The 162,012-nt window shown below is 59.7% G+C and carries 132 protein-coding genes, 1 tRNA gene and 3 pseudogenes; 74 read left to right on the plus strand and 62 right to left on the minus strand.

Annotation, left to right across the window (positions count from 1 at the left end; all coding sequences use genetic code 11):
- Window positions 1–2,775 (plus strand): annotated as a pseudogene (gene infB, locus D0N36_RS04970) (translation initiation factor IF-2); the annotation flags it as partial.
- Window positions 2,776–3,024: 249 nt separating this feature from the next.
- Here the strand turns inward: infB and D0N36_RS04975 are convergent.
- Together D0N36_RS04975 and mscL are read right to left on the minus strand one after the other, a co-directional pair.
- Entirely contained in the window at window positions 3,025–3,504 is a 480-nt protein-coding gene (locus tag D0N36_RS04975) for a hypothetical protein (RefSeq protein WP_116940320.1), read from the minus strand.
- A 173-nt stretch (window positions 3,505–3,677) separates the two neighbouring features.
- Entirely contained in the window at window positions 3,678–4,103 is a 426-nt protein-coding gene (mscL, locus tag D0N36_RS04980; RefSeq protein WP_116940321.1) for a large conductance mechanosensitive channel protein MscL, read from the minus strand.
- A gap of 251 nt (window positions 4,104–4,354) precedes the next feature.
- On the opposite strand from mscL, the gene D0N36_RS04985 reads away from it, so the two are divergent.
- From D0N36_RS04985 to D0N36_RS05015, 7 genes are all read left to right on the plus strand, one after another.
- A complete protein-coding gene (locus D0N36_RS04985; protein ID WP_116940322.1) occupies window positions 4,355–5,146 on the plus strand; it encodes an enoyl-CoA hydratase-related protein in 792 nt (263 codons plus the stop codon).
- A gap of 113 nt (window positions 5,147–5,259) precedes the next feature.
- A complete protein-coding gene (locus D0N36_RS04990; RefSeq protein ID WP_116940323.1) occupies window positions 5,260–6,759 on the plus strand; it encodes a polysaccharide biosynthesis C-terminal domain-containing protein in 1,500 nt (499 codons plus the stop codon).
- Window positions 6,760–6,829: 70 nt separating this feature from the next.
- Window positions 6,830–7,264, plus strand: a complete 435-nt coding sequence (dut, locus tag D0N36_RS04995; RefSeq protein WP_116940324.1) for a dUTP diphosphatase — start codon at window positions 6,830–6,832, stop codon at window positions 7,262–7,264.
- 132 nt (window positions 7,265–7,396) lie between these two features.
- The gene (locus tag D0N36_RS05000) at window positions 7,397–8,410 is read left to right on the plus strand and encodes a sugar phosphate nucleotidyltransferase (RefSeq protein WP_116940325.1); all 1,014 of its coding nucleotides are present in this window, start codon (window positions 7,397–7,399) and stop codon (window positions 8,408–8,410) included.
- Between the two features lie 224 nt (window positions 8,411–8,634).
- Window positions 8,635–10,473, plus strand: a complete 1,839-nt coding sequence (locus D0N36_RS05005; protein WP_190242524.1) for a tetratricopeptide repeat protein — start codon at window positions 8,635–8,637, stop codon at window positions 10,471–10,473.
- Window positions 10,466–11,233 carry a DUF4292 domain-containing protein gene (locus tag D0N36_RS05010; RefSeq protein ID WP_116940327.1) on the plus strand — a complete coding sequence of 256 codons (768 nt, stop codon included), beginning with the start codon at window positions 10,466–10,468 and terminating at the stop codon, window positions 11,231–11,233. Before D0N36_RS05005 ends, D0N36_RS05010 begins: the two co-directional genes overlap by 8 nt.
- Window positions 11,217–12,584: a murein hydrolase activator EnvC family protein gene (locus D0N36_RS05015; protein WP_242478807.1), complete on the plus strand. Its 1,368-nt coding sequence runs from the start codon at window positions 11,217–11,219 to the stop codon at window positions 12,582–12,584. The genes D0N36_RS05010 and D0N36_RS05015 overlap by 17 nt, the downstream gene beginning before the upstream one ends.
- Before the next feature lie 375 nt (window positions 12,585–12,959).
- Here the strand turns inward: D0N36_RS05015 and D0N36_RS05020 are convergent, their stop codons facing one another.
- A complete protein-coding gene (locus D0N36_RS05020; protein WP_116940328.1) occupies window positions 12,960–13,916 on the minus strand; it encodes a GAF domain-containing DNA-binding protein in 957 nt (318 codons plus the stop codon).
- 310 nt (window positions 13,917–14,226) lie between these two features.
- On the opposite strand from D0N36_RS05020, the gene D0N36_RS05025 reads away from it, so the two are divergent.
- The 15 genes from D0N36_RS05025 (at window position 14,227) to D0N36_RS05095 (ending at window position 36,477) form a co-directional block, all read left to right on the plus strand.
- On the plus strand, window positions 14,227–14,460 hold the full coding sequence (locus tag D0N36_RS05025; RefSeq protein WP_092738616.1) for a Sec-independent protein translocase subunit TatA/TatB: 234 nt from the start codon (window positions 14,227–14,229) through the stop codon (window positions 14,458–14,460).
- Between the two features lie 11 nt (window positions 14,461–14,471).
- Window positions 14,472–14,846: a Sec-independent protein translocase subunit TatA/TatB gene (locus tag D0N36_RS20075; RefSeq protein ID WP_116940329.1), complete on the plus strand. Its 375-nt coding sequence runs from the start codon at window positions 14,472–14,474 to the stop codon at window positions 14,844–14,846.
- Window positions 14,847–14,985: 139 nt separating this feature from the next.
- Entirely contained in the window at window positions 14,986–16,413 is a 1,428-nt protein-coding gene (gene gatA, locus D0N36_RS05035; RefSeq protein WP_116940438.1) for an Asp-tRNA(Asn)/Glu-tRNA(Gln) amidotransferase subunit GatA, read from the plus strand.
- A 202-nt stretch (window positions 16,414–16,615) separates the two neighbouring features.
- Window positions 16,616–18,592 (plus strand): LysM peptidoglycan-binding domain-containing protein, encoded by a 1,977-nt coding sequence (locus D0N36_RS05040; RefSeq protein WP_116940330.1) that lies wholly within the window; start codon window positions 16,616–16,618, stop codon window positions 18,590–18,592.
- Window positions 18,593–19,004: 412 nt separating this feature from the next.
- Window positions 19,005–19,478, plus strand: a complete 474-nt coding sequence (locus tag D0N36_RS05045) for a hypothetical protein (protein WP_116940331.1) — start codon at window positions 19,005–19,007, stop codon at window positions 19,476–19,478.
- Window positions 19,479–19,539: 61 nt separating this feature from the next.
- Window positions 19,540–20,139, plus strand: coding sequence for a hypothetical protein (locus tag D0N36_RS05050; protein ID WP_116940332.1), 600 nt, complete (start codon window positions 19,540–19,542; stop codon window positions 20,137–20,139).
- A gap of 170 nt (window positions 20,140–20,309) precedes the next feature.
- A complete protein-coding gene (locus D0N36_RS05055; RefSeq protein ID WP_116940333.1) occupies window positions 20,310–22,586 on the plus strand; it encodes an NADP-dependent malic enzyme in 2,277 nt (758 codons plus the stop codon).
- 260 nt (window positions 22,587–22,846) lie between these two features.
- Complete coding sequence (ruvA, locus tag D0N36_RS05060; RefSeq protein ID WP_116940334.1) at window positions 22,847–23,452, plus strand: Holliday junction branch migration protein RuvA; 606 nt, start codon at window positions 22,847–22,849, stop codon at window positions 23,450–23,452.
- A gap of 223 nt (window positions 23,453–23,675) precedes the next feature.
- Window positions 23,676–31,112: a T9SS outer membrane translocon Sov/SprA gene (gene sov / locus D0N36_RS05065; protein ID WP_242478808.1), complete on the plus strand. Its 7,437-nt coding sequence runs from the start codon at window positions 23,676–23,678 to the stop codon at window positions 31,110–31,112.
- 437 nt (window positions 31,113–31,549) lie between these two features.
- Window positions 31,550–32,191, plus strand: a complete 642-nt coding sequence (gene plsY, locus D0N36_RS05070) for a glycerol-3-phosphate 1-O-acyltransferase PlsY (protein ID WP_116940335.1) — start codon at window positions 31,550–31,552, stop codon at window positions 32,189–32,191.
- A 419-nt stretch (window positions 32,192–32,610) separates the two neighbouring features.
- The gene (locus D0N36_RS05075) at window positions 32,611–33,021 is read left to right on the plus strand and encodes a hypothetical protein (protein ID WP_147320759.1); all 411 of its coding nucleotides are present in this window, start codon (window positions 32,611–32,613) and stop codon (window positions 33,019–33,021) included.
- Window positions 33,022–33,422: 401 nt separating this feature from the next.
- Entirely contained in the window at window positions 33,423–34,058 is a 636-nt protein-coding gene (locus tag D0N36_RS05080) for a helix-turn-helix transcriptional regulator (protein ID WP_116940336.1), read from the plus strand.
- Between the two features lie 88 nt (window positions 34,059–34,146).
- The gene (locus D0N36_RS05085; RefSeq protein ID WP_116940337.1) at window positions 34,147–34,590 is read left to right on the plus strand and encodes a hypothetical protein; all 444 of its coding nucleotides are present in this window, start codon (window positions 34,147–34,149) and stop codon (window positions 34,588–34,590) included.
- 40 nt (window positions 34,591–34,630) lie between these two features.
- Window positions 34,631–35,041: an STAS/SEC14 domain-containing protein gene (locus D0N36_RS05090; protein WP_116940338.1), complete on the plus strand. Its 411-nt coding sequence runs from the start codon at window positions 34,631–34,633 to the stop codon at window positions 35,039–35,041.
- A 71-nt stretch (window positions 35,042–35,112) separates the two neighbouring features.
- A complete protein-coding gene (locus D0N36_RS05095) occupies window positions 35,113–36,477 on the plus strand; it encodes a dipeptidase (protein ID WP_116940339.1) in 1,365 nt (454 codons plus the stop codon).
- A gap of 116 nt (window positions 36,478–36,593) precedes the next feature.
- Here D0N36_RS05095 and D0N36_RS05100 read toward each other — a convergent pair whose 3' ends face one another.
- The 4 genes from D0N36_RS05100 to D0N36_RS05115 all read right to left on the minus strand — a co-directional run bounded on the left by D0N36_RS05100 (window position 36,594) and on the right by D0N36_RS05115 (window position 39,860).
- On the minus strand, window positions 36,594–37,253 hold the full coding sequence (locus D0N36_RS05100) for a porin family protein (RefSeq protein WP_116940340.1): 660 nt from the start codon (window positions 37,251–37,253) through the stop codon (window positions 36,594–36,596).
- Between the two features lie 192 nt (window positions 37,254–37,445).
- A complete protein-coding gene (locus D0N36_RS05105) occupies window positions 37,446–38,213 on the minus strand; it encodes an outer membrane beta-barrel protein (protein WP_116940341.1) in 768 nt (255 codons plus the stop codon).
- Window positions 38,214–38,242: 29 nt separating this feature from the next.
- On the minus strand, window positions 38,243–38,845 hold the full coding sequence (locus D0N36_RS05110; RefSeq protein WP_116940342.1) for a porin family protein: 603 nt from the start codon (window positions 38,843–38,845) through the stop codon (window positions 38,243–38,245).
- A gap of 253 nt (window positions 38,846–39,098) precedes the next feature.
- Window positions 39,099–39,860: a porin family protein gene (locus D0N36_RS05115; RefSeq protein ID WP_116940343.1), complete on the minus strand. Its 762-nt coding sequence runs from the start codon at window positions 39,858–39,860 to the stop codon at window positions 39,099–39,101.
- Window positions 39,861–40,120: 260 nt separating this feature from the next.
- Here D0N36_RS05115 and D0N36_RS05120 point away from each other — a divergent pair, with 260 nt between their 5' ends.
- Window positions 40,121–41,233: an acyloxyacyl hydrolase gene (locus D0N36_RS05120; RefSeq protein ID WP_116940344.1), complete on the plus strand. Its 1,113-nt coding sequence runs from the start codon at window positions 40,121–40,123 to the stop codon at window positions 41,231–41,233.
- Window positions 41,234–41,388: 155 nt separating this feature from the next.
- On the plus strand, window positions 41,389–42,063 hold the full coding sequence (locus tag D0N36_RS05125; protein WP_116940345.1) for a DUF2306 domain-containing protein: 675 nt from the start codon (window positions 41,389–41,391) through the stop codon (window positions 42,061–42,063).
- Between the two features lie 153 nt (window positions 42,064–42,216).
- Here the strand turns inward: D0N36_RS05125 and D0N36_RS05130 are convergent, their stop codons facing one another.
- The 4 genes from D0N36_RS05130 to gldB all read right to left on the minus strand — a co-directional run bounded on the left by D0N36_RS05130 (window position 42,217) and on the right by gldB (window position 46,734).
- On the minus strand, window positions 42,217–42,630 hold the full coding sequence (locus D0N36_RS05130; RefSeq protein ID WP_116940346.1) for a DUF4332 domain-containing protein: 414 nt from the start codon (window positions 42,628–42,630) through the stop codon (window positions 42,217–42,219).
- A 308-nt stretch (window positions 42,631–42,938) separates the two neighbouring features.
- Entirely contained in the window at window positions 42,939–43,982 is a 1,044-nt protein-coding gene (locus D0N36_RS05135) for a quinone-dependent dihydroorotate dehydrogenase (RefSeq protein WP_116940347.1), read from the minus strand.
- Window positions 43,983–44,072: 90 nt separating this feature from the next.
- Window positions 44,073–45,611, minus strand: a complete 1,539-nt coding sequence (locus D0N36_RS05140) for a YifB family Mg chelatase-like AAA ATPase (RefSeq protein WP_116940440.1) — start codon at window positions 45,609–45,611, stop codon at window positions 44,073–44,075.
- A 124-nt stretch (window positions 45,612–45,735) separates the two neighbouring features.
- The gene (gene gldB / locus D0N36_RS05145; RefSeq protein ID WP_458692961.1) at window positions 45,736–46,734 is read right to left on the minus strand and encodes a gliding motility lipoprotein GldB; all 999 of its coding nucleotides are present in this window, start codon (window positions 46,732–46,734) and stop codon (window positions 45,736–45,738) included.
- Between the two features lie 123 nt (window positions 46,735–46,857).
- On the opposite strand from gldB, the gene D0N36_RS05150 reads away from it, so the two are divergent.
- Window positions 46,858–47,529, plus strand: a complete 672-nt coding sequence (locus tag D0N36_RS05150; protein ID WP_190242525.1) for a porin family protein — start codon at window positions 46,858–46,860, stop codon at window positions 47,527–47,529.
- Between the two features lie 252 nt (window positions 47,530–47,781).
- Here the strand turns inward: D0N36_RS05150 and D0N36_RS05155 are convergent, their stop codons facing one another.
- From D0N36_RS05155 to D0N36_RS05165, 3 genes are all read right to left on the minus strand, one after another.
- Window positions 47,782–49,389, minus strand: a complete 1,608-nt coding sequence (locus D0N36_RS05155; protein WP_190242526.1) for an Rne/Rng family ribonuclease — start codon at window positions 49,387–49,389, stop codon at window positions 47,782–47,784.
- A 487-nt stretch (window positions 49,390–49,876) separates the two neighbouring features.
- A complete protein-coding gene (locus D0N36_RS05160) occupies window positions 49,877–50,800 on the minus strand; it encodes a tetratricopeptide repeat protein (RefSeq protein ID WP_242478809.1) in 924 nt (307 codons plus the stop codon).
- Between the two features lie 90 nt (window positions 50,801–50,890).
- The gene (locus D0N36_RS05165) at window positions 50,891–51,193 is read right to left on the minus strand and encodes an HU family DNA-binding protein (RefSeq protein WP_019948438.1); all 303 of its coding nucleotides are present in this window, start codon (window positions 51,191–51,193) and stop codon (window positions 50,891–50,893) included.
- Between the two features lie 196 nt (window positions 51,194–51,389).
- Between D0N36_RS05165 and mutY the strand changes: the two genes are divergently transcribed.
- The 4 genes from mutY (at window position 51,390) to recG (ending at window position 55,999) form a co-directional block, all read left to right on the plus strand.
- Window positions 51,390–52,490 carry an A/G-specific adenine glycosylase gene (gene mutY, locus D0N36_RS05170; protein WP_116940350.1) on the plus strand — a complete coding sequence of 367 codons (1,101 nt, stop codon included), beginning with the start codon at window positions 51,390–51,392 and terminating at the stop codon, window positions 52,488–52,490.
- Between the two features lie 96 nt (window positions 52,491–52,586).
- Window positions 52,587–53,009, plus strand: coding sequence for a single-stranded DNA-binding protein (locus D0N36_RS05175; RefSeq protein ID WP_116940351.1), 423 nt, complete (start codon window positions 52,587–52,589; stop codon window positions 53,007–53,009).
- A 202-nt stretch (window positions 53,010–53,211) separates the two neighbouring features.
- Complete coding sequence (gene gldD / locus D0N36_RS05180; protein ID WP_116940352.1) at window positions 53,212–53,808, plus strand: gliding motility lipoprotein GldD; 597 nt, start codon at window positions 53,212–53,214, stop codon at window positions 53,806–53,808.
- 94 nt (window positions 53,809–53,902) lie between these two features.
- Entirely contained in the window at window positions 53,903–55,999 is a 2,097-nt protein-coding gene (recG, locus tag D0N36_RS05185) for an ATP-dependent DNA helicase RecG (RefSeq protein WP_116940353.1), read from the plus strand.
- Between the two features lie 67 nt (window positions 56,000–56,066).
- Here recG and D0N36_RS05190 read toward each other — a convergent pair whose 3' ends face one another.
- Window positions 56,067–56,300, minus strand: coding sequence for a hypothetical protein (locus tag D0N36_RS05190; protein ID WP_147320760.1), 234 nt, complete (start codon window positions 56,298–56,300; stop codon window positions 56,067–56,069).
- A 366-nt stretch (window positions 56,301–56,666) separates the two neighbouring features.
- Between D0N36_RS05190 and D0N36_RS05195 the strand changes: the two genes are divergently transcribed.
- On the plus strand, window positions 56,667–58,115 hold the full coding sequence (locus D0N36_RS05195; protein ID WP_116940355.1) for a hypothetical protein: 1,449 nt from the start codon (window positions 56,667–56,669) through the stop codon (window positions 58,113–58,115).
- Window positions 58,116–58,288: 173 nt separating this feature from the next.
- On the opposite strand, the gene D0N36_RS05200 is transcribed toward D0N36_RS05195, so the two are convergent.
- The 7 genes from D0N36_RS05200 to D0N36_RS05230 form a co-directional block, all read right to left on the minus strand.
- On the minus strand, window positions 58,289–59,713 hold the full coding sequence (locus D0N36_RS05200) for a Glu/Leu/Phe/Val family dehydrogenase (protein WP_116940356.1): 1,425 nt from the start codon (window positions 59,711–59,713) through the stop codon (window positions 58,289–58,291).
- A 211-nt stretch (window positions 59,714–59,924) separates the two neighbouring features.
- Entirely contained in the window at window positions 59,925–61,712 is a 1,788-nt protein-coding gene (locus tag D0N36_RS05205; protein ID WP_116940357.1) for an acyl-CoA dehydrogenase family protein, read from the minus strand.
- Window positions 61,713–61,923: 211 nt separating this feature from the next.
- Window positions 61,924–63,102, minus strand: a complete 1,179-nt coding sequence (locus D0N36_RS05210) for an acetyl-CoA C-acyltransferase (protein ID WP_116940358.1) — start codon at window positions 63,100–63,102, stop codon at window positions 61,924–61,926.
- A gap of 79 nt (window positions 63,103–63,181) precedes the next feature.
- Window positions 63,182–65,590: a 3-hydroxyacyl-CoA dehydrogenase/enoyl-CoA hydratase family protein gene (locus tag D0N36_RS05215; RefSeq protein WP_116940359.1), complete on the minus strand. Its 2,409-nt coding sequence runs from the start codon at window positions 65,588–65,590 to the stop codon at window positions 63,182–63,184.
- 170 nt (window positions 65,591–65,760) lie between these two features.
- Window positions 65,761–66,243 (minus strand): MarR family winged helix-turn-helix transcriptional regulator, encoded by a 483-nt coding sequence (locus tag D0N36_RS05220; RefSeq protein ID WP_116940360.1) that lies wholly within the window; start codon window positions 66,241–66,243, stop codon window positions 65,761–65,763.
- Between the two features lie 135 nt (window positions 66,244–66,378).
- The gene (locus D0N36_RS05225; protein ID WP_116940361.1) at window positions 66,379–67,155 is read right to left on the minus strand and encodes a carboxypeptidase-like regulatory domain-containing protein; all 777 of its coding nucleotides are present in this window, start codon (window positions 67,153–67,155) and stop codon (window positions 66,379–66,381) included.
- Window positions 67,156–67,297: 142 nt separating this feature from the next.
- Complete coding sequence (locus D0N36_RS05230) at window positions 67,298–69,064, minus strand: AMP-dependent synthetase/ligase (protein ID WP_116940362.1); 1,767 nt, start codon at window positions 69,062–69,064, stop codon at window positions 67,298–67,300.
- Between the two features lie 196 nt (window positions 69,065–69,260).
- Here D0N36_RS05230 and D0N36_RS19500 point away from each other — a divergent pair.
- The 5 genes and pseudogenes from D0N36_RS19500 to D0N36_RS05250 form a co-directional block, all read left to right on the plus strand.
- Window positions 69,261–69,695 (plus strand): annotated as a pseudogene (locus D0N36_RS19500) (arginase family protein); the annotation flags it as partial.
- A gap of 31 nt (window positions 69,696–69,726) precedes the next feature.
- The gene (locus D0N36_RS19505; protein WP_242478814.1) at window positions 69,727–70,458 is read left to right on the plus strand and encodes an arginase family protein; all 732 of its coding nucleotides are present in this window, start codon (window positions 69,727–69,729) and stop codon (window positions 70,456–70,458) included.
- 35 nt (window positions 70,459–70,493) lie between these two features.
- On the plus strand, window positions 70,494–70,781 hold the full coding sequence (locus tag D0N36_RS05240; protein WP_317191434.1) for a cytochrome b5 domain-containing protein: 288 nt from the start codon (window positions 70,494–70,496) through the stop codon (window positions 70,779–70,781).
- A gap of 72 nt (window positions 70,782–70,853) precedes the next feature.
- Window positions 70,854–71,657 (plus strand): N-acetylmuramic acid 6-phosphate etherase, encoded by an 804-nt coding sequence (gene murQ / locus D0N36_RS05245; RefSeq protein ID WP_116940363.1) that lies wholly within the window; start codon window positions 70,854–70,856, stop codon window positions 71,655–71,657.
- Window positions 71,658–71,837: 180 nt separating this feature from the next.
- Window positions 71,838–72,404, plus strand: a complete 567-nt coding sequence (locus D0N36_RS05250) for a hypothetical protein (RefSeq protein ID WP_116940364.1) — start codon at window positions 71,838–71,840, stop codon at window positions 72,402–72,404.
- 76 nt (window positions 72,405–72,480) lie between these two features.
- Here D0N36_RS05250 and D0N36_RS05255 read toward each other — a convergent pair whose 3' ends face one another.
- The 3 genes from D0N36_RS05255 to era all read right to left on the minus strand — a co-directional run bounded on the left by D0N36_RS05255 (window position 72,481) and on the right by era (window position 75,301).
- Window positions 72,481–72,732 carry a hypothetical protein gene (locus D0N36_RS05255; RefSeq protein WP_116940365.1) on the minus strand — a complete coding sequence of 84 codons (252 nt, stop codon included), beginning with the start codon at window positions 72,730–72,732 and terminating at the stop codon, window positions 72,481–72,483.
- Between the two features lie 172 nt (window positions 72,733–72,904).
- The gene (gene der / locus D0N36_RS05260) at window positions 72,905–74,227 is read right to left on the minus strand and encodes a ribosome biogenesis GTPase Der (RefSeq protein ID WP_116940366.1); all 1,323 of its coding nucleotides are present in this window, start codon (window positions 74,225–74,227) and stop codon (window positions 72,905–72,907) included.
- 174 nt (window positions 74,228–74,401) lie between these two features.
- Window positions 74,402–75,301 carry a GTPase Era gene (gene era / locus D0N36_RS05265; protein WP_116940367.1) on the minus strand — a complete coding sequence of 300 codons (900 nt, stop codon included), beginning with the start codon at window positions 75,299–75,301 and terminating at the stop codon, window positions 74,402–74,404.
- 208 nt (window positions 75,302–75,509) lie between these two features.
- On the opposite strand from era, the gene hemH reads away from it, so the two are divergent.
- The gene (gene hemH / locus D0N36_RS05270; protein ID WP_116940368.1) at window positions 75,510–76,547 is read left to right on the plus strand and encodes a ferrochelatase; all 1,038 of its coding nucleotides are present in this window, start codon (window positions 75,510–75,512) and stop codon (window positions 76,545–76,547) included.
- 144 nt (window positions 76,548–76,691) lie between these two features.
- Here the strand turns inward: hemH and D0N36_RS05275 are convergent, their stop codons facing one another.
- Window positions 76,692–77,180 (minus strand): PRC-barrel domain-containing protein, encoded by a 489-nt coding sequence (locus D0N36_RS05275; RefSeq protein ID WP_116940369.1) that lies wholly within the window; start codon window positions 77,178–77,180, stop codon window positions 76,692–76,694.
- A gap of 45 nt (window positions 77,181–77,225) precedes the next feature.
- Window positions 77,226–77,891, minus strand: a complete 666-nt coding sequence (locus D0N36_RS05280; protein ID WP_116940370.1) for a hypothetical protein — start codon at window positions 77,889–77,891, stop codon at window positions 77,226–77,228.
- Between the two features lie 128 nt (window positions 77,892–78,019).
- Here D0N36_RS05280 and D0N36_RS05285 point away from each other — a divergent pair, with 128 nt between their 5' ends.
- Entirely contained in the window at window positions 78,020–79,015 is a 996-nt protein-coding gene (locus tag D0N36_RS05285; RefSeq protein WP_116940371.1) for a DUF2157 domain-containing protein, read from the plus strand.
- A complete protein-coding gene (locus D0N36_RS05290) occupies window positions 78,999–80,219 on the plus strand; it encodes a hypothetical protein (RefSeq protein WP_116940372.1) in 1,221 nt (406 codons plus the stop codon). The genes D0N36_RS05285 and D0N36_RS05290 overlap by 17 nt, the downstream gene beginning before the upstream one ends.
- A 53-nt stretch (window positions 80,220–80,272) precedes the next feature.
- Here D0N36_RS05290 and D0N36_RS05295 read toward each other — a convergent pair whose 3' ends face one another.
- Both D0N36_RS05295 and glmM read right to left on the minus strand, forming a co-directional pair.
- Window positions 80,273–81,421, minus strand: coding sequence for a cysteine desulfurase family protein (locus D0N36_RS05295; protein ID WP_116940444.1), 1,149 nt, complete (start codon window positions 81,419–81,421; stop codon window positions 80,273–80,275).
- A 210-nt stretch (window positions 81,422–81,631) separates the two neighbouring features.
- Window positions 81,632–83,020, minus strand: a complete 1,389-nt coding sequence (gene glmM, locus D0N36_RS05300) for a phosphoglucosamine mutase (RefSeq protein ID WP_116940373.1) — start codon at window positions 83,018–83,020, stop codon at window positions 81,632–81,634.
- Between the two features lie 157 nt (window positions 83,021–83,177).
- On the opposite strand from glmM, the gene mazG reads away from it, so the two are divergent.
- From mazG to D0N36_RS05345, 9 genes are all read left to right on the plus strand, one after another.
- Window positions 83,178–84,008, plus strand: a complete 831-nt coding sequence (mazG, locus tag D0N36_RS05305; protein ID WP_116940374.1) for a nucleoside triphosphate pyrophosphohydrolase — start codon at window positions 83,178–83,180, stop codon at window positions 84,006–84,008.
- 297 nt (window positions 84,009–84,305) lie between these two features.
- On the plus strand, window positions 84,306–85,187 hold the full coding sequence (locus D0N36_RS05310; RefSeq protein WP_116940445.1) for a MotA/TolQ/ExbB proton channel family protein: 882 nt from the start codon (window positions 84,306–84,308) through the stop codon (window positions 85,185–85,187).
- 69 nt (window positions 85,188–85,256) lie between these two features.
- Window positions 85,257–85,883, plus strand: a complete 627-nt coding sequence (locus D0N36_RS05315; protein ID WP_116940375.1) for an ExbD/TolR family protein — start codon at window positions 85,257–85,259, stop codon at window positions 85,881–85,883.
- A gap of 14 nt (window positions 85,884–85,897) precedes the next feature.
- A complete protein-coding gene (locus D0N36_RS05320; RefSeq protein ID WP_116940376.1) occupies window positions 85,898–86,419 on the plus strand; it encodes an ExbD/TolR family protein in 522 nt (173 codons plus the stop codon).
- Window positions 86,416–87,246 (plus strand): energy transducer TonB, encoded by an 831-nt coding sequence (locus D0N36_RS05325; protein WP_242478810.1) that lies wholly within the window; start codon window positions 86,416–86,418, stop codon window positions 87,244–87,246. Before D0N36_RS05320 ends, D0N36_RS05325 begins: the two co-directional genes overlap by 4 nt.
- Window positions 87,247–87,497: 251 nt before the next feature.
- Window positions 87,498–88,337, plus strand: coding sequence for an energy transducer TonB (locus D0N36_RS05330; RefSeq protein WP_116940378.1), 840 nt, complete (start codon window positions 87,498–87,500; stop codon window positions 88,335–88,337).
- A gap of 74 nt (window positions 88,338–88,411) precedes the next feature.
- On the plus strand, window positions 88,412–88,783 hold the full coding sequence (locus D0N36_RS05335; protein WP_207190719.1) for a hypothetical protein: 372 nt from the start codon (window positions 88,412–88,414) through the stop codon (window positions 88,781–88,783).
- Window positions 88,773–89,729, plus strand: a complete 957-nt coding sequence (locus tag D0N36_RS05340) for a PstS family phosphate ABC transporter substrate-binding protein (RefSeq protein ID WP_116940380.1) — start codon at window positions 88,773–88,775, stop codon at window positions 89,727–89,729. The genes D0N36_RS05335 and D0N36_RS05340 overlap by 11 nt, the downstream gene beginning before the upstream one ends.
- A 34-nt stretch (window positions 89,730–89,763) precedes the next feature.
- Window positions 89,764–91,383, plus strand: a complete 1,620-nt coding sequence (locus tag D0N36_RS05345; protein WP_116940381.1) for a tetratricopeptide repeat protein — start codon at window positions 89,764–89,766, stop codon at window positions 91,381–91,383.
- 93 nt (window positions 91,384–91,476) lie between these two features.
- Here D0N36_RS05345 and D0N36_RS05350 read toward each other — a convergent pair whose 3' ends face one another.
- From D0N36_RS05350 to D0N36_RS05420, 15 genes are all read right to left on the minus strand, one after another.
- Window positions 91,477–92,559 carry an RluA family pseudouridine synthase gene (locus tag D0N36_RS05350; protein ID WP_242478811.1) on the minus strand — a complete coding sequence of 361 codons (1,083 nt, stop codon included), beginning with the start codon at window positions 92,557–92,559 and terminating at the stop codon, window positions 91,477–91,479.
- A gap of 161 nt (window positions 92,560–92,720) precedes the next feature.
- Window positions 92,721–93,356, minus strand: coding sequence for an OmpH/Skp family outer membrane protein (locus tag D0N36_RS05355; protein WP_116940382.1), 636 nt, complete (start codon window positions 93,354–93,356; stop codon window positions 92,721–92,723).
- A gap of 37 nt (window positions 93,357–93,393) precedes the next feature.
- Window positions 93,394–94,077: an OmpH/Skp family outer membrane protein gene (locus D0N36_RS05360; RefSeq protein WP_116940383.1), complete on the minus strand. Its 684-nt coding sequence runs from the start codon at window positions 94,075–94,077 to the stop codon at window positions 93,394–93,396.
- A 42-nt stretch (window positions 94,078–94,119) separates the two neighbouring features.
- A complete protein-coding gene (gene bamA / locus D0N36_RS05365) occupies window positions 94,120–96,657 on the minus strand; it encodes an outer membrane protein assembly factor BamA (RefSeq protein WP_116940384.1) in 2,538 nt (845 codons plus the stop codon).
- Between the two features lie 6 nt (window positions 96,658–96,663).
- The gene (locus D0N36_RS05370) at window positions 96,664–97,410 is read right to left on the minus strand and encodes an isoprenyl transferase (protein ID WP_116940385.1); all 747 of its coding nucleotides are present in this window, start codon (window positions 97,408–97,410) and stop codon (window positions 96,664–96,666) included.
- A 157-nt stretch (window positions 97,411–97,567) separates the two neighbouring features.
- Window positions 97,568–98,344 (minus strand): type IX secretion system protein PorG, encoded by a 777-nt coding sequence (gene porG, locus D0N36_RS05375; protein ID WP_116940386.1) that lies wholly within the window; start codon window positions 98,342–98,344, stop codon window positions 97,568–97,570.
- Between the two features lie 44 nt (window positions 98,345–98,388).
- Window positions 98,389–99,270, minus strand: coding sequence for a DUF6089 family protein (locus D0N36_RS05380; RefSeq protein WP_116940387.1), 882 nt, complete (start codon window positions 99,268–99,270; stop codon window positions 98,389–98,391).
- A gap of 123 nt (window positions 99,271–99,393) precedes the next feature.
- Window positions 99,394–100,287 carry an NAD kinase gene (locus D0N36_RS05385; RefSeq protein ID WP_116940388.1) on the minus strand — a complete coding sequence of 298 codons (894 nt, stop codon included), beginning with the start codon at window positions 100,285–100,287 and terminating at the stop codon, window positions 99,394–99,396.
- Between the two features lie 37 nt (window positions 100,288–100,324).
- Window positions 100,325–101,806 (minus strand): POTRA domain-containing protein, encoded by a 1,482-nt coding sequence (locus D0N36_RS05390; RefSeq protein WP_190242529.1) that lies wholly within the window; start codon window positions 101,804–101,806, stop codon window positions 100,325–100,327.
- A gap of 14 nt (window positions 101,807–101,820) precedes the next feature.
- Complete coding sequence (locus D0N36_RS05395) at window positions 101,821–102,507, minus strand: CBS domain-containing protein (RefSeq protein ID WP_116940390.1); 687 nt, start codon at window positions 102,505–102,507, stop codon at window positions 101,821–101,823.
- 165 nt (window positions 102,508–102,672) lie between these two features.
- Window positions 102,673–103,446 carry an alpha/beta fold hydrolase gene (locus D0N36_RS05400; RefSeq protein WP_116940391.1) on the minus strand — a complete coding sequence of 258 codons (774 nt, stop codon included), beginning with the start codon at window positions 103,444–103,446 and terminating at the stop codon, window positions 102,673–102,675.
- Window positions 103,447–103,451: 5 nt separating this feature from the next.
- A complete protein-coding gene (locus D0N36_RS05405; protein WP_116940392.1) occupies window positions 103,452–104,066 on the minus strand; it encodes an anthranilate synthase component II in 615 nt (204 codons plus the stop codon).
- 155 nt (window positions 104,067–104,221) lie between these two features.
- On the minus strand, window positions 104,222–104,743 hold the full coding sequence (locus D0N36_RS05410) for a CvpA family protein (RefSeq protein ID WP_116940393.1): 522 nt from the start codon (window positions 104,741–104,743) through the stop codon (window positions 104,222–104,224).
- Window positions 104,744–104,816: 73 nt separating this feature from the next.
- Window positions 104,817–105,281 (minus strand): GatB/YqeY domain-containing protein, encoded by a 465-nt coding sequence (locus tag D0N36_RS05415; protein WP_116940394.1) that lies wholly within the window; start codon window positions 105,279–105,281, stop codon window positions 104,817–104,819.
- 27 nt (window positions 105,282–105,308) lie between these two features.
- The gene (locus tag D0N36_RS05420; protein WP_147320761.1) at window positions 105,309–106,376 is read right to left on the minus strand and encodes a hypothetical protein; all 1,068 of its coding nucleotides are present in this window, start codon (window positions 106,374–106,376) and stop codon (window positions 105,309–105,311) included.
- A gap of 80 nt (window positions 106,377–106,456) precedes the next feature.
- Here D0N36_RS05420 and D0N36_RS05425 point away from each other — a divergent pair, with 80 nt between their 5' ends.
- From D0N36_RS05425 to D0N36_RS05455, 7 genes are all read left to right on the plus strand, one after another.
- A complete protein-coding gene (locus D0N36_RS05425; protein ID WP_116940396.1) occupies window positions 106,457–107,182 on the plus strand; it encodes a pyridoxine 5'-phosphate synthase in 726 nt (241 codons plus the stop codon).
- A 68-nt stretch (window positions 107,183–107,250) separates the two neighbouring features.
- Window positions 107,251–108,264, plus strand: a complete 1,014-nt coding sequence (mnmH, locus tag D0N36_RS05430) for a tRNA 2-selenouridine(34) synthase MnmH (RefSeq protein WP_116940397.1) — start codon at window positions 107,251–107,253, stop codon at window positions 108,262–108,264.
- Window positions 108,265–108,362: 98 nt separating this feature from the next.
- Entirely contained in the window at window positions 108,363–109,409 is a 1,047-nt protein-coding gene (gene selD / locus D0N36_RS05435) for a selenide, water dikinase SelD (protein ID WP_116940398.1), read from the plus strand.
- A 9-nt stretch (window positions 109,410–109,418) separates the two neighbouring features.
- Window positions 109,419–110,012, plus strand: a complete 594-nt coding sequence (locus D0N36_RS05440) for a hypothetical protein (protein WP_116940399.1) — start codon at window positions 109,419–109,421, stop codon at window positions 110,010–110,012.
- Between the two features lie 252 nt (window positions 110,013–110,264).
- Entirely contained in the window at window positions 110,265–112,184 is a 1,920-nt protein-coding gene (locus tag D0N36_RS05445) for an ATP-binding protein (RefSeq protein WP_116940400.1), read from the plus strand.
- Between the two features lie 48 nt (window positions 112,185–112,232).
- Complete coding sequence (locus D0N36_RS05450; protein ID WP_116940401.1) at window positions 112,233–113,012, plus strand: alpha/beta fold hydrolase; 780 nt, start codon at window positions 112,233–112,235, stop codon at window positions 113,010–113,012.
- Between the two features lie 138 nt (window positions 113,013–113,150).
- Entirely contained in the window at window positions 113,151–113,858 is a 708-nt protein-coding gene (locus D0N36_RS05455) for an SAM-dependent methyltransferase (protein ID WP_116940402.1), read from the plus strand.
- A 92-nt stretch (window positions 113,859–113,950) separates the two neighbouring features.
- Here D0N36_RS05455 and feoB read toward each other — a convergent pair whose 3' ends face one another.
- Together feoB and D0N36_RS05465 are read right to left on the minus strand one after the other, a co-directional pair.
- Window positions 113,951–116,119, minus strand: coding sequence for a ferrous iron transport protein B (gene feoB / locus D0N36_RS05460; RefSeq protein ID WP_242478812.1), 2,169 nt, complete (start codon window positions 116,117–116,119; stop codon window positions 113,951–113,953).
- Window positions 116,120–116,148: 29 nt separating this feature from the next.
- Window positions 116,149–116,415, minus strand: coding sequence for a FeoA family protein (locus tag D0N36_RS05465; protein ID WP_116940404.1), 267 nt, complete (start codon window positions 116,413–116,415; stop codon window positions 116,149–116,151).
- Window positions 116,416–116,631: 216 nt separating this feature from the next.
- Here D0N36_RS05465 and D0N36_RS05470 point away from each other — a divergent pair, with 216 nt between their 5' ends.
- The gene (locus D0N36_RS05470; protein WP_116940405.1) at window positions 116,632–117,531 is read left to right on the plus strand and encodes a carboxypeptidase-like regulatory domain-containing protein; all 900 of its coding nucleotides are present in this window, start codon (window positions 116,632–116,634) and stop codon (window positions 117,529–117,531) included.
- Between the two features lie 192 nt (window positions 117,532–117,723).
- Here D0N36_RS05470 and D0N36_RS05475 read toward each other — a convergent pair whose 3' ends face one another.
- Together D0N36_RS05475 and D0N36_RS05480 are read right to left on the minus strand one after the other, a co-directional pair.
- Window positions 117,724–118,353: an OmpA family protein gene (locus tag D0N36_RS05475; protein ID WP_116940406.1), complete on the minus strand. Its 630-nt coding sequence runs from the start codon at window positions 118,351–118,353 to the stop codon at window positions 117,724–117,726.
- Between the two features lie 146 nt (window positions 118,354–118,499).
- Window positions 118,500–121,001, minus strand: coding sequence for a bifunctional UDP-N-acetylmuramoyl-tripeptide:D-alanyl-D-alanine ligase/alanine racemase (locus tag D0N36_RS05480; RefSeq protein ID WP_116940407.1), 2,502 nt, complete (start codon window positions 120,999–121,001; stop codon window positions 118,500–118,502).
- Between the two features lie 262 nt (window positions 121,002–121,263).
- Between D0N36_RS05480 and D0N36_RS05485 the strand changes: the two genes are divergently transcribed.
- The 3 genes from D0N36_RS05485 to D0N36_RS05495 all read left to right on the plus strand — a co-directional run bounded on the left by D0N36_RS05485 (window position 121,264) and on the right by D0N36_RS05495 (window position 125,764).
- Window positions 121,264–123,879: a YfhO family protein gene (locus D0N36_RS05485; protein WP_116940408.1), complete on the plus strand. Its 2,616-nt coding sequence runs from the start codon at window positions 121,264–121,266 to the stop codon at window positions 123,877–123,879.
- Window positions 123,880–124,011: 132 nt separating this feature from the next.
- On the plus strand, window positions 124,012–124,917 hold the full coding sequence (locus D0N36_RS05490) for a 1-aminocyclopropane-1-carboxylate deaminase/D-cysteine desulfhydrase (protein WP_242478813.1): 906 nt from the start codon (window positions 124,012–124,014) through the stop codon (window positions 124,915–124,917).
- A gap of 217 nt (window positions 124,918–125,134) precedes the next feature.
- Window positions 125,135–125,764 (plus strand): DUF4230 domain-containing protein, encoded by a 630-nt coding sequence (locus D0N36_RS05495; RefSeq protein ID WP_116940410.1) that lies wholly within the window; start codon window positions 125,135–125,137, stop codon window positions 125,762–125,764.
- Window positions 125,765–126,286: 522 nt separating this feature from the next.
- Here the strand turns inward: D0N36_RS05495 and D0N36_RS05500 are convergent.
- On the minus strand, window positions 126,287–126,790 hold the full coding sequence (locus tag D0N36_RS05500) for a regulatory protein RecX (RefSeq protein ID WP_116940412.1): 504 nt from the start codon (window positions 126,788–126,790) through the stop codon (window positions 126,287–126,289).
- 193 nt (window positions 126,791–126,983) lie between these two features.
- On the opposite strand from D0N36_RS05500, the gene D0N36_RS05505 reads away from it, so the two are divergent.
- Window positions 126,984–129,626, plus strand: a complete 2,643-nt coding sequence (locus D0N36_RS05505; RefSeq protein WP_116940413.1) for a DUF5686 and carboxypeptidase regulatory-like domain-containing protein — start codon at window positions 126,984–126,986, stop codon at window positions 129,624–129,626.
- 147 nt (window positions 129,627–129,773) lie between these two features.
- Here the strand turns inward: D0N36_RS05505 and D0N36_RS05510 are convergent, their stop codons facing one another.
- Together D0N36_RS05510 and D0N36_RS05515 are read right to left on the minus strand one after the other, a co-directional pair.
- Window positions 129,774–130,064 carry a DUF4834 family protein gene (locus D0N36_RS05510; protein ID WP_116940414.1) on the minus strand — a complete coding sequence of 97 codons (291 nt, stop codon included), beginning with the start codon at window positions 130,062–130,064 and terminating at the stop codon, window positions 129,774–129,776.
- A 24-nt stretch (window positions 130,065–130,088) separates the two neighbouring features.
- Window positions 130,089–130,841 (minus strand): FkbM family methyltransferase, encoded by a 753-nt coding sequence (locus D0N36_RS05515; protein ID WP_116940415.1) that lies wholly within the window; start codon window positions 130,839–130,841, stop codon window positions 130,089–130,091.
- Window positions 130,842–130,975: 134 nt separating this feature from the next.
- On the opposite strand from D0N36_RS05515, the gene D0N36_RS05520 reads away from it, so the two are divergent.
- From D0N36_RS05520 to D0N36_RS05540, 5 genes are all read left to right on the plus strand, one after another.
- Window positions 130,976–131,048: transfer RNA gene (locus tag D0N36_RS05520), tRNA-Thr, on the plus strand.
- A 178-nt stretch (window positions 131,049–131,226) separates the two neighbouring features.
- On the plus strand, window positions 131,227–131,667 hold the full coding sequence (locus tag D0N36_RS05525) for a hypothetical protein (protein ID WP_116940416.1): 441 nt from the start codon (window positions 131,227–131,229) through the stop codon (window positions 131,665–131,667).
- A gap of 18 nt (window positions 131,668–131,685) precedes the next feature.
- Window positions 131,686–132,036, plus strand: coding sequence for a hypothetical protein (locus tag D0N36_RS05530; protein WP_116940417.1), 351 nt, complete (start codon window positions 131,686–131,688; stop codon window positions 132,034–132,036).
- Window positions 132,037–132,099: 63 nt separating this feature from the next.
- Complete coding sequence (locus tag D0N36_RS05535; protein ID WP_116940418.1) at window positions 132,100–132,876, plus strand: suppressor of fused domain protein; 777 nt, start codon at window positions 132,100–132,102, stop codon at window positions 132,874–132,876.
- Between the two features lie 170 nt (window positions 132,877–133,046).
- The gene (locus D0N36_RS05540; RefSeq protein ID WP_116940419.1) at window positions 133,047–133,430 is read left to right on the plus strand and encodes a DUF6678 family protein; all 384 of its coding nucleotides are present in this window, start codon (window positions 133,047–133,049) and stop codon (window positions 133,428–133,430) included.
- A 63-nt stretch (window positions 133,431–133,493) separates the two neighbouring features.
- Here D0N36_RS05540 and lpdA read toward each other — a convergent pair.
- Both lpdA and D0N36_RS05550 read right to left on the minus strand, forming a co-directional pair.
- A pseudogene (lpdA, locus tag D0N36_RS05545) lies at window positions 133,494–134,899 on the minus strand (dihydrolipoyl dehydrogenase).
- Between the two features lie 161 nt (window positions 134,900–135,060).
- Window positions 135,061–136,740 carry a M1 family metallopeptidase gene (locus D0N36_RS05550; RefSeq protein WP_190242531.1) on the minus strand — a complete coding sequence of 560 codons (1,680 nt, stop codon included), beginning with the start codon at window positions 136,738–136,740 and terminating at the stop codon, window positions 135,061–135,063.
- Window positions 136,741–137,124: 384 nt separating this feature from the next.
- On the opposite strand from D0N36_RS05550, the gene D0N36_RS05555 reads away from it, so the two are divergent.
- Both D0N36_RS05555 and D0N36_RS05560 read left to right on the plus strand, forming a co-directional pair.
- Entirely contained in the window at window positions 137,125–138,060 is a 936-nt protein-coding gene (locus tag D0N36_RS05555; RefSeq protein ID WP_116940420.1) for an EamA family transporter, read from the plus strand.
- A 222-nt stretch (window positions 138,061–138,282) separates the two neighbouring features.
- Window positions 138,283–138,672: a group III truncated hemoglobin gene (locus D0N36_RS05560; protein WP_116940421.1), complete on the plus strand. Its 390-nt coding sequence runs from the start codon at window positions 138,283–138,285 to the stop codon at window positions 138,670–138,672.
- Window positions 138,673–138,896: 224 nt separating this feature from the next.
- On the opposite strand, the gene D0N36_RS05565 is transcribed toward D0N36_RS05560, so the two are convergent.
- The 5 genes from D0N36_RS05565 to D0N36_RS05585 form a co-directional block, all read right to left on the minus strand.
- Complete coding sequence (locus D0N36_RS05565) at window positions 138,897–139,625, minus strand: bacteriorhodopsin (protein WP_116940422.1); 729 nt, start codon at window positions 139,623–139,625, stop codon at window positions 138,897–138,899.
- 155 nt (window positions 139,626–139,780) lie between these two features.
- Window positions 139,781–141,466, minus strand: coding sequence for a 2-oxoglutarate dehydrogenase complex dihydrolipoyllysine-residue succinyltransferase (gene odhB / locus D0N36_RS05570; RefSeq protein ID WP_116940423.1), 1,686 nt, complete (start codon window positions 141,464–141,466; stop codon window positions 139,781–139,783).
- A gap of 103 nt (window positions 141,467–141,569) precedes the next feature.
- A complete protein-coding gene (locus D0N36_RS05575; RefSeq protein ID WP_116940424.1) occupies window positions 141,570–144,419 on the minus strand; it encodes a 2-oxoglutarate dehydrogenase E1 component in 2,850 nt (949 codons plus the stop codon).
- Between the two features lie 319 nt (window positions 144,420–144,738).
- A complete protein-coding gene (chrA, locus tag D0N36_RS05580) occupies window positions 144,739–145,974 on the minus strand; it encodes a chromate efflux transporter (RefSeq protein ID WP_116940425.1) in 1,236 nt (411 codons plus the stop codon).
- Between the two features lie 258 nt (window positions 145,975–146,232).
- A complete protein-coding gene (locus D0N36_RS05585; protein WP_116940426.1) occupies window positions 146,233–147,210 on the minus strand; it encodes an isopenicillin N synthase family dioxygenase in 978 nt (325 codons plus the stop codon).
- 413 nt (window positions 147,211–147,623) lie between these two features.
- Here D0N36_RS05585 and D0N36_RS05590 point away from each other — a divergent pair, with 413 nt between their 5' ends.
- The gene (locus tag D0N36_RS05590; RefSeq protein WP_190242532.1) at window positions 147,624–149,669 is read left to right on the plus strand and encodes an OmpA family protein; all 2,046 of its coding nucleotides are present in this window, start codon (window positions 147,624–147,626) and stop codon (window positions 149,667–149,669) included.
- A gap of 192 nt (window positions 149,670–149,861) precedes the next feature.
- On the opposite strand, the gene floA is transcribed toward D0N36_RS05590, so the two are convergent.
- Both floA and D0N36_RS05600 read right to left on the minus strand, forming a co-directional pair.
- Window positions 149,862–150,866 carry a flotillin-like protein FloA gene (gene floA / locus D0N36_RS05595; protein ID WP_116940428.1) on the minus strand — a complete coding sequence of 335 codons (1,005 nt, stop codon included), beginning with the start codon at window positions 150,864–150,866 and terminating at the stop codon, window positions 149,862–149,864.
- A gap of 156 nt (window positions 150,867–151,022) precedes the next feature.
- The gene (locus tag D0N36_RS05600; RefSeq protein ID WP_458692960.1) at window positions 151,023–151,565 is read right to left on the minus strand and encodes an NfeD family protein; all 543 of its coding nucleotides are present in this window, start codon (window positions 151,563–151,565) and stop codon (window positions 151,023–151,025) included.
- Window positions 151,566–151,595: 30 nt separating this feature from the next.
- Here D0N36_RS05600 and D0N36_RS05605 point away from each other — a divergent pair, with 30 nt between their 5' ends.
- Window positions 151,596–152,105, plus strand: a complete 510-nt coding sequence (locus tag D0N36_RS05605; RefSeq protein ID WP_116940430.1) for a GreA/GreB family elongation factor — start codon at window positions 151,596–151,598, stop codon at window positions 152,103–152,105.
- 249 nt (window positions 152,106–152,354) lie between these two features.
- Here D0N36_RS05605 and proS read toward each other — a convergent pair whose 3' ends face one another.
- Window positions 152,355–153,830, minus strand: a complete 1,476-nt coding sequence (gene proS, locus D0N36_RS05610; RefSeq protein WP_116940431.1) for a proline--tRNA ligase — start codon at window positions 153,828–153,830, stop codon at window positions 152,355–152,357.
- A 188-nt stretch (window positions 153,831–154,018) separates the two neighbouring features.
- Between proS and D0N36_RS05615 the strand changes: the two genes are divergently transcribed.
- The 3 genes from D0N36_RS05615 to D0N36_RS05625 all read left to right on the plus strand — a co-directional run bounded on the left by D0N36_RS05615 (window position 154,019) and on the right by D0N36_RS05625 (window position 156,978).
- The gene (locus D0N36_RS05615; protein ID WP_116940432.1) at window positions 154,019–155,386 is read left to right on the plus strand and encodes a hypothetical protein; all 1,368 of its coding nucleotides are present in this window, start codon (window positions 154,019–154,021) and stop codon (window positions 155,384–155,386) included.
- A 102-nt stretch (window positions 155,387–155,488) separates the two neighbouring features.
- A complete protein-coding gene (locus D0N36_RS05620) occupies window positions 155,489–156,205 on the plus strand; it encodes a hypothetical protein (RefSeq protein ID WP_116940433.1) in 717 nt (238 codons plus the stop codon).
- Window positions 156,178–156,978, plus strand: coding sequence for a hypothetical protein (locus tag D0N36_RS05625; protein ID WP_116940434.1), 801 nt, complete (start codon window positions 156,178–156,180; stop codon window positions 156,976–156,978). The genes D0N36_RS05620 and D0N36_RS05625 overlap by 28 nt, the downstream gene beginning before the upstream one ends.
- A 110-nt stretch (window positions 156,979–157,088) precedes the next feature.
- On the opposite strand, the gene D0N36_RS05630 is transcribed toward D0N36_RS05625, so the two are convergent.
- On the minus strand, window positions 157,089–158,018 hold the full coding sequence (locus tag D0N36_RS05630) for a hypothetical protein (RefSeq protein ID WP_116940435.1): 930 nt from the start codon (window positions 158,016–158,018) through the stop codon (window positions 157,089–157,091).
- A 190-nt stretch (window positions 158,019–158,208) separates the two neighbouring features.
- Here D0N36_RS05630 and D0N36_RS05635 point away from each other — a divergent pair, with 190 nt between their 5' ends.
- Both D0N36_RS05635 and D0N36_RS05640 read left to right on the plus strand, forming a co-directional pair.
- The gene (locus D0N36_RS05635) at window positions 158,209–160,434 is read left to right on the plus strand and encodes a S9 family peptidase (protein WP_116940436.1); all 2,226 of its coding nucleotides are present in this window, start codon (window positions 158,209–158,211) and stop codon (window positions 160,432–160,434) included.
- 209 nt (window positions 160,435–160,643) lie between these two features.
- Window positions 160,644–162,012: energy transducer TonB (locus tag D0N36_RS05640; RefSeq protein WP_190242533.1), on the plus strand; the 1,369-nt coding region annotated here is incomplete at its 3' end.

The raw sequence follows: 162,012 nt of genomic DNA on the forward strand, positions 1-162,012 counted from the left end.
CCGGCCGCCAAGCCCGCCAAGCCCGTCACGCCGGCCACGCCTGAGCCAGCCCCCAACCCCTGCCCCCCGAAGCCGCCGACACCAACCGCGTGCCGGGTCTGAAGGTGATGGGCAAAAATCGAGCTAGACTCGAAAGGCCGCCCCGTGCGCCCCAAGGCTGAAAAGCCTGCGGTTGCCGCCGAAGCCAAAACTCCTGAAGCCAAAGCACCCGAAGCGAAAGCAACGGAAGCCAAAGCCCCGGCACCCAAAGCTGCAGAGCCCAAAGTAGCCGAGGCCAAAGCAACGGAAGCGAAAGCTCCTGCCGAAGCCAAGGCTCCGGAGGCTAAGGCTCCCGAGGCAAAAGCAACGGAAGCCAAAGCACCTGCACAACCAAAGGCACCCGAGGCGAAAGCCCCGGAAGCCGCTGCCAAGCCTACCGAAGCTGCTGAGGCCGCCAAGCCCGTCGCCGAAGCCAAGCCAGCTGCCAGCACTCCAGCTACACCGGTTGCTGCTCCGGCCGCGGCCACGCCGGCTGCTGATGCGCCTGCCGAAGACAATACCATCGTTGCCAAAGCCGACCAGCTCAAGGGCCTGACGGTACTGGGCAAAATCGAGCTGCCCACCGACTCGTCGCGCCGCGGCGGCCGGGGTGCCCGCCCGGTGGCCTCGTCCGATGTGCGGAAGAGCGGCATCAGCGCCGATAAGAAAAAGCGCCAGCGTATCCCGATGAATGGCCCCGGCCAGACTGCTGGAACCGGTAACTCTCGTCCAGTAAGCCCTAGCCAAGGTGCCCGTCCGACTGGTACTGGCCCAGCTGCCAACCGGGGAACTGGTGGCCGCGCTGGTGCTGGTGCCCCCCGCCAGCCTGCTGCGCCGCTTACCCCCGAGCAGAACGACAAGCAGATTCAGGAGCAGATCAAGGCTACGCTGGCCAAGCTCAGCGGCGGCCGTGGTCAGTCGCAGAACCGCGCCAAGTACCGCCGCGATAAGCGTAGCAACGCAGCCGATGACCGCGAGGCGATGCGTGCTCAGAACGAGCTCGACTCCAAGACGCTGAAAGTAACCGAGTTTATCTCGGCCAACGACCTGGCGTCGCTCATGGACGTGTCGGTGAACGAAGTGATTAAGGTGTGCCTGAATATGGGCATGTTCGTCTCCATCAACCAGCGCCTCGACGCCGAAGCCATTACCGTAATTGCCGACGAGTTCGGCTACGATATTGAGTTCCTGTCGGCCGAGGAAGAGGAAACGGTAGCCGAAATTGAGGACGACGAGGCTGATCTGCAGCCCCGCGCCCCCATCGTGACCATCATGGGCCACGTCGACCACGGCAAGACCTCGCTGCTTGACTACATCCGGAGTGCCACGGTAGCCAAAGGCGAAGCCGGCGGTATCACCCAGCACATCGGAGCCTACGACGTGATGACCAAGTCGGATAAGCGCGTGACGTTCCTGGACACACCGGGTCACGAAGCCTTTACCGCCATGCGAGCCCGTGGTGCCAAAGTCACCGACATTGCCATCATCGTGGTAGCGGCCGACGACTCGGTAATGCCCCAGACCCGGGAAGCCATCAACCACGCCCAAGCGGCTGGTGTACCCATCGTTATTGCCCTCAACAAGATTGACAAGCCCGGCGCCAACCCTGATAAGGTACGCGAGGAGCTGTCGGTTATGAACATTCTGGTGGAAGAATGGGGCGGCAAGTATCAGAGCCAGGAAGTATCGGCCAAAACCGGTGCTGGTATTGATGATCTGCTGGAGAAAGTGCTGCTCGAAGCCGAGTTGCTCGAGCTCAAAGCCAACCCCGACCGCAAGGCCGTGGGTACGGTTATCGAAGCCTCGCTCGATAAGGGCCGTGGCTACGTAACCACCATTCTGGTGCAGACCGGCACCATGGAAGTAGGCGACATCGTGCTGGCTGGTCCGCACTTTGGCCGCGTGAAAGCCATGACCGACCACCGCGGCAAGAAGATGAAGAAGGCTGGTCCGGCAACCCCGGTGCAGGTTCTTGGTCTGACGGGCGCGCCCCAGGCCGGCGACAAAATCCAGGTAATGGAAACGGAGCGCGAAGCCCGCGAACTGGCCACCCAGCGTCAGCAGCTGGCCCGCGAGCAGAGCATGCGCACCAAGAAGCATATCACCCTCGACGAGATTGGTCGCCGTCTGGCTATCGGCTCGTTTAAGGAGCTGAACGTGATTGTAAAGGGCGACGTGGACGGCTCGGTGGAAGCCCTGGCCGACTCACTGCTCAAGCTCAGCACCCCGGAAATTGCCATCAACATCCTCAACAAAGGGGTGGGTGCTATTTCCGAGTCCGATGTGTTGCTGGCTTCGGCTTCCGACGCCATCATCATCGGTTTCCAGGTGCGGCCTTCCATCAGTGCCCGCAAGCTGGCCGAGCAGGAGCAGATCGATATCCGCCTCTACTCCATCATTTACAACGCCATCAACGAGGTGAAGGATGCCATGGAAGGCATGCTGGCCCCGACGGTGAAGGAAGTGGTGGTGGCCAACGCCGAAGTTCGCCAGGTGTTCAATATTACCAAGGTGGGCGCCATCGGTGGCTGTATGGTTACCGACGGTACGTTTACCCGCAAAACCAAAGTGCGTCTCGTGCGCAATGGCATTGTGGTGTACTCGGGCGGCATCAAGGACCTCAAGCGCTACAAAGACGATGTGTCGGAAGTACGCCAGGGCTACGAGTGCGGTATCTCGCTCAAGGACTTCGACGACCTCCAGGAGGGCGACAACATCGAAGGCTTCGAAGAGCAGGAGATCAAGCGGACGCTGTAGTCAGCTGCTGCGCTGCCAGAACGCTGCTTTTAGCAGCATGATTGGCAAGCTCTTCTTTATAGACAAGTCAATGGCCGTTATCCTACAAGCAGGATAGCGGCCATTGGCTTTCAAAAGAAGTGCTATTAAGTGTGTCAGTCGACTCACCCATGCCTGCTTGTAAAGCAACCGGCCCCTATCCATCAAAGGACAGGGGCGTTGCTTTACAAGCAGGCATGGGCGCATTGGTTTTATATCGCTCCTCGCTGCTTAAAAAAACAGGAAGCCTTTTTTGGTGCGGTTACGGTTGCTCCTTTGTTTGTCAGTCATAGGCTTGCCCTTGGGATTGACGTACCCACCTTGGCGAGTCTGGCCGCGCTTGGGTGGTTTGGCCCCAACGCGCTTGTCTTTGAACTTGCGCACCGTGAAGCCGCCGCTGCCCTTATCATACTGGCGGTAGCCGCCATCGGCGCGGCTGAGGCTGGAGTTGCCTGCACCCGAGCGAGCATCGAGCACCTCCAGCTGCTGGTCGCGCTTGCTTTCCTCGGCGTTCATGTTCATGCGGCGCTGCATGTTCACCACATCGTCGGCCGAGGCCTTACCACGCTTGCGGGTCTGTTTCTGAGTAGTCTGCCGGGTCTGGGTTTCCTCCCGGGTCTGGCCGTCGAGCACGGCCGTTTGGGCACGGGCGGCGGGGGCAGTGGCCCAGGTAACGGCGGCAAGCGCCAGCAGGGAAAGCAATTTGTTCATCAAAACGGCGAAAAGTTCAGCAGTTGGGAATTCAGCAAACGAACTGGCCCCTAGCGAAGTTAGTTCAAAGCGCGCAAAAAGTTATGGGTGGGCTTTCCAACCAGATACAACAAAGCCGGCCCTGGCGGCCCGAAGGCAGCCAAAGCCGGCTTAGCCAGCACGAACCCTGCAACCTAGGCCCGGTTACGGAGCGCGTCGCGGATTTCGGTGAGCAGTATTTCCTCCTTGGTTGGAATAGGATCAGCTACGGCCACTACTTCTTGAGGCCTCTTGTAGCGGTTAGCAATTTTCACCAGCCAGAAAATGGCAAAGGCCATGAGCAGGAACGTGATGATGGCGTTCAGGAACAGGCCGTAGTTGATGGTGGCAGCCTTCGCTTCCTTGGCCAAAGCCAGCGTAGCGTAAGTTTTTCCGTCGAGCGAGAGGTACCACTCCTTGAAATCGAGGCCGCCGGTAAGTAGCGTCAGAATGGGCATCAGGATATCGTCGGTGAGCGAGGTCACGATTTTGCCAAAGGCTCCACCGATGATAACACCAACGGCTAGGTCAAGCACGTTGCCCTTCGAGATGAACTCCTTGAATTCAGAAATAAAACCCATACGCGAAAAATGATTGAGAGAGAAAAATGCGAGTTCAAGATAGAGTTTTTCCTATTTAAACGAACATCGGTTAGGGAGTAAGCCCAAAGGTCCCCTTTTAGCATCTCGCCCGGCACGTTATTTCGCCCAACACCACCTCTCAGGCGCTCAGCCGGCTTCAGGGGCGGTTGGTTGGGGTCGGATGGGGAGCAGCATTTCGTTCTATCTTTGGCCTCCGCACTAGTTCAACATCATCTCCCTCTCCCACCTCCATGCCCACTTCTTTCACCACGCTGCTCTACGACCTCGATGCCGCTTCCGGTATCCTCACCATCACCGTCAACCGCCCCGATAAACTCAATGCCCTCAATGCCGCGACCATCGAGGATATCGGCAACGCCTTCGCACAGGCCCAGGATGATGCGCAGGTACGCGGCATTCTGCTGACGGGCAGCGGCGAGAAGGCGTTTGTAGCCGGAGCCGATATTGCCGAGCTGGCCAAGCTCGATGTACTAGCGGCCCGCAAGGCGTCGGAGCGGGGCCAGGAAATATTCGGCCGGATTGAAGAAAGCGGCAAGCCCGTTGTTGCCGCCGTGAACGGTTTTGCGCTGGGCGGCGGCTGCGAGCTGGCCATGGCTTGCCACATTCGGGTAGCTTCCGAAAACGCCCGCTTCGGCCAGCCCGAGGTAAACCTGGGCCTGATTCCGGGTTACGGCGGCACCCAGCGCCTGGCCCAGCTGGTGGGCAAGGGCAAGGCCATTGAGCTGCTGCTGACGGCCGACATGGTGAAGGCCGATGAGGCCTTGCGTCTGGGCCTCGTCAACCACGTGGTGCCCCAGGCCGAGCTGCTCGACTTCAGCCGCCAGCTACTCACGCGCATCCTGGGCAAGGCCCCGCTGGCTGTGGGCCTGTGCCTCGACGCGGTGAATGCCTACTACGACCAGCAGCGCCACGGCTACCAGACCGAAGCCCAGGGTTTCGGCCGCTGCTTCGCTTCCGACGACTTCAAAGAGGGTACTACCGCTTTCCTGGAGAAGCGTCCGGCAGCCTTTACGGGCAACTAAAAATTTAAAGTGAAAAATTAAAAGTGACTGGTAAAACCAACCCATTCAGCATGACGCAGTGAACCCAACGGTCATTTTTAATTTTTCACTCTTAATTTTTAGTTGAATAAAAAATGAGTTTAGCGAAAAAGCTGGCTTCACAGACGGCTATTTATGGGGTGAGCAGTATTGTGGGCCGGGTGGTCAACTTTCTGCTGGTGCCCATGTACACCGCGCGCTTTGCGGCGGCCGAGTACGGCATCGTAACGGGGCTGTTTGCCTACGTGTCGTTTCTGAACGTGGTGTTCACCTACGGCATGGAAACCACGTATTTCCGCTTCGCCAACCGCCCCGGCACCGACCGGCAGGAGCTCTACGACCGGTCGCTGACCATGCTGCTGCTTAGCAGCGTGGTGCTCACGTTGCTGCTGCTACTGCTGGCCCGCCCGCTGATGGGGCTGCTGGGGCTGCCCCCCGGCCACGAGCACTACGCCTATTGGATTGCGGCCATTCTGGGCCTTGATGCGCTGGCAGCTCTGCCCTTCGCCCGCCTGCGCCTCGAGAACAAGGCCCGTAAGTTTGCTACCATCCGGCTGGCCAACATCGGCCTCAACGTGGGCCTGAATCTGTTTTTCATCATTGCCTGCCCCGATATTCTGGCCGGCAAGTACCTGTTGGGGCTGCAGCCGCTGGTGCGGGCTATCTACGACCCATCCATCGGCGTGGGCTACGTGTTTATCTCGAATGCGGCGGCCAGTGCCTTCACACTGCTGCTGCTGGGTCGTGAGCTGACCGACTTCAGCTTCCGCCTGAACCTGGAGCCGTTGCGGCCCATGCTGCGCTACGCCTACCCCATTATGCTGATGGGCCTAGCGGGTATGGTGAACGAAACACTCGACCGGATTCTGCTGCCCATGTGGCTGCCCAAGAACTTCTACCCCGGCCAGAGCAGCCTGACGGCAGTGGGCGTGTACGGAGCCTGCTACAAGCTCAGCATTTTGATGAGCCTCGTTATTCAGGCCTTCAAATACGCAGCCGAGCCGTTCTTCTTCGCCCAGAGCACCGACCAGAACTCGCCCCGCACGTTTGCGCTGGTGCTCAAATGGTTCACGCTGTGCTGCGCTATGCTGTTTGTGGGCGTGAGCGTGAACCTGGACCTGGTAGCTAAGCTGTTTCTACATGGGAACGAATACCTGCAGGGGCTGGCCGTGGTGCCGGTACTACTGCTGGCCAACCTGTTTCTGGGCGTGTACTGGAACCTGTCGGTGTGGTTCAAGCTCACCGACAAGACGTATTATGGCACCTACATTAGCTTCGGCGGGGCCGTGCTCACCATTGCCCTCAACTTCCTGCTGATTCCGCTGCTGGGCTACATGGGCTCGGCGCTGGCCACGCTGGCCTGCTACTTTATGATGGCCGCTTTATGCTGGTGGCTGGGCGAGCGGCACTTCCCGGTACCCTACCCGGTGGCGCGGCTGCTGGTGTGGGTGCTGGTAGCCGTGGCCGTGGTAGCCATTAGCTGGTATGTGCCGGTAGCGCCCGGCTGGGGCCGCTACGGCTTCCATGCCCTGCTCACGCTGGGCTTTGTGGGCCTGGTGGCCGCCGTGGAAGGCCGGCGGCTGCGGAGTATTTAAGCTACAGGCTTTTTGAACGCGCTTGCGGCTTGTAGCTTAAAGCTTGTAGCCCAAAACCTATCTTTGCCCCATGCAGATTCCCGTTATTAACCGCTCGCGCCATGCATTGCCCGAGTATCAGACTGCCCACGCGGCCGGCCTCGACGTGCGGGCCAACCTCGACGCGCCGGTTACGTTAGGGCCTTTGCAGCGCGCCCTCATCCCTACGGGCCTGTTTCTGGAAATTCCGGTGGGCTACGAGATGCAGGTGCGGCCCCGCAGCGGGCTGGCCTACAAGCATGGCATTGGCCTCGTCAACAGCCCCGGCACCATTGATGCCGACTACCGTGGCGAGCTGAAAGTGCTGCTCGTAAACCTCTCAGACCAGGAGTTTGTGGTGCAGGATGGGGAGCGAATTGCCCAGCTTGTGGTGGCCCGCCACGAAGTAGTAGCCTGGCAACCGGCCGAGGCATTGTCGGAAACCAACCGCGGCGCGGGCGGCTACGGCAGCACGGGCAGTATATGAATTAAAAATTAAAAGTAAGAAATTAAGCATCAGTCATTCTGCATAATTTATTTTTTTGCTGAACCACTGATATTTCATTTTTCATTTTGATAATTTTTAATTTTTCATTCTAAATTCTTAATTAATCTCAGCATGAAAATCATCGTCCCGATGGCTGGTATGGGTAAGCGCATGCGCCCCCACACGCTCACCGTTCCTAAGCCCCTGATTCCGATTGCCGGCAAACCAATTGTGCATCGTCTGGTGGAGGACATTGCCAAAGTGTGCGCCGAGCCGGTGGAGGAAGTGGCCTTCATCATCGGGCGCAGCTTCGGGAAAGAGGTGGAGCAGGACCTCATTAAAATTGCCGAATCGGTAGGCGGCAAGGGTACTATCCATTACCAGGATGAAGCCCTGGGCACCGCCCACGCCATCCTGTGCGCCCAGTCGGCCCTTGATGGGCACGTAGTAGTAGCCTTCGCCGATACGCTGTTCAAAGCCGATTTCACCCTCGACACGTCCGTGGATGGAACCATCTGGGTGCAGAGCGTGGAAGATCCCAAGCCCTTCGGCGTGGTGAAGCTCGACGCCGCCGGCCAGATTACCGACTTCGTGGAGAAGCCCCAGGAGTTCGTGTCGGATCTGGCCATTATCGGCATCTACTACTTCAAGGACGGCGAGTACCTGAAGCGCGAGCTGCAGTACCTACTCGACAACAACATCATGGACAAAGGCGAGTACCAGCTTACCAATGCCCTTGAAAACATGAAGAATAAGGGCACCCAGTTTGTGCCCGGCCGCGTAACCGAGTGGCTCGACTGTGGCAACAAGGACGCTACCGTGTACACCAACCAGCGCTACCTGGAGTTTTTGCAGGAGCGCGGCGAAAAGCTGACTGCCTCCTCGGCACAGGTAACCAATTCGGTTATTATTGAGCCAGTGTACCTGGGCGAAAACGTGCAGATTATCAACTCCGTAGTTGGCCCGCACGTGTCGGTGGGCGCCGGCAGCCGCATCAGTGGCTCGGTAGTGGCCAACAGCATTGTGCAGCAGTCGGCCACCATCGAGCATGCCAACCTAGCGGGCTCGATGATTGGCTCGCATGCCACCCTCAGCAGCAAGTCGCTGGATCTGAGCGTGGGCGACTACAATACGATGCGGCTGTAATATTTCGCGCCGTTGGCTGTTATCTAACCGTACGTCATTCGGGCGAGGCGAATACTTTGACGTTAAACCGTTGAACGGCAACCGTTTCAATGGCTATGCGCCAAATCATTCGCCTCATTCTGAATGACGTACTCTTTTGTAGCTGCCTTGCGTTTTGTAGCTGGCCGCCGGCCTTTTCTTTATCTTCACGGCAGGCCCTTATTCCCGGCTTATCTGCTTTCCCTATGGCCCTCTTCCGCGCGTTGCTGCTGCCCTTTCTGTTGAGCCTGCTGCTGGCCGGGCCAGGGTATGCCCAGCGTAAGCCCGACCCGGCAGCCCCGCCGGCCGAGGCCAGACCGGAAAGCAAGCCGGAGGCTAAGCCGGGCAAGCTCAGCCGTAAGGAGCGCCGTGAGCTGGCCCGCCGTGCCACTCTCGATGAAGCCGCCCGGCAGCCGCGGGTCCTCACGCCCAAGGAGCGCGAGATGAGCGAGGCTTATTTTGTGGATGGCGTGCGGTATGTGCTGCTCGAAGACTATAACAAGGCCCTGGAGCGCCTGCTGAAAGCCTATGCTCTGAACCCGGGCAACGCGGCCGTCAATTATAAGATTGCCGAGGCCAACTTGCTAAGCGGCAACCTGCAGGACGCCACCAACTTTGGGCGGGCCGCCGTACGGCTCGACCCACAGAACGCCTACTACTACCTGCTGCTGGCCCAGATTTATACCTCGCAGAAACAGTACGAGGAAGCGACCAAAGTATATACCGCGCTTATCGAGCGGGTGCCCGACTCCAACTACTACCTGTTCAACCTGGCCGACCTGTACGTGGCCCAGGGCCGGCTTGATGAAGCCTTAACGACGTTCGGGCAAGCCGAGCAGAAGTTCGGCCCCCAGGACGAAATATCGTTTAAAAAACAGCAGATTTACCTGCGCCAGAATAAGCTCGACCAGGCGCTGCTGGAAGGCGAGTCGCTCATTAAATCGAACCCCGACGAGCCGCGCTATGTGCTGGCCCAGGCGCAGCTCTACGCCACCAACCGCCGCTTCGATGACGCCGTGCGGGTGGCCAACCAAGCCCTGCGCGTGGACCCTGATAACCCCCGGGCCCGCATGATTCTGGCCGACGTGTACCGGCTCCAGAACAACCGGCCCGAGTCGGAGCGCCAGTTGAAACTGGCTTTCGAGAGCCCCGGCCTCGATATCGACGACAAAGTGCGCATTCTGATTGAGTACCTGAAGCAGTTGCCCGACCCCGGCCTCAACGAAATGGCCCGCGGGCTGGCCGCCGTTACCATGCGGGTTCATCCGCGCGAGGCCAAAGCCTTTTCCATTGCCGGCGACATTGAAATTGTGACCGGCAACCGGGCCGCCGCCCGCGCCAGCTACCTGCGGGCCCTGCGCCTCGATAACTCACGCTACCAGATCTGGCAGCAGGTGGTGCTGATCGACGCCGAGCTGAGCCAGACCGATTCGTTGCTGGCCCACACCACGCAGGCCCTGGAGCTGTTTCCGAACCAGGCACCGCTCTGGTTTTACAACGGCGTAGGCCATCAGCTGGAAAAACAGCCGGCCAAGGCCGTCAAGTCGTTCGAATACGGCCGCAAGCTGGCCACCGACAACCCCGAGCTGCTGGCCCAGTTCGACACCCAGCTCGGCGACGTGTATCATGAGCTGCAGGACTATCCCAAATCGGATGCCGCTTACGAATCGGCCCTGACTTTCGATGCCAACAACGCCCAGGCCCTCAACAACTACAGCTACTTTCTGTCGGTAAGGCGCGAAAAGCTGGACAAGGCGAAGGAAATGGCCGGCAAGCTGGTGAAGCAGTTCCCCGAAAACCCTACTTACCTCGACACCTACGCCTGGGTGCTGTATCAGCTGAAGGACTACGCCGGCGCCCGCCGGGCCCTCGAAACCGCCCTGCTCCACTCCTCCGACGCGACCATTGTGGAACATTACGGCGACGTGCTGTTTCAGCTCGGCGAGAAGGACCGGGCCGTGGCCGAGTGGCAGCGGGCCGACCAGAAAGGCGGCGCCTCGGCGCTCATCAACCGAAAAATAAAGGACAAAAAGCTGTATGAATAACCGCCCCGCGCTGCTGCTGAGCGTACTACTGGCCCTGCCGCTACTGTTAGGCAGTTGCACCAAAAAGCTGCTGCCCACCGCTACCAGCACCACCACTCCCCCGATGCCGGAGGCCGTGAAGGCCGCTAACCTCGATTTCCAGTTCATGACGGCCAAGGGCAAAGCCCAGTTTGGCGACCAGAGCGCCAACGTGAACCTACGCATGCGCAAAGACAGCGTCATCTGGCTGTCGGCGTCGCTGCTGGGCATTGAGGGCGGGCGGCTCTACATCACCCGCGACTCGGTACAGGTGATTGATAAGCTGCGCCGCGAGTACTACTCGGGCGATTTTGCCTACCTGAGCCAGCGACTGAACGTGCCCGTTACCTTCGACATGCTGCAGGCTTTGCTGCTGGGCAACTACCTGGCACCCATCAGCCCCGACACCCAGCCGGTCGTAACAACCGAGGGTACGGTGCAGCGGGTGCGCTACGCGCAGGCCGGCCTGCTTATTATGCAGCTTGTAGATCTGGCCCAGGGCCGCCCGCGCCAGCTGCTGGTGCAGGACTCGGTGCGGGCCAACCAGATAACGGTAGACTACGCCGATTTCCGTCAGCTCGAAAGCAACCCCCAACCCTTCGCCTTCGAAACTCAGGTGCAGGTGCAGCAGCACCAGCAGGCTCCTACCCTGGTTACGCTCACCTACCGGGCCGTCGACTTGGATAAGGGCCGGTTGCAATTCCCGTTTTCCGTACCCAAAGGCTATGTGCGCAAGAAGTAAAACCGGCTGGCTGCGGTTGTTGCTGCTCTTGCTGCTGGCTGGCTCGATGGCCCCAGTAGCACTGGCCCAAAAAAAAGCACCTACCGCCAAAAAAAGCAAAGCCCAGCTGGAACGCGAGCGGCGAGCCAATCTCAAGCGCATCAAAGAAACCAGCCGCATTCTGGCCCAGACCCAGCAGAAAAAGCAGGCGTCGGTGGGCCAGCTCAACGCCATTCAGGAAAAGCTGGTGGTGCAGCAGGGCGTCATCAAAAACATCAGTTCGGAGCTGCGCTATATTGAGGGCGACGTGCAGCAGACCGAAGGCCAGGTGCAGCAGACGCGCCAGCGGCTGGAGCGCCTCAAGGCCGAGTATGCCCGCCTGATTTATGCCGGCTCGAAAACGGCCAACGGCTACAACCGCCTCATGTTCTTGTTTGCGGCCGAGTCGTTCAACCAGTTCCTGCTGCGCTTGCGCTACATCCGGCAGTACACCGAGGTGCGCCAGGCCCAGGCTACCCAGATTACCCAGGCCCAGCAGCGCTTGGGCCAGCAGCTAACCGGCCTGCAACGGCAGCGCCAGGAAAAAGGCTCGCTGCTCACCACCCAGCTTTCCGAAAAGAAAACCCTGACTACGCTGAAAGTGCAGCAGGACCAGGTGATTACCAAGCTCACCCAGCAGGAAGAAGGCCTGCGCAAGGAACTGGCCAACCGGCAGCGGGCAATCAGCCGGCTTGATAACCTGATTGCGCTACGCGTCCGCGAAGAAATTGCCCGCGCGGCCCGCGAAGCCGCGCGTAGGGCGGCAGCCAAGGCCCGCGCCGCCGAGGTGGCGGACAACCCCGGCCGCAGCCCCAGTACTACCTCGCGCACCCCCGCTACCGCCGCCGCCGAAGAAGCTGCCGCCACCCGGGCCGAACGCACCGACCGCGTAACCCTGACGCCCGAAACGGCCAAGCTGGCCGCCTCCTTCACCGACAACCGGGGCCACCTGCCCTGGCCCGTAGGTAAAGGCTTCATCAGTCAGCGCTTCGGCCGCCACAACCACCCGATACTCAAAAACGTGGTGGTGGAGAACCGCGGCGTTGATATCCAGACCAACTCCGGCGAGCCGGTACGGGCCGTGTTCAGTGGCAAAGTGCTTACGGTAGCCAGCGTGCCGGGCATGGGCAACATCGTGATGGTGCAGCACGGCGACTACTTCACGGTGTATGCCAAGCTGCGCAACGTGAGCGTGAGCGAGGGCCAGACCATTGAGGCCCGCCAGACGCTGGGCACGGTTTCGACCAACTCCGAGGGCACCTCCGAAGTGCAGTTCCAGGTCTGGCGCAACAGTGCTAACCTTAACCCCGAAAATTGGCTTGGCCGGAAATAAGCGCCGGTGGTGGAGGGCATTTATCACCAACTCCCGAAGCCGTCCAAAAAGTCAGCAGCCCGTCATGCTCCATCAGGCGTCCGCAGCGCTGGAGCACGACGGACTCGCTGATGCAGGGTGCTTTCTGGAAAATTTCACCAATAAAAAAACCCGGATCCAAAGGAACCGGGCTTTCCGAGCTATGAAAACAAACTTAGCTACCGGAATCCCCCGCTACCGGCGTGCAGCTATAACTAACCGCTACTGGCAGGGTAAACTCCCGATAACCAGGCGAAAGATACTGGAGGGTAAAGCCCTCCCGTTCTCAATTTCGCCCAATAACCATTTTCTCTCGGCGAAAGGCTCTATCTGTGCGTTGCGGCCGGGCCAACAGACTCAGACGAGGTTGAGTCGACTTAGCAGCCCGGCTTTAAATGAGTTGCCAATGGGTACGGGTAGCAGGCTGGGGCCACCATCGGCACCACGGTCGGCCTCCACCAGCAGCGCGTCGCTTTCGATAGCAATAATGCGGTCGAGGCGCACGATGTACTTGCGGTGCACGCGGGCGAAGTCGCGGGCCGGCAGCCGGGCTTCCAGCTCCTTCATCGTGCTGTAGATGGTAAACCGCTCGGGGCCCGCGTAGATGTTCACGTAGTCGCCCAAAGCTTCCACGTAGCGGATGTCGGCTGTTTTCAGGCGCAGCAGCTTGCTATCCTGCTTGATAAATATTTCGTTCTGGCTTTTGCTTAGGTACAGGCTCTCGGCCGTGCCATTGGCCAGGCGCAACAGGTCGTCGAGCTTACGCCGCTCCTGCTCCAGTTCGAGGCGAGCCCGGCGCAGTTCCAGGTGGGCCACTACCTCGCGGCTCAGCACAGCCAAGGCATCGCGCTGGCCATCGGTGAGGCGGCGGGGTACGGTATCGATAACGCAAAGCGTGCCCAGCGCATCGCCCTGAGGCGTGAGCAGCGGGTAACCGGCATAAAAGCGCATGTTGGGCTCGCCGGTTACCAACTGGTTGTGCTCGAACAAGGGGTGGCAGGCAGCATCTTCTACCTCGTAAAGCGTACGGCCCTGAATGGCGTGCTGGCAGAAAGCCAGCTCGCGGGGCGTGCTGGCGGGCCAGTTCTGGTCGGTGCAGGCCTTAAACCATTGCCGCTCGCCATCGAGTAGCGAAACCAGCGAGATGGGTGTGTTGCAGATAATAGAGGCCAGCCGCGCCAAATCGTCGAAGGCGGTTTCCTGGGCGGTGTCCAGGATTTCATAGGATTGCAGGGCCGTAAGCCGCCGAATTTCCTGTGCCCGCGAAAGGCTGGCCTGCACCTTGGGAGAGGAAGTTGTTTCTTCCAACAGCATAGTATTGCAGTAAAATATAAAGGGGAAATTGCCTTCTGGAGTCACTAAATAACATAGCCTACCCCACTTGAAAGGGGTGAAACCGCTAAAGCGGACCTTTTACCGGATCAATAGCACCCTTTACTGGCTGGGTTTCTTCGGCCAGTATAAGGACCGGATAGAAAACGCGGCTGGCTGCACCAACCGTGGGGATATGGATGGGCTAGCGGAACTGTTTTTCAAATTATGGGGTACATTTACAATCTGGCCACGCATGCGTTGCGTATACTCTCCTTTGACCTTCTAATTCTGGCCCCCGGGTCTGCTACATATGAACTTTGCCACCCTCCTGCTCGGAATCGGTAACTTTGGTGGTACCGAAATCCTGCTCATCGGTCTAGCCATCATCCTGCTCTTCGGAGCCAAGCGCATTCCGGAACTGTTCCGCGGCATGGGCCAGGGCATTCGCGAGTTCAAGGACGCTTCCAAGGAAGAAAAGCCTGAATTCCGCGACCGGCCCGTAAACCCGGCTAACCCCAACGACCCGGCTGCGCCCCGTCAATAACCCCTTTAGCTATGCAAACGCCTTTCTTTTTGTTTTTAGGTGACATCGGTGGTGCTGAGCTTATGCTCATTATGGTGGTCATCCTGATTTTCTTTGGAGCCAACAAGATTCCTGAGCTGGCTCGGGGCTTGGGCAAAGGTATCCGTGAGTTCAAAGATGCTTCGCGCGAGATTCGCAGCGAGGTCGAGAACTACGGTCAGCCGGCCCAGCAGCCCTACCAGCAGCAGTTTCAGGAGCAGCCACAGCAGGCCTACCAGCCCGCTGCGCCGGTAGCCGAGGCTGCCCCTGTTATAGCTCCACCCATGGACGGTGGCATTGCGCCCGTCGTAACGCCCGAGCCGCTAACCACCGAGCCCGAACGTTCGCGCCTCGATCAGACGAGCTAGTTTCAGCCGCTTTCAGCTAAGTAGTATCCGAACCGCCGGCAGCCGAAATCTGCCGGCGGTTCTGTTTTTAGCGGTGATGGTGCTATTTTCGCGCTTCCGCCTCGCTTCGCTCGCAGGCCTCCTCTTTAATTTCTTCGTCTTGAGACGTTTCGATTCCCTTTCCGAAGTACGCCGCGAAATTGCCGCCGGCACTGTTTCGTGCCGGCAGCTGGTTGAGCACTACCTCGACAATATTGCCCGGCAGGAAAACCTCAACGCTTTTCTGGAAGTGTGGCCCGAGGAGGCCCGCGCCCAAGCCGTGGCCGTAGATGCCAAGCTGGCCGCCGGTACGGCCGGCAAGCTCGCCGGCATGGTTATCGGCCTGAAAGACGTGCTGGCCTACGAAGGCCACGCGCTGCAAAGCAGCAGCCATATCCTCGACGGTTTCAAGTCGTTGTTTACCGGCACGGCCGTGCAGCGGCTGCTCGATGAGGACGCCATTCTGATAGGCCGCCAGAACTGCGACGAGTTTGCCATGGGCGCCTCCAACGAAAGCTCCTACTTCGGGCCGGTTCGCAACGCCATTGCACCCGACCGGGTGCCCGGCGGCTCGTCGGGCGGGTCGGCGGTGGCCGTGCAGGCCGATATGTGCCTGGCCTCGATTGGCTCCGACACGGGCGGCTCGGTGCGCCAGCCAGCGGCTTTTTGCGGCATTGTGGGCTTCAAGCCCACGTATTCGCGCATTTCCCGCTACGGGCTGGTGGCCTACGCTTCGTCGTTCGACCAGATCGGTACCCTCACCCGCTCGGTGGAGGACGCCGCCCTCCTGCTCGAAGTAATGGCCGGCCCCGATGAGTTCGATAGTACCGTGAGCCAGCAGCCGGTGCCCGCCTACAGCCAGGAGCTGACGCCCGCGCCCCAGTACCGCATCGGCTACATCCAAGACTGCCTGGTGCGCCCGGGCCTCAACCCCGAAATAAAGGCGGCCACCGAAAGCGCACTGGAGCAGCTGCGCGGCCAGGGCCACATGGTGGAGGCCGTGGAGTTCCCGTACCTCGACTTTATCGTGCCCACCTACTACATTCTGACCACGGCCGAGGCCAGCTCCAACCTGAGCCGCTACGACGGGGTGAAGTTCGGCTACCGCGCCCCCGACGTCACGGATCTGGAGTCGCTTTACAAGAAAACCCGCTCCCAGGGTTTCGGCCCGGAAGTGCAGCGCCGAATTCTGCTGGGCACCTTTGTGCTAAGCGCCAGCTACTACGACGCCTACTACACCAAGGCCCAGCGGGTGCGCCGGCTCATCAAGGAGAAAACCGACGAGCTGCTGCGCGATTACGACTTCCTGGTGCTGCCCACCACGCCCACCACGGCCTTCAGAATTGGCGATGAAGACCGCGACACGCTATCCATGTACTTGGCCGACATTTTCACGGTGCAGGCCTCCCTGGCGGGCGTACCGGCTATTTCGGTGCCCAATGGCCTCGATTCTCAGGGTCTGCCCATCGGCCTCCAGGTACTGGCCGGGGCCTTCCGCGAATCGCAGCTGCTGGCCTTCGCCAACTCGCTTGATTTGGCCGTTAGCTAATAGCTGATAGCCATCTGTTTTTGTCCTCTCGAATGTAGCTAACGGCTATCAGCTAATAGCTAACAGCCGTTAGCTAAAGTGCTGCTTTAAGCCGCGGGGCTGGAAGTTCTGATAAACTGTGCTATTTTTGGCAAAGCGCTGGGTTGTGGCTCAGCGTTTTGCGTTTGGGCCCACCGGCCATTGTCCTTTTGAGTGAGTTAGCATGATGAAGTTGCTGCGGTTTGCCGCTCCCATTCTGCTGGCCTGCACGTTGGTACCCGCCGCCCGGGCCCAGGTGCGGCCCGGCGCTTCAAAAGCCCCGATTGTCCTGCCGCCCGATTCGGTGCTGACTGCATTGCCGCTGCTGCCCGATTCGCTGGCCGCCGCGCCCATGGCACCCGACTCGGCGAGGCTGGCCTGGCTGCGCACCCCGCCCGAGCTGCGCGATTTGGTGGGCGACCGGATGAGCTGCTTTGAAACCGACGTACCCCACGTGTTCAACAACCACGTGATGAGCTTCGTGAAGCTGTTCACCGAGCGGCAGCGGAGCTACACCCAACGGGTGCTGGAGCGCGAAAACCTGTACTTCCCGCTCTTCGAGAAGTATCTGGCCAGGTATAACCTGCCCCTCGACCTCAAGTACCTGGCCGTGGTGGAGTCGGCCCTCATTCCGACGGCCAAGTCGCGGGTGGGCGCCACCGGCCTGTGGCAGTTTATGGGCCCTACCGCCAACGACCTGCGCCTGCACCGCGACGAATGGGTGGATGAGCGCATGGACCCCGAAAAGGCTACCGAAGCGGCCTGCAAGCACCTGCGCTACCTATACAGGGTGTTCGGCGACTGGGAAATGGTGCTGGCTGCCTACAACTGGGGGGCTGGCAACATGCAGCGCGTAGTGAAGCGCACCGGCAAAAAAACCTACTGGGAAGTGCATAACAGCCTGCCGGCTGAAACCCGTAACTACGTGCCCACCTTCACGGCCATCATGTACACCATGAAGTACGCCAGGGAGCACCAGCTGCACGCGCCCACGCTCAACTATCAGTATGCCCAGGCAATGGATACGCTGCAGCTGGGCGGTCGGCCCTTCGACCTGACACGCCTGGCCAAGGCCATCGGCGCTACCGATTCGTTGGCGCTGCTGCGCCTCAACCCGGAGCTGCGCAAGTCCTACCTGCCGGCCGGCTACCGCCCCTACGTGCTGAAGGTGCCTGCCAGCGCCCGCCCCGCTTTGGCCGTAGCCAGCCGCGAGGCCCTGTTCGACTACTGCCGGCCGCTGGCCGACCTGCCCCGCCCGCTGGCCCCGCGCCTGGTAGCCCTGAGCGGTACCATGCCGCTACCGGCCCGCAACTTGGCGGGGGCAGCTACTGCGGCAACCCCGACCGAACCACGCTTCGAACGCCTGCGCCATCCGGTAAAACGCGGCGAAACGGTGAATTCGGTGGCAGCCCGCTATAAGGTAAGTCCGGCCCAGGTGCGCCGCTGGAACAAGCTGGGCACAAGCGCCTCGCTGGCCGGCCGAGAGCAGCTGGTGCTGTTCCGGGCGCTGCCAACGGCTGCCGGTCCGGCCGCCAATGCCCCGGCTACCGCTGCGGTTCGGCCGGCAGTAGTGCCGACACGGGTAACTACGGCCCGCACCGCTGCATCCGCCGCCGCTGCCGCCGAACTGGATTCGGCGGCCGAAACGCTAGCTCGTGTTCCGGCCAAGCAGGCGGCGGATGTGCGCCGGGCGGTGGCCATAGTGGCGGCAGTTGCCGATGATGATACCGGACCGGACCGTTATGTAGTGAAGCCAGGTGATTTCCTGGAAAAAATTGCCACCTCCAACGGTCTAACCGTGGCGCAGCTCAGGGCCTGGAACCAACTCGGCAGCTACGTGTTGCAGCCCGGCCAGGAACTGACGCTGAAAGCCCCACCGGAAGCAGCCGCCAATGAAGCGGTAGCCGACCTCATGGAGGCGACCCGCAACGTAGCTGCCGCCGCTCAGGCTCCCGTGCGGCGCGCGGCCCGTCCGGCTGCCCCGGCAGCGGCAGCCGCGGAATTGCCAGCCGCGCCGCCGCTGCACCTTGTGCAGCCCGGCGACACGCTCTACAACATTTCGCGCCGCTACCAGGGCCTGACGGTGCAACGCCTGCGGGAGTTAAATAACCTGAAATCGGACGCTGTGCAGCCTGGGCAGAAGTTGGTAGTAGGCGGCTGAGGAAACCGATTCTCATTTCAGCAGCTTCCGCTACTCCCGGAGAATTTCCAGGAGCCAGCGAGGCATCTGCTGACCGAAGAAGATAAATGAGGCCCAATGGCGTACTCGATGTGGGTATGGCGTCGGGCCTCATTTCCATTATATGAGCCATTTCTAGTGAGTTTTTGGTACCCTTACGCCAGGAGAAAATCTACTGGTTTAAGGCAGCTCAATAAGAAAATAAGCTATTGGGGAACTATTCTTTCGAAATTGGCACAACTTTAGATTTACCAGTTTTATTTCTCCACAACTGCATTTCGTTATTATGTTTAAAAGTCTAGCATTATCTGCGCTATTTGCTTCCTCGCTACTTATCTCTGGCTGCCAGAAGGCAGATGACCCGCAGCCCAGTTTGCCGGAAGCGGAGGTGAAGATGCAGCGTTCCACCGTTTACCTGTCGACCAGCCGCTACAACAACGCGCAGGGCTATTCGCAGAAGACGCTGCAAAGCACTGCTACCTTTGCCACCGATAAGCTGCAGCTGGATTTTGACGCAATGGAAGGCAAAGATGCTATGAGCTTCACGGTGCCGCGGGCCAGCCTGACCGCCGCCCTTACCGGCGTATACGAGTTACGCTCATTGGCCAGCCCTGCGGCACCGGTAGCCAGTGTTTATACCTTTTTCAGGTCGCGGGCCGCGGGCTCTATCAACAGCACCACCTATCGCAACGTACGGGGCCAGCTAACGATTACGGGCTACGACGCCCAACGGCAGCTGCTGACCGGCTCCTATCAGGCGCAGCTGGAAAACGTGTCTGACCCGGCCGATAATAACGGCGCCAGCGGCGACGCGCTGCGCTGCAACGTGGAAGTTACGGGGTCGTTTACCAACCTGAAATTGCAGTAAAACTGGCTTTTACGGTCCATCCCTCATTGAGCAAACTCAACCTAGCACTCATCCTGCCGATATGCGTATCCCTCTTCCTACCCTGCTGCTGGCGGCCCTGAGTTTAGCCGGCACTTCGTGCCAAAAGCAAAACGACCCGGCTCCTTATGTGGCCCCGGCGCCGGTATACGATCTGTACAGCATAGTCCACTACCCCGCCAGCAACGAAACCTCGGGCACCAATTATTCTGCGCTGCGGCTGACGGGCGAGGCCAAGCAGGAAAGTGGCCGGGTAGTGCTCCGCTTCGGCACGGGAGCTGAAGGCAGAGAGCGGGTGGAGTTTATGATGCCCGGCAGCTTCACGCCGGGCAAGCCGAGCAGCTTCGGGTACCAGTCGCTGCCGGCGCCGGCGGCCGATGCGGTGCAGGTCACCTACTTGCTCAACTACACTCTCAACCCCACGACCCAGATAACCAAAACCTACCGTGCCGACAAAAACCTGACGGAAGGCAGCCTGGTAATTACCGCTTACGATGCGGTTCACCGCCTGGTCAGCGGCCGTTACGAAGTAACTTTCCAGGACGTGGCTGACCCTTACGCCGAACTGTCGCCTAACCAGCCAGCCAGGAAAGCGAAGGTGATAGTGGGCGGTGAGTTCAGCAACCTGCCTATCAAGCCATAACAAATCCTTACTTTCTGGGCTCCTAACCTGCCCGGAACCAAAAAGCCCCGACCCCTGCCTGGTTCGGGGCTTTTTGTTCCGGGTGGGGCTTGTACCTTTGAAACCGGCTCGATTTGCCGCATCTTGCTGCCTTGTTCTTTTCTTCGGAAGCTCATCTTCTGCCCTGCCTCATGCTCAAAATAAACAAACAGGACGCCCTCGACTACCACTCCCGCACGCCGGCCGGCAAAATTGAAGTGGTGCCGACCAAGCCCGTGAGTACCCAGCTCGATCTGGCCCTGGCCTACTCGCCGGGCGTGGCCGAGCCGTGCAAGGAAATTGCCGCCGACAAGGATGCCGTGTACAAGTACACGGCCAAGGGCAACCTGGTGGGCGTTATCAGCAACGGCACGGCGGTGCTGGGTTTGGGCAACATCGGGCCCGAAGCCTCCAAGCCGGTAATGGAAGGCAAGGGCGTGCTGTTCAAGAAGTTCGCGGGCATCGACTGCTTTGATATTGAGATTGACGCCACCGACCCCGACGAGTTTATCCGCATCGTGAAGTCGCTGGAGCCAACGTTTGGCGGCATCAACCTGGAAGATATAAAGGCCCCCGAGTGCTTCCGGATTGAGACGGCGCTGCGCGAGCAGATGAACATTCCGCTCATGCACGACGACCAGCACGGCACGGCCATCATCACGTCGGCGGCGTTGCTGAACGCGCTGGAAGTGGTGGGCAAGCAGATTGAGCAGATTCAGCTGGTAGTGAGCGGGGCGGGCGCGGCGGCCATTTCGTGCCTGCGCCTGTACCTGGCCCTGGGCGTGCGGCGCGAAAACGTAGTGGTATTCGACAAAGACGGCCTCATTACGTCGGCCCGCACCGACCTGGCCGACATGCAGCTGTTCTTCGCCACCGAGCGGCCCATCAGCACGATGGCCGAGGCGCTGGAAGGGGCCGACATGTTCCTGGGCCTGTCGGCCGGCAACGTGCTGGCGCCCGAGCTGCTGCTGAAGATGGCCGCCGACCCCATTGTGTTTGCGCTGGCCAACCCCGACCCCGAAATCGGCTACGAAATAGCCATGGCCACCCGGCCCGACCTCATCATGGCCACCGGCCGCACCGACCACCCCAACCAAGTGAACAACGTGCTGGGCTTCCCCTACATTTTCCGGGGGGCGCTGGATGTGCGGGCCACCGAAATAAACGAGGAAATGAAGCTGGCCGCCGTGCGCGCCCTCTCGGAGCTGGCCAAGGAGGCGGTGCCCGAAATGGTGAACCGCGCCTACGGCGACAACACGCTGAGCTTCGGCCGCACCTACCTCATTCCCAAGCCCCTCGACCCGCGCCTTATTACCACCGTGAGCCCGGCCGTGGCCAAAGCAGCCATGGACAGCGGCGTGGCCCGCGTGCACATTACCGACTGGGCCGGCTACGAGGACGATATCCGGGCGCGGCTGGGCGTGAACCAGAAGCTGATGAACCGCATTACGTCGGCGGCACGCAGCAACCCTAAGCGGGTGGTTTTTGCCGAAGGCGACACGTACAAGACGCTTAAAGCAGCCCAGATTCTGCGCGAAGAGGGCATTGCCTTCCCTATTCTGCTGGGCAACCGCAACAAAATTGAGCGCATCGCGGCCGAAACTTCTCTCGACCTGGAGGGCTGCGAAATCATCGACATCGTGCGCGAGGAAGCCAAGCGCGAAGAGTATGCCGAGCTGTTCTACCAGAAGCGGCAGCGCCGGGGCATTACCATTTACGAGGGCCGCCGGCTGCTGCGCGAACGGAATTACTTTGGGGCCATGATGCTGGAAGCCGGCCATGCCGATGCCTTTATCACGGGTCTGAGCAAGGACTACGGCAAGTCGATTGTGCCGGCGCTCCAGGTTATCGGGGTGGCCGAGGGCGCCAAGCGGGTGGCCTCCATGTACATCATCCAGCACAAAAAAGGCCCTTTCTTCTTCGCCGACACGACCGTCAACATCGACCCCTCGGCCGAGGAGATGGTGGACATTATCGGGCTGACGTCCCGGGCCGTGAAGTTCTTCGACGCCGAGCCGCGGGTGGCCGTTATCAGCTACTCCAACTTCGGCTCGAACCCCGGCGAACTGCCAGACAAAGCCCGCCGCGCCACCGAGCTGGCCAAAGCCCGCTACCCCGAGCTGCTGCTCGACGGCGAGATGCAGGCCAACACGGCTCTCAACCACGAGCTGCTGCAGGAGCAGTACCCGTTTTCGCCGCTGGCGGCCCACGGCGGGGCCAATACGCTCATTTTCCCCAACGTTATCAGCGGCAACATTGCCTACAAGGTACTGCAGGAAATAGGGGGCGCCGAGGTGATTGGGCCGGTGCTGATGGGCATGCGCAAGCCGGTGCATATTCTGCAGCTCGGTGCCTCGGTACGCGAAATAGTGAACATGACCGCCATTGCCGTAGTCGATGCTCAGCAGCCGGGCAATAAAGGGTTGTAGGGATTAGAAAAGAACGTCATTCAGAGCGAAGCGAAGAATCTTGCGTGCCACACTAACTCCTGATAGCAGGATTACTTCGGCCCGCGAGATTCTTCGCTTTGCTCTGAATGACGTTCCTGCTTCCGGTCATTTGCTGCACTCACTTCTTTATCCTCTCTTCCCTTTACACTCCCTTCTAAAGTCCCTAACTTGGCACCAAACCGGCTGCGGCCATGTTGGGCCGGTTTCGTCCTCTTTCCTCTACTCCGCTCCCACCCCGCATGATTGCTTACGTTGACGGCAAGCTCGCCTACAAAGACCCCGCCCAGGCCATTCTCGACGTGGAGGGCATTGGCTACGAAATCCGGATTTCGCTGGCCACCTACTCCAAGCTGCCGGCCGAGGAGGAGAAAATCAAGCTCTACACTTACCAGCACATCAAGGAAGACGGGCAGACGCTCTACGGTTTCCTCGACCCCAACGAAAAGGCGCTGTTTATGCAGCTGATTTCGGTGTCGGGTATCGGGCCGGGCACGGGCATCGTGATGGTATCGTCGATGTCGGTGGGCGAAATCCGCCAAGCCATTGTGAGCGAGGATGTACGGGCCATCCAGAGCATCAAGGGCGTGGGGCCCAAAACGGCCCAGCGCGTGATTCTGGAGCTGAAAGACAAGCTGCGGAAGGATGAGCTGCTGGCCAAGGCCGGCTTTGATACCGTACCGCTGGCCAAGGCGCACAATACCAGCCGCTCGGAGGCGTTAGCCGCTTTAGTGATGCTGGGCTTTGCGCGGGCAGCGGCCGAAAAGTCGCTCGACCAGATTCAGCGCAAGCACGGCAACGACCTGACGGTAGAGGAATTGATTAAATTCGCTCTTAAGTCTAATTAGGCCCTTTAGTTTCTTTGGCTAACATAACATTGTCATACTGAGCGAAGCGGAGCGTAGTCAAAGTATCTCTACTGCAATGCTAATTCTGCTGTTGAATTTACTACTGTGGTAGAAATGCTCCGGCTACGCTCAACATGACACATTATTTCGGCCCACTACCTCCTCCTCTCTCGACGGATATCGACGCTTGACTACCGGTAAGAAGTTCTCCGCCAGCGCCTTCGTGGTCCTGGTTTCGTTGGTGGCCTGGTGGTCGGAAGCCGCGCCACTGGCCGATGGCACGCTGGCCCCCTTTGCGCTGGGCCAGCTGTGGGCCGACTGGCTGCCGACCGGTTTGCGCCCCGCCGGTGGCGGGGGTTTTGCCGCCGATACGCCCCGCATTGATACCACCCGCTACCAGCCCGGCACCCGGCCCCGGGTAGAGCCCGCCGACCGGCGCGGCTCGCGCTTTTCGAATGAGCGCCGCCGCTCGCCGCTGGTGCTGCCCCTGCCCGACAACGTGCAGCTGCAGGTGCAGCCCGACGATAGCCTCAAGAATTTCGACATCCGAGAGGGCATCGGTTCCGAGCTGAACTTCCGCGACCCCAGCCGCATGACGTTCGAGGAATACTCGCGCTGGCAGCAGCAGAAGGCCGTGCGCGACTACTTCCGCGAGCGGGCCGGTGGGGGCGGCGTGGCCGGCGACCCCAACCAGCCCGACAACCGCCGCCTGATTCCCAAGATTTACCTCGGCCCCATGGCCGACCGCATTTTCGGGGGCAGCTACGTGGACATCCGGCCCCAGGGCGCCGTAACGCTGCGCATGGGCTACCGCGGCAACCGCAACGAAAACCCCACCCTCACGCTGCGCCAGCAGAAAAACGGCGACTTCCAGTTCGATCAGAACATGAACCTCAATCTGACTGGTCAGATTGGGCAGAAGCTGCGCCTGACGTTCAACTACGATACCAAGGCGGCCTTCGATTTCGAGAACAACATGAAGCTCGACTACACGGGCTTCGACACCGATATTATCCGCAAGGTGGAGCTGGGCAACGTGAGCCTGCCGCTCAACAACTCGCTTATTACCGGGGCCCAGAATCTGTTTGGCGTGAAGGCCCAGCTGCAGTTCGGCCGCCTCGGCGTAACCACCATTGCCAGCACCCTGCGCGGCCAGGCCGACGAGGTGCGCATTCAAAATGGGGGCCAGAGCCGGCAGTTTGAAATAAAGGCCAGCCAGTACGAGAAGGACCGCCACTACTTCCTGAGCCAGGTGTTTCGGGAGCGGTACGACAACTCGCTGCGCAATCTGCCCACCATCCAGAGCGGCATCAACATCACTTACCTCGAAGTGTGGGTGACCAACGACAACCGCCAGAGCGACAACCTGCGCAACGTGGTAACGCTCATGGACGTGGCCGAGCCCCAGCGCGTGTACCGCCAGCAGTTTCTGAACGGTGCCCGCCCCAGCGCTCTGGCCGACAACCAGGCCAACAGCGAGTTGGGGGTTATCAGCGGCCTGCCCAATTTCCGGCAGGAATTGCAGGTGGACGACAACCTGCGCTCGTTGGGCCTGGAGAAGAACACCGATTTCGAGCACGTGCGGGCTCGTAAGCTCGACCCGCGCGAGTACACCTACAACGCCCAGCTGGGCTACCTTTCGCTGAACACCCAGCTGCTGCCCGAGCAGGTGCTGGGCGTATCGTACCAGTACATCTACAACGGCAAAACCTACACCGTTGGCGAAATTCAGAACGACTACTCGCAGGTGGGCACCGACCAGGTGATTTTCCTGAAGATGCTGAAGGCCACCAACCCCGCCGTGGGTCTGGCCGACCCGACGCAGAACCCGGCCAACAACAACCTGCTCACGCGCAACCTGCCGACCTGGGATTTGATGATGAAAAACATCTATCCTTTGAACGCCCAGCAGCTCAACCGCGACAAGTTTGAGCTGCAGATTGTGTACAAGGACGACGTGACGGGCGTGGACCTGATTTCGCTGAAAGAGGGCCAGAACATTGCCAACAAACCGCTGATTGAGGTTTTCAACCTCGACAACGTAAACCCCAATAACGACCGGAACCCCGACGGCAACTTCGACTTCTTCCCCGGCATCACCGTCGATACGGAGCTGGGCCGGATCATCTTCCCCGAAATAGAGCCGTTCGGCAGCTACTTGGCCGCCAAATTCGATACGGTGGCCTCGCCCGCCGAGCAGCAGCTGGCCCGCAAGTACGCCTACCGCGAGCTGTACAACCAGGTGCAGAGCGACGCCCAGCAGCGCCAGGAAAAGGACAAGTTCTATCTGCGCGGCCGGTACCAGGCCACCAGCACCGACGAGATTAACCTGCCCGGTATTGGCGTGGCCGAAGGCTCGGTGCGGGTGCGCTCGGGCTCCACGCTGCTCCAGGAAGGCGTCGATTACCAGGTGTTCTACGACCAGGCCAAGGTGAAAATCCTGAACCCGGCCTACCTGAATTCGGCCAACGAGCTGCGGGTGGAGTTCGAGAAAAACGCCCTGGTGCAGGTGCAGCCGCGCAAGCTGATCGGGGCCCGGTTCGACTACCGGGTATCGTCGGATATGTACTTCGGGGCCACGGTGCTGCATCTGCGCGAAAACCAGGCTCCCGGCATCAACCGCGTGAACATCGGCGACGAGCCGGGCAACAACACCATCTATGGCTTCGATGTGAACATGCGTCGCGAGTCGCGGGCGCTTACCCGCTACCTCAACGCGCTGCCGTTCATCACGACCAAGGAAATTTCTACCGTCTCGTTCAGTGGCGAGTTTGCCCAGCTGCTACCCAGCCAAAGCAAGCTCGGCGACAAGAACAGCGGCGGCGAAAACGGCGTTTCGTACCTCGATGACTTTGAGAATGCGCGCACGCCCTACACGCTGGGTGGGTTGAACGCGGCCGTGGCCTGGCGGCTGGGCAGCACCCCGCTGCCACTGCGCCGCGCACCTACCGGCCTGGCTACGGCTTACAACCGGGCCAAGCTGGCTTGGTACACCATCGACCAGACGTATTATACCAACGGCCAGAGCAAGCCCGACAACATTGGAACGGGTGATTTGAAGAACCACTACATCCGCGGTATCAAACGCGACGAAGTGTTCCCGAACCGCAACCTGGGGGCCAACGGCAACTCGTTCGAAACCACGTTCGACCTGGCCTACTTCCCCGACCAGCGCGGCCAGTATAACTACACGCCCGATTTCGACCGGACCCGGCCTACGTTCTTTGCCAGCACTACAGATGCGGCCAATGCGGCCCGTCAGGCAGCTATTTCGCGCGAAATCACCTTCGACACCGACTTCGACAACGCCAACGTGGAGTACCTGGAGTTCTGGCTCATGGACCCCTTCCTGACGGGCGAAAACGGCCGGGTAATCGACAACGACGGGCACAACGCTAACAACACCTCCGGCGGCGACCTGTTCGTGAACCTGGGTTCAGTTTCGGAAGACGTGCTGGCCGACAACAACCAGTACGAGTTTGAGAATGGCCTGCCGGTGGAAACCCCCAGCCCCGACGCCACCAACACCGTCTGGGGCCGGGTGTCGCGCCAGCCCTTCCTCACCGACGCCTTCAACCCCGCCGCCGGAGCCCGCGCCCAGCAGGATGTGGGCCTCGATGGCATCATCGACGCGGCCGAGCAGGCCCTGCCCGAGCTGCAGGGTGCCTACGCCGGCGTACCCGACCCGGCCGGCGACAACTTCCGCCACCACCTCGACCCCAGCTACGACCAGACCGATGCCAAAGTGCTGGCCCGCTACAAGAATTTTAACGGCATGGAGGGCAACTCGCCCGAGGGCAGCCGGCTGAGCTCGACGGCCTACCCCGACAAGGAAGACCTGAATCGCGACAACGTAATTTCGGAGATTGAGCGCTACTACGAGTACCGCGTGCGCCTGCGCCCCGGCAGCCTCGAAGTGGGCCAGAACTACATCGTCGATAAGGTCACAAACAACAACGACGACACCAACGACGAGCCCGTAAGCTGGTACCAGTTCCGTATTCCGATTCGGCAGTACGACCGGGCCGTGGGCACACCCGACGGCCAGGAGTTCGGCTTTAAGTCGATTCGGTTTCTGCGGCTGGCCCTCACCGGCTGGCAGCAGCCGGTAGTGCTGCGCATGGTGCAGCCCCAGTTTGTGGCCAACCAGTGGCGCCGCTACCTCACCAAAATTGCCGAGCCCGGCGGCATCCTCAACCCCGATACCGACGCCGACGAGTTCAGCATTTCGACGGTGAGCATTGAGGAAAACGGCCGCGTGGAGCAGGCCGGCACCGGCTCGATTCCGTACCTGCTGCCGCCCAACATCCGGCGCGACCAGGAGTTCGGCTCGACTACTACCAGCCGCCTGCAGAATGAGCAGAGCCTGCGCCTGGTGGTGGGCGGCCTGCGCGACGGTTTCGCCAAGGCCGCCTACAAAAACCTGACGGTAAACATGCTGCGCTACAAGCGCCTGAAGCTGTTTCTGCACGCCGAAACCCAGGACCGCAACCTGCGCAGCGGCCAGGCCCGCGGCTTCGTACGCCTGGGCACCGACTACACCCAGAACTACTACGAGTACGCGCTGCCGCTGGAGCTCACGCCCCAGCCCACCGGCTCGGGCGCCAGCTACACCGTTGACCAGGTGTGGCCGGTGGCCAACCGCATCGACCTGACGCTGCAGGATTTGATTGACGCCAAGGCGGCCCGTAACAAGGCAGGCGTAAGCTACGGCACCCCCTACGTGGTGCAGTTGGCCAACGGCAACACGATTACGGTAGTCGGCAACCCCGATCTGTCGTCGGTGCAGGGCGCCATGATTGGCGTGCTGAACCCCGGCGACGACGGCGCCAGCCAGTCGCTGATACTGTGGGCCAACGAGCTGCGGGTGTCCGAGTTTGAGAACGAAAGCGGCTGGGCCGCCACTGCCCGCTTCAACACCAAGCTGGCCGACATTGCGAACATTACGGCTACCGGCAGCTACGTAACCACCGGTTTCGGTGGCCTGCAGGACCGCCCCCAGCAACGCTCCATCGACAACATTCTGCGCGGCGACGTGAATGCCACCGTGGCAGCCGACAAGTTTTTCCCGGAGAAGCTGGGCCTGCGCGTGCCGGTGCTGCTGCAGGCCGGCATCGAGAGCCGCTCGCCCAAGTACGACCCGCTCGACCCCGACACCGAGCTGAAGCAGAGCCTGGAGAAGTTTGAGGACGCCAACGAACGGGCAGACTACCGCCGCGAGGTAATCGACCAGACCAGCCAGCGCAGCATTTCGCTGCTGAACGTGCGCAAGGAGCGCACCAACCCCGAGAAGAAAGTGCAGCCCTGGGACGTGGAAAACCTGGCGCTGAGCTACTCGCTGACCGAGCGCAAGCACACCGACATCCGCACCGACCGCGACTATACGCGCACCTATACCGGCGCGCTGGCCTACGTGTACCAGGCCAACCCGCGCAACTACACGCCGCTGGCCAAGGTGAAGGCTTTCGACTCTCCCTACCTGGCCTTGTTCAAGGAAGTCAACTTTACGCCCCTGCCCTCGCGCTTCTCGTTCCGGGCCGACCTGGACCGGCGCTACAACGAGCGGTTCCTGCAGCGTACCCTCGAGCCCGGCCAGGTGCCTGTGCGGGGCAACATTCCGGGCGTGTTCCAGAAGGTGTTTTACTTCAGCCGCATCTACGATTTGCGCTGGGACCTGACCAAAGCCCTGGCCTTCGACTACACGGCCACCAACCGGGCCGTGGTGGATGAAGGCCCCGGCAGCACCATCGGCGACTCGCAGATTGCCCGGGATAACCGCCAGCAGCTGCGCGACAACCTGCTGCGCGGTGGCCGCACCACCAACTTCAACCAGACCGTCGCCCTCACCTACCGCCTGCCGCTCGACAAGTTCCCGCTCACCGACTGGCTCTCGGCCGATGCGCGCTATGCGGCAACTTACGGCTGGCAGGCCGCTTCGACTGCTCTGACCAGGCCACTGTATCCTGGTCGACCCGATAGCACTGCGACTGTGCCGCTAAACCTGGGCAACACCATCCAGAACACCGGCGAGCTGAGCGCCAACGGTAAGATCGACCTGGTGAAGCTCTATAACAAGGTGCGCTTCCTCAACATCATCAACAACGCGCCGCCTCCCGGCCAGCAGCCCAAGGAGCCTGTAATAGCCAAGCCCGGCGTGGTTGGGGTCGCCGGCGCGGGTCCCGAAACCGCCGAGGCCGACTCGGCCAAAGGCCCCGAGTTCCGGGCCCTGAAAGCGGTGCTCCGCTCCCTGATGACGGCCCGTTCGCTCAACTTCACCTACGTGCGCTCCAACGGTACGCTGCTGCCCGGCTATCTGCCCAACACCCGCTTTTTAGGGTTCGATGACGGTTTCAATGCCCCTGGCCTGCCCTTTATTCTGGGCCAGCAGCAGGACCTCGACGGCTTGTTCAGTAAAGCCTACGGCAACGGCTGGTACACCGACCAGAGCCAGTACCTCAACGCCCCGCTCAGCTCGTTGCTCACCGAGGCCCTCACGCTGCGCACCACCCTGGAGCCCATCCGCGACTTCAACATTCAGCTTGATGCCCGCCGCAACCTGGTGCGCAGCCGGCAGGTTTTTTACCGACGCCTGGTAGATGACAATTTCGAGCCCGTAGCCGACCCTACCCCCACAGCCAGTAATCCGCTGGGTAATGGCACCTTCAGCACCTCGTTCATTGCTATCCAAACGATATTCGGCGACCTGAGCCGTGCGGGCACCATGTCGAAGGCCTTTCAGCGCTTCGTAGAGAACCGCGAAGTAGTGCAGCAGCGGCTGCAGACCGCTAACCCGGTGGCAGGTTTCTACGGTTACAACTCGCAGGATGTGCTGCTGCCGGCGTTTATCGACGCCTACAAGGGCCGCTCGTCGGATGGTTACAAGGCCGAGAAGTTCAAGCCCTTCGCCCAGCTGCCGCTGCCCAACTGGAACATCAGCTACAATGGCCTCTCCGAAATCCCGTTCGTGCAGCGCTACTTCCGCTCGTTCCGCCTCAACCACGTGTATGGCTCCAGCTACAACATTGCCGGCTACAGCACTACGGTCGATTACCAGAAGGAACCCGATGGTCTCTCGACTGTACTCAATAGCGCCGACCGGTTCGTACCGTACTACATTATCGGGCAGGTAACCATTGCCGACCGGCTGGCCCCGCTTATTGGGATTGACTTCCAGACCACCGGCCGCCTCACCGGCCGCCTGGAGTACCGCGTCGACCGCACTATTGGCCTGAACTCGACCGTGGCTCAGGTAACGGAGCTACGCCGCAACGACATCGTGATTGGGGCCGGCTTCGCCACCAACAAGTTCCGGCTACCCTTCAAAATTGGGGGCGAGCAGCGGGTGCTGCGCAACGAGCTAAATGCCCGCCTCGACCTGAGCATCAGCGAGAACTACGCCATCCAGCGCACCATTCTCGACGTAGTAGACCCCGTAGATGGGGATGGCACGGGCACAACCAGCATCGGGCGGGCGTCCAGCCAGGTAACGGCCGGCACCCGCCAGGTGCAGCTGCGCCCTACTGTCGATTACGTGCTCAACCAGCGCCTGAACCTGCAGTTCTTCTTCACCCAGAACATCACCACCCCCAAAACCGGCAACGCCTTCAAAAACACCTCCACCGAAGCCGGCGTCCAGCTCCGCTACAGCCTGTCGCAGTAAGCCACACTGAGGAGGGCTCGAAAACCGGTTGTTATCCAAAGCTTGCCAGGGACTTGTGTAGCAGTTGGCCGCAAGCAGCCCCCGCCGCCGCATATGGCAGTTTTGCAAACGGCAGATGCCTAGCGTAGAAACGCACTATCTCACGTCTCGTAGTGGCTTATCGCGTAACGTCGGCCAAAGTAAAAGGCGCAAAATGCTGCCCTTTACACCCCACCGCGTGCATTGTTTGCGAGGTGGCTTATAGCACAATCCCAGAAGCAGTCAATCTCAGATTAAATCTGGAGTTGGCTGTTTCTGAGGTTAAACGCCTTTCGGTATGCCCTTTGGGAAATGCGCATTTTGCCATTTGGCATTGCCATACTCTCCGTAACTCGGGTTAGCTGCTATTATGACGCTACTGTCTGGCTCTTATCTTTACCCCTCCTCTCCCCTTCCGCATGAATCTACCTTTAGTGCTTGGCCTGTTGGTGGCCGCTTACCTGATTGGCTCTATCCCGACGGCCCTGTGGGTGGGTCGGGCCTTTTTCGGGCTCGACATTCGCGAGCATGGCTCGGGTAACTCGGGCGCCACCAACACGTTTCGGGTGCTCGGCAAGAAGCCAGGTTCATTCGTGATGGCCATTGATGTGTTCAAGGGCTGGGCCGCCACTTCGCTGGCTACCTTCATACTGGACCAGGGTGCCATTCTGCCCCAGCAGCTGCTGTACTTTCAGCTGGCCTGTGGGGTGCTGGCGGTGGTGGGGCACATTTACCCTATCTGGGCGGGCTTCCGGGGCGGCAAAGGCGTGGCCACGGTGCTGGGCATGATGCTGGCCATTGCCCCGGCCACGGTGGGCGTCTGCATTCTGGTGTTTATTGCGGTGCTGCTGGTTTCGCGCTACGTGTCGCTGAGTAGCATGACGGCCGGCGTTACGTTCGCGCTGCTGCAGTTGCTGCCGGCCTTCCGGCCCGACAACCAGCTGCTGCTCTGGTTCGGGTTTGTGCTGGCGGCTCTGCTCGTTTACACCCACCGCGCCAATATCGGCCGCCTGCGCGCCGGCACCGAAAGCCGCGTGCCCATGCCCTGGGATAAGAAGTAGGCGGCTCTGGCACAACCCATTTTCTGCAACAGAACGGGATGCAATAATTTAAATTATTGCATCCCGTTCTGTTGCAGGCATACTACAACGATTCATTCATTTATTAAATGAATCGTTACGCAAATCAATCAATTCTTTACCTGGAGCAGTTCCTCATGGGGGCATGACTGGCCTTGCTATGTGTAGCACAATTTAATCTCCAATCAGAATAAAAAAGGAATTAAATAGCTTGACGAAGAAGCTGTTTACAAAGTTAACAAAACGTCATGCTGAGCCTGTCGAAGCATCTCTACCGCTTCGTAGCGGTCGTTCAACGAAGCGGTAGAGATGCTTCGACAGGCTCAGTATGACGTTTTAATTGATTCCGGGTACTTTCTAAACACCTTCAAAGTTTATAATTTAACAGTGACTACACAGTAATGAAAAACAATAGTAACAATACATTAACATTTAGAGAAATTACCACTATTTTTGGCGCCTTTTTTTTCATTGGATTATATTTTTATATGACAAATCTAGGGGATAAGCTGCGTAAAAATCATCGTTATACGATAGCCACAATTTACAAGACCCATTGGAGTTTAAAAAGCGGCAAATTTGCGGATTCTAAATACAAAGTTAACGGTGTGGAGTACACCTGTTCCGCTGATGCCGATGCCCTTGCAGGGGAGCACCTCGTAGGACGAAAGTTTCTGCTCAAGTTTCACCCACCCCACCCTGACTTATCCATTCTTTACTTGAACGCGCCCATTTGGGACCCGGTACCCAGCGTGCCGGCCGACGGTTGGGTAGATCCTCCTGTAGCGGTGCCGAAGCATGCGTTGCGCTAACTGATGCAGTAAAGCGCAGTCATGCTCCATCACACCCAGACCGGGGTGCGGGCGCCGCTTAAGTACCAAGCCATCAACGGCCACGCGCGGCTGGCCTGGCAGGCACAGCAGTAACTGGCCGCCAAGCAGACTTATCTGAAGCAAGGGCCAACTGAAGGCGAGAAGCAAATACACCGGTTGGGGGCAATAGCCACAGTGAAGCTATAAGTTCAGAATGACAGGTATGCAACAAAGCGGGATGCAACAAAGCGGGATGCAACAAAGCGGGATGCAACAAAGCGGGATGCAACAAAGCGGGATGCAACAAAGCGGGATGCAACAACTTAAGTTGTTGCATCCCTGTCGTAATAATTTCGCCGTTTCTTGATCGAATTGTTGCGCGACTCCACTATCCTCTACTTATGTCTGAACTCCGGCAGCATTTTGGCCTCACGCAGGCCCAGTACGCCCGGTGGCTGGGCGTCAACCGCACAACGCTGGCGCTGGTGGAGAGTGGCCGCCGGGCTATGCCGCTGGAGGTGGGAGGGCTGCCAGCAGTCCGGCTGGAGCTGGGCCGGCAGGGCCAGACCCTCGACGCGCAGAACCGCGTGGTAGCGGTAGCCCCGCTACCCGAGCCCACCCCGGAGCGGGCACCGCTGGCGTGGCGCCTAGAGCAGTGCCAACACCAAGCCGGCAAACTGCGCTTCGAGCTGAAGAAGCTGCAACGGCGGGCCACGCCCTTCCTCAACCGGCTGGCCGCGTTGCCGGCGCTGTGCGCCTGGGGCGGGCCGGTGAAATCGGCGGAGCGGGAGGCGCAGTGGCTGGATGCGGTGGAGGCCGAGGCCCGCCAGCAACTGCTAGACGTGTGCGGCGCCGGCCCGCAGCTGCTGTTGCAAACCCAGCTGGCGGGGCTGGAGCACCAAATAAACGCCCTCGAAGCGGCCCTGGCAGCCCTGCCTCCGGCCCAAAGCGGACCCACGAAACCCCCACCGCGCAAGCCGCCACCAATCTGCTTAGGTGGCAACAGGATTCCGGCCCAGCTTGGGCATGCGGGCTGATTTCGGTATGTTTGCGCGGGAACTGCCGCTGGTGCGTAGTGCTGGGTAGTCAGCCCATTCCCGGTAGCCTTGTCACATCTTTTCGCCCGTGCCCGATAGTGCCCTTATTACCGAAACGTACGGGAGTATGCTGCTGGCCCCCGAAGTGCCCTGCCTGATTGTGCAGTGGCATACCTTTGCCAACCGTCAGCAATTTCGCTCTTTCATGGACCGCTCTCTGGAGCTCTATATACAGGAAGGCCAGCGCACCCGGCCACTGGGTTTGTTGGGCGACACCCGCCAGGTTGGCGCTGTTACACCCGATGGCCAGAACTGGCTGCGCACCAACTGGAACCCGCGGGCCTACGCCGCCGGCATCCGGCACATGGGTTTCGTAGCGTCCGAAAGCATATTTGGCCAGATATCGGTGCAGAGTTACACGGACAACACCGAAGCGGCCAACGCCTATGCCATCAACATAGCGCACTATAATACCCTGCCCGAGGCGAAGCAGTGGCTGCACCAGGCCCTGCATGGGCCGGCCATTGGTTAACTCCCTCCTTTTCTATTTGCTGCTCTCCTACGCTGTTGTCATGAAACAAGAACTTAAAAGCTCCCTGGGCCGGCCCTACGTTACAGTTGAGGACGACACGACTAACCGCTGGATTGCGGTGGACTGGGTGGGCTATCTGACAGCCGACAGCATTAAGGCCGGCGCCCACGCCTATACAACGGCGCTGGCCGAGGCCGGCTTCCATTGCGTACTCAACGATACGCGCAAGGTTATCGGCCCCTGGGACCATTCCCTGGAGTGGATACTGAACGAGTGGGCCCCCAACGCCGCCGCCGCCGGCCTGCGCTACTTCGCCATGGTTACTACGCCCGACTCGCTGGCCGACGAATCGGCCCAGGCCTTCTACGCTCAATTAAAGGCGTTTGAAGTGAAGATGTTCAGCGACGAGCAGGCGGCCATGCAATGGCTCCAGCAATGCGACGCCAAATAAGCCGCTCACCTTCGGCCCGCAGCTACACTCGTATGTTCAGCCAACTCATACCCCACCCGAAAACTCCTTATATGGATACGACCTATCTGAAAGAAAACCAGGACCGCTTCCTTACCGAGCTACTTGACTGGCTCCGGATTCCGTCGGTTTCGGCCGACCCCAAGTTTCACGGCGACGTGCTGAAGGCTGCCGACTACCTGAAAGCCCGTTTCGAGGAAGTAGGCCTCGATAACGTGGAGCTGTGCCCTACGGCCGGCAACCCCATCGTGTACGGTGAGAAAATGGTGGACGCCAGCCTGCCCACCGTGCTCGTGTACGGCCACTACGACGTGCAGCCCGCCGACCCCTACGAGCTGTGGGACTCGCCGCCGTTTGAGCCGGTAATTAAGGACGAGAAGATTTATGCCCGCGGTGCCTGCGACGATAAGGGCCAGGTGTACATGCACGTGAAGGCGCTGGAGGTGATGAAGCAGGCCGGCGACTTCCCTTGCAACATCAAAATCATGATTGAGGGCGAAGAGGAAGTGGGCTCCAACAACCTGGGCATCTTCGTGCGGGCCAACAAGGAGAAGCTTAAAGCCGACGTCATTCTGGTATCCGATACCGGCATGCTGGCCAACGATGAGCCCAGCATCGAGGTGGGCCTGCGCGGCCTGAGCTACCACGAGGTAGAGGTAACCGGCCCCAACCGCGACCTGCACTCGGGCCTCTACGGCGGCGCGGTGGCTAACCCCATCAACGTGCTCTGCAAGATGATTGCCTCGCTGCACGACGAGAACAACCACATCACCATCCCCGAGTTCTACAACAACGTAACGGAACTGAGCGCCGAGGAGCGCGAGGAGCTCAACCGCGTGCCGCACTCCGACGACGAGTTCAAAAAGAGCATCGGCCTGCCCGACGTGTACGGCGAGAAAGGCTACACCACCGTCGAGCGCGTGGGTATCCGGCCCACGCTCGACGTGAACGGCATCTGGGGTGGCTACACCGGCGAGGGGGCCAAAACGGTTATTGCCTCCAAGGCCTACGCCAAAATATCGATGCGGCTGGTGCCCAACCAGACTTCCGACGAAATTACGGCGCTGTTCCAGAAGCACTTCGCGAGCATTGCGCCCAGCGGCGTAACCGTAAAGGTGAAACCCCACCACGGCGGCGAGCCTGTGGTAACGCCCACCGACTCGGTGGCCTACAAAGCGGCCGCCGATGCCATGGAAACCACCTTCGGCAAGCGCCCCATTCCTACCCGCGGTGGCGGCTCTATCCCCATCGTGGCCATGTTTAAAACCGAGCTGGGCCTCGATACCGTGCTGCTCGGCTTCGGTCTCGATTCTGATGCCATCCACTCACCCAACGAGCATTACGGCGTCTTCAACTTCATGAAAGGCATCGAAACCATCCCACACTTCTACCATAACTACGCGGCAGCCATGAAGTAGGCCGCCAAATGCTACAAGCCCGGACAATAGAAAAGCCCGCCCAGCAACGTTGCTGGGCGGGCTTTTCTATTGGGCAGCGGGGGTGCTGTTGGGCGAAACCCCGCACTAAGGGTTGCTTACCGGCTCGGCAGCAGGTAGCCCAGCGAAACCTGGAACACCTGGTTGCGGGCGTTGGTCAGCTCGCCGTTGTTGTAGCTGTCGTTCTTGGCGAAATCGGTGAGGGCTCCGTTGTAGCGAACCCCCAGCATGATGCCCGAATCGGACTGGAAACCCAGACCGGCCACGTAGCCGAACTCGTTGCGGTTCACGTTGCTCAGGTCCTTCTCGGCCTGCGTGCGGTTAATCAGCGTGCCGTTGAGCGTGCGGGTCGACTCATCCTTTACCTTCAGGAGGTAGCTGTACTGCGGGCCGGCTTCGAAGAACAGGTTGCCGGCTTTCACCTTGAGCAGCACCGGCACGTCGATGTAGTTATACGTGACGTCGCCCTCGCGGCGGAACGTACCGAACGCCTGGTTGCTGTCATATTTGTAGCCTTTCTGCGAGTACAGCACCTCGGGCTGCAGCGAGAGGAAGCCGTCATCAACCAGACCGATGTTGAGCATCAGACCACCGTGGAAGCCGACTTTATAGTCGTAGCCGTCCTTATTGGCCAGGTCGCCGGAGAGATTCGAGAGGTTGGCGCCGCCTTTCAGGCCAAGGCGGATGCCTTGAGCTTTGGTTTCGGTAACGGCGAAAGTAGCGAGCAGAGCGGCCGCAGCCAGCAGAGACTTTTTCATACGAAGAACCCGTTTAGTTGAAAAAAAGTGGGTATGAACATTGGCAGGACGAAAAGCGTGCCAGAATAGCGCATTTTCTCAGCTGGCGTATGCCGGCCAACCGAATGCGCTATTCTATTCTGACACGCTTTTGAGTGAACCGCGCTGCTGCAGGCCAACTGTTCAGGCAGCCCGCCGAAACGCCGCGGCCAATCAGTCGGGCAGGGCGGGCGGCGTGGAGGCAGGAGCCGGCAACTGGGCGGGCGGGCGTTGGCGCCGCTGCACTGCCCGGTACAGCGCGCCCGGTGCCCGGCCTACCAGCCGCACCGCCCCAAGCGCCCCCCGCCCGATGCCCCGGCCAGTGGCCACAGTAAGCTGACCCACCTGCCGGGGCTCAAACACAAAATTCAGGTACAGCTCCAGACTACTGTTGCGAAGCCGGCGCTGGCCGGTGCCACTAATTTCGCCGGGCCGAAACACGTTGCTAAGCCCGCCCACGTAGCGCCAGCCCACCGACACACCCGAGCTGTCCTGAAAGCCTACGCCCAGTACAAAGTTCAGGTCGCGTGGCTCAAAAGTTAGCTCGCCCAGCCGCAAAGCGGGCGGCTCGTTGGGGGTGGCGCGCAACAGGTGGCCATATTGCGCGCCGCCCTCCACAAACAGCCCATCGCGGTGGTACTGCAGCAGCAGCGGCAGAGCCAGGTAGTCGAGGCGGTGGCCCACGGCGAAGCCGTAGCTGTTGCCGTTGTCGCCGCGCTGGGCGTACAGCCCTTCGGCCTGCAGCGCCAGGCCCGCAGGCAACTCCAGGCGCAGCAGCAGCCCCGCTGTGGCTCCCAGCCGCAGCCGGCTGGCAGTAGCATCGGGGCCAATGGCATTGCTAAAAGCTCCGCCGCCCTTCAGGCCCAGCAGCACCCGCTGCCCCGAAGCAGCAGTACTCAGCAACAACAGTACGGGTAGCAGCAGCCGACTAACGAGCGACATGGGCAAAGCGGAAATACTGGCTGGCAGCACTACCGGCCCTGGAACGAGAACGTGGCGTAAAGCTGGAATACACTGTTGCGGCGCTGGTTCTGGAACGTGATGTTGCCGACTTTTGCAGACTCAAGCACGTTGGTAAAGCCGCCGTTGTAGCGCAGCCCGATGCCGGGGCCGGTTTTGCGTTGGTAGCCCAACCCAAACAGGTAACCAAAATCGACTGTGTTGTATGCGTCCTTCACATCGACTGTGGCGTTGCCGATTTTGTCCTTCGCTGATACCAGGAAGCCCACCTGCGGCCCTGCTTCAAAGAACAGCCCGCCAGCGTTGGCATGGAAAGCCAGCGGCATATCTACGTAGTCGAGCCGCGTGGTCAGGCCGGGCGTTTCGAGCTCGCCACCCTTGCGTGAGTAGATGATTTCGGGCTGGAAAGCGAATAGCTTGGTGAAGCCGATATTGGCAAAGCCGCCGGCCTGGAACCCCACAATGTCCTTGTAGGCCTTGGCATCCTTACCCACGAAATTGGACAGTGAAGCCCCTGCTTTTAGGCCCAAAGACACGTTGCGCTGGGCAACGGCGGTACCCGACAGGCCCACGGTGGCCCCGGTTAGTATTAAAGAAAGAAAAAGCTTGTTCATGCGCGCTGGCTTCGGAAATAGGCTGTAAAATCGGGGGCGAAGCTACGCGTAAAGTTTGTAGTCCGTCATCTTCTGAAGCCGTTTTCATAAGGTACACAGCCCTTTTTCAGGTGCCGACCGGTTGCCGACCTTGCTGTTGGCTACTCGCTAAACGTCCCTAAGCTGCCTGCATAACCGGCTTATCAGCACACAAAAAAAGGCTGCCTTCCCAGTAGGAAAGCAGCCTTTGTAATGGGCGACGCGTAGCGCCGGTTTAGCGGGTCGGAATCAGGTAGCCGAGCTGCAGGGTGAAGGCGTTGTTGAAGGCCTTGGGCTCGTTGTCCTGGTTCTTGGTGTCGATGAGCGAGTTGAAGCCGCGGGCATAACGCAGGCCCAGGCTAATGCCGCCCTCCGTCATGTAGCCTACGCCGGCCACGCCGCTGATGTCGAACTGGGCCAAATCAGACTTGTAGGCATCGTCGCGGCTTACACCGGTGTAGTCGCGGAAGCCGCTGTTGCTTTCTACTTTATCCTTGCTGCCATCCGTGTACTTGGTCGTCACCTGGTTTTTCACCTTGGAACCGAACAAGTAGCTCACCTGCGGACCCAGTTCGAAAAACATACCGCCAGCATTGATTCTGGCCAGCAGCGGCACATCGAGGTAGTGCAGCACGCGCTGCTGCTCGGTTTCCTGCTTGTCAATGGTCTTGCCGTTAACCGTGCCGGGGTTGAAGCCGCTCGACTGGGTGGAGGTCAACTCGTAGCCTTTGCGGTTATAAAGCAGCTCGGGTGCGAAAGAGAAAAAACCATCGGACGAAATCGGGATGCTTGCGCCGATACCGGCGTTGTAGCCCAGCTTATAGTCGCCCAGGTCGGCGCTGTAGTTAGAGCCGGTAATCTGGCCCACGTTGTCGCCCGAGATGTTGGAGTAGGTACCACCTACTTTCAGCCCAATGCGGAAGCCACCGGCGTCCTGAGCGTGTGCAGCGGAAATGGAGGCAACGCCAATGGCGGCCAGGAGAGCAACTTTTTTCATAATCGTAAGGGAATTAAAACGCGGGTTACAACCACTTCGCCGCCTATCACAGTCGCGCTCCTCGTGGTTTCAGGGCCTCATATCGTAAAAATGGCAGGCAAGGTTACTTCGCAGCTTAAGGTTGATACAGCTGGAACTCAGTGGTTTCCAGCTAATCAGCACATTGCTAGCGAATTGCCAGAAGTTGAAATACCTCGGGTTTCCGGCCCGCGCTTTGGGCGGGTTTCATTACTTTTGATCTTTATGCCCGCACGCTTTTTATGATGAATCGGTACATTTTGGGGCTGGTCGGCGGGCTGGCGGTGCTGGCCCTACGTGAGGCCCGGGGCCAGCAGTCGGCTAGTGTACCGGCCGGGCCGCTGGTGGCAGGGGTGCACGGGCTAGGCAGCTTCATTATTCCGCACACGCCCTCCATTCGCCACCTGGCGGTGTCACATCCTACGGGCATCGAGCTTAATGTGCAGCGCCAAACCAATGGCAGCGCGCCCTGGCACGCTTGGTACCGATACCCCAAAATAGGCCTGGCCCTCACCTATTACGACTACCACAACCCCACGCTGGGCCGCTCCTATGCGGCGGGGTTCTACCTCAACAAGTCGTTCTGGCGTAGCCAGCGCACCGAGCTCAACTTTCGCATCGGCACTGGCGTGGGCTACTTCCCGAAGCGCTTCGACCAGGAAACCAACCACAAAAACAACATCATCAGCTCCCGGCTCAACGCCACCATTCAGGCCCGGCTGGAGTACGATATAGCCCTCACCGAGCACTTCGGCCTGCTATTGGGGCTGGGGCTGAACCATTACTCGAACGGGGCTACTACCAAACCTAACTTCGGCATCAACCTGCCCACTGTGCTGGTGGGCGTAAATTACCATCAGCAGCGCCCCCTGCGCCCCCTCAGCCAGCCCCCCGAACCAATGCCCGAAGACGTGGGCCGAAACTTTCTCAACATCAGCACATCGGCTGGCTGGAAGCAGTGGAGCCAGTCGGATAACCAGAGCTACCTGGTGAATTCGATAACCCTGGCCGCGGGCCGACGCATCAACCGCAAATCCAACCTTGTAGTCGGCTTCGAAGGTTTCTACGACCGGAGCCTGAACGCCCAGCAGCGCGACTCGGCCCGCACCACCGACCGCCTGACCGACGTGAAGAAGGCCGGGGCCTACGTGGGCCACGAGCTGCTGTTTGGCCGGGTGGCTTTCGTTTCGCACCTGGGTTTTTATGTCTATAATCCCTACAAATCCAACAAATTCTACTACGAGCGCCTGGGCCTCAAATACCACTTCACGCCCCGCATCTTCGGCGGCGTCGATTTGAAGGTGCATCGTGGGGCGGCCGATGTTGTTGAGTGGCGGCTTGGCATGAGACTGTAACGGGGCAATCCGGCTTCGGGAGCAACGAGGCTGCCGCCGGCTCAGCAGCTTCAGTAGCGGCCCGGTACCAGTCAGCCGACGCTTCAGCAATAAATGCGCGCAACTATGCGGCCGGATGCCGTGCTTTAGCGGGTCATCCACTTCCCCGGCCGCTTATGGAAACGTTTCTGCTTCTAAACCGCTGGCTGCACATTGCAGCGGGCTTCACAGGCTTTTTTGTGGCCCCGGTGGCGCTGGTAGTGCGTAAGGGCGGCACGGCGCACCGGCGCTGGGGGCGCGTATTTTTCTGGGCTATGCTGGTAGCCGGCAGCACGGCTCTGGTGTCGGCCAGCCTCAATGGCCTTACTTTCCTGCTGCTGACGGGTATTTTCAGCCTTTACCTGGCCCAATTTGGCTACCGCTCGCTGCACCACAAAGGCATGGGCCAGAGCCAGCGGCCGGAGCTTTACGATTGGACCAGCGTGCTGCTGGGACTCTCTATTTTTGCCGGCACGCTGGGTTACGGCCTGCTCAGCAGGCCTTTCAATCCGGTAGTAGTCATGTTCGGGGGCATTGGTTTATTCCTCACGGTACGGCAGCTGCAGGGGTTTCGGCGGCCGGGCCCCTGGCCGGCGGGGCAATGGCTGCGCAACCACATTTCGGGGTTTATGGGCGCTTACATCGCGGCCATATCGGCCTTCTCGGCCACTAACCTCAGGTTCATCCCCTTTCCGCTCAATTTCCTGTGGCCCACGCTGGTGTTTGTGCCGCTGCTCATCTGGCTGCAACGACATTATGTACCCAAAGCCGGCATCAACTCACGAGTACTGGTTGCCCCAAAAGGCGATTAGCCCGCTATTGAAACGCCAAAAGCGATCCCGCGAACGGGATGGCGCTTTTGTATTGGAGCTTAAACGCTGGCGGGGAGAGCAGCACTGGGAGAAGCAGTCGGCGGGAATAGGGAGCAGAGCATGACCGCCTGAGCACTGCGCCGCGTTGCCTGATTAGTCCTTGTAGGCCACTTCGGGCTCCATACTTTTAGCATGATTCACGATGTCGGCCATGTGCAGCATGTCTGGCACCTGATCCACCAAGTTCCTTTTCTGGTTCGTGGAAACCATTTTGCTGTGCAGGCTGAATGGCGAACGGCCGCGCAAATCCAACATGGTGGTAATGCCTACCTCTTCGAGCAGCGTAGTCAGCTCTGGGTCCAGCCCATCGATACGCGACAGATCGGCATAATTGACCCATTTAAAAATCTTGATTTCTTCGATACCCGTAGCCGAAGACAGGGCGCGGCGGTCGGCAGGTGTACGGGCTGCATCTAATAGCGCATCGGCAGTTTTAATTCCCTGCTCGTGCAGCTTCTTTACTTGATCATTGGGGATACTGGTAATTTCATTGATTGCGTATTGCATTTAATAAGGTTTAGTGAAATATACTTTCTATATGTTGTAAATATAAATAAAATATAATCAAAAAGCAAATAAATTAGGCTCAATCATAGCATCAGAAACCAAATTTTATAATCACACACATTTAACCAATGTATTATAATCCAGTTTATTGCAGTCAAGTATTTCCCTTTTTAAGGGCACGATATTTTACTATAAAAAATATCATGTATTTTCATATCCAATATATCATATAGATGAATTCACTTCCTTCCGGCAATATAGTTAGTACATGAATGCAGCTTTTAATATTTACCAACACACACAAATGGTTAGTGCTTGGCATCTGCAACCAGCGTCTTGTTTATCTGCCTTACCAGCCCCGGTCCCTCATAAATAAAGCCCGAGTACAACTGTAGCAACGAGGCACCGGCCTCTAGTTTCTCGCGCGCATCGGCCGCCGAATGGATGCCGCCTACCCCGATAATGGGCAGCTGTCCGCGGCTGTGGCGGCTTAGGTAGCGGATAACTTCGGTGGCTCGCTGCCGCAAAGGCCGCCCACTCAACCCGCCGGCTCCCAGCCCGGCTACGCGGTCGGCCGGCGTTGTTAGGCCGGTGCGGGCAATGGTGGTGTTGGTGGCCACGAGGCCGCTAAGGTTGGTTTCACGAGCGATAAGCAGGATGTCGTCGAGCTGCGAGTCGGTGAGGTCGGGCGCGATTTTGAGCAGCAGCGGCCGTGGCACGGGCAGCGTCTGGTTGCGCTCCTGCACTTGTTGGAGCAGCTCAATCAGCGGCTCCCGCTCCTGCAGGGCCCGCAGGTTGGGCGTGTTCGGCGACGATACGTTTACCACGAAATAGTCGACTACTTCGTGCAGGGCCTCTATGCAGGCCACGTAATCGTGGGCGGCCTGCTCATTGGGTGTATCCTTGTTCTTACCAATGTTGCCGCCGATAATCAGGCCCCGGTCGCGGCGGTGGCGCAGGCGGGCAGCCACGGCTTCGGCCCCGTCGTTGTTGAAACCCATGCGGTTGATAAGCGCGCCATCGGACGGGAGCCGAAACAGCCGGGGCACGGGGTTGCCGGGCTGGGCGCGGGGCGTTATCGTTCCTATTTCCACAAAGCCGAAGCCCAGCGCCCCCAGCTCGTCAGTCAGCTCGGCGTTCTTGTCGAAGCCCGCGGCCAGCCCCACCGGGTTGCGGAATGGCAGCCCCAGCACCTCCCGCTCCAGATTGGGATGCCGGAAGTCGTAGAGGCCCCGTAGCAGCGCCCGCGCGCCCGGCAGCTTGTGGGCCCGCCTCAGGTTGTCGAACACCAGGTGGTGCGCCTTCTCCGCATCGAGCTTAAACAGCAGCGGCTTGACGAGGGCGTGATACATGGACAGAGAAGTGATGAGGTGGTAAGTGCTAAAGGACGTCATCCGGAGCGCCGCGAAGAATACAGTCCTTCGCTACTGTCGCGTGCCACCTTACCCGGCCCAGCCCTCCCGGTCGAGGCTGCGGTACTGGATGGCTTCGGCCAGGTGGGGCAGCTCGATGTGCTCGGCAGCGGCCAGGTCGGCAATGGTGCGGGCTACTTTAAGAATCCGGTCGTAGGCGCGGGCCGAGAGCCCCAGGCGCTCCATGGCCGTTTTGAGCAGCGCGCGGCCGGCGTCGTCGATGCGGCAAATGTCCTTCACCATCTGCGAAGGCATCAGGGCGTTGGAATGGATATCGGGAAAGCCCTCGAAGCGGGCCGCCTGGCGCTGGCGGGCCTCGGCTACGCGCGCCTGCACGGCCCGGCTGGTTTCAGCGGGGCGCGTTTCGGTCATCTGGTCGAACGTAACGGGCGTTACCTCCACATGCAGATCAATCCGGTCGAGCAGCGGGCCACTCACTTTGTTCAGGTACTTCTGCACCACGCCGGGGCCGCACACGCATTCCTTTTCGGGGTGGTTGTAGTAGCCGCAGGGGCAGGGATTCATGGAGGCAATCAGCATAAAATTGGCCGGGAACTCGATGCTGAGCTTAGCCCGGGCAATCGTTACCCGACGCTCCTCCAGCGGCTGGCGCATTACCTCCAGCACCGTGCGCTTAAACTCGGGCAGCTCATCGAGAAACAACACCCCGTTGTGGGCCAGCGAGATTTCGCCGGGCTGCGGGTTGCTTCCCCCTCCTACCAGGGCCACATCGGAAATGGTGTGGTGCGGCGCCCGAAACGGCCGGGTATGGATGAGCGAGGCGTGGCTGCCAAGCCGGCCGGCCACCGAATGAATTTTGGTGGTTTCCAGCGCCTCCTGCATGTTAAGGGCCGGCAGAATACTGGGCAGGCGCTTGGCCAGCATCGTTTTGCCCGCGCCGGGCGGCCCTATCATTATCACGTTGTGGCCCCCGGCGGCGGCAATTTCCAGCGCCCGCTTGATATTTTCCTGGCCCTGCACATCGGCAAAGTCGGCCTCGTACTGGTTGGCCGTCTGCTGAAACAGGTCGCGCGTATCCATCGTTACCGGCGCAATTTCCAACCGGCCCTCCAAAAAGTCCACGGCCTCCTGCATGGTGCCCACCGGAATAATATCGAGGCTGTTGACAATGGCGGCTTCCTGCGCATTCTCGCGGGGCAAAATCAGCCCCTTAAAGCCCTCCTTGCGGGCCTGAATGGCAATTGGCAGCACGCCCTTTATCGGCCGCAGCTCGCCATCGAGGGCCAGCTCGCCCATAATCACGTAGTCGGCCAGCCGCTCGGTATCCAGTTGCTGCGAGGCGTGCAGAATTCCCAGCCCAATGGGTAGGTCGTAGGCCGAGCCTTCTTTGCGGATATCGGCCGGCGCCATGTTCACGACCACCTTGGTACGGGGCATGCGGTAGCCCCGGAATTTCAGGGCCGCTTCTACCCGCTGCTGGCTTTCCTTGATGGCGTTATCGGGCAGCCCTACCACGAAAAACCCGGTTCCCTGCGACACCACCACTTCGATGGTAATCGTGTAGGCATTCACGCCCTGCACGGCCGAGCCAAAGGTTTTCGTGAGCATAGGGCTGTTAGTTAGGCAGGCAAGGGCGTAGTGAAAGCAGCGCAGCAACCGCGCATTTTTGGCAAGATATCAACTGCAGGATGACAGATCGGAATTCTCACTTACACGTCCAGATTTGCAGGCCTCAACTATTTACCCGCCCATTATTTACTTTGGGGCGGTAGCGCGACTGGTTGAGGATGCGTTGAGCGTCTTTCTCGACCATCAGCTGGGGCAGCGTCACCTTGGGGTTTTCGGCCATGTACTTGCGTACAATCTGCCAGCCCACCCAGGCCCCTACCCGGCCAGGGGCCGTTTTATCAATTTCCGGAATATTAGGCCGTTCGCCTATGTACTTCTGAATGGTGAATGGGGCAGTATTGTAGAGCAGGCTTTTCTCGATGAAGTGGGCCCATATTTTCCCCTCATTGAACCCAACGCCAGCCATTTCCGCAGCGCTATAGCCGATCAGCAGCGAGTCGGGGGTGCAGGGCAGCATTTGCTCGGCAAAATACAGGGCCTTACCAAAGTGCAACATCTCACCGAGCATCGTCTGGCCGGCGGCAGGCTTCTGGTTGTACTTGGTACTGATGGCCAGCGCCAGCCCCGGCACCAGGTGCTCGGGCGTGTAGCGCCGCTGAATGTAGCCCGGTACGTTGGGCCGGTAGGCTGCCTTCGGTCCCACGAAATAGTCGGTGCTGAGAACAATCAGACTGTCGTTGACGAACAAATCCTGGCTCAGCCCGCTCACGAAGGTTTTTATGGGCGGCACCCGAAAGCCAGAATAGTAGTAGCGGACATGCTGGAATAGCTGCGTCAGGTTTTGCTGCAACTGCGGGCCCTGGAAGGTGCTATCGGCCTGGACGCCCAGCTTCTGGAGGCCGGCATTGGCAGCCAGCCGGGCCAGTGTGGCGCTCAGTACGCCCGGCGGATATTGCCCGGCCTGCAGAAACTGCCGCGCGAACAAGCCGTTATTTTGCAGAAACTGCTCGGCGTCGGCCGGGGTTTTTAGCTTGAAAAAAGGTGCTTCGAGTCGTTCGAGCTTGACGGGGGCTTCTACCTTGGCCACCTCGGGGCTCAGCTCACACCGGTCGTCGTTGTTCGAGCAGGCCCCCAGACTTAGACCAGCGGCGGCTGACGCCATCAGCAGCAGGGTACGCAAACGGGCAGAAATATGCATCACGGTTCTATCTTTGAGTCAAAAGTAGCCAAATCTACCGGCCTATCGTCGGCACCTGGCCTTACCCAACGCTTTTCCTCCTTCACCATGAAAAAGGCTCTGTTTGCTCTTCTTATCAGCGCCGCTACGCTCGGCACCGCCTCCGCTCAGGTCGAAATTGGCCTCAAGGTGTCGCCCTCCCTCACCAGCCTGCGGGCCGCCTCGCCCAACGGCGATGAGCTGAACAGCGAAAGTGCCAAGTTCAGCCTGGGTGGCGGTATCATCGTCGATTACTTCTTCGGCCAGAACTACGCCTTCAGCACCGGCCTGGAGCTGGTGGGCAAGGGCGGCAAGGTTAGCTACTTCGACAACGCCAGCAAGCAGCGTTACGAGCAGAAAATAGGCCTCCAGTATCTGCAGGTACCCCTCACGGTAAAGCTGTTCACCAACGATGTAGCCGAGGATACCAAGGTATATTTCCAGCTCGGCGGAGCACTGGGCGGCGTCATCGGGGCCCGCGTTGATGGCGAAAAATATTACACCAACCCCGTGACGACCAACCGCACCAAGGCCACCAAGCACGTCATCATCCCCGATGCCAACCTGCGCCTCGGGGCCGGCATCGAGCGGCAGCTTGGCCAGACGACCCGCTTCCTGCTCGGCGTTAGCTACCACCGCGGTTTGCTCAACATCGATAAGTACTTCGAAGACAACGCGGGTATCAAAGACGCCGAGCTAAAAAACAGCGAATTCGCCCTGGATTTCGGTATTAAGTTTTAGGGAGTAGAGATAAAATAGAACGTCATGCTGAGCTTGCCGAAGCATCTCTACCGCTTTGTTGCAATGGTAAAACCTGACGTTAGAATTAGCATTGCGGTAGAGATGCTTCGGCAAGCTCAGCATGACGTTCTTCCCTGCTATCTAACCACTTAACACCAAAGAAAAACCCCCGCGTTGCTCTAAGCAGCGCGGGGGTTTCTTCTATCAGGAGGAGTTTTTTTTCGCAGAAAAAATCCGTCAGTATTCAGTTAACTAGTCAACTATTTCCAATTCCCGGTCCTGCAACCGGCTCATGGCCGCCGCGGCCGAATGCAGCTCGATTTCCTCGCCGTTTTCGTCCTCGATGCGGTACTCGGTGAGACCCATACTGGTGTCTTTCATCACCTTTACCCACTTGTAATACTTCAGGTACCATTTCATCTGCCGGCTTACCAACCCTTTGGTGTAGTAGGCGTGCAGGAACGGGTGCACTGAAAGCGTAATACCCGACTGGTTTTGAGCTACCAGCAGGTCGTCGATGCTGTTGTCGATTTCGTCCGTCACGAGGATGGAAGCCGAAATCTTGCCCGTACCGCCGCAGGTGGGGCACACCTCGCCGGTAACAATGGCTTCGGCCGGCCGCACGCGCTGCCGGGTAATCTGAAGCAGGCCAAACTTGGTGATGGGCAGGATGGTATACCGGGCCTTGTCGTGTTTCATCACGCTATGCACCGCATCCTCCACCTTCTTGCGGCTCTCGGCCGATTTCATATCAATGAAATCGACGACGATGATGCCGCCCATGTCGCGCAGCCGAAGCTGGCGGGCTACTTCCTTGGCGGCGGCCATGTTCACGGCTAAGGCCGTGGCTTCCTGGTCACCTTCCTGGTTGCTCTTGTTTCCCGAGTTCACGTCGATGACGTGCAGGGCCTCGGTGTGCTCGATAACCAGGTAACCGCCGCCGGGGGCCGTTACGGCTTTCCCAAACAGCGTTTTGAGTTGCTTCTCGATGCCGTGCTGCTCAAACACCTTCACCTTGCCGGTGTGCAGTTTCAGCAGCCCGAGCTTGTCGGGAGCAATCTGTTGCAGGTAGCTGCGCATCTCCTCGTACAGGGCCGGCGAGTCCACGGTAATGGCATCGAACGACTCGTTAAGCATATCGCGCAGCATGGACGAAGTGCGGCCCAACTCACCCAGAATCTTGTCGTTGGGCTTGCCCAGCTTCAGGTTTCCGTGCAGCGTGTTCCACTTCTCGGTCATGTTCTGCATGTCCCGGTCGAGCTCAGCCACCTCGCGGCCTTCGGCCACGGTGCGGATAATCACGCCGAAATTGTCGGGCTTAATGGAGGCGATAAGGCGCTTAAGCCGGTCCCGCTCCGTACGGCTGACAATCTTTTTGGACACACTGATGGTGTTGGAAAACGGTACCAGCACCAGGTAGCGGCCAGCCATCGAAATATCGGTGGACAGACGCGGACCTTTGGTTGAAATCGGCTCCTTTACAATCTGGACCACCAATTGCTGGCCCTTCTTGAGTGCGTTGTCGATTTTCCCTACTTTGTCGAGGGGCGCTTCAAACTGAAAGTTTTTGAGCGACCCGACGGTAATTTTCTGCGATTGAACGCTCTTATTCCACTTTACGAGCGAGGGGAAGCTTTCCCCCAGGTCGCCGTAGTGCAAGAAGGCGTCTTTTTGATACCCGATGTCGATGAACGCGGCGTTCAGACCGGGCATAACTTTCTTGACCGTGCCCAGGAAAATGTCACCAACCGAGTAGGCGGTGTCGTTGCGGTCGAAATGGTATTCGATGAGCCGCTTATCCTGTAGCAGGGCAATCCGTTCTCCGTCCTGAGTAGAATTAATGATTAATTCGTTACTCAATGGATTAAGCCTTAGAAAGGCGCCTCTGAGCGGTGGCCACAATAAACCTGTCGGCCCCGAAACCCGCAAAGGGAAGCCGGCGCACATAGGCGCCGGCTTCCCTTGTCAGCCTCGGGGAAAGCACGTTTCTGGCCACTCTCGGAAGAACCTAAGTGAGAAATAGACAGGCGCTTCTCAACCGAAAAACGCCGTCAGCAAACCCCGCCGGGGCTTACTTCTTCTTGTGACGGTTCTTGCGCAGACGCTTCTTCCGCTTGTGAGTAGCAATCTTATGACGCTTTCTTTTTTTACCGCAAGGCATGTTGTTGGGGTTAAGTGGCTGATTTATTTTTCTGTGCTTAGTTGATGGTGCTCAGCACTTAGGCAGTTCTAATGCGCTGTAGTACCATGTCAATCAACTTTGATTGTTGTGCCGCGTGTTTAGGATGTTCAACAAAATAATTGAACGACCTAACCACCAGGCACAACCAGCAAAGCGCTAAAAAAACTACTGAAGTTTCTGTAGCTGCTCATCTACCGATGCGGCCAGAGCCGGGTCGGAGCTGATGCTTTTGGCGGCGAGGAAGGCTTTGCGGGCCTCCTGCTTCGCGCCCGTTTGGGCTAACGAAACGCCAAGATAGAACTGCGCGTTGACGTTTTTCGGATTGATTTCAGTCAGTTCCGCAAAACGCTCAGCAGCCTTATCGTACTGATTGCTCTGAACAGCCAGTAAACCAAGGTTATACAGTGCCTGCTCGTTGCGTGGGTCGGCCGATAAAACTTCTCGCAACAGGGTAATGCCTTTCACCGGATTCTCGCTGGCCATGTAGGCCATGCCGAGGTTGGTTTTGGCATTGAGGTTGTCGGGGTTGTTCTTCAGCACCCGCTCGTACAGCTCGCGGCACTTGGCCCCCAGCAATTTCTGCCGGGCCTCGGTAGTAGCAAAGCTGTAGGCCTCATAGTACTGGTCGGCGGCGCGCTGGAAAGTCTGCTCGCCGGGGCGTACCAAGGCAATCTGCTCCAGGTAGTAGCCGGCACTATCGAAACGCTCCACTGCTTTGTACTTGTCGGCCAGCTCGCGGGCTATCCCTAGTTTAGCGCCCGGGTCGGCTTCGGCCGTGTACTTAGCCACCAATGTGCTGATTTCCCGCCGCTGGGCGGCGGGCATCGTCATGTGGGGCTTTTCGGCGGTCGGGCCGCTGGGCTCGTCGTGGCTGCCGGCCGGGTGGCCATGCTCATCGAGTTCGCCCACTGCAGGAGCAGCGGCACCCTGGTCGCGGTTGGCGGTGGCGGCCCCGTCCTGAGCCAGCGTGGGCTGGCCGTCTTTGGGCTTCACAATCACCTTCGGCAACAGAAACAAGCCGGCTATAAGGGCCAGGGCCAAAGCCAGAATCAGTAATTGGTGCTTGGAAGAAGAAGTGCTGAGAGCCATCGACTGGGCGGGGTAAAAGTCGGGTCGCCGGGGGATCCTGCAGGCAGGAGTTCCCGGCGACCCGGCCGGCAACGGAAAGCGACTGCCTGTTTAGGCAGCCATCTCTTTTATTTTCTTGCTGTTTTTGATTTTCCCGATGAACGTCTTCGAGGGCTTGAAGCTCGGGATGTAGTGCTCGTCGATGATGATGGACGTATTTTTCGAGATGTTGCGGGCTACTTTCTTCGCGCGCTTCTTGTTAACGAACGAGCCAAAGCCACGCACGTAAATGTTGTTGCCGTCAGCCATCGAGTCTTTTACAACTTTGAAGAAGGCTTCTACGGTAGCCGAAACATCGGCTTTCTCGATGCCGGTCTTGTCGGCAATTTCGGCAATTACTTCTGCTTTAGTCACGCTGGTAAGTGTACTAAGGGTGAAAAAAAAGGGGTCGGCACGGAGTACCATCCTGAAAACGTAAGCACTTGCCCGGTAAGAGTTTGCCCACGTTTTGAGGGCCACAAAGGTAGCCCCCTTTTTTGGGATTACAAACCGTTTACCTGCAATCCGCCTTTTGCCCTACTCTCCATTCAACTAATTATATATCAAAAACTTGGCCTTCTCTGCTATTTCGCCTACAACGCCGGATTCCTATTCGTGGTTCGCCGAAGCCCTGCTGGCCTGGTACCCACGCCACCGCCGCGACCTGCCTTGGCGCCACACCCGCGACCCGTACTTCATTTGGCTTTCGGAGGTCATTCTGCAGCAAACCCGCGTGAAGCAGGGCCTTCCTTATTACCTGACTTTCAGCAGTAACTACCCTACCGTGCAGGCCCTGGCCGCCGCCCTGCCCGACGAGGTACTGCGGCACTGGCAGGGCCTAGGCTACTACTCGCGGGCCCGCAACATGCACCACACCGCCCAGCAGGTTGTGAGTGAGTTTGGGGGCCAGTTTCCGGATTCTTACGCCGGATTATTGCAGCTCAAAGGCGTGGGCCAGTACACGGCCGCCGCCGTGGCTTCATTTGCCTACGATGAGCAGGTGGCCGTGCTCGACGGCAACGTATTTCGGGTGCTGGCCCGGGTATTTGGCCTACACCACGATATTGCCGCGCCCGCCAGCCGCAAGCAGTTTCAGCAGGTGGCCGACCAACTGATTCCAGCCGACCACCCGGCCGAATTCAACCAGGCTATCATGGAGTTTGGGGCTCTGCAATGCACGCCCGCTAAGCCCGACTGCATGTTCTGCCCGCTGCAAAGCCGCTGCTTCGCCTTCCAGCACGGGCTGGTAGCCGAGTTGCCAGTGAAAAGCAAAGCCAAAGTGGCCCGCACCCGCTACTTCCATTACTTAGTACTACGCCACGCCGACACGGTGTACCTGCGCAAGCGCGGCCCCAAAGACATTTGGGAGGGCCTCTACGATTTCGCCCTGCACGAAACGGATTCGGCCGAACTGCCCGGAGCGCAACTGCTAGCCGAAGTGGAGCGGTTGGGCGGGCGCGTGGCTACCGACCGGGCCGAGGAGCCCACCGTGGCGGCCCGCCACATCCTGAGCCACCAGAAAGTGGAGGCCCGCTTTCATGAGGTATGGCTAGCCGGGCCGCTGCCGGCCGCCGCTACATCGGCCGGGCTGGCTGCGTACCGGAGCGCGGAAGTTGAACAGTTACCCAAATCTATTCTTATAACTAATTATATTAGCAATAAGCAAATTTAATCAGCCAACTTCTTTGGCATTTACAATATTAGTGTTTATCTTTATTGAGTTGAAAAAGGAACTTTCATCAAACCTAACCCCTTCAAATCTATACACATGGCAAGTATCAACAAAGTTATTCTGATCGGTCATCTGGGCAAAGACCCCGAGGTGCGGCACCTGGAAGGTGGCACCACCGTAGCCAACTTTACAATGGCCACCAACGAGTATTATAAGGACAAGCAGGGCACGCGCGTCGAGCGGACCGAGTGGCACAACATCGCCGCCTGGCGCGGCCTGGCCGAGCTGGCCGAGAAGTACCTGCATAAGGGCCAGCAGGTGTACGTGGAGGGCCGTATCCGCACCCGCCAGTACCAGGATAAGGACAACCAGACCCGCTACATCACCGAAATCGTGGCCGACGAGATTTCGTTGCTTGGTTCGCGGCCCGGCACGGCAGCCCAGCCCACTGTAGCGGCCCTGGCAGAGGAGCCCGTTACCTTCCGCCAGGAGCCCGAGCTCGACCAGCTACCTTTTTAGGCCGTCGCTTTTTGCGTATACGTTTGTAGCGCGAAAATCTGTTTCGCGACGAGCGAAGCGAGTATCACATAGGTGCGTTCCTACACTGTACTCGCTTTGCTCGTCGCGAAACAGATTTTCGCGCTACACGTTTCTGCGGTACGGGCTCGTTGCGCGGCATTTCGTGGTTACCTTTACCGTTCACTCGTTGCACTGCAGCTGCATGGCCGTTTCCCATTTTCCTGGTTTTTGGCGCGTAGCCGCTGTCGGCCTGCTGCTGGCGGGCGGCTGCACCTCAGCCCCCGACTTTACGCCCAAGCCCAAAGGATATAACCGCATCGATTTGCCGCCCCATGCCTACCAGCAGCTGGCGCCGGGCCGCCCCTACACGTTTGAGTACTCGCGGGCGGCCAAAATTCTGCGCGACTCGTCGTATCTGGCCCAGCCGCACTGGATAAACGTGTATTATCCGCAACTTAAGGCCAACGTGCAGCTCACCTACGCCGACGTGCGGGCCGACCGCCAAGGTTTCAACCGCCTGCTCGAAGATGCCCGCAAGCTCACTGGCAAACATGAAATCAAGGCTTCAGCCATTGAAGAGCGGGTATTAAAAATCTCCAACGGCATGCAGGCGACGGTTTTTGACCTGCAGGGCGAAGTACCCAGCCAGTTCCAGTTCTACACCACCGACAGTACCCGCCATTTCCTGCGTGGGGCCCTGTACTTCCGCACCGCCACCGCCAACGACTCGCTGGCCCCGGTTATCGAGTATGTCAAGCAGGACATAATTCATATGCTGAACACGCTGCGCTACAGGTAGGCTGGCCGCTTTCAGCTGTTAGCGTCCCATTAAGAATCAGCACCCGAACCGTGAAAAGCTAGCAGCTAATAGCTATCAGCTAACAGCTCCGATAATGAGTTTTTTTCAGACCAAGATTGAATACCTGAAGGGTGTGGGCCTGCAACGGGCGCAGCTGCTGCAAAAGGAGCTGGGGCTGTTCACTTACGGCGACCTTATTCAGCGCTACCCCTTCCGCTACCTCGACCGCACCCAGTTCTACAACATCGTGGATTTGCACGAAGACCTGCCTTACGTGCAGGTGAAGGGCATTTTGCGGAACCGGGAGGTGATTGGCGAGGGCCATAAGAAGCGCATGGTGGCCAAGGTAGCCGACGCCAGCGGCGAGCTGGAGCTTGTGTGGTTCAAGGGCGTGAACTACCTGGAGAAAATCATCAAAAACCACCAGGAGTACATCGTGTTTGGCAAGCCCACGGTGTTCAATGGGCGGCCCCAGATGGCCCACCCAGAACTGGAGGAAGTGACCGAGCAGAAGCCCGGCCAGAGCTTCCTGCAGCCGGTGTACAACACGTCGGAGAAGCTCAAGAACTACCACCGGGTGGACAGCAAGGCCATTGCCCGCATGGTGGCCGACCTGCTGAAGCTGGCCCTGCCCCATGTACAGGAAACTCTTTCGCCGGCCCTCATTGAGCAGTATGGGCTGATGAGCAAGGCCACGGCGCTGCAGCAGATTCACTTTCCGCAAACGCCCGATTTACTGCAGACGGCCCGCTTCCGGCTCAAGTTCGAGGAGCTGTTCTACATTCAGCTGAAGCTGCTGCGCCAACGCGACCAGCGCAAAGTGAGCCTGGCCGGGCAGATTTTCAAGGAGGTGCCCACGCTGGTTCACTTCTACAAGAACGTGCTGCCCTTCGACCTCACCGGGGCCCAGAAACGCGTTATCCACGACATCTACAAGGATTTTTGCGCCGGCCAGCAAATGAACCGGTTGCTGCAGGGCGACGTGGGCTCGGGCAAAACTATTGTGGCTTTTATTGCCATGCTGATGGCCGCCGACAACGGGGCCCAAAGTTGCCTGATGGCCCCCACCGAAATATTGGCTAACCAGCACTACACCGGCCTCAAGGAATTTGCCGACTTACTGGGCCTGAAAATCGGTCTGTTGACGGGCAGCACCCGCACGGCCGCCCGTCGGGTGCTACACGAGCAGCTGCGCTCGGGCGAAATGCACATCCTGACCGGCACCCACGCCCTGCTCGAAGACACCGTGCAGTTCAAAAATCTGGGCCTCACCATCATGGATGAGCAGCACCGCTTCGGGGTGGCCCAGCGCTCCAAACTCTGGCAGAAAAACCCCCACGTAATACCGCACGTGCTAGTAATGACGGCCACGCCCATCCCGCGCACGCTGGCCATGACGCTCTATGGCGACCTCGACGTGAGCGTGATTGACGAGCTGCCGGCCGGCCGTAAACCCATCGTTACGGTGCACCGATTCGACTCGAACCGATTGAAGGTATTCCAGTTTTTGCGCGACCAGGTGAAGCTCGGCCGGCAGGTGTACATCGTGTACCCGCTGATTGAGGAAAGCGAGGCCATGGCCGACTACAAAGACCTCATGGACGGCTACGAAAGCATCGCCCGGGCCTTCCCGGATCTGCAGATAAGCATCGTGCACGGGCGCATGACGGCCGGCGAGAAGGACGCCGAAATGCAGCGCTTCGTGGCCAACCAGACCCAGATTATGGTGGCCACCACCGTAATTGAGGTGGGTGTAAACGTGCCGAATGCCTCGGTAATGGTAATTGAAAGCACCGAGCGGTTCGGCCTCTCCCAACTGCACCAGCTGCGCGGCCGGGTAGGCCGCGGCGCCGACCAGAGCTACTGCATTTTGATGAGCGGCTACAAGCTCAGCAAGGATTCGCGTACCCGCATCGAAACGATGGTGCGCACCAACAACGGCTTCGAAATTGCCGACATCGACTTGAAGCTGCGCGGCCCCGGCGACCTGATGGGTACCCAGCAAAGCGGCGTGCTCGACCTACTAATTGCTGACTTAGCCAAGGACGGCCGTATTCTGAGCGAGAGCCGGGCCGCCGCCCAGGCCCTGCTGGAGGCCGACCCCAATCTGGCCCTACCCGCCAACCAGGCCATCCGGCATCACATCGAGAGCCTGCCCGCCACGGCCGTCAACTGGAGCCGCATTAGCTGAGGCAACCCTACCACAGGGGCATAAAAAACGGCTCCTGAAGAGCCGTTAGGGAAAACTCATGCTGTGTTTACTCGCTCTTGGCGGAAGCGTTGCGGAGTAGCCGCCACGAGCGGAACTTGCCGCTTTCAGATGATAGCTGCGTTTCTGTATCAGCCGACATGCTTTGCAAGGTGGCGCTATGCACCGGAATTATCCACAGAGGTTCGTCGTTTGAAGCTAGCTGCGAATCGGCAGGGGTAGTGTTAAGCTTCCCGATGACGACCAGGGAAATCATCAAAACAAAGCGGAGTAAAGATTTCATATAGTAGGTGAACTTAAGCTTAAAAATCAGGCAGCAAGAACTACGCCGTAACAGGTACAAAATTCGGCGCTTTCATATTTTCGGTAATGAGTCTCACTATATACGGCTGGCTCATTATTAGAAACGTGGTAGTAGTGCCACCTCGATCAGGGTAGCTTGCTTTACCAGCGCCCGTTCAAACGAAAGACTTTCGATCGGGTTGCATTTCGGCCCGCAAAAGCAGCCTTTTTCCCGACCATTACCTACCTAATACCTTGACAATTGCGCAGATAGCAGCCTGACTTTTGTTCAACCAAAAGTTAGGTACCTTTGAAGAGTACAAATTTGCGGGATTTAACCCGTTGCGTCATAAAGCCTTTTCTGCCCGTGCGTTTTACTTTTCTGTTCGTCGCCGGCCTTGCGCTGGCTTCCCTGGCCTACCAGCCGGCCTCGGCTCAGCGCGTGAAATCAGCTGCTTTCAGCTACCTGCCCGAAACCCGCACCGACCGCTACAACCAGCGCGTGAGCCGCAAAACGCTACCGCTACCCGATGGCGGCTTCCTTATTTTGGCTCATCAAAGTGCTGACCAGTACGCCGTGGAGCGCTACGACGCCGACCTAAAGCGCCGCTGGAGCACCGCCCTGCCGCTGGGTGCAGGTGAAGTGGTGGACGGTTTCAACCAGAGCAGCGAACAGGCGACGGTGGTGGTTTACCAGAACACGGCCGGAACCCAGGGTCTGGTGGCCTATACTCTTGGTCTGGCCGATGGCCGCAAGAGTCCGGCCCAGAAGCTGGTAGAAGCCAACGCCCGCGACCGGCGCCCCGGCGTGGCCTTCTCACCCGATGGCAGCCGGCTGGTGGCCTGGCGCTACCTCACCCAAAGCAACCAGATCAAGGCCATCAGCGCCAGCGTGTACGACGAGAAGCTCCAGAAACTAAAAGACCGCAGCTACGACTTCCACGACCAAGGCGACTTTTTTTCCGTGACGGTGCATGTGGGCAACGACGGTACCCAGTTTGTAACGCTGGCCGGCGACCAGATGAAGAAGCTCAGCGTGCGCCGCTACCGCAACGATTCGCCCGACGTGAAGGTGATGTCGGTATCGGTGGGCGGTACGTTTGGAGGAAAGGTGGTGAACATCTTCGATTCGCGCTTCGTGCTGCGACCCGATAACACGCTGTACGCCGCGGCCATCTGCAACGAGCGGGCTACTGGCCTCTACCACAGCCTTAAGCTGGTGAAATTCGACTTCGCGGGCGAAAGCGACATGAAGTTTGCCCCCGAAGTGGCGCTGGCGGCCGACTACCTGACCGAGGTGAACCAGGCCGTGGGCGGAGCGCCCGCCAAGCGCCTTGAAGACGTGTACCTGACTGACGTGCTGCTCACCGACGACAAGCAGGTGGTAGTGCTGGCCGAGAAGAAGTACGAGGAAGGAGGCGAAGCATCGCCCGGCCACACCCGCGAGCTGCACCTGTTCGGCTACAACGAGTTCCTGACGCCCAGCTGGCGCAGTATCGTAGCCAAAGACCAAATGGCTCCCGCCGCCGACGGCTACAGCAGCATCGGCTACCGGGCCGCCGTGTTTGGCTCAGAAGTGCAATTGCTTACCTGGGAGACACTCAAGGGCAAATCGGACCTCTACCTGCGCCGTCTGAACGTGCCGACGGGCGTAGTAAGTGCCCCGAAAGGCCTGGGCCTGAATGTGGCCGCCGACCAGAACCTGGCCTACGTGAAGGACTTCACAGCCTGGCTCGACCCCAAAACCATCATCGGCGTCAGCCGCCCCAGCAAGAAGTCGGCGGCTCTGATGCTCAATAAAATCGCACTCAAATAGAACCGCGGATTAGCACGGATTTTTGCGGATTTCATGAATTTTGCAAATGGTATCGGGTAAAGCACGGCTTTGCTTCACTCTCGAAACCGTAAGCGCCCCTTCCCAATAAATGTGGGAAGGGGCGCTTTTCGCTAACAGCTAACAGCTAACAGCTAACAGCTAACAGCTAACCGTTACGGGAAGATGCCGAGCGACTGGTAGCTGACGCCGATTTTCTCGATGGCGGTGTAGAAAGCAGCCGTGCGCATGTCGGTTATGCCGGGCACTTCATCCATCACCTTGCGGATGGACTGGTAGGCGGTAATCATGGTGTCTTCGAGGCCGGAGTGTACGAGGTCGATTTCGTCGGCACCGTGAATGATGGACTGCCGCTCCGCATCGGTAACCGTGCGGCCGGTAGTGCGCTCAATGGTGGCTACCAGCCGGCGCATCGCACCTTCCTCGGCCCGCTTGCCCATACGCCCAAATCGCACGTTCGACAGGTTTTTCAGCCACTCGAAGTAGGAAACGGTAACGCCACCGGCGTTCAGGTAGAGGTCAGGCAGAATCAGGATGCCGCGCTCCAGCAAGATTTTCTCGGCTGGCTGGGTGGTGGGGCCGTTGGCGCCCTCGGCCACAATCTTGGCCTTTATTTTGGCCGCGTTGCCCTCATGAATCTGGTTTTCCAAGGCCGCGGGCAGCAGCACGTCGCACTCGTACTCAAGTAGTTCCAGCGAGTCTGCTAAGTCCTTGGCCCCTTCGAACCCCAGGATTGAACCCGTTTCCTCGCGGTGCTTAAACACAGCGGCCACATCAAGACCCTTTTCGTTGTAGATGCCCCCTTCGCGCTCGGCAATACCGATGATGAGCGCGCCGGCTTTGTGGCAGAAGTTGGCGGCGTGGTAGCCCACGTTTCCCAAGCCCTGCACGATAATTTTCTTGCCCTCAATGCCTGGTATCAGCCCGGCTTTGCCAGTCATTACCTCATCCATCAGCATTTCGCGCAGCCCGAAGAACACGCCCAGGCCGGTAGCTTCGGTCCGGCCGCGGATACCGCCCTGGCCTACGGGTTTGCCCGTAACGCAGCCCTGGGCATTGGTGTCGCCATACTTGAAGGTCATGTACGTATCGGCAATCCAGGCCATTTCGCGGCCACTGGTGCCGTAGTCGGGTGCGGGCACGTCCATGCCGGGACCAATCAGGTTCTTCTTGATCAGCTCACTGGCATAGCGGCGCGTTACGCGCTCCAGGGTCTGCACTGAGGTCGTGCGTGGGTTGATTTTTACGCCGCCCTTCGCTCCGCCAAAGGGTACATCAACGAGGGCGCACTTAAACGTCATGAGCGTGGCCAGGGCCATTACCTCATCCTCATCTACGTGCATACTGTACCGAATGCCTCCCTTGCTGGGCAGCTTGTGGTGGCTGTGCTGTACCCGAATGCCCTCAAACACCTGCACCTGTCCATCTACCTCAACCGGGAAGTTAACTTTGTAGATGCTGTTACAAGTCCGGATCTGGGCGATGATGCCGGGCGCCAGCTTCGAAAAGCTGGCCGCGTGGTCGTAGAACTGCAGGACGCTGTCGTAGAAGGCCTTGCCCTTCGCTTGCTCATTGGCCATAATCTGGGGAAAAATGGGTGGGATAGTAACCTCAGCAAACGGCAGATGCCGCCGCTACGTTGTACAAGTCCCGTAAGCTAGTCAAAAGAAACAGCCGCCCCCTGTGCGGGAGCGGCTGTTTCTCTTAATTCTCTTTTGCAGCAGATAGCGGGATTATAAGGCCACGCACTTAATCCGTGCAATCCGAAAAAATCCGTGCTAGTCCGTAGCTCTAGTAGGCGTACTCGTTGGCAGCTATCAGCTTATCGGCAATACGACGACGGGCTTCCTTGGCGTTGAACAGGTCGGCCTTGGTGAAGCGCTTGAGGCCCATGGCCAGCAAACGCTGCTCGTCGCCCTCGGTCATGGTGCCGATGGCATCCTTGCCCGCCTTATTCACCTGGTCCACAGTGTCGTAGAGATACACGCGGGCAATATCAATCTGGGTCGAAAGCTCGTCCTCGCCTTTGGCGGCGGCTTCCTTCTCCACGCGCAGCAGGGTGCTTTCGGCAGTGTACACCTTGATGGCCATATCGGCAATGTTCATTAGTACTTCCTGCTCCTTAGCGAGCGAGTTCATGTACTTCTGCACAGCCGTGCCAGCTACCATCAAAATAGCTTTCTTGAGCTTACCAATAGTTTTTTTCTCGGTTGCGAACAAGCCGGTTTCCTCTTCCAGATTCATGTCCGGAATGGCCATCAGTTCCTGCTGCACGGCCTGGGCCGGACCCATCAGGTCCAACTCGCCCTTCATGGCCTTCTTCAGAATCATATCAACGGCCAGCATGCGGTTGATTTCGTTCGTGCCCTCGAAGATGCGGTTGATACGCGAGTCGCGGTAGTTGCGGTCCATCGGGTAGTCAGCCGAGAAGCCGTAGCCACCGAAAATCTGAACACCCTCGTCCACTACGTAATCGAGCACTTCCGAGCCTTCTACTTTCAAGATGGCGCACTCCACGGCAAACTCGCGGGCGGCACCCAGCAGGGCTTCATTATGGCTCTGGCCCTGGCTGAGCAGGTCCTGTTCCATGCGGGCAATGTCCATGCCGGCCCGGTAAATGGCCGACTCAACGGCGTAGATGCGGATGGCCTGCTGGGCTAGCTTGAATTTGATAGCGCCGAACTTGCTGATGGGCATCTTAAACTGAACCCGCTCATTGGCGTACTTAACGCTCTGAGTCGAGCACGCTTTCGTAGCGCCTAGGCAGGCCGCAGCCAGCTTGATGCGGCCGATGTTGAGAATGTTGAAGGCAATCAGGTGGCCCTTACCAATCTCGCCCAATATGGCCGATTTAGGCACTTTAGCATCGGACAGGAACACCTGACGGGTCGATGAGCCTTTGATGCCCATCTTGTGCTCCTCGTTGCCGAGGGTCAGGCCGGGGGTGTCGCGCTCCACGATGAAGCCGGTGAACTTGTCGCCGTCAACCTGAGCAAACACGATGAACACGTCGGCGAAACCGCCGTTCGTAATCCACATTTTCTGACCGTTAAGCACATAATGCTCGCCGTCTTCGGTGGGCATGGCCTTGGTCTTGGCACCCAGCGCATCAGAGCCCGAGCCGGGCTCGGTGAGGCAGTAGGCACCCATCAGTTCGCCATTGGTAAGGCCGGGCAGGTACTTGGCTTTCTGCTCATCGTTGCCGAAGTACAGAATGGGCAGCATGGCAATGCCGGTGTGGGCCGCGAAAGCCACCGGAAACGAGTGGCCTCTACCCACGCCTTCCGTCACGCGGAGCGAGGTAGGGAAGTCCATGTCGAGGCCGCCGAACTGCTCAGGAATGCTCACGCCAAATAGGCCCAGCTCGCCAGCCTTTTCCATCAGCCCGCGCATAAGTCCCTCCTCATGGTTGTCGAGCCGGTCGAGCAACGGCGACACCTCCTTCTCCACGAAGTCGAGAGCCGTCTGGTGCATCATGTTCTGTTCCTCCGAAAAATCGGCAGGCGTAAATACGTCCTGGGCGTCGGTTTCCTTGATGATAAACTCGCCGCCTTTTACAAGCTGGTTAGCTACTTCCATGATAGTGTGAGATTTGAAGTGGGAAATCGAGAGAAAAACTGTTCGGCTTGCCTACTACTCAGGGTAAGGCGGCGGGCCGTTACTCGTAGCGCAAGATAACAAAATTTGTTATGCTTGCCGAGTACTTTGTGGAAAGAAAACCCCGAAATGCCTTCCGAGGTTTTCAAATTTACCTATCATCCTTCGCAGAGCGCAGGACAATAAGCGGCCGCTACTTTAGCAGCTCGTAGATGCCGGCTACGCCCTGGCCGCCGCCTACGCAGGCGGTTACCATGCCGTACTTCTGGCCCCGAGCGCGCATTTCGTGGAACAGTTGAATGCTGAGCTTGGCGCCGGAGCAGCCGAGGGGGTGGCCGAGGGCAATGGCACCGCCGTTCACGTTCACCTTGCTCTGGTCCATTTCCAGCTCGCGCATTACAGCCAAGCTCTGGGAAGCGAAGGCCTCATTCAGCTCGAACAGGTCAATGTCCTGCAGCTTCATGCCGGCCTGTTTCAAGGCTTTTGGAATGGCCTTGACGGGGCCCATGCCCATGATGCGCGGGTCGATGCCCTCGGTGGCATACGTCACCATACGGGCAATCGGCTCCAGGTTCAGCTCCTTCACCATGCGCTCCGACATCACGATAACGAAGGCCGCACCGTCAGAAGTCTGCGAGGAGTTGCCGGCCGTTACCGAGCCGTTGGCGGCAAAAACCGGCCGCAGCTTACCCAGCACTTCCAACGACGTATCGGCGCGCGGACCTTCGTCGGTATCTACTACGTAGGAGCGGGTTTTCTTCTTGCCGGTGGCCTGGTCGAGGTAGGTTTCGTTGACCGTGATGGGCACGATCTGCTCCTTGAACTTGCCTTCCTGAATAGCCTTGATGGCTTTCTGGTGGGAGTTGTAGGAGAACTGGTCCTGGTCTTCGCGGCTGATTTTGTAGTCCTGGGCTACCGCTTCGGCGGTCAGGCCCATGCCGAGGTAATAGTCGGGGTGCTTCTGGGCCAGGTTGTAGTTCGGAACCGTTTTCCAGCCCACGGTGGGCACCATGCTCATGCTTTCGGTGCCACCGGCCACAATGCAGTCGGCCATGCCGGCCGCAATTTTGCCAGTCGCCATGGCAATGGTTTCCACACCCGAGCCGCAGTAGCGGTTCACAATGAGGCCCGATACGTTCATCGGCAGGGCCAAGAGTGAAATCAGACGGCCCATTTGCAGGCCCTGCTCGGCTTCGGGCACCGCGTTGCCCACAATCACATCGTCGATGCGGGTGGGGTCGAGGGCGGGCACCGAAGCCACAAGGTGCTTGATAACGTCGGCGGCCAGGTCGTCGGGGCGGGTGAAGCGGAAACCGCCGCGGGTGGCTTTGCCCACGGCCGTGCGGTAACCAGCTACGATATATGCGTTCATATGATGGAGTCTTGAAGATGGGGAGATAGTGTCAGGCCGGCTCCTCTCCTATTCCGAGGAAAGAAGCCGGTTTCTGGCGCTAGTTTCTCAATGGCTTGCCAGTGGTGAGGATGCTCTGAATCCGCTCCAGCGTTTTCCGCTCGCCGGTGAGGCTTAGGAAGGCTTCGCGCTCCAGGTCCAGCAGGTACTGCTCCGATACTTCGGTGGGCGCACTCAGGTCGCCGCCGCACATGATAAAGGCCAGCTTGTTGGCGATTTTCATGTCGTGGTCGGAGATGTAGTTGCCTTGGCGCATGGCGTGTACGCCGGTCATGAACATGCCCAGCGCCCCTTTGCCGTGCACCTTGATGTTGGTTTTCTGCACCGGCTGGGTGTAGCCGGCATCGGCCAGCTCGATGGCAGCAGCCTTGGCCTGGGCGATTACGCGGTTGGAGTTCACCACCACTTCGTCGCCAGGGCGCATAAAGCCCAGGTCGAAGGCTTCGGCAGCCGAGGTCGAAACCTTGGCTGTGCTCACGGTCATGAACGTGTTGCGGAGCAGGTTGTACTCGGGCTCGCCTTCCTCGTATTTGAGGGCGGTGCGCAGGGTCATTTCCTTGGTGCCGCCACCGGCCGGAATCAGGCCTACGCCGAACTCCACGAGGCCCATGTAGGTTTCGGCCGCGGCCACTACTTTATCGGCGTGCAGGTTCAGTTCGCAGCCGCCACCCAGGGCCAGGCCGTGGGGCGCGCTTACCACCGGAATGCTGCTGTAGCGCATCCGCATCATGGCCTGCTGGAACTGGGCAATCATCAGGTTCAGCTCGTCGTACTCCTGGTCGAGGGCGAACATGTACACGAGGCCCAGGTTGGCGCCCGCCGAAAAGTTCGGCGCGTCATTACCCACTACGAGGCCGCGGAAGTCCTTTTCGGCCAGCTCCACGCCTTTCAGCAGGCCCTGAATTACATCAGAACCCAGCGCGTTCATCTTGCTGTGGAACTCCACATTCAGGATACCGTCGCCAAGGTCGAGCACTGAAGCACCGGCATTCTTCCAGAGCACCTTGCCAGTGGCCCGCAGGTTGTCGAGGATGATGAAGTTCTCGACGCCCGGAATGGCCTGATAGGTTTTACTTTCGATGTCGTAGAACTGCTTTACGCCCGCCTCGTTCACCTTATAGAAGGTTTCGTGGCCGGCGGCCAGCATTTCCTCTACCCACGGCGCTAGCGTTTTGCCTTCGGCCTTGGCCAGCTCCAGACCCTTCTGCACGCCCAGGGCATCCCAGGTTTCGAAGGGGCCCATGTCCCAGCCGAAACCGGCGCGCAGGGCATCGTCAATCTTGTAGAGGGCATCGGTGATTTCGGGAATCCGGTTGCTCACGTAGGCAAACAGGCCCGCGAAGGTCTTGCGGTAGAAGTCACCGGCCTTGTCTTTGCCCGCCACCAGCACCTTGAAGCGGTCGGCCAGCTTCTCAATCGGCTTGGTGCTTTCGAGGGTGGCAAACTTGATTTTCTGGCTGGCCTTGTACTCCAGCGTATTCAGGTCGAGGGCCAGAATGGCGGTTTTACCCTTGTCGTCCTTGGTTTTCTTGTAGAAGCCCTGACCGGTTTTGTCGCCCAGCCACTTGTTCTCGCCCATCTTCTTCAGATAGTCGGGCAGAGCAAAAACGGCTTTGGCTTCGTCGTTGGGCAGGTTCTGGGCGAGGCCGTTGGCCACGTTCATCAGCGTATCGAGGCCCACCACATCGGAGGTGCGGAAGGTAGCCGACTTGGCGTGACCGATAACCGGTCCAGTGAGCTTGTCGACTTCCTCCACCGAAAGACCGAGCTGCTGCATCACCTGGATCACATCCATGATGGCAAACACGCCCACGCGGTTGGCGATGAAAGCGGGCGTGTCCTTGGCCAGCACGGTGGTTTTGCCCAGGTATAGGTCGCCGTAGTGCATCAGAAAATCCACTACCGCCTGGTCCGTGTCCGGAGTCGGGATGATTTCGAGCAGCTTCAGGTAGCGCGGCGGGTTGAAGAAGTGGGTGCCGCAGAAGTGCTTTTTGAAGTCCTCCGAGCGGCCTTCGGTCATCAGGTGAATCGGGATGCCCGAGGTGTTGCTCGTAATCAGAGTACCGGGCTTGCGGAACTGCTCCACGCGCTCGAACAGGCTCTTTTTGATGTCGAGCCGTTCTACCACTACCTCAATCGTCCAGTCGCAGCCGGCAATATCCTTGAGGTTATCATCGAAGTTGCCGGTTTTGATGCGGCTCACGTCCTGCTTGCGGTAGAGCGGCGAAGGGTTGGCCTTCACCGTAGCCTCCAGGGCGCTGTTGACGAGGCGGTTCTTCACCGCCGGCGAGTCGAGTTTCAGGCCCTTGGCCTCCTCGGCAGGTAGCAGCTCCTTCGGCGCAATGTCGAGCAGCAGCACCTGCACGCCGATGTTGGCGAAGTGGCACGCAATGCGCGAGCCCATCACCCCGGAGCCCAGAACGGCTACTTTCTTGATGGTACGATTCATATTGGTGGGTAGTGGTTAGTAGTCAGTTGTGGAGGCGTGCGTAAAAGCACGTCATGCTGAGCTTGCCGAAGCATCTCTACTGTAATGCTAATTCTGTCTGTTATAACAAAACGGTTGAGATACTTCGACTACGCTTGGCATGACCTTTCTTATACAGACCTCAAGCCCCGTTACGCGGCCGATGATTCGGCAGGGCGCAGGGGCTTGAGTTTGAAGTTGTCGTAGAGGGTTTTACCCTCAATCATGCCTGTAATCTGGTTGACGACGCGAAAGAACACATCCAGCTCACTCTGCGGAATTTCCTCGCGCACCTTCAGGTTGAAGTGGCGCACGGTCTGGCGCGAGATTTCCTTGTTGCGCAACCCGTCCTCAGTCAGGAAAATGCGCACCGAGCGTTTATCGTGGGCGTCGGCCTGTTTGTAGATGAGGCCCTTATCCTCCATTGAGCGCAGAATGCGGGTCAGGGAGCGGGTTTCGAGGCCCAGCAGGGGCGCTATTTTGGTAGCGGGCGTGCCGTTTTCCTGATCGATGTTGAGCAGCACGAAACCGATGCTGGTGGTAATATCGTGCTTGGCCGCCTGCGTATTGTACATGCGCGAAATGGCGTGCCAGGCAACCTTAATATTATAATCGACGGTTTCTTCGGGGGTCATGGGAGAGTATCGCAAGTCCGGTAAACATACGGATAATATGTTATGCTTGCATACTATGTTGCCCGAAAAAAGTTTAGCCCCGGAATCAACAGCAGGACGCGTTGAAATCAAGGCCCGCCCTGAATCCCCTTTCGCCTAAGGCATTACAAACGACAGCACTGACGAGCGAACGGGATTCAGGTTGGTGATAACCCCTTTGGAAACACCCTTATTATCGGGCACATTGAAATATTGCGTATTAATAGTAGCGGCCCCGTAAGCTACCGTGTACACGGTGCTACCGCTAACAAAGCCGCTACTTTTTAAGCTACTAAACGAGAACGACGACTGAAACTGGTTACGCACTCCGAAATTATTACTCGAATAACCATAGCTGTTCAAAACGTAATCCGTGTTACTCACACTAGCCTTGTCCGATATATAAAATACACAGTTGAACCCATTGGAATACAAGGCCATATCGTATGACACTCCTACTGTAAATGGGAGGGTATTCGGGAAAGGCTGAGGACCAGTCAATGTGAAGCTGGTTATGCTTACAGTAGACGGTTTACCCATTTCCAGTTTGCGCTTCTCCGTGGGACGCTGGTCGTCGAGCACGATGGCCATAGCCCGCGAAGTGCCTAAATCGGTCCGCGTGAGGGTGGCATCGTAGGTACCGAGTGGTAGGTTCTTGAACTCAAATTCGCCCGTAGCATCGGTAGTAGTGGTAAGGACTGCGGGGCCGCCTTCCAACGTAACCGTTATGCCCGCAGCCGATTCGGAGCGGCCCGTCTCATCTAATGCGGTAACAACCCCGGAAAAAGTACCAGGCAAATCCGGAGCCGGGTCGGCTTCGGAACCGCAGCCGGACAATATGTTGCCAGCCGTTGCGGCCGCCGCGAACAGAAGAAGTCGTAAAAAAGGGCGCATATATTAAAGGGCTATGTGTATAAGGTTTCCGCTGTGCGACAAAAGCTATGCCCGAAACGTACGTTCCGGGCATAATCCGCTCTCCAGAATACAATAGCAGCAACGGCTGCCGCTGGCTCTCCTTTCAGCGCAAAGCAGCCTATTATTGGTACAGGCCCTCAATAATGTCTTTGTTATTGGCGGTAATGGCCTTGCGCTTCACTTTCATGGTGGGCGTCATCTCGCCCGACTCCACGGTCCAGTGCTCGGGCAGGAGCACAATTTTCTTCACCTGCTCCCACTTGGCAAAGCTCTCATTGTACTTATGCACGAGGTCCTCGTACATCTTCACCACCTTCTCGTTTTTCACCAGCTCGGCCGGCCCGCCATCGGAGGATACGTTGTTGCGCTTGCACCAGCCTTTCAGGTCGTCGAAGGAAGGGATAACGAGGGCTGCGGCGAACTTCTGTCCGTCGCCGACCACCATGCACTGCTCGATGAGCGGCGACTCTTTCATCTTACCCTCCAACACCTGCGGGGCAATGTATTTACCGCCCGAGGTCTTGAACATCTCCTTTTTGCGGTCGGTGATTTTGAGAAACTTGCCATCCACCATCTCGCCGATGTCGCCGGTGTGGAACCAGCCGTCGGCGTCAAACTCCTTGGCCGTTAGCTCGGGCTGGTTGTAGTAGCCCTTCATTACCGATTCCGACTTGGTGAGAATTTCGCCGTCGGCGGCAATCTTGACTTCCGTGTTATCCACAATAGGGCCCACGGTGCCAATCATATTCTCTTTGGGGTCGTAGCCACCCACGGCAATTACGGGCGAGGTTTCGGTGAGGCCGTAGCCCTCCATCACGGGGATGCCGGCCGACCAGAACACCCGGGCCAGCCGGGGCTGCAGGGCCCCGCCCCCGCTCACGATGCAGCGCAGGTTGCCGCCCAGCGCCTCACGCCACTTATTGAAAATGAGCTTGTTGGCCAGCTTCAGTTGGGTGTTGTACAGGAAGCCGTGGTCCTGCTGGTTGTCGTACTTGAGGCCCAGGTTAAGGGCCCAGAAGAACATGCTTTTCTTCACGCCCTCCAGCGCGTGGCCCTTGGCCACAATCTTGTCGTACACCTTTTCGAGCAAACGGGGCACGGTGGTGAAGATTTCGGGTTTTACCTCGCGCAGGTTGTCGGCAATGGTTTCCATGCTCTCGGCGTAGTAAATGCTTACGCCGTTGATGAGGTAGAGGTGGGTAACCATGCGCTCGAAGATGTGGCAGAGCGGCAGGAAGCTCAAGGCCTTATCGTTCTGGGTTACCGGCACAAACCGCTGGGTGTTACGGCAGTTGCTGAGGATGTTATTGTGGGTGAGCATCACGCCTTTAGGCTTGCCGGTAGTACCCGAGGTGTAGATGAGCGTGAGCAGATCGTCGGGCTGCACGGCGGCTTTGAGCGGCTCCAGGTCGGCGGGGTTGCCCTTCTGGCCCATTTCCAGCAACTCGCCAAAGTAGCGCGCGCCGTCGAGCTTATCGAAGCTGAAGATGTTCTGGGTCGGAATGTCCAGGCTCTCGATGGCCTCGGTTACCTTGTCGAGCAGCTTCTGGTCGGATACCAGCACGGCCTTTACGCCGGCATCCTCGAAGATGAACTTGTAGTCTTCGGTGGTAATGGTGGGGTACATGGGTACGCTCACGGCGCCGAGCTGGGCAATAGCGAAGTCGGCAATCATCCACTCGGGCCGGTTTAGCGAAATAAGGGCCACCTTATCGTCTTTGCCGATGCCGAGCGCGCGCAGGCCCAGGCTGGCCTCGTTCACCTGCCGCACCACTTCGTCGGTGCTCATGGGTTGGTAGCGGCCGTCTATTTTGGCGGCCATGCAGTCGGCTTTATTGTACTTCTGCTGTAGTAGGGGCAGAATATCGAACGTGCGGCGGATTTCCATGGGCAACGAACTGTGCGAGGATGGGAGTGAAGGATAGAAAGGCAAGCGCAAAGTGGCAGCGCATTGGCCCCGACCAGAGTATAGGGCACCTTAAATAACTGCTTTTTTTCTGTAAACCCCAGCTATACGGGTCCAAAAACCACAGGGCGCGTGGCGGGCTTTTGCGTAGCTTTGTCCAACGCCCCTTCCGCGCCCGATGAATCTGGCTATCTTTTTCGATCCGCTGCCCGAAGAACTTGTGCCGGCCGGTGCCCCGGCTACGGTGCTGGCCGGCGCCGTTTCGGCCTTTACCGGCGGCACTTTTCCCGACTGGCGCACCGCCGACCTGGCCCTGATTGGCCTGGATGAGTGGCGCGGCAGCGCGGCCGGCGAACCGGCCGGCCACGGGGCCAACGCCGTGCGCCACCAGCTCTACCAGCTTCAGAAAGGCACCAGCCCCTGCCGCCTCGCCGACTTGGGCAACCTGCGCCCCGGCCTCACGCTGGAAGACTCCTACCAGCGCCTGCGCGAAATTATTGCTGCGCTGCTCGAACAGGGTACCGTGGCACTACTGCTGGGCGGCTCCCACGACCTCGACTACGGCCAGTTTCTGGCCTACGAAACCTTGGAGCGGGCCGTGAGCTTCGCCACCGTGGATGCCCGCGTGGATATGGCCGAGCCCGATGGGAGTGCCCCCCCCGAAGACACGCACCTGCGCCGGATGCTGCTGCACGCACCCAGCTTCCTGTTCAACTTCTCGCAGCTGGCCCACCAGCAGTACCTGGTCTCCCGACGTACTGGCGGCCCTCGAAAAGCTGCACTTCGAAACCCTGCGTGTGGGCCAGATTCGCGACGATATCCGGCAGGCCGAGCCGCTGCTGCGCCAGACCGATTTCGTCAGCTTCGACGTGACGGCCATTCGCTGGCAGGATGCGCCGGGCTACCAGCCAGCCAACCCCTTCGGCCTCACCAACGAGGAAGCCGCCAAGCTGGCCTGGTACGCCGGCTGCAACGACCAGCTCACTTCCTTCGGCCTTTACGGCTACCGCCCCGACCACGACCCGCATGGGCTGGCCGCCATGGTACAGGCCACCATGCTCTGGTATTTTGTGGAAGGCTACTACTACCGGCGCCGCGAAACCGACTTCCGCGGGCCCACTTTTGTGCGCTACGCCGCCGGCCTGCACGGCCCCGCCCGCTACACTCACCACAACGACTCGGCCGATGAGGACGGAGACGGCCCCGACCGCATCGTGTTCTACAAGTCGCGCCAGACGGACCGCTGGTGGATGGAAGTGGTGAACCTGACCGGCAACGCCCGCCGCATTGTGCCCTGCAGCTACCAGGACTACCTGCGCGCCGCCCAGGGCGACGTACCCCACCGCTGGATTATCACGCAGGCCCTGCTGGGGTAAGCCGGGAGTTCAAAATCAAAAGCAAGAAACTGAAAATGGAAAGCCGGGAAGCCGATTTTGAGCCGATTACGGGCGACGGCCGGCCGGTGGCGGAGCAGCCCTTTTATACGCGCGGGCAGCTGGCCCTGCGCAACGGACAGGACCGCGACGAAATATGGGTGGCCTTTCGGGGGCTGATTTATGATGTGAGCCGCTCGCGCCTGTGGAAGCGCGGCAACCATTATGAGCACTGGGCCGGCCAAGACCTGACGCCCGAAATGGCTGAAGCCCCCCATACCCCCAACGTTTTCGACCGATTTCCGGTAATAGGCCGGCTGGCCTAAGCCGGCCGGCTACTGCGCAACAGAACCGCGCCCTATCTGTATACCTACTGCTACCCTTTACTCCCACGCTCGATGACGACCGAAAGCCCCTCCGAATTCAACCACCTCGAAACGCTGCCCACCGCCGCGCTGCTGGCCGGCATGAACCAGCTCGACCAGACTGTACCCCAGGCCGTGGCCCGGGCTCTGCCCCAACTGGAGGCGCTGGTAGAGGCCACCGTGGCGCGGTTGGGCGCGGGCGGCCGGCTGTTCTATATCGGGGCGGGTACCAGCGGCCGGCTCGGTGTGCTCGATGCCTCGGAGTGCCCGCCCACCTTCGGCGTGCCCCACGGCGTGGTTATCGGCCTGATTGCGGGCGGCGACACGGCCATCCGCAAGGCAGTAGAAAACGCCGAGGACGACGCCCAGCAGGCCTGGCAGGATTTGCAGGCTTACGACATTACCGACAAGGACATTGTAGTAGGCATTGCCGCCTCGGGCCGCACGCCCTACGTGATTGGTGGGCTGGAGCAGGCCCGGCAGCACGGGCTCGCGACGGGCTGCATCGTGTGCAACGCCGATTCGGCGGTGGCGGCGGCGGCCGAGTTTCCGGTGGAAGTGGTAACCGGTCCCGAGTTCGTGACGGGCAGCACCCGCCTCAAGGCCGGTACCGGCCAGAAACTGGCCCTCAACATGCTCACCACGGCCACCTTCATCCGGCTGGGCCGCGTGAAGGGCAACAAAATGGTGGACATGCAGCTCAGCAACGCCAAGCTCGTGGACCGCGGCGAACGAATGCTGATGGACGAACTGGGCATGGAGCAATCCAAGGCTGCCGAGTTGCTGGAGCTACATGGCTCGGTGCGGGCGGCGCTGGCAGCGTACAGCGGGCATTAAGTTTTTAGCTATTAGCGGTTAGCTGAAAGCTGTTAGCATTTCTTTCAAACGCTTTCGTAGCTGGTAGCACCCACGAATCAGGAGGGGTAGGAAACCAGCGGGCTTTTTTTGGAGTTAGCAGGAACCGGCAGTCGTGGTCTTACATGGGCGCGGCCTGCCTTTCTTTCGACTTCCTCTGCCATGCATACCATCGAACCCCACTACGCTTGGCTGGACCACTACTCGGCCTCCGAGGATTCGCTTTCTCCGCTCCACGAAGCCGAAAACAGCCTCGATTCCTACGTCAATACCATTTACGGCTACTACATCCATCCGCAGTGGGACAGCCTGGGCTCCGAGACGCTGTTTCTGAAGATTCTGTTCGTGGATTACGAGTTGGGTGCGGCCATCATCGAGTTTATCGGCGAGTGGAACGACGCCATTGAAAACGACGTGATGGAACTCAAGCGCAACATCATCGACCTTATGACGCACGAGGGCATCCGCAAATTCATCCTCATCGGCGAGAACGTGTTCAACTTCCACGGCTCGGAAGACGATTATTACGAGGAGTGGTTCGAGGATGTGGAGGACGGCTGGATTGCGGCCGTGAACTTCCAGGAGCACGTGAGCCGCGAAATGCGCCAGTACAACATCGACTCCTACCTCAACTTCGGCGGCCAGCTCGACGACCTGCCCTGGCGCACTTACCCACCCACCAAGTTGTTCGACGTGGTAGACGGCCTGCTCCAACGCCGGCTGGGCTAATACTACAAGCACAAAAAAAGAGGCCTCCCGCGAGCGGGAGGCCTCTTTTTACATCCGGTGAAGGATGCGTCAGTAATTACTGAGCTGGAACGGTAGCAGGAGCCGTAGCAGGAGCATCCATGGCATCAGCCGAGTTCTCCATAGCGTCCGACTTAGCATCAGCCGAGTCACGTACCATGTCAGCCTTCTCTTCCATAGCGTCAGCCTTCATTTCGCCGGCCTCTTCTACGTTGTCAGCCGAGTTTTCTACTGCATCTTCAGTCTTGCTGTCGCACGAAGCGAACGAGAACGAAATAGCGGCCAGGGCGAGGAACAGTACTTTTTTCATGATGGGGGGTTGTTGGAATTTGAAAAGTCGATTTGGATAAATCAGCCCAGAAATTCTGGCTGATTTGGGTCTTTATACCCGAACTGCCGACAGGTAACCCGCAGGTTTGAAAAAAAACTATTCTTTTTTCAGTTGATGATCTAACCCGTTGATAACGTGTAGGCAGGAGTGCTTATTTTTTACGGAATACAATACCGATGGGCACGCCGGTGAAGTCGAAATGCTCGCGCATCCGGTTTTCAAGGTAGCGCGAGTAGCTCTCCTTCACGTACTGCGGCAGGTTGCAGAAGAAGGCGAATACCGGGTTGTGCGTCGGCAACTGGGTGACGTACTTGATGCGTACCAGTTTGCCCTTCTGAATGGGTGGCGGGTACTTCTCGATTTCCTTCAGCATCACCTCGTTCAGCTCCGAAGTCGGAATTTTACGCCGCTTGTTGCTGTACACCTCAATGGCCGTTTCGATGGCCTTGTGCACGCGCTGCTTGGTGAGCACCGAAGTGAAAATAACGGGCGGATACGCGATGGGCGCAATCTTCTCCATGATTTTCGCCTCGAACTCCTTGGCCGTGTTCGTTTCCTTGTTCTCGATCAGGTCCCACTTGTTCACCAGAATTACGATGCCCTTGCGGTTCTTGTCGGCCAGACCGATGATGTTCACGTCCTGCGACTCGATGCCACGGGTGGCGTCGAGCATCACCACGCACACGTCGGCTTCTTCCAGGGCCCGCAGCGAGCGAAGCACCGAATAGAATTCCACGTCTTCGTGCACCTTGGTTTTGCGGCGCAGTCCGGCCGTATCGACCAGCATGAACTCGTTGCCGAAAGCGTTGTAGCGGGCCTGGATGGAGTCGCGGGTGGTGCCGGCAATATCCGTTACGATGCTGCGGTCGGTGCCCAGCAGCAGGTTCACGAACGACGACTTGCCCACGTTGGGGCGACCCACGATGGCAATTTTCGGAATGCCCAGGTCGGGCTCCTCAATGCCTTCTTCCTGGAAGTGGCTAACCACGGCATCGAGCAAATCGCCGGTGCCCGAGCCGCTGGCCGAGGAAATGGGGTAGATTTCGCCGTCGCCCACGCCCAAGGCGTAGAACTCGCCGGCCGAGTGGATGCGCGTGTTGGTATCGGCCTTGTTGGCGACGATGTAGATGGGCTTTTTGCCCTGGTAACGGCGCAGGACGCTGGCAAACTCCTCATCGAGGCTGTGTACGCCGGCCATGGTATCTACCATAAACAGCACCACGTCGGCCTCGTCAATAGCCAGTTTTACCTGCTTGTTGATTTCGCCCTCGAAGATGTCGTCGGAGTTGTGCACGTAGCCCCCGGTGTCAATCACGGTGTAATACTTACCGATCCAGTCGCCGTAGCCGTAATGCCGGTCGCGGGTTACGCCGCTCTCGTCGTCCATGATGGCTTTACGCTCCCCGACGAGGCGGTTGAAAAGGGTCGATTTGCCCACATTGGGGCGCCCGACAATGGCAATGGTGTTCTTCATATGTCTGACTCCAGCCGCCGGCCCGACCAATTTCGGCAGTGCCCGGAGTAGTTAAGTGAGTTGTTGAGTGGTCGGAATCTTTAGTGCTTAGTTGTTGGTGCTCAGAGCTTAGTCCACTCTCGTTGTGATTGATAAGAACAGCCTAATCTCAAAGCACAACTGTCTAAGCACTGATTATTGGCTGTACCCAAAACGGTTTAGGGCTTTGGGGTCGGTGCGCCAGTTTTCGTCGACTTTGACGTAGGTTTCGAGGAAGACTTTCTTGCGGAAGAACTTCTCCATTTCCTCGCGGGCCCAGGTGCCGACCTTTTTAAGCGCCACGCCCTGCTGGCCGATGATGATGCCTTTCTGGCTGTTGCGCTCCACGTAAATCACGGCGCGGATGCGGATGATGGTTTCGTCTTCCTTGAACTCCTCGATGCCTACCTCGCAGCTGTAGGGCACTTCTTTTTTGTAGAGCTTGAATATTTTCTCCCGGATCATCTCGGCCGCAAAAAACCGCTCGGGCTTGTCGGTCAGCTCGTCTTTGGGGTAGTAAGGCGGGTGCACGGGCAGGTAGGCCAGCACCAGATCGAGCAGTTCGCCGGTGCCGAACTTTTCGAGGGCCGAAATGGGCAGTACCCGCGCCGCATTGGGCAGGTGCTCGCGCCAGTATTCCACCTTAGCCTCCACCTCCTCCTGATCGGCCTGGTCTATCTTGTTCACCAGCAACAGAATGGGCGTATCCACCATTTTGCGCAGGCGCTCGACTACCGGCTCCTCATCGTGCTTCTCGTAAATATCGGTCACGAACAGCACCACGTCGGCGTCTTCCAATGAGGAGTACACAAACGACATCATGGCGTTGTGCAACTCGTATTTGGGCTGAATGATGCCCGGCGTATCGGAATACACGAGCTGGAAGTCGTCGCCGTTGAGGATGCCCAGAATGCGGTGGCGCGTGGTCTGGGCTTTGCTGGTTACAATGCTCAGCCGCTCACCCATCAGGGCATTCATGAGCGTTGACTTACCCACGTTGGGCTTGCCGATAATGCTCACAAAGCCAGCGCGGTGTGGGGTTGGTTCGGTATTCATTTCAGTAGCTGAAATTTGGGGTGCAAAGGTAACTCTTTTCTAGGCCGTTAGCTATTAGCGGTTCGCGGTTCGCTTTTTTGTGGTCAGATTAGGGATAACCCACCAACTTTGCGGTTACATAGCCAATCAACTGCCATTAGCCAGTAGTGCTGGCAGCTCTACCTAAAAAAGCTAGCAGCTAACCGCTAATAGCTATCAGCTCAAAAAAATGTCTGCTTCCAACCAAGGCCGCATTGGCGTGCTGCTCGTCAACCTCGGCACGCCCGACTCGCCCCGCACGCCCGACGTGCGCCGCTACCTCAACGAGTTCCTGACCGATGCCCGCGTGGTCGACATGCCGGCTGCCATCCGCTACCCGCTGTTTCGGGGGCTGGTAGTGCCGTTGCGGGCGCCCAAATCGGCTAAAATCTACCAGCAGCTCTGGACTGAGCGGGGCTCGCCCCTACTCTACCACGGCCTCGATTTGCAGAAAAAGGTGCAGGAGCAACTGGGTTCCGACTACTTGGTGGCCTTCGGGATGCGCTACCAGAACCCGAGCGTCGAAAGTGCCTTGCTAGAATTGCGCGACGCGGCCGTGAGCCGGATTATCGTGCTGCCGCTGTTTCCGCAGTATGCCTCGGCCAGCACGGGCTCGGTGCAGGAAAAGGTAATGGACATCGTAAAAGACTGGTGGATAGTACCGAGCATTAGCTTCATCAGCAGCTTTGCTGACGACCCCGGCTTCATTACCTGCCTCGTGGCGCGGGGCCGCGCCGAGATGGAGGGGCATGACTACGACCACTTTGTGTTCAGCTACCACGGCATACCGGAGCGGCACATCCTCAAGGGCAGCCACAATAACTACTGCAAGCTGGGAACTTGCTGCGCCAGCTACAACAAAAACAACCGCTACTGTTACCGGGCGCAGTGCTACGCCACTTCGCGCCTGCTGGCCCAGGGCCTGGGCCTGCGCGACGACCAATATACCGTTACCTTCCAGAGCCGCCTGCAGAGCCGCCTCCGCGACCCATGGCTGCAGCCCTACACCGACGAAGTAATCAAGGAGTATCCCGCCAAAGGCATCCACAACGTGCTGGCCTTCTCCCCTGCCTTCGTGGCCGACTGCCTCGAAACCACCATTGAAGTGGGCGAAGAGTTCAAGGAGCTGTTCGAGGAAGCCGGCGGCAAGCACTGGCAGCTTGTCCCCAGCCTCAACTCCCAGCCCATGTGGGTAGAAGCCGTAGCCGGCATGGTCCGGCGGAATTAAGGCTGGTTTTCGCACAAGCAGAACGTCATTCAGAGCGAAGCGAAGAATCTCGCCGGCCACGGTAATCCTTACGTGAGGAATTACTGTGGCCGGCGAGATTCTTCGCTTCGCTCTGAATGACGTTCTGCGTTAATTCCTTCCCTCCTACTTCAGCCGGCGGCGGTGGTAGAACGTGGTAGCGTCGTAGCCGGGCTGGTTATAGAAATCGGGCTCGGTGGAAGCAGCGGGCAGGCCCAGGTTGAGGGCGCGAAGCATGGCCTGCTCGTACTCGCGGGTTATCTGGATTTCGGCATAAGGCGGGTACTGGGCCACCGACTCGTAGGTGAGCGAGGGCACGAACACGTTGTCGGCCTCCTCATCCAGCGCAGCCACGCCGATTGGCAGCAGGATGTGGTTGTCGCGCTCATTAATGCCTAGGCTGTCGTCGAGCTGCAGGTCGAGGTAGCGCACTTTGAGCGCGTCCACGTCCACAATCAGCTCGAATACCTGACCGAACTGGCGGCCATCGGCCCCGCGCACGGCCCAGCCGCGCACATCGGGGTTGTCATCGGCCACCTCAAACTCGGTCAGGTCGCGCAGGCGGCGCAGGTGCAGGCCCTGGGCGGCAGGAATAGGGTCGGAAGAGGTATCCATAGAAGAAAGCAGCGTTGAAATCAGAAAGAAGAAAACCGACGAAGCCTAGCGGCCCGTGGGTGGGACGTTGAAGGCCCGCAGCAGCTTGGTGGCTCGCTCTAAATAACTGCGCAGGGCCTGCTGGTCCTCGGGCGTGGCGGTCTGCCCGCTCAGGTCGGTGGCCTGGGCGTTGAGGCGCTGGGCTTCGTCCTGCAGCTCGGGGTAGCCCTGCTGCTGAATGGCCTGCATAAGGTTGGAGGCGGCCACCAGCCCGGGACGCAGGCGGGCGGCAGGCTCGTCGAGGCGGGCAGTGGCGCTGGTCAAATCGTCGCGGCGGGTCTGGATTTCGGGCGTGCGCAGGTCGTCGCGGTCCACCAGGCCCACCAGCGACGCCGTGAGCAGACGCAGGGCCTCGCGGCCGTAGCCGGGCCGGGCCGCGTCGCCGGCCACGAAAGCCGCCAGCACATCGGGCGTAACCGGGGCCGTAGAGGTCATATCGTTGGCTATGTCGGTATCGGGGCGGGGGCCGGTTTCGGCACCGACGAGCGTATCGGCGGGCACGAGGGGCGCTTCGGCGGGCGGCGGCGGCGGTGGGGGCGGCGTGTCGCGGGTGGCGTTTATTTCGGCCTTGAACATAAACCAGGCGCCCAGGCCCACCACGGCCAGCACTACCAGCAACAGCAGCCAGGGGCTGGGCGTGTTTTTCTTGCGTTGAATATTGATGTCGGCCATAGGGAAAGGGGTAAGTCGTGCGCTAGCCTTACGCGCTCCGGCCCGATTATGATTCGGCCGAAGCGGCGGCCAGACGCAGCGAGCCGGCGCAAGAACGCTATATTCAGCTTTTTACTTGCTTATGATTCATGCGCGCCGACCTTTTTATAACCGAACTCCGCGACCGGGGCCTGCTGACGCCCGAGCAGGCCACCGCCATCGAAACCGACGAGCAGGCCCGCCCCTTCTCACTGCACTACGAAATTCGGACGCTGCTGTACCTGGGCATTACGCTACTTAGCGGCGGGCTGGGCGTGCTCATCTACGAGCACCTCGACGACATCGGGCACGGCGTGGTGGTGGCCGTGGTGGCGCTGCTGATGGCGGCCTGTTTCGCCTACGCCGCCCGCCACCGCCAGCCCTTCAGCTGGGGCCTGGTATCCGGCACCAGCCTGCTGGCCGACTACCTGCTGTTGCTGGGCTGCCTGCTGTTTCTGGTACTTGAAGGTTATCTGCAGGCCCAGTACGAGCTGTTTGGTACCCGCTACGGCCTGGCGGTTGCCCTGCCGGCCGCACTATTCTTTTACCTGGCCTACCGCTTCGACCACCGGGGCGTGCTTTCGATGGCCATTACGGCCCTGGCCGGCTGGGTAGGCCTGATCGTGGAGCCGCTTGCCGTGTTTAAAAACGAGTTCCTGACTGGTTCGGTGAGCCGGGCGGCTATTGGGTTGGGGGCGCTGCTGCTGCTGGCCGGTTGGCTGAGCGAAATCCGCCACCGCAAGGCCCATTTCGCCTATACCTACCTGCTGCTGGGCGGCAACCTGCTGCTGGGCGCGGCTACGGCCGCCATGTTCACCGAAGTGCTGCGGCCGCTGGCGCTGCTGGTTTTGCTGATTCTGGCCGTGAGTGCGGGGCTGTTCTGGTATGGCCGGCGGGCGCACTCGCACCTGTTTCTGCTGCTGGGCGCGGCCTACGGCTACGTGGCGCTTACCTACGGGCTGGCGCAGTTGTTCTCGGCCATGGGCCTGGATACCGTCCTTACGTTGGGCCTGTACTACTTTATTGGCTCCACGGTAGCAGCAGTCTGGTTTCTCACCCACCTCAAACGCCTGGCCGGCACCGACGCCCATGAACAAGGCCTATAACCCGGTTTGGGCCCGCAACTCGGCTCTGCAGGCTGCCGCCTACCGCTGGAACCGCCGGGGCCTGCTGCCGCTGCCCCAGTTGCAGGCCATCCGCGAAGCGTACCCGCTCGACTATTACCGGCCCAACATCTACCTACGGATTCTGCTGTTTCTGCTGACGGTGCTGGGCTACGTGGCCGCGGGGGGTATCATTGCCGTGTCTGCCTACGAGCTATTGCAATCGACTTTGTCATCGAGCGATACGGCCATAATCGGGCTTATTGCTCTGCTTGCCGCTGTAGCCGGGCAGTTGGTACTACGGCAAATTATCACCTCCTCGCGCACCTACCACGCCGGCTCCGACCAAGCGCTGCTCTACCTCAGCCTGAGCTTTGCGGGCGGCGCGCTGTACTGTTTCATGCTGGTATTGCTCCCGCCCAGCGCCGATTTATTTGCGCTGACGTCCCCTTACCTGGCCCTGTGGCTGCTGCCGGTCCTAGCCCTATTGCTGTGGGCCACCGCCCGCTTCGGCGACGCGCTGGTGGCGGCCCTGGCTTATATGGTAGCGCTGTTGCTGCTGGCCAATGCGCTGCTGCAGTTCGGGGTCGGCCGGCTGATGCTGCCCTTTGCCGTAATGGCACTGGCGGCTGTGCTGTATCGGCTGGTGCGCTACCTGGCCACCCGCACCGACTACTGGTACTACCGCACCTGCTTCATTACGCTCGAAGTGCTGGCGCTGGCTACGTTTTACCTGGGCGGCAACTACCTCGTCGTGCGCGAGGACAACGCGGCCATTGGCGGGCTCCCGGTTTCCACGCAGATTCCGTTTGCGCCCGTCTTTTACGTGCTTACGGCCCTTGTCCCGCTGTTCTACCTCTATTATGGCCTGCGCCGGCACCGCCGCACATGGCTGCTCACGGGCCTGGTGGCCCTGGCGTTTTCGGGCTACACGCTGCGCTTCTACCATTCGGTGCTGCCACCGGCCGTAGCCAGCGCCCTGCTTGGTGCCTTCCTCATCGGCCTGATGGCCGCCGCCCTGCGCTACCTGCGCACGCCCCGCCACGGCCTCACCGCCGCCCCCGCCGACGATTCTGGCGGGCGGCCCGGCCTCAACCTCGAAGCCCTCATTGTGGCCCAGACTGCCCACGCTCCTCAGGCTCCCGAGCCAGGCCTGCAGTTTGGTGGCGGCCAGAGCGGCGGTGGCGGCGCACAGGGGCAGTATTGAGCTGGTAGAGGGCGACGTGCGCCAGCCGAACTGTCGCAGGTCGCACCGCTTTGCTAGCTGATTACCTCGCTTTTCCGGTACATCTTGGCCAGCTGCTCCACGGCGTAGTCCACCTCCTTCCCGGTGTTGTATTTGCTCATCGAGAAGCGGATGGTGCCGCGGGCGGGGTCGCAGCCCAAGGCGCTGAGCACGTGGGAGCCAACGTTGGCCCCGCTGGTGCAGGCTGAGCCGCCCGACACGGCCACGCGGCTGATGTCGAGGTTGAACAGCAGCATCTCGTTGAACTCAGAAGGCGGTAGGCTCACGCTTAGCACCGTGTACAGGCTCTGGCCGGCCTCGGCCGAAGTTCCGTTGAACTCCACGCCGTCTATTTCGGCCCGCAGCTTCGCAATGAACCGGTCTTTAAGACCCTGAATATGGCGCTGGTGGTCGGCCATGTCGCGGTAGGCTATTTCCAGCGCTTTGGCCAGGCCCACGATGCCGTACACGTTTTCGGTGCCGGCACGCTGGTTGCGCTCCTGAGAGCCGCCCTGAATCAGCGCGTCCACTGCCTGGCCCGCGCGGCGGTACAGAAAGCCCACTCCTTTCGGGCCGTGGAATTTGTGGGCCGAGCCCACCAGAAAATCCACCGGCAGCTGCTGCACATCGTGCCGGTAGTGGCCCATCGTCTGCACCGTATCGGTGTGGAATACGGCCTGGTGACGGGCGCAGATTTCGCCGATGCCAGCCAAATCGTTGAGGTTGCCGATTTCGTTGTTGGCGTGCATCAGACTCACGAACGTGCGCGGGTTGTCCTCCAACAATTTCTCCAAATGGCCCAGATCGAAACGACCGTTTGCATCGTGGCGCAGGTAGCTCAGCTGCAGCTCGCCGCTTTTTTCCAGCGCCTGCATGGTGTGCAGCACCGCGTGGTGCTCCATTTTCGAAGTGATGCCATGCTTCAACCCCAGCGGGCGCACCGTTCCGAAGGCGGCGTAGTTGTCGGCCTCGGTGCCACCCGAGGTAAAGATAATTTCGGCCGGGGAGGCATTGATGAGGTGCGCAACCGTTTTGCGGGCGTTTTCGATGGCGGCGCGCACCTGCCGGCCGGGGCCGTGGATGCTGCTGGGGTTGCCGTAGTGGGTTTGCAGAAACGGCAGCATGGCGTCCAGCACTTCGGGGTCCAGCGGGGTAGTGGCGGCGTTATCGAAATACACGTTCATGGGCGAGACATAAAGGCAATGAAAACCAGCCAGAAAGGCCGGCCAGCCGAAGTCAGCCGCAAAAATAGCGGATTCGCGGCGGCTACCGAAAGGTATGGCCCAGCGCCCGGCCCAAAACCCCAGGCAACCGGGCACAAAAAACCGGCCGGCAGCCAGCCCTATTGGGTTGGTGCGGCCGGTTTTATTTTAGCCGCGCCGCTAGGCAGCAGGTTAGTGACTGATAATCTCCTTGATGTCGCTAATGATTTTATTGGCCAGATGGTCGGCCGTGGCGTTAGACTCCGACTCGGCGTAGATGCGGATAATCGGCTCGGTGTTCGACTTGCGCAGGTGCACCCACTCCTTGTCGAACTCGATTTTCACGCCGTCGATGGTATTTACCGGCTGGTTGGCATAACGCTGCTCCATCTGGCTCAGCACTCGGTCGGTATCAATTTCGGGGGTCAGCTCAATCTTGTTCTTCGAGATGAAATAGTTGGGATATGAGGCCCGCAGTCGGGTCATAGGCAATCCAAATTTAGCCAGATGACTCAAAAACAGCGCAATGCCCACCAACGAATCACGGCCGTAGTGCAGCTCGGGGTAGATGATGCCGCCGTTGCCCTCGCCGCCGATAACGGCCTGGGTTTCCTTCATTTTGTTCACCACGTTCACCTCGCCCACGGCCGAAGCCGCGTACTGGCCGCCGTGCTTCTCGGTCACGTCGCGCAGGGCGCGGGTGCTGCTCAGGTTGCTCACGGTGTTGCCGCCGCCCAGCTGGCCCAGCACGTAATCGGCCACTGCTACCAGCGTGTACTCCTCGCCAAACATGCTGCCGTCCTCGTTCACCAGCGCCAGCCGGTCTACATCGGGGTCCACTACAATACCCAGGTCAAACGAGCCTTTTTCCATTAGCCGGGCGATGTCGCGCAGGTTTTCGGGTAATGGCTCGGGGTTGTGAGCGAAGTCGCCGGTGGGCTCGCAGAACAGCTTCTCGATGGTCGTTACGCCCAGCTGCTCCAGCAGCATCGGCACGGCAAAGCCCCCGCAGGAGTTCACCGCATCCACCACTACCCGGAAGTTTTTGGCCTGAATGGCGGCCTTGTCAACCAGCGGCAGGGCCAGAATGGCGTCGATATGGGTTTGCAGAAACGTGTCGTCGGTTGCGTAGGTGCCCAGTTTAGTAACGGGCGCAAAGTCGAAGGCCTCCGAGTCGCCCAGCGCCAGGACATGCTGGCCATCAGCTTCCGAAATAAACTCGCCTTTGTCGTTAAGCAGCTTCAGCGCGTTCCACTGCTTGGGGTTGTGCGAGGCCGTGAGGATAATGCCGCCGCCAGCTTTTTTGGCGGGCACAGCCATTTCCACAGTCGGCGTCGTGCTCAGGCCCAAATCAATAACGTGGATGCCCAGGCCCTGCAGCGTGGCCGCTACCAGCCGGCTTACCATGTCGCCCGAGAGACGGGCGTCGCGGCCGATAACGATGGTATTGTTCTGCGTCTGCTGGAGCACCCAGGTGCCAAAGGCCGCCGCGTACTTCACAACGTCGATGGGCGTGAGGCCCTCGCCAGCCGCGCCGCCGATAGTGCCTCGTATGCCGGAAATAGATTTGATAAGAGCCACAGAAAGTGCTGCTGAAGGTAGAAGGGGCAAAATGGCCCGTAAGCGGCCGCAAAAGTAACCAGACGCCGCTGCTTTCCCTACGTAAGTGGTGGCCTTACCGGACGGACTTGCTTCCGCCACAGCCGGCCCAAGCCCGCTCGTTTGTATATTTGGCCTGATGCAAAACCCCACCCCCGACCACCGAACTGAACAGTTGGCCGCTTTTGGCCGCCTGCTCGACGTGCTCGACCGCCTGCGCGCCGAGTGTCCCTGGGACCGGAAACAAACCCTCAAAAGCCTGCGCCACCTCACTATTGAGGAAACGTATGAGCTCAGCGACGCCATCGTTCGCAACGATTTACCCGATCTGAAAAAGGAGCTCGGCGACGTGATGCTGCACTTGCTGTTCTACTCTAAAATTGCCAGCGAGCAGGGCGCCTTCGATATTGCCGACGTGCTCAATGCCCAGTGCGAAAAGCTCATCTTCCGCCACCCCCACATCTACGGCGATGTGCAGGCCGAAACCGAGGAAGAGGTAAAACGAAACTGGGAACAGCTGAAGTTGCGCGAGAAAGGCAACACTTCGGTGCTGGGCGGCGTACCTGCTTCTCTGCCTGCCCTTATCAAAGCCATGCGCATCCAGGAAAAGGCCCGCGGTGCGGGGTTCGACTGGGAGCAACCTGAGCAAGTGTGGCAGAAAGTGCAGGAAGAGCTGGCCGAATTCGGGGCAGAGTTTGCCGACGATACTGCCCCCGCCGATGCTGCCCGCAGCGAACGGGCCGCCGCCGAGTTCGGCGACCTGCTGTTCTCGCTCATTAATTTCGCCCGCCACGCCGGCATCAACCCTGAGGAAGCGCTGGAACGTACCAACCGAAAATTCATTCAGCGTTTTCAGTATCTTGAAACGCAATCGGCACGCGAAGGCCATCAATTGGCCGACCTAACACTGGCGCAGATGGACGTGTATTGGGAGGAAGCGAAGCGGTTGACAGGCCGGCAAAGCGTCTAATTTTTTAGGACAAACTGCTTTTTTTTGCGGATTATGTCGGTTTAGCGCGTTTAAACCCGATTTTCTTTTGGTAGCAGTCAGCTTTTTTAAGTAGGTTTGCCAAGGCTAACCTCGCTTTCTCATCCATTTCGCCGCCAAAGTCGTTGTCTGTTTCTTTCTGAACGGGCAGTAATCGTAACGTAACTAAATGGGCAGGGCAGCAGGCAGTCCACCCACTTTTTTTACCATTTTTCAACAGCACCTCAACCTTTCACCAACAACCCCTAATTCTCCGGACCAATGGAACAAAAGAATGCTATGAATAAGCCCGCGGCCCGGCCTGCCGCTGCCGCTACGCCAAAAGGCGACTCCCGAGGCAGTGGTTCGTCCGCATTTGCCATCATTGCCATCATCGCGGCGTTCATCGTAAGCGTTGTAGTCTACGTTTTCATATTTGGTAACGGTAGCCACTTCCAGGGCGGCGATAACGCCAACAACCCGATTCCAGGCGACTACTTTGGTGTAGTGTACAAAGGTGGCCCGGTAGTACCAGTGTTGCTGACCATGTTCCTGCTGGTAATTATCTTCTCGATTGAGCGGGCTCTGACGCTAAGCCGTGCTAAAGGTTCGAAGAGCATTGAGTCGTTCGTGCGTACCATCCGCCAGAAGCTGAATGTAAACGACATCACCGGTGCCATTGCTGCCTGCGACCAGCAGAAAGGCTCGGTAGCCAACGTAGTACGCGCCGGCCTGGTGAAGTACCAGGAGATGTCGCGTGACCGTTACCTGGAGAAAGACCAGAAAGTACTGGCTATCCAGAAGGAAATCGAGGAATCGACGGCCCTGGAGTTGCCTATGCTGGAGAAAAACCTCGTTATCATCTCGACCCTGGCTTCTATCGCCACGCTGGTAGGTCTGATTGGTACAGTACTGGGTATGATCAAGGCCTTCTCGGCACTGGCCCAGGGTGGTGCTCCCGACGCAGTAGGACTTGCCAACGGTATCTCGGAAGCCCTCATCAACACGGCCCTCGGTATTACTGGTTCGGCCCTGGCTATCGTAGCCTACAACTTCTTCACCAGCAAAATTGACGAGCTGACTTACAGCATCGACGAGGCTGGTTTCAGCATCATTCAGACCTTCTCGGCCCAGCACGGCGCTACCGACCACGCGGCTCCGGTTACTACAACCACCGTTTAGTTTTAGCGCCTTTGTGCACTAAAACCGTGAGTTGTTCGTTTCTGAATCACGCGTTTAATTCCTCCAGCAATGCCTAAAGTAAAGCCTCATAGAACCTCCCCGTCGCTCGATATGACGCCGATGGTGGACTTGGCCTTCCTGCTGGTGACTTTCTTCATGCTCACCACCAAGTTTGCCCCGGAAGAGGCCGTGGTGGTGGACACGCCTTCCTCTACTTCCGAAATTCGTCTGCCCGAGTCGCACGTGCTCACCGTAGCCATTGACAAGGACAAGCGCATCTTCTTTGGCGTCGGCGACGACGAAATTAAAGATGAGTTGCTTAAGCAGATGGGAGCCAAGTATGGCATCAGCTTCACACCCGCTCAGACAAAGGCTTTCCGTGGGGCCGGCGCCAGCTTTGGCACGCCTATCGAAAAGCTTCCTGCTTTGCTGAGCCTCGACCCTGAGCAGCGGAAAGAGGTTACCCAGGACGGTATTCCGGCCGACTCGCTGAACAACCAGCTGATTGAATGGGTAATTGCTGCCCGCTCGCTTAGCCAGAAGCAGTTCAACACGGCTCCCTATATCGCCATTAAGGGCGACGGGCAGGCTGATGTGCCGACAGTGAAGAAAGTCATCAAACTGATGCAGGAGAAGAACATTAACCGGTTCAATCTCATTACCGACCTCGAAACCAAACCGGTGGCCGGTAAATAATCCGCACAGAAACTATGGCAGAAATCCCACAAAGTGGCGGCGGCGGCGGAAAAGGCGGCAAGAAGCGGGCGAAGAAAATGTCGACCAAAATCGACATGACCCCGATGGTTGACCTGGCCTTTTTGCTGCTGACCTTCTTCATGCTGACGACCACGTTCAGCAAGCCCACCGTCATGGAAATCAACATGCCGGTGAAGCCCAAGAACCCTGAGGAGCAGTCGGAGATTAAGGCGTCCAATGCCTTTACCGTCCTGCTCAGCTCCGATAATAAGATTTACTACTACGACGGCCTACTTAGCGGCGACGTTAAGCCAGAGTTGAAGGAATCGAGCTACGGAGCCGATGGCATCCGGAAAGAATTGCTCTCTCGCCATACCAACCCCAACCTAGTGGTGTTGATTAAGCCGGCCGACGACTCGAACTACAAAAACATGGTCGATATCCTCGACGAAATGAACATCACCGACCAGAAAAAGTACGCGTTGGTGGACATTTCGAAGGCTGATACCGAACTGATTAAATCTTCTGGATTATGATGGACAACACGCAGTTGGCCAATGCCTCCCTCGACGATATCGTCTTCGAGGGGCGCAATAAGGCCTACGGGGCTTACATAATCCGGCGGGTGTACGGCAAGCACGTAACCCGGGCCGTCCTGATTTCCGTGGCCATTGTGGCTCTTCTGATTGCTTTCCCGCTTGTAGCGCGGATGCTGAAGAAGGACGAAGTGGTAGTGGAGGACAAGATGCTCAAGGTGAACGAGCTGATGGAAGCGCCCCCGCTGGATAAGAACGTCCCGCCACCCCCACCGCCCCCGCCACCGGAGGCGCCACCACCACCACCACCCAAGCTCTCCACCATCAAGTTCACCCCGCCCGTCGTGAAAAAGGACGAGGAGGTGCGCAAGGAAGAAATTCCGGACCAGGAAGAGCTCAAGGAGAAAACGGTGGCCGCTGTAACGATAAAGGGCAACACCGATAACCCTGCCGACCTGAAAGGGCTGGAGCCCGGTGAGGGCACCAAGGCAGTGGAGACGGTAGTTGAAACCAAGCCGTACACTTACGTAGAGCAGATGCCGGTATTCCCTGGCGGACAGGAAGCGCTACTGGCATACATTGGCAAGAACACCAAGTACCCGGCTATGGCCCTGCGCAATCAGGTAGAAGGCCGCGTATTCGTTAAGTTCGTAGTAGGTCCTGATGGGTCTGTTTCGAACGTAGAGGTGCAGAAAGGCATTGGAGCCGGTTGCGACGAAGAGGCTACGCGGGTTGTAAAAAGCCTGCCGCGCTTTACGCCAGGCAGGCAGAACGGCCGGGCAGTATCGGTTTACTACACCGTACCGATTACCTTCTCGATCAAGTAAATCTGGCTGACCGCTTGCGGTAAGCAACTTTTCAAACCCCGAACCGGACACCCGTCTGGTTCGGGGTTTTTGCTTTCGCGGCTATACCCGACCAGGCCGGTAAACATCTGTTCCGAAAAATATAGTAGGCGTGCATACTACCAGGCGAGCAGGAGGCGTTTACTACCTGAAAGCCAGCGCATGGGAGGTAGTGGATGGTAGGTGTGGCTTGGGAAGTTTAACGCGTTTTGTTCACTTAACCCTTATACGCCATGACGACCAACGCTCCTATTTCGCTACCCTCCCTCGACGACATGGTGTTTGAGGGGCGCAACAAAGCCTATGGTGCCTACGCGCTACGCCAGCTCTATGGCCGCCACCTCTTCCGGGCTGTAGCACTGGCCGTGGCCCTGGCGGCCCTGCTTATTGCCTTGCCTATTGGTGTCAGCTACCTCTGGCCGGCGGTGGTCGTGGTGCCGCCCATTGTGCCAGCCGGTCTGGTAATCGATATTCTGCCACCACCTACTATCGAGCAGCCGCCGGTAGTAACGCCACCAGCTGCCTCGCAAGCCACCATTACGCTCCGTACTGAACTCAGCGAAAACCTGCCCCCGACAGTAGTTGACGACCCGCAGATACAGAAGCCCCAACAGCCCGATGTAGCCGCCCCTGACATAAACGGGCCGGTGGCGCTGGGCAACATCAACCGTGACGGTACTGGTGGCTTTGCTGATAAGGCCGGCCCCGGCGCGCCGGGCAACGACTCAGCTGCTAACTCGGCGGCTCCGGCCGTTACCAAGCCCTTTGTTTCGGTGGAGGTGATGCCCGAGTTTGCCGGCGGCCAGGCAGCGCTGGCCAAGTATCTGCAGCGCAACCTGCACTACCCCACCCCGGCCCTAAAGGCGGGCGTTGGCGGCCGGGTGTATATTGCTTTCACCGTGAACACCGACGGCTCCATTACCGATGTGGAAGTGCTTAAGGGTTTAGGATATGGCACCGATGAGGAAGCCAGCCGGGTTATCCGGCAGATGCCCGCCTGGAAACCAGGCTACCAGAACAACCGGGCAGTTCCGGTGCGCTACAACCTGCCCATTACGTTTACTTACCAATAACTCTGGCAACCGGCTGATACCAGCCAGTAACACTGCCTTTTTCGCCGTCGGCACCCAACTGGTAAAATAACCGGTTGGGTGCGACGTTTCTGCCTACCGGGGTACAACGGCAACAGGCAGCCGAACAAAAAGCTTCTATTTTTACGTTTGCTCTCTATCCGGATCTTCTTGCTTTGCCTCACTTGATTAATATGTCCAACCTGCCGCACACCCACGAACGCCTGGACCGCCCCAGCCAGTCGCCCGGCCTGATACGCTACTTTACCCTGTTTATGGCCGTACTGTACATGGCTCTGGGCATAAGCTTGTGGCTGGTGCCAGCCGGTATGCTCCGGCTCGACGAAACCGCCCGCCAATTGCTGGCCGGTGTCTTCGTATTTTACGGAATCATTAGATTTGTTCGCACCTACCAACAGTACTTCAAAAAGAACCGGCATGAAGCATAGCATTCTCACGGGCCTGACGGCTGGTTTGCTCGGGGCCCTGGGCCTGGCAGGCTGCAACGAGGGCAACAAGTCGTCGGCCGCTATCGACACGCCAACCAGCGGTACTATCAGCATTGGGGTGGATGAGACGTTTGCCCCCATCATCAAGTCGGAGGTCGATACCTTCCAGAAGCTGTACCCGGGCGCCCGTATACAGGCTATTTACCAGCCCGAGCGCGACGTGATGCAGGCTTTCCTGGACGACAGCGTGCGGCTGGCCGTAGTATCTCGCCAACTGACCGAAGCAGAGCAAGCCCGCTTCAAAAGTATTCAAATAGTGCCCCGCGCCATCCGTATCGGAGTTGATGGAGTCGCCATTATCCTGCACCCCAGCAACCCCGATTCACTGCTGACGACGGCTCAGTTGCGCGGTATTTTTACGGGCCAGCTTACGCAGTGGAACCAGCTTAGCCCCGGCAACAAAAAGGGCGAGATTACGGCCGTTTTCGACAATAATAACTCCAGCACCGCCCGCTTCGTGCAGGATTCCATCACGCGCGGCACGGCACTGGCTAAGGGTATTTTTGCCTCCGAGTCGAACCCGGCCCTGCTGGATTACGTTGCAAGTCATCCGAATGCCATTGGCGTAATTGGCGTAAACTGGATTTCGGACCGCGACGACAAGGGGGTTCAAAAGTTACTTGGACGCGTGCGCGTAGCGGGCATCAGTGCCAAAGCCAGCAACAATACCCCCGACGACTACGTGCAGCCTTACCAGGCGTATCTGGCCCAAAAAACGTATCCGCTTCGGCGCGAGCTGTATATTATCAGCCGCGAGGCCCGGGCCGGTCTTGGCACCGGTTTTGCATCGTTTGTGGCAGGCAACAAGGGCCAGCTCATCATGCTTAAGTCCGGTTTGATGCCCGCCACCGGCCAAGTTCGTATCATTGACGTGAAATCGAACTGATTTTTTTCCTTACCCCACACCAAACCTTTCTCTTATGAACATTAAGCCCTGGAAGCTTACGCTCCTCGCTGCTTTATCTGTTTCCGGCACTGCCGCCCTGGCCCAGAACACGGCCGTGGAAAAGGCGTTGCAAATGGAACGCTACAACGAAGCCCGGTCTACGCTTCTTCGGCAGAGCCAGTCCAACGAAACTGCGTTCCAGTTGGGCCGTCTATATCAGATGCGCGAAATGCCCGATTCGGCTGCCTATTACTTCAGCCGTGTCAGCTACGACAAAAAGGCACCGATGACTATGATAGCCGCCGGCAGTGCCGCGCTGGCCAAAGGCAACGCCGCCGAGGCGCAGGCCAAGTTCGATGAAGCCGTAAAGGTCTCGAAGGGCAAAGACTTGAGCGTATTCACCATGATTGCCCAGGCGTACGCCGAATCGGGCACCAAGGATGTCAGCAAGGCGCTGGAGTACGTGAAAGAAGGCGAGAAATTCGCTGCCAAGACCGGCAAAGACGATGCGGCCCTCATGATTGCCCGCGGCGACCTGTATCAGAAAACCGAAACGGGTGGTGGCGAGGCCATGAACAGCTACGAGCGAGCCAACACCGGCGAGCCAAACAACGTGCAGGCATACGTTCGTCGTGGTCAGCTGGCACTACGCTCCCGCGACTACAACCGGGCCAAGGAGAACTTCGAGAAGGCTATCAGCCTCGACGCGAACTACGCTCCGGCCTATAACGCCCTGGCCGAAACCTATTACTTCGCCGGCCGCTACGACGACGCGTTGGCTCAGTTCCAGAAGTACACCGCCCTGGCCGAGAATTCGACCGAAACCACGGCTAAGAACGCGGCCTTCCTGTACCTGACCGAGAAGTATCCCGAGGCCATGGTGGAAATTGACAAGGTGCTGGCCACCGACCCCAACAACCTCGCCATGAACCGCATCAAGGCCTACTCGTTGTACGAGATGGGCAAGAACGATGAGGCGATGACCGCTATGCAGCAGTATATGACTGTAGCCAAGGCGCAGGACAAGCTGATTGCCGAAGACAATGTGTACTACGGCAAGATGCTGATCAAGAGCGGCAAAACGGCCGAGGGCGCTGCGCTGGTTGATGCCGCCATCAAGGCTGATCCTAAGAAGGCAGCAGAGCTACGCAAGGAACTGGCCAAGGCCTACCTCGCGGCCAAGGACTACCCTAAGGCCATCTCAACCTATCGGCAGATGATGCAGGAGAGTGGTGGTGGTGAGCTGACTGATAAAGTATACCTCGCCCGGGCTTACGAGCTAAACGAGCAGTATATGCCCGCCGACAGCCTCTACGGTGCTTTGTTGAAGGAGCGCCCCGAGTACGTGCCCGGGTACCAGATGCGCGCCCGCGCTAATGCCAACCTCGATCCAGACTCGAAGAAGGGCTTAGCTAAGCCTTATTATGAGGAGTACATTAAGATGGCAACTGCTTCTGACAAGCCCGAAAGCTACAAGTCGGGCCTTGTAGAAGCCAACAAGTACCTGGGCTACTACTATTACCAGAAGGGCGACAAGAATGCTTCGCTGCCCTACTGGCAGCAGGCCCTGACGCTGAATCCTGCCGACGAGCAGGCTAAGACGGCAGTAGATGCCATCACCAAACCTGCCAAGGCTCCAGTTCGCCGGAAGTAAGGTATTTCAGCATCCTGTTTGCAGGCCTGAAAACAAGAAAAAGCCCGCTACTTCGGTAGCGGGCTTTTTTTTTATGACTTACGGGAAGATCAGTTAGTCGGCGGTCGGTGCGCCGGCATACTCCTGCCACATTTCCAGCACGGCAGCAAAATCGGCCGGCAGTTCGGCTTCGAATTGCATAAACTCGCGGCTGATGGGATGCTCGAAGCCCAAGGATTTGGCGTGCAGGGCCTGCCGGGGGAGCAGGGCAAGGGCTTTCTCAGCAAATGCCTTGTAGGCACCCGTACGCTGTCCGTACACCACCCGGTCGCCGCCATACGTAGCGTCGCCAAACAACGGGTGGCCAATGTGCTTCAGATGCACCCGGATCTGGTGAGTACGCCCGGTTTCGAGGTTGCACTGCACCAGCGCCACCTGCCCGTAGGCTTGCAGTACTTTGTAGTGCGTAACCGCCGTGCGGCCATACTCCCCTTCGAATGGAAATACGGCCTGCACCTTCCGGTCCTTAATGCTGCGGCCGATATTGGTGCTGATGGTACCCTGCGCCTCGGCAGGCACGCCCCACACCAGCGCCAGGTAGGTACGCTCGATGGTATGGTGGAAAAACTGGTTCGACAGGTAGGTCATGGCGTACTCCGACTTGCCGATAACCAGTAACCCCGACGTATCCTTATCGATGCGGTGCACAAGGCCGGGGCGCACTTCGCCGTTGCGGCCGGTAGGCAGGTTGGCCAAGTGATGCGCCAGCCCATTTACCAGCGTGCCCTGCCAGTGGCCAAATGCCGGGTGCACTACCAGTCCGGCCGGCTTATTCACTAGCAGCAGCTCCGGGTCTTCATACCGGATATCAAGGTCCATGGGCTCCGGCATTACCTTGAATTCGCGGGGTGGCTCCGGCAGCGTCACCGTGATAATATCGAGGGGCTTGACGCGGTAGTTAGACTTCACCGCCTGGCTATTGACCTGCACAGCTCCGGCCAGAATAGCGTTTTGAATGCGGGTACGCGAGGTTTTGGGGATACGCTGGAGCAGAAACTTATCCAGCCGCAGTAGCTCCTGCTTGCGGTTAGCCTGGATGCGGTGATGCTCGTACAGTTCGTCTCCTCCTTCGCTATCGTCGCCCTCATCGTCGTCCTGCTCTCCGGCAGGGAGTTCATCGGGGGTAGTCAGGTGCATGTGGGGCGCAGGGAGTTCTTGTTCCAGTTCTGCCATATAACGGAAAAATCGGTGGTCCGGAGTGCGCCCGTACCGGGGGCGCGACGTGGTAGCAAACAGCAGCAGCCGGGGCAAAAGCCCCGGCTGCGCCGTTAAAGCCATAAGGTAACGCGCCGGGGCGCTTACTTCTTGGTTTTGGTTTTAGTTTTGGTGGCTGCGGCGGGCACGGCAGAAGCAGCCGGAGCAGCTGGCGTGGTTACTTTGGTAGCGCTGGCAGCACCTGGCGTAATGCCCATCTTCTTCAGCACCAGATCCGAAATATCGCCCTCCTTAGGGCCATGCAACAGCACCGGGCTGGCACCATCGGAGTTGAGTACATACGTGAAGCCGTTTTCATTAGCTACGGCATCAATGGTCTGCTGAAGCTTGTCGAGGGCCGGCTTAAGCAAGGCCTGCTGCTTCTGCTGCAACGATGTTTCGGCGCTCTGCTGGAACTCCTGAATCGACTGTTGCAGGTTCTGCAGCTCCTTCTGCTTGTCGGCCCGCACGGGGTCGGGCATGGTGGCGGCACCCTTCTGGAAGGCTTCGCCTTTGGCCTGGTACTCGGCGTATTTAGTGTCTAGCTGGTTTTTGAGCTGGGTGCTATAGTCTTTCAGCTGCGACTCAATCTGCTTGCTTTCGGGCATCTGGCTCAGCACATACTCCACGCTGGTGTAGCCGATTTTCAGCGGTGCCTGGGCCAGCGAGGCGGTAGCCGTAGTGAGGGTAAGAGCGGCAATAGCCAGAGCAATGCGGATTTTGTTCATGGTAGTCGTCATCAAAAAAGGAAAAAGTCAGAAAGTTAGATGCACAAAGTTACTTTTTTCGGCTGGCTGGTCGCACAGGGCGGGCAGCTGGCTGGCGCGGGGCCGGTTCGTCGGTGTCGGCCGTAGCGGCCTCGCCGGCTGGGGTGGTGGGCGGCGTAATGGTTCTTACCGGACCCTTCTGGCCCGGCTGGTTAGCGTCGGGCGAAGCCAAGCCCAGCTCCTCGAGTACGAATTCGGTGTAATCGTGCACGGGGTTGGTATACAGCATGGTCAGGTCGCCGGATTTATCGAAGACAATAGCCAGCTGCTTTTTCTTGGCCACCTTCTCAATGGCCTCAAATACCACGTCCTGCACCGGCTTGGTTAGTTCCTGCCGTTTGCGGAACAACTGGCCTTCGAAGCCAAAAATCTTGTTGGTGTTGGTTTTAATGTCCTGCTCTTTGGCCAGAATTTCGTCCTGCCGTTTTTTCTTCATGGCTTCCGTCAGAACGACTTCTTCGGCCTGATAATTCCGATGCAGCTTGTCTAGTTCCGCTTTCTGGTTTTCCAGGTCTTTCTGCCAGTTGGCAGCCTGGGTATTCAGCTCCTGCTGGGCCTGCATGTAAGCCGGCAGCTTACCCAGAATGAACTCGGAATCGACGTAGCCGAACTTCTGGGCCTGGGCCCTGGAAGCACCCAACAGTACCAACAACAGGGCCAAAGCGGCCGAAACGCGGAAAACTAAATGGTTCATGCTGTTGAAAAAGTGGTGGCCCCGGCCCGCTCACCATTAGCGCTACCGAATCTGCTGGCCGATGATGAAATGGAAGATACCGCTCTTCTGCGCCGAACCGCCAGCTACGCGCGGCACCTGGTCGAAGCCCCAGCCGTAGTCGAAGCCCAGCAAACCGAATGCCGACATGAAAACGCGGGCGCCTAAACCTGCCGAACGATACAGCTTGTAAGGGCTGTAGTTAGCATAGCTCTCCGACGAGTTGCCGGCTTCAGCAAAGCCCAGCACGTACACCGTAGCCGCCGGGTTCAGGCTGACCGGATAACGCATTTCCAACACGAATTTATTGTACACCACTCCGCCCGCCGAACCCTGCCGCGAAGCTGGCAACGAATTCTGGTCGTTTGGATCGGCGTAGCCACGCAGGCCAACGTATTCGGTACCGGCAATGAAGTTGGTAGAGCCACCGTAGCCCAGGCCCGCACCGCCCAGCTTAAATCGTTCAAACGGGCCGATGGCGCGGTTGCTGCCATAGCTGCCAATAAAGCCGAAATGGGCGCGGGTGTTCAGCACGAGCTTGCCGACTATGGGCGTAAACCACGAGGCATCAAACATCCACTTGTGGAACTCCACCCACTCATTCACGCTCGGGTGCGCTCCCGGAAACAGCGAGTATGGTGGCGTCAGATTCACGCTAAGCGCCAGCGAGGAACCCCGCCGCGTAAAGGTCGGGTTATCGATGCTGTTACGTGCCAGCGTGGTGTTGAGCGTAAGGTTGGTGGCGTCGCCGGTGCCGGTCGGGAAGAAGTCGCTACCCAGGCTACCGTAGTTTTTAAGCTTGTACTGGGTAACCGACAGCGCGTTGCTCAGCGTGAAGTAGTCGTCGGGCCAGCGCAAGCGGCGGCCCAGCGCCACGCTGGCGCCGTTGGTTTTGAGTGAACCCGCGTTGACATCGAAGTTGCTGCCGTTACGGAAAATCGTTTTGGTCAGGCTTACCGACAGCGAGTTGGGCTTACGCCCGCCCAGCCAAGGCTCGGTAAACGAGAACGAGTAGGCCTGATACTGGGGGCCATTGGCCTGCACGTTCAGCGACAGGCGCTGGCCGTCGCCCGATGGCACGGGCGTCCAGTTCTTCAGGGTAGCAGCCTTGCGCAGCGAGAAGTTGTTGAACACCAAGCCTACCGTACCGATAAAGCCCGCGTAACCGCCCCAACCACCCGAAAGCGTAATCTGGTCGGAGGGCTTTTCCTCCACCGTGTAGTTGATGTCCACGGTACCGTCGGCCTGGTTAGGCACCGGGTTAAGACCAATTTTCTCGGGGTCGAAATAGCCCAGAGTAGCCAACTCGCGCTGGCTGCGAATCAGGTTTTCGCGGCTGAACTTGTCGCCAGGCAAGGTATAAAGCGTCCGGCGCACCACGTGGTCGGAGGTCTTAGTGTTGCCCGCAATCCGTACCTCCTTCACCCGCGCCTGCACGCCTTCCGACACGCGCATCTCGATGTCGATGGAGTCGCCATCCACGCGTGTTTCCACCGGTTCGATGTTGAAGAATAGGTAACCGTCGTTCATATAGAGCGACGTCACATCTTGGCCGGTAGGGTTGTAGTTGAGGCGCTTATCAAGCGTTTCCTTGCTGTACACGCTGCCCTCCTTGATGCCGAGCACCGAGGCCAACGTCTTGTCGTCGTAGAGGTAGTTGCCGTTCCAGCTGATGTTGCGGAAGTAGTACTTCGGCCCTTCATCTACCCTTACGGTCAGCTTTAATCCGTCATCTACCCGGGTCAACGAGTCCGACACGATAGTCGCGTCGCGGTAGCCTTGCGCGTTATAGAAATCGAGCAGAAGCTGTTTATCATCCGCAAATTCCTTCGCCTGGTATTTGCCCGAGTTGAAGAATTTGGGAAACTTTTTCTCCTTGGTTTTCTTGAACTTCCCCTTCAGCTTTCCATCAGAGAAGGCCGTGTTACCCACGAAGTCAATCTCCTCGATTTTGACTTTGGAGCCCTTATCCACATTAATGGCCAGCACCACGCTGTTCGACAGCGACGAGTCGGGCCGCTGCACGATGTTGACTTTAGCGTCTAGAAACCCCTTGTTGGTGTAGAACTTGCGTACCTGGGCGCGGGTGTTGCTCAGCAGCGCATCGGTCACCACCTTACCGCGGATAAGCTTAATCTTGTTTTTCAGCTCTTCTCCCTGGCCTTTGCTGATGCCCTCAAAAACGAATTTTGATAGCCGGGGGCGCTCCTTAAGGTTGAAATCCAAGAACACGCGCCCGCTTTCTACGCGGGCAACGCTCACACTCACGTCGCCCAGAATCCCTTGGTCCCAGAGCTTGCGGATAGCCCGGCCGATTTCCTCACCCGGAATCGTGATGGGGTCGCCTACTTTCAGCCCCGAGAGGCCAATAAGCGTGTTAGGATCGAGGTAGCGGGCGCCGCTGATGGTAATGCCGCCCAGCGTGTAGCGCTGGGGCTCATCGGCCGTGCTGCTGGCAGCGGCTGGAGCGGCTACCTGGCCCAGGGCGGTAGTAAGCGGTGCCGTGCCCAGCGTAAAGGCCAAGGCGGCTACCGGAAGGATCTTGTGGTAGGGAGAACTCATCTTCGATTACGAAACGGTTAGCTGCTCACTGGTTTTACCGAACCGACGCTCCCGCTGCTGGTAGGCCCGCAGGGCATCATATAGGTGCTGACGCCGGAAATCGGGCCAAAGCAAATCGGTAATGAACAGTTCCGTATAGGCCAGTTGCCACAACAGGAAATTACTTATGCGCTGCTCGCCGCTGGTGCGGATGAGCAATTCGGGGTCAGGTATGCCGGCCGTGGAAAGATAGCCGGCCACAATAGCCTCGGTTACCTGCTCGGGCTGGAGCCGGCCGGCTGCTACCTCCGTAGCAATACGGCGGCTGGCCTGAGCTAGGTCCCAGCGGCCGCTGTAGCTCAGGGCCAGCACCAGCGTCATGCGGCTACCATCTTTGGTCAGCTCCATCGCCTCAGCCAATTCTTTCTGGCACGAGGCTGGCAGGTTATCAATTTGGCCAATGGCTTGCAACCGGATGCTGTTTTTGAGCAGCGTGGGCGTTTCCTTGCGGATGGTATGTACCAGCAGCTGCATCAGGGCCGTCACTTCGATGGCCGGCCGCGCCCAGTTTTCGGTCGAGAAAGCGTAAAGCGTCAGGTAACGGACGCCGGCTTCGGCCGCACCTTCCACCGTCTCCCGAACTGCCGTAATGGCACTCTGGTGGCCGAAGATGCGTAAGCCACCCTTCTGCTTGGCCCATCGGCCGTTGCCATCCATAATTATGGCAACGTGCGCGGGAATATTTTGGGAATCAATCTCGGACCGGACGGCCATTGGCGCTTTTTGCGTAAAGAGGTCGCAAGTTACGTAAATGGTTGCATTACTTGTCCCGGAATACTGACTGTCGCCGCTCTATCCCAACAACCATCGTCCCCCACCACGGTAGGCAATGGAGGCCGGGCAGACCAATAGGCTTTATAGCCCTTCAGGGCTACTTCTTCTTCGCCTTGTCGTCGCGTTTATCGGGGCAGTGGATTTTATAGAAAGTATACGAAACGCTCAGCCCGTTGTAGAAATACCAGTCCTGATCATTCGGATTACCTATCCTATCGGTCTGCCCACGGCTTTTACCATCAATGTGGTCCAGATTGTCGGTAAAGGTCTTGCGGGCACCCACTTCCAACCCTAAGTTCCAGTGCCTCGAAAGCGCATATTTGAATCCGACTGCTACCGGCACGGCCAGACTCAGCGTGCTACCCTTCTTATCCAATTCTGGATCTAGGAGAGTATTGCTTTCTACCTCCGTATTAGCGTAAAAGCCCGTTACGCCTATAAATACATAGGGCGTAAAATGCACCTTATCAAGCCGGTCATGGAAATCAAAGAAATTGTATTCGATGCCACCCGAAAGTTCCAACAAATTGCCCTTCAGATGGGCATCGCGATAGGCCGATAGTGGCGGCAGATTGCCGTTGAGCCCACGCACATTGCGGTCATCGGCCCGCAGCATACCGCCCATTAGAGCAGCCCGTGCAGTAACAGCACCTGAAAGGTCGCGACGGTAAAAGGCCGTTATGGCGGGGCGATTATTGCGAAACTGGTAATATGGGGCAAGTTCGCCTTTGTACACAAGTCCGCCTGCACCCAGCCCGATTTCACTGGTCGTCTGGGCCCCGGGAACCTGTGCTTGTACAGTACCGCCAAAAAAAACGCTCCCCATCGACCCGAAGCCGATAAGGAGCATTTTAAGAGAAGTTGCTTTTATCATTAGACTGACTGGCAGTTGAGTAATACGACAGCCAGTGAGAATGGCTACCGGAATTTAGGGTTACGAACCCGAGGCGCAAGAATGTAATTTACCGAAACACCTAAGGTAGTATACCAGTCCTTTTCGTTGCTTTTACCACGTTGACCACTGGCTTGCTGAGCTTCGGTATAGGTACCAGCTAGTTCACGGGTAATGTCCCAGCCGAAATACTTGGCATCGTCGGATCCAAGCAGAGAGCGGTCGGCAACATAATTGGTGCTTACGTCATCTAGGTAATCAGTGAATGTCTTGCGGAAGCCCAGTTCCAAGCCGATATCGAAACTCTTATTGAGCTTGTAGCGGGCACCGGCACCGAAAGGAATGACAAACTGCGTGAGGCTATAGCCGCTTGACTGCCCTTCAGTTCTCAACGGCTGCAGAGCTACTATATTGCCATCTTCGTTTTCTCCTTTTGGGTTATGGCGGATAACGCCTACACCGCCAAACAGATAAGGAACAAAATCAGGGCGCTTTATATAGTTGTTACGATTTTCGACCAAATCAAAAATACCTACGCCAGCCAATTCAAAAATATCGTTGCGGAAGTTCATATTCCGGTTGTAGCGATACTTGGCATCCCCGTCGTTCTGATCAGCGGCTTTAGCATCATCACCTGTAATACGGCCGTACGAAAGCGAAGCGCGGGCCGATATTCGGGGCGCGAAACGATGGGTGAACGTTAGCCCAAGGTTAGGGCGAGTGGCGCCGGCACGGAAGCTGGGAATGCTGGGCTTCGGCGTAATGTCACCGAAGTAGTTCATGGCATTCAGCGATACACCAACCGTGTTGTACTGCTTGCGCTTGCTGAATTGCTGCGCATCAGCTTCCGATGCCAGCATCGTGAGAGCCAACAGCGGGGCGGCGGTAAAGGCGAAAAATTGCTTCATACTCTGGCGTTATTTAAAAATAGCGGTTCCGGGGAGAGAGCCAAAACCGTAAAATTCACAGTTTCAGCCGAAGACAAAAGTAAGGCTTCGTAGGAACTAAAAAAAGAAATGTTCGAAAAAAGGCTAAACCGGCACGTCGGCAGGATTTCTCCGATCGAGGCCCCAGTTCAATTTGCTGCGCAAGGTACTCAGGAAGTTGACCTGATTGAGTTTAACTAGCTGAGCGTTGAAATTTTCCCGACGAACGGCGACCTGAATACCGGCTTCGACAGTTCGGGAGCGGGAATCGAGCGACAACAGGAAGTTGTTGCTCCTTCCTTCAATTTCGAAGGAAATCACACTCCGGTCGGGTACAATAAGAGGTCGTACGTTCAGATTGTGAGGGCATACGGGAGCAATAACAAAATTGTTTGTTTGGGGTAGCATTACGGGTCCGCCGCAACTGAGCGAGTAGCCCGTAGAGCCGGTAGGCGTGGCTACAATCAGGCCATCGGCCCAGTAAGAGTTTAGGTATTCGCCATCAATATACGTGTGCACAACAATCATCGACGAGCTGTCGCGCTTGAGGATGCTGAACTCATTGAGGCCGAAATTAATATCGCCAAACGTGTCAGGGTCAGTATCGACACGGATGAGGCTGCGCTCTTCGAGCACGAAGTGGCCCTTGAACAGAGCATCGATGGCTGGCAGGATGGTTTCGGGCGAGATGGTGGCCAGGAAACCCAGCCGGCCGGTGTTGATGCCCAGAATCGGGATTTGCAATGCCCCTACGTAAGTAACGGTATCGAGCAGCGTGCCGTCGCCGCCAATGCTGAGCACGAAGCGGCAGCCGGCGAGCGAGTCGGTGCGACCGAAACGGCTGATACCCTCGGGGATGGTCACGTACTGACTGAGGTATTCGTAGAAGCTATGCTCCATGCGAATTTCAGCCTGCCGACGCAGCAAATCGTCGAGCAATGCCTGCAACACGGGCGCCTGTTGCTCAGCAAACGGCTTGCCCAGAATAGCTATTTTCATACTGACAAGGTAGCGCGAGCAGTTTTAACCGATTGCATCAGATGGGAAACTGGGTGCGGAAGAAAATTCCGTCTTGCTGCTCACGAGTGCGGGCATATTCGAGCGTGAACACCCAGTCATAGTACGTGACCAGGTGCAGGCCGAGGCCGGCTGAGGTCAGCAAGCGGTTGGGCAGTTGGTTGACGGCAAGCACAGTCCGTTGCCCGACGTAGCCCACATCGGCAAAGATATTTAAATAAAATGCCAGCGGAATAGTATTGAAGCGGCTGCTGGGTACGCCATTTAACCGGACCCGACCCAGATCGAGCAGGCGCAGCGAAAGCCCCTGTTGCAATAGTGCCAGTTGCCGACCCTCTATTACGTAGGCATCATAGCCGCGCACAAGTAGATCGTAGCCCAGAGCGCGGCTGTCGGGATAAGCCAGGGCGCGGGCCACCCGCAGTTGCCCTGTGGCCCCCACAGCATAGTAGAACGGACCGCCCAAGGCCATATAGCGAGCATAGCGGCCCCGCACAGTAAGACTGCCAGGCGTACTGCTGTCTAAGAAAGACCGGTAGCCAACCTGTAGCTGAGCATACTGGCCGCTGAGCGGATAAGCGAAGGTGTTGCGGCGGTTGAGCGTTGTAGTCAGGTTGAACTCGAAGTATTCGCGCCGGGGGCCGTTGAGAAAGTAGCGGGGGTTATAGTAAAGAACCGAATCAGAAACCCGCTCGCGGTGGTAGGAGGCGTCGAGGGCGGCCAACAGCTGCACCGTGCGGCGCCAGCGCAGACCCATGGTAGCATACTGCCGCTCGATGGGAAATGCGTTGTCCTGGCGCAAATTGCGGAGACGGTCATTGAAGGTAGCGTAATCGAGGGCGCGGGCGCGGTAGTAAGAGTAGCCAGCACCGAAGCCTACCCGGCGGCGACGACCGTAGCCGGGCGCCTCATAAAACAGCTCGTACTTGCGGTTGAAACCCAATTGCAGGTTAGCCAGCAACTGTTCGTTGCGCCCCCGGAAGTTGCGCTGCACCAAATGCAGGCCGTAGTCCACCCGCTTCCAACGGTCGGGTCGGTCGCGCCACGATTGAAAGTTGCGGTCGGCCAACGAGAAGATTGGGATGGGGAACAGGTACCAGCGTTCCTGGAAGCTGTAGAGTACAGTCAACTCGCCCTCGCGGCAAACAGCTTTCAGCAGCACCTGATGAAACAGCTGCAGATTGAAGAGGCGGCGGCGGTTGAGTTCGAGGCGGCGGGACAGCGTAGCGGCGCTCAGAGTATCGCCCTCAGCAAAGTCGAGCTCGGCCCGCAATACCACTTCTTTGGTGGTCCTATTACCCACGAACAGTACCCGGCCTATCCGCAACTGCGCGTAATTCGGGCATTGGGCCTGCACGAGGCTATCAGGGCCCGCGCGGCGCAACGTGTCGGGAAGCGCGGCAGCCGGCAGCCGGCCGGCCAGAGTGGGGCCCGCCGGAACGCGTGGGGCAGCCGAACCGGGCAGCCCGCTCAGCAGTAAGAGGAGCAGCGTAATCAGCACTCGTGTCAGCCGGCTCAGACGTTCAGGTAGCGCAACAGGGCATCGTAGCGCTGCTGCTCGTCCTCATCGGGCTCCCCGGCGCCACTGAACTGGGCCATAATGGAGTAGTTGAACCGCTCCAACGTAGCTATAATACGGGCCAGGTTGGGCGTATTGAGCTTGAGCGTGAGCCGGATGCGGTAAGGGTCGTGCTCATCCTGGGCAACGTGAGCACTGAGAATTTTAGCGTCGTTCTCCTCTACGTAGCGGCTTATTTGCGTGAGCGAGTAGTCGCGCTCTTCCATTGAAAGCACCAGGATACCCAACTGCCCGCTGGACGCCGGCACCTTACCGAAAGCGGCCAGCGTGTCGCTTACGGTCACCACGCCCAAATATTCGCGCTGGTCGTCGAGCACGGGCACGAGCTGGATGTTGTTCTGCACGGCCAGCTCGATGATGTTGTAGAAGTGCTGGTCGTGCTGCACGTGCACATCGGCGTACTGCAGCTGCAGGCTACCAAGCAGGCGTTCTTCGCTGCCGTCATGGTCCTGGTCGAGCAGGTCCGATTCGGTGACGAGGCCCCGGTAGAGGCGGTCGTCGAGTACCGGCAGCTGGCCCACGTGAAATTCCTCCAGCCAGCGGGCGGCCTTCTCCGTGGTGTCCGTCACCTTGAGCGGCGGCACCAGCGGGTTCAGTAGTTCTTCGGCGAGGATGGAGTTCATGAGCAGAGCAGAAAAGCAGGGCAGGCACCGGCCGTATAAGTCCGGGGCCCGGCCGAAGGTTTGCGCGGCCTCGCCGGGGCGTACGCTAGATAAGACACTTCTTATCAAAAACAAAAGAGCCGGTTAGCCACCAGGGGGTTGCATTGGCTGGGGCCGGCTAAGAAACTACGAAGCCAAGCCGGCAGTGGTTTGCAGAAAGCCCATGAGCAGCCGGTTGAAGTCGGCGGGGCGCTCCATCATGGGCGCGTGGCCGCAGTGGTCGAGGAAGCGCAGCTCGGAGTTGGGCAGCAGCCGGTGAAACTCGTGGGCCACCACAGGGGGCGTGATGGTGTCGTTGAGGCCCCACACAAGCAGCGTGGGCACTTTTATGCGGCTCAACTCCTTGGATAAATTATGCCGCTGGGCCGAGCGGGCAATACTGATGATGCGCAGGCACTTGGCGTTGGAGTTGGTCACACTGAACACCTCATCGACCAGCTCCTGGGTGGCCACGGTGGGGTCGTAGAAGGTGTAGGCCACTTTTTCCTGCACGTAGGCGTAGTTGCCGCGCTTGGGGAATGAGCCGCCCATGCCGTCCTCGAACAGGCCGCTGCTACCGGTGAGCACCAGCCGGGCCACCCGGGCCGGGTTCTGGAGCGTGTACACCAGCGCGATGTGGCCGCCCAACGAATTGCCCAGCACGGTGCAGGGCTCCAAGAGGTTGATTTCAGCCACAAATTCCTCCACAAAACTTACCAGACCCGGCACGCCAGCCTTCAGCAGGGGCATGTCGTAGATGGGCAGCAGCGGAATGACGACGCGGTAGCGAGTACTGAATTCGGCAATAACTTCTTCCCAGTTGCTGAGCGCCCCAAACAGGCCATGCAGCAGCAGCAGCACCTCGCCGGTGCCTTCGTCTACGTACCGAAACTCGTTTTTCTCTTGAATCCGCAACGTCATCTTCGCTATCCAAATAAACCGGCCGGCGGGGCCGGGGCGGTAGTTGCAATGATACAACTCTGCACCCAATTGCCGAGCATTTCCAACCCGTGGGTGGTCAGCAAGGCTTCGGGATGGAACTGTACACCGTGCAAAGGTAAGCTACGATGGCGCAGGGCCATGATTTCGGCGCTGGCATCGGTGGTAACGGCCAGCGCCTCCAGTACTGGCGGCAGCCCGCGCACGGCCAGCGAGTGGTAGCGCGTAACGGCCATGCGGGCCGGCAGCCCGTCCCAGAGCACGTCGGGCACGGTCCAAGTGATGTCCGACACCTTGCCGTGCATGGGCCGCGCCCCGCGCGCCACTTCGCCCCCAAAAAACTGGCCCAGGGCCTGGTGGCCCAGGCAGACGCCTAGCATCGGCAGCCGCTGGTGGAACTCCTCGATAACGGCCAGCAGGTTGCCCGCGCCCGCCGGTGTGCCCGGCCCCGGTGACAACACCACAGCCTCGGGCGCCAAGGCCACCAGCTCGGCCAGCGGCAAATCGTTGCGGCGCACCAGCACCTCGCACCCCAGCTGCCGCAGATAGTCGAGCAGGTTGTAGGTAAAGGAGTCGAAGTTGTCGAGCAGCAACAGGCGCATATTTTTAGTTTAGAGCTTTGTGCTTCGTTGATAGCGCTTTGGCCGTTCCGGATTGGAAGGCGGGATTCTGCTGAACAAGCTAAGCTTTACGAACAAGACACAAAGCACTAAACCTGAACGGCCTAAGCACTGAGCTCTAACAACTAAGCTCAAATCTAAAAGACTTCCCGCAGGCGGGTGAGCAGGGTGCTGGCGAAGGGCAGCACAAAACCGACAATTTCCAGCGCTGCGGGCGTGGCCTGACGCACGAAGGGCAACACCTGCGAATCGGCGGCGAGCTGGGGCGAGATGAGCGGTACACCGGCCGCCTCGACGCCGTAGAGCAGCAGGCTCAGGCCCAATATCCACTTAAGCATGCCGCCCACGGCTCCGCCCAGGTTGTCGAGAAACCCCAGCGGCGTGAGGTGTACGGCCGTTTTGAGCAGGCCGCTGAGTAGATGCACGCCCCAGCCGATAGCGGCAAATACGAGCACGAACGACACCAGCGGCAGCAGCCCAAACGCCTCGCCCACGTACTCTCGTACCAGCGGAATGGCATCGTTGAGCAGCGCCAGCCCGCCCACCAGCCCCAGCACTAGCGCCAGCAGCGTGGCTACCTCCAGTACCAGCCCGCGCCGGTAGCCCTGCACGGCCCCAATCCCCAGCGGAATCAGCAGGAAAATGTCAAAAGTGGACATGGAGCTGGTGAAGGTCTTAGAGTCTCAGGGACTTGGACGACTGGCGGCGCGGCCGTCCAAGTCCCCAGCCTCATTAGAAATTCGTGTTGTTGAGCAGGTTGCTGACGGTCTGGGAGATGAGGCGGCCGTCGGCCAGGCCGGCCAGTTCGCGGGCGGCTACGCCCATTACTTTGCCCAGGTCGGAGGGGCCGGTGGCGCCCACGCGCTGAATAATGTGCACCAGTTTCTCCACCAGCTCGGCTTCCGAAAGCTGCTGGGGCAGGTACTCTTCGATGATGGCCAGCTCGTTGAGCTCCACCTCCTCAAGGTCGGAGCGGAACTGCTCGTTGTAGGTTTGCGCGGCTTCGCGGCGCTGCTTAGCCTGCTTGGTGAGCAGCTTCATTTCGGCATCGGAGGTGAGGGCCGCACCTTGCTGGCCCTCGGCCGTTTCGGCCAGCAGTATCTGCGACTTGATGCTGCGTAGCGCGGTCAGGCGCAGCTTGTCTTTGGCCAGCATGGCCTTTTTGATGTCGGCGTCGATGGTTTCTTTCAGAGACATAGTTCAGGGGGAAAAGAAGGCGTAAAACTAGCTGTTATTACCGGATGCGGATTCAGCTGCTACCCTTAGCGCCGTTTGAAACTTCTGCGGAGCGTCGAGGTACAGCGCCAGTCGTTCGACGGTTTGGGGCAGGCCGTAGGGGCCACTGGCATAGTGAGGCTCGTTCAGCGTGAGAAGCAGGTTAGGCGGGGTGAGCAGCAAGCGAGCCGCATTTACGAGGCCCGGCGCGGCGGGCGGCACATCGTTGATTGGAATGCAGGCGGTGATGGCCGTGGCGGGCAGGCGTAATTCCCACAGAAAACCCACTCGCAGGACCAGCTCGCCGCTGTCCGTCAGGCGCACCGGCCGCAGGCGCACGGCCCGCAGGTGGGCCAGCAGCAACAGCAAACCGTAGCCGTGCAGCAGCCCTCCCCACAGCGCCGCCGTGGGGCTCCAGCGCAACAGCAACACATGCGCCACCCCCATTTCCACCACCGACAACAGCCCCACCGTGGCGAAGTAAGCCGTAAAGGCCGATTCACGGTAGGCGGTAAATACCTGGTCGGTGGGCCGGATTTCGGGGCGGCCCCGCCAGCTCAGCAGCGCATAGTAGAACAGGCTAATTTCGCTCACCAGGGGCGCGAGCGGCCGGCCGAACACGGTTTGGAAGGCCACTTGCAGGTTCGCCACCACGTCAGGATTCTCTTCGGCCGCCACCCGGTAGGCCAAGCGCAGGCGGCGCAGGTTCAGCAAAGCCAGCCCCGCCACCAACGCTTCCACGGCTACCAGGCTGTGCTTTGCCCACTGCACGTACGTTTGCTGGGCCGTCGGGAGCAGCCAAAACGCCAACGCCACGGCTCCGGCGAAGGCCGCCGCCACGGCTCCGGCGAAGGCCGCCGCCACGGTGCTGGCAGGCAGCCGGTAGGGCCGCACTATCAACAGGTAGAACAGGCCGGGCAGCAGGACCAGCACATCAAAGCTGACGGCGGCGGGCAATGCGGGGCGAAAGGTAAAATCGGGCCGTTGGATGACCAAAAATTCGAACCCGATTACGGCCAGCAGCAGGAAACCAAAGGCCAGCGCGAAACGGTAACGGGTAAGGGCAGCAGCAAGCATGGGCTTCAACTAAAAGGTTAACGGGCTGTTGGGGCTACGTATCTTTACGGCCCGTACTTTTCCTTCAGCCTGCCCCCGGTATGACGAAGCTTAGCGTAAACATAAATAAAATAGCCACCCTGCGGAATGCCCGCGGCCATAACCGCCCCGATTTATTGCAGGCGGCCCGCGACATCGAGCGATTCGGAGCCGACGGCATTACGGTGCATCCGCGCCCCGATGAGCGCCACGTCCGCTACCAGGACGTGCGCCACTTGAAGGCCGTGGTAAAAACCGAGCTGAACGTGGAGGGCAACCCGACGCCCGATTTCCTGGAACTCGTGCGCGAAGTGCGGCCCGAACAGGTGACGCTGGTGCCCGATGCGCCCGACGCCATTACCTCCAACGCCGGCTGGAACACCATTGAACACCAGGATTATCTGCGCGACATCGTGACCGAGTTGAAGGGCCTGGGCTGCCGGGTGAGCATCTTCCTCGACCCCGTGCCCGAGCTGGTGCGCGCCGCCGCCACCACCGGCACCGACCGGATTGAGCTCTACACCGAAGACTACGCCAGACGCTACCACACCGACCGCGAAGCCGCCCTCCTACCCTACCGCGAAGCCGCCCAGCTGGCCCAGCAGCTCGGCCTAGGCCTTAATGCCGGCCACGACCTCGACCTCGACAACCTCGCCTACATGGCCCAGCACCTGCCCGGCCTGGCTGAAGTCAGCATCGGCCACGCCCTGATTTGCGACGCGCTGTACCTGGGCCTGGAAAACACCGTGCAGCTGTACCGGCGCTGCCTATCAGGAGGCAAAAATTAGAAACGGACGTTTAGCCGCCCGGCTCCACTCCGTTTCACTCATCCAGAAAGTCCTTTTTAATTCAATCGATGCCCCGTCTTACCCTGCCTGATTTTCTGCGAACCGAAGCCAACGGACCCATTCTGGATGTGCGGGCGCCGGTCGAGTACGCGCAGGGGCACATTCCGGGCGCCATGAGCTTTCCGCTGTTTACCGACGACGAGCGGGCCCGCATCGGCACCACATATAAGCAGCAGAGCCAGGATAAGGCCGTATTGCTGGGGCTCGATTTGTTTGGGCCCCGCATGAGCCAAATGGTGAAACAGGCCGGCAAACTGGCCTCGAATAAGCAGGTACGCGTGCATTGCTGGCGTGGCGGCATGCGCTCGGGGGCCGTGCAGTGGCTGCTGGAGCTGGCCGGTTTTAAGGTGCAGCTGCTTGATAAAGGCTACAAGGATTACCGCCACTGGGCGCTGGCCGAGTTCGAGCAGCCCCGCACTATGTGGGTGCTGGGTGGCCTCACGGGCTCGGGCAAAACCGACGTGCTGCATGCGCTGGCCGCCCAAGGCCAGCCCATGCTCGACCTCGAAGGCCTAGCGGCCCACAAAGGCTCGGCTTTCGGCAGCATCGGCCAGCCCGAGCAGCCTACGCAGGAGCAGTTCGAGAATGAGCTGGCGGCCCGACTGGCCGCGCTGCCCACCGAGGCTCCGTTTTGGGTAGAGGATGAAAGCCGTGGCATCGGGCGCGTGGCGGTGCCGGGTGGCCTGTTCGAGCAGCTGCGCACGGCCCCGCTGGTGGTGCTGGAAATTCCGCGCGAGGTGCGGGTGAGCAAGCTGGCCGACGAGTACGGCCGCCAGGACCCGGCCGCGCTGGCCGCCTCGGTGCTACGCATCCGCAAGCGTCTGGGCGGGCTGGCCACCAAGGAGGCCCTGGCCGCCATTGGCGGCAACGACATGGAAACGATGGTGAGCCTCGTGCTCGATTACTACGACAAAACCTACTCGCACGGCCTCGACGGCCGCCCCTTCGTAACTGTACCCTCCGACACCTGCGACCCGGTAGTGAATGCCGGGCTGGTGCTGGAAGCGGCGCGTTCTTTATAGCTTTCATGCATTGTTTCGCAGTGGATGACGCAGTACACGGCCACCCCGAAACACTGCGTCAGCCACTGCAAAACACTGCGTGAAATAACTCCTCAACCATGATTGAAACCGATAAAATCCGCCTTACCCAATACAGCCACGGCGCGGGCTGCGGCTGCAAAATCGCGCCTAAGGTGCTCGACCAGATTCTGCACACCAGCCTGCCCCAGCCCGCTCACGACAAGCTGCTCGTGGGCAATGCCTCGCGCGACGACGCGGCCGTGTACGACATCGGCGGCGGGCAGGCCGTTATCAGCACCACCGACTTCTTCATGCCCATCGTCGATGACGCCTACGATTTCGGGCGCATTGCTTCGGCCAACGCCATTTCTGATGTGTACGCCATGGGCGGGCGGCCCATTATGGCCATTGCCGTGCTGGGCTGGCCCATTGACAAGCTGCCACCCGAAGTGGCCCGCCGCGTGATTGAGGGTAGCCGCAGCATCTGCGCCGAAGCGGGCATTCCGTTGGCCGGCGGCCACAGCATCGACTCGCCGGAGCCCATTTTCGGGCTGGCCGTTACGGGTCTGCTCGACATCAAGAACCTCAAGCAGAACGATACGGCCACGGCCGGCTGCGAGCTGTACCTGACCAAGCCATTGGGCGTGGGCATGCTGACTACGGCCCAGAAAAAAGGTATTCTGCGGCCCGAAGACGAGCAGCTGGCTCCCCAGAGCATGATGCTGCTGAATAAAATCGGGGCTGATTTGGGGCCGCTGGAAGCCGTGCGGGCCATGACCGACGTAACGGGATTCGGGCTGCTGGGCCACCTGGCCGAGGTGTGCGAGGGCAGTAACCTGACCGCCGAAATCGAGTTCGATAAGGTGCCCCTGATTCCGGAGGCCGCTGCCTACTACGCCCAGAAGTCGATTCCGGGTGGCACGGTGCGCAACTGGGATTCCTACGGCCATAAAGTGGGCGCCGTAACCGACGAGCAGCGCGCCTGGCTCTGCGACCCGCAGACTTCGGGCGGCCTGCTCGTGTGCGTAGATCCGGCCGGCCGTGAGGCCGTACGCGCCGTGTTCGGGCAGCACGGGCTGGCGCTGGAACCCTTTGGCACGTTGCGGGCGCACCAGGCCGACGAGCCCTGGATACTGGTGAGCTAAGCCCACCGAATGAAGCTCCTCTCCTTTCTACGGCCACTGCTGGAGGTGGCCGCGCTGGTGGCTGCGTTAGTGCTGGGGCTGCGGCTGTTTAGCGGCCTGTTCAGCCGCAAAAGCCACGCGTACCGGCTAAGCTATGCCCGGCAGCTGCGGCTGCTGTTCTGGCCGCTGCTATGCCTGGGCGTGGGGCTGCCGTTTTTGGGGGCGTTTTTTTATGCCGATACCTTGGCTCCGCACGAGTGGGTGCTGCTGTTGGTGATGACGGTGGTCGTGCTGGGCTTTGCGGGGCCGGCGCTACTGCTGCATGGGCAGTACGGCATCCGCAACCTGCACACCACGCTGGTTTTCGAGCCTAAGCAGAACCGGCTGGAAGTGTACGAGGGCACCACCCAAATTCCGTTTGAGAAGCACGACCTGCTGCGCGTCGAGCGGGTTACCTGCCGTTCGCGCCGCCCCTTCTGGAGCGCCTACGACTACCTGCGCCTGCACCTGCGCGACGGGCAGACGATTACACTTACTTCGGCGCTGACTGACTTGCAGCCGCTGACGGAGTTCCTGCGCAATACCCCGCTGGAACGGCGCCAGGTCTGGATTTGCTGGCTGTAGCGGCCGGTTGCCCGGGCATTACATACGGGCAGCCGGCGTTTATGCTGGCGCCTTGGCGCTTTATGCGTAGCGTTTCACCTACGGTCAGCCAACCTGCTGCCCGGTAGGTGAAACGTTATCAGCCGCAATGAAATAAGCACTAGGGCCGAGCGTTGATTGGCAGCTACAAAATAATAGTACATTTAGCCATCAGTGCCGCACCTGGACTCCGTTACGCCAGAGTAAGCAAATCCTCCCCCTTATCTGCTGCCGATGCGGTGCCTTCTGCTCGTTGCCTTGCTGCTCAGCAGCCTGTGGGGACAGGCAGCTTCGGTGCCCGAGCTGCGGCAGCAACTGCAGACCCAGCCAGCCGACACGGGCCGCGTCCGGCTTCTGAACGAACTGTGCTATATCCTGCACGACAACCGTCCTACCCTGGCCCTGCGCTACGGCGAACAATCCGTAGTACTGGCCCGCAGACTATCCGACCGCCCCGGCCTGATGCGCGGGCTGCTGGCGCTGGCCAGCTGCTACGCCAACCTGGCCGATGGCCCGCACGCGCTGGAACTACAGCAGGAAGCCCTGCTGCTGGCCCGGCAGCTGCGCTCCAACGATGGGCTGGTGCGCAGCTTTACGGGCATGGGCAGCGTGTACCACGAGCGCAACGATACAGCCGCGGCCCTGCGCAACTATCGCAGGGCCCTGCGCTTCGCCTACGAGCCCGATGTGAAGGTAAGCTCGCAGCTGATGCTGTTCGGCAACCTGGGCAACCTGTATTTCACGATGCGCTACCGCTCGCGGGGTATGCTGTTTACCCGTCGGGCGCTGGCGCTGGCCCGCGACAACGGCGACCGGGCCGGCGAGTCGCTCTACCTGGCCAACCTGGGCACCTATTATCTGCAAATGAAGCGCCTGGACATAGCCGAAGGCCTGCTGCGCAAAGCCGTGAGCCTGCTGGAGCCGCTGCCCGGCCAGCGCTTCGAAGCCGGCCATCTGGAGCTGCTGGCCACGGTGCTGCTACTCAATAATGAGCTGGAGGAAGCCGAGGAGCTCACCCGCCGGGCCCTAGGGCTGGCCCGCAACCTCGACTATCAGGAGCGGGTGCTCGATGCCTACAGCCTGCTGGCCGACATTAGTGCGGCCCGCCGCGAGTACGACAAGGCCTACGAATGGCAGCTGCGGTTTCGCGGCCTCAACGACAGCCTTAACAGCCGCTCGCGCCTGCAAACGCTTTTGGCCCTGCAAACCCGCTACGAAACGGCCGATAAGGAACGGATTATTCAGCAGCTCACCGACCGCGAAAACGTAATGCGGCAGCGTAACCAGGCCCAGGTGGTTGCCATCGTGACGCTGCTGCTGGGCCTGGGCGGGGCCGGGCTGCTCTACACCAAGTTGCGCCGTAGCCGCGCCGCGGTGGCCGCCAACAACCAGGCTTTGGAGCAAACCTCGGCCGAGCTGCGCCAAGTGGCGGCTTCCAAAGACCGGCTTTATGCCATTGTAGCCCACGACCTGCGCGGCCCCGTCACGTCGTTTGCCAGCGTTACCGAGCTGATTGATTTTTACCTGCGCCAGGGCGACGAGGCCGGCCTGCGCCGCTTGCCTGAACTGGTGCGCCAATCGGCTCAGCAGCTCAACCACCTGCTCGATAACCTGCTCAACTGGGCCGTCAGCCAGACGGGCGAGCTGGCCTTCCGGCCGCAGGTGCTGGCCGTGGCTGAGCTATTCGAAGACACCCACCGTCTGTACGCCAACGCACTGGAAGCCAAGCAGCTCACAATGCACCTCGATGCCGGACCGGAGCTATTGCTCTGGGCCGATTCCCACATGACCCAGACCGTCCTGCGTAACCTGGTGGGCAATGCCCTGAAGTTTACGCCTGCGGGCGGGCAGGTCTGGCTGGCGGCCAAGGAGAGTAGCCCCGGGCGGATAACGCTGCAGGTGCAGGACACGGGTTTGGGCATGATGCCCGAGCAAGTAGCCGCGCTACACCGTTCCGAAGCCTTGGCCCCACCACCCCTGCAGGGCCCGCGCTCAGGCACAGGCCTGGGGCTGCTGCTGTGCCGGGCCTTCGCCAGCCGGCAGGCCGGCTCACTGCGCATCGAAAGCACCTTTGGCCAAGGCACTACGGTGTTTGTTACGCTGCCCGCGGCCCTGCCCGAGGCACCGGCCAAAGAGGGTGAAGTGAAGCGCTAAGAAAGGAAAGCCACCTCTCCCCAACCCATTTCGCTATTTTTGCGGCCTATGCTGCAACTTCACTACCGCGAAACGGGGCAGGGCACCCCACTGGTTATCCTCCACGGCCTGTTTGGCACCCTCGACAACTGGCAGACGCTGGCCCGGCGCTGGGCTGAGGCCGGCCACCGCGTCATTTCGGCCGATTTGCGCAACCACGGCCGCTCGCCCCACTCGCTCGAGCACACCTACCACCTGATGGCCGCCGACGTGCTCGGCCTGTTCGACCAACTGGGCCTGGGCCCCGACACCACGCTGCTCGGCCACAGCATGGGCGGTAAAACAGCCATGCGCTTCGCCCTCGATTACCCCGATCGTTTGGGCAAGCTCATTGTAGTGGACATTGCGCCCCGTGCCTCCGATATGCGCCACCAGGATGCTATTCTGGCCGGTTTGAACGCGGTCAACTTTACGCAATGCACCAGCCGCCAGGCCGCCGACGATGCCCTAGCCCGCCATATACCCAGCTTTGGGGTGCGGCAGTTTCTACTCAAAAATCTTTACCGCCAAGAGGATAATACGTTTGCCTGGCGCGTGAATCTGCCGGTCCTCACGGCCGAAATGGCCGACATCGGAATCGAAATAACGGGTGCGCAGCCCTTCGGCAAGCCGGCGCTATTCATCAACGGCGGCACCTCCGACTATATTGACGCCACCGATAAGCTCCACGGCATTCCGGCCCTGTTTCCCAACTCGCAGGTAGCCACCGTACTCGACGCCGGCCACTGGGTGCATTCCGAAAAGCCCGACGAGGTATTCGGACTCGTGCAAGCCTTCATAGGGCAGTGAATTGTCATTCCGGGCGAAGCGAGGAATCTGGGTCAGCTCATTGTCCAGTAGCGTTCAACAACCTGATCGAGATTCCTCGCTTCACTCGGAGTGGCAATTCACCCATTCACCGAGTCACTCATTCACCAATCAACCGCTATGTCCGGCACGCTTTACCTGATTCCTACCATTCTGGCCGACGACACGGAGGCGCAGGTGCTGCCGCCGCAGGTGGCGGCGCGGGTGGCGGCGCTATCGTGCTTTCTGGTGGAAAACGCCCGCACGGCCCGCCGTTTCATCAAGCGTGTGGCCCCGGAGCACGTCATCGAGCAGCTGCAAATCAGCGTGATTGACAAAGACAGCACCGAAGCCCAGGTGCAGGCCGCGCTCCAGCCCGTACTCCAGGGCCAGGATGCGGGCGTGATTTCGGAAGCCGGCTGCCCCGGCATTGCCGACCCGGGGGCTGAGCTGGCCCGCCGTGCCCACCAGCTGGGCATCACGGTAGTGCCGCTGGTGGGGCCCAGCAGCCTGCTGCTAGCCCTGATGGCTTCGGGCATGAACGGGCAGAGCTTCACCTTCCACGGTTACCTACCCATTGAGCGGGCCCCAAGGCTGGCGGCCATCAAAAAGCTGGAGCAGCAGGCCCTGCAGCTGCACCAGACCCAGCTGTTCATCGAAACGCCCTACCGCAACCTGCCGCTGCTGGATGATTTACTCGCCGGATTGCACCCCGGCACCCGTCTCTGCGTGGCCGTCAGCCTCACCGCCCCCAACGAGTTCATCATCACCGATACGGTAGCTGGTTGGCGCAAACGCCCCAAACCGAATATTCACAAGCAGCCAGCGGTATTTTTGGTGGGAATGTAGGGGCGGAACTTGCCCCCGCCCGCCGTTCGCACTGCGTCAACGATAATCGTTCAACGGCGGGCGGGGACAAGCCCCGCCCCTACGTTGTTCTCCTAGCTCATCAAGCTATACACTATCCACGAGGATACGTAAGCCAGGCCAGTCATGTACACGAGCTGGAGCATGGGCCACTTCCAGCCTTTGGTTTCGCGGTAGGTGGCGGCTAGGGTGCTCATGCACTGCATGGCGAACACGTAAAACACGAGCAGCGAAAATGAGCGGGCCGGCGTGAAAAAGGGCTGGCCGTAAATGTCCTTTTCGGCGGCCAGCTTCTGCTGCACCGTCAGCTCATTGGCGTCCTGGCCCACGCTGTAAATCGTGCTCATGGTGCCCACAAATACCTCGCGGGCGGCGAAGGAAGTTATCAGCGAAATACCGATTTTCCAGTCGAAGCCCAGCGGGCGGATGGCCGGCTCCAGCACGTGGCCGAAGATGCCGGCGTAGGAGTTTTCGAGCCGCTCGGAGGCTACGCGGGCTTCGGTTTCGTCGGGGCTCAGGCGCTGGGTGGCGGCGGTGGCGCGGGCCTGGGTTTCTACCTGCTCCAGGCGGCCGGGCGGGCCGTAGGTGGCCAGCACCCAGAGGATAATGGAAATGGCCAGAATTACCTTACCGGCCTGGAAAACGAAGGTTTTCACCTTCTCCAGAATGGTAATACCCACGTTTTTCCAGCGCGGCCAGCGGTACACCGGAAACTCCATAATGAAGTAGCTCCGCTCGTTAGTGCGCATCAGCAGCTTCATGGCCCAGGCCGAGAAGATGGCCGCGAAAAAGCCCAGCAAATACAGCCCCATCAAGGCAAAGCCCCGCAGATTGAAGATGCCCAGCACCGCTTCGTCGGGTACTACCAGCCCAATGAGCACGGTGTAAACCGGAATGCGGGCCGAGCACGACATGAGCGGCGTGACGAAAATGGTGATGAGCCGGTCTTTGCGGTTTTCGATGGTGCGGGCGCTCATGATGGCTGGCACGGCGCAGGCCACGCCCGAAATCAGGGGCACGATGCTCTTGCCGTTCAACCCAAAACGCCGCATGATGCGGTCCATCATGAAGGTTACGCGGGCCATGTAGCCGGTTTCTTCCAGCACCGCAATAAAGGCGAAGAGCAGCGCAATCTGCGGGATGAAAATCAGTACCCCGCCCAGACCCGCCAGCACACCCTCGGTGAGCAGGTTGATAAGCGGGCCGCTGAAATTGGTTTGGATAAGGCCGTTAATCCACGCTACGCCCTGGTCAATCAGCTCCATAGGGTAGCTGGCCCAGGCAAATACGGCCTGGAACATCAAAAACAGGACACCGAAGAAGATGGCGTAGCCCCATACCCGATGCGTGAGCACCTTATCGAGGCGGTTGCTGTAGGGCTCGTTCTGCTCGGTGCGCGTTACCGTCACGCAGTTCAGCAGAATCTCATTGACGCGGGCGTAGCGGGCAATCGTTTCCTGGGCCTGCCGAACGGTAGGCTTGAAGTCGTACTGCGTCGTCAGCTCCTCCAGGTAAGCCCGGTCGTCGGGGCTCAGGAAGGTGAGGTGGCGGTACTGGTGGGCGTAGTGCAGCGCCAGGTAATCGTTGTGCAGGTTGAAGTAGTAGCGAATCTGCCGCACCATCGGCACCAGGTCCTCCTCGGGCTCGTAGAAACCCACCGTGGGCGGCCCGAGCGTCTGGCTCATCAGGATTTTGAGGGCCGCAATACCCACGCCTTTACGGGCGTTCAGCGGCACTACGGGCACGCCCAGTTCCTGCTGCAGGGCCTCAATGTCAATCTGGATGCCGTGCTGTTCGGCTGTGTCCATCATGTTGAGGGCTAGGATGGCGGGCAGGCCCAGATCGGCCAGCTGCGTGAACAGCAGCAGGTTGCGGCGCAGGTTGCTGGCGTCCACTGTCACCACCACAAAATCGGGGTACTGCGGGCTGGTGTGGTCGTAGAACAGGCTGGTGATTACCTTCTCGTCGAGGCTCTTGGGGTAGAGCGAGTAGGTACCCGGCAGGTCGATTATTTCGGCCCGCAGCTGGGGCGTGAGCTGGCTGATGCCGGTTTTGCGGTCGACGGTGACGCCAGGAAAGTTGCCGACTTTCTGGTTGAGGCCAGTGAGCTGATTGAACAGCGACGACTTGCCCGAGTTGGGGTTGCCCACCAGCGCAATGCGGGCCAGCAGGCCGCCTGCCCGCCCGGCGGCCACTTGTAGCCGCTCCGCCGACCCGGCAACGCCGGCCGGATCCGTAATCATATCCTCCCCGCTCGTCATCCGGGCCCTCGTTATTTCAGCAGAATAGTGGCCGCCTCACTTACCCTGAGCGACAGCGTGTAGTCGCAATGCTCGCCTACCACCAGCGTGATGGGGCAGCCCAGCGGCGCCCGGCTGTTGAGGCGCACCTGCGTGCCGGGAATGCAGCCCATTTCGAGCAGCTTAAGGGCCATTTCGGGGTCCTCGAGGCAGCAAATCGTGGCCGATTCGCCCAGCTTGAGGTCTTTTACGCTACGGCGTGTAGTCGGGGCGGAGACAAGGGTGGAAGGGTCGGGCACGGCAGGGAGTTATTTAGATTCTCTTCAAACAAAGATACTACCCTTTTATGTTTCGGCCAAAATTCGCTCTTGCTACCCAATTGGGCAGTGGCCTGCTAAGTAACTGAGCTATAATTATTCCGAAATGAAATTGCATTAGTATAAATATTCTTTGAAGTATTGCGCGTAGTGCCTATTTTCATTGTAGTTTTGGCATATATCTTAGTCTGGTTACCCATGATCCCACGTTTACTTGCCCTGTTTTGCCTGCTTCTGGCATTTCCACTGCTAAGCTTTGCCCAGGAGGCAAAAATTACCGGCCGCATCGTTGATGAAGCTAGTAAAGAGCCTATCCCATTTGCTTCCATCGGCCTCAAGGAAGAGCAGACTGGTGCCCTGACCAACGAGTACGGTTTTTTTCAGATGGCCATGCCCCAGAAAAGCCCGCAGGACTCACTGGTTATCGTAGCCCTGGGCTACCGCCGCAAATCGGTCCTCATCAAGCCTGGCCAGAAGGTGCAGGACATGATCATTGAGGTAACCAAGCTGGCCATCAAGCTGGAGAACGTAAACGTAGTCAGCAGCGCCAAAATCAAGAACCTGGCGCTGGGCTCGCGCTCCAACACGCCCGGCGAAGGCATGATTCAGGGCATGCCCGGCAGCCAGTACGCTTTCTTCGTGAAGAATGAGAAGGGCAAGGCGCTGGGCAACGTGCGCACCGTGTCGTTCTACATCGGCGAAAATGGCTTTCCTCGCGAGCCGTTCCGCGTGCGCCTCTACAAGGCCGACGGCAACTACAACTCGCCCAACACCGACCTGCTCACCGAGAACATCGTGGTATCGGCTCCGAAGGGTGGCGAATGGTACACTGTCGATCTGACCGAGTACAACATTGAGGCTCCCAAGGAAGGCTTCTTCGTGGCAATGGAGTGGATTGTGAGCGGCGACAACTTCTACACCGTCAACTTCATGGACAACTACACGCCCTACGGCCAGATTCTGCGCCCCACTTTCGAATACAAGGAGGCCCTGACCTGGAACTACACCATGGGCCGCGGCTGGAGCCTCATCACGCTGGCCAACGACGGCAAGCGCTACAACGCCATGATTCGCGCCGAAGTAGACCAGATCAAGTAAAACACAGCTGTTGCAGCTGAAAAAGCTGCCGCAGATTCCAGGCGCATCTTTTTCTGGTAAGTCCTAAACACAAAAACAGCCCGCTTATAGCGGGCTGTTTTTGTGTACGGAAAGCTGAAAAGGAGTAGTCAGTTTTAAGTAGACAGGCTACCTAAACTCTGCGGCATCTTTTTCAGCTGCAACAGCTGTATTCTATTTGAGCACGGCAATTTCTACGCGCCGGTTTTGCTGGCGGCCGGCGGGGGTGGCGTTGGTGGCAACGGGGTTTTTCTCACCCATCGATTCTAGGCTGACCATGTCGGCCTTCATCATACCTTTCGTCACGAGCCACTCTTTCACGGCGGCGGCTCGCTCCCGGGCCAGATCCATGTTGTAATCCTTGGAGCCGCGCGAGTCGGCGAAGCCCAGTACGCGCACCTGCTTGCCCTGGTAGCGGCGGTTGATGGAGGCGCCGATTTCGGAAAGTGCACGGGTAGCAGTAGGCTTGATGATGGCCTTGTCGGTATCGAAGAGGACTTCTTCATCGAGGCCGTACAGGTTTAGGCGGTCGTTTTCACGCACCTTAATCTCGGGCAGGTCGATTTCCTCCATTTTGGCGTCGCGCATCTCGGCGTCGTTTATAGTGAAAGCATCTTCGACGGCGTTTTCGGTGGCATTAGCGGCAGAATTGACCATACCTTCGGCGGAGCGGCCATTATCGAATACTACGGCCGTATCGGCAGTGGCTTCGGAGGCCTCGTTTACCTCCGCCGGATTTTTCAGGTCGGAGCAGGAGGCCAGCATTGCAACGGCGGCCAGCGCGGGGAGGAAGATCTTTTTCATCTGAAAGGAAGAAATAGGGAAGTGAGTGGAAAATGTAGCCTGCTTTACGCGAACTAGGCCGTTACGTTGGGGCAGCCGTGCCGGTCGCGCAAAAGCGCGGTATGCCGGCGCTCGGCATAGTTCATCACCTAACTCCTGCCGCTTTTCTACTCCGCCACGAACACCCGCTTCACCCGCTCGCTCACGTTGGTGAGCAGCTCGTAGGCAATGGTGCCGATGCGGCCGGCCAGCGCGGGCAGCGGCAGGCCTTCGCCAAACACCACGGCCTCGTCGCCGGCCCGCACGCCGGCCAGGCCGGTTACGTCCACCATGCACATATCCATGCACACGCTGCCCACCAGCGGGGCGCGCTGCCCCCGGATGAGCACCTCCCCCACCCCACTGCCGAAGCGCCGGTCGTAGCCGTCGGCGTAGCCGATGGCCAGCGTGGCAATGCGCCGCTCGTGGGCGGTGGCCTCGCCGCGGCGGCCATAACCCACGGTGTAGCCGGCGGGCAGGGTTTTCACCTGCGAAACGGTGGTGCGCAGGGTACTCACGGACCGCAGCGCGTCGGGCTGCTGGCCGCTGGCCTCCACGCCATACAGGCCGATGCCCAGGCGCACCATATCGAACTGGGCCTCGGGAAAGCGCACAATGCCGGCCGAGTTGAGGGCGTGTTTGAGCACGGGGTAACCGATAATGTGCTCCAGCACCGGCGTGAGGCGGGCGAAGGCGGCCAACTGGCCCCGCGAGAAGCCGTCGTGGCCGGTCTCGTCGGCACTGGCCAGGTGGGTGAGGATGCTGGCCACCGGCACCAGCACGGCGTTGGCGTGCAGCAGCGCGCCCAGTTCGGCCACGTCTTCTTCGCCGAAACCCAGGCGGCGCATGCCGGTATCGAGCTTGAGATGGATGGGCGGCAGCGGGGCCTGCCGGGCGGCATCGAGGTAGCCCTGCAGCAGCTCGAAGGAGTAGATTTCGGGCTCCAGGTGATACTGGCGCAGCGTGGCGAACGAGTCGGGGGCCGGATTCATCACCATAATGGGTAAGCTGATGCCCTGGCGGCGCAGTTCCACGCCTTCGTCAGTGTAGGCCACGGCCAGGTAGTCGGCGCGGTGGAACTGGAGCAGATTGGCTACTTCCATTGAGCCGCTGCCGTAGGCGAAGGCCTTCACCATCACCATCAGCTTCACGCCGGGGCGCAGGCGGCGGCGGTAGAAGTTGAGGTTGTGCACCAGCGCATCGAGGTTGACTTCGAGCACCGTGCCGTGCAGCTTCTGCTGGAGCGCGGCCACCACCCGCTCGAAACCGTAGCGGCGGGCGCCCTTCACCAGCAGCAGCTCCTGCCGGAAATCGTCGGTCCTGAAATCGGCCAGCAGCGCGTCTGTGTCGGGATAGAAGCGGGTTTGCAGGCCCGCGAAGGCTGCCTGGTGCTGGCTGATACCGGGGCCAACGCCGATGAGGCGCACCACGCCCGAGGCGGGCAGCAGGGCCGCCACGCGGGCATACAGCTCGGCCCCTTCGAGGCCCGATTCGAGCACATCGGAGAGGATGAGCGTGCGCGGCAGGCGGCGGGGCTGGCGGCTGAGCGCGTCGAGGGCCAGTCGCAGGCCGGCCAGGTCGTTGTTGTAAGTGTCGTCGAGCACGTAGCAGCCGTTGAGGGCCTGCTTCATCTCCAGGCGCATGGCCACGGGCTGCAGGCGCTCCAGCCGCCGCTGGATTTTGTCGGGAGCCAGCCCGCGGTGCAGCAGCACCACGAGGCCGTGCAGGGCGTTTTCCACCGAGGGCTCGTCGGCGAAGGGCAGCGTGAAGGTATGCGCTTCGGCCCCAGTCTGCTTGATGCGCAGCACGGTGCGGTCGGCCAGCGTTTCTTTTACTGACACCAGCCAACGGGCCTCGCCGGCCTCGTACACGGTCCGCTGGCGCGTCCAGGCGGCCAGGATTTCGGGCGGCAGCTGGCGGCGGGCGGCGGCGTGTACCAGCGGGTGGTCGGCGCAGTAGAACAGCGTCTCGACTTCCGCAAACAGCGCCATCTTCTCGGCTACTTTTTCTTCCCAGGAAGTGAAGCCGGCATCGTGGGCCGTGCCCAGGTTGGTGAAGATGCCCAGCGTGGGCTGGATGACGCGGGCCAGCCGCGCCATTTCGCCGGGCTCAGAAATACCGGCCTCGAAAATGCCCAGCGTGTGCCGCGCGTTCAGCTCCCACACGCTCAAGGGCACGCCCACCTGCGAGTTGTAGGAGCGCGGGCTCTTGCACACCAGCTCATCGGGGCTCAGCAGCTGCGCCAGCCACTCCTTCACAATGGTTTTGCCATTCGAGCCCGTGATGCCGAACACGGGCAGCGCGAACTGCTGCCGGTGCCCGGCCGCCAGCGCCTGTAGCGTCGCCAGCACGTCATCCACCGCCAGCAAACCAGCTTCCGGATAGGCCGCCGCGCCGCCCGGCAGCGCCACGCCGGCTTCCACCACAAACTGGCGCACGCCGCCCCGGTAGAGCTCGGGCAGGTAGCGGTGGCCGTCGTGCTGGGGGCCGCGCAACGCGAAAAACAGGCTGTCGGCGGGCGTTTCGACGCGGCGACTGTCGAGCAGCAGCCGCTGCACCGGGGCCAGGGCAGCGGGTTGCTGGAGCACGGTGCCGCCAAGCAGCGCGGACAGGTCGGAGAACTGGAGCATGGGGCAAAAGTAGAACGTGAGCGGCGAGAAGCTGCGGCAGACAGAACGTGAGTGAGAAGGACGTCATTCAGAGCGTAGCGAAGAATCTCGCGTGCTGACGTTGAGTTAGTATTGCAAGGACTTCATGCGAGATTCTTCGCTGCGCTCTGAATGACGTTCTTCCTGCCCGGCGTTCTTTTTGCCCGGCTCCTCTTCCGCTACTTCCACCCCCGCGAACATATAGTACCTTCGGGCTTCCGATTCCGACTTCTTTTCAAGCCGAATGACTACTCTTCCCCGCCCAACGCCCGCGCCGCTGTGGCGCCGGGTGCTGCCGCACCTGCTGGCCGTACTATTTTTCCTGGCGCTGGCCAGCGTGTATTTCGCCCCGATTCTGTTCGAGGACAAAACGTTGGCCCAGCACGATATCGTGCAGTTCAACGGCGGGGCCCGCGAGGCGGCCCAGTTCCGCGAGGCCACCGGCGAGGAGGCGCTCTGGACCAATTCCATGTTCTCGGGCATGCCCACCTACCTTATCAGCACCCGCTTCCCGGGCGATTTGAGCATCTACCTGCACAAACTGTTCACGCTCGATTTGCCGGCCGTGGTAGCCAACCTGTTTCTGGCGCTGGTGTGCGGCTACGCGCTGGGCCTAGCGCTGGGCCTCTCGCCGCTGCTGAGTGCGGTGGGCGCGGTGGCGCTGGGCTTCACGAGCTACAACCTCATCATTCTAGCTGCCGGCCACAACACCAAGAGTCTGGCACTGGCCTACGCGCCGCTGGTGCTGGCGGGCCTGCTCGTCACGTTCCGGCGCAACAAGTGGTTGGGCATGGCCCTTTTCACGCTGGGGCTGGCCATGAATATCCGCTCCAATCACCTCCAGATAACCTACTACCTGCTGCTGCTAGTACTGGTGTTTGGGGTAGTGGAGCTGATTTTTGCCTTTAAAGAGAAGCACCTGCCCGAGTTCTTCACGCGCACGGCACTGCTGGCCGTGGGGGCGCTGCTGGCGGCAGGCGTAAGCTTCGGCCGCCTCTACACCACGCTCGAATACGGCCAGTACAGCATCCGGGGCCGCTCGGAGCTAACCACGCCGCCGCCCGCTTCGCCCGGCCAGCCCGTGTCGCAGGACCCGGTGGAGGACGGCTCCGGTCTCAACCGCGAGTACGCCTTCAGCTACAGCTACGGCATCGGCGAAACGGCCACGCTGCTGATTCCCAACTTTTACGGCGGCGCTTCGCAGATGAAGCTGAGCGAGAATTCGGCCACCGGAAAGGCCCTGGTGGCCGCCGGCGTGCCGCCCGCGCAGCTGACCGATTACCTGGCCCAGATGCCCACCTACTGGGGCGACCAGCCCATCACGAGTGGGCCGGTATACGTGGGCGCGGTGGTGTTTTTCCTGTTTGTGCTGGGGCTGATGGTGGCCGACCGCCGCACCCGCATCTGGCTGCTGGTGGGCACGCTGCTGTCCATCGTGCTGGCCTGGGGCAAGAACTTCGAGACGTTTAACTACCTGATGTTCGACCTGTTTCCGGGCTACAACAAGTTCCGGGCGGTGAGCATGGCGCTGGTAATTGCCCAGTTGGCCATGCCGGTGCTGGCGGTGCTGGCGCTGGCGCGGGTCCTGCGCGGCCGCCCCGGCTTCGCACCGGCCCCGGCGGCCGCGCCCATCAGCAGCCACCCTAGTCTGGCTGCGCTGGCCGGCCGGCCCCTTGATGATGCCGATACGGCTTACCTGAAAAAGCACGTGCTGCGGGCCCTGGCCATTACGGCCGGGCTGTGCGTGCTGGCTTTTCTGGTGGGTCTGGTTTCCGATTTCGCGGCCCCCATTGATGCCCAATTGCAGCAGGGCGGTTTCCCCCTCGAAGCCATCCGGGCCGACCGCTCCTCCATGCTGAATGCCGACGTGTTCCGCTCGCTGCTGTTTATGGCGCTGGCGGCCGGGGTGCTGTGGTTTTTTCTGCAGCGCAAGCTTTCAACCGGTATGGCCGCCGCGCTGGTGGGTTTACTCACGCTGGTTGACCTATGGGGCGTGGATAAGCGCTACCTCAACGACGGCAACTTCCAGCGCGAAACCGTGGCCGAGCAGTTCGTACAATCGGCCGTGGATGAGCAGATTCGGCAGGACAAGGACCTGAGTTATCGGGTGCTGAACATGGCCAACCCATTCAACGACGCCCAGACCTCCTACTACCACAAGAGCATCGGCGGTTACCACGGCGCTAAGCTGCGCCGCTACCAGGATTTGATTGAGCGGCAGATTTCGCCCCAGCTCCAGCGCATCTACACCGAGAACCGGCCCGACGCGGCCCCGGTCCTCAACATGCTCAACACCCGCTACCTCATCACGCCGCCCGCCGAGAAGCAGCCCGCCCAGGCCATCCGCAACCCCGGCGCACTGGGCAACGCCTGGTACGTGAGCCAGGTGCAAACCGTGCAGAACCCCGACCAGGAAATCAAGGCCCTGACGACCCTCGACCCCGGCACCACGGCCGTCGTGGACGCCTCGAAGTTTCCGGGCCTCAAACCCAGCTACGCCGCCGCGGGCTCCACCATTGCCCTCACCAAGTATACCCCCAACGCCCTCACCTACCGCACCACCGCCGTGCAGGATGGCCTGGTGGTATTCTCAGAAATCTATTACGCCGACGGCTGGCAGGCCTACCTCGACGGCAAGCCCGTGCCGCACCTGCGCGCCGACTACGTACTGCGGGCCCTGCCAGTGCCGGCCGGTACCCACACCATCGAATTCAAGTTCGAGCCCACCGCCTACGCCCTGGGCAACACGGTGTCACTGGTATCGTCGGTGCTCCTGATTTTGCTGCTGTTGTGGGCCACTTACTACGCCTTTTGGGGCCAGCCGGCTGCCGAGCAGCAGGGTGAGTTGGCGGTGGGATGAATGGTGAATGAGTGAAATACTTTGTCATCCTGAGCGAGCGAAGGACCTATGCAGGAGCTAACATCAGGTGGTAGCCTCTGTATAGGTCTTCGCTTCGCTCAGGATGACAGATGTACTGTTAGCCCTCTCAGTGTGAACCCATCATCTGCTGACCTCCCCATCTCACCCCTTGGCGAACACCACGGCGTGCAGTTCCTGTTGGCCCGCGACGAGCTGACGCATCCGGAGCTGCCGGGCAATAAGTGGCGCAAGCTGAAGTATAACCTGAGGGAAGCCGACCGGTTGGGGCTGAACACGTTGCTGACGTTTGGCGGGGCCTACTCCAACCACCTAGCGGCCGTAGCCGCCGCCGGCCGCCTCACGGGCCGCCGCACCATCGGCTTCGTGCGCGGCGATGAGATGGCTGGCCGGCCGCTCAACCCCACCCTGGCCCGCGCCCGTGCCGACGGTATGGAGCTGCACTTCCTCGACCGCGAAACCTACCGTCGCAAGCACGAGCCAGCCGTGCTCGCCGCTTTGCTCCACGACACCGGCCCGGCCTACGTGCTGCCCGAAGGCGGCTCCAACACCCTCGCTTTGCCCGGCTGCGCCGAACTGGCCCGGGAGCTGCTGGCCCGCACCGATTTTGACGTGCTGGCCGTGGCCTGCGGCACCGGCGGCACGCTGGCCGGCCTGCTCACTGGCCTGAACGGCCAGCGCCAGGCTCTGGGCATATCCGCCCTCAAAGGCGCCGACTTCCTGCGCGCCGACATCGACCAGCTCACCCAGCAGGCCACCGGCCGCACCTACGCCAACTGGGAGCTGCGCACCGACTACCACGGCGGCGGCTACGCCCGCCTCACGCCGGAGCTGCGGCAGTTTATTGTTGATTTCCAGCAGCGCCACGCCATCCTTCTCGATCCTATCTACACCGGCAAGCTGCTGTTCGGGCTGCTGGATTTGGCAGCGAAGGGCCATTTCCGGCGCGGCAGCACGGTGGTAGCCATCCACACCGGCGGGTTGCAGGCCTGGGCTGGGTTTGGTGGCGAGCCGGGCTGAGTGAGTTTTGATGTAGCGCGAAGCTCCGGCTTCGCGTATCGTTGAACGATTATGGACGGCGCACTATTAGCAACGATGCGCGAAGCCGCAAGCTTCAAGCGGTAAGCTGATGCCCTCCACCAGCAAGGTGTCAGCTTACCGCTTGAAGCTTGCAGCCAGTTCGCCGTCAAACGGGTTTCGCACGTATCATACCCAAACTCAATCACTCCTTCCGACGATGCCCCAACTACTGCGCCGCCTACTGCCACTGCTGTTTCTGGTAGGACTGGGGTGGTTTCTCTGGACTAAAGTGCGCCCCGCGCTGGCCGATTTTGAGAATCCGCTCGACCCCAGGCCCCGCGTAACCGTCACCCACAACACGGTGCTGCAGAAGGTGGAGGCGCTGGGCCGCATGGAGCTGGTACGCTACGAGTTCCGCGATGTGGTGGAGTATAAGAAGAGCACCTACCGCTTCCTGCCCGATGCCAAAGTGGCCCTCATTGTGGCCGGCAACGCCATCGGCTGCCTCGATTTGCGCAAGCTGCGGCCCCAGGATGTCGTGCTCGAAGGCGACTCGATAGTGCGCGTGGCCCTGCCGGCACCCGAGCTCTGCGTCTGGCAGATTGACCACGCCAAGAGCAAAGTATACAGCATCGAAAACGGGTTTTTTCAGGATGCCGAACTGGTGGATGCGGGCTACAAGTACGCCGAGCAGAACGTGCGCCGCGCCGCCCTCGATTCCGGCATCCTGGCCCAGACCGAGCAGAATGCCCAGCAGATTCTGCGGCCCATGCTCGAAACCATGACCGACCGCCGCGTTATCCTGAGCCGGCAGATGCAGAACCCGACGGTGCCAGCAAAACGGTAGGCCTATTTATTTGGGCATTGCCGTAGAGAAGCACGCGGTAAATTGGCCGCTCACAATCTACTTAACCCTTGAGTTGCTGATTGTATGAACTCAGATAAAGCGCTCGAATTGCTACTACTACACAGTTCCACCCAGTCCAACCCACCTGACGACCGTTGGACTACCGGCTTTCTGGGGATGCTTCGGCCGTATAAGGGTTTGATAGAGCATAATTTTCACGAAGTTATGTTGGCGCTACGGGTACTGGCTCCTGCATTCGCGGAGCATGAGACCCAGCTTAGCCGCCCACTTATTACAGCCGTCTGGGTCATTTGCCACCTCGGCCGCGCTTGGGGCTTAGAGCCCGAGGGCATGCTGCAACGCAACAACCTGATACTACCTGCCGACACTGAGCGCCTCAGTGAGTGGCTCAGCATCATTAGTGATACCGTAAGTTGTCTGCTCGAAGGACAGGACTCCGAAGTAGCGTTTGAGGCCTATAACTTCTACCTACAGGACTCTGGGCAGCTGCCGTTATAGTGGCTATTCGTCTTCATCCTCAGACTCCTTACCCAAATCGTCCAGCGCCATTTTGATCAGGTCCTGCTCGTAGCCTTTGCCCATCAGGTATACCTGGATTTTCTGGCGGCGCTTGCCGGGGTGACGTTCTTTTTCCTGGCGGTCCTTTTTTTCGAGCAGGTCTACTAGATTCTGGTAATACTGGTCGCCGTCGATTTCCTTCATTCCTGATTTCATGCAGTAGTCAGAAATACCCTTCTGCTTAAGCTCCTGCATAATGCGGCGGCGGCCCCACTTCTTCTGGCTGTAGTGGCCGCGCACGTAGGCCTGGGCAAAACGCTCCTCGTCGAGCAGCTTTTCGCGACTGAGGCGGATGATAATTTCGCCCGCCTCGTCTTCGTTGAGGCCGTAGCTGCGCAACTTAGCTTCCACTTCTTTCTGGTAGCGCTCCTGGTAGGCGCAGAACTCAGCAATTTTGCGCAGGGCCTCGGTGGGAGTATAGAACTTGGGAGCGGCGGGTTTGAACATAGCGGGCTAGAGAAAAATGGGCGCGAAACAATATACCCATCCCAACAGCAATCAGCACCAAATAGCTCACTGATGCGCTGCAGAACTATGCCTAGCATTACGACCGAACGATTTCTTTTCACAAACAGACCGGGCCGGGCAACTGTAAACCAACGGATTTGCTCTTACTTGCGTCCCGTATTATTCGCTTTGTATGCCTTGGTTATTTTCGCGCTCCGCGCTGCTGTTTTTGCTGCTGCTACTGTTGAACGCTCCGGCTTGGGGCGGCGTGGTGCGCGGCCGCCTCTCCGACCCCAAGGGCGCGGGGCTGGCCTTTGCCAACGTGGCCGTGCGCGGCACCACCAATAGCACCGCCGCCAACGAGCAGGGCGACTACCAGCTGCGGCTGGCGGCCGGCACCTACGAGCTGGTGTTTCAGTACGTGGGCTACCGGCCCAGCCAGCAAACGGTGCGCGTGGCCGGCGGCGACACGGCCACGGTGCTCAACGTGACGTTACAGCCCGAAAACTACCAGCTGCGCGAAGTGGTGGTGCGCGGCTCCGATAAAGACCCCGCCTACGCCATCATTCAGCAGGCCATGCAGTGGCGGCGCTACCACGAGCGTGAGGTAGCCGCGTTTCGGGCCCGCACCTACGTGAAAACCCTGGCCCGCTTCTCTGATGTGCCAGGCAAGATTCTGGGCCTCGTGAAAGTGGGTCCTGACATCAAGCCGGGCATTTTTTACCTATCCGAATCGGTGTCGGAGCTCAGCTTCCGGCAGCCCAACGTGGTGAAGGAGCGCATGATTTCCTCGCGGGTGAGCGGCGACGCCCGGGGCATGAGCTTCAACCGGGCCGGGGCCGGCGAGGGGCTGAACTTCTACCAAAACCTGCTGAAAGCCCGCTTTTCGGAGCGCGGCTTCGTGTCGCCGATTGCCAGCAACGCCTTTCTGTTCTACCGCTACGAGCTGGAGGGCAGTAGCCAGCAGGGCGGCCTGCTGATTCATAAAATCAAGGTAACGCCGCGCCGGTCTTCCGACCCGGTGTTTGCGGGCCACATCTACGTGGTGGACGGCACCTGGCGGCTGCAGTCGGTGTCGCTCGATTTGAGCAAGAGCGCGCAGATTGATTACGTGGACCGCCTGCACATCGAGCAGCTGTTCGGGCCCGCGCCGGGGCCGTCGGATGTGTGGGTGATGCAGTCGCAGCGGATTACGGTGAACTTCACGGCCTTCGGCTTTAAGGGCAGCGGCTACACCACGGCCGTGCTCTCCAACTACCGCGTTACGCCCACCTTCCCCAACCGCCCCGCTCCTACCGCCGCTCCCGCGCCTGCGGCGGCCGACGATGCGCCCGTAGCCCGCGAAACCGTGGCCGACGTGAAGCGCCAGCGGCCCGATTTGAGCGGGCTGAGCCGGGCCGTGCGTCGCCAGGCCAAACAGGCCGAGCAGGCCAGTGCCCGCGACACCAGCGGCGTGGGCCTGCTGCGCAAAGGCGAAGTGATGCTGGTGGAAAAGGCCGCCAATGAGCGCGACACCGCCTACTGGGCCACCATCCGCCCCACGCCCCTCACCGACGAGGAGCAGCTTGATTATAAAGTGAAGGACAGCACTGAAGTCATCCGCAAGTCGCGGCCCTACCAGGATTCGCTGGACCGCAAGCGTAACGAGCCGGGCCTGGGTGGGATACTGCTGTCGGGCTACACCTACAGCCGCACCTTCGAGAAACGAAGCTGGTATGTGGCCCCGGTGTTCAATATTCTCAACTATAACACGGTGGAAGGCGTGGTGCTCAACCCCGAGGTCACCTTCACGCAGCGCACCAACGACCGGCGCACCTGGTCGGTTACGCCGAGTTTGCGCTACGGCTTCAGCAACGAGCTGCTGAGCCCGAGCATAACGGCCAGCTGGCAGCTGCACCCGGTGCGGCTGAGCCGCCTGCTGGTGCGGGTGGGCCGCACCGTGGAGAACTTTGACCGCAGCAGCCAGCTCACGCCCTTCATCAACAGCCACTACACGCTGCTCGAAAACCGCAATTATGCCAAGCTCTACCGCCGCGACGGGGCGGCGCTGGCCTACCAGTGGGAGCCTGTCAACGGCCTCACGCTGCTGGCCCGCGCCAGCTACGATGTGCGCCACGAACTGCAGAACACCACCTTCAAGCTACTCCTCGACGAATCGGGCCGGGCCTTCACGCCCAACGCCCCGGTGGCGGTAGAGCGGCCCGATGGCACCGGCTTCGGGCGCAGCCGTGCGTTGAGCACTGAGCTGACGGCTACCTTCCAGCCGGGCCAGAAATATATCACGCGGCCCACCGGCAAGTTTAACTTAGGCTCGAAGCTCCCCACCTTCTCCTTTACCTGGCGGCAGGGGATTGGCAGCGTGCTGAACTCCGATGTGCGCTACACGCTGCTGGAGGCCGGGTTGCGGCAATCGGTGTCGTTTGGTTTGTTGGGCACGAGCAACTACCGGGTGGCGGCCGGCTTCTTCCCCGGCGCGCCCCAGCTGGCCTTCATGGATTTCCGCCACTTCAGCGGCAACCGCACCTACCTGGCGGCCGATTTCAGCCAGTTTCAGCTGCTCGACTACTACCGTTTCAGCACCGCCGACCGGTTCGTGGAGGCGCACTACAACCACCACTTCAACGGCTTTCTGCTGAACAAAATCCCGCTGCTGCGCCGCCTGAAGTGGCAGGAAGTGGCCTCGCTCAATTATCTCACCACGCCCGCCGCCGGCCACTACCTGGAGCTGGGCGCAGGCATCGAGCATATCTTCAAAGTCATGCGGGTCGATTTCTACACCAGCCTGCAATCGGGCCGCCGCGCTGGCACCGGCATCCGGGTTGGCCTAGGGATTTAGATTTTTGAGCTATTGGCTCACTCAGGCCATTAAGAACGAAGTAGGGTGCGGGGCTGGTCCCCGCCCGCCGTTGAACGGAACCTGATGTGGTCGTTCAACGGCGGGCGGGGACCAGCCCCGCACCCTACTTCGTTCTTAAATAGCAGCTTACGCTTTCTTTACTTCCTCAAAATCGACGTACTCGCCGCCTTTGAACTCCTTGGTATCGGGCTCGGTCTGGGTTGGCACGAAGTCAACGTGGACTTCGCCGGGGGCCGTAGCGGGGCGGGCAGCCGACGGGCGGGGTGGCGGCTGGGTGAACGGGTTCTGCCCGAACTGCTGTTCAAATTTTTTCGCCTGCTTCTTCACCAGCGCCTTCACTGCCCAGCGCAATACTACGGGCAGAATGTAGCGGCTGACGAGCCAGATGACGAGCAGAATTATCAGGAATTTGGCCATTACAACGAAGCCGCAAGGAACGGCTCAGGAAACAGGTTGAAAGTAGAAATCGGCCGTAACGGCGCTGTTGAGCTGCTCTTCGGAGCAGGCTACGAGTTCAGAACGCGCCGAGAGCACAAATGGTTTGTAGCCCAGGCCAGCCAGCAGCGCCACCACCTGCCGGCGGTTTTCGAGGCCGTTGAGTTCCGTCTGAATCAGGGGGCGGCAGCGGCGCAGGGTGGCCTGCATATTGGCAAACACCACCGACTCGAAACCCTCAACGTCGCATTTCACGAAATCGAGGCGGGACAGGTCGGCCAGCAGCTCGTCGGGCAAGCGCATGGGCACCTCGTAGGTGCGGGCGTAGGTTTCGGTGGGGCTGCTGGCCGCTATTTTGGTCATGCCGTGGTGCAGCAGGCCGGCGCGCTCGGGCGTGCCCATCTGCACGGTGGTGTTTTCACTGCCTAGCGCATATGGCAGCAGCGTGAGGTTATCGTAGCCGCTAAGCCGCACGTTATCGTGCCAGATGGCCTGGAACGCCGGTATCGGCTCCACGGCCAGCACCCGGCCGCTGGGGCCTACCAGCCGCGAAAGCGCCACCGAGTAGTAGCCCAGGTTGGCCCCGATATCAAGGCACACGAAGCCCGGCCGCACGATTTTCTCCAGGAAAAATAGCTCGGGATACTTAGTGCGGCCCCAGCCCGCGCCCACCAGCCGCAGATACACCCGGCTCACGAGCCGGATGTAGCGCTCGAAGCCCAGGGTGCGCACCAGCAGTTTACGAATCGTTTTTACCATGCTACCCGCAAAGATGCCGGAAAGCCCCGGAACCACCCAAAGCCAGGGCCCGAAAAAAAACAGTGGCCCGCTTATGCGTTGTGAGTCCGGCTTTCTATCTTTGCAGCCCCGGCGGGTTCGCTGCCGGGCTAAGTGCCTCTTTAGCTCAGCTGGTAGAGCAGCTCATTCGTAATGAGCAGGTCGTTGGTTCGAGTCCAATAAGAGGCTCACGTAGTCTAAAACCGCTAAGCGGCTTCTCCTATCAGGGTGAAGCCGCTTGGCGGTTTTTTGCGTTGTAGAAATCGGGGCATTGCATCTTCTGCTCAATGCTCCTGTTTATGGGACCTGTGCGGGATGCTGAAATAGCTACAGCAGGTCAGTTACTTTGCGCTACCCAATTCCCTAATTGCTCCTCACTATTCGCCCCAACTTTATGTTCGACGCTACCCGCTACGAGGACCTGCACTTCCCGAAGAGCCTTCAAATTACCGCCCTGATATACCGCAGCTTCGGCTACTATAGCGACTGGCTTTCGCCGGTCGACGGAGGAGAGCAGGAATTCCGCTTTCATTGCTCGGCCTGCGACAATGCGCCCACGGACGTTTCTATGCGACAGGCCAGTAGTTTTTGGGGCAACAACAGCGCCGACATTTTGCATGAAGCGGCCCGCCCTTTCGATGGCCTTGGGGATATAGGCAATAATAATGGCCATCATTTCGGAAGCTCCAATGCCTGCTTTATCGGGTGCCGGAAGTGCGCCACCGCGCACCTCATCATCATCGGCTACGATGAGCCCCACAACGGCCACGATGCCTACAAGGTGAGCACCATTTTCACCTACGTCTAACTCCAACACCTTTCACTTATGAACGCTTACTCCGACAACCTTGAGGCCTTTAAGCAGCGGTACCCGTTTGAGCGGTGGCGCGCGTACTGGCAGCAGCCCGATGAACAGCAGCAATGCAACGAGATAGAGCAGGCCTTCGACCAGTTGCTGGCCGAGCTGGTAGCCCTGGGGCCCGACGCGACGGAAGCCGAGAAAGTAGCCTGCTTCCAGACGGCCATCGAAGCCACCAACGCGTCGGATGGCATCATCGAAACAGGCGAGCGGGAGGACTTGTGCGAGCTGACCAACCAAATCAGCGTGGCCGCCGGCCTCGACCCGGCCGCCTACGGCGACGGGGAGGGCCTTGCCTCCGAGTGGCGCGATTGGTAGCCGACACTGCACCCCAACCAGTTTCCCATAACCCCGCCGCAACTCTAAACTGTCTAGCTGTTTATGTCTGATACGCCTATTTCCCCCGCCAGCCCCGGCCAGGACGAGCCGGAGCTCACGCCTTCGGGCGCGCCCATCTACCGCTACGAAAATATGGAGCCCGCCCAGTTTGAGCTGGCCGGCGGCGATGATGGTAGTATCGCGGCCATATCTGAGCACATCGAGCGCCACCTGGGGCCGGTAAGCGGCGTGTTCCACGAGATACTGTCGGACAAGGTGCATCTGGATGTGCACTTCGTGGCACCCAGCGCCGACTTCCCGTTCCATGCTCTCATCACCTCGGGCATGAGCGACCGGCCCATGACTGTACCGCCCGAAGTACCCGCCGACGAAGCGGCGCGCTTTGCCGAGCTGTGCATTCTGCTGCCCAGCACCTGGAACCTGCCCACTGACCCGGAGGAGATGCGGGAAGCTTTCGAAGACGAGGACGTGTACTGGCCCATCTACTGGCTGAAAATGCTGGCCCGCCTCCCGCACGATTACGGCACCTGGCTGGGCTTCGGCCACACCATCCCCAACGGGGAAGACGCCGAGCCCTTTGCCGACGACACCGAGCTGGGCTGCATGATGCTGATTATGTCGCCCAACCTGCCCGAGGCGTTTCAAACCCTTGTTGTCAGCCCCGAAAAAACGGTGCACTTCTACACCCTGTGCCCCATTTACCGCGAGGAGATGGAATTGAAAATGGAGCAGGGCGTCGATGCCCTCTTCGACCGCTTCGACGAGTACGGCATCACCGACATCGTAGACCTGGACCGGCCCAATGTAGCGCTGGCCTAACTGCACGAGTGCCCTGGTAGTATACAGAGAGTGGCCGAAGCACTTGGGAGCTTCGGCCACTTGCTGTTTCTGCTGCTGCTGCCTGTGCTATTGGGACACCGGCAATTGTGTTTTGGGAGTGATGGCGCACCTGATACCTTAGTTGTCCTACTCCCCTTCTGCCCTTCAGCATGCCGCAACCCGACCTTATTACGGCGCACATCCAGCACAACCAGCTGGCCTCGGCCATGAACAAGACGAAGTGGCGGAAGCTGGCCATCGCCATGACGTCGAACCCGGATTTCGAGCCGCAGACGCGCATTAAGCACCTGCTGGACCGGGTGGCCATGGGCTTCAGCGCCATGCACTGGGACTGGATGGAGGCCGGAGACGTTGGGTGGGTGGAGTGGCTGGAACTGGACCCCATCCACCAGGAGTACGTTGGCCAATTGGTCGCGGACAAGCAAACCGATTATACCGACTGGCTTCGGGCAACCCTCCGGCGCGAAGCCATTCCGTTCGAAGAGGTTGATGGGATTTTCCGGATTCAAGGCTACATCAGACCCAATCCATAAAAAAAAAGCGGCCGAAGCTCCTGGGAGCTTGGCGCTTTGTGTTACTGCCGTAAGGGGTTGGCCTTACATGTGGATGGCCCGGTTGTCGGTGGCGGCCAGGCAGGCTTCCTTCATGGCCTCGGCGTAGGTGGGGTGGGCGTGGCTCATGCGGGCCACGTCTTCGGCCGAGCGCGGAACTCCATGGCCGTTACGGCTTCGGCAATCAGGTCGGCGATGCGCGGGCCCACCATGTGCACGCCCAGGATTTCGTCGGTCGTTTTGTCGGCCAGCACCTTCACGAAGCCGTCGAGGTCGCCGGAGGCGCGGGCACGGCCCGAGGCGCGGAAGGGGAAGTTGCCGGTTTTGTAGGCCCGGCCTTCTTCCTTGAGCTGCTCTTCGGTGTAGCCCACGCCCGCCGCTTCGGGCCAGGTGTACACCACACCCGGAATGAGCAGGTAGTTGATGTGAGGTTTTTGGCCCACGATGGTTTCGGCCACGAACACGCCTTCTTCCTCGGCCTTGTGGGCCAGCATGGCCCCGCGCACCACGTCGCCGATGGCGTAGATGCCGGGCACGTTGGTTTGCAGGTGGGCATCGACCTTGATGCGGCCACGCTCCTCCATTTCGATGCCAGCGGCCTCCAGGTTCAGGCCCGCCGTGTAGGGCGAGCGGCCCACGGCCACCAGGCAGTAGTCACCTTCCACCTTCACCTCCTCGCCCTTGGGCGTGGTGGCGGTTACCGTTACCACGTCGCCTTCGCGGGTGGCCCCGGTTACCTTGTGGCCCAGCATAAACTTGATGCCGATTTTGCCCAGTACCCGCTTCATCTCTTTGCCGATGCTGCTATCCATCGTCGGCACCAGCGCGTCGGTGTACTCAATCACCGTCACCTCCGAGCCCAGGCGGGCGTAGATGGACGCCATTTCGAGGCCGATAACGCCGCCGCCAATCACGACGAAGCGCTTGGGCACCTCGCGAATGTTCAGGGCCTCGGTGCTCGTGATGATGCGCTCCTTGTCCTGGCTGATGAAGGGCAGCACCGTGGGCTTCGAGCCGCTGGCAATGATGACGTTCTTGGTCTCTAGCTGCTGCTCCTCGCCGCCGTTGGTAGGCACGATTTTGATGTGCGTTTTATCGACGAACGAGCCCATGCCGTGGATGACGTCGATTTTATTCTTCTTCATCAAATACACGATGCCCTCGGTATTGGCCTTCACCACGCCCGTTTTGCGGTCAATCATCTGGGGCATGTTCACCCGCAAATCACTCACCTCGATGCCGTGCTCCTGGAATACGCTGTGGGCGTTGTGGTAGTGCTCGGTGCTGTCGAGCAGGGCCTTGCTGGGGATGCAGCCCACGTTGAGGCAGGTGCCGCCCAGCGTGTCGTACTTCTCGATAAGCGCGGTTTTGAGGCCCAGCTGGGCGCAACGGATAGCGGCCACATAGCCGCCCGGTCCCGAACCGATGACGGTAACGTCGTATTGATTCATAATCAGGAAATGTCAGTGGAAATCAACTGGGGGCAAAGGTAGCGAATGAGGGAATGAACCCGCCTGTCATCCTGAGCAGCGCGAAGACCTTATGCCGCTTGCGCGGATTGTTTCAACGTGATAAGGTCCTTCGCGCTGCTCAGGATGACAGATGATTCCAATTATTCCACCAACGTCCCGATGTAGCAGTTCTCGGTGTCTACTTCCAGGTTCTGCTTGGTTAGCCCCGGCAGGTTCAGCGCCTGAAAGGTAGTAGTCAGGGGCAGGGCGACGAAACCGGTGGTGCCCTTCACGCGCAAGCGGGCGGGCAGCGCGAAACCGGGCTCGGCGGCAATCCAGCGGGCCAGGGGTGGGCCGGTGGCCGGAAAGCGGACTTCCAGCACCGGCAGGCCGGCGTGGCGCAGGTACTGGTCGAAAACGGGCGTCAGGTTCTGGCCGGTTTGCTGATTGAAATAGTCCACTACCTGCTTGGTGGTTACGGTCTGGTGGTAGAAGGTGCGGCCCAGGCCCCGCAGCAGCTCGCGCCACTTGGCATCGTCGGGCACGTAGCTGGTGCGAATGAGGTGGAGCAGGTTGCTGCCCTTATCGTACATATCCGACGAGCCTTCCTCATTCACGCCGTAAGGCCCGATAATGGGGCCGTCGTTGCGGATGTTGCGGCGCTGGCCGTGGATGTACTGGCGGGCGGCGTCCTTACCGAACTGGCTTTCCACGAACAGGGCTTCCGAGTAGGTGGTGAAGGCCTCGTGCACCCACATATCGGCAATATCTTTGGTGGTGATGTTGTTGCCGAACCACTCGTGGCCGCTTTCGTGGATGATGATGAAGTCCCACTTCAGGCCCCAGCCGGTGCCCGAGCGGTCGAGGCCGCGGTAGCCGTTCTTGTACTCGTTGCCGTAGGCCACGGCGCTCTGGTGCTCCATGCCCAGGTGGGGCGTTTCCACCAGTTTGTAGCCGTCTTCATAAAACGGATAGGGTCCGAACCAGTACTCCATGCTCTTGAGCATGGGCTTCACGTTCTCGCCGAACTGCTTCTTGGCCTTGGCCAGGTTCTCGGGCAGCACCCAGTAGTCTAGTGTGAGCGGGCCCTTCTCACCGGCGTAGGTATCCTGGAAGTGCGCGTAGTTGGCCACGTTCAAAGCCACGTTGTAGTTGTTGATGGGGTTGCCCACGAACCAATCGAAGCGGGTGGCGCCGCCTTTGAGCTTGGTGGTGCGGCGCAGGCGGCCGTTCGAGACGTTGGTGAGGCCCCGGGGCACCGTTACGCTGATGAGCATGGAGTCGGGTTCGTCGGCCTGCTGGTCTTTGCAAGGCCACCAGATGCTGGCGCCCACGCCCTGGCAGGCCGTAGCCACCCAGGGCTGGCCCGCACCGTGCTCGGCAAACACCAATCCTCCATCCCAGGGCGCATTCTTGGCAACTGTCGGCTGGCCGCCATAGTACACCGTGAAGCTCGCCTTCTGGCCCTGCCGGATGGTTTCGGGGAACGTGACGAACACCGCGTTGAACTCGCGGGTGAATGGCAGCGGCCGGCCCTGGTATTCCACTTTCTCCACGGTCAGGTTGGCAAACAAGTCGAACTGTAGCTGCGTGAAGGCGCGGGTGGCCGTAAACCGGAACTCGTTGGAGCCCTTAATGGCCCGCCCGGCCACATCGAGGCGCACATCGAGGTGGTAGTAGTTGATATCGTAACAGGCCCGCAACGGCGAGTTGTAGTTGCCCCGCAGCGAGTCGGCGCGGCTGAAACCGGCGGGCGCATCGCCCTGCAGCAGCTGGGCCCGGGCAGCCGGCGCGACGGCGCTCAATAGCAGGAGAATCAATAGAAACAGCAGGCGCGACATAGGGCAAAAAGGACTTTGAGGTTGGAAAGAACGGCGTAGAGACGCAAGGTTATGCGTCTCGTCGTTGAACGGTCAGCAGTCAGCGGTGCGGTACGGCTAATACCGACAACAACTGGACAGGATGGAATAGCCAACATCAGCAACGACAGAGCAGAACGAAATGGCCAACATCAGCAAAGACGAGACGCAAAACCTTGCGTCTCTACGTCGTTTCTTAGTCAGCCAATTTGCTCAAACCAAGAGGCCAAACAGCCGGGCCTACAGACCCGACCTGGAGCGCGACGTTGCGCGGACGCCGAGGCGCAAAATACAATGGCAGCCATGCGCCACACTAAGCAGAGAAGCAAAAGGCCGGTAATTTTGCGTATCCTTTTCTTCTGATCTATGCCGGCATCTGCGCCCACTGCCCCCCGTTCCCTTATTGTGCTGGCGCTGGTGGCGCTCTACCTCATCTGGGGTTCCACTTACCTGGCCACCAAAATTGCGCTCGGCGTCTGGCCGCCATTCCTGCTCTCATCCATGCGCTATCTGGTGGCGGGCACCGTGCTCTACGGGGCCATGCGGCTGAGCGGTGCGGCCGCGCCCTCCCGCCAGGACTGGGGGCGGGCGGCCGTAGTAGGGCTGTGCCTGCCGGTGTTCGGCAACGGCGGCACCACGTTCGCGCAGCAGTACATCCCATCGGGCATGACGGCCCTGCTGGTGGCCTCGGTGCCCATGTATCTGGCGCTGCTGGGCTGGGCTTCGGGCCTCACGCCCCGGCCCAACGCCAAGGTGCTATTGGGCCTGGTGCTAGGCATTGGCGGGCTGCTGCTACTGCTGAAGACCGACAGCACGGCCCCGGTACTGATACCCGGCCACGCCCTGCTGGGCATTGTCGCGGTGCTGATTGGCTCGTTTATGTGGGCCGTTGGCTCGCTCTACTCCCGCGAGAAGCCCGTGAGCGGCTCGCCGTTTATCGGCGTGGGCATGCAGATGCTGTGCGGTGGTTTCTACCTGCTGCTAATCGGACTGCTGCACGGCGAAGCCTCGTCATTTCAGGTCGATAACGTGCCGCTCAAAATCTGGGGCGCCCTGGCGTATCTGGTTACGTTCGGTTCCATCATCGCGCTGTCGGCCTACGTGTGGCTGCTGCGGGTAGTCGAGCCGGCGTTGGCGGGCACCTACGCCTTCGTCAATCCGGTGGTAGCGCTGTTGCTGGGTTGGCTTTTTGCCAACGAAACCCTAAACACCGGCATGCTGGGCGGCGCGGCCCTCATTGTAGCCGCCGTGGCCCTGTTAGTGCTGGGCGGCAAGCAGCCGCAGCCCCGCAAGCTGGCCTGAAAACAACCCTTACCCGGCGTCTCACCCACATTGTAAGTCAGTTATTTATGATTTTCAGCATAGGATTTTTGGGAGTCAGATAGCTCTGGCGCACTATAGTGCCGCTACCCGATAAAACAAAAAAAGGAGATGAATAAAGGAACGCCGATTTTTCGGCGAATATCAGGCAACCCGCGTAAATTCGCTACGTACTTCAGGTTCCCCACCTTTTCCTTCCCGCCCATGAAAACGTCTGCTACCCGCCCCGACATTCGTACCGAAGGCGACATCAAAACGCTGGTCGATTCGCTCTGCCAAAAGGCCACCCACGACACGCTGCTGGGCGCCAGCTTCTCGGCGGCGGCCCGCATTCACTGGCCCCATTACCTGACGTCGCAGTACAGCTACTGGAGCTGCTCGCTGCTCGGGGCCGGCACGCCGGAGGGCGAGCCGCTGCCCGAGCAGGTAGCACTACCGCGTGGCGGGGCCCACATCGAGCACTGGCTGCAGCTGTTTTCGTCCACCGTTGAGGAATACTTTGCCGGCTCCAAAGCCGAGCAGGCCAAGCAGCTGGCCAGCCAGATGGTTACCCGCATCAAGGCCCTACGCAGCCGCGAACTGCCCGTCGACTAACCAGTAGCGGCCCCCATGCCGCGCGATTTCGACTGCCTTCAGGCTCTACCCTACTCGTCTCTGGTAAACCGGCTGAGGTACTCTTTCGGCTGGTTTTCTTCTTACCAGCCAGCCCGCACTATTAGCGCTGCTCCTTTGGCAAAACCAATTAAAGCACCACGACCCCTACGCGTATGCGCCGGGGTCGTGGTGCTTTAATTGGTTTTGCCAAAGGCCCAAGCTAATCAGGCCGCAGCCGGCGCCGAATGGTGAAGCGGGGGCCGGCGAGAAGCTAGGTCACGCAGGTAGCTTAAATCCATAATGCTGAAACCGACCTTAGAAAGGAAAGGCACCACTACGAAGAGGATGGTTTCAGTGGTCTGGCCGAACAGGAACAGCCCTGATGGGCCCAGCGCCCAGATGGTAGGATAAGCCACCCACAGTACGCTCAGAAAGGCCAGCAGCTTGTTGTAGATACCACCCAACTCGGAGTCGGAGTTGGCTGCCAGGCGGCGCAACGGACCCCACAGCAGATACAGAACCGCCACAAACGCGCCGACGCCGCACAGGAACCACGTCAGCCGGGCCGTGCTATTTTCTGACAGGTCGGCCAGCAAGCCGCACAAAATCATCACCACATCGGCAGCTACCAGGCCGAAGAGCACCGTGATGCTACGCTCGCGCTTGGGCGTGTAGAACATGGCCGTAAAAGCCAGTGCCAGCAGCAGCAGTGGGGTGCTCACCACCCAGTCGAGGTAGCGGGCATAATGCGTAACCTGGCCGGCCACCTCCACTTTGCCCTGGCCCATCGCCATGCCCGTGTAGGCCAGCGCCGACCAGATGGGAATAAGCATGGCAATGCTGTACTCGTACTGCGGCACATTTTTGGGGTCGCGGCTCCAAACCCAGAACAACAACGCACCGCCGACCATCAAAGCCACGTAAAGCCAGTAGAGTAAAGTTTGAGTATCCATGTAGGGTTGAATGAGGGGTACAAGGAAAAAGATGAGCTAGTGTACTTTCTACAGGCTTTTTAAGTTAGTTTTAATCTGTTTAACGCAGAGCTTTCAAACGCAAAAAGCCGGCCTCCACTGCGTGGAAACCGGCTTTTTATTTGCTCACAAAAAACTTACATGCCCAGCAGCAGACGGGTTGGGTCTTCGAGCAGCTCCTTCACGCGCACCAGGAACGACACCGACTCGCGGCCGTCCACGATGCGGTGGTCGTAGCTCAGGGCCAGGTACATCATCGGGCGGATTACGACCTGCCCGTCCTCGGCAATGGGCCGCTGGATGATGTTGTGCATGCCCAGGATGGCCGATTGCGGGGCGTTGATGATGGGCGTGCTCAGCATGGAGCCAAAAATACCGCCGTTAGTAAGCGTGAACGTACCGCCCGTCATCTGCTCGATAGTGAGCTTATTGTCGCGGGCCAGCGTGGCCAGCCGCACCACCTCCTTCTCGATGCCCTCGAAGCTCAGCGCCTCGGCATTACGGATAATCGGCACTACCAGCCCCTTAGGGGCCGATACGGCAATGCTGATGTCGCAGAAGTCGTTGTACACGATGTCGGTGCCGTCAATCTGCGCGTTCACGCTCGGCCACTCCTGCAGAGCCACGCAAACGGCCTTGGTGAAGAACGACATGAAGCCGAGGCCCACGCCGTTTTTCTCCTTGAACTTGTCCTTGAACTTGGTGCGCAGGTCCATGATGGGCTGCATGTTCACCTCATTGAAGGTGGTGAGCATGGCCGTCTCGTTCTTCACCGTTACCAGGCGGCGGGCAATCGTTTTGCGCAGGTTGCTCATCCGCTCGCGGCGCTGGTTGCGGTTGCCGGTAGGCTCGTTGCCTGCGGCCGGCGTGCCGCTGCTAACCGGAGCTGGCGCAGCCTTGGGAGCCGCCGCAGCTGGGGCGGCTGGGGCAGCGGGCTTAGCCGAAGCGTTCTGTGCGTCCTCCTTCGTAATGCGGCCGTCGCGGCCGGTGCCCGACACGTCGGCGGCGTTGATGTCCTTCTCACCCAGAATTTTGCCGGCCGCCGGCGAAGGCGTGCCCGTAGCGTAGGAGTTGCCGCCCGTGCTGGCCGCCGCATTGCCCGCGGGGGCCGAGGCAGTGGCAGCAGCTTTCGGAGCGTCCGATTTCGGGGCAGCGCTGGCACCGCTGCCTCCCTCAATGCGGGCAATAGTGGCCCCAATGCTGATGGTTTCGCCTTCTTTGGCGGCGTGGCGCAACGTGCCGGCCGCTTCGGCGGGCAGCTCAAATGTGGCCTTGTCCGACTCCAGCTCGGCAATGATTTCGTCGCGCTCCACAGCAGCACCGTCCTCTTTCAGCCACTTGGCCACGGTTACCTCGGTAATGGATTCGCCCACGGCCGGGATTATCATTTCCACCGTTGCGCCGCCGCCGCTCTGGCTGCTGCTGCTGCCATCTGCGGCAGCCGCGCCGCCCGCAGGCTGGCCGCCATAACCGGCTTGGTCGCTGGCCTGGGGATTTTCTTCGCCTTTGGTTAGTGGGTCGGTGGCGTTGGCCGGGGCCGCCGGGGCCGGGGCCGCAGCGGCTGGGGCAGCCTTGGGGGCCGCAGCGCCGTCGCCGTCTATTTCGGCAATGGTGGTACCGATGTCAATGGTTTCGCCCTCAGCTACCTTAATTTTGAGTACGCCGGCCGTTTCGGCGGGCAGCTCAAACGTGGCCTTATCCGATTCCAGTTCAGCAATAATTTCATCGCGCTCTACCGTGTCGCCATCGGCTTTCAGCCACTTGGCAATGGTTACTTCGGTGATGGATTCGCCAACGGCGGGGATTTTAATTTCCAGACCCATAGGTGGGGGATTTGAAGGGTTTCGGGAGTGAATAGTTGAGCAAAGCAGCAGCTTCTGAACGGAAGCTAACGGCTAATGGCCATCAGCTAAGAGCTCAAAATAGCTAGTCCTGCTTTTTGGCAATGGCGTTGGTTTCTTCGATTACGTCGTCGGCTACAGCCTCGGCGGGCTTGTCGAAGGCGCGGCCCACGATGTCTTTCTGCTCCTTGAGGTGCACCTTATTATAGCCGGTGGCCGGCGAGGCCGAGGGCTTGCGCGAAATTAGATCTTCCAGCTCGCGGCGCATGAACCGGAGCAGGTAGCTCCAGTAGCCCATGTTCTCGGGCTCTTCCTGTACCCAGTACACCTTGGCTTTGGGGTACTTGGCCAGCTCGGCCTTCAGTTGCTGCTGCGGGAAGGGGTGCAGCTGCTCAAGGCGCACAATGGCCACGTCGCGGCGCTCCGACTGCTGCTGTTCATCAAGCAAATCGAAATACACCTTGCCCGAACACAGCAGCACGCGCTTCACCTTTTTAGCCTCGGCGTAGTCGTCGCCGAGCACCTCGCGGAAACGGCCGCTGGTAAACTCCTCCACCGGCGACACGCACAACGGGTTGCGCAGCATCGACTTGGGCGACATGATAACGAGCGGCTTGCGGAACTCCCAGGTCAGCTGCCGGCGCAAGGCGTGGAAGAAGTTGGCCGGTGTGGTCAGGTTGGCCACCACAATGTTGTTTTCGGCCGCCAGCTGCAGGAACCGCTCGGGGCGGGCATTGGAGTGTTCGGGGCCCTGGCCCTCGTAGCCGTGGGGCAACAGCATCACCAGGCCGGTCATGCGCTGCCACTTGCTTTCTGAGCTTACAATGAACTGGTCAATCATGGTCTGGGCACCGTTGGCGAAGTCGCCAAACTGGGCCTCCCACACCACCAGGGCCGTAGGGTTGGCCATGGCGTAACCGAATTCGAAGCCCAGCACCGCGTACTCGCTCAGCAGCGAGTTGTAGATGCGCAGCGTCTGCTGGCCCTCGGCAATGTGGTTGAGCGAGTTGTAGGGCGCCGACGTTTCGGCGTCGTGGAGTACGGCGTGGCGGTGCGAGAACGTACCGCGCTGCACGTCCTGGCCGCTCACGCGCACAATGTGGTCGTCGAGCAGCAGCGAGCCATAGGCCAGCAGCTCGGCGGCGGCCCAGTTCAGCACGCGCGTTTCGAAGAACATCTTGCGGCGCTCCTCCATCAGCTTGTCAATCTGCTTGAGCGGCCGGAAGCCCTCGGGCAACTTGGTCAGGGCTGCGCCCACCTGGGCCACGGCTTCCTCACTGATGCCGGTTTCGGGGCTCTGGTTGAAATCGTCGGCAGTGCTGCGGCGCAGACTGCGCCACTCGTTTTCGAGGCGCTGGTATTGGTAGGGCAGCGCCTGCTGCTTCACCAGGTCCAGGCGGGCCTGGAGCGTGTCACGGAACTCCTTGTCCAGCTCGTCGGCCAGCTCGGCGTCTATGTCGCCGCGGGCTACCAGCGTGGCGTTGTACACTTCGCGCGGGTTCTGGTGCTTGCTGATGAGGTTGTAGAGCGTGGGCTGGGTAAACTTGGGCTCGTCAGACTCGTTGTGGCCATGGCGGCGGTAGCACACCATGTCAATGAAAATATCGGCGTGAAACTCCTGGCGGTACTCGGTGGCCAGCTGCACGGCAAACACCACGGCCTCGGGGTCGTCGCCGTTCACATGCAGCACTGGCGCGTCGATAATCTTGGCTAGGTCGGTGCTGTAAATCGAGGAGCGGCCATCCTCAAAGTCGGTAGTAAAGCCTACCTGGTTGTTGATGACAAAGTGGATTGTGCCGCCCGTGCGGTAGCCTTCCAGCTGCGACATCTGCGTTAACTCGTAGCCGATGCCCTGGCCCGAAACCGCCGCGTCGCCGTGGATGAGAATGGGCAGTACCTTGTTGAGGTCGTTGCCATAAGCATGATCGATCTTAGCCCGCACGAAGCCTTCCACCACCGGATTGACGGCTTCGAGGTGCGAGGGGTTGGGGGCCAGCTTCAGGTTTACCGAGTGGCCATCCACTTCCACCTGGCTGCTGAAACCCATGTGGTACTTCACGTCGCCGTCGCCCATGGTCAGGTCGGGCACGGCCGTGCCCTGGAACTCCGAGAAAATCTGCTCGTAGGTCTTGCCCATGATGTTGGCCAGCACGTTCAGCCGGCCGCGGTGGGCCATGCCAATCATCACTTCCTGCACGCCCAGCTCGGCCCCCTTGCGGATGATGGCGTCTAGGGCCGGAATGGTGGTTTCGCCGCCTTCAAGCGAGAAGCGTTTCTGCCCCAGGAATTTGGTGTGCAGGAAGTTCTCGAATACCACGGCCTCGTTGAGCTTGCTCAAAATCCGCTTCTTGTACTCCTTGCCGGGCTTGAAGCTCAGCGACTCGCGCTCCACTTTGTCGCGGAACCAGTCGAGCACTTTCGGGTCGCGGATGTAGGTATACTCGAAGCCGATGGTGCGGGTGTAGATCTTCTGCAGCGCATCCACAATCTGGCGCAGCGTGGCGTTATCATCCAGCCCGACAATCACGTTACCACTGCTGAACACCGTATCCAGGTCGGCGTCGCTCAGGCCGAAATCGGCCAGCTGCAGGTGTGCGTGGCGGTTTTTACGCTCCCGTACCGGGTTGGTGTTGGCCACCAGGTGGCCCCGGCTGCGGTAGGCATATATCAGGTTACGCACCTGCGTCTGCTTGTCGCCCGACTCGCGGTCGACGGAGCGGATAGGCGGAGCATTGTTGGTGCTGGCCGGGGTAGCTATTACGCCTTCGCCATCGGCCTGCGGCATCTCGCCGTCGGGGTATTGCTGCGAGAAATCGAAGCCCTCAAAAAACTTCTGCCAGCCGAAATCAACCGATTCAGGGTCGTTTTTATACGATTGGTACAATTGGTCGATGAACTCGCCGTTGGCATTGGCGATGTAGGAATACTGGTCCATGCGGTGGGAAATGGTGGAATCAGGGAGTAAAGGTAGAGAGCTTTCTGAAAAGGCTAAAACCTATATGTGCATATACAAATACATCTGACCTTTAAGGCCATAAAAAAACACCCCGATAAATCGAGGAGTCGTTTAGTTAAAGCTATTGAATTAAATACGGTCAGCACCCTTATATGTTGAATCAAACTCAGGTGCGGATACTGCGCCGGTCCGGCAAGCGCCGCTGTAGCCCGCACTTACGCAAGTACAGATCCAACGTGAACGCGCCCACAGGCTGTACGACCACAAAATGCGGGCCAGCAGCAACTCAGCACCATACTTAAATGACCAGTCCGGCCGCCAGCGCCACCCCCACAATGATGTAGGCCGGCACTCTGTCCCAGAGCAGCAGCAGGAAAGTAGCGCCAATTAGAGCCAGGTTTACAGTCGTGTCGGGTAGCGGGTGGTAGAGCAGAAAGGTGGCGGCCCACACAAAGCCCGCCGATACAGCATTGATGCCTTCGAGCGAAGCCTTGACCACGCGAAAGCGCTTAAGCTGGTCCCAGAAGCGAATCAGGAAGAAGATAAGCAGCGTACCGGGCATAAAAATACCCGCCGCACCCACCAGCGCGCCCAGCAGCTGCCCGCTCAGGCCGCTGCCCTCGCCACGCATGGCCAGCGCCCCAATGTAGGCGGCAAACGAGAAGTTGGGCCCCGGCAGTGCCTGCACCAGGCCCAGACCCGACAAAAATTCTTCCGACGTGAGATACCCTTTGAATTCAACGAACTCGGTGTAAAGCAGGGGGGCCAGTACTTGCCCACCCCCAAACACGAGGCTGCCGTTGCGGTAGAAGTTCTCGAACAGGCGGACCGGCAGCAGCTGGGTGTATTGACCTAGCACGGCGGCGCCAATCAAAACCCCCAGCCAGAGCACGAAGTTGGCCCACTCAATCTGCATGGGCTGTTTTTCCTGCCGGGGCATTTTGCGGTAGCGGAAGGTGGTGACCAGGCCGCCGGCCAGCAGCAGAATGGGCATCAACCAGGGCACCTGCACTGCGTACACCAGCAGGGCCGACAGCACCAGCAGCCCCACGGCGGTTTTGGTATGAATAACCTTGCGGGCGATGGTGTAGGCCGAATAGGCCACAAAGCCCACGGCCACCGGCTGCACGTACTGTACCAGCCGCATCACCAGCGCCTTATCCAGGTAGCTCACCGACAGGCCCGCCACCGTCATGATGCACACGGCTGGCAGCATCCAGACCAGCAGCGTGAGGTAGGCCAGATTGGGGCCGCCGAGCCGGAAGCCGATGGCCGTAATAGTCTGGGTGGAAGAAGGGCCGGGCAGAATCTGACACAGCGCCATCAGTTCCAGCAACTCGGGAGCCGTCAGGTAGCGGCGCTTGTCTACCAGCAGGCGCAGCATCATGGCCACATGGGCCTGGGGTCCGCCAAAAGCGGTGAGACCCAACGATGCCACATCCTTGAGAAATATGAGGTTGCGCCCGCGCTTTACCTGCCGGCGGCACTCCGGCGGCGAAGCTAACTTCTTATCATCGGGAGTGGGCGCGGTCAAGAGGAAATGGGCGCGGGGCGAAGGTGGTGAATGGCCAAGATACGCGGGCTTCTCAAAACTGTCATTCCGAGCAGCGCGAAGAATCTGGCCTAACCTCTTAAAATACTGATTTTCAGCAGTTTTATCAAATCAGTTGCTTTGTTGCAAAAGCACCTACCTGCTTCAAAAACAAAACGAGGAGTCTGGCTAAAAACCTCACAACACAGTAGTTGCAATGCTTTAAGCCAGATTCCTCGCGCTGCTCGGAATGACAGTTCCTTATTTCTTCTTCAGGCCCAGCTCAATCAGGCGCTCATTCAGGAACTCGCCGGCCGTAATATCAGCCTCCTTTTTGGGGTTTTCGGCCGTTACGCAGCTTTCGAGGGCCGCCAAGCTCATTTCGGAGCGCGGGTGCATGAAGAACGGCACGCTGTAGCGCGACGAGTTCATCTTCTCGCGGGGCGGATTTACCACGCGGTGAATGGTGCTGGTGAGTACGCCGTTGGTCAGGCGCTGGAGCATGTCGCCCACGTTTACTACAATCTGGTCGGGCAGGGCCGTAATGGCAATCCACTTACCGTCGCGGCGCTTCACCTGCAGGCCATCGGCCGAGGCGCCCATCAGCAGCGTAATCAGGTTGATGTCGCCGTGCTCGGCGGCGCGAACAGCGTCAGCCGGCACCTCATCGGGGTTTTCGATGGGGTAATAATGGATGGGGCGCAGGATGGAGTTGCCGTTGCGCACCTTGTCGTCGAAGTAGTTCTCGGGCAGCTCCAGGTACAGGGCAATGGCACGTAGCACATCTTTGCCGGCCGATTCGAGGGTGCGGTAGGTCAGCAGCGAGGTGTCGGCGAAGCTGTCCACTTCGGAAGGCCAGATATTGTCCGGATACTCTGCTCCGATGGGGTCGTTGGCGTCGTCCACCTCCTGGCCCACGTGGTAGAACTCCTTCAGGTCGCCGGTGTTGCGGCCCTTGGCGTGCTCCTTGCCCTTGCTTACGTAGCCGCGCTGGCCGGCCAATTCGGGCTTTTCGTACTGCTGCTTCACGTCGTCGGGCAACGAGAAGAAGGCTTTCACGTCGGAGTAGAGTTTATCGGTCTGCTCGCTGCTGAGGCCATGATTTTTGAGCGCCACAAAGCCGATGCTCTGGTATGCCTGGCCGAGCTGTTGAACAAACCGGGCCTTACGCTCGGGGTCGCCGGAGCGGAAATCGGCCAGGTCGAGGGATGGGATTTTGTTGAGCAGTTGCGCTTCCATACAAGTAAAGCTAATTGAAAGAAGAGACCAGTATTGGGGCCGCAAGTTACTCAAAACCGGCTGCTATTACAGCGTAGGCCGGCTGAGTGAAGCAGCGGCTGGCCGGGCCCTGGTTTTACCGTATCTGCTGAGCAAAGGGCCGCCGCCGGGTGCTGTTTCTTCAGACCGGGCAGCTAACTATATCCCACAAGAAAGGGCACATCAGCCGGCAGCAAAGCCAACAATTGAACTTGATTTTGCATTTTTTCGGGTCAATTTCCCCCCACGCACGAGGAAGCAGTATCTTTGGGCCTGCTTACCGACGCGGGCGAAACTTCCAACGCCCTTCTGGCGTCTTGTAAAAATCCTGAATTCCATAAGCAGCCCGTACCCTTATTATGGGGGCCGGATCCGACTTTGACTTGCGCGCGATTATGAACAGTAAGACAATACTACTCCTGGGAGGCCTGTTGCTGGGCTGTGGTGGCCTGGCTCAGGGCCAGCACGCAGTGTGGGCTTCGAAAGTAGTAGCGGTTTCTTCGCAGAAAGCAGAGGGTAAAGAGCCCTTTTCACCCGAAAGGGTACTAGGCGAGCCTAACGCGACGCCCCTGGGTCAAGCCAGCAACGAGGCCTGGATTCCGAAAAAGACGGGCAGCAGCGAATCGATTGAAGTGCGCTTCAGCAAATCGGTTATTGCCCGGCAGGTTTCGGTGGTCGAGAACTTCAACCCCGGCTCCATCACCCGCATCGAGCTGGTCGATACGCGTGGGGGCAAGCACGAGGTGTACAAAAACGACTCGCCCGGCCCCATTCCCGAGCAGTTTCGCACTCTGCAGGCAACCTTTGCGGCGGCTACCTACCGCACTATTGGGGTGGTGGTTACCATGAATACCAAGGCGGTGAACGGCGTCAACCAGATTGATGCCATCGGCGTGGCCGATGTGGTGGATACGATGGTGAAGAAGGAGTTCAAAAACGAGGAAAGCGCCATCACCTTCGACTCGGCCATGGTGAACCTGGGCCCCAATGTCAACTCTAAATATGTTGATACCCACCCGGTTATATCACCCGACGGCCGGACCCTGTTTTTTGCCCGCCAGGAGAGTCCGCAGAATAGCGGAGGTGCCGGCGACGTGCAGGACGTGTGGTTCAGTACGCTGGGCAACGCCGAAAAGAAAGCCTGGAACCCGGCCAAAAATATCGGCAGTCCCATCAATACTCCCCGCGACCCCAACGGCGTGGCCTCGGTATCGGCCAACGGCCAGCAGATGCTCGTTATTGGCGTGTACGAGCCCGACGGTACCATTGTGCCCAAAGGCCCCAGCATGAGCCGGCGCACAGCCACGGGCTGGAGCAAGCCCGTGAAAGTCGAAATTGAGGACTATTACAACGACGACGCCGAGAACGTGGACTTTTTCCTGGCCACCTCGGGCAAAGTAATGCTGATGGCCGTGGACCGCAAAGACGGGCAGGGCGAACAGGATCTATACGTGAGCTTCCTCAGCAAAGACAGCAAAAGCTGGAGCCGCCCGCGCAACCTGGGTGCCAACGTAAACACCAAGAAGGCCGATTTCGCCCCCTTCCTGGCTTCTGATGGCAAGACGCTGTATTTCGCCTCGGAAGGCCGCGGCGGCTACGGTAAGAGCGACATTTTCTACTCCAAGCGCCTCGACGACTCCTGGACCAACTGGACCAAACCCCGCAACCTGGGCGCGACCGTCAACTCGCCCGACTTTGATGCCTATTACACGGTGTCGGCGGCCGGTGAGGATGCCTACCTGGTGTCGGCCCGCAACGGCATCGGCAACTCCAAAGATATTTTCCGCATCTCGCTCAAGCCCACCTTCCGGCCCGAAGTGGTGACGCTGGTGCGCGGCCGGGTACTCGATGCCAGTTCCAAAAAGCCGGTAGCGGCTACTATCCGCTACGAAAACCTGCTGACGGGCGAGGAAATCGGGGTGGCCGAAACCAGCCCCATCGATGGTTCCTATACCATTGTGCTGCCCTCGGGCACGCAGTATGGCTACCGCGCCGAGGCCAAGGACTACCTGGCCGAGTCGGACAACCTTGACGTAACCGACCGCCAGAAGTATTCGGAGGTAACCCAGGACCTGTACTTGGTGCCTTTCGCGGTGGGCCAGACCATCAAGCTCAACAACATCTTCTTCACCCAGAGCAAATACTACCTGCGCGAAAACTCCTATCCCGAGCTGCTGCGTCTGGTGGCTATACTAAAGGAGTATCCGCAGATTGAAATCCGGCTTGAAGGCCACACCGATAACCAGGGCGAGCCGCAGCTGAACGTGAAACTGAGCCTTGACCGGGTGAATGAGGTGAAGAAGTACCTGGTGCAGAAAGGCATCAACGGCACCCGCATCAGCACCGAAGGCTTCGGTGGCGGCAAGCCCCTCGCCAGCAACGACCAGGAAGAAACCCGCAAACTCAACCGCCGCGTCGAGTTCCGGATTACGAAGAAGTAGGCTTTTGGAGGAGCTGGAGGAGCTAGAAGCTAGAAGAAAGCAGCTGTCATCCTGAGCAAAGCGAAGGACTATCACGTTGAAACGAGTCGTTGTTACGACTGTCGTTATAACGTGATAAGGTCTTCGCTTTGCTCAGGATGACAGACGGTCAAGCTAACAGCTAATAGCTCTCAGCTAAGAGCTTAAATCTGATTAGCTCAGTCGCGTTTCGTCGCGGTTGGGCTTGGTACCGCTGCTAGAGGCGCCGGGGTTGGCAATGGATTCGCGCATATCGGTGTCCGACTGGATGTTACGCATCTTGTAGTAATCCATAATGCCGAGGTTGCCCGAGCGGAAGGCTTCGGCCATGGCCTTTGGAATCTCTGCTTCGGCTTCGACTACGCGGGCCTTGGCTTCCTGGGTTTTGGCGCGATTTTCCTGCTCCACGGCAACGGCCATGGCGCGGCGTTCCTCGGCCTTGGCCTCGGCCACTTTCAAATCGGCCGTGGCTTGGTCGATTTGCAGCTTGGCACCGATGTTTTCCCCTATGTCAATGTCGGCAATGTCGATAGACAGGATTTCGAAGGCAGTACCCGCATCGAGGCCCTTGCTGAGCACGAGCTTGGAGATTTTGTCGGGATTTTCAAGCACCTCCTTGTGCGAGCGGGAGGAGCCGATGCTCGTCACGATGCCTTCTCCTACGCGGGCCAGAATGGTTTCTTCGCCGGCACCGCCCACGAGCTGGGCAATATTGGCGCGCACCGTTACGCGGGCCTTGGCGATGAGCTGAATGCCATCCTGAGCCACGGCGGCCACGTTGGGCGTGTTAATCACCTTAGGGTTTACGCTGGTAGTTACGGCCGCAAACACGTCGCGGCCGGCCAGGTCGATGGCGGTGGCCTGCTTGAAGGTCAGCGGGATGTTCGCTTTGTCGGCCGAAATCAGGGCTTTGATGACGCTGGGCACATTGCCGCCCGCCAGGTAGTGGGTCTCCAGGTCGTTGGCCGTGAGGGCCAGGCCGGCCTTGGTGGAGGTAATCATCGAGTTGACAATCAGGGACGGTGGCACCTTGCGCACCCGCATGAAGGCGAGCTGCAGCAGACTCACCCGTACTCCCGAGAACAGCGCTGTAATCCAGAGGCTGACCGGGAAGAAGTACAGGAACACCAGCAGGATGATGCCGCCCACGATGAGCGGAATAAGGGGAAATTCATTCATAGGGAATAGGGAGTTGGTGAAATCAGGATTGAATGATGAGTTGATGTTCTCTCATCCTGAGCGCAGTGACGGGCCTATGCAGAAGCTATTCTTTCTGAAGTTAGCCTCTGGATAGATCCTTCGCTGCGCTCAGGATGACAGAACATCAACCGAAAATCAGGCGATTTGGCGAACGACAATGCGGTTGTGCTCAATGCCAATGACCAGCACTTCGGAGTCGGCATCCACAAACTCGCCGCGGGTGGTTACTTCCCGACGGTCGTCGGCGAAGAGGGCCGTGCCGGCGGGGCGCAGGGCCGACAGGGTGCGGCCTACGGTGCCAGGGGCTACATCGGCGTGGCGCACATCGAGAACGTGGCCATGGTTTTGCTGCATGAGGGCGACCTTATCGAGGTTGCGCGGCCGTAGCCCCATATACACCAATACCCCCACGAACACGGCCGAAACCGAAAGCAGCATATGGCCAGTGGTGCTACCATAGTCGCGGTAGCTGAACCAGAGGCCCACCGCCAGCAGCCCGAAGCCTACCAAACCCACGACCGTAGTACCGGGAATGAAGATGATTTCGACCACCAGAAAGGCAAGGCCAAAAAGCAACAGCAGCGCAATTGTAAGCCAATCCATAGCGAAAGGAAGATAGTTTGGTTGGGAAAAGATACGCAGAAACCCGACAGTAACCGCCGTAGCCCACCCTGGCAACCCCGACCGCGGCTCCGCGTTAAGCCGGGTATGAGCCGCGCATTTACCAAAGAGGACGATTCCCTCGAAGCCCCCATCATTCCGCCCCGGCCGGCCCTGCCACCGGGCTCGGCCAACTATGTGACGCCCACCGGCCTCGAACAGCTGCGCCGGGAGCTGACGGAGCTGGAAACCGCCCGCACCGCCGCCGAGGCCAACCACGACAACGACGCCGACCGCACCCGCCACCTCACGCTGCTCAACGGCCAGCTTGCGGCCCTCACCGACCGCCTGGCCAGCGCCAAGCTCGTCGACCCCGCTACCCAGCCCGCCGGCGAAGTCCGCTTCGGGGCCCGCGTAACGCTGCGCCCTACCACCGGCAACGCGCCCGAACGCCGCTTCACCATCGTAGGCGTCGACGAAGCCAACGTGGCCGAGGGTAAAATTGCCTTCGTAGCCCCCATCGCCCGCGCCGTACAGGGCGCCAAACTCGGCCAGCGCATAACGCTTCAGATGGGCCCTATAGAGGAAGAAGCCGAGGTTATCGATATCGAGTACTGATGTCAAGCCTGAGACGGCATTGCCTAAAGCCTACGTTGCGGAGGGCGCTGTAGGGGCGGGGCTTGTCCTCGCCCGCCATGCGCGCAATTGCAACGACAATCGTTTAACGGCGGGTGGCGACAAGCCTCGCCCCTACGATGTGCCGACAGCCTCACTGCGCAACTTGAGTCACAAACCAAAACAGGCCCGCCAATCGGCGGGCCTGTTTCATTTCATTCAACCTTCCACAAAATCCGTGAAATCCGTGGTCTAGTAGGCCCGGGCGAAATATGCTCTACGCACCGAGGGTCGGCCCGTAAGCATGCAGACGCCGTTCTCATCGGGCTCGTTGAGGGCCAGACAGCGGATGGTGGCTTTGGTTTCCTCCTTGATGCGCTCCTCAGTTTCGGAGGTACCATCGTAATGGGCCAGCACGAAGCCGGCGGTGGTGTCGAGCACCTGCTTGAACTCCTCGTAGCTGTCGACGCGGGTGGTGTGGGTTTCGCGGAAGCGCAGGGCCCGCTGGTAGATGTTCTGCTGAATGTCGGCCAGCAGTTGGTCGACGCTGTTGACGATGTCGGCCAGCGGCAGGGTCATCTTCTCCTTAGTGTCGCGGCGGGCCACCTCTACGGTACCGGCGTCGAGGTCGCGCAGACCCACGGCCAGGCGTACGGGTACGCCCTTCAGCTCCCACTCGGCAAACTTGAAGCCCGGCCGCTCGGTGTCGCGGTCATCTACTTTCACCGAAATGCCGCGCGCAATCAAGCCCATCTGCATGGGGCGGATGCGCTCCATCACCTCGTCGAGCTGGCCGGTTTTGTAGATGGGGACAATTACGACCTGAATCGGGGCCAGCTTGGGCGGCAGTACCAGGCCCTCATCGTCGGAGTGAGCCATAACCAGCGCGCCCATCAGGCGGGTGCTCACGCCCCAGCTCGTGCCCCACACGTGCTCCAGGCCACCTTCTTTGGTCTGGAACTGCACGTCGAAGGCCTTGGCGAAGTTCTGGCCCAGGAAGTGCGAAGTGCCGGCCTGCAGGGCCTTGCCGTCCTGCATCAGGCCTTCAATGCAATAGGTATCCACGGCGCCGGCAAACCGCTCGTTCTCGGTTTTGATACCCTTGATGACGGGCAGCGCCATCCACTCCTCGGCGAACTGGGCGTACACATCAAGCATCTGGCGGGTTTCGGCTATGGCCTCGCCTTCGGTGGCGTGGGCCGTGTGGCCTTCCTGCCACAGAAACTCGGCGGTACGCAGAAACAGGCGGGTGCGCATCTCCCACCGCACCACGTTGGCCCACTGGTTGATGAGCAGCGGCAGGTCGCGGTAGCTCTGAATCCAGCCTTTGTAGGTGCTCCAGATGATGGCCTCTGAGGTAGGCCGAACAATCAGCTCCTCTTCGAGTTTGGCATTGGGGTCGACGCGCAGCTTACCGGGCCGGTCGGGGTCGGTCTGGAGGCGGTAGTGGGTTACCACGGCGCACTCCTTGGCGAAGCCCTCGGCGTTCTTCTCTTCGGCCTCAAACAGGCTTTTGGGCACAAAAAGCGGGAAATATGCGTTTTCGTGGCCCGTGCGCTTGAACATGTCGTCGAGCGTACGCTGCATCTTCTCCCAGATGGCGTAGCCGTAGGGCTTGATGACCATGCAACCGCGCACGGCCGAGTTCTCGGCCAGCCCGGCCCGCTTTACCAGTTCGTTGTACCAGAGCGAATAATCTTCGCTACGCTTGGGCAGACTTTTGCTCATATTTGGGAGTATCTTGGGAAAAGGATGAAAAGTTCCAGTTTTCTGGTACAAGATTTGTCCTAAGAAAAAGGCACCGTTTCGGGGCGAAATTACGTTATAAAATCCGGAGGGATTGGGCTTTGGAGGTCCTTCCGCCTCTGGCATCCTGTTTTCCTCCCTTGCCCAATTCATCTTTACGCGCAGGCATCATGAAAAAGCACCTTCCCTCTATTCTACCCGCCCTGGCCCTGCTGACGCTGGGAGGGTGTGCCGCATCCTCTAATCTGGCTACTACCGAAAACGACGGTATGTACTACTCGGCCACCGACAACGTAACGGCCCTCGCCGTGCCGGTAGCCCAGCCGGCCCCCGTTGGCGACCCCAACGACATGGCCAACCCCGACTACAACGGCAGCACTGCCCGGAGCGGCAGCGAAGAGTACTACGAAGAGGACTATTACGCCGCTACGCGGCAGCGCAACAATTACCGTGGCGGCAGCCTGGGCTACTACAGCTTCCCCTACGCCGACCCGTTCTTCTACGGCGCACCGGTGTTTGGCTACTCGCCCTACTCTTTCTACGACCCCTTCTACCGGCCTTACTATGGCTACGGCGGGCTCATTATCAACATCGGCTTTGGCTTTGGCCGCCCCTACTACCGTCCTTTCGGCTATGGCGGTTTCGGCGGCTACGACCCTTACTATGGCTATGCCGGCTATGGCAGCCCCTACGGGCACTGGGGCAGCTACTATGGCGGCCACTATAACAACGGCTATTACAACAATGGCTTCTACAATAACGGTTACTACGGCGTGGGCACCGACCGCCCGGCGCGCAACGTAACCTACGGACCACGCCGCTCGCGTACCGGCACCGGCACCGGCTTGGCCGATGGCTCTACTGGCTCGGGCAGCAACGCCAGCCCCGGCCGTAGCCGGGTAGTGCAGGAAGGCCGTTTTGCCACGCCAGGCAACAGCGGCGCCACCGTGCCAGCCGGCCAGTACAACGGCCGCAGCCGGGTGCGCGACGTAACCGCTGGCAACAGTTCGGCCAGCGGGCAGCCAGCCGCCACCACGGAGGCCGGTACGCGCACCGGCCGCTACCGCGACATCCAGACAGCGCAGGGCGCATCTACGGCGAACCAGCCGCAGGGCACTACCCGCCGCTGGCGCGTGCTCGACAACTCAGCCTCCAACAACGTGCCTGCTGCTGGCAGTGGGCGCACAACGGAAGGGTCGGTCAGCCAGCCGGAGCGCAGCCGCCGCGCAACGTATTACAGTGGCGACAATGGCAGCAATGGCAGCGATGGCAGCAATTCGGGTACGGCGCAGCCCCAGCGGCAGCGCACGTACGAGCGTAGCTCGTCTCCCAGCCGTACCTATTCGGAGCCCAGCCGCGCTTCCGAGCCTTCGCGCTCCTATTCAGAGCCCACCCGGGCTTCTGGGCCTTCGCGTTCCTATTCGGAGCCCAGTCGTTCTTCCGAGCCTTCGCGCTCCTATTCAGAGCCTAGCCGTTCCTCCTCGCCTGCGCAGAGCAGCGGGGGCGGTGAAAGTGGTGGCCGCGGCCGGGTGCGCTAAGCCGGTTGCTGGCTCCGTTACCAGCTTACTTTATTTATCTGCCTGTCAGAAGCGGCCCGACCGTGTTTCGGGCCGCACCGGGCTATCATCTTCCTTTCTCCTATGAAAACCCTGAAATATGGGCTTGCTGTTGCCCTGCTGGGTACGGCTGGCCACGCCTTTGCTCAGTATCAGCCCGATGCCCTCCGCTTTTCTCAGTCGCAGCCCGTGGGCACGGCCCGCACGCTGGGCATTGGCGGGGCCAGCGTTGCCGTGGGCGGCGACTTCGGTGGGGTGAGTGTGAACCCGGCCGGATTGGGCATGTTCCAACGTTCCGAGTTTAGCTTCTCTCCGGGTTTCAGCCTGCTCAGCAGCGATGCCAGCGCTTTTGGCAGCACCTCCAACAATTCGCGCAGCAATCTGAACGTGGCCAGTGCCGGCCTGGTGCTGGCCCGCCGCCGGCCCGATGGCGACGGCAGCGCGTGGCGGGCCGGCTCGTTTGGCCTGGGCATTACACGCACGGCCAGCTACAACCAGCTGTTTCGCTACAGTGGCCGCCCCGAGTTCAATCAGGATATCTTCCAGCGCCTGAGCCAGGACCAGAACGCTGGTCTTGATGACCTGGCCTTCGATACCTATCTGACCGAGCGCGACGCGATGGTACGTTCATTCCGGCAGACTTCTTTTTCACTGGCCGGCTCGACCAGGACGAAACGGTTCGTACCAGTGGCTCCACTACGCAGTTCGATCTGGCCTACGGAGCCAGCTACCTCGATAAGTTTTATGTCGGGGCCGGAATCGGCCTTACGAGCGTGCGCTACAACTCCGAGAATATTCTGACGGCTGCGGCCGTGAATCCGAATGACCCGGAAAGCGCCTTCCAGTCGCTGACGCTGCGCGACGACATTCGAACGACCGGCGGGGGCATCAACTTTCGGCTGGGTGTGATTTATAAGCCCGTTGATATGCTGCGTATCGGAGCCTCGGTGCAGACGCCGACCTACATGCAGCTAACCGAAACATACAATACCTCGCTTCAGGCCCAGTTCAATCGGCCCATCGTAATTGAGGGCCAGTCGTACCAGTCGGCCCGCTCGGCCCTCGACCCTAACCTGGCCGAATACGCGCTTACCACGCCTTTTAAGGCAACTGGTGGCGTGGCCGTAGTGCTTGGCAAGTATGGCTTCATCAGCGGCGACGTGGAATACCTGGACTACTCCTCGGCCCGCCTGCGCAACTACAACAACAACCAGTACAACTTCAGCGCCGATAACGACGACATCAAAAACCTGCAGCAAAGCGCCGTAAACCTGCGGGTGGGGGCCGAGGCCCGGTTTGATGTTTTGCGGGCCCGGCTGGGGGTTGCCTATTACGGCGACCCATACAAGACCAGTTCAGTTGACCAGAGCCGCACTTACCTTACCGGGGGCCTGGGGCTGCGCCAGAACAACTTCTTTGTAGACGTGGCCGGCGTGTATGGCAAGGGCAATTCGCGCTACACCCCTTATACCCTGCTTAACGCTGATGGCCGCCCGTCGGCAGTAGATACCCCGGTAGTAAAAGTGGCTGACAAGCAGTTTACTACCACGGTTACGGCGGGTCTCCTGTTCTAAACGAATAGCACTTCTGCTGTTGCTGCGTTGGTCATCAACCACGTAAAAGCCCGGCTTCCCCTTGTGTGGAGGCCGGGCTTTTGCGTGGTTGGGCGTGCAGCCGGCAGGCTTTATTTGCCCACCCGTACCTGTATTGTTAGTTGCCGCCGGTTGGTAGTGCCAATGCGCTGTACGCGCAACAGGCCGGGCTTGCCTTCGGGCGTGAGGAAGGCCACCACCTGCCCCTGGCGCAACGTTCCGGTAGTGGCAGGGCGGGCAAAACCCAGCCCGCTATCATACGCGGAGCGAAGCAGCGCAGTAGTACCGGCATTCTGGAAGGCAATGCTGTCGAGGGATGTGCTGCGGATTTGGGTGGCCCGCCGCTGGGGCCAAGTTAGTTTCAGCGACTCCTCGGTGGGCAGCGACAGAACGGGGGCACTGGCAGCATTATCGATCTGGTAAATGAGGTCGATGCGCTGCTGGTTGGCGGGCAGGTTGCGCACCGAGAAGCCGGGCAGGGCCAGCCCCTCGCGCAGGGCCAGAAACCGGCGTGTGTCGGACACTCCCGCACGCGGGGCGTCGAGGGTTACGCTGTAGCTGTGGAACACGGCCAGCGAGTCGGCGCGGGGCAAGTATAGGCGCAGGCTGCGGGCACCCTTGCGGTTTTCAGCATCGAAAGCCTCGTAGCGCCAGGTTTCGGCGCCGGCGGTGCTGCGGGTGGGCTGGGTGCTCTGGAAAACTAGTTCCTTCAGCGAGGAAACCGCCGAATCGAGGTACACGATATCCTCGGGGGGCTCTTTTTCTGCAAGCACGGAATACGTGATTGGCTCGGGCTTGGGCTCGTAGGTTACCGTGATGAGCAGGCGTTGCAGGAGGTTGTCGCCCTCGGCCCGGGCATAGATGCGGGTGGTCACGGTATCGGCGGGCGTGGTGAGGCGGCGGGCGGTAGCGGTGAGGCGCGAGTCGGCCACAAACTGCACCCGGGGGCCCGAGCCGAGCCCCGGTTCGCAGGCGGCAAGCAGCCCCGGCAGCACCAGCAGTAGTATCGAACGGAAGCGCATAGTTTTTGGAGCTTTTAGCCGACAGCTACCAGCAGGCAGCTGTCAGAATAAGGGGCCGGAGGCGAACCGCTGATACCTGTCAGCTAAAAGTCCGGAAGTCAACGGCCCGTAAAGATACGCCGGGTGCAACCTTGCGGGTCGCATTGGCTACCTTAACGCCGGAAACTGACCGACATTTCATTTTACCTGCATGAACCTACGATTTCTGGGCCTGGCCCTGCTGCTGAACGCCGCCAGCCCCGTGCTGCTGCCCGCCACTGCCCCAACGGCCTACGCCCAGCAGAAGCAGAATATTACCCTCGAAGACATCTGGCAGAAAGGCACCTTCGCCGTTAAATCGGTGGCCGGCTTTAATTGGATGAAGGACGGCCGCTACTACTCCTCCCTCAGCAAGGGCGACGTGGTGCAGCACGACGTAACGACCGGCCTGCCCGTGCAGACGCTGGTGACGGGCGCCGACCTGAAGCTGCCCGGCCAGACTCAGGCGCTACCCGTGGACGGCTACAGCTTCAATGCCGACGAAACCAAAATCATGCTCAGCACCGCCACTGAGTCGATTTATCGGCGCAGCAGCAAGTCGTACTTTTTCGTGTACGACCGGGCTACCAAGCAAGTGGTGCCGCTAAGCACGGGCGAAGGCAAGCAGCTGTACGCCACGTTTTCGCCCGATGGCAAGCGCGTGGCCTTCGTGCGCGACAACAACCTGTTTGTAACCGAGCTGGCCACGATGCGCGAAACCGCCGTGACGACGGACGGCGAGATGAACAAAATCATCAATGGCGGCACCGACTGGGTGTACGAGGAGGAGTTTGAGTTTGCCCAGGGCTTCCAATGGTCGCCCGATTCGCGGCAGGTGGCGTTTTACCGCTTCGATGAAACCGCGGTGCCCGAGTACAACATGCAGGCCTGGGGCCCGCTATACCCGCAGGATTACCGCTTTAAGTACCCCAAGGCCGGCGAGAAAAACTCGACTGTTGGCGTGAGCGTGTACGATGTGGCCGGCGCCCAGACCGTGAAGATGGACGTGGGCCCGGTGGCCGACCAGTACATTCCGCGCATCATCTGGACCAAAACGCCTAACCTGCTCAGCATCCGGCGTATGAACCGGCTGCAGAACCAGCTCGAAATTCTGCACGCCGATGCCCGCACCGGCAAGGCCACCGTGGTGCTGACCGACACCGATGCGGCCTACGTAGAGGTGAACGACGATTTACGCTACCTCGAAGGCGGCAAGCAGTTCCTGTTCACGAGCGAGAAGGACGGCTACCGCCACCTGTATTTGTACGACATGAACGGCAAGCTGGCGCGTCAGCTGACTAAGGGCAACTGGGAAATTGCCAGCATCGAAGGCTTCAACGAGAAGAAGGGCGAGGTGTATTTCACGAGCACCGAGGAGTCGCCGCTGCAGCGCCACCTGTACCGCATCAACCTGAAGGGCAAAGGCAAAACCCGCCTGGGCGAGGCCGGCAACGGCGTGGATGCCGTGAACATCAGCGCCGACACCAAGTACTACCTCAACTACCACTCGCAGGCCGGCGACCCGACTGTGGTGAGCCTGCGCGACGGGCAGACGGGCAAGCTGGTGAAGGTGCTGGAAGATAACGCCGCCCTGCGCCAGAAGCTTACCGGCTACAACCTGGGCAAGCTGGAGTTCCTGAATTTCAAGACGGCCGAGGGCGTGGAGCTGAACGCCTCGGTGCTGAAGCCGGCCAACTTCGACCCGGCCAAAAAGTACCCCGTGCTGATGTACGTGTACGGCGGGCCCGGCTCGCAGACGGTGAAGGACGACGCGGGTGGAGGTATTGCCTTTACCAACTACCTCTGGCACCAGTTGCTGGCCGAGCAGGGCTACATTGTGGTGAGCGTGGACAACCGCGGCACCGGTGCGCGCGGCTCGGCTTTCAAGAAGAGCACCTACGCCAACCTGGGCAAGCTCGAAACCCAGGACCAGGCTGCCGCGGCCCGCTACTTCGCCACCCTGCCCTACGTGGACAAGGCGCGCGTCGGCATCTGGGGCTGGAGCTTCGGGGGTTACATGACGGCCCTGGCCCTGACCAAAAACGCCGACGTGTTCAAGATGGGTATTTCGGTGGCCCCGGTAACCAACTGGCGCTACTACGACACCGTGTACACCGAGCGGTTCCTGAAAACGCCCCAGGAAAACCCCGGCGGCTACGACGAGAACTCGCCCGTAAAGTTTGCCGACCAGCTGAAAGGCAAGCTGCTGCTGGTGCACGGCACCGGCGACGACAACGTGCATTTCCAGAACTCGGTGGCTTTCGTGGACGCGATGGTGCGGGCTGACAAGGACTTCCAAAGCCTATATTACCCCAACCGCAACCACGGCATCTACGGGGGCAACACCCGCCTGCACCTGTACCGGCAGATGACCAACTTCGTGCTGCAGAACCTGTAGCAGAGCAATACCAGACACCCCCGCGTCGGATGCCGGCCTGCGGAACGGCTCTGATGCCTCATTCTGCGGGCCGGCATCGGCGCCGGGGTGTTGCATTTGGGCCAGGTGAGTAGGGTGGCGAGAGTAAACTAAATCTGGGTTGGCTGCAAAAGATGGCGGAAAAATGCGAATTTCGGGCACCTTCCGCCCTTTCCCGCGTACTGCTGCCCATGTCCTTTCGCTTACTACGCTGCCTTTTGCTGCCGCTGCTGGGTACCAGCCTGCTGGCCTGCCAGCCCGATACTCCTGCCGAAAAGTCTGCCGCGCCCGCTACGGCCCCTGCCCTGACCGATTCGCTGGACTACGACTCGCTCGATACGCCGCTGGCCGCCACGCCCGTAAAACGCGACTGGCACCGGGTAACGCAGCATACATCCAGGCGGGCCCCGCTGGTGGTGTACCGCAGCTCGCGCCCCCCCCAGGACGAAACCCCGCCCCCACCCACCGAACCCCGCGTACAGGACCTGACGCTACGGCCCAGCGAGTATTTTCAGATTGACCCCACCAAGGCCGCCGAAGTACGCGGCCGCGAAGGCACGGTGGTCCGGTTTCCGGCCGGGGCGCTGGTTGATGCCAAGCAGCAGCCGGTAACCGGCACGGTATGGGTGGAGCTGAAGGAATGCTACTCGGGCCCCTCGATGCTGCTGTCGAACCTGCTGACCGAAACGGAGTCGGGCCGCGCGCTGGAGCTGAGCGGGGCCGTGCTGGTGCGGGCTTCGGCTCAGGGCCGGCCGCTGGCCCTGGCTACGGGCCGTAATTTTCAGCTGGAACTGAAGGGCCGAACCCACGATAATCCCCTTTTTTACGGCCAGGGCGGCTCCGATGGGGTTGTGCGCTGGGCGGCCGGCGAGGCAACAGCCGCCACCGCCACCCAGGTGCTGACGACAGCCCAGCGTATGCCGCGCTACGGCAACGACATTGCCGATTTCAATAAGCTCATCCGCTACCCGCGCCAGGCGCAGGAAAAACAGACCGAAGGAGTGGTTTTCGCCTCGTTTGTGGTGGATGAAAGTGGCCGGATACAGCAGCCGCGCATTTTGCGGGGCGTAGGCGACGGCTGCGACGAGGAAGTGCTACGGGTGCTACGCCAGACCTCGGGCCGCTGGACTCCCGGCCAGCAGGATGGACGTTTCGTGAAAGTGAAAATGATGCTGCCCATCCGCTTCAAATTCCAGCCCGGCCAGGCCGTTTCCACCGACGTTGAGCCACCCACCACCCCCGATATAGCCGAAGCCGCCGGCGAGCCGACCGAGGAAGATACCGGACTGGCCGACGCCCCCAATGCCTTGCAGCCCAGCCGGCTGGGGTGGCTGGCTGCCGGCCGCGCCTGGATAGGCAAGGCGGTTCCGTTGTTTGTGCCTGCCTTCGCCGTAAACAGCCAAACCGCCGTGCGCCTGCTGGTGCCGGGGCGCCGGCTGGTGCTGGCGGCCACCCCGCAGCAGGGAGGCTACCAGTTTATGGCCGCACCTGCCGGGGCGACAGTGGTGGGTTTACGCTACGAGAACGGGGCGCCTTTTCTGGCCCACCAACCCACCCCCG

The organism is Hymenobacter lapidiphilus, from assembly GCF_003417065.2.
In the GTDB taxonomy this organism is placed as follows: domain Bacteria; phylum Bacteroidota; class Bacteroidia; order Cytophagales; family Hymenobacteraceae; genus Hymenobacter.

Bases quoted from the DNA above. Each gene is read 5' to 3' on its own strand.
- D0N36_RS04975 (WP_116940320.1), bottom strand. From the start codon at position 3,504: ATGAACAAATTGCTTTCCCTGCTGGCGCTTGCCGCCGTTACCTGGGCC.
- mscL (WP_116940321.1), bottom strand. From the start codon at position 4,103: ATGGGTTTTATTTCTGAATTCAAGGAGTTCATCTCGAAGGGCAACGTG.
- D0N36_RS04985 (WP_116940322.1), top strand. From the start codon at position 4,355: ATGCCCACTTCTTTCACCACGCTGCTCTACGACCTCGATGCCGCTTCC.
- D0N36_RS04990 (WP_116940323.1), top strand. From the start codon at position 5,260: ATGAGTTTAGCGAAAAAGCTGGCTTCACAGACGGCTATTTATGGGGTG.
- dut (WP_116940324.1), top strand. From the start codon at position 6,830: ATGCAGATTCCCGTTATTAACCGCTCGCGCCATGCATTGCCCGAGTAT.
- D0N36_RS05000 (WP_116940325.1), top strand. From the start codon at position 7,397: ATGAAAATCATCGTCCCGATGGCTGGTATGGGTAAGCGCATGCGCCCC.
- D0N36_RS05005 (WP_190242524.1), top strand. From the start codon at position 8,635: ATGGCCCTCTTCCGCGCGTTGCTGCTGCCCTTTCTGTTGAGCCTGCTG.
- D0N36_RS05010 (WP_116940327.1), top strand. From the start codon at position 10,466: ATGAATAACCGCCCCGCGCTGCTGCTGAGCGTACTACTGGCCCTGCCG.
- D0N36_RS05015 (WP_242478807.1), top strand. From the start codon at position 11,217: ATGTGCGCAAGAAGTAAAACCGGCTGGCTGCGGTTGTTGCTGCTCTTG.
- D0N36_RS05020 (WP_116940328.1), bottom strand. From the start codon at position 13,916: ATGCTGTTGGAAGAAACAACTTCCTCTCCCAAGGTGCAGGCCAGCCTT.
- D0N36_RS05025 (WP_092738616.1), top strand. From the start codon at position 14,227: ATGAACTTTGCCACCCTCCTGCTCGGAATCGGTAACTTTGGTGGTACC.
- D0N36_RS20075 (WP_116940329.1), top strand. From the start codon at position 14,472: ATGCAAACGCCTTTCTTTTTGTTTTTAGGTGACATCGGTGGTGCTGAG.
- D0N36_RS05040 (WP_116940330.1), top strand. From the start codon at position 16,616: ATGATGAAGTTGCTGCGGTTTGCCGCTCCCATTCTGCTGGCCTGCACG.
- D0N36_RS05045 (WP_116940331.1), top strand. From the start codon at position 19,005: ATGCAGCGTTCCACCGTTTACCTGTCGACCAGCCGCTACAACAACGCG.
- D0N36_RS05050 (WP_116940332.1), top strand. From the start codon at position 19,540: ATGCGTATCCCTCTTCCTACCCTGCTGCTGGCGGCCCTGAGTTTAGCC.
- D0N36_RS05055 (WP_116940333.1), top strand. From the start codon at position 20,310: ATGCTCAAAATAAACAAACAGGACGCCCTCGACTACCACTCCCGCACG.
- ruvA (WP_116940334.1), top strand. From the start codon at position 22,847: ATGATTGCTTACGTTGACGGCAAGCTCGCCTACAAAGACCCCGCCCAG.
- plsY (WP_116940335.1), top strand. From the start codon at position 31,550: ATGAATCTACCTTTAGTGCTTGGCCTGTTGGTGGCCGCTTACCTGATT.
- D0N36_RS05075 (WP_147320759.1), top strand. From the start codon at position 32,611: ATGAAAAACAATAGTAACAATACATTAACATTTAGAGAAATTACCACT.
- D0N36_RS05080 (WP_116940336.1), top strand. From the start codon at position 33,423: ATGTCTGAACTCCGGCAGCATTTTGGCCTCACGCAGGCCCAGTACGCC.
- D0N36_RS05090 (WP_116940338.1), top strand. From the start codon at position 34,631: ATGAAACAAGAACTTAAAAGCTCCCTGGGCCGGCCCTACGTTACAGTT.
- D0N36_RS05095 (WP_116940339.1), top strand. From the start codon at position 35,113: ATGGATACGACCTATCTGAAAGAAAACCAGGACCGCTTCCTTACCGAG.
- D0N36_RS05100 (WP_116940340.1), bottom strand. From the start codon at position 37,253: ATGAAAAAGTCTCTGCTGGCTGCGGCCGCTCTGCTCGCTACTTTCGCC.
- D0N36_RS05105 (WP_116940341.1), bottom strand. From the start codon at position 38,213: ATGTCGCTCGTTAGTCGGCTGCTGCTACCCGTACTGTTGTTGCTGAGT.
- D0N36_RS05110 (WP_116940342.1), bottom strand. From the start codon at position 38,845: ATGAACAAGCTTTTTCTTTCTTTAATACTAACCGGGGCCACCGTGGGC.
- D0N36_RS05115 (WP_116940343.1), bottom strand. From the start codon at position 39,860: ATGAAAAAAGTTGCTCTCCTGGCCGCCATTGGCGTTGCCTCCATTTCC.
- D0N36_RS05120 (WP_116940344.1), top strand. From the start codon at position 40,121: ATGATGAATCGGTACATTTTGGGGCTGGTCGGCGGGCTGGCGGTGCTG.
- D0N36_RS05125 (WP_116940345.1), top strand. From the start codon at position 41,389: ATGGAAACGTTTCTGCTTCTAAACCGCTGGCTGCACATTGCAGCGGGC.
- D0N36_RS05130 (WP_116940346.1), bottom strand. From the start codon at position 42,630: ATGCAATACGCAATCAATGAAATTACCAGTATCCCCAATGATCAAGTA.
- D0N36_RS05135 (WP_116940347.1), bottom strand. From the start codon at position 43,982: ATGTATCACGCCCTCGTCAAGCCGCTGCTGTTTAAGCTCGATGCGGAG.
- D0N36_RS05140 (WP_116940440.1), bottom strand. From the start codon at position 45,611: ATGCTCACGAAAACCTTTGGCTCGGCCGTGCAGGGCGTGAATGCCTAC.
- gldB (WP_458692961.1), bottom strand. From the start codon at position 46,734: ATGGCGTCAGCCGCCGCTGGTCTAAGTCTGGGGGCCTGCTCGAACAAC.
- D0N36_RS05150 (WP_190242525.1), top strand. From the start codon at position 46,858: ATGAAAAAGGCTCTGTTTGCTCTTCTTATCAGCGCCGCTACGCTCGGC.
- D0N36_RS05160 (WP_242478809.1), bottom strand. From the start codon at position 50,800: ATGGCTCTCAGCACTTCTTCTTCCAAGCACCAATTACTGATTCTGGCT.
- D0N36_RS05175 (WP_116940351.1), top strand. From the start codon at position 52,587: ATGGCAAGTATCAACAAAGTTATTCTGATCGGTCATCTGGGCAAAGAC.
- gldD (WP_116940352.1), top strand. From the start codon at position 53,212: ATGGCCGTTTCCCATTTTCCTGGTTTTTGGCGCGTAGCCGCTGTCGGC.
- recG (WP_116940353.1), top strand. From the start codon at position 53,903: ATGAGTTTTTTTCAGACCAAGATTGAATACCTGAAGGGTGTGGGCCTG.
- D0N36_RS05190 (WP_147320760.1), bottom strand. From the start codon at position 56,300: ATGAAATCTTTACTCCGCTTTGTTTTGATGATTTCCCTGGTCGTCATC.
- D0N36_RS05200 (WP_116940356.1), bottom strand. From the start codon at position 59,713: ATGGCCAATGAGCAAGCGAAGGGCAAGGCCTTCTACGACAGCGTCCTG.
- D0N36_RS05205 (WP_116940357.1), bottom strand. From the start codon at position 61,712: ATGGAAGTAGCTAACCAGCTTGTAAAAGGCGGCGAGTTTATCATCAAG.
- D0N36_RS05210 (WP_116940358.1), bottom strand. From the start codon at position 63,102: ATGAACGCATATATCGTAGCTGGTTACCGCACGGCCGTGGGCAAAGCC.
- D0N36_RS05215 (WP_116940359.1), bottom strand. From the start codon at position 65,590: ATGAATCGTACCATCAAGAAAGTAGCCGTTCTGGGCTCCGGGGTGATG.
- D0N36_RS05220 (WP_116940360.1), bottom strand. From the start codon at position 66,243: ATGACCCCCGAAGAAACCGTCGATTATAATATTAAGGTTGCCTGGCAC.
- D0N36_RS05225 (WP_116940361.1), bottom strand. From the start codon at position 67,155: ATGCGCCCTTTTTTACGACTTCTTCTGTTCGCGGCGGCCGCAACGGCT.
- D0N36_RS05230 (WP_116940362.1), bottom strand. From the start codon at position 69,064: ATGGAAATCCGCCGCACGTTCGATATTCTGCCCCTACTACAGCAGAAG.
- D0N36_RS19505 (WP_242478814.1), top strand. From the start codon at position 69,727: ATGGGAGTGCCCCCCCCGAAGACACGCACCTGCGCCGGATGCTGCTGC.
- D0N36_RS05240 (WP_317191434.1), top strand. From the start codon at position 70,494: ATGGAAAGCCGGGAAGCCGATTTTGAGCCGATTACGGGCGACGGCCGG.
- murQ (WP_116940363.1), top strand. From the start codon at position 70,854: ATGACGACCGAAAGCCCCTCCGAATTCAACCACCTCGAAACGCTGCCC.
- D0N36_RS05250 (WP_116940364.1), top strand. From the start codon at position 71,838: ATGCATACCATCGAACCCCACTACGCTTGGCTGGACCACTACTCGGCC.
- D0N36_RS05255 (WP_116940365.1), bottom strand. From the start codon at position 72,732: ATGAAAAAAGTACTGTTCCTCGCCCTGGCCGCTATTTCGTTCTCGTTC.
- der (WP_116940366.1), bottom strand. From the start codon at position 74,227: ATGAAGAACACCATTGCCATTGTCGGGCGCCCCAATGTGGGCAAATCG.
- era (WP_116940367.1), bottom strand. From the start codon at position 75,301: ATGAATACCGAACCAACCCCACACCGCGCTGGCTTTGTGAGCATTATC.
- hemH (WP_116940368.1), top strand. From the start codon at position 75,510: ATGTCTGCTTCCAACCAAGGCCGCATTGGCGTGCTGCTCGTCAACCTC.
- D0N36_RS05275 (WP_116940369.1), bottom strand. From the start codon at position 77,180: ATGGATACCTCTTCCGACCCTATTCCTGCCGCCCAGGGCCTGCACCTG.
- D0N36_RS05280 (WP_116940370.1), bottom strand. From the start codon at position 77,891: ATGGCCGACATCAATATTCAACGCAAGAAAAACACGCCCAGCCCCTGG.
- D0N36_RS05285 (WP_116940371.1), top strand. From the start codon at position 78,020: ATGCGCGCCGACCTTTTTATAACCGAACTCCGCGACCGGGGCCTGCTG.
- D0N36_RS05290 (WP_116940372.1), top strand. From the start codon at position 78,999: ATGAACAAGGCCTATAACCCGGTTTGGGCCCGCAACTCGGCTCTGCAG.
- D0N36_RS05295 (WP_116940444.1), bottom strand. From the start codon at position 81,421: ATGAACGTGTATTTCGATAACGCCGCCACTACCCCGCTGGACCCCGAA.
- mazG (WP_116940374.1), top strand. From the start codon at position 83,178: ATGCAAAACCCCACCCCCGACCACCGAACTGAACAGTTGGCCGCTTTT.
- D0N36_RS05310 (WP_116940445.1), top strand. From the start codon at position 84,306: ATGAATAAGCCCGCGGCCCGGCCTGCCGCTGCCGCTACGCCAAAAGGC.
- D0N36_RS05315 (WP_116940375.1), top strand. From the start codon at position 85,257: ATGCCTAAAGTAAAGCCTCATAGAACCTCCCCGTCGCTCGATATGACG.
- D0N36_RS05320 (WP_116940376.1), top strand. From the start codon at position 85,898: ATGGCAGAAATCCCACAAAGTGGCGGCGGCGGCGGAAAAGGCGGCAAG.
- D0N36_RS05325 (WP_242478810.1), top strand. From the start codon at position 86,416: ATGATGGACAACACGCAGTTGGCCAATGCCTCCCTCGACGATATCGTC.
- D0N36_RS05330 (WP_116940378.1), top strand. From the start codon at position 87,498: ATGACGACCAACGCTCCTATTTCGCTACCCTCCCTCGACGACATGGTG.
- D0N36_RS05340 (WP_116940380.1), top strand. From the start codon at position 88,773: ATGAAGCATAGCATTCTCACGGGCCTGACGGCTGGTTTGCTCGGGGCC.
- D0N36_RS05345 (WP_116940381.1), top strand. From the start codon at position 89,764: ATGAACATTAAGCCCTGGAAGCTTACGCTCCTCGCTGCTTTATCTGTT.
- D0N36_RS05350 (WP_242478811.1), bottom strand. From the start codon at position 92,559: ATGCACCTGACTACCCCCGATGAACTCCCTGCCGGAGAGCAGGACGAC.
- D0N36_RS05355 (WP_116940382.1), bottom strand. From the start codon at position 93,356: ATGACGACTACCATGAACAAAATCCGCATTGCTCTGGCTATTGCCGCT.
- D0N36_RS05360 (WP_116940383.1), bottom strand. From the start codon at position 94,077: ATGAACCATTTAGTTTTCCGCGTTTCGGCCGCTTTGGCCCTGTTGTTG.
- bamA (WP_116940384.1), bottom strand. From the start codon at position 96,657: ATGAGTTCTCCCTACCACAAGATCCTTCCGGTAGCCGCCTTGGCCTTT.
- D0N36_RS05370 (WP_116940385.1), bottom strand. From the start codon at position 97,410: ATGGCCGTCCGGTCCGAGATTGATTCCCAAAATATTCCCGCGCACGTT.
- porG (WP_116940386.1), bottom strand. From the start codon at position 98,344: ATGATAAAAGCAACTTCTCTTAAAATGCTCCTTATCGGCTTCGGGTCG.
- D0N36_RS05380 (WP_116940387.1), bottom strand. From the start codon at position 99,270: ATGAAGCAATTTTTCGCCTTTACCGCCGCCCCGCTGTTGGCTCTCACG.
- D0N36_RS05385 (WP_116940388.1), bottom strand. From the start codon at position 100,287: ATGAAAATAGCTATTCTGGGCAAGCCGTTTGCTGAGCAACAGGCGCCC.
- D0N36_RS05395 (WP_116940390.1), bottom strand. From the start codon at position 102,507: ATGAACTCCATCCTCGCCGAAGAACTACTGAACCCGCTGGTGCCGCCG.
- D0N36_RS05400 (WP_116940391.1), bottom strand. From the start codon at position 103,446: ATGACGTTGCGGATTCAAGAGAAAAACGAGTTTCGGTACGTAGACGAA.
- D0N36_RS05405 (WP_116940392.1), bottom strand. From the start codon at position 104,066: ATGCGCCTGTTGCTGCTCGACAACTTCGACTCCTTTACCTACAACCTG.
- D0N36_RS05410 (WP_116940393.1), bottom strand. From the start codon at position 104,743: ATGTCCACTTTTGACATTTTCCTGCTGATTCCGCTGGGGATTGGGGCC.
- D0N36_RS05415 (WP_116940394.1), bottom strand. From the start codon at position 105,281: ATGTCTCTGAAAGAAACCATCGACGCCGACATCAAAAAGGCCATGCTG.
- D0N36_RS05420 (WP_147320761.1), bottom strand. From the start codon at position 106,376: ATGCTTGCTGCTGCCCTTACCCGTTACCGTTTCGCGCTGGCCTTTGGT.
- D0N36_RS05425 (WP_116940396.1), top strand. From the start codon at position 106,457: ATGACGAAGCTTAGCGTAAACATAAATAAAATAGCCACCCTGCGGAAT.
- mnmH (WP_116940397.1), top strand. From the start codon at position 107,251: ATGCCCCGTCTTACCCTGCCTGATTTTCTGCGAACCGAAGCCAACGGA.
- selD (WP_116940398.1), top strand. From the start codon at position 108,363: ATGATTGAAACCGATAAAATCCGCCTTACCCAATACAGCCACGGCGCG.
- D0N36_RS05440 (WP_116940399.1), top strand. From the start codon at position 109,419: ATGAAGCTCCTCTCCTTTCTACGGCCACTGCTGGAGGTGGCCGCGCTG.
- D0N36_RS05445 (WP_116940400.1), top strand. From the start codon at position 110,265: ATGCGGTGCCTTCTGCTCGTTGCCTTGCTGCTCAGCAGCCTGTGGGGA.
- D0N36_RS05450 (WP_116940401.1), top strand. From the start codon at position 112,233: ATGCTGCAACTTCACTACCGCGAAACGGGGCAGGGCACCCCACTGGTT.
- D0N36_RS05455 (WP_116940402.1), top strand. From the start codon at position 113,151: ATGTCCGGCACGCTTTACCTGATTCCTACCATTCTGGCCGACGACACG.
- feoB (WP_242478812.1), bottom strand. From the start codon at position 116,119: ATGATTACGGATCCGGCCGGCGTTGCCGGGTCGGCGGAGCGGCTACAA.
- D0N36_RS05470 (WP_116940405.1), top strand. From the start codon at position 116,632: ATGATCCCACGTTTACTTGCCCTGTTTTGCCTGCTTCTGGCATTTCCA.
- D0N36_RS05475 (WP_116940406.1), bottom strand. From the start codon at position 118,353: ATGAAAAAGATCTTCCTCCCCGCGCTGGCCGCCGTTGCAATGCTGGCC.
- D0N36_RS05480 (WP_116940407.1), bottom strand. From the start codon at position 121,001: ATGCTCCAGTTCTCCGACCTGTCCGCGCTGCTTGGCGGCACCGTGCTC.
- D0N36_RS05485 (WP_116940408.1), top strand. From the start codon at position 121,264: ATGACTACTCTTCCCCGCCCAACGCCCGCGCCGCTGTGGCGCCGGGTG.
- D0N36_RS05495 (WP_116940410.1), top strand. From the start codon at position 125,135: ATGCCCCAACTACTGCGCCGCCTACTGCCACTGCTGTTTCTGGTAGGA.
- D0N36_RS05500 (WP_116940412.1), bottom strand. From the start codon at position 126,790: ATGTTCAAACCCGCCGCTCCCAAGTTCTATACTCCCACCGAGGCCCTG.
- D0N36_RS05505 (WP_116940413.1), top strand. From the start codon at position 126,984: ATGCCTTGGTTATTTTCGCGCTCCGCGCTGCTGTTTTTGCTGCTGCTA.
- D0N36_RS05510 (WP_116940414.1), bottom strand. From the start codon at position 130,064: ATGGCCAAATTCCTGATAATTCTGCTCGTCATCTGGCTCGTCAGCCGC.
- D0N36_RS05515 (WP_116940415.1), bottom strand. From the start codon at position 130,841: ATGGTAAAAACGATTCGTAAACTGCTGGTGCGCACCCTGGGCTTCGAG.
- D0N36_RS05530 (WP_116940417.1), top strand. From the start codon at position 131,686: ATGAACGCTTACTCCGACAACCTTGAGGCCTTTAAGCAGCGGTACCCG.
- D0N36_RS05535 (WP_116940418.1), top strand. From the start codon at position 132,100: ATGTCTGATACGCCTATTTCCCCCGCCAGCCCCGGCCAGGACGAGCCG.
- D0N36_RS05540 (WP_116940419.1), top strand. From the start codon at position 133,047: ATGCCGCAACCCGACCTTATTACGGCGCACATCCAGCACAACCAGCTG.
- D0N36_RS05550 (WP_190242531.1), bottom strand. From the start codon at position 136,740: ATGTCGCGCCTGCTGTTTCTATTGATTCTCCTGCTATTGAGCGCCGTC.
- D0N36_RS05555 (WP_116940420.1), top strand. From the start codon at position 137,125: ATGCCGGCATCTGCGCCCACTGCCCCCCGTTCCCTTATTGTGCTGGCG.
- D0N36_RS05560 (WP_116940421.1), top strand. From the start codon at position 138,283: ATGAAAACGTCTGCTACCCGCCCCGACATTCGTACCGAAGGCGACATC.
- D0N36_RS05565 (WP_116940422.1), bottom strand. From the start codon at position 139,625: ATGGATACTCAAACTTTACTCTACTGGCTTTACGTGGCTTTGATGGTC.
- odhB (WP_116940423.1), bottom strand. From the start codon at position 141,466: ATGGGTCTGGAAATTAAAATCCCCGCCGTTGGCGAATCCATCACCGAA.
- D0N36_RS05575 (WP_116940424.1), bottom strand. From the start codon at position 144,419: ATGGACCAGTATTCCTACATCGCCAATGCCAACGGCGAGTTCATCGAC.
- D0N36_RS05585 (WP_116940426.1), bottom strand. From the start codon at position 147,210: ATGGAAGCGCAACTGCTCAACAAAATCCCATCCCTCGACCTGGCCGAT.
- D0N36_RS05590 (WP_190242532.1), top strand. From the start codon at position 147,624: ATGAACAGTAAGACAATACTACTCCTGGGAGGCCTGTTGCTGGGCTGT.
- floA (WP_116940428.1), bottom strand. From the start codon at position 150,866: ATGAATGAATTTCCCCTTATTCCGCTCATCGTGGGCGGCATCATCCTG.
- D0N36_RS05605 (WP_116940430.1), top strand. From the start codon at position 151,596: ATGAGCCGCGCATTTACCAAAGAGGACGATTCCCTCGAAGCCCCCATC.
- proS (WP_116940431.1), bottom strand. From the start codon at position 153,830: ATGAGCAAAAGTCTGCCCAAGCGTAGCGAAGATTATTCGCTCTGGTAC.
- D0N36_RS05615 (WP_116940432.1), top strand. From the start codon at position 154,019: ATGAAAAAGCACCTTCCCTCTATTCTACCCGCCCTGGCCCTGCTGACG.
- D0N36_RS05620 (WP_116940433.1), top strand. From the start codon at position 155,489: ATGAAAACCCTGAAATATGGGCTTGCTGTTGCCCTGCTGGGTACGGCT.
- D0N36_RS05630 (WP_116940435.1), bottom strand. From the start codon at position 158,018: ATGCGCTTCCGTTCGATACTACTGCTGGTGCTGCCGGGGCTGCTTGCC.
- D0N36_RS05635 (WP_116940436.1), top strand. From the start codon at position 158,209: ATGAACCTACGATTTCTGGGCCTGGCCCTGCTGCTGAACGCCGCCAGC.